This is a genomic window from Nonomuraea spiralis (assembly GCF_014648435.1).
In the GTDB taxonomy this organism is placed as follows: domain Bacteria; phylum Actinomycetota; class Actinomycetes; order Streptosporangiales; family Streptosporangiaceae; genus Nonomuraea; species Nonomuraea spiralis.
The window spans coordinates 170,754-393,812 of record NZ_BMRC01000008.1 but is presented as its reverse complement, the minus strand read 5'-3'; the positions used below and the strand labels follow the sequence as shown (position 1 = coordinate 393,812).

Sequence of the window (223,059 nt, the reverse complement as noted above, 5' to 3'; positions counted from 1 at the left end):
GGTCGGGCTGATCCGTATCGCCACCGCCCAGGGGCGCCACGACGAGGCACGGGCGCTCGCCGACGAGGCCCGAGCCCTGGCCGACTCCTGCGGCGCCACCCGTATCGCCGCCCATGTCGAGGAGGCCCGCGCCACCATCCCCACCTGATCGGGCCCGCCGCACCTCACGCGCACAGGCAGCGGACGACCTCGCGGACCAGCGCGCGGACCGCCGCGCGGCGGTCGTCGCGGCGCCACACGATGGCCAGGCTGCTCGGCGGCAGCCCGGTCACCGGCCGCGTCACCACGTCCTCGCGCCGGTAGAGCTCGGCGTTCCCGGCCGAGACCAGCACGACGGCCCGCCCGGACGCGACCACCTCGAACGCCTCCTCCGCCGTCTCGGCCTCGGCCCCCACCACCGCAGGCCCGGTGCGCTGCCCGGCGGCCAGCCAGAAGTCCCGCATCGGCCCGGCCGTGGGCGGCAGCGCGACGAACGGCTCGGCGGCCAGCTCGTCCATCCCGACCTCCGCCCGCCCGGCCAGCCGGTGCCCGGCCGGCAGCGCCACCCACCGCTCCTCGGTGCTCACCACCGTCCAGTCGTACGCGCCGTCGTCCGGTACGGGCAGCCAGGCGACGGCCACGTCCACCTGCCCGTCGCCCAGCCCGACCGTCGGGTCACCCCAGGCGACCTGGCGGAAGCGCAGGTCCCACCCCGGCAGCGCCTCCGCGATGGACGGCACCAGCCCCCGCCCGATCCGCGTCTGGAACCCCACGGTCAGCGTGCGCTCCTCGCGCGCCGAGGCCACCGCCCGCCGCGCGCCCTCCCACTGCTCGATGATCTGCCGGGCCAGCGGCAGCAGAGCGGCCCCCGCCGGGGTCAGCGCCACGGTCCGCCGGTCACGGTCGAACAGCTTGGCCCGCATGGACAGCTCAAGCTGCCTGATCTGCCTGCTCAGCGAGGGCTGGGAGATGAACAGCCGCTCGGTGGCCGCCCGCGAGGTCCCCGCCGCACGATGGAGCTCTACCGAGAATGGAGTCCGGAATGAGTGAGTTCGCAGGCAAGACCGCGCTGGTCACAGGGGCTTCGCGTGGCATCGGCCGGGCCGTGGCCCGCCGTCTGGCCGCCGGCGGCGCCCGCGTGATCGTCCATTACGCCAGCAACGACGACCTGGCCAAGGAGACGGTCGCCGAGATCGAGAACGCCGGCGGGCAGGCGTACGCGGTCAAGGCCGCGTTCGAGGACGGCGTGGACGCCCTGTTCGACGGCCTGCGGGACGACCGGCTGGACATCGTGGTGAACAACGCGGCCATCCTGGGCGGGGTGCTGAACTCGGTCACGCCCGAGCAGTTCGACCGGGTGTTCGCGGTGAACGTACGGGCGCCGTACTTCATCATCGAGCGCGCGCTGCCGCTGCTGAACGACGGCGGCCGGATCATCAACGTGTCCTCGGCGGTCGTCCGCATCGCGCTGCCCGACGTCGTCTACTCGATGACCAAGGGCGCGCTCGACACGCTCGGCTTCACCCTGGCCCCGATCCTCGGCCCGCGCGGCATCACCGTGAACACCGTCTCCCCGGGCGTCACCGAGACCGACATGAACGCCTGGCTGCGCGAGGACCACGACGGCGCGGCCGAGCGGAGCGTCACCGAGGTCACCGCGCTCGGCCGCATCGGCCGGCCGGACGACATCGCCGGCGCCGTGGCGCTGCTGGCCCGCCCTGAGGCCGGCTGGATCACCGGCCACGTGCTCGACGCCACCGGCGGCTACTTCCTCGGCCCGGCGGGCGGCGTGGTCCCCGTCTGAGAGTCGACCCGGAAACAGGGGAGGGCGGTCAGCGGGTGCGGCCGCTGGGGTCGCGCAGCCACACGTCGAGGGCGGCGCGGGCCTCGGGCCGCTCCTCGGGGAAGCGCAGCGTCCTGACCAGCGTCCACAACACCCCCTGAAGGGCGCGCGCCTCGGTGAACACCGCCAGACCCGGATCGCCGGGGTCGGCGCCGTAGGCGCGCACGGCCGCGCGCCCGTCGAGGCGTACGGTCCGCAGCAGGCAGGCCAGGTCCCAGCCCACGGGCGCGGACATGGTCTCCTCGAAGTCGTTCCACAACCATCCGCCGGGGGTGGCCAGCAGGTTGCCCGGATGGGCGTCGCCGTGCACGGCCTGCCCGCCGTCCGGCAGCCGGGCCGCCAGTCCGGCGCGGGCCTCGGCCAGCCGGGCCAGCACGTCCGGCTCCAACTCGCCCGCGAGCAGTCCGAGCAGGTGCTCGGGCTCGTCGAGAACGGGCCCGAGCCGCGGCAACACGCCCGGGTAACCACGCAACGCCTCGTGCAGGTCGCGCAGCGCCCGCCCGAACACCTCGGGCGTGACAGCCCGCGCCCCGTCGTGCTCGACGTACCGCCAGTAGGACACCGGCGTCCCGCCGCGCTCGTGCACCCGCGCGGGCAGCAGGTCGCTCGGCGGCACGACCGGCACCCCCCGCCCGTGCAGGTACGACACGACCGCCAGCTCCCGCCGCATCGCCTCGGCGGGCCGGAGCCGGGCGAGGGCGGTGACCGTGGGCACCCGCGCCACGACCGGAGCCGGCCGCAGGTGGATCCGGAGGTTGTAGGAGTCGGTCAGCACCACGGGCTCGCGCACCGCGACGCCGTGCTCCTCGGCCACCGCGACGGCGGCGGCGACGGCCTCGTCCGCGGGGATCGCGCGCGGGGGCCCGGCGGGGTCAGGCCGACTCACGGACCACCAGCTCCGTGGGCAGGATCACCGGCTCCCGCGAGCCGCCCTCGAACAGGCCGAGCAGCAGCCGGACCATGGCCGCCGCCTGCTCGGCGATCGGGTGCCTCAGCGTGGTCAGCGGCGGCTCGGTGTACTTGGCCGCCTCGATGTCGTCGAACCCCACCACCGCCACGTCGTCGGGCACCCGCCGCCCCGCCTGGCGCAGCGCCTGGAGCGCGCCGACCGCCATCAGGTCGTTGGCCACGAACACCGCGTCGAGCGCGGGGTCGTCGCCGAGAAGCTGGCGCATCGCGACCGCGCCCGACTCCCGCGTGAAGTCACCCACGGCCACGATCGAACGGCGGTCGGAGTCGCGCAGCACGTTGCGGTAGCCGGTCAGACGGTCCTGGCCGGCGATCATGTCCTGCGGGCCGGCGATCGTGGCGATCCTGCGCCGCCCCGACCCGACCAGGTGACGTACGCCGGCCTCGGCCCCGCCCACGTTGTCGTTGTCGACGTACGGGATGTCGACCGGCACCGCCGGACGCCCGTACGAGACCACGGGGACGCGCAGGCGTGACAGCGCGGTCGGCAGCGGGTCGGCGCCGTGCATCGAGATCAGCATGACGCCGTCGACGTGGCCGCCCGAGATGTACCGCTCCACCCGCGCGTGGCTCTTGGGCGAGGAGGCCAGCATCAGCACGACCTGCTTGTTCACCGCCTCCAGCTCGTAGCTGGCCGACCTGATCGCCGTGGAGAACATCGGGTCCTCGGAGAAGACCCGGGTGCCCGGCTCGCTGACGACCAGGGCGATCGAGTCGGTGCGCTGGGTGACGAGGCTGCGCGCCGCCGAGTTGGGCACGTAGCCCAGCTCGTCGATCGCGCGCTGCACGGCGTCGCGGATGTGCGGCGCGACGGTCGTCTGGTTGTTGACGACCCTGGAGGCGGTCGCGCGCGAGACGCCCGCGCGGGCGGCGACCGCCTCCAGCGTCGGGCGTCTCATGACTGCACCAAGAGGGAGAGCACGGAAAAAATCTACAGGCCGTTCCTGCTGATCACGTCCCGGTACCACAGGGCGCTGTCCTTGGGCACCCGGGTCTGCGTCGCGTAGTCCACGTGCACGATGCCGAACCTGCGCCGGTAGCCCTCCGCCCACTCGAAGTTGTCGAGCAACGACCAGACCAGGTAGCCGCGCAGGTCGGCGCCCGCCTCGACGGCCCGGTGCACCTCGCGCAGATGCCCGTCCAGGTACGCCACCCGCCGCTCGTCGTGCACCCGCCCGTCCTCGACCAGGTCGTCGAAGGCCGCGCCGTTCTCGGTGACCATGAGCCCGACCTGCGGATAGTCCTTCGAAAGCCGCACGAGCAGCCGGGACAGGCCGTCGGGCACGATCGGCCAGCCCATCGCGGTGACCGGCGCGTCCGCCGTCGCGAAGCGCACCCCCTCCGAGCCCGGCCAGGCGGCGTCGGCCGGCAGCCCGGGGCCGGACTCGACCACGCACGGGTTGTAGTAGTTGACCCCGACCAGGTCGATCGGCGCGTTGATCAGCTCCAGGTCGCCGTCCTGGATGTGCTCGGTACCGCCGTTGCGCGCCGCAGCCGCCAGGACCTCCTCCGGGTACCTGCCGTACAGCGCGGGGTCGAGGAACTGCCTGGTCAGCAGGGCATGGATGCGTTCGGCGGCGGCGGCGTCCGCCTCGCCGGCGACCGCCGAGGGGTCGTTGACCTGGGCCGGTGTGAGCACCGGCGCGGAGTTGACCACGAGCATGATGCTGCGCGCCCCGGCCGCCCGCAGCCCGCGCGCCGCCAGGCCGTGGCCGAGCAGCAGGTGGTGGGCCGAGCGCATGGCCGCGCCGGGATCGCGGCGGCCCGGCGCGTGCACGCCGTTGCCGTAGCCGAGGAAGGCCGACACCCAGGGCTCGTTGAGCGTGGCCCAGTCGCCGACCCGGTCACCGAGCCGGTCGTGCACGGCCTGGGCGTAATCGGCGAAGCGGTAGGCCGTGTCGCGGTCCGTCCAGCCGCCGCGGTCTTCGAGGGCTTGGGGGAGGTCCCAGTGATAGAGCGTGGCATACGGCGAAATTTCGGCGGCTAGTAGTTCATCTACGAGCTTGTCGTAGAAGGCCAGGCCGCGGGCGTTGATCGGTCCCGTACCGTCCGGCTGGACGCGCGGCCAGGCCACCGAGAACCGGTAGGCGCCGAGCCGCAGCTCGCGCATCAGCCCGACGTCGTCCTTGTAGCGGTGGTAGTGGTCGCAGGCCACGTCACCGGTGTCGCCGCCGGCCACGTTCCCGGGGGTGTGGGAGAAGGTGTCCCAGATCGACGGGCCGCGCCCGTCCTCCTTGACCGCCCCCTCGATCTGGTACGAGGCCGTGGCGGCTCCCCAGACGAATTCCTCGGGAAACATCATCCCTTAACAGCTCCTTGCATGATTCCACCGATGATTTGCCTGCCGAACAGGACGAAGACCGCCACGAGCGGTAGCACGCCGACCGCCGTGCCCGCCAGGCCCAGTACGTAGTCGTTGACGTACCCGCTGGCCAACGTGGACAGGGCCACCTGGACGGTCGGGTTGTCCGGGTTCAGCACGACCAGCGGCCAGAAGTAGTCGTTCCAGGCCGACATGAACGTCAGCATGCCGAGCACGGCCGCCGCCGGCCGCGCGGCGGGCAGCACGACGTGCCAGAACAGCCCCCACGTCGTGCACCCGTCCACCCGCCCGGCCTCCAGCAGCTCGTCCGGCAGCGCCCGCGTCAGGTACTGGGTCATGAAGAACACGCCGAACGCGTTGACCAGCGCCGGCACGATGAGCGCGTAGTCCGTGCCGGTCCACTCCAGCTTCACCATGAGCAGGTAGAGCGGGATGATGCCGAGCTGGGCCGGGACCATCATGGTCGCCACGGTGACCACCAGCATGGCGTTCCTGCCCCGGAACCTCAGCTTGGCGAAGGCGAACCCGGCCAGCGTCGAGAAGAACATCACCGCGACCGCGATCGAGCCCGCCACGATGACCGAGTTCAGCAGCGCCAGCCCGAAGGGCACGGTGTCGAACACGCGGGAGACGTTGGCGACGAAGTTCCCGCCGGGCAGCAGCGGCGGCGGGACCTCGGCCAGCGCCGAGTTGTGCCGCGAGGCCACCACGACGCTGTAGTAGAGCGGGAAGGCGGAGAAGAAGGCGACCGCGATCAGGGTCAGGTAGCGCAGCCTCACAACGTGCCGCCCTTCACCCGCCGGCTGATCAGGAAGTTGACCCCGGCGGCGACGACCACGACCAGGAACATCAGCCAGGACGCCGCCGAGGCGTACCCGAAGTCGAACTTGGTGAAGCCCTGCTCGTAGACGAACAGCGCCAGCGTCTGGAACTGCCGGTCGGGGCCGCCGCTGGCGACGCCGCCGCCCGCGCCGCTGCTCTGGCCGAACAGCAGGGGCTCGGCGATGATCTGCATCGCGCCGATCGTGGAGACGATGACGACGAAGATGATCGTCGGCCGGATCATCGGGATGGTGATCCGGCGCAGCTGGGTGAGGTTGCTCGCGCCGTCGAGGGTGGCGGCCTCGTACAGGTCGCGCGGTACGGCCTGCATGGCGGCCAGGAAGATGAGCGCGTTGTAGCCGGTCCAGCGCCACATGATCATCACGGAGAGCGCGACGTGCGAGGTCGCGGTGCCGGCAGCCCAGTCGATGTTCCCGATGCCGAACCACGACAGCACCCAGTTGATCAGCCCGAAGTCGCGGCCGAAGAGCTGGCTGAAGATCACCACCACGGCCACCACGCTGGTGACGTTCGGCAGCAGCATCGAGACGCGCAGCAGGGTCTGGAAACGCAGCCGCCGGTTCAGCAGGTGGGCCAGCCAGATGGCCAGCAGGAGCTGCGGCACGGTGGACAGCACGCCGATGGACAGCGTGTTGAACGTGGCGTTCCAGAAGTACCCGTCGGCCAGCAGCGTGCGGAAGTTCTTCGCGCCGACGAACGTGTGCTCCTCCGACAGCAGGGTCCAGTCGTGCAGGCTGACCCAGGCCGTGTAGATGAGCGGGAACAGCCCGAAGGCGCAGAACAGCAGGAAGAAGGGGGCGACGTAGGCGTACGGCGACACCCTCACGTCGAGGGTGTGCCGCACACTACGCCGCCGGCGCCGGGCCGGCACCGACAGCGGGAGCGTACTCATTTGATCTTCTGGACGTCCTGGAGAACCTGTGCCCATGCCTGGTCGGGCGTCTGCTTGCCCTGCTCGACCCGGCCGAGCCCGTCACCGATCACGACCCGTACGTCGGCCTCCTTGGGGCCGAGGTGCTGCGGCTTGAGCGCCTTGGCCGCCTCGGAGTAGATCTTGCCGATCGGGGCGTCGCCGAAGAACGGCTTGGTGAAGTTCTGGATCGAGGGGTCGTCGTACAGCGACGGGATCGACGGGAACGTGCCCTCCTCCTTGAAGACCTTGGCCTGGTTCTCCTTGGAGGTCAGGAAGTCGATCAGCTCGGCCGCCTCCTTCGGGTGCTTGCTCTGCTTGGGCACCATCAGGTGCGAGCCGCCGCTGTTGCCCGAACCGCCCGGTACGGTCGCGATGTCCCACTTGCCGGAGGCGTCCTTGGCCTGCTCCTGGATGAACCCGGTCATCCAGGCCGGGCAGATGATCGTGGCGAACGAGCCCTTGGCGAAGCCGGTGTTCCACGGCGGGGAGAAGGCGGCCAGCTTGGCGGTCAGGCCCTCCTGCGTGAGCTGGTTGGACAGGTCCCACGCCTTCTTCACGTCGGGGTTGGAGGCCACGATGATGGCGTCCTGGGCGTCGTACAGGCCGGTGGGGGCCTGGTTGACCATGGCCCGGAAGATCTCGCCGGGGGAGTCGACGAACTTGGCCCCGGCGACGTCCGCGGCGGTGAACTTCTTGCCGGTCTCGATGTACTGCTCCCAGGTCGGCCAGAGCGCGGCGACCTCGGTCCGGTCGTCCGGCAGCCCGGCCTTCTTGAACAGGTCCTTGCGGTAGCACATGGCCAGGCCGCCGACGTCGGTGCCGAGGCCCAGCACCTGCTGGCCGTCCTTGCTCAGGCCCTGCTGCCACTTCCAGTCGAGGTAGTCGCCCTGGCGCTTGTCGAGCCCGTACTGCTTGAGGTCGACGAACTTGCCGGCCTGCGAGGTGAACGTGCTGATGTAGCCCACCTCGACCGCCTCGACGTCGGCCGCGCCGGCGTTCGTGGCCAGGCGCTTGACCAGGTTGTTGTGGTGGTCGTTGAACTGGGTGACGGCCTCGGCGATCTCGATGTTCGGGTGGGTCTTCTTGTATTCCTCGTAGAGCGGTTTGAAGCCGAAGTCGCCGAAGAGGCCGATGGTCAGCTTGATCTTCTCGCCGGGCTTGGCGCTCGCCTCCGTGGTCGGGCTTCCGCCGCCGCCGCAGGCCGTCGCCAGCGCGAGCAGGGACGCGGTGAGCACGGGCAGGGCGAGCCGCCGGATACGAGGGGTCATGGAAACCCTCCTGGGTAGAACGGGGGGATGTGAGAGAGCGCTCTCTCGTCAGATTCGCGGCCCTCGCATGGCTCTGTCAACGGAGGTTAAGTAACGATCGGCGTTATGCGAGAGAGCGCGTTCAGGACCGGCGGCGGTGCGCTACGGTGGGGTCGGCCGGGCGTGGGCGGGCGTGGCCGGTCAGCGGCTGAGCACGCGGCCGACCATGCGGGCGTACATGCGGCCGGGGCTCGGGGCCTCGGCGAGGAAGCCGGGCAACATCGGCAGCCCGACGGCGAAGGGGGCGAGCCGCTCGTACAGTTCGTTGGCGTCGGCGGGCCGGTTCTCGGGCTGCTTCTCCAGCAGCTCGGCCAGCAGCGCGCCCAGCTTGACGGGAAGGCCGGGAATCGCCGGCGGGCGCTCCTTGACCTGCTGCTCGAAGACCACGTAGTCGGTCGGCCCGGTGAAGAGCTGCCGCCCGGTCAGCATCTCGTGCAGGACGCAGCCGAGCGAGTACAGGTCGCTGCGCGGCTCGGCCACACCGTGCTGGATCTGCTCGGGAGCCATGTACGCCGGAGTGCCCAGGATCTGGCCGATCCTCGTGAACGTGGTGACGTCGGCGTCCCTGAGCAGCGCGAGCCCGAAGTCGAGCACCTTGACGCTGCCGTCGGGACAGAGCATGAGGTTGGTCGGCTTGAGGTCGCGGTGGCAGATCGCCAGGGCGTGGGCCGCCGACAACACCGCGCACGCCTGCGCCGCGATGGCCGCCGCCCAGGGCACCGGCAGCGGGCCGTGCTCGCTGACCACGTCGGCCACGGTGACGCCCTCGATGAACTGCATCACCTGGTAGAGCCGCTGCTCGTGGGTGCCGAAGTCGTAGAGCACGGGCGCTCCCGGGTGCTCCAGCCTGGCCAGGATGCGCGCCTCCCGGATGAACCGGCGCTCCAGCTCGTGATCGGGCCCGCTCGGCAGCCTGAGCAGCTTCACCGCGACCCTGCGGTCGAGGTGGCGGTCGTGGCCCGCGTAGACCGCTCCCATGCCGCCCTGACCGAGAGGGAGGTCGTCGAGCTCATAGCGGTCGCCGATGACCATTCGCCCCTCCCCGCAGCCTTTTCGGGAAAAACTACACCGTCAGGACTGCGGGTGCAGGTGGCCGTCGGCCAGCCCGTCGAGCCCGAGTCTGATCAGGGTACGGCCCAGGGTCGAGGTCTCGCGCAACGAGTCCTCCAGCACGGCCAGGGCCCTGAACGCCTCCCCGTACGCCTTCTGCTCCTTCAGCGACAACCGCGGCACGCGGGTGCGGCGCACGTCGAACCTGCTGGAGCCGGTCGTCACCCGGCCGCCCGCGGCCCGCAGGAAGCCGGCCAGGAAGTCGGGGTCGAGCCTGCGGACGTCGACCCGGTAGAGGGTCAGGTGGGGGCCGAGCACCGCGCCGCCGTCGGCGATCACCCGCACGCTGGAGTAGGAGGCCACCACGTCGCCGGGACGGATCACGATCAGGCCGGGCTGCATGACGGTCAGGCCGGAGGGCGCGCTGCCGCTCAGCACGTCGTCGGCCATGAGCACGGCCACGTCACCGCCGTCGGCGGCCATCTTGGGCGGCGCCTGCGACGTGATGACCAGGCCCTCCTTGATCAGGTCGCCCAGCGTCGTGGACGGCTGGACGAGCGGCTGGTCGAGCACCTGGAGGTCGGGCGGGCGCGCGGCGGCGGCCAGGAAGCGGTCACGGGCCTGCGCGAACGCCCGGCCCACGTCGTCGCGCCGCTGGTGGCGGGCCGGGGTCATGTCGACCTCGTCGGCCAGCAGGTCGATGATGCGTACGGTCTGGTCGGAGCGGTCGTCGAGGTAGGCCAGCCAGGCGGGCTCCACCAGCGTCAGATCGGCCGTCGCGTCGAGGATGAGCACCTCGGACGGAGGCCGCTCGCCCGCCTTCGGACGGCGCAGCAGCCACAGGTCGGAGCCCGGCAGCGCCACCACCGCCCGCAACGCGCCGGCGCGCAGCAGGTTGGCCCTGATCCGGCGGCCGGCCTTGCGGCTCGCGGCGGCCGGGGGCATGAGCACGGCGACCAGCCCGCCGGGCCTGACGTGGGTGAGACAGTGTTGCACCCAGGCCAGCTCGGGCTCGCCGCGCGGCGGCAGGCCGTGCTCCCAGCGCGGGTCGCCGGTCAGCTCCTCGTAGCCCCAGGCCCGCTCGTTGAACGGCGGGTCGCACACCACGGCGTCGGCCTTGACCTCCGGGAAGCCGTCGACCCGCATGGAGTCGCCGGCCACGATCTCGGCCTGGATGCCGCGCAACCGCAGGCGGGCCGCGGTGATGGCGGCCGAGGTCGCGCTGAGCTCCTGCCCGAGCACCCGGGCGGGCCGGCCCCGGCTCGTCCCGTTGCCGGGCTCGCCGGGCGCAGGATCGGCCGGGACGGCTTCGGACCGTTCCGGCGGGTCGGGCAGCGCGCCGGCCGGGGGCAGGAGCAGCGTGCCGACGCCGCAGGCGGGGTCGAGGACCGTGGTGCCGTCGGCGCGTACGATCCGCAGCATCAGCTCGGCCACGTCGTCACGGGTCACCGAGAGCTGGCGGGAGTGCGCCTCCAGGTAACGCTCGCAGAGGAACTCGTACGCCGTCAGCGGGTCGTGCCGCTCGGCGAGCTCCAGCACCAGCCCGGCCAGCTCGGGCTCCAGCTCGCTCTCGCCGCTGGTCAGCAACGTTCCAGCCTGGGCGACCAGCTCACCCAGCCGCAGATCGCCGGCGGCTTTCAGGCGTTGCCACACCCGATCTCCCAGCGAGACCTGGTAGGACTTCCCGTAGCGGCGCAGCCACGACTCGACCTGACGCAGCGAGAACAGCGGCTGATTGGCGGTTCCGCCGATCGGCTGGGGGAAGTCGTCGTGGCGGCGGCGCCAGTTGCTCACCGCGGCACGCCCGACACCCGCGAGCCGGGCGATGTCCCCGGCATTCACGGTCGGGTCGTGGCTCATGAGGCCCACAGTAGTTCACAAGAGTCTTCAGCGCATCTGCTTGTGAAGTCTTTCAACCAATGATTTACTGCTGGGTATGAAGCACAACATCCGCTATGCCGCCGGATCAGATGTGGGCCGCCGCAGGGAGCAGAACGAGGATTCCGGCTACGCGAGTGGCCGGTTGCTCGTCGTTGCCGACGGCATGGGCGGCCACGCGGCCGGCGAGCTGGCTAGCTCGGCGGCGATCGCCGTCATGCGCGAGCTGGATGCCACGCTTCCCGAGACCGGCTCGGACCTGGAGGCGGCCCTGGAGGGCGCCGTGCACGAGGCGGCCCGCAGACTGGTCGAACTGGCCGACATCGACCCCGCCCGCCGGGGGATGGGGACCACGGTGACCGCCATGCTGTGGGACGGCTACCGGTTCGCCCTTGCTCATCTCGGTGACTCCCGCGGATACCTGCTTCGTGATGGCGCGCTCTATCAGATGACCAAGGATCACACACTTGTGCAGTCGATGGTGGACGAAGGCCGGATAACGGAGGACCAGGCCGCGGTGCACCCGCGCCGTTCCATGGTGCTGCGTGTGCTGGGCAGCGAGGGCCGGGCCGAACCGGACATGGCGCTGCGCGAGTCCGAGCCTGATGACCGTTACCTCCTCTGCTCCGACGGGCTCACGACCGTGCTCGGGCCCGAGGTCCTGCACGAGGTGCTGACCACGGTGGCAGACCCGGCCGCCGCCGTCCAGCGGCTCATCGATCTGGCGAACGAGGGCGGCTCGCCCGACAACGTCACCGTGATCGTGGCCGACGTGGTCGCGCCGGGAGCCGGCGAGGTGAGCGTGTACCGCGTGGGCGCGGGCGCCTGAGTTCGAATTCACCGCAGCCTCAGCCGTCACATCGGTCCCAATGCCGAAATTTCGGCTCATATATAGACACTTTCTGAATGATTCGAGCACTTTCGCGATGGCGCTACTACAGTCCATCGTGATTTGTCGGTTTTTCGGGGAGGAGTCACCCTGGACCCGATCGCGGACGCGCTGCTGAAGCAGGTGCGGCAGGAACTCGGTTACAAGGAGAAGAGCGGCCAGACCACCAAATTCGGCCATTGGTACGCGGATCGCGTCCAGGACACTCAATACCGTGACGCGCCCTGGTGTGACATGTTCATCGCCTGGGCAGCCGACAAAGCCGATATCGGTTCGTACGTCGGGCAATTCGCCTGGACGCCTTCCCATGCCGCCTGGTTCATCAAACAGAACGCCTGGGCACAGCGGCCCGAGCCCGGCGCGCTGGTGTTCTTCGACTGGAGTGGCGGAAAGAGCTACAAAGGCATCGATCACGTCGGGATCGTGGAACGGGTCGAGGGCAAGAAGCTCCACACCATCGAGGCGAACGTCGATCGTGTCTGGCTCAAGCGCAAGGTCAGGGACACCGACAAGGTCGTCGGGTACGGCCTTCCCCGGCTGGTCAAGGCCGGCGCCGACCAGGCGGCCGAGATCCGTACGACCGAGCAGCCGTTCGTGCCCGCGCCGCGGACCGACGTGGGCCGGAACTCGCCCCTGGACGTCCTGGGCACGCCGCCCGCGTTGCTGGCCGCGATGGTGCTGGTGACCGTCGTACTCTCCTTACGCCTCACCGGCCGCCGCCGCGGCACCCACCGCCGCTTCACCTGGCCCCGCCCCTGGAACGCACCAACCCCCGACCCGGAACGCTCAGAGCGCGCCGGCGCCTCCGGCCGTTCCGATGGCTCCGAGCGCTTCGAGGCGGTCCGCGTCCGCGTCGGCGCCGCGCCTGCCAAGAGCACGCCGCCCTCTCCGCCGCAGACCCCTCCCCGGCCCCGGAGGGCCGCCGCGCGTCCCGCCGAAGCCCCCCAGCCCGTGACGCCCTCCCGCACCTCGAAGGCCGCCCCCTCGGGGGGTGCCGGTCCCCGTGCCGGGAAGGCGACGTCCTCCGCCGCTCAGGCGGCGTTCGGTGGGACGGGCTCGCCGGACGCGATCGCGGCGCAGCCGGCCGCGGGAGGCCGCGCACGCGTCCCCGCAGGCGCCGGCCGTCCAACCCCCGGCTCCACCCGCCGCAACCCGTACACCCCCAAGCCCTGACCCACCCGCCCCCTGCAAGGGCCGCGCCCCTTCGGGACTGGCGTCCTGTGGGGGCGGTGTGACTTGCGGGTCAGGAGGTCAGGTCCAGGACTACCTTTACGTCGTCCGGGGCGTGGGTGAAGGCGTCTTCTGCCTTGGTCAGGGGGATGCGGCGGGTGATGAGGCGTTCGAGCCAGCTCCGGTCCGCCTGGGCCAGGGCGGTCGCGGCGTCCCTGAAGTGGCGGAGGTTGGCGTTGACCGTGCCGAAGATCGCGTCGTTCTCCAGGACGATGTCCCGGTTGACCTCGCCCACGTCCAGCCGGTGTGTACGCCCGCCCGCCGCCAGCCCCGCCAGGCACAACACCCCGGCCGCGGCCGTGCAGGTCATGGCCTCCATGACGAGCTGACCCACCCCGGTGCCCTCGATGATGATGTCCGGCTTGTCCTTGGTGAACGCCTCCAGGCTGCTGCCCACGTGGTACGTCGCCCCCAGATCGGCCACCAGCGCGGGCTTGACCCCGCCCGCCTCCCGGTCCAGTACGTGCACCTCCAGCCCCCGCTGCCGTCCGAGCAGCGCCGCCAGCAGCCCGATCGGCCCCGCGCCGGTCACCAGCAGCGTGCGCGGCTCGAACCAGGCCCGCGCGCCGATCCGCTCGATGTGCTCCCACGCCTTGGCCACCACGGACGTCGGCTCGACGAGCATCCCCACGCTCTCCAGCGAGGGATCGAGGCGTACGGCGTACCCGGCCTCGACCGCCCACCGCTCGCTGGCGTAGCCGTCGAGCTCCTTGATGCCGCGCTCGGTGTAGAGGCCGTTGCGGCACATGTCGAACTCGCCCCGCGCGCAGGCGCCGCACGGTACGGGATCGGGCCGGCGTACGACGCCCACCACCAGGTCGCCGGGGGAGAAGGCGGACCCGTCGGGCACCTCCAGCACCCGGCCCAGCGACTCATGGCCGATGACCATACGTCTCCTGTCGGGCGGCGCCCAGCCGTACTCGGCCGCGGCCAGTTCCCTGTCGGTCCCGCAGACCCCCAGGGCCAGCCCCTGGACGAGCAGTTGCCCTGGTCCCGGCTCCGGCTCGGGCACCTCTTCCACCTCAAGCGTCCCCGGCCGACCCGGCTCGAACGTCAACGCGCGCATCGGCGTCACCCCCTGGGGCAGTCCTTACCCAGACCGCAAGGCCCTACTAGGACGTCCTACTATCGAAATAGTTGGACGTCCTAGTATCTTCGCAGTAGGTCCCTGCACAAAGGAGTGATCAGGCGTGCACGTCCCGGCGTACCCTGTCCGTTTCGTGACCGCCGCGGCCCTGTTCGACGGCCATGACGCGGCGATCAACATCATGCGGCGCATCCTCCAGACGCAGGGGGCGGAGGTGATCCATCTCGGCCACAACCGGTCGGTCGACGAGGTCGTCACGGCCGCCATCCAGGAGGACGTCCAGGGCGTGGCCATCAGCTCCTACCAGGGCGGCCACGTGGAGTTCTTCACGTACCTGGTCGAGCTGCTGCGCGAGCGCGGCGCCGGCCACGTCAAGGTGTACGGCGGCGGTGGCGGCGTGATCGTCCCCGAGGAGATCGAGCTGCTGCACGAGCGCGGCGTCACGCGCATCTTCTCGCCGGAGGACGGCCAGAAGTACGGCCTGCCCGGCATGATCAACAAGCTGATCGAGGACTGCGACCACGAGCTCGGCGACCCGCCGCCGCTGGAGGCCGTGCTCTCGGGCGACCAGACGGCGCTGGCCCGCGCGATCACGTTCATGGAGTCCGGGCGCGCCTCGGCCGAGCTGGTCGAGGGGCTGAAGGCCGCGGTGGCCGTCCAGGAGCGCCCGGCGCGCGTGCTCGGCATCACCGGTACGGGCGGTTCGGGCAAGTCCTCGCTCACCGACGAGCTGGTCCGCAGGTTCCGGGTGGACAACGACGACAAGCTGCGCATCGCCATCCTCGCCATCGACCCCACCCGCAGGCGCGGCGGCGGGGCGCTGCTCGGCGACCGCATCAGGATGAACAGCCTGGGCCCCCAGACCTACTTCCGCTCGCTGGCCACCCGAGGGGCCGCCAGCGAGGTCCCGGCCTGCCTCGACGACGTGGTCACCGCCTGCCGCGCGGCCGGCTACGACCTGGTGATCGTGGAGACGCCCGGCATCGGCCAGGGCGACGCCGGGATCGTCCCGCACGTGGACGTGCCCATCTACGTCATGACCCCCGAGTTCGGCGCCGCCTCCCAGCTTGAGAAGATCGACATGCTCGACTTCGCCGAGGCCGTCGTCATCAACAAGTACGAGCGCCGCGGCGCCGAGGACGCCCTGCGCGACGTACGCCGCCAGCTCGTGCGCAACCGGGAGGCGTTCGGTCAGTCGCCCGAGGACATGCCGGTCTTCGGCACGATCGCCGCCCGCTACAACGACGCCGGCGTCACCGCCCTCTACCAGCACCTCAAGGGCCTGCTGCTGGAGGACGCCGGGCCGGGGCTGCTGCCCACCGTGACAGAGCGCACCTCCAAGGCGGCCGCGGCGATCGTCCCGCCCGCCAGGGCCCGCTACCTGGCCGACATCGCCGAGTCCGTCCGGACGTACCACGCCGAGACGCTGGCCCAGGCGGAGATCGCGCGCCGCCGTCAGCAGCTCGCCGCCGTACAGGAGCTCCTGGGCGGCGAGGACGCGCGGCTGGCCGGGCTCGCCGAGCAGGCCGAGGAGGAGCTGAGCGGGGAGAGCCGCCGGCTGCTCGACGGCTGGCCCGCGGTCAAGGAGGCGTACAGCAGCGACGAGCTGGTCGTGAAGATCCGTGACCGGGAGATCCACACGCCGCTCTGGCGCGAGACGCTGTCGGGCAACCGCATCCCGCGGGTGGCCCTGCCGCGCTTCAGCGACCACGGCGACCTGCTGAGGTTCCTGCGCTCGGAGAACCTGCCGGGGTCGTTCCCGTTCACCGCGGGGGTGTTCCCGTTCAAGCGGGACGACGAGGACCCGACCAGGATGTTCGCGGGGGAGGGCGACCCGTTCCGTACGAACAGGCGCTTCAAGCTGCTGTCGGAGGGCCAGCCCGCGACCCGGCTGTCCACCGCCTTCGACTCGGTCACCCTGTACGGCCACGACCCCGACCTGCGCCCCGACATCTACGGCAAGGTCGGCACCTCCGGCGTCTCCATCGCCACGCTCGACGACATGAAGGTGCTCTACGACGGGTTCGACCTGGCCGCGCCCAACACGTCGGTGTCCATGACGATCAACGGCCCGGCGCCCACGATCCTGGCCTTCTTCCTCAACGCCGCGATCGACCAGGCCCACGACCGGTTCCGCGCCGAGCAGGGCCGCGAGCCCGACGAGCGGGAGTCCGCCGAGCTGCGCGCCCGTACGCTGGCCACGGTCAGGGGCACGGTCCAGGCCGACATCCTGAAGGAGGACCAGGGGCAGAACACCTGCATCTTCTCCACAGAGTTCTCGTTGCGGATGATGGCCGACATCCAGGAATGGTTCATCCAGAACGCGGTCAGGAACTTCTACTCGGTCTCGATCTCCGGCTACCACATCGCCGAGGCGGGGGCCAACCCGATCAGTCAGCTCGCGTTCACGCTGGCCAACGGGTTCACGTACGTGGAGGCGTACCTGGCCAGGGGGATGAAGATCGACGACTTCGCGCCGAACCTGTCGTTCTTCTTCTCCAACGGCATGGACCCCGAGTACAACGTGCTCGGCCGGGTGGCGCGCCGGATCTGGGCGGTCGCCATGCGCGAGCGCTACGGCGCGGCCGAGCGCGCGCAGAAGCTCAAGTACCACATCCAGACCTCGGGCCGGTCCCTGCACGCCCAGGAGATGTCCTTCAACGACATCCGCACCACTCTCCAGGCCCTGATCGCCATCTACGACAACTGCAACAGCCTGCACACCAACGCCTTCGACGAGGCCGTCACGACCCCGTCGGCCGACTCGGTGCGCCGCGCGATGGCGATCCAGCTCATCATCAACCGCGAGTGGGGCCTGGCCAGGAACGAGAACCCGTTGCAGGGCTCGTTCATCATCGACGAGCTGACCGACCTGGTCGAGGAGGCGGTGCTGGCCGAGTTCGAACGGCTGTCGGACCGCGGCGGCGTGCTGGGCGCCATGGAGACCGGCTACCAGCGCGGCAAGATCCAGGACGAGTCGATGTTGTACGAGATGCGCAAGCACGACGGATCCCTGCCGATCATCGGCGTCAACACCTTCCGCAACCCCGGCGCCGAGCAGTCCGACCCGCACAAGCTGGAGCTGGCCAGGGGCACCGAGGAGGAGAAGCGCTCGCAGCTCGACCGCCTGCGCGCCTTCCACGAGCGCAACCGGGCGCAGGCCCCCGTGGAGCTGTCCCGGTTGCGCGAGGTCGCCATGTCCGACGGCAACGCGTTCGCGGTGCTGATGGAGGCGGCCCGCGTCTGCTCGCTCGGTCAGATCACCGACGCGCTGTTCGAGGCGGGCGGCCAGTACCGGCGCAACGTCTAGCTGTGTGAGGCCAGTACGTCAGCGACGCCGGTGATGGTCGTGGTGCAGGTTCCACACTTCGATCGCCGCGCGTCGCTCGACTCCGGCGCCGACCTCGGCGACGACTTCGGCGAGGTCGCTGCCCTGCCCGGACCCGCACGAGGACCTGCCCGTACTCGGGCGGCGCGATGCGCGGCTGACGTCGGGAACGGGGGTGGTTCGTGCCGGTGTGGCTGCTACCAGGGCACCGGTCCGGCGTCGTCGAAGAAGCCGCCGGTCGGTCCGTCGTCGGGCAGGGTCGCGAGGCGAATCGCGATGGCCGCGCCCTGCTGCGGTGTGCGGACGCCCTGGAAGCCGTTGAGGTCGGTGGCGGTGAAGCCGGGGCAGCCGGAGTTGACCAGGATGTTGGTGTCGCTCAGTTCCTTGACGTATTGGATGGTGAGGGCGTTGAGGAAGGTCTTCGAGGCCAAGTAGGCGGCGGGAACCGGGCCCATGTCGATGCCCGGTGTGGTTTGCCGGGCGAGCGAGCCGACGCTGCTGGACATGTTGACGATCCGCGGTGATGCCGAGTCGCGCAACATCGGCAACATCGCGTTGGTGACCCGGATGACGCCGATCACGTTGGTCTCCACGACAGCTCGCACGGTCGCGGGCTCGACCGTGGTCGGTGTCTGTGGCATACCGCCGGTGATCGCGGCATTGTTGACCAGGACGTCGAGCCCTCCGGCATGGCCGGCGATCAGCTCGGCCGCGGCGGCGACACTTGCGTCGTCGGTGACGTCGAGCGGCACGCCGAACGCGTCGGTCCCGGCCGCGCGCAGCTTCCCGACCGCGGTGTCGCGGCGTTGCCGATCCCTCGCGCCCACACCGATTCGCCAGCCGAGGGCGCCCAGGCCTGCGGCGATCTCGTATCCGATTCCCTTGTTCGCGCCGGTCACCAGCGCGATCGTCCGTTCACTCATGCGGTCGATCATGTTGCGGGGCCGGGTGGGGCGTCCAAGACCGGTCAGGTGGGTGGCGATACCGCACGGGTATCGGTCGTGGTCAGCGCTGAATACGATGAGCCGGTGGAGACGCGGGAGTTGCGATACTTCGTCGCCGTCGCCGAGGAGTTGCACTTCGGGCGGGCGGCACAACGGCTCACGATGGCGCAACCACCACTGTCGCGGGCGATCCAGCAGCTGGAACGGCGGCTCGGAGTCGTTCTGCTGCACCGCACCGCTCGCGCCATCACCTTGACCGAGGCCGGGTCGGTGCTGCTACGGGAGGCCCGGCTCGTGCTCGACGCGGTCGAAGCCGCCGAGCGCCGCACCCGCCGTGCCGCGGCCGACCAGCCCGGTGTGGTCCTGGCCACCAAGGCCGGAGCGTCCAGGGAACTCTTGTCGAAGCTTCTGCATGCCTACGCCGCCGAACCGGGCTCGGTGGTGGTCGAGGTGATGTTGTGCGGGCCGGGCGAGCCGGAAAGTCTGCTGCGCACCGGGCGTGCCGACGTCGCTCTGCTCCACCGGCCCTACGACACGACAGCCGGATTCGACACCGAGGATCTGCACACCGAACAGCAGGTCGTGGTCCTGCCCAAAGGGCATCCCCTCGCCGACCGGGCGCATCTGTCGTTGGACGAGGTCAACGCCCAGACGGACCTGCCCCTGCCGCGCTGGCCCGGACGGGACGGCGGCCATCCGGACGGCCCCGGCCCGCAGGTGCGCGACCATACCCAACTGTTCCAACTGATCGCGCTCGGACTGGCCTGCGCCGTCGTACCCGAGTCGCTCCGGGACCAGCTACGCGACGACCACGACATCGTGCCGGTGCCGGACGCGCCGGCCGTCACGACCGTCATCGCCTGGCCGCCACACAGCAGATCCAAAGCCGTCGCCGACCTCGTCCGCACCGCGACACGCCTGTAGCCGATACCCGCCGCGACACCGCCGTACGCGGCGCCGACCGCTCCGGAGCGGCCGGCCGTCTCCGGCCGATCCGAGCTTCTCCCGGCGCTAGCAGTACACGGCGCCGTTGAAGCGGCGCGGCGCCTTGGGCACCCGGCTGGTCAGCGTCCGGCCGGGGTCCACCGTGCGGCACGAGCCGTCGGGGCCGAAGGCCCAGTCGATGCGCATGCGGATGCGGGAGCCGCAGTCGTTGCGGGCGTGTCCCGTCTGGCGGACCCAGCCGGTGGTCCGCCACACGGCGACGCAGCCGGGGACGTTCCCGAGCGTGGTGGAGGTCGAGGCGCCGGCCGGGGCCGGACCGGCCGCGATCAGCCCGAGCGAGGTGATGCCGGCCAGCGTGATGCCGGCGAGCGACGTACGGATGATGCTGGTCATGTTCCCGTTCCTCTCTTCGTGCGGAGCTGTTGACCAGACCGTAGGGCGGCGCGGGTTGAGCCCTTGTTGAGGATCCGTTGGGCGGGACGGGCCGGCCCGGCGTGGCCCGTCCCGAGCCGCCAACTGCCGGGGGAGATCACGCCGCTAGGATCGCTGGTCGGGGAACATCGCTATCAGGAGGCATTCATGTCCGACGTCAGTTTCAAGGGCAACCCGATCACCGTGGGCGGCGCCTTCCCGAAGCCCGGCGACGCCGCGCCCGCCTTCAAGCTGGTCGGCACCGACCTGGCCGACCGCACGCTGGCCGACTTCGCCGGCAAGACCAAGGTGCTCAACATCTTCCCGAGCGTCGACACCGGCGTCTGCGCGGCCTCCGTGCGCCGCTTCAACGAGGTGGCCGCCGAGCACCCCGACGTGGTCGTGCTCTGCGTCTCGGCCGACCTGCCCTTCGCCCAGAACCGGTTCTGCGGCGCCGAGGGCCTCGACAAGGTGACCATGTTGTCGCTCATGCGCGGCCGTGAGTTCCTCGCCGACTACGGCGTGGCCCAGGAGTCCGGCCCGCTGGCCGGCCTGGCCGCCCGCGCGGTCGTGGTGCTCGACGGCGACGACAACGTGGTCTACTCCGAGCTGGTGCCCGAGATCACCCAGGAGCCCGACTACGAGGGCGCGCTCTCCGCGCTCAAGTAACCGGCGCCCAAGCGACCGGGGCGCCGGGGCTCAACCGGCGCCCAGGCGTTCCGCGAACTCGGCGGCCAGCTCCAGCAGGTGGTCGTCGTCGGCGGCGGTGTGCTGGAGGTCCAGGATGATCTCGTGGACGCCGGCCTCCGCCGCCCGCGACAGATACTCCGCGATCTCGGCCACCGTGCCGCTGCGCGGCGGGGTGCCGTTCCCGGTGACGACCGGGTTGGAGCGCAGGATCATGCGCAGGGCGTCCGGGTCGCGTCCGGCCTGCTCGGCGCTCTGCCTGATCGTCTGCCACATCGACGTGAGCGCCGGGATCGGCAGGGCGGCCGTCAGCCAGCCGTCGCCCCTGCGGCCGATCCTGCCCAGCGCCTCCGGGGCGAACCCGGCCAGCAGCAGCGGCGGGCGGCGTACGGGCTTGGGGTCGATGTGGCTGGGCGCGATCGTCCACAGCTCGTGCTCGAACGTCACCGGGTCGCCGCCCCAGATGGCCTCCAGGGCGTCGAGGGTTGCCTCGTACCGTTCGGCGCGGCCCTTCCAGGGCACGCCGACGGCGGCGTACTCGTCGGAGGACCAGCCGAGGCCGAGTCCGGCGGCCAGCCGGCCGCCGCTCAGATGGTCGAGCGTGGTGAGCGAACGGGCCAGCACCGGCGGCGGGTACCAGCAGGCGTTGAGCGCGCTGGTGCCCAGCCGTACGGACGAGGTCACGGACGCGGCCACCGTCAGCACCGCGAACGGGTCGAGGAACACCCGGTGCGCCTCGGGCACGCTGCCGTCGCCGCCGGGATAGCGGTCCTTCGGCCGCAACGGCGTCAGCAGCCGGTCGCCCGCCCACAGGCTCGCGAACCCCGTCGCCTCGGCCTCGCGGGCCACCCGGGTCACGCTGGACAGCGCGGCGAACCTGCCGTACTGCGGGACGGCGAGGCCGAGGTCCATGAACGCGTCCTAGATCTTCCTGCCCATGCCGCACACGATGAGCGACGACTCGGGGCGGTCCATGAAGTCGATCGTGTCCGCCTGGTCGGGATGCCACTCGGGCAGCCACACCAGACCGGGCTCCACCAGCTCGAACCCCTCGAACAGCTCCCTGATCCTGGCCCGGCTGCGCAGCGCGAGGCGCGCGGTGGCGTTGCGGTAGACCTCGGTGCCCGTGCTGACCGCGTCGGGACGGGCGTCGCTGGTGCCGTGGGACATGACCAGGTAACTACCCGGTGCCATGGCTTCACGCAGGGTTTTGAGGATCTCCTCCGGATTGTCGGACTCCTCGACGAAGTGCATGATCGCCACCAGCAGCACGGCGACCGGCCGGCTGAAGTCGATGGTCCGCAGCACCTCGGGATCACGCAGGATGTCGGCCGGGTTGCGCAGATCGCCCTCGACCACCGTCGTGTCCTCGCCGTGGCCGGTGAGCAGCGCCCTGGCGTGCACCAGCACCACGGGGTCGCGGTCGACGTAGACGACCCGGGCCCCCGGGGCGATCTTGGCGGCCACCTCGTGCACGTTCCCCTGGGTCGGCAGCCCCGTGCCGATGTCGAGGAACTGCCTGATCCCGGACTCGGCGAGGTGGCGTACGGCACGACCGAGGAAGGCGCGGTTGGCGCGCGCCGCGGCTCGTACCTCGGGCGCCACCGCCAGGATCCTCTCGGCCGCCTCGCGGTCGACCGGGAAGTGATCCTTGCCGCCGAGGTAGTAGTCGTAGAGCCGTGCCACGTTCGGCGTGTTCGGATCGAAATCCGGTGCCTCGTGCTCCAACCGTCGAGCCCCCGATCACAGAGTTTTAACGATCTTTACCGGGATTCTACGGATCTATACCGACATAAGCGTGGTGCTACGCATATTTCAGGAAATCGCAACCTAAGGTGGTGCCGTGGTCCACGATGACACAGGGTTCCCTGTGGAGGTACCCCAGACCGTACGGCGGATCGTGTCGCTGGTGCCGTCGCTGACCGAGTCCGTGGCGGCGACCGTCCCCGAGGCGCTGGTGGGGGCGACGGACTGGTGCTCGCACCCGGCCGGCCTGGACGTGGCCCGGGTCAGGGGCACCAAGAACCCCGACCTCGACGCCGTCATCAGCCTGCGGCCCGACGTCGTCCTGGCCAACGTCGAGGAGAACCGCGCACCCGACGTCGAGGCCCTGCGCGCGGCGGGCGTACCGGTCTGGGTGACCAGGATCGAGACGCTGGACCAGGCGTTCACCTCGCTGGAGCGCCTGTTCGCGCACGCCTGCCGTACGGACCGCCCGGCCTGGCTGGAGACCGCCCGGCAGGCGTGGGACGACCCCGCGCCCGGCCCGCGCCGCACCGCGATCATCCCGATCTGGCGCCGCCCCTGGATGGTCGTGGGCCGCGACACCTTCACCGGGGACGTGCTCAGACGCCTCGGCGTGGACAACCTGTACGCCGGACACCCCGAGCGCTACCCCAAGATCCCCCTGCCGGAGCTGGCCGGAAGCCGCCCCGACCTCGTCGTGCTGCCCGACGAGCCCTACGCCTTCAGCGCCGAGGACGGCCCCGAGGCGTTCCCCGGCCTGGCCTGCGCGCTGGTCAGCGGCCGCCTGCTCACCTGGTACGGCCCCTCGCTCACCGAGGCCGCCGCCACCCTGTCCCGCGCCCTGTCCGGCGCCCACGACTGATCATCCGGTGGCGTCCGCCAGCGCGCCGTCCACGGCGTCGGGGGAGAGCACGTGCTCCATGACGATCACCGCCATGCCCACGATCCCGGCCCGGTCGCCGAGCCCGCCGGTGACGATCTCCAGGTTGCGGGTCGTGTACGGCAGGCTGCGCCGGTAGACGATCTCCCTGATCCCGGTCAGGTAGTGCTCCCGCGTCCGCGCCATGTCCCCGGCCAGCACCAGCACGCCGGGGTTGAGCAGGCTGACCGCGGTGGCCAGCACCACGCCCAGCGTCCGGCCCGCCTCCTGGGTGCGCGCGACGGCCGCTGGATCGCCGGCCTGCACCAGGCGTACGACGTCGCGGCTGGACTCCTGCCCGAGGTCGGCCGCGACCGCGTGCCCGCTGGCCAGGGAGGCCACGCAGCCGCGCGAGCCGCAGGTGCACACCCGGTCGTCGGACTCCCGGATGCGGACGTGCCCGATGTTCCCGGCGGCCTCCTCGACACCCCGGTAGATCTGCCCGTCGAGGACGATGCCGGTGCCGATGCCGGTGGACACCTTGACCAGGATCAGCGAGTCCGTCCCCCGCCAGGACGACCACCACTCGCCGAGCGCCATCGCGTTCGCATCGTTCTCCACCAGGATGGGCACGTCGTACGCGGGCGCGAACGCCTCCCTGATCGGATGGTCGTCCCACCCCGGCATCAGGAACGACCTGATCACCCGCCCGTTCGTGTGGTCGACCGAGCCGGGCAGGTCGAGCCCGATGCCGCACACCTCGTCCGCCGGCCGCCCGGCCTTGTCCAGCGGGCGCAGGAACGCCTCGCGCACCCACGTCAGCACGGCCTCGGGCCCGCGGTCGATGCGCATCTCGGCGCGTTCCTCGGTGATCGGCCGGGCGGCGAGGTCGGTCAGGGCCACCCTGGCGTGGGTGGCGCCCAGGTCGGCCACGAGCATCAGGCGTCTGGTGGCGTCCACGTCGAGCACCGAGGGCGGCCGGCCGCCACCCGAGGCGCCGACGCCGGACTCGTGCAGGTAGCCGGCGGCGATCAGCCGGTCGACCCGGTCGGTGACGGTCGACCGGGACAGGCCGGTGAACTCGATCAGGTCCTTGCGGGTACGGCAGGAGCCATCGCGGATGAGCTGGAGGACCTGCCCTGCCGTCAGCATGTCTATCCCTTCTCCGCGCCCGCCGTGAGCCCCTCCGTCAGCAGCCGTTCACTGGCGAAGAACACGATCACGACGGGCAGCGTCAGCACCACCGAACCCGCCATCAGCACCGTCGTGGGGATCTCTATGCTCCCCGCCAGCTGAGAGAGCCCCAGGGAGACCGTCCAGTTCTCCCGCCGCTCGACCAGGAACAGCAGGGCGAACAGGAACTCGTTCCACGCGATCATGAACGCGTAGAGGCCGGTTGCCATGAGCGCGGGCCTGGACAGTGGCAACACCACCCGCCAGATGGTCGACAGCCGTGAGCAGCCGTCGATCGCGGCCGCCTCCTCCACGCTCTGCGGCACGGTCTCGAAGTAGTTGCGCAGCATGTATACCGTGACAGGCACGGTCTGCGCGATATAGACCAGGATCAACCCAGCCAGAGATCCCCTGAGCCCCAGCATGGTGAACAACACGAACAAGGGGATGGCCAGGACGATCGCCGGAAACAGGTACACGGCGAGGAACAGGAAGTGCACCTGCCGCCGGCCGAAGAAGCGCAGCCGCGCGACGGCGTAGGCGCCCGGGATCGAGATCAGCAGGGTGGCGGCCACCGTGGAGACCGCGACGACCGCGCTGTTCCTGATGAAGGTGAGGAACCCCTGCGTGGTCAGCACGTTCGCGTACGTGTCCAGGGTGGGGTGCCGCGGCCACACCGAGCCCGGCTCCAGGATGAGCTCCTGGATGTCCCGTACGGACAGCGTCACCATGTACAGGAACGGCAGCGCGGTGACCGCGATCAGGAAAGCGATCACCACCGGCCTGAGCACCGCGAACAGCCCGCGTTCGAACCTATCCCTGCTCACGATCGCCTCCCGGGAAGAAGCGCAGGTAGACGGCCAGGAGGACGACGAGGACGACGGCCAGGACGATCGCCTGCGCGGCCGAGGCGCCGATGTCGTCGCGCGCGGTCAGGAAGGTGTAGACGCGCACGCTGACCACCTCGGTCCCGGCGCCGCCGCCGGTCAGCAGGTAGACGTCGTCGAACTTGGTGAAGGTGAACACGAACCGCAACACCGCCAGCAGCGCGATGATGCGCCAGAGCTGCGGCAGGATCACGTACCGGAAGCGCTGGGTGGGGGTGGCGCCGTCCACGACCGCGGCCTCCTCCAGGTCGCCGGGCAGCGCCTGCAACCTGGCCATGATGAACAGGAACGCGAACGGGAAGTACCGCCACGCCTCGAACGCGATGACCGTGAGCAGCGCGACCGGCACCTTCAGGCCCAGGAAGTCGCCCTGGGCCTGGGTGAGGAACGCGATCGGCTCCTTCAGCCAGGTGTTCACGATGCCGTACTGGGGGTTCAGCGCGGTCTCCCACAGGAAGGCCACGGCCACGACCGGCGCCACGTACGGGATCAGGATCGAGGCCCTGACCAGGGTGCGCCCGGCGAACCTGCGGCGCAGCGCGAGCGCGGTCACGAGGCCGGTCGCGATCGACAGCGCCGTGCCGGCCACCGTGTAGACCAGGGTGTTGACCAGCGACGTCCAGAAGCCCGGCTCGGAGATCACGTACGTGAAGTTGTCCAGCGTGTAGTGCCCGAAGACGCCGGCCCGGCGGATGTTGATCAGCCGTACGTCCTGGAAGGCCAGCATGATCGCCCAGAGCAGCGGCAACACCACCACGACCAGCGTGATGACCAGCGTGGGGGAGATCAGCGTCAGCCCGGCCCGCCCTTCCCGCTGCCGCAAGGTGCGCGGCGCGCTCACTGCCGGATCCCGCGCTTGATGGTCTCGACGTCCTTCTTGGCCTGGGCGGCGGCGGCCTGCGGGGTGAGCGAGCCGTCGACCACCTGGCTCAGCGCCTTGGGCACGGGCAACTCGCCCATCGTGGCGCCGACCAGCTTGCCCTGGCCCTGGGGGATGCCCCAGCGGGCGAAGGTGTCCGGGCTCTCGCGCAGCGCGTCGAGCACGCCGGCCGGGTAGACGGCGGACAGCGGCTTCCTGGAGTCCACGCCCGCGGGCAGCTTGTCCCACTTGTCGGCGAAGCCCCTGCGGGTGGGGAACTTGCCCTCCGGCGCCATCCCGATCCAGCGCTCGTACCCCTCGTTCATCATGTACGTGACGAACCGGGCGGCCGGCTCGGTGGCGGCGTCGCGCAGGACCGCCCACGAGACGATCTCGCCGTACTGGGCGGGCGCGCCCGCGTCGGGGCCCTTCAGCGCCGTGACCACGCCGGTGTTCCTGGCCAGCCACTCGGGGTCGCTCCGGCACTCGGCGCAGCTCGGCAGCGCGTCCTTACGCAGCCCCGCCAGCTCGTCGAGGATGAACGACGACCAGATCATCATGGCCGCCTTCCCGGAGAAGTACGTGGCCCGGGTGGAGTCGACGTCCTGCTTGCCCTTGACCGAGTAGTTCTTCGCCAGCTTCGCGTAGAAGTCGAAGGCTCTCACGCACTGTGGGCTGTCCAGTACGACATTTCCGGAATTGTCGACTAGCTGGCAGCCGTTCGCCAGCGCCACGTGCTCGAAGCTCTGCGCGGTGAAGGTGTCCTTGGGCGCGACGGCCAGCGTGATGCCCGCCACCCCACCCGCGTTCAGCTTCGCCGCCGCCGCCTCCAGCGCCTCGTACGTGTCCGGCGGCGCCAGCCCGGCCCTGGCGAACAGGTCCTTGCGGTAGAGCAGGAGCTGCGCCCACCCGTCGCTGGGCACGGCCAGCAGCCTGCCGCCCGAGCTGTCCAGTTCGAGCGCGCGCGGCGAGAAGGAGTCCCTGCCGAGCCGGTCCACGATCCTGCCCGGCGTCTCGGTGTCCAGCAGGTCGTCGGCCTCCAGCTCGCGTACGGAGGCGAGCGGCAGCGCCCCGATCACGTCGGGGAGGTCGTCCGCGGCGGCGGCGGCCGTCACGGTCTGGCTGAACTGGTCCTCCCCGACGCCGACCAGCTTCACCTTGATCCCGGTCTTCCTGGTGAACTCGGCGATGATCTGGTTCTGCACGGCCATCCGGTCACCGAGGTTCTCCTCGGTCCAGACGGTGATCTGGTTCGCGCCGGACCGCTGCCCGCCCTCGCCGCACGCCGTGAGGGCGGCCGCGGCCAGCAGCGCGACGGAGAGGACGGCGGTAACCTGCTTCGGCATGGCACGCTCCTCGGTTGGGGATATGCCGCACTTACCCCCAGAAAAGTGACAAGCACCTGCCGCAGGCGGGGCCGGGGCGCGCTCTCCGTAAAACCTTGGTCGGCATTACGCTAAATCTTCGCCAAACGCGATCACGGGCGTCCTCAGCGAAACATCCGTTCTGCTGTGATAACGGTCACCGGGCAGGCAGAAACCTGGATTCCATCAGCGGCAACCGGCAGAAGTCGTAGACTTACGAGTGTTTCAAGCGCAACTATAGTGTGCAAACAAGCACTAAATCTTTGACTTTTGTTTGATCAAAAAGCGTAAGTGTGGGGAATGCGCGTCATCACCTTCCAAGAGCCAGGCCGTGTCAGCGTCAGCCTGGAATCGCCCGCCGAACTCGTCCCGGGCTCCGTCCGGGTCCGGACCCTCTTTTCCGGGGTCTCCGCGGGCACCGAGCTGACCGCCTACCGCGGCACCAATCCATACCTCACCCGTAAGTGGGACACCGAGCGACGGCTCTTCCTCGAAGGCCAGACGCACGCCTACCCCCTGTCCGGCTGGGGCTACCAAGAGGTCGGCGAGGTGGTGGAGGCGGCGCCCGACGTCGCCGAGCCGCCCGTCGGCAGCCTCGTGTGGGGCATCTGGGGCCACCGCGCCGAGGCGGTCGTACCGGCCGAGAAGCTGGCCGGCCACATCCTGCCGCCGGGCGCCGACCCCGTGGCGGGCGTCTTCGCCCGGGTCGGGGCCATCGCGCTCAACGCCGTACACGCCGCCGACGTGCACCTGGGCGACCAGCTCGCGGTCTTCGGCCAGGGCGTCATCGGCCTGCTCGCCACCCGCATGGCGGTGCTCAGCGGCGCCCGGGTGGTCGCCGCCGACGCCATCCCCGACCGGCTCGAACTCGCCAGGAAGTTCGGCGCCGCCGAGACGTTCGACGTGCGGTCGGGCTCGGTCGCCGAGTTCATGCGCAAGCGCGTCGAGGGCGCCGACACCGCGATCGAGCTCAGCGGCAACCACCTCGGCCTTCAGGAGGCGATCAGGACCGTGCGCAAGGGCGGCCGGGTCGTGGCGGCCGGCTTCTACCAGGGTGACGGCATCGGGCTGCGGCTGGGCGAGGAGTTCCACCACAACCAGGTGCAGCTCGTCTCCTCCCAGATCGGCGGCGTCGCCTCCTGGCTGGCCCACCGCTGGGACGTCGAACGCCTCCAGCGCACGTTCATGGAGCTCGTGCACCGGGGCGAGGTCGAGGTCGGCGACCTCGTCACCCACGTCGTGCCGGTCGAGCGGGCCGCCGAGGCCTTCGACCTGATCGACAAGCACCAGTCCGAGGTGCTCCAGCTCGTCTTCACATTCGAGGAGTCATGATGAAGCTCGCCGCCCAGGAGCAGCTTCTGCCCGGCCGGAGCCTCCAGGAGAAGTTCGCGTTCGCGGTGGAGGCCGGATTCGACGCCATCGAGCTGAGGGGCAAGGGCGACTTCCACTTCGCCGGCCGCCTGACCGAGCTCAAGCGGGCGCTGGCCGACGGCGTCGTCATGCCCACGGTGTGCGTGGAGATGCCGCACTTCATCGGCGACTTCGACCCGGCCAAGCGCAAGGACGCCATCCAGCAGCTCAGGTCGCAGCTCACGGTGATCGCCGAGCTGGGCGGCATCGGCGTCATGACGCCCGCCTCCTGGGGCCAGTTCTCGCTCAGGCTGCCGCCGTTCGAGCCGCCGCGTACGGCCGAGCAGGACCGCGAGGTGCTGGCCGAGGCGCTGGGCATCCTCGGCGAGCACGCCCAGCGCAACGGCGTGCTGATCATGCTCGAACCCCTCAACCGGTACGAGAACCACATGGTCAACACGCTCGCCGAGGCGGTCTCGTACTGCGCGATGGACTCGATCAGGATCGTCGGCGACACCTACCACATGAACATCGAGGAGGACGACCCCTGCCGCGCGCTGGTGGAGGCGGCCCCGTACCTCGCCCACATGCAGATCAGCGAGTCCAACAGGAACCAGCCCGGCACCGGCCACCTCGACTGGGGCGCGCAGCTCGCCACGCTCGACGCCGTCGGCTTCGACGGCTACCTCGCCCTCGAATGCCGGCTGCGCGGCGAGCCCGAGATCGTGCTCCCGCAGACGGCGGCCTTCATCAGGAAATTCCTGTGATCCTTCGCGACGCCGTGCGCGTGCTGGTCGCCAACTGGGACGGCAGCCACACGGTTCCCTCCCGTCGCCTGTACCCCCATCAGTGGAGCTGGGACTCCGCCTTCGTCGCGATCGGCAACGCCCGCTGGTCGCCGCGGAGGGCCAGGTCGGAGCTGCTGTCCCTGTTCGGCGCCCAGTGGCCGGACGGCCGGGTGCCGCACATCGTGTTCAACCCGGTCGTGCCCGATGGCGCCTACTTCCCCGGCCCCGCCTTCTGGGGCGCCCGTGCGCCCTCCGGCGCGGCGACCTCCGGCATCGTCCAGCCGCCCGTGCACGCGCTGGCCGCCTGGAAGGTGCACCAGGCCGAGCCCGACCCGGCGTTCCTGGCCAGGATCTATCCCAAGCTCGTCGCCCAGCAGGAGTTCCTGCGCTCCTCCCGGCGGTCGCCCGAGGGGCTGATCTCGATCGTGCACCCTTGGGAGTCGGGCATGGACAACAGTCCGGCCTGGGACCTCCCGCTGCGGGCGGTCGAGCCGGACGCGACCGGCTTCGTACGCAGAGACCTCAACACCGTCAGCGCCGACGAACGCCCCACGGACCGCGACTACGAGCGGTACGTCTCCCTGGCCGCCGCCTACCGTGACAGCGGCTACCGGCGGGCCGGCGCGTTCGAGATCGAGGACCCGCTGTTCAACGCCGCGTACGGGATGGCCGAGACGGCGCTCGCCGAGATCGCCCAGGTGTGCGGCCTGGACCCCGAACCCCACCGGCGCGAGGCCGCCGCCGTCACCGCCGCCATGGTCGGGCACCTCTTCCAGGACGGCCACTTCCGCCCCCGCGACCTGCGCACGGGCCGGCTGATCCGGTCGGGCAGCGCCGCCGGCCTGGTGCCGCTCATGCTTCCCGGGCTGCCGACGGAGATCGCCGAGGCGCTGATCGGCACGGCCCTCGACCGTTTCTCCCTCAAGGACGGCGTGCTGCCCAGCCACGCCCCCGCCACGGCCGAGTTCGACCCGGCGCGCTACTGGCGCGGGCCGAGCTGGATCAACCTGACCTGGCTCGTCTGGCAGGGGCTCAGGGACCGCCGTCCCGACCTGGCCGACCTGCTCGCCGAGGGCATGATCCACGCCGTGGCCCACTCCGGCTTCCGCGAGTACTTCAACCCGTTCACCCTGCGCGGGCACGGTTGCCGGGACTTCAGCTGGTCAGCCGCCCTCATCCTCGACGTCGTGGCTGAGCACGGCCTGGACGGTCTGCCGCCGTCGGGCCGCGAGATCAGCCAGAAGTTCGGGAGCCTCCCCGAACCCCACGACGTCGGTGATCACGTGCTCGCGTAGCAGCCGTCCGCGCTCCCTGAGCAGGCCGATCGTCTCGTGCGAGAGGCGTTCCCTGTCCCAGGCGTGCGCGAGGCCGCGCGGCACCCGGCCGATCTGGGCGCAGCGCAGCGTCAGCCCGTTGTGGTGGAACTCCTCGCCCAGGCGCACCTCGTCGGCGCCCCGGGTGTAGAACGCCAGGTCGATCAGCGTGCCCTGGGGGCGCAGCAGCCGGAGCCCCAGGGCCAGCGCCCTGGGCTGTCCGCGGCACTGGAAGACCAGGTCGGCGCCGCGATCGGCGGGGGCGTGCCGCCAGCGGCGTTTCAGCGTCACCGCCGGGTCACCGTCGCCCTCGGCGGCCAGGACCTGCGCGCCGACGGCCTCGGCCACCGCGAGCCTGGCCGGGGTCTCGTCCAGCACCACGACCTCGGCCGCTCCGCAGGCCAGGGCGAAGGACGCGGTCAGCAGGCCCACCACGCCGGCCCCCACCACTGCCACGCGCCGGCCGCGTACGCCGTCGCCCAGGTGCCGTACGGCCGGGCCGTGCAGGTCGGCGGCGGCATGGAGGAGGCCGTTGGCGCAGATCGGGCCCATGTGGGCGACGTAGATGCCGAGCAGCGGGTCGAGGTCGTCGGGCAGCACGACGAACCGGTCGGCCATCGGGTCGGCCACGTACGCCGTGCGGTGGCCGTACGCCATGGCGAGCAGCGAGCCCTCGGCCACGGCCCGCGTACGGGTCTCGACCACCAGGCCCACCTGCATGTAGCCGATGCCGCGCACCGGGTACTCCACCGACGGCGTGCCCGGCAGGAACAATCCGAGCGCCGGGTCCCAGGTCGAGCCCAGGTAGGGGTTGGCCCCCTTGACGTAGGTCAGCTCGGTGCCCGCCGAGACGCCGCTGTGCGTGGTGGCCACCATGAACCCACCCTCGGGCAGGCCGGGCAGCTTCTCCTCCACCAGCCGCACCTCGCCGGGCGCCTCGATGCTGAGCGTGGTGCTCATGGCCTCACTCATCGAGCATCACCGGCCTCCGTTCCGCCGCCGACCGCGCCAGCGCGAGCGCCAGGCGGTGGGTGCGCAGGGCTTCTCCGTACGGCGCGCGCACGTCGGCGTCCTTCCCCCGGACCGCGTCGATGAACGTTCGGTCCACGAGGGTCTTGGCGTGCCCGCCGTCCTCGACGGCCGCCTCGCCGTCGATGAGCAGCCGGGTCTCGCTGAGCTCCAGCGCGATGCCGTCGGCGCACACCTCCAGCCCCACCCGGTGTTTGTGGCGCAGCAGGCAGGAGGTGGCCAGCAGCCCGGCGGCGCCGTCCGCGAAGCTCATGACCGCCGACGTGGCGCGGTCGATCTCGCCGTCCACGGGGTTCCCGGCCGGTACGGCGTGCACCATCGACACCTCGCCCACCAGCAGCCTGGCCAGGTCCAGGACGTGCACCGCCTGTTCCAGGATCTGGCCGCCCGACATGCCGGCGTTCAGCCACCAGCCGACCGGGGGCACCTTGTCCAGCCAGTGGCCGAGCGCCAGTCGTACGGGACGGCCGTCGAGCAGTTCCCTGGCCCTGTCGACGATGTCGAGGTAGCGCCAGTGGTGGCCGACGGCGGAGGGGAGCTGCCGGCGTTCGATTTCGGCGGCGATCTTTTCCGCGGTTTCGAGATCGAGAGAAAGCGGTTTTTCCACAAAAATCGGCATATTGCATGACAAGGCGTCGTACTCCGGGGTGCCGTGCGCGAATGGCGGCACGCAGATGTAAACGGCGTCGAGACCGCCGGCATCGAGCAGGTCGGCGTGACTGCCGTAAGCGGGGGAGCCGTGCGCGGAGGCCAGCGCCTCGGCCTTGTGAAGATCGGTGTCGGCCACCCCGGCGATCGTCACATCGGGGAAACCGGACAGGACGTCTGCATGGCGAGCGGCGACATTTCCGGCACCGATGATGCCGACGCGGGTATTCGGGGCCACGAACCCACATATGCCACCTATATGGGTGAACAAACAAACAGGTTCAACGGCGCAGCGCTCGGGCAGGGGGCGTGCCCCTATGAGATCGGGGCTGACTGCATGGAAACAGATCCACGAGCCTTGGCCCGGGTACGGGAATGGCACGGCCCGCATTCGAGCACCGCGGCCGAATGGCCGGTGGACGCCTTAATCGCGGCCAAGGGCAACACCACGGTGAGCGTCGTCCTGCCGGCCCGCGACGAGGAGCGCACGGTCGGCGACATCGTCACCGTGATCAGGCGTGAGCTGGTCGAGCGGGCGCCGCTCGTCGACGAGATCGTCGTCGTCGACTCCGACTCCACCGACGCGACGGCGGAACGGGCACGCGCGGCGGGCGCGCGCGTCGTGGCGCAGAACGAGGTGCTGCCCCACCTGCCGCGGATGACGGGCAAGGGGGAGGCGCTGTGGAAGGGGCTGGCGGCCTCCCACGGCGACCTCGTCGTGTACGTCGACGCGGACCTGCTCGACTTCGGCGCGCACTTCGTGTCGGGACTGGTCGGCCCGCTGCTGGTGAACCCCGGCACGCAGTTCGTCAAGGCGACGTACGAGCGGCCCTACACCGGCGAGGACGGCGTGCCCAGGCGGGGCGCGGGCGGACGGGTTACCGAGCTGGTGGCCAGGCCGTTGCTCAACATGTTCTGGCCGGAGCTGGCGGGCTTCGGCCAGCCCCTCGGCGGCGAGTACGCCGCCCGGCGCGACGTGCTCGCCCGGATGGCCGGGCAGATCATGCACACTGCCTGGTCCCGGCTCGAACGCCAGGGCCGCGTGGTGAGCTCGGAGTCCCCGGCCCGCACGCTGCTGCAGTTCGGGCTCGACGGACGGGCCGGCCTGGTGGACGTGGCCGTGGCGGAACGACCGCCGCTCGCCTCCCTGGTGTTGGAGGAGGACGTCGTATGAAGGTGCTGATCAACGCGGGGCCGTGGCTGGCGGTCCCGCCGCCCGGTTACGGCGGCATCGAGAACGTGGTGGCCACGCTGGTGCCCGCGTTGCGCGAACGCGGCGTGAACGTGGTGCTGGCGTCCGTGGCGGCGAGCACGCTGGAGGCCGACGAACTGCTCGCCGTGTACGACGAGGGGCAGTTCACGGAGCTGCAGAAGCCGTACAACCAGGTCATGGGGATCGCGCACGCGCACCAGGCGCGGGTGGCGGCCGAGCTGCGCGCCCGCGACGACATCGACCTCGTGCACGACCACGTGGAGGTCGTGGGCCCCGCGGTGTTGTCGGCGCTGGGCGGGCCGCCGGTCCTGCACACCCTCCACTGGGACCTGCACAAACATCCGGCCTTCTACGGCGCGTTCCCGGGGGCGATCGCGGTCAACGGGGTGTCGGAGTCGCAGCTCGCCCGCGCTCCCGAGGCGCTGCGCGCGGCCTCGCTCGGCGCCGTCTACCTGGCCACTCCGCTCGCCGGCCAGGACGTACGGGCCGAGCAGGGCGAGCACCTGGTGGTCATGGGCCGCGTCTGCGGGCTGAAGGGCCAGCACGTGGCCGCCCGGGTCTGCCAGAAGCTCGGCCTCCCGCTGGTCGTGGCCGGCCCGGTCTGCGGCCGGAACAGCCAGGCCGAGCTGGACGACGTCCTGCAAGACCCCTACCACCCGCTGCACAGCCACCCCGACGTGCGCTACCACCTCGACCAGGTGTCCCGCTACCTCGACGGCGACCTGGTGAAGTGGGTCGGCGCGGTCGGCGGCCAGGCCAGGGACCACCTGTACGCCTCCGCCCGCGCCGCGCTCTTCCCCATCCAGTGGGACGAACCCGGCGGCACGGCCGTCGTCGAGGCCCTGGCGCTCGGGGTGCCGCCGGTGGGCCTGCGCCGCGGCTGCCTCCCCGAGATCGTCGACCACGGCCGTACCGGCTTCCTCGCCGACAGCGAGGAGGAACTGGCCGAATGGGTCACGCGGACGGGCGAGATCGACCCGGACGAGTGCCGCCGCGAGGCCCGGAGCCGCTTCTCGCCCGCCGTGATGGCCGACCGCTACCTGGACCTGTACGACCGGGTCCTGCGCTCAGGCCGCTGACCGCAGCGCGAGCCGGGCGGGCAGGGCGGTGGCGGCCAGCGACAGGACCGCCGCCGCCGCGATCACCCCGGCGAAGGTCCACAGCGGCACGTGCGGCACCGCCGATCCGGTCATGCCCGCGCCGAACGCGGCCAGCGTCACCAGCGCCACCACCGACCCGAGCACCGAGGCGGCCAGCACCGCGCCCAGCGTCTCCAGCCGCAACATGCGCAGCACCTGCCGCCGGGTCGTGCCCGCCAGCCGCAGCGCGGCCAGCTCGCCGGACCGGGCCGAGGTGGCCATGGCCAGCGTGTTGACCACGGCGATGGCCGTGAAGGCGATGATCAGGCCCAGGGCCACGAAGGTGACCTGCGGGTTGGCGGCGCTCACCTCGGCGGCCGTGGCGCGGTCGAGCACGCTCGCCCCCGGCAGTGCCGCGGTCAGCGTGGCCGCCCGCACCCCCGGGGCCCGGACGAGCAGCGTCGCGGACGGGTTGTCCACATGCCCGGTCACCAGCGCGTACGGCAGCGTCACGTCGCCGAAGGCGAGGCCGCGCGAGTAGACGGCGGCGACCGTCAGCGCGGCGGGGGTGCCGTCGCCGAGCGTGAGCTTCAGCGGGTCGCCGGGCCGCAGGCCGAGCCGGTCGGCGGCGGTCCGGCTGATCGCTGCCGTGCCGTCGCCGAAGGCGTCCATGGAGCCGGCGACCACCCCGAGGTCGAGGGTGCCGGAGGGGCGGGCGACGGCTTGGGCGGCGTACTTGTCCAGGCCGACCCGTACCGACGTGCGAAGGACCTCGGTCGCGGAGAGCACGCCGGGCACCGCGCGGGCCGCCGCGCCTGAGGCTCCGGCCACCACGTAGTCGGCGCGGGTGCCCGCGTCGGCCTGCTCCTGCGCGGCGTACCCCATCGTGGTCTGGACGAACAGGATCGTGCACGTCATCGCCACCATGAGGGTCAGCGGCGACATCACCGAGGCCAGCGTCCCCGATCCGGCGCGCAGGTTGCGCGCGGCCAGGAAGCCGCCCACCCGCGAGATCCGCAGCGGGACCGCCAGCAGCGCCGCCACCACCCGCGCCACCACCGGGCCGAGCAGTGTGAACGCGGTCGTCCAGACCAGCGCGGTCAGCAGGGTCACCGGCGTGGCCGCGGCCTCGATGTGCAGACCCGACAGGACCAGCGTCAGGGTCACGCCCCCGGCCAGCGCCACGAGCCCGGCCACCAGCCGCCACCACGGCAGCCGCGCGGGACCGAGAGCGGCCTCGCCCAGCGCCTCCACCGGGCGGATCCGGGTCAGGCGGCGGGCCGACACCCGGGCCGCGACCCAGGCCGCGCCGACCGTGGCCGCCAGCGCGACCAGCGGCGGGAACGGGCTCACCACCAGGTGCAGGTTCGCCGGCACCGCCCCCAGGGTCACGAACTGCCCACGCAGCCAGAACCCCAGCCCGATGCCCACCGCCGCGCCCAGCGTCCCGGCGGCGGCGGCGACCAGCAGCGCCTCGCCGCCCACCAGCCCGCGCACCTGCTTCGGCGTGGCCGCGATGGCCCGCAGCAGGGCCAGCTCCCGCTGCCGCTGCTGGATGGAGAGCGCGAACGTGCCCATCACGACGAGGATCGCGACCAGCAGCGAGGTGCCGGCCAGCGAGCCGCCCATGCTGATCAGCTTGAGCCGGGCCTGCTCGGCGTCGAGGAACTCCAGCCTGCCGCGCTCGTCCCCGGTGTAGAGGACGGCGCCCTCCGGAGCCCGGTCGAGGCCGGGGAAGACGCCGGCGGCGCTCACCCGTCCGGGGTGACCGGCCAGGCTGCGGGCCCGCGCGGTGCTGAAGAACACCGTGTCCTGGCTCGGCAGGGCCTGCGCGGTGACCCCGACGACGCGGTATCCGCGCAGCTCGGCGCCCACATCGAGCCCGGCGCGGGCATCGACGGCCACCTCGTCGTCGGCGCGCGGGGCGCGGCCCTTCGCGATGGTGAACGGGGTGAGCGCGGCCGACTCCCAGCCGTGCCCGGTGAAGCCGCCGAAGGGGAAGGTCACCTCGGTGACCACCTTCAGGCCGTCGCGGCGCAGCCCGGCCACGACGGACTCGGGCAGCCAGGCGCGTTCGCCCAGCGCCTTGGCCTTCGTCTTGGTGTCGCCGTCGCCCTTGACGACGGTCTGGCGGACGAACTGGTCGGCCGCCACGACCGCGGGCGCCCCGGCGTACCGCTCGGGTACGACGTCGCCGCGCAGGCCGGTCTCCAGCAGCATCAGGCACGCGCACACCAGCGCGGCGGCGCACAGCAGGGCGAAGAACGCGCCCGCGAAGGCGGCCACCCGGTGCCGCAGGGTCCTCAGAGCCAGCGAGATCATCATCGCGTCCACGCCCCCAGCCTGGTCATGCGCTCGGCCACCTTCTCGGCGGTCGGCGCGGTCATCGCGTCCACGATCCGGCCGTCGGCCAGGAACAGCACCTGGTCGGCGTACGAGGCGGCCACCGGGTCGTGGGTGACCATCACCACGGTCTGGCCCATGCCGTCCACGACCTCGCGCAGCAGCCTGAGCACGTCGCGGGCGGTCATCGTGTCGAGCGCGCCCGTCGGCTCGTCGCCGAACACCACCTCGGGCCTGGTGACCAGCGCCCTGGCGATGGCGACCCGCTGCTGCTGGCCGCCGGAGAGCTGCGCGGGCCGGTGTCCCGACCTGCCCTCCAGCCCGACCCGGCGCAGGATCTCGGCCAGCCACTCCCGGTCCACGGGGGCCTTGGCCAGGCGCAGGGGGAGCGTCACGTTCTCGATCACGTCGAGCGCCGGGATCAGGTTGAACGCCTGGAACACGAAGCCGACCCGCTCCCGGCGCAGCTCGGTGAGCCTGGTCTCGTCCATGCCGGCCAGCTCCGTGCCGCCCAGCCGCACCGACCCGGACGAGGGCACGTCGAGCCCCGCCGAGCAGTGCAGGAACGTGCTCTTGCCCGACCCCGAGGGGCCCATCACCGCCGTGAAGGAACCGCGCGGGATGCCCACGGACACCTCGCGCAGGGCCGCCACCGCGCCCTGGCCCTTCCCGTACACCTTGCTCACCGCGTCCAAACGCACTACGTCCGTCATGGCTCCAAGCCTGCTGAACTGCGTGTACGCCCACCAGAGACACGATCACCGATCACCCATGACGTCATCATGATTCGGACACTGGTAGACATGTCCCCGTGATTCGCGTACTTCTGGCCGAGGACCAAGCCGTGATCAGGCATGCGCTCGCGGCCCTGCTCGGGCTGGAGGCCGACTTCGAGATCGTGGGCGCGGTCGAGTCCGGCGACGCGGCCGTGGCCGCCGCCGCCGTGCACCGGCCGGACGTGGCCGTCCTCGACATCGACATGCCCGGCACGCTCGACGGCCTGTCCGCCGCGGCGGAGATCCGGGCGAGGGTGCCCTCCTGCCGCACGCTCATGCTCACCGCGTACGGCAAGCCCGGCCACCTCAAGCGGGCCCTGACCGCCCAGGTGGACGGCTTCCTGCTGAAGACGGCCCCGCCGGAGGACCTGGTCTCGGCGATCAGGGAGGTCACGGCGGGCGGCCGGGTGCTCGACCCCTCTCTCGCGCTCACCGCCTGGGACCTGGCCGACAACCCGCTGACGCCGCGCGAGGCCGACGTGCTGCGGCTGGTGGCGGGCGGGGCCGAGGCGCCCGACATCGCCCAGCGGCTGCACCTGACCGCCGGGACCGTGCGCAACTACCTGACGGCCATCGTGGCCAAGCTAAACGCGCGCAACCGCACCGACGCCGTGCGCATCGCCACCGAGGCCGGCTGGATCTAGCGGGGCGCGCGCGTCGAGCTGGAACCAGCCGCCTTCGGCCCCGGTCGTGAGCCGGCCGCCGAGCGTGGCCAGGCGGGTGGTGAGGTTGCCCAGGCCCGACGAGCCGCGCCGGGGAGCCGTCGCGGCCGCGCCGTCGTTGCGCACGCGCAGCCCGACCTCGCCGTCGCCGCCCGAGGTGGAGATCACGCAGGCGCGGGCGGAGCTGTGGCGCAACACGTTCGTCACGGCCTCGCGCAGCACGGCGCTGAGCACGGTCTCGACCTCGGCCGGCAGGCCGGGGTGCGCGAGCCGTACGGTGGCCTCGACCCCGGCCGCCGCCAGCACTTTCCTGGCCGACTCCGCCTCGGCGGCGAAGGACAACTCGCGCTGCTCGCCGGTGACCGAGCGCAGGTCGTGGTGGGCGTGCTCGGCCATGGTCAGGACGTTCTCCAGCTCCCGGGCCGGGTCGGGCAGGCGGCGGGCCAGCTCGCAGGTGAGCAGGATGGCGGCCAGGCTGTGGCCGAGCAGGTCGTGCAGGTCGCGGGCGGCGCGCAGGCGTTCCTCCACGACGGCCGAGCGGGCCAGGCTCTCCCTGGCCGCGTGCAGTTCCTTGGCGAGCTGGGCCAGGCGCAGGAGGCTGTAGACGAGCAGGCCGGTGGTGAGCGTGCTCACCGTGACGTTGACCCGGCCGGGCAGCTCGTACAGGGAGGCGACGGTCCAGACGGCGGCCAGGATCGCGCCCACCAGTGGCCAGGCCGTACGCGGGCGGAAGGCCAGCAGCACCGGACCGGCCAGGAACCCCGACGACCCCAGCCAGATCGGCCCGAACACCGGGATCGGGGCGAACGTGAGCGCCGCCATCACCCCCAGCGCCACCATGTGGCGGCCGGAGACCGACCGGAGCTGGAGGATCACGATCACGGTCAGCCCGGCGATCGCGGGAACCAGCAGCCCGGCCGGGATCTGGAGCAGCGCCTTGACGCTGAACCCGACCAGTACGGCGGCCAGCAGCACCACCGAGACGTCGGGCGGCTCGCGCCGGGCGGGCGCGGGCGGGCGCGTCGTGGGCAGCACGGCCTCCACCGTGTAGCGGCCCTGGCCGGACAGGCCGCGCGTGAGCGTGCCGCCCGCCGCCGCGACCTGCCGCCCGAGCCCGCCGACGCCGCCCGTACCGGTCCCGCCGGGGTCGTCGTCCTCGGCCGTACGGCGGCCGTCGTCGGCCACCAGCAGCCGTACCTGGCCTCCGGCGGGCTCCTCCCGGGTCTCGATCACGCACAGCGTGGCCGTGCCGCGGCGGGCGACATCCGTGACCGCCTCGCGCAGCACCGAGGCGAGCAGCGCGCCCGCCGGGCCCAGCGGCTCGGTGTGAGCGGCGCGCACCTCCACGCCGACGCCCGCCGCCTCCAGCAGGGCGCGGGCGGTCGTCAGCTCGGGGGCCAGGGACATCGCGCGGTAGCCGGCCGCCGCGGCGCGCGCGTCCGCCAGCGACCGCCGCGCGGTCGCGACCACCTCGCCGAGCACCTCCGCCGCGTCCGACGGCGCGGTCAGCGCCCGCCGTGCGCCCGCCCCGATCGCGGCCAGGCCGCGCCCGAGGCCGTCGCTCAGCTCGGCGGCGATGCGCAGCCGTTCCTCGGCCACCGCCGCCGCGGCCAGCGCCGGACGGGTGGCCTCCATCTCGGCCACCCGGTCGACCAGCCGGTTGAGACCGAACACGACCAGCGTCATGAGCAGCGTCGTGATCGCGAGGTCCGTCGTGGAGACCGCGTCACCGGGATTGCGCCAGTGGTGGATCACCACGCCGCTGAACACCACCGCGGGCGCGAGCGCCCACCACCGGGTCACCAGCAGCGACCCGGCGAGGAAGCCCAGGATCGCCACGGAAGCGCCCTGCCCCAGCGTCACCGCGTAGACCAGCCCGGCCTGTACGGCCAGCAGCCACCCCTTCCTGACCCGCAGGGTGAAGGCGCACTGCGCGCCGAGGACCAGCAGCGCCCCCCAGGCGCCGGCCACCACGTAGACGCCGGCCAGGGCGGCCACGAGCACGACGACGATCATCCGGGCGACACGCACCCCAGAAGCTTAGGAGAAGCCCCTCGGCAGCACGGTGACCGGGCAGGACGACGACCTCAGCACCTTCATGGCCAGCTCGCCCAGGAACACCCGGTGGGGCTGGGCGTCCTCGCCGGCGGCGCAGACCAGCAGCTCGCCCGGCAGCCACTCCACGTCCTTCAGCGCGGCCGGCACGTCGTGGCCCTCGGCCACCTCCGACTCGGCCTCCAGGCCGGTGCTCTCCCAGGCCAGCCGTACGGCCAGCGCCAGGTCGTCGCGGAGCTTGCCCTGGTCCTCGGTGCGCAGGTCGAGGGTGATCAGTCGCAGCGGTACGTCGAGCCGCAGCGCCGCCTGCGCCACCCGCTCGACCGCCGCGTCGCACTGCGGCCGGTGGACGTAGGCGAGGGTGAGCCTGGCCGGCTCCTCGGGCGGCACGTAACCGGAGGGCGCCAGCATCACCGCCTCCGGTGACCGGTGCAGCAGGTGGTCGGCGGCGCTGCCGACGGCGATGCGGCCGTACTGGCCGCCGCTCGCCGAGCCGAGCACGATGAGGTCGGCCCTGATCCGGCTGGCCAGCACCGACAACCCGCGGCCGGTGCCCCGGCTCTCGAACGCCATGTACTCGGCCGGGACGATGCCCAGTTCCTCGGCCGCGTGCGCGAGGTTGGCCTGGGCCTCCACGGCCAGACCCGGGCTGCCCGGAGGGTAGATCGAGGCCACCGTGAGCTCGCCTCCGGTGATCCGGGTGATGGCCGCTCCGAGCGCGAGCGCGTCACGTCCCCCCGGGTCGTTGCTGTAGCCGACGATCACGTGCTCTCCGATCACGTTTGCCCTCTTACCCGCTCTGAGCAGGGAATACGCGGCCTTGTCCGATGCGTTTCAACCGAATGGAGGCGTAAAAATAGTGAAGATCACTCTTGATACCCGTTTCAACGGGTCCCTCGGTCCGGTCACGCTTCGTGAAGCGGTTCAGCAGCTCAAAGCGTACGACCTGACCTGCACGGTACGCGCCGACGCCGTCGAGCAGAAGGTCACCGTCTTCTCCGACTGCGTGGAGCGCGGGTTCACCCCGCTGCGCAGCGAGATCATGGCCGCGTACTACATGGCCGAGCGTGACGCCACCACCGAGGCGTTCGACCGCGGTCTCATCACCGAAGGTGAGCTGGAGCAGAAGCGCACTCTCCTCATGCGCCAGTATCTTGCGTAAGACCCTGCTTCGACCTTTCGGTCGAAGCATTTGACGATCAAAGTCCATAAGGTCGTGTCCACTACCCGTTCACGGATTGGACACCTGTGTACCGCGACATCGTCGACTTCGCTCTGACCACGCCCGGGTGGCTGCACACCCTCGCCGAGATCGGCACGGACGCCGGCCTGTTCGTCTTCGCGGCGCTGTTCGTCGTCTGCTGGTGGCGGGCGCGCCAGGCCCCCGCCCGCGACCTCGCGCTCGCCATCGCCGGCCCGGCCGGGGTGGTGGGCGCGTATGTCGTGAGCGAGGGGGTGAAGGTGCTGGTCCGGGAGGACCGGCCGTGCCGCGGCGGGATCGCCACGATCGCGGCCTGCCCGCCCTCGACGGACTGGTCCTTCCCCAGCAACCACACCGTGATCGCCGCGGGCGCGGCCGGCACGCTCATCCTGGCCTGGCGCGCCCTGGCCTGGGTGGTCCTGCCGCTGGCCGCGGTGATGGGCTTCTCGCGGGTGTTCGTCGGCGTGCACTACCCGCACGACGTCGCCGGCGGCTTCCTCCTCGGCCTGGTGCTCGCGCCGCTGTTCGCGCTGCTGCTGGTCGGCGCGGTCACCCCCGCCGTCAGGCTCGCGCGAAGCCGTCTGTCGCCGCGATGAGCCGGTCCACGATGCCGGGCTCGGTCGAGGCGTGCCCGGCGTCGTGCACCACCTGGAAGTCGGCCTCGGGCCACGCCTTGTGCAGGTCCCAGGCGGTGGCCATGGGCGTGCAGGCGTCGTAGCGGCCCTGGATGATCACCGCCGGGATGTGCCGGATCTTGTCGACGTCCCTGATGAGCTGCTCGGGGCCGAACCAGCCGCCGTGGTGGAAGTAGTGGTTCTCGATCCTCGCGAACGACACCGCCATCTTGTCCTCGCCGAACTCCGCCACCAGGTCGGGGTCGGGCAGCAGCGTGATCGTGGCGCCCTCCCACTCGGCCCACGCCTTGGCCGCCGTCAGCCGGGCCGCGTCGTCGTCGCCTTCGAGCCGGGCGCGGAAGGCGGCCATGAGGTCGCCGCGCTCCTCGGCGGGGATCGGCGCCACGTACGACTCCCACAGGTCGGGGAACAGGTAGCTCGCGCCCTCCTGGTAGAACCAGCGCAGCTCGTGCGGGCGCAGCGTGAAGATGCCGCGCAGGACGAGCTCGGTCGTCCGGTCGGGGTGCGTCTGCGCGTACGCCAGCGACAACGCGCTGCCCCACGAGCCGCCGAACACCTGCCACCTGTCGATGCCCAGGTGCTCGCGCAGCCGTTCGATGTCGGCCACCAGGTTCCAGGTGGTGTTGGCGGCCAGCGACGTGCCGGGGTCGCTGGCGTGCGGCAGGCTGCGCCCGCAGTTGCGCTGGTCGAACAGGACAATCCGGTACAGCTCGGGGTTCCACTGCCGGCGGTGCTTCTCGCTGCACCCGGCGCCCGGGCCACCGTGCAGCATGACGGCCGGCTTGCCGTCGGGGTTGCCGCAGACCTCCCAGTAGATCTGGTTGCCGTCGCCCACGTCGAGCAGGCCGGAGTCGTAGGGTTCGATGGGCGGGTACAGAGTTCTCATGTTCCGCGATCCTGCCATGGAGCAGGGGCTCTCCGTTTTGTGCCGGTCCGAGCCTAGAGTGATCGTATGGACCTTGTGACGATCGACGACATCCGCGAGGCGGCCGAGCGGATCAAGGGGATCGCGGTGCGTACCCCGCTCCTGCGGATGGGCGAGTCCTGGCTGAAGCCCGAGAGCCTCCAGCCGGTCGGCTCGTTCAAGATCCGCGGCGCCTACAACGCGCTGGCCGTACTGCGTCCCTCCGGCGTCGTCACGCACTCCTCCGGCAACCACGGGCAGGCGCTGGCCTGCGCGGCCGCCGAGTTCGGCGTGCCCTGCACGGTGGTCGTGCCCGAGGGCACCCCGGCGGTCAAGAAGGCGGCGATCGAGGGGTGGGGCGCCGAGGTGGTCGTCGTGCCGCCCGACCAGCGCGAGGTGATGGCCGAGCGGCTGGCGGCCGAGCGCGGCCTGACGCTCGTGCCGCCGTACGACCACCGTGCGATCATCGCCGGGCAGGGCACGATCGGCCTGGAGATCGTCGAGGACCTGCCGGACGTCGAGGTGGTGCTCGTGCCGGTCAGCGGCGGCGGGCTGGCCTCCGGAGTCGCGGCGGCGGTCAAGGCGCTGCGGCCCGACGTCCGCGTGTACGGCGTCGAGCCCGAACTGGCCGCCGACGCCGCCGAGAGCCTGGCGGCCGGGCGCGTGGTGACCTGGGAGACCTCCCGTACGTTCCGGACCATCGCCGACGGGCTGCGGGTGAACCGGGTGTCCGAGCTGACCTTCGCCCACCTGCGCGAGCACCTCGAAGGCATCGTCACGGTGTCGGAGGACGAGCTGCGCGGGGCCGTACGGCACCTCGCGCGCACGGCCCGGCTGGTGACCGAGCCCAGCGGGGCGGCGGCCACGGCCGCCCTGCTGTCGGGCCGGGTGCCCGCCGGGCGCACGGTCGCCGTGGTGTCCGGGGGCAACGTCGATCCTGAGCTGTTCGCGCGGATCTACGCCTGAGCCCAGGAGTGGCGGGTCAGGAAGCCGCGCTCGCCGGTGGCGTACTCGTGGAAGGCCTGCTGCACCTCGGCCAGGTCGGGCACGACCGCGCGGACCATCGTGCCCTCCTTGTACTCCAGCTCGTAACCGGGCGAGACCTGGATGAAATGGTGGCCGAAGCTCACCAGGGCGACGAACGGGTTCTGCGGGGACAGGGTGGCCAGGACGTCGCGGATCAGGCCGAGGTCGGGGTCGTGGACGACCATCCCGTCGCCGGTGTGGAGCTGCATGCCCTGGTAGACGCCGAGCGGGGCCACGTTGTGCACCAGGTCGCGCTGGGGGTCGTAGCAGACCAGGCCGTGGGCGCGGGCGGCGGTGAACACCTGGGCCGAACTCTCGTCCATCGTGTCCAGGTCCATCGTCACCAGCACGTGCCCGGGGTACAGGGTGACCTCCCCGGGCAGCTCCTTGGCGACGTCGGGCACGTCCCCCTCGACCGGGTCGCCCCGTTTCACCGCCAGATATGTGGCCCGGGCCTGGTCCCGGCTGATCGGCACAGGCTCGTCCCAGACCATCAACTCAACGCTCATCGGTCCATCTTGCCGAACGTCCACCCCGCCGGTGCGTCACTGGGGTCAAGAGTCCGTGATGTACGGTTCAGCGCGGTTTCTCGGACTCCGGCACCAGCTCGGACGTGCACTGCGCACACCGCCTGGCCTCGGCCGGGATCTCCGACAGGCACTCCGGGCACTCCTTGGTCGTCGCGGCCCGGTCCCGGTCGAACAGCCCGATCAGCCGGGTCATGGGGGCCACCACCAGCCAGTACACGACCGCCGCGATGACCAGGAAGGTCACCAGGTGGTTGAGGAAGTCGCCGTACTTGAACTCGCTGCCGTTGACGGTGAAGGAGTACTCGGCGAAGTTCGGTTGCCGGCCCCCGCTCACCGCGCCGATCAGCGGGGTGATGAGATCGGCGACCAGCGCCTGGACGAGCCCGCTGAAGGTGGCCCCGACGATCACGGCGACCGCCAGCTCGACGATGTTGCCCCGGAGTAAGAACTTCTTGAATCCGCCCATGGAGTCGGCATATTGCCGGGGGCCGCGGCCTGAAACCCCGAATGCCCCCGACAGACCTCGATGAGAACGTTGTGGCCGGTCAGACCTGGGGCGCGAGCCGTTCGAGATCGAAGTGGCCGCGCCGCACGCCGTCGAGGAACGCGGTCCACTCGTCGATGGTGAACGACAGGACGGCTCCGCTGGCGTCCTGGCTTCCCCGCACCCAGACCCGGTCGGCGAGCATGGTGACTTCGACGCAGTCGCCATTGTTGCACCGTTGCCATCGTGCCTGGTCAAGGGCAGGTGGGCGTTTCATCCATTACCTCCTGAAGGGCGGCTGTAGAGGTAGTGAGCCGAGGTGATTTTACCTTGACAGCCGAGGATGACCAGGTGACAGGAGCGGGCGCGACGGCCTTCGAAGCGGGCCAAAACAAAAGGCGGGCGTCCGCAGGGACGACCGCCGGAAGAGAAAGCGCGTGCGCTCAACGGGACTGGCGTATTACGCGCAGGAAGTCGTCCCATTCGCCGGTGGTGAATGTCAGGACCGGGCCACCCGGATTCTTGTTGTCCCGTACGCCGACCCGGCCGGGGGACAGAAGCGCGACCTCGACGCATTCTCCGTTGTTGCAGCGGGACGCGGCACGCCACTGCGGAGCTGCTTGGACGCTCGGGCGGTCGGACGTCATTGTCTCCCCCTCGTTCATGAACAATTGTCGGCGGACGCGGCGATCTCATGGAGTTCGGAGGCATCCCAATGCACGAACAGTAGCATCTGGCACTTGCCAAAAGAGCGAGGTCCGGATGGTGTCGAGGGCGTCGTGCCAGGTGGCCGAGAAATCGAGATCGTCCTGTGACGGAGTGCTATGCGAACTTTGCGGCCATTTCGGTAATTCGCCGCCGCGACTCCTGGATGCCCAGGGCTTCGGCCCGCAGATGGTCGATGATCTCACGGAACCGTCTGACCACCTTATCGGCCTCAAGGTAGAAAAGGCCCATTTGGTGTTCCACGAAAATGGTGTCGGCGATGCCGGAGTCATGGTCGAACTCCATGAGCCGGAACGTGCTGTCGAAGCCGACGTGCGCCCCCGCCGTGAAGGGAATGACCTGGATCGTGACGTGCGGCAGCTCGCTCAGCTCGACGAGCCGGTCGAGCTGGTCGAGCATGGTCGGCGGGCTGCCCACGTGCCGGTAGAGCACCGACTCGTCCAGCAGGACCCAGTAGCGCAGGGTGTCGGCCCGGTACAGCCACTCCTGGCGCTTCATCCGGACCTTGACCCGGTCGTCGAGCACGTCGGGCGCGATGCGGGGCAGCCAGCCGCGGATGACGGCACGGGCGTAGTCCTCGGTCTGGAGCAGGCCGGGCACGGTGGTGATCTCGTACTCGGTGATGGCGCTGGCCTCCGCCTCCAGGCCGAGCATCTGCCGCAGCTCGCGGTTGTCGTAGAACTGCCACCACTCCTTCTGCCTGGCGTCCTTGGCGAGCGTCATGAGCTGGGCGGACTCGGCGGCGGAGACCTCGTACAGGCGGCACAGGTCGCGTACGTCACGCAGGCTCACACCGCGCTGCGCGGTCTCGATCCTGCTGATCTTGGCCGGCGAGCACAGGAGTTGCTGCGCGACGTCGGCGATGCTCAGGTTCTTCTCGTTGCGCAGCTCGCGCAACCGCATCGCCAGTTGTCGTTGCCGGAGCGTCGGGTTGGGGATGCTCATCGCCGCACACTCCCTTCCAGCGCAGCGGCCGGTTGCCCGGAGCGTACCCCCGGGTTCTCTTTCGAAGGCATGTGCGTTAGGTAATCGTCACCGGCACGTTCCTATGGCAAGTGCCAAATCGGGGTGGGTTCGTGGTCTTAGAGGGGTAAAACCCCGTCAACGTCATAGGAGAGGGGAGATGCCCAGGGGGGATCTGATCAAAACCACCAGAGAACGAAATGCCGCGTTCATTCCCTGACGTGATGGCTCACCAGAGGCCGTACGTCACATAAAGCTGGGCCGATGTCGTCTCATCGGCCCAGCTCCACGATCAATCGCTCCTGCCAGAGCACAAGGATTGGTTCGCTATGAATGTTAGCAATTTAGCCATGGGGCGGGCGGCTCCGGGCGCGCTGCGCCGGACGTACGGCCGCCTGGCGGAGGCGCTGCTCGGCAAGCTCGACCACTGGGCCTTCGACGCACTGGACGAGCGGGCCAGGTCGCAGGGGTGGCGGGTACGCCGCCCCGCCCCGCTCGTCCGCGTCTACCGCAACCCCGACTTCGACCTGTACGTCCGCTGCACGGCCTGCGGCGGCGACGGGATGACGAGCCGGGGCGACTGCCGGGCCTGCCGGGGATTCGGGAGGGTTCGCCTGTCCTGATCGCGGGGGCGGATCCGGCGCGCAGGGGCCGCGCACCGGATCCGGAAGCCGGACGACGACGTCCGGCCGGGCCGCATACGTGAGCCGCCTTCGACACCGCGCCGTCGGAGGCGGCTCACTCCTGTTTCCGGAGTAATCCGGACGCGGGCGTGGGAAGGAACAGGGTGGCCTTGTCCGGCGGAGCAGGGGAACGGAACATGGGGAGAGACCGCAAGGGAGCCTCGATGATCGAGATCTGGCCTGGAGACCCCTACCCGCTCGGGGCGACCTACGACGGTGCGGGCACGAACTTCTCGCTCTACACCGAGGTCGCCCACGCGGTGGAGCTGTGCCTGTTCGACGAGGACAACGTCGAGTCGCGGGTGCCGCTGTCGGAGGTCGACGGATTCATCTGGCACGGCTACCTGCCCGGCATCGGCCCAGGGCAGCGCTACGGTTACCGGGTGCACGGGCCGTACGAGCCGGCGCGCGGGCTGCGCTGCAACCCGAACAAGCTGCTGCTCGACCCGTACGCGATGGCCATCGAAGGCGGTGTCGACTGGCACGAGGCGGTCTACGGCTACCGGTTCGGCCAGCCGGACACGCGCAACGACGCCGACTCGGCCCCGTACGTGCCGCGGTCCATCGTGATCAACCCGTTCTTCGGCTGGGGGCACGACCGGCCGCCCGCGACGCCGTACCACGACACGGTGATCTACGAGGCCCAGGTGCGGGGGCTGACGATAAGCCATCCCAAGATCCCCAAGCACCTGCGCGGCACGTACGCGGCGCTCGGCCACCCCGAGATCCTCGACCACCTCACCAAGCTGGGCGTGACGGCGCTGGAGCTGATGCCGGTGCACCAGTTCGTCACCGACCACATCCTTGAGCAGCGCGGCCTGTCCAACTACTGGGGCTACAACTCCATCGGCTTCTTCGCCCCGCACAACCGCTACTCCAGCACCGGCCAGCGCGGCGGGCAGGTACTGGAGTTCAAGGCGATGGTGCGCAGCCTGCACGAGGCGGGCATCGAGGTCATCCTCGACGTCGTCTACAACCACACCGCCGAGGGCAACCACCTGGGGCCCACACTCGGGTTCAGGGGCATCGACAACAGCAACTACTACCGCCTGGTCGAGAACGACAAGCGGTACTACGTCGACACCACCGGCACGGGCAACAGCCTGCTCATGCGCTCGCCGCACGTCCTACAGATGATCATGGACTCGCTGCGCTACTGGGTCATCGAGATGCACGTCGACGGGTTCCGCTTCGACCTCGCCTCCACCCTCGCCCGCGAGCTGCACGAGGTCGACCGGCTGAGCGCGTTCTTCGACCTGGTGCAGCAGGACCCCGTGTTGTCACAGGTCAAGCTCATCGCCGAGCCCTGGGACGTAGGCCCCGGCGGCTACCAGGTCGGCAACTTCCCCTCCCGCTGGACCGAGTGGAACGGCCGCTACCGCGACACGATCCGCGACCTGTGGCGCGGGCAGGCCGCCACACTGCCGGAGTTCGGCTCCCGCTTCACCGGGTCGAGCGACCTGTACAAGGACGACAGCCGCCGCCCGGCCGCCTCGATCAACTTCGTGACCTGCCACGACGGCTTCACGCTGCAGGACCTCGTCTCGTACGACAACAAGCACAACGAGGCGAACAAGGAGGGCAACCGCGACGGCACCGACGACAACAGGTCGTGGAACTGCGGCGAGGAGGGCCCGGCGAGTCTGGCCATCGAGTCGCTGCGCGAGCAGCAGAAACGCAACTTCCTCACCACGTTGTTCCTGTCGCAGGGCGTGCCGATGCTCTCGCACGGCGACGAACTGGGCCGCACCCAGAAGGGCAACAACAACGGCTACTGCCAGGACAACGAGCTGACCTGGGTCGACTGGTCCGACATCAGGGAGAACTGGTTGCTGCTGGAGTTCACCCAGGAGCTGGCGGCGCTGCGCAAGAAACATCCGGTCTTCCGGCGCAGGAGGTTCTTCTACGGCAAACCGGTACGCGGCCTGAACGACATCGCCTGGCTCACCCCCTCCGGGGAGGAGATGACCGACGGCGACTGGAACGTCGGCTACGCCAAGTCGCTGGCCGTCTTCCTCAACGGCGACGCCATCACCGAGCCCGACCGGCGCGGCCGGCCGATCCGGGACGACTCCTTCCTGCTGCTGTTCAACGCCCACCACGACACGATCAAGTTCACGATCCCCGAGGACTACGGCGAGATGTGGCACACCGAGATCGACACCGCGATGCCCATCAGGCTCGACGTGCGGATGGTTCGCGCGGGCGAGGCCATCGCGGTCCCCGGACGCAGTGTGCGGGTGTTGCGCCGTGTCTAGACCGGTCTCGACGTACCGGGTGCAGCTCACCCCCGACTTCGGTTTCGCGCAGGTCGCCGAGATCGCCGGCTACCTGCGTGACCTGGGCGTCAGCCACGTCTACCTGTCGCCGATCCTGCAGTCCACGCCGGAGTCGCGGCACGGCTACGACGTCGTCGACCACTCCAGGATCAGGGACGAGTTCGGCGGGGCGACCGGCTTCCGCGAGATGGCCCAGCAACTGGCCGCGCACGACCTCGGCATTGTCGTCGACATCGTGCCCAACCACATGAACACGATGAACGCCCAGTTCTGGTCGGTGCTCAAGGACGGGCCCGGCTCGCCGTACGCGGACTGGTTCGACATCGAGTGGGTGGAGGGGAAGGTCGCGCTGCCGGTGCTCGGAGACGACACCGAGCCGGTGGTCGACGGCGACATCCTGCGCTACCACGAGCACGCCTTCCCCTACCCGGGCCACTACCGGCTGGTCGACTGGCGCGAGGGGCCCGGCTACCGGCGTTTCTTCGACGTGTCGTCGCTGATCGGGCTGCGGGTGGAGGACCCGGCGGTCCTGTTCGCCACCCACGAGGTGATCTTCTGGCTGCTCGACGAGGGCCTGGTCGACGGGCTGCGCGTCGACCATCCCGACGGCCTGGCCGACCCGCGGGGCTACCTCGACCGGCTGCGCGAGAGGTCCGGCGGCCACTGGACGGTCGTGGAGAAGATCCTCATCGGCCCCGAGCGGCTGCAGCCCGACTGGGCCTGCGACGGCACGACGGGCTACGACGTGCTCAACCGGGTCAACGGCCTGTTCGTCGATCCGGCGGGCAAGGAACCGCTGGTCCGGCTGTTCAGCGAGCTGACCGGGCAGCCGGAGGAATACCGTCCGGTCATGGCCGAGGCCAAGCGGGACGTGCTCGGCCTGTTCTTCGGCTCCGAGGTCAACCGCCTGGCCAGGGTCACGGGCCGCGATCCGGCCGTGGTGTCGGAGCTGCTGGCCGCGATGCCGCTCTACCGCGCGTACGTGACGCCGGGGGAGGAGCCGCCGCCGGAGTCGGTCGAGATCGTCGAGCTGGCCGCCGACGAGTGCTCGCCCGCCGTGCTGCCGCTCGTCCGGGAGGTCCTGTACGGGTCGCCGGAGGCGATCGTACGTTTCCAGCAGACGTGCGGGCCCGTCATGGCCAAGGGCGTGGAGGACACCGCGCTGTACCGGTGGTACCCGCTGTCGTGCCTCAACGAGGTGGGCGGCGAGCCCGACCTGTTCGGCGTACCGGTGGAGGAGTTCCACGACTTCTGCGGGGAGATGTCGCCGTACACGATGACGACGTTGTCCACGCACGACACCAAACGGTCCGAGGACGTACGCGCCCGGCTGTCGGTGTTGTCGGAGATGCCCGGGGAGTGGGCGTCCGCCGTGTCCGAATGGTCGCGTGAGGTGGCCTTCGACCCCCACCTCGACTACCTCGCCTGGCAGAACCTCATGGCGGCCTGGCCCATCTCGGCCGAACGGTTCACCGAATACCTGCTCAAAGCGGCCCGCGAGGCCAAGACCGCGATCTCATGGGTGCGTCCGGACGCGGACTACGAGCGGCGGCTGCGGGAGTTCGCGCGGGCGGCCGTGCGGCTGCCGGTCGGGGAGTTCGCCGAGCGCGTCGAGCCGTTCGCGATGTCGAACTCGCTGGGGGCCAAGCTGGTGCAGCTCATGATGCCCGGGGTGCCCGACGTGTACCAGGGCAACGAGACCACCGACTTCTCGCTGGTCGATCCGGACAACCGGCGGCCGGTGACGTACCCGCGCAAGCCCGAGACCTCCTGGGACGCGGCCAAGCTGCTGGTGACCACCCAGGCGTTGCGGCTGCGCAGGCGGCTCGGGGGCGCGGCGCCGTACCTGCCGCTGCGGGCCGAGGGGGAGGCGGCCGAGCATGCGATCGCCTTCGCCCGGGGCGAAGGCCCGCGGGCGGTGGCCGTCGCCACCAGGCTGCCGGTACGCCTCGCGCGCCGGTCCGCGGTCGCCGGCCGCTCGGTGTGGGGCGACACCTCCCTGACGCTGCCCGCCGGCTCCTGGCGCGATCTGCTCACCGGCGAGCCGCACTCGGGGACGGTTCCACTGGCTCGACTGCTCGATCAGTACCCCGTCTCACTCCTGGAGCGACATGATCTTTGAGGTCTGGGCACCGAAGGCCACGGCTGTCGAGGTCGACGTTCCGAACGGACGCCGGCCGATGTCCCCGGGGGAGAGGGGCTGGTGGTGGGCCGAGGTCGCCGAGGCCGGCCACGGCACCCGGTACGCCTTCGTGGTCGACGGCGACGGACCCTACCCCGACCCGCGATCCCGCCGGCAGCCCGAGGGGGTGTTCGGACCGAGCGCGGTCTACGAGCACGCCCGCTTCACCTGGTCCGACCACGAGTGGAAGGGCCGCGACCTGCGCGGCTCGGTGATCTACGAACTGCACGTCGGCACGTTCACCGGCGAGGGCACGTTCGCCGCGGCCGCCGAGCGGCTGGAGCACCTGGTCGAGCTCTGCGTGGACTTCGTGGAGATCATGCCGGTCGCCCCCGTCCCCGGCGGGCGCAACTGGGGCTACGACGGCGTCGACCTGTACGCGGTCAACGAGACGTACGGCGGGCCCGACGGGCTGAAGTCGTTCGTGGACGCCTGCCACCGGGCCGGGATCGGCGTCATCCTGGACGTCGTCTACAACCACCTGGGGCCGTCCGGCAACTTCCTGCGGCCCTTTGGTCCGTACTTTTCCGGCTTTGCTGGTAGTTATTGGGGTGAAGCGGTCAATCTGGATGGACCGGGCTCCGACGAGGTGCGGCGGTACTTCATCGGCAACGCCGTCCAATGGCTGCGCGACTACCACATCGACGGCCTGCGGCTGGACGCCGTCCACGCGCTGCACGACAAACGCGCCCGCCACCTGCTGGCCGAGCTGTCGGAGGAGGTGGACGTACTGGCCTGCTCGCTCGGCCGGCCGCTGACGCTGATCGCCGAGTCCGACCTCAACGACCCGCGTATGGTCCGCCCGCTGGAGGCCGGCGGCCTGGGGATGAGCGCCCAGTGGAACGACGACGTCCACCACGCCCTGCACACCGCCGTCAGCGGCGAGAGCCACGGCTACTACGAGGACTTCGCCGACCCGTCGGCGCTGGTCAAGGTGCTGACCCAGGGGGTCCTGCACGACGGCGGACACTCCGGCTTCCGCGGCCGGACCCATGGGCAGCCCTTCACCGGCGTGCCCGGCCACCGGCTGATCGCCTGCCTGCAGAACCACGACCAGATCGGCAACCGGCCCGGCGGCGACCGGCTGCCCATGTCCGCGCTCAAGCTCGGCGCCGGGCTGCTGCTGACCTCGCCGTTCACGCCGATGTTGTTCATGGGGGAGGAGTGGGGGGCGCGCACGCCGTTCCTGTTCTTCTCCGACCACGTGGAGCCCGCGCTGCGGGAGAGCGAGGGTGTGCGGCGCGAGCGCGAGTTCGACGGCTTCGGCTACACCTGGGACGCGCCCGACCCGTCCGAGGAGGAGGCGTTCCTGCGTTCCAAGCTGGACTGGAGCGAGCTCAAGGAGGAGGAGAACTGGTCACTGCTGTGCTGGTACCGGGACCTGATCGCCCTCCGCAAGGCGCTGCCCGAGCTGTCGGACCCCAGGCTGGATCGGGTGCGGGTGGAGGCGGACCCGGACGGCAAGTGGCTCATCATGTGGCGCGGGACGGTCTGCGTCAGCGTCAACTTCTCCCCGGAGACGCTGACGTTGCCGCCGGCGGGCGCGACCGTCCTGCTGGCCTCGGACGACCCCGTGGCCTCCGGCCCCGACGGCCTGCGCCTGCCGGGCCAGGCCCTCGCCATCTGCCGCACGATTCCTTGAGCGTCCTGCGGGGCTGTGCTGTCCACAGGGGGTGAGCGGGCTGGGGGCGTTGTCCCCAGAACGGGGTTCGGTCGCGCCGGGATGGTTCCGGTTGCGGATCCTGGGTGCCTCACCACGTTTTTCGAAGGCGAGGCACCTCATGAAGATCGTCCTGCCGCTCCCCGCCGAGCTGACCTCCCTGTTCGTCGTAGCCGTGGAGCAACTGCCGTTCGACGTCGACAGGTTCGTGCCGTGGCGTGTTCCCGGGCCGTACAGGAAGGCGGCCCGGGACGCGCTCGACGACCCGCCGGCCCTGGTGGTCTCCCACCGTCCGTCCCCTTGGCGATCCGCCGAGATCACCCTTCAGGGCGACGAGCGCCGGAGGCTGCGCCGGGCCGGGGAACACGTGCTGGTGTCCACCACCGCGCCCCCGCGTCGGCTGCCCGGCGCCGTACAGGTGGCCAGAGCCGTGGCCCGCGCCCTGGCCCGCCAGTGCGACGGGCTGCTGATCGACCCGCTGACCGCCACGGCCGTCCCCGCCTGCCCCCGGGAGCCGGGGGAGCCGCGCGACTTCCGCCTCGGCGACCATTGGCTCACCTGGGACACGCAGGTCCACGGCGACGCCACCTGCCCGCCGTGGGACCCGTCCGGCACGGCGGAGTGCGACTGCCTGCGCGTCACCTCGCGCGGCCTGAGCCGCTTCGCGCTGCCGGAGATCACCCTCGACGGCGTCGCCTGCGCCCACAGCCGGTGCGCGACCGGCCTCCTGCGCTCGGTGGCCCACCGCCTGGTCGCCGACCAGCTCGCCCACCTGAAGGCCCACCCGCTCGCCACCTGCCACGAGATCGACGACCTCCTGCGCATCCAGCCGTCCGGCCCGTTCCGGGGCGGCCCGCCCTTCGGCGTGCGGCTGACCCCCTGCGAGACGGAGCGGGGCGAGCCGGGCAGGACGGGCCGCATCCGCCGCCTGAAGGTCGGCCCCGCGCCGGGCACCGGCCGGCTCACCTGCCTCAGGGTCGGTCCGCCCTCGGGCTTCACCGGCTCACTCAACGACTGGCTCTGCACCGCCCACGACGTGCGACCGGCCCTCGCGGCATGAGCACTTCACGGGGCTGTGGCGGCGACGGTGACCGGGGTGTTCGCCAGGGTGTTCGCAGGGGTGTTCGCCGGGGTCCAGGTGCCCGGCGTCCAGTTCGCCGGGGTGCTTCAGCGGCTGAGGACGCGGACGAAGGTCTGTTCGAGGGTGGCCGTGGGGTCCGGGGTGGGGTGCGGGGTGCGCCAGGCGACGTACCCGTCGGGGCGGACCAGCACGGCGCCGCCCTCGCGCACGCCGTACCGGTCGCGCCAGCGGCCCTCCACGTCCATCAGCTCGTCGTCCACCAGGATGCGGGTGAGCTGGAGGCCCAGCCGCTCCTTGACCACGCGGCCGGCGTCCATCCAGACCTGGCCCCCGCTCTTGTCGGCCAGCAGGACGAACCCCGAGCCGAACAGGTCGATGGTCGAGATGCGCTGCCCCTCCCAGTCGAGCGCCACATGCGGGGCGCGGCTGCCGGGGCGGCCGTTCGGGATGCGCGGGTCCTCCAGAAGGGAGCCGTCGTCGCCGGGCTCCTCCAGGACCGCGGTCGAGTGGTACCGGTAGCCGAGCATCGCCTGGAGGAAGTCGTCCAGGGGCTCGGGATGGTCGGTGCGTTCGTCCACGGGCATCCGTACCGCGAGGTTGGCGAGCTGGGCGTCGGCGGTCAGGTTGCCGATCGGGCGGCGTTCGGCGTCGTAGGTGTCCAGGAAACCGGGGCCGGCCTGGCCGCTGATCACCAGCCAGAGGCGCCAGGCGATGTCGCAGCCGTCCTGGAGGGCGGTGCTGCCGCCCTGGCCGCCGGTGGGCGGCATGGTGTGGGCCGCGTCGCCGGCGAAGAACACACGGCCGGCGCGGTAGGTGTCGGCCACCACGTGAGCCAGGCTGAACGTCGCCGTGTCCAGCACCTGCACGTCCAGGTCGGGGACACCGGTCCCGACGCGGACGAGCTCGACGCAGCGTTCCTCGGTGAGGTCGCCGCCGTCCTTCGACAGGTCCTGGTTGACGCCGAGCACGTGCGCGCCCACGCCGGTGCCGGTGACGATGACGCCGGTGAACGTGCCGTTCTGGAGATACCAGACGATGACCTCGCGCTCGTTCACCAGGCCGGTCAGGTCGGCGTCGAACATGATCGACCGCATCTGGACGAGGTCGCCCTTGCCGGAGGTGGGGACGGCCAGCCGTTCCCGCAGCGGGCTCCGGTGGCCGTCGGCCGCCACTACGTAGTCGGCCCGTACGACGGTCTCGACGCCGTCGGCGGCGCGGATCACGGCGGTGACGCCGTCGTCGTCCTGGTCGAGGGAGATCAGCTCGGTGGAGAAACGCAGGTCGGCTCCGAGCTCTTCGGCGTAGGCGCGGAGCACCCGTTCGACCTCCGACTGGGGGGCGCCCACCCGGGGCACGGGGGTGAGGTCGGCGAGGGCCTCGAACTCGCCCTGGTCCTCGAAGATCATGTTCGGGTCGGGGTCGGCCAGCGACTTGGCGATCGCGATCCGCATGGAGTCGCCGATGCCCGTCCAGATGTCGGCGAACGTCTGCTCGATCCCTGGAAGCGGGCGCAGCAGCTCGACCGCTCGCGGTCCCATGCCGAACGCCTTGGGCTGGATGGACGTGCTCGGGTGCCGTTCGACCAGCATGACGGGGACTTCACGCCACGCCAGCAGCGCCGCCGCGCTAAGACCGGCGTACCCGCCGCCGACCACCAGGACCGGCACTCGCTCTTGTCTCATTGCCTCCACCTCCGGGGGACAAGTAGTATCGCGTTCGACGTCCGAGCGACACGATATGTCGCGTCTGGATGGCGGTCAAGACATATCGCGATTTACCAAAGTCATCGGACCTTTCAGCTATCCACGTACTGCGAGCGCTTTCGCAGGTGGCACTCGCGAGCCTCTGGAAATCGGGCTGGGGGCGTCTATCGGGCGACGCTTCACGCGGTTGAGGCCGCGAACCGGCCTCGCCCCGGGAGCCGTGGACGCAACCCGTGGCTGGACGCAGGCGACTGTGTGACGGGCCTCGTGCTGAGGTTGAAGGTGGTTGCAAGGCGTCTTCGTGCTGGGGCTTTCAGGGCGTCGGCGGGCATCCGCCGCACCCGTGCCGCAGACCTACGTGCCGGGGAGAAGACCACCCGAGAGCGTGTGTGGCCTGGCCTTCCCAACACCCCGCCACCCGCGAACCTCAGCCTCACAACACCCACCAGCGCCCTCCCAGCCCTCCAGCCCGAGGTGCCCCTCTGGGGGCCGCCGTACGGGCCTCACCGCTGCACACCCGGTCTGGAGGTTCGCAGGCCGAGGGGTGATCCCGGCCCGTGCGGGCGGGGTGTACGGGGGAAGCGTCGTTCGACGGGTGTTGAAGCGGCCTGGGGGCCTGCTGGGAGGTGGTCGCCAGGTGCGAACTTGTGCCTCACCGCATCCCGGCCCCGCTCGCTGGCGATCCGGGGGCGTTGTGCGGGCTCGCCGCCGGAATGGTGGCGGGAGTTAGGAGAGGTGGCGTTCGAGGGATTCCAGTTTTGTGGTCATGCCGTCGGTCACGCCGGCGCGGAGGTCGGCCTTGAGGACCAGGCTGACCCTGGGGGCGACTTCGGCCACCGCGTCCACCGCGCGCCTGACCACGTCCATCACCTCGTCCCACTCACCCTCGATCGTGGTGAACATCGCGTCCGTACGGTTGGGCAGGCCGCTGTCGCGCACCACCTTGACGGCGCGGGCGACCGGTTCGGCGACTCCCTCGCCGACTCCCAGCGGGGTGATGGAGAATGCCACGATCATGCGACAGATCCCTCGTGTGACGGAATGCGGCTGGATGGGATCGATCGTAGCCGGGGCGAAGAGCCACGACGCGGGTGGGGCGCCGTGGCTGATCGCCGTACGTCACACGTGGTCGTGGTCGTGCTCTTCCTCGTCCTCGTCCTCGCTCGGCCCTTCGGACGGCTCCACCCCGAGAACGGCCTCGCGGGGCTCGATCTCGGTGATGTGGTCCACGAGCTGCAGCACGTGGTCGGGCTCGATCAGCCACTGCAGCGCCGAGGCGCCCGTCTCGTCGGAGTTGACCAGGTCGGCCTGCTCCGAACGCTCCTCGTCGCTGAGGTCGGCGTCGGGATGCCTGATCTCGGCCAGCGCCGCCGCCTGCAGCGCGTTCACGTCGAGCACCTCGACGGTCAGTTCGACCGTAAGGCGCAGGAACTTCGGTTCATCACTCATGGCGACGATGCTAGGGCAGCTTCCACTCGACAGGTGCGGCGCCTTGCTGGGTGAGCAGCTCATTGGCGCGGCTGAACGGCCGCGAGCCGAAGAAGCCGCTGCGCGCCGACAGCGGGGACGGATGCGCCGACTCGATGCGCGGCACGCTGCCGAGCATCGGCGCGAGATTGCGGGCGTCACGGCCCCACAGGATGGCGACCATCGGCTTGTCGCGGGCCACGAGCGCGCGGATCGCCTGCTCGGTGACCTGCTCCCAGCCCTTGCCCCGGTGGGAGGCGGGCTTGCCCGGCAGGACCGTCAGGACCCTGTTGAGCAGCAGCACACCCTGCTCGGCCCACGGGGTCAGGTCGCCGTTGGCCGGGCGGGGGAGGCCGAGGTCGGCCTCCATCTCCTTGTAGATGTTGAGCAGGCTCCCGGGCAGCGGCCGCACCTCGGGCGCCACCGAGAACGACAACCCGACGGGGTGGCCGGGCGTGGGGTAGGGGTCCTGCCCCACGATCAGCACCTTGACGTCGTCGAAGGGCTGGTTGAACGCGCGCAGGACGTTCGGACCCGCAGGCAGGTACTGCCTGCCCTCGGCGATTTCCTTGCGGAGGAACTCACCCATCAGGGAGATCTGCTCGGATACGGGCTCAAGAGCCTGAGCCCATCCGGCTTCGACGACTTCATGCAAAGGACGACCGGCCATGGCCGTGAAGCTTATCTAGGTCTGGTACGGCTTGCCGCCCAAACGGGTGGGCAAGCCGTACCGGAATGATCACAAGGCCGGTTTGCCAGGCTGGAACAACCAGGCGTCGAAGAGGGGGCCGAGCCGCTTGCCGGACACGCGTTCGGCCAGGGCGACGAAGGCGGCGGTGTCGGCGTTGCCGTACCGGTGCTCGCTCGCCCACGTGCGCAGGATCGTGAAGAACGCCTCGTCGCCGACGGTCCGGCGCAGGACGTGCAGGGTCGCGGCGCCGCGGTCGTAGACCGGGTCGTGGAAGAGCCCGGCGGCGTCGCCGGGATCGGCGGTGGGCATCTGCCAGAACTCGTCGTCGGCGGGCTTGGCGTAGACGCTGTCGAAGGAGGTCTGCACGGTACGGCTGCCGATCTTCTCCAGCCAGAGCCATTCGGCGTACGTCGCGAAGCCCTCGTTCAGCCAGATGTCGCGCCACAGCGTGGGTGTCACCGAGTCGCCGAACCACTGGTGGGCCAGCTCGTGGGCGAGTAGCGAGTCGCTCGGCGCCACCGGGTAGATGGGCCGGGTCTGGGTCTCCAGGGCGTAGCCGACGTTCGGCGCGTGGTCCACGATCCCGCCGGTGGAGGAGAAGGGGTACGGGCCGAAGAGGGAGCTGAAGTAGTCGAGGACCGGGGCGTGGCGTTCGGCGAAGTCCGTCGCCTTGTCGGCCAGTTTGGGGTCCACGGCGGTGATCACTCGGTAGCCGCCGACCCTGGTGTCGGTGAGCCGGAACTTCCCGATCGTCACCGTGGCCAGGTAGCTCGCCATGGGCTCGCGGGCGTCCCACACGTACGTGGTCCGGCCGCCGGCCGAGGTCCGCGACACCAGGTCCCCGTTGGCCACCGCGACCCTGGTGCTGGGGACGGTCACCGCGAACCGGTACGTCGCCTTGTCCGTCATGTGATGGTTGCCGGGGTACCAGGTCATCGCGCCCTGGGGCTCGTTGGCGTTGAAGACGCCGTCGCCGGTCCGGATCCAGCCGTCCCTTGAGCCGTCGGGGTCGAGGACGTACGTGGGGCGGCCGTCGTACCGGACGACGACGGAGAAGGTTCGTCCGGAGGCCAGCGTGGCGGCGGGGGTGACGATCAGCTCCGAGCCGCTGCGCGCGAAGGCGGCGGCCCGGCCGTCCACGGTCACCGAGCGCACCGAGAGCGTGGCGACGAGGTCGAGGTCGAAGCGGCTCAGCGCCTGGGTGGCGCGGGCGGTGACGGCGGCGACGCCGGTCAGGACGTTCGAGGAGGGGTCGTAGTCGAGGGCGAGGTCGTAGTGGCCGGCGTCGTAGCCGCCGTTCCCCTGGTCGGGGAAGTACGGGTCGCCCGCCCCGGGAGCGCCGGGGCTGCCGCCGAGCGCGACGGCGGGGGGGAGGGGTAAGGAGATGAAGGCCGCTGCTGCCAGGGCGAGGAGACGCTTCATGAACAATCATCGGAGGTTCGGTCGAACCTGTTACGGGCGCCCGCCTGCCCCCCTCGGGAGGCGGGCGCCCGCCGGGAATGGCCTACTTGACGGAACCGGCCATCATGCCCTGGACGAAGTACCGCTGGAACGCGAAGAACAGCGCCAGCGGGATGATCAGCGACAGGAACGCGCCGGAGGAGAGGATGTCAACGTTCGACCCGAACTGCCGCATCTGCGACTGCAGGGCCTTGGTCATCGGCTGGTTGTCGGTGTTGGCGAACACGAGCGCGATGAGCATGTCGTTCCACACCCACAGGAACTGGAAGATGCCGAGCGAGGCGATCGCCGGCTTGCCCAGCGGGAACACGACCTGCGCGAAGATCTTCCACTCCGGTGCGCCGTCCATCCGGGCCGCCTCCAGCAGCGAGGCCGGGATGCCGACGAAGAAGTTGCGCAGCAGGAAGATCGCGAACGGCAGGCCGAACGCCGTGTGGAAGAGGACCACGCCGGGGATCGTGCCGAAGATCCCGATGCCGCCGTAGAAGGCCGCGACGGGGATCAGCGCGATCTGGATGGGCACGATCAGCAGGCCCACCACGACCAGGAACGCCGTGTCCCGCCCGCGGAACTCCATCCACGCGAACGCGTACGCCGCCATGGCCGCGATGCCGATCACGAGGACCGTGGTCGGCACGGTGATGGCCACCGTGTTCCAGAACGACGAGGTGAAGCCGCTGGCCAGCAGGTTCTTGTAGTTGGCCAGGGTCAGCTCGGCGGGCTTGGTGAAGATCGTCCACCAGCCCTCGGCGTTGTTCACCTTCACGGTGCGCATGGAGACGACCAGCAGGCCCAGCGTCGGCACCAGCCAGAACAGGCCGAGCAGGATCATGATCACCTGGACGGCCCCGCCGCCCAGGCGGTCCACGATCCGGCCCGCCAGGCCCCTGCGCGGCGCGCCCGACTCCCGCCTGTGGGCTGCGGTCACGGTCGCGGTCGTCATGAGTCTTCCCTCCTGAACCGGCGGATGTTCATGATCATGAAGGGAAGGACCAGGATGAGCAGGAACACCGCGAGTGCGCTGCCGAGCCCCTGGTTGTTCCCGCCGCCGAACGACACGCGCCACATCTCCAGCGCGACCACGTTCGACTGCGGCTGAACCGAGGCCGGCGCGATGATGTAGACCAGGTCGAACACCTTCAGCGTATTGATGATCATCGTCACGAAGACGACGAGCAGCACCGGCGACAGCAGCGGCACGGTGATCCGCCGGAACACCTGCCACTCGGTCGCGCCGTCGATGCGGGCGGCCTCCAGCGCGTCGCGCGGGATGGCCGCGAGTCCGGCCGCGATCAGCACCATCGCGAACCCGGCCCACACCCAGACGAACGCGCCGATGATCGCCGGCGTGATGAGCGCCGGGCCGAGCCAGGTCAGGCCGCCGTAGCTGGCCTGGAAGTTCGACTGCGGGAGCCGTACGACGTAGGAGCCGGCCGGCAGGCCCGTGAAGGTGAAGGAGCCGTCGGCGGCGGTTGTGGCGGTGCCCGCGACCTGGCCGTCCTTGACCGCCTCGACCGTCATGCCGGGCAGGCCCTTCTCGGTCGGGTCCACGGCGCCGCTCTGGCCGCCGCCGCCCTGCGTGAAGTCGAACCACACCGTCCCGGACACCGCGGAGCCGCCCGAGGGGGCGCGGGCCGGCTGCGCGTTGGACGGCATGATCTGCGGCTTGACGCCCACGATCGGGATCAGCACCGGCGTGCCCGCCTGGACGGGCTGCTTGGTGACGACCGCGCCGTTCTGCTCGTTCACCGGCGACTGGTCGCCGGTGCGGGGACGGGCCTCGGGATAACCCTGCGAGGAGGAGAACGTGTCGTGCACGGTGGTGAGCACGGCGTTCGCCAGCCCCTTGTCGGGGTCCTCCTCGTAGACGAGGCGGAAGATGACGCCGGCGGCCATCAGCGAGACGGCCATCGGCATGAACACGATCAGTTTGAACGCGGTCGACCACCTGATGCGCTCGGTCAGCACCGCGAAGATCAGGCCGAGCGTGGTGACCACGATCGGCGCCACGACCACCCAGATGAGGTTGTTGCGGATCGTGACGAGCATGCCGCCGTCACTGAAGATCGTGGCGTAGTTGCCCAGCCCCACGAACCCGCTGCCCGACGAGTCGAACAGGCTGCGGAAGATGGAGTAGACGATGGGGTAGACCACCCAGACGCCGAGCAGCAGAGCCGCCGGCAGGAGGAAGGCGATGGCGACCGCCGGCGATGGGCCGAGGCGTCGTCTCGTACGGGGGGTTTCAGCCGGTCCTGCGGAGGGCCCGCCCGCGATCTTCGCGGGCGGGACCGCCGGGCCGTCCAACCGTTCGGTCACGGCCTTACCTCTTTACTTCCAGGCCTTCTTGGCCTCGGCCTCGAGCGCGGCCTGCGCGCCCTTGACGTCGCTGGGGTTGCGCAGGAAGTCCTGCAGCACCTTCCACTCGCCCTTGCCGTCCGTGCCGCCGAAGGCGCTCGGCGCCAGGTCGGACATGTCGTAGCGGACGGCGTCACCGGCGGAGACGATCGTCTGGCCGAGCTGCTTGGTCAGCTCGTCGGGGTAGTTGTCGGGGGAGACGTTCTTGTTGGGCGACAGGTAGCCGGGGAGCTTGGCCCAGATCTCGCCGCCCTCCTTGGAGGCCAGGAACTGCACCAGGGCCATCGCGCCGGGGGAGTCCTTCATGACCACGGCCACGTCGCCGCCGAGCACGACCGGAGCGGTGTCGCCGGCCTTCGGGAACGGGAAGTACTTGGCGCCCTCGCCGACCTTGGCGCCGTCCTGGGTGGCCTGGGTGGCCACGAAGTCGGCCTCGATGACCATGGCGGCCTTCTTGTTGCCGTAGACCTTGGTCACGCAGGTCGGGAAGTCGGTCTGCAGCGCGCCGGAGGAGCCGTCGAGCACGAACTCCTTCTTGCCGGCGATCTGCGCGATCTTCTCCAGGGCGGTGGCGACGCTGGCGTCGGTCCAGGGGATCTCGTGCTTGGAGAGCTTGTCGTAGTTCTCCGGGCCGGCGGTGGACAGGTAGACGTTCTCGAACAGGTCGGTGAGCGTCCAGCCGGAGGCGCCGCAGAGGGAGAAGGGCGGGGTGCCGGAGTCGGCGATGGTCTGACCGGCCTTGATCAGCTCGTCCCAGGTGGTCGGCACCTGAACGCCGGCCTCCTCGAAGGCGTCGGAGCGGTACCAGACCAGCGACTTGTGCGCCGCCTTGATCAGCACGCCGTACACCTTGCCGTCGGCGGAGCCCAGCTCCTTCCAGTACGGGGTGTAGTTGGTGTCGATCTCCTGCGTGACCTCGGGGGTCAGCGGCTTGAGCGCGTCCTGCTTGGCGTACTGCTGAACCAGACCCGGCTGCGGGAGGATCGCGACGTCCGGCGGGTTCTTGCCCTGGATGCGCGGGCCGAGGTAGGCGCCGGTGTCCTCACCGGTGGAGGCGTACGTGACCGTGGCGCCCGTCTTGTCGGTGAAGGCCTTGAGCACCTGCTCGAAGTTCTTCTGCTCCGCGCCGGTCCACTTGGCGGCGACCTCGATCTTGACGCCTTCGAGCGTCTTGGCGCCGCCGGCGGGGCTGGCCGGTGCCGACTCCGAGGCGGAGGGGGTCGTCGTCGTCGGGGCGTTGCCGCAGGCGGCGACGGCTACCGCGAGCCCTGCCAGGATCACTGCTGCTCTGGCTTTACGCATGGCTTGCCTCACTGGGTTCTGATGATCTCTTCGAGTTCTGACTTCATGGAGGCCGCGACGTCGTCAGCGGACTCCTTCGCAGGATTGGCCAGGGCTTTGGTGACCGAGCTGGCGATCACCAGGCTCACCTGGTTGTAGTTGGCGCTCACCGGCCGTGGCTTCGCGGCGAGGATGCTCTCCTTGAGCACGGGGAGGTACGGGAAGCGCTTGATCAGGCCCGGGTCGTCGTACAGCTCGGTCCACACGGGCGGGAAGGAGCCCTCGGTGAGGACGCGACGTTCGTTCTCCAGGCTGGTGAAGTAGCGGATGAACTGCTGTGCGGTGTGCTGGTACTTGGAGTAGGCGCTGACGGCCAGGTTGATGCCGCCGAGCGTGCTGGATCCGGGGCCGTTCAGTCCGGGCAGCCGGGTCACGGCGAACCGGTCGCCCAGCTTGGCCCTGGCCGGGCCGTAGGCGTGCGGCCAGTTGCGGGCGAACGCCAGCCTCCCCTCCTGGAAGGCCAGGCGGGTCTCCTCCTCCTTGAAACGCAGGGAGTCGTCGGTGATCCAGCCCTCCCGCAGGCCCTGCATCAGGAAGTCGAGCGCGATTCTCCCCTTGGCCGGATCGAGGGTCACCTCCGTGCCGTCGTGGTTGAGAATCTGCCCGCCCGCCGACTGCACCGCCTCGGAGAAGTTCACCGTCAGGCCCTCGTAGGCGAGGAGCTGGGTGGCGTACCCGCCGAGGTCACGCTTTTTCGTCACTTCTCGTGCTTTATCGCGAAGCTCCGCCCAAGTCTGGGGCGGTTTCTTGATCAAGTCGGTCCGGTAGTAAAGCAGTCCCGCGTTGCTGGTGTACGGGACGGCCCAAAGCTTGCCCTTGTAGACGGCCGTGTCCACGACGGGCGGCAGGAACCTGTCGAGCGGGAAGAGCCCGCGCTCCAGGGGGATGATCCAGCCGTTCTCCGCGAACTCGGCGGTCCACACCACGTCGAGCCCCAGCACGTCGTACCGGTTGCTCTGGGCTTGGAGGTTGGCCACCATCTGCGCACGTTGCTCGTCGGCGGCCTCGGGCAGCTCCAGCAGCGTCACCTTCTCGGCCGGGTGGGCCTGGTTCCAGCGGTCCAGCAGGGGTTGCAGGTACGCCGTGGTGTCGCGTCCGGTGGCGAAGGTGATCGGGCCTGTGCCGCCCGTTCCCGTCTCGCCGCCGCCCTCGTCACCCGCCACCGTGCATCCGGCCGCCAGCAGGACGACCAGGACGAACGAAAGCGGGCGCAGCACTCTGTTTCCTCCACATTCAGCGGGGCTACATACGTGTTAGGTAGATGCATTCATGTTATGCACACCTGTAATCTGATGGTCAACGGAAACCTACGTAACGCTCACGTAACACAAAGCGGGGAGGTGAGGCGTGCGGCTTCACCTGCTGGCGCTCCTGGCCAAGGAACCGGCCCACGGCTACGAGCTCAAACAGGCCCTCGAGCAGACATTCGGCAGCGCCTACCCCTCCCCGAACATCGGCCAGATATACGTGACCCTCGGCCGGCTGGAGAAGGACGGGCTGGTCAGGGCCGTCGACGTCGAACAGTCCAACCGGCCGAACAAAAAGGTCTACTATCTGACCGCGAAGGGCCGCGACCTGCTCTCCATCTGGGTCGACGAGCCCACCGAGGGGCCCAGGGTGCGCGACGAGTTCTTCATGAAGCTCGTGCTCGCGCCGCTCACCGGCATCGCCGACCGGATGGCGCTGATCAACCGCCAGCGCCGCCACTACCTGTCGCTCATGGGCGACCTCAACGACCTGCTTTCCCGTACGGCGCCCACCGACAGGGTCGCCCTGCTGCTGATCGAAGGCGCCATGCTGCACCTGCAGGCCGATCTTGACTGGTTGGAGCGATGCCAGGAGGATCTGGCATGAGCTCGGTCCTAAAAGCGGTCAATCTGGTCAAAATCTACCAGGATGGCGCGGTGCCGGTCCCGGCCGTGCGCGGGGTGGACCTCCAGGTCGAGCCGGGTGAGTTCGTTGCGATCATGGGGCCGTCCGGCTCGGGCAAGTCCACGCTCGTGCACATGCTCGGCGGGCTCGACGCGCGTACCAGCGGCGAGATCTGGCTCGACGGGCAGCGGGTCGACACCCTGTCCGAGAGCGCCTGGGCGCTGCTGCGGCGCAAGAAGGTCGGCTTCGTCTTCCAGTTCTTCAACCTGGTCGCCAACATGACCGTCGGCGACAACGTCGAGCTGCCCGCGTTGCTGGCCGGGGCCTCGCCCAAAGTGGCCCGCGAGCGGCGGGAGAGCCTGCTCGGCGCGCTCAACCTGGCCGACCGCGCCGGAGCCTCGCCCGCCCAGCTTTCTGGCGGCGAGCAGCAGCGCGTCGCGCTGGCCAGGGCGCTGGCCAACAAGCCAAGCCTGCTGCTGGCCGACGAACCGACCGGCAACCTCGACAGCCGCAACACGCGCGACGTGCTGCGCCTGCTCGGCGACGTGCACAAAGAGGGGCAGACGATCGTCATGGTCACCCACGACGCCCGGGTGGCCAGCCTGGCCGACCGGCTGGTGTCGCTGTCCGACGGCGAGATCGTCGACGACGGCCGCATCGCCCGCCGCCGTAACCGCACCGCCGGCGAGGTGATCGACCTCCGATGAGCACCACCCGGGCCGGGAGCCGGTGGATCAGGGCCGACCTGCGGGCGAGGAAGGGCCAGGCGGTGCTCACCGTGCTGGTCGTGGCCGGGATCGTGGCCGCCCTGATCACCGCCGCGACCCTCCTGGAGGACGGCACCAACCCCTGGCGCAGCCTGTCGGCCCAGACCGACGGCGCCCACGTCTGGGTCTACACTGACGACGCCCCGGACGTCGCCCTCGACCGCATAGACGGCGTCACGGGCGTCGCCGGGCCCTACCGCTCGGCCCCCGTCACCGTGGCCCAGGAGGGCAAGAAGGAGCCCGCGTCGCTGCGCGCGATGCCCGCCGCGCCGTCGCCGGTGGCCCACCCCGTACTGGCCGAGGGGAGGTGGCTCGACGCCGGACAGCCCGACGGCGTGGTCGTCGAGCACTCCTTCGCCAGGTCGCTGGGCCTGGCGATCGGCTCGCCTTTCACGGTCATCGCGCTCAGCGGCGAGCGCCACGCCCTCTACGTACGCGGTGTCGTCGACTCGGCCGACCAGGGCTTCTACCCCGAGTGGACGCCGGGCCTGGCCTGGGTGCTGCCCGCCACGCTCGACCGCATCGAGCCCATGCTGGGCCGCAGCGAATGGGTGACCGGTCTGCGCCTGACCGACCCCGACGCCAGCCAGGTCGTCGCCCAGCGCGTCGTCGTGATGCTGGAGGACAGACTCCAGCGCGTCTACACCTGGCGCGAGGTCAGGGCCGCGATGGAGCTGGACAACCGGCTGCTCGGCACGCTGCTCGCGCTGTTCGGCGTCGTGGGCATGGTCGCGGCGGCGCTGGCACTGGCCAACGCGGCCGGCGGCCGGGTGCTCGGCCAGCTGCGCGACCTGGCCACGCTCAAGTCCATGGGCTTCACCGGCGGCCAGGTCGCCCTGCTGCTCCTGGTCGAGCACGGCGCGCTCGGACTGCTCGGCGTGGGTCTCGGCGCGCTGGCGGGCTGGGGGGCGACGGTGGTCGTGCTGGGCACGTACTCGGCCGCGCCGGTGCCGGTGCTGGCCATCGTGGCGGGCACGACGCTCGTGGTGCTCGGCGCGGTGGGCGTGCCCGCCTGGCGGGGCGCGCGCACACCGCCGATCCCCGCCGTACCGGCCTCGCCGCCGCGCGGCCACCTGTCCAGGCTGGCCCGCCTCGGCCTCCTCGTACGCCTCCCGCCCGCCCTGATCCTCGGCACCCGCGACGCCTTCACCAGGCGCGTGCCGGCGTTCCTGACGGCGTTCGGACTGGCCGTGCCGATGATGATGATCACGATCGGCCTCGGCGTCTGGTCCACCCTCGACAACTTCCTCAGCCACCCCGAGCAGGTCGGCCAGCACGCCAGCCTGTACGTACGCCCCGGCAAGCAGATGGAGTCGGCCGACGCCAAACGCATCGCCGAACGCGACCGCGACGTGCGCTCGGTCTACCCGGGCACCGACGTGAACGCCCTGGCCCCGGGCGAGGCCCGGTCGGTCCGGGTACGGGCCGTCGGCAGCTCGGCCGACCCCTACCCCTTCCCCGTCGTGGAGGGCCGGGGCTACACCGAGCCTGGCGAGGCGGTGGCCGGACAGGGCCTGCTCGACCTCCTGGGCGTCCGGATCGGCGACCGGGTACGCCTGACCGTGGGCGGCTCGCCGCTGATCGTCCGGATCGTCGGCCGTACGGTCGAGCCCGACCTGGACGGCGAGGTGCTCTCGGTGGGCCTAGACAGCCTGGCCGCCAAGGACTCCGTGCCGCCCCAGTACTACGCGCTGGCCCTGCGGCCGGGCGCGGACAAGGCGGAGGTGCGCGCGAGGCTGCTGGCGGACTCGGCGGAGGGGCTCGACGTGCAGGCCGCGGTCAACCCGGCCGACCGGCTGTCGATCATCAGAGTGGTGATCGTGGCGCTGATCGGCGTGCTGGCCCTGATCGGGCTGGCCAACCTGCTCACCGCGAGCGCGATCGGGTTGCGTGACCACGCCTTCGACCTGGCCGTGCTCAAGGCCATGGGGCTGACGCCACGCCAGGTCATGGCCACGCTGGTGACCGGTACGGGCCTGCTGGTCGTGCTCGGCGTCGGCGCCGGCACGGCGGTGGGGGCGTCGGTGGTGGTGGGGCTGATCGATCTCCAGGGTCACACGAGCGGCGTGGGCGCCGGCATCGGCCGCGCGCCCGCGCCGCTGACCCTGATCGTGGCCGTGGTCGCGGCCGTGGGCACGGCCCTCGCGGTGGCGATCATTCCCGCCCGCCGCGCGGCCCGTGCCCAGGTGCCCGTCACTTCGCGCTGATCTCCTCGGGCTTCAGCGCGAACCAGTAGAACCCGTGGCCCGGCAGGGTCAGCAGGTAGGGCAGCTCACCGATCCTCGGGAAGCGCACCCCGCCGCGGGCCTCGACCGGCACCATGCCCTCGAACCGGCGCAGGTCCAGCTCGACGGGCTGCGGGAACTTCGACAGGTTGTTGACGCACAACATCACGTCGTCGCGGTCCTCGCGCACGTACGTGAGCACGCACGGGTTGGAGGACCACATCTCGGTGTAGGCGCCGGTCCCGAACACCGCGTGGTTCTTGCGGATCTCCAGCATGCGCCGGGTGAAGTGCAGCAGTGAGCCCTCGTGGCGCTGCTGTGCCTCCACGTTGACCGCCTGGAAGCCGTAGATCGGGTCCATGACGGCGGGCAGGTAGAGGCGGCCCGGGTCGGCCGAGGAGAACCCGGCGTTGCGGTCGGGGCTCCACTGCATCGGCGTACGGACCGAGTCGCGGTCCTCCAGCCAGATGTTGTCGCCCATGCCGATCTCGTCGCCGTAGTACATGACCGGCGAGCCGGGCAGCGACAGCAGCAGGGCCGTGAACAGCTCGATCAGGTCCCTGTTGTTGTCCAGCAGGGGCGCGAGGCGCCGCCTGATGCCGAGGTAGGCCCGCATGCGCGGGTCCTTGGCGTACTCGTTGTGCATGTAGTCGCGCTCTTCCTCGGTCACCGTCTCGAGCGTGAGCTCGTCGTGGTTGCGCAGGAAGATGCCCCACTGTGCCGTGTCGGGCAGCTTGGGGGTGCGGGACATGATCTCGGAGATCGGCTCGCGGGTCTCCTTCTTCACCGCCATGTAGATGCGCGGCATCAGCGGGAAGTGGAAGGCCATGTGGCACTCGTCGCCGCCGGTGGTGGGGTCGCCGAAGTACTCGACGACGTCCTCGGGCCACCCGTTGGCCTCGGCCAGCAGCACGCGGTCGGGGTAGAGCCGGTCGACCTCCGAGCGGATCTTCTTCAGGTACGCGTGCGTCTCCGGCAGCCCGGAGCACGCGGTGCCCTCACGCTCGAACAGGTACGGGACCGCGTCCAGGCGGAAGCCGTCGATGCCCAGGTCCAGCCAGAACCGCAGCACCTCCAGCATGGCCTCCTGCACCGCCGGGTTGTCATAGTTCAGGTCCGGCTGGTGGTGGAAGAAACGGTGCCAGTAGTACTGCTTGCGCACCGGGTCGTACGTCCAGTTGGACTCCTCGGCGCCGATGAAGATGATGGGCGCGTCCGGATAGCCCGTGGGCTCGTCCGACCAGACGTAGAAGTCCCCGTAGGGCCCCTCCGGGTCATGCCTGGAGGCCTGGAACCACGGGTGCCTGTCGCTGGTGTGGTTCATGACGAGGTCGGTGATGATCCGCAGACCCCGCTCGTGCGCGGCCTCGATCAACTGGACGAAGTCCCCCAGGTCACCAAAATCCGGGAGGATCTTCATATAGTCCGAAATGTCATAACCGCCGTCGCGCAGCGGCGACTCGTACAGCGGCAACAGCCAGAGGCAGTCCACGCCGAGCCATTCAAGGTACCCGAGCTTCTCGATGAGACCGCGCAGGTCCCCCGTACCGTCGCCGTTGGAGTCCTTGAACCCCCGGACGAGAACCTCGTAGAACACCGCCCGCTTGTACCATCGCGGATCTTCGGAGACGAACGCCTCAGAGATCGACTCCGGTGATGGGGATGCGTTGATCATGATGTCGCTCACAGGAAGAGATGTGGGCAGGACGAAGTCACCGGTTACCCCGGCGTTCTTAGCTGGTGACCGCGCCGCGTGGAGTCGTCATCCCTGCGAACTCCATGCCCTCGAACGAGACCGGATTTGTGATCTGGTGCCCGTTTGTTGCGGCGCTTACGGGCCGAACACTACCAGCCCGTTGGCTTTCCGGAACCCGCTTCTGCTGTGCGACGTGTAATACCCGCGAGATCAGTATGTAATCGCCCTGTTACCCAGAGTTCGCTAAAAAGGCGGCGTGACGTCCGGGAGGTCGTTCTCGAAGTCGTTCAGCCAGAGTCCGAAAAGCACCAGCCCGCGCACCCAGAACCGGTCGTTCCAGCCGCTGAACCGGGTCAGGGCGTCGGGACCGCCGGCGATCATCTCGTGCAGCTCGTCGGAGAACATTCCGGGCACGCGCCGGGCCACCACGTCGAGCATCCCGTGGGAGTAGGCCCGCGCCGGGGCCGCCGTGGAACGCAGGGGCACCCGCTGGAGCGGCTGCTTGACCACGTTCGTGGAGGGCAGCGCGGCCACCCTCGGGTTGGCCGCGTGCAGCACCTCGCGGTAGAAGCGGCCCTTGTCCTTGCGCCCGACGCCGACGCTGAGCGCGGCGTCGAAGAAGGCGGGGTGGATGAACGGCGCCGCGAACGACGCCTCCGGGCCCACCAGGTTGACCGCGGAACGCGCGATGCCGCGCACGGTCCTGGTGTGCAACACCGACAGCGGCAGCTCGGCCCGGTGCCCGTGGAGCATCGAGGTGGCCGCCGCGAACTGCTCGCGCACGGTCTCCTCCATCCACTGCGCGGCGGCCTTGGACAGGAACGGCTGCGTGGGCGCCCCGAGCGACAGCGAGCCCAGCAGCGCCGCCGAGCGTTCGGCCTGCGTCCTGGCCTCCAGGGCGGCGCCGCTGACCATGAAGTTCTTCAGCAGCGGACCGCCGGCCAGGCCGTCCACCAGGATCCGGCCCGAGCCGTGCACCTCCTTGGCGAAGGGCGCGTACCAGGCGTGGTGCGGGGTCAGGTACTCCAGCCTGCGGGCCACTTCGGCGGCGTCGCCGGGGTAGGCGGCGGCGTCCTGGGTGATCACCCGGTGCGGGATGCCCAGCTCGCGGGTGATCGACCTGGCGAAGGCGATGTCGGTGTCGGTGCCGTCGTCGGGGCTGGTGGTCCACGACTCGACGTCGGCGCCGCGGGCCATGGCCACGCTCGCCAGCAGGCGCGAGTCGTAGCCGCCGCTGACCGGTACGAGCAGTTTGCGCCCGTCGTAGTCCTCGTAGACGTGGTGCAGCAGCTCGACGATCTCCTCGGCGCTGGTCCAGGCCTCGTACGGCTCGGTGCGCAACCAGCGCGGCAACCGGCGCTCGGTGGACAACCGGCCGTGCTCGAACACCAGCGCGCTCGACCCCGGCAGGCGCCTGACCTCCCGGTACGGGGTCGCCTCGCCCATCGGGAACGTCACCTGGATGATCGAGGCCCACGCCGCCCAGTCGATCTCGATGGGCACCAGGCTGAGCAGCGGCTGGATCAGCGAGGAGAAGTAGACCGCGTCGCCCTGGCGTACGTAGTAGACGTCGACCAGGCCGAGCGCGCCCGCGTGCAGCGTCACCCGCGCGCCGTCGCCGACGAGGCCGGGCGTCTCGTACGTCTCCGCGACCGTGATCCAGTCCTCGGCCGCAGCGGGCTTGCGCTCACCCCATGAGAACGCGAACGCGCCGCCCGCCCGGTGGTAGGGCGGCAGCGGCGCGGAGCTGAACAGCGCGGCCTCGTCCGTCTGGAGCGCGGGCCGCACCTTGGGGCCCGCGGCGGTGAGTTTGCCCAGTATGGAGGTGTCGATCCGACCGAGAGCGCCGCATACATAGGGTCGCACGTTGAACTGCACCGGATCTCATCCCTTCGAGACGCTTCCTGCAAAAGAGTATCCTTTGCCGGGCTAAGAGAGCGGAGGTCCCGGTTGTCTACCGAGCTGGAAAGCACGCGTCGGGCGTTGCGGGAGGCTGTCGCGCAGGCCGAGCGCGCGGCCGAACTGGCCAGGCTGCTGGACGCCGCGCAGTCCAGGCTGGCGGCGGCCGAGGAGAACGCCGAGGAGGTCAGGAAGCTGGCCGAACGGCTGAGCGAGACCGAGGAGCGGCTGGAGGTCGAGCGGGCCGCGGCCGACAAACTGCGCAGGGAGCTGGCCGAGCAGCGCTTCCAGGCCGAGGTGGCCAACTGGAAGTTGTCCTCGATCAAGGTCGCCCGCTGGAACCGGCTGGGCGACGCGATCAAGAGCGGCAGGAACAACCCGATGCGCCTGGCCAAGGGGCTCAGGGGCGCGGCCAAGCCGGTCAAGCGGCCGATCGCGCCCAAGCGCAGGCCGGTGGCCGCCCAGGGCGGCAAGGAAGCGCGTCCAGGGGCCTCCTTCCAGGCCACCAGCACGACCAGGACGCTGGGCGGGGCCTCGTTCAAGCTCAAGCCGTACCGGGTGCCCACCGGGCCCAACACCCGGCCGCACCTGACCGCGGCCGTGATCGCCGATCCGCACGTCGAGGCGCTGCTGCGCTACGAGTGGCGCCAGACGACCGGCTTCACGCCGCGCGACTTCGCCAGGGTGTTGCCGCTGGAGGTGCCCCACCTGCTCGTGGTGGAGTCCGTCACGCAGGGCCCGTGGCTGGAGGAGCTGACCGGCGAGCCGGGCGAGGGGCTCAAGGCGCTGCTGGCCTGGTGCGCCGAACGCGGCATCCGCACCGTCTTCTGGCACACGCAGGGCGACGTCGCCGACTACGCCGCCGCCGCTGCGCTGTTCGAGCACCGCTTCACCAACGACACCACCGTCGCCTGGCCGCGCCTGCACTTCGGCGTGCAGCCGCGGGTGCACAACCCGCTGCCGCTGGCCGGCGGGCGCATCGACCGCGTGCTCACGCTCGACCAGCTCCTGCCGCCGCACCTGGCCTATCCCGACGCTCTCACCTCCTATCGCTGGCCCGCGGCGGCCGACTGCCCGCCGGGCACACCCCAGTGGCGGCTGGCCGAGATCGCGGCCTGCGGCACGCCGATCGGCACCGAGCCCGACTCACGGCGGGCGCACGTGGCGCTGCGGCGGGCGTACGACATGGGGACGATGACCGAGCGCGTGGACGAGCTGCTGGAGGCCGTCGGGCTGCCCTGCGTACGCGCCACGCTGAACACCTCCGTGTTGCTGCCCGTCCTCGACCCGGCGCTGATGGAGCACGCGCTGGCCCAGGTGGCCAGGCAGTCGGACGTCGCCCAGGTCGTCGTCATCGGCCCGCCCGAGGCCGAGCTGCGCGCCCGTGACGTGCTGATCGACGCCGAGGTCCTGTACCGGCGGCCGCACCCGGCGATGTCCGAGGGCGCGATGCTGGCCAAGGGCCTCGACCTGTGCGAGGCCGACCTCGTCGCGGTCATGGACCCGCGCGACGTGTACGGCTCCAACTACCTGTCGGACCTGCGCCGGGCGTTCCTGTTCAGCACGGCCGACATCGTGGGCAAGGCCGCCTTCTACGCCCACCTGCGCAAACCCCAGGCCACCCTGCTCAAGCAGCCGGACGCCGAGTACGCCTACCTCCCCGAGATCGCCGGAGCCACCCTGCTGGCCCGCAGGAACACCCTGCGCGAGGTGGGCTTCGCCGACCTCACCGAGGGCTGGGACGAGGTCATGATGCGGCAGTGCCGCACCGACGGCGTCAAGGTGTTCTCCGCCGACCGGTTCGGTTACGTACGGGTGCGCGACGAGGACCGCTGGCTGCTCGGCGCGGCCCACCTGGTCGAGTACGGCTCGGCGGAGCCGCACGCGCTGATCTGACGCCTACGCTGAGGTCATGATCGACCTGCTGGCCGAGGTGCTGGGGGAGCCGCCGGCGCCCGACGGCACGTGGGAGCGGGAGGCCGTCTACGTGTCGGCCGCCGCGCTGCGCCGCCGGATCCCCCCGCACGACCTGGCCGCGCGGGTACGTGCCGTGCCCGGCGTGGCCGGGGCCGAGGTGCGGGGGAACGGCTTCCTGCGGATCGTCGTGGCAGAGCCGGGGCGGCTCGTCGAGTCGGTGATCCCGCCGGACCTGCCCGAGCCGGCCTGGCCCGACTTCCCCCGTACCTGGGACAACCCCGGCTTCGTGGTCCGGTACGGCCACGCGCGCGCCTGCGCGGTGCGGCGGTGGGCCGGGGCGCTCGGGGTGCCGCTCACCGGGTTCCGGCCCGAACTCCTCGACGGCCCCTACGACCGGCGGGTGTTGCGGGTGCTGGCCGAACTGCCCGGACGGGCCGTGAGCCGCGACCCCGGTTGGGAGAGTTACCTGGTCCGGCTGGCGCTGGCCTACCACGACGCCCACGAGCACGCGCCCGCCGTCCCGGTGGGGGACGAGCCCGTCCGGCCGGTGCACACGGCGCGGTTGAGGCTGGCGGAGGCCGTACGGGTGGTACTGGTGGGACCGGAAAGACTGTGATGTATCGGAAAATATCCGGCCAAACCGCGAAAAATCGTAAAAATATCGCTTGTGGACCTTGATCGCGTCTCGATACGTGGGCATCGGTCCTGGGAGGGGCGGCGATTCCGATAGCCTCGTTCGGGTGAGTCGATTCGTCCATCCAGCCGGGGACCGGCACGCCGAGATGCTGCCCCACGAGCGCCCGCCGATGGCGCCCGCCGACCTCAACCGGATCAATCCCGCGATCTGGCCCCGAACGTCGACCCGGACCGATGGCACGCTCACTGTCGGCGGCGTCGACGTGCGCGATCTGGCCCGCGAGCACGGCACCCCGCTCTACGTGCTCGACGAGTCCGACGTGCGCTCCCGGATGCGCGACTACGCCACGGCCTTCCAGGGCTCCGAGGTCCACTACGCGGGCAAGGCGTTCCTGTGCAAGGAGATCGTGCGCTGGCTGGCTGAGGAAGGGCTCGGGCTCGACGTCGCCAGCGGCGGCGAGCTGGCGGTGGCGCTCAGCGTCGGCTTCCCGCCCGAGCGCATCACCCTCCACGGCAACAACAAGTCCAAGGCCGAGCTGACCCGGGCCCTCGAGTGCGGCGTCGGGCACATCGTGGTCGACTCCTACGAGGAGATCGCCCGCCTCGGCTACCTCGCCGAGCAGCTCGGCAAGCGGCCCAAGGTGATGATCCGGGTGACCACCGGGGTCGAGGCCCACACCCACGAGTTCATCGCCACGGCCCACGACGACCAGAAGTTCGGCCTGTCGCTCAACACCGGGGCCGCCGCCGAGGCCGTGCGCCGCATCCTCGCCCTGCCGCAGCTCGACCTGGTCGGGCTCCACTCCCACATCGGGTCGCAGATCGTCGACACGGCCGGGTTCGAGGTCGCCGCGCGGCGCCTGGCCACGCTGCTCGTGCAGATCAAGGACGAGCACGGCGTGGTCCTGCCCGAGCTCGACCTCGGCGGCGGCTACGGCATCGCCTACGTCGAGGGCGACGAGGCCCCCGACATCAAGGAGCTGGCCGACGGCCTGCGCGAGATCGTCGCCAAGGTCTGCGTCGACGCCGGCCTGCCGGTGCCGCGCCTGACCGTCGAGCCGGGGCGCACGATCGTCGGCACGGGCGGCATCACCCTCTACGAGGTGGGCACGGTCAAGGACGTCGAGGGGCTGCGCTCGTACGTCAGCGTCGACGGCGGCATGAGCGACAACGTGCGCACCGCCCTCTACGGCGCCGAGTACACCGCCGCCCTCGTCAGCCGCGCCAGCGACGCCGAGCCCATGCTCAGCCGCCTGGTCGGCAAGCACTGCGAGAGCGGCGACATCATCGTGCGCGACTTCTACCTGCCCGCCGACCTGGCGCCGGGTGACCTGGTCGCCGTGGCCGCGACGGGCGCCTACTGCCGTTCGCTGGCCAGCAACTACAACTACCTGCCCAGGCCCGCCGTGGTCGCCGTCGCCGACGGCCGGGCCAGGGTGATCGTGCGGGGCGAGACCGAGGACGACCTGTTGAGGGGGCAGCTGTGAAACCGCTGAAAGTGGCTCTGCTGGGCTGCGGCGTCGTCGGTTCCCAGGTCATCAGGCTCCTGCACGAGCAGGCCGACGACCTGGCCGCGCGCATCGGCGCGCCGCTCGAGCTGGCCGGCGTGGCCGTGCGCAGGCTCGGGCGCAAGCGCGACATCGACGTCGACCCGGCGCTGCTCACCACCGACGCCGAGTCCCTGGTCACCCGCGACGACATCGACATCGTCGTCGAGGTGATCGGCGGCATCGAGCCGGCCCGCACGCTCATCGTCGCGGCCCTCGAACGCGGCAAGTCGGTCGTCACGGCCAACAAGGCCCTCCTGGCCGAGGACGGCTCGTCCCTGCACGAGGCGGCCCGCCGGGGCCACGGCGACCTCTACTTCGAGGCCAGCGTCGCGGGCGCGATCCCGCTGCTGCGCCCGCTGCGCGAGTCGCTGGCCGGCGACCACGTCAAGCGCGTGCTCGGCATCGTCAACGGCACCACCAACTACATCCTCGACAAGATGGACACCACGGGCGCGTCCTTCACCGACGCCCTGGAGGAGGCCCAGACGCTCGGCTACGCCGAGGCCGACCCGACGGCCGACGTCGAGGGCTTCGACGCCGCCGCCAAGGCCGCCATCCTGGCCGGTCTGGCCTTCCACAGCCGGGTCACCGCCGACAAGGTCCACCGCGAGGGCATCACCGACATCACCGCGACCGACGTCGCCTCCGCCAAGGCCATGGGCTACGTCATCAAGCTGCTGGCCATCTGCCAGCGCTCCGACGACGGCCACTCCTTCGGCGTACGGGTGCACCCGGCGATGATCCCGCGCACGCATCCGCTCGCGGGGGTGCGCGAGGCGTACAACGCGGTGTTCGTGGAGGCGGAGTCGGCCGGGCAGCTCATGTTCTACGGCAAGGGCGCCGGCGGCGCGCCCACGGCCTCGGCCGTGCTCGGCGACCTCGTGGCGGTGGGCCGCAACCGCCTGGCCGGCACCCACGGCCCCGAGGAGTCGACCTACGCCGACCTGGCCGTCCACCCGATGGGCGACACGGTCACGCGCTGCCACGTGGCGCTCGACGTGGCCGACAAGCCGGGCGTGCTGGCCCGGGTGGCCGACCTGTTCGCCAAGCACGACGTGTCGATCCAGACCGTCCGCCAGGAGGGCCACGGCGACGACGCCCAGCTCGTCATCGTCACCCACCGCGCCACCGACGCCGCCCTCACGGCGACCATGGAAGGGCTGCGCGAGCTCGACATCGTCCGCGCGGTCGCCAGCGTGATGCGCGTGGAGGGCGACGACTGACGCCTGCCCCGCCCGGTCAGTCGCCGGCGGGGAAGGCCAGGTCGCGGACGCGGCGGACGGCGCGTTTCAGGACCGTGCGGCGCTGCTCGCGGGCCAGCCGTACGGCCTCGCGCCGCCAGCTCTCGGCCTTCTCCCGCCAGCGGGCCGCGTCCCTGCCGTTCTTGGCGGACTCCCGGCGGAGCTGGGCGATCTCGGCGCGCAGCGCGGCCACCCGCTTGCGGTGCAGGAGCAGGTCCTTCTCGTGCCGGGCGGCGAGCACGGCCGACTCCGGCGCCGGGCGCCTGCGGGGCGGGTAGACGCTGGGGCGGCGGCGCAGGCCCCACGACGCGCCGTCCGCCCATTCCAGGCCGAACAGGGCGTCGATCAGGTCGTCCTGGTCGTCGTCGGGGGTGGCGACCAGGGTGGCTCTGGCCAGGGCGGCCGTACGGTCCAGGCGGGCGGCGACCACTCCCCGCGGGGTCTCGTCCAGGGCCAGGCAGAGGGCGCCGAGGTCGTGCTCCTCCAAGTGGGCGGTCAGGCGTTCGAGGGTGTCGGGCGCGAGGGTCCAGCCGGGCGGGACGGTCAGGCGGAAGGGGGCCGCCGTGGCGGCGGGCGGCTCGGTGGCCAGCCGGACGCGGGGGTCGTGCTCGAAGGTGGCCTTGATGAGGCGCAGGTCCAGGTCGGGGTCGTTCAGGGGCGAGCGGCGGCCGGTGGACAACGCGGGCCACGGGCCCGTGAGAGTGAGGCGCACGTCGGGGATCGAGGAGGCGAGCAGGGCGTCCGCGGTGGCGCGGGTGTCCTCGTACGCGCCCGCCGGCACCACCGCCTCCACGTACGGCACCAGCCACTGCCGTCCGGCGTCCGTACGCAGGTAACGCCGGTGCGGGACGCGGTCGGCCACGTAGGGATCGTTGTACCGCTTCAGCGCGGCCACGTCGCGCATCGCGGTAGGCAGGCCGACGTGCCACGCCCGCGACTCCGGATCCGGGACGAACACCGCGCCCGCCTGCGTCAGCCGGTACCCCAGCTCGGTGTCCTCGGCCAGGACCAGCGAGGTGTCCAGGCCGCCGATCGAGCGCAGCAGCGCCGCCGGGTACGACGCCGTCGCCCCCACGTGCACGCGCGCGGCCGTCGCCCCGGACGCCGTACGCAGGCCGTCGTGGTCGTTGATGATCTTCTCGGCCCAGTCGTGGCGGTGCGGCGACAGGGGGAACAGGTCGTCCTCGGCGCCCTCGGCCAGGGCGTCGGCGACCCGGCCCGGCGCGGGCAGCTCGGTGGCCGAGGTGAAGTCGATCCAGCCCAGGCCCACCACGTACGGGGCCAGGTGGTGCCAGCGGAGCTGGGCCTCGACGTGCCGCCGGTGCGGGACCATGTCGGCGTCCAGGACGAGGATCACCTCGCCGGTGGCGGCGTCCACGCCCGCCTGCACGGCCCAGGCGCGGCCCCAGCCGCCCGGCGGGCTGGAGATCAGCTTGGTCGTGCCGGGGACGAGCTCGGGCAGGCGGATGGGGGTGGCGCTGCCGTCGTCCACCACGATCACGTCGAGCAGGTGCTCGGGGTAACTCTGCGCGGACAGGGCGGCGAGCGTCAGGTCCAGGGTCTCCTGGCGGTCGTGCGCGGGGATGACGACGGTGACGGTGAGCGCCGGCTCCCAGGCCCCCAGCTCTGGAGGGTTCAGGACGCCGAAGTCGTTTCCGCGGATGCGGGGGACGGTCATGGGCGGCTGCTCCCCTCCAGCTCCATCAGCGCGCTGGGACGGAAGCCGCGCCACTGGCGGCGGTTGCGCCGCAGGAACGTGCCGATCGGCTCCTGCCACGTGTGGGCCGAGGCCGGGCCGCGACGCAGGATGTACCCCAGGCCGTGGGTGCGGTAGATCTGGCCGCCCGCCGCCTGCAACGCCTCCTGGAACTGGGTGTCCACCGAACGCCGCAGCGGACGGAACCCGCCCACGGCCTGGAACGCCGACCGCTCCACCAGGATCGTGCCGCCCGCCACGAAACTGGTGATCTGCTCGGTGACCTGGCTGCGGTGCACGGTGACGTCGATCGCGGCCAGGTAGACGAACTCGGGCACCGTGCCGACCACCTGCGCCCCCGAGTAGGAGTGCGCGAGCAGCAGGTCGGCCAGGAAGTCGGGGCCGTACCAGTCGTCGTCGTCCATCTTCAGCAGGAACGAGCCCGAGGCCCTGGCGGCGGCCTCGTTCAGCACCTCGCCGAAGACGGCCCCGGGGTCGGCCTCGTACACGGTCAGCGGGCCGTCGAAGGCGGCCAGCGCGGCGGCGACGTCGGGATGCTCCCGGGGGACGCCGTGCAGCGCGAGCACCACTTCGAGCTGGGCGTCGCGCTGGCGGGCGATCTGCCGCAGGGCGAAGGCGACCATGTCCGCGCGCCGGGTGGCCAGCAGGACCGAGGTCAGCGGGGGAGCGGGCGCGGGCGCGCCGAGCTGCTCCCACCGGGCCGCCACACCGTGGGTACGCAGGGCGGCCCGGCGCAACCGGATACTGTGCTCCTCGCGCCGCAGGTCGTCGGACAGGTCGGGCGCGGCGGGCAGGAGCGTGACCAGCTCGTCCCCGAGAGCCCCCGCCCAGCGCGGCACGGCCCCGGTCACCAGCGGCACCCCGGCGGCGGCCAGCCCGGCCAGCACCCGTACGGCCGCCAGCGGCCCGCTGTGCGGATGTTGCCAGCTCACCTCGACGCCGCGGACCTGCCGCAGCCGTGCCACGTCGGCGTCGGTGACCCCGCCGGACTCGGCGAACGCCGTCACGACCTTGCCGTCCAGCAACACCGACCAGCGTCCGTCGTGCTCGGCCAGCGAGGCCATGCCCCGGGACGGCGTGGTCACGAAGCCCTGGGGGTTCACCAGGCGTTCGTCCACGGGCGGGACCATCGACGGCTCGCCGAGCACGTCGGGGTCGGCCAGCGGCGAGCCCGCCCTGCCGGGACGGCCGATGCTCTCCCAGCTCGCGGCCACGATCGTGGGCCGCTCGATGGGCGTCTGATCCCCGGCCCACCCGACCTCGCCCCGGTCGCCCGGCACGCCCGCCGTCTCGCCTCCCGGGACGTCGCCCAGCGTGCGCAGGACGACGTCGCTGCCCGGGGCGCCGACACGTTCCGGGACCGGCCCGCTCACCTCGGCGGGCGTCGCGTTCGGGTCGCCGGGACGCCAGTCGGCCGACCCGATGCCCGCGATGCCGGCCGCCGGCGCCGCGATCACGTCCAGCCGGTGCCCGGCGAACGCGCGCGCGGTCGCGGTCACCGTACGGCCGGCCGGCGTGGCGGCGGAGAAACGCGCGTCCACCACCCACACCCGGTTCCCGGGCTGGTACACCCGCAGGTCCGTCAGCGACCGCCAGCGGTGGGCCGGCGTGGGGGTCGGCACCGGGGCCGGATGCGAGGCGGGCGTGTCGAGCACGCACACCGCCACCCGCCCGGCCAGCGGGAGCAGCTTGTGCAGGGTCGCCACTCTGCGCAGGTCGGCGGGCGTCCCGGCCAGCACGAGGACGTGCCCGGCCGTCTCCGGCTCGGCGGGCGGTTCCAGCAGGTCGCGGTCCAGGTCCACGGCGTTGTCGGGCAGGCCGCCGGCTCCCTCGATCCCGGCCAGGAACACGCGGGCGCCGGGCAGGTCCGCCAGCAGCCCGTCGATCGTCCGGCGCACGGCGGGCGCCCGGTCGGCGATCACCCCGCGCTCCGCAGGTGCCTGATCAGCGAGCTCAGCGGGCCGCGGGCGGGGTCCTCCTCGTCCCGAGGGCCGGACAGACGCTCGACCTCGGCGGCGAGCCGGTCGGCCGTGGCCCGCAGCTCCTTGATCTCCGCCTGCCGACGGGCCGCCAGCGCGCGCCACTTGGCCGGGTCGCCGGTCAGCGGGCCGGCCTCCTCGACGGTGCTGAGGCCGTACTCGCCGCCCTCGACCCACAGCGCGCCGAACAGCTCGTCCACCAGGTCGTCGGTCGCGCCCTCGAAGCGCGCGGCCCGGGCGAAGGCGGCCGTGCGCTCCAGCCGGGCGGCCACCACCCCGTCCGCGTCCTCCGCGAGCGCGAGGCAGACCAGGCCGAGCAGGTCTTCGTCGGCCAGCCGGACGAGCCCGGCGAGGGTGTCGGCGCCGAGCACCCATCCGGCGGGCAGCCGCAGCAGGAACGGGGTCGGGGTGACGGAGACCGGTTCGCTCTCCGCGAACACGACGCGGGGCTCGTGGGCGTACAGGTTGTGCAGCAGCCGCAGGTCGAGCAGCGGGTCGTCCAGGCTGGACCGGCGTCCGCCGGTCAGCTTCCCCCACGCGCCGACGAGTGTGACGGCGGCGTCGGGCAGCGTGCCGGCCAGCGCCGCGTCCACGCTCGCCCGGGTCTCCTCGTACGTCGTGGCGCCCACCACGACCTGGACGTACGGCACCCGCCAGTGGCGGCGCGGATGGCCGCGCAACCAGCGCAGATCCGGGATGAGGTCGCCCAGGTAGGACCAGTTGTGCCGGTGGACCTCCTTCTCGCGCAGCATCACCGTGGACGGCCCGACGTGCCACGCCCTGGCCTGCGGATCGGGCACGAACACCGCTCCCGCCTGGGCCAGCCGGTAGCCCAGCTCGGTGTCCTCGGCCATGTTGAGCGTGGCGTCCACGCCGCCCGCCGCCCGCAGCAACTCGGCGCGTACGGACGAGGAGGCCCCCGTGTGCAGCAGGTACGCGCCGGTCCCGGCGTCCTTGAGCATCCGGGTCGAGTCCAGGGTCTTCCTCGTGTACTCCGATCGGGTGCCCTCCTCGCCGGGGGCCGACACGAACCGGGTGTCGCCGATCACCACCGCGTGGTCGATCAGGTGGTGCCAGCGCATGTGCGCCTCAAGATGGTCCGGCGCGAGGATCATGTCGGAGTCCAGCCAGTGGATCACCTCGCCGGTGGCGGCCAGTTGCCCGGTCTGCCGGGCCGCGCCGCGTCCCCAGCCGTCGCGCACCCGTACGACGCGGGCGTCGGCCAGTTCGACCGGCGGCGTGCTGCCGTCGTCGGCGACCACGATCTCGACGAGCCCGGCCGGATACGTCTGCGCGGCCAGCGCGGAGACCGTACGCTCCAGCGCCTCCTGGCAGTCGTAGGCCGGGATGACGACCGACACGCTCAGCTCGGGTTTCCAGTCCCCGATCGCGGGCGGGGACAGCACCCCGTAGTCGTTGTGCCGGACGCGCGTCATGCCAGGCCCTTGGCCAGCGCGCGGACCTCCTCGCGCAGCTCTTCGACCTCTCGCGCCCTGGTCATGGCGTGCACCCGGTCCTCGCCGAGCGAGGCGAGGATCGCGCCGATGTCGTCGGCCCGGCGCGCGGCGGACTCCTCGACGGCCTGCACCAGCAGTTCCAGCCGGGAGTCGAGGTTCTTGATGGCGGCGGTGGCGCGGGCGAGCTCGGCCTCGTGCTTCTTCATCCGCAGGTCGATCCGGTGCGCCTTGCCGTCCACGCGGCGCACGGTGAGCAGCAGGAGGGCGAGGGCGGCCAGCGTGACCGCGAACCCCGCGACGGCAGCCGCCGCACCGAACGTGAGCAGGCCGGCCAGGACGAGGAGCACGAGTACGCCGGCAGCCGCAACTCCGAGAAGTGCGGCGGTCGCTGCCAGTCGGCGGGGCGAGAGCATCCGCGCAAACCTTTCGTAGTCACGACTTGTCTGGCATAGGGGCCGGGTCGGATTATTGACACCTTAATAAACCCCGAGCACTACCGTGCCATAAGTTCCTGTAGGAAAACTGGGAACCCTCCGCCCCACGACCTGCGCCGCCCGTCATGCGAAAGCTGCCCGTCTGTCTACTGATGAGTAAAACGGGCGTAAGGTAGGCGCCGATCACGTCTCGTCCGGCCGAGGAGCACGTCCCATGTCCGTCACCCCCTGCGGCTTCACGCGTACGCCGGGCAAGGGGTTCGCCCGGCTCCACTGGGCGGACGGATGGCGGGTCGACGGCGGGCCGCCCGAGGCGTCCGAGCCGCATTCCCTGCGCGGGCTGGAGATCGACTGGCCCGGCGCGCCGGTGCCGCTCGACGGCCTGACCGGCCTGGCCGGGGCCGGGATCCCGCTGACCGCCCAGGACGCCCCCGCGTGGGTGCCGGGCGACCTGGCCGCGCTGCTCACCGACCGCGACTGGCTCGCCCAGCCCGCCGACGGCACCGCGCGCAGCCTGGCCGACCTGCGGCGGGAGGAGCACAGCGTACGTCTGCGCCGGCTGGTCCACCGGCCGGCCCGCGTGTCGGTCAGCATCGTCATGTCGACCAAGCGGCCCGGTCTGGTCGGCGCGGCGCTGGCCCAGATGGAACGGCAGCGCGGCGTCGAGGCGGAGGTGCTGATCGGGCTGCACGGGGTGGCGTTCGAGCAGGTACGCGCGGCCGTCGAGGCGTGCTCGCTGCCCGTCAGGTGGGTCGAGGCGGCGCGGTCGGTGCCGTTCGGCGAGGTGCTGAACCGGGCCGCCGCCATGGCCTCGGGCGACTACCTGGCCAAGTGGGACGACGACGACTGGTACGGTCCCGACCACCTGTCCGACCTCGTCATGGCCCGCTCGTACGCGGGGGCCGACGTGGTGGGCACGACGGCCGAGTTCTTCTACCTGGAGCCGTTGCGCGCCACGATCCGGCGTACGACGTTCGCCAGTGGGGCGGCGTACCCTAGCGAGGTTTGGGCAGATCACGTGGCTGGAGGCACCATTTTGCTCCAAAGCGCGAAATTTCGGGAAATTGGTGGATTTCCTGCGCTACCGCGTGCGGTTGATCTCGAGTTCCTCAAAGCGGCACAAAAGATCGGGGCGCGTACGTATCGCACCCACGGCCTCGGCTACGTCCTGCGCCGAGGGCTCACCGACGAGCACACCTGGCAGTTGCCCCTGGCGCATTTCGTCAGGGTCGCCACGAACCAATGGCGCGGCTTCCGGCCGAGCCTGCTGATGGAAAGCGCATGAACCCGAGCCAGAACCCGCCGGTGCGCGGCAACGACTACCGCGTGCTCCGGCTCCAGGAGGACCTCACCCCGTCCCTCACGGTCAGCGTGGTGATCCCGGCCTACGGCGGCCAGGACAAGCTGGACCTGGTGCTGGCCGGGCTGGCCCGCCAGACCTACCCGGCCGCGCTCACCGAGGTCGTCGTCGTCGACAACGGCAGCGCCCCGCCCCTGCGGTTGCCCGCCGTACGCCCCGAGCGCACCCGCCTGATCGTCTGTCCCCAGCCCGGCCGCGCGAACGCCCGCAACGCCGGTCTGGCCGAGGCGACCGGCGAGGTGATCCACTGGCTCGACTCCGACGTCGTCCTCACCCCGGGCGCCGTCGAGGCCCACATGCGCTGGCACCACGCGGCGCCGTACCTGGTCGTGACCGGCTACATCAGGTTCACCGGCGCGAAGGTGCCCGCCGAGCTGCCCGCCGACCTCGAAGAGCACTTCGAGCCCGCCGAGCCGCACACCTGGATCGTCGACCTCGTCGAACGCACCGACGGCCTCACCGCCAACCCCCAGCGCCCCTTCAGCCTGCACGTCGGCGGCGCGACGTCCGTGGGCGCCCGCCTGATCGAGGCCGCCGGACCCATGGACGACGAGCTGATCCTCGGCCAGGACACCGAGATGGGCTACCGGCTGGGCCAGGCCGGCGCCGTGTTCGTGCCCGAGCCGCGCGCCCTCGCCTACCATCTCGGCCCGACCATGCGCATGCGCGACAAGCTGTCCATCGACCGGGTGAGCCACGCGTTCGTGGCCGACCGCATCCCGGCCTACCGGTGGTTGCGTTCCCATCCGTCGCGGCAGTGGAAGGTCCCGTACGTCACCGCCGTCGTGGACGGCACGGCGGGCTACGACAGCGTGCGCGCGACGGTGGACGCGCTGCTCGCGGGCACCGTCGCGGACCTGTCGGTGCTCCTGCTCGGCCCCTGGGACACCCTGGACCGCGAGCGCCGCGCCCCGCTCGACGACCCCGGCCTCGACCTCGCGCTGGTCCACGGCCACTACCTGCACGACCCCAAGGTGCGCCTGGCCACGGCCGAGGAGATCGATCCGGCCACGCCGTTCGTGTTGCGCCTGCCGCCCGGCTGGATCCCCGGCGAGGACACCCTCGCCGTCCTGCTCGACCTGGCCCGCGACGAGGGGCTCGGCCTGGTGGCCGTGCTGCTGGGGGAGTCCTCGCAGGGCGTCGTCGCGGCCCGGCTGGAACGTGCCTCCGCCTTCGCCAGGGCCCGCATGACGGTCGCCGACCTCGGTGACCACGGTGACTCCGCCGACCTCGACGACGTGGTGGACGCCGTGTCGGGCGTGTCCTGGGTCGAGGGCGAGACGTACGGGTTCACCACGGAGGCCGCGCCCCCGATCGGCCGGCGCGGGGCGTACCGGGCGCGGATGGAGGCACAGGCCGAGCTGGCCAGGCTGGCCAGGGAGGCCGACCGCCTGCGCGCGCAGGTGACCAAGTGGAAGGACGAGGCCACGCGGTGGCGCAAGACGGCCGTCGAGCTGCGGCGGGACGTGAGCACCCTGCGCCGCCAGCTCGCCGCCGCGAACCGCGCGCAGCAGAGCCTGCGCACGCTGCTGTCCGCCACGATGAAACGCGCCCTCGGCAGACGCCTGCGCGGCTGACCGCCCACGCGCCGCCCACACCCCGCCCCGCGAGCTTTCCGGAGCGGGACGGGGGTCAGTTCGGCCGCAGGGCCGACTTCAGGCGTCTGAGCAGGGTGTTCTCCGGCGGCTCCACCGTCACGGTCACCGGCGCGGGGATCGTGACCGGCTCCGGCTGCGGAGGCGCGGGCCAGTAGCGGTCCGGCGGCTCGTGCCGTACGCCATGGGTGCCCTCGACGACGTCGTCGAGATCCGCGCCCGGACCGGCCAGCAGCAGCGCCCGACCCAGCGCCGAGGTGCGTTCGAGCCGGGCCGTGCGCCCGTCGGGCAGGTCCACGACGAGCACCCCCGCCAGGTCCTTCTGCACTGACTCGACCATGCGCTCCAGCGTCGCCCGGTGCAGCGGCACGTCCACCGGCCCCCGGTAGCGGAACGGCGTGGGCGACGGCGTCGGCGCGGCCTCGTCGATGAGCCGGATGCGTTCGTCATGGGCGAACAGGTCGCGCATCAGCCGCAGCTCGAAGCACGGGTCGGACAACACGGCCCGCCGCCCGTCGTTGAGCCGCGACCAGGGCCCGACCAGCGTCACGACGACGTCCTGGAGCTTGCCGTCCAGGGCCGCCGCCACCGCCCGCCGCACCACCGACTCGGAGGTGTCCGTGACGTCCAGCACGATCTCCACGTACGGCACCAGCCACCGCCGCCCCCGGTCCTTGCGCAGGTCACGGCGGAGCGGGATCCGGTGCGCCAGGTACGGCTCCACCGCCCGAACGGCCCGCTCCCTGTCGCGGTGCTGCGCCGGCAACCCGAGATGCACCGCCTGCGCGGCCGGGTCGGGCACGAACACCACGCCGTGCATGGCCAGCCGGTAGGAGAACTCGGTGTCCTCGCCGCGCACCACGGTCGGGTCGAGCCCGCCCACGGCGTCGAAGACCTCGCGGCGCAGGGCGAAGGTCGGCCCGGTGCACACGTGGTACGGATTACGGCTCCTGCGCAGCCCGTCGGTCTTCTCGATCGTCGCCTCGGTCGAGCTGGACACGGCCCCGGCCAGGTCGAACACCTCGTCCAGGCGCGCTGCGCGGAAGACCTGCCGGGCGGTGACCGGCGGCGCGTCCACGAACTTCTTCATCCCGATCGTGACCAGGTAGTCGGTCTCGTGGTGCCAGCGGGCCAGGGCCTCGATGTGCTCGCGGCAGGCGACCATGTCGGCGTCGAGCCGCTGGATGATCTCCCCGTCGGCGGACTTGGCGCCGGTGTTGACCGCGTTCGAGATGCCCCAGCCGTCACGCACCGGGACGAGCCTCGTGTTGACCGGCCGGATCTCCGGCAGCCGGACGGGCGGCGCGCTGCCGTCGTCCACCACCAGGACCTCCATGAGATGGTCCGGGTACGTCTGTGCGGCCAGCGCGGCCAGCGTCAGCTCCAGCTTGTCCTGCCCACCGTGCGCGGGTATCACCACGCTCACGGACAGATTCGGTGACCAGGCCCCGAGCTCCGGCGGCACTACTGGTGAATAGTCGTTCTGCCTCAAAGCAGGACGCGCGTTCATGGTGACCCCCTGCCGAGACCTTATCGGGAGATGCTGAGAATTTCCTGAATAGTGCCCCTGTCCAATGACCTGTCCAGCCATTGGACGCGGATCCGCGCCAGGTCCGCGCACCCCGTACACTCGGTGCCCAACAGCGCAGGTAGGGAGTCATCATGGGCAGGTCGTGGCGTGGCCTCATCGAGGAGTACCGAGAGCGTCTTCCGGTCACCACGAAGACGCCCGTCGTCACGCTGCTCGAAGGCGGCACCCCGCTCGTCCCGGCCCGCCGGGTCTCGGAGCTGACGGGGTGCGAGGTCTACCTGAAGGTCGAGGGGGCGAACCCGACCGGCAGCTTCAAGGACCGCGGCATGACCATGGCCATCAGCAAGGCGGTCGAGGAAGGCGCCAAGGCGGTCATCTGCGCCTCCACGGGCAACACCTCGGCCTCCGCGGCGGCCTACGCCGTACGCGCGGGGCTGACCTGCGCCGTGCTGGTGCCGAAGGGCAAGATCGCGATGGGCAAGCTGGCGCAGGCGCTCGTCCACGGGGCCACGCTGCTGCAGGTCGAGGGGTCGTTCGACGACTGCCTGGAGATGACCCGCAAGCTGTCGGCCGACTACCCGATCGCCCTGGTCAACTCGGTCAACCCGTTCCGGCTGCAGGGGCAGAAGACGGCGGCGTTCGAGATCGTCGACGCGCTCGGCGACGCCCCCGACATCCACTGCATCCCGGTCGGCAACGCCGGCAACATCTCGGCCTACTGGATGGGCTACCAGGAGTACGCCGAGGACGGGATCTCGACGAAGCGGCCGCGCATGTTCGGCTTCCAGGCCAGCGGCTCGGCGCCGATCGTCGAGGGCGCGCCGGTGGCCCACCCCCACACGATCGCCACGGCGATCCGCATCGGCAACCCCGCGTCCTGGGGCCTGGCCACCGCCGCGCGCGACGAGTCCGGCGGCGTCATCCAGGCGGTGACCGACCGGCAGATCGCGGCGGCGTACAAGCTGCTGGCCCAGGAGGAGGGCGTGTTCGTGGAGCTGGCCTCGGCGGCGAGCGTCGCGGGGCTGCTCCAGGCGCACTCCCAGGGCCTTGTCGAGCCCGGGCAGCGCATCGTCTGCACGGTCACCGGCAACGGCCTGAAGGACCCCGACTGGGCCATCTCGGGCGCGCCCGCCCCGGTGGTCATCCCGATCGACGTGCACGCCGCCGCCGCGGCGCTCAACCTCGCCTGAGGCATGCACGTGGAGTGAGCGAATGACAAGGGAATCGTGAACCAATGACGACGGTGCGAATCCGCGTGCCGGCCACGTCCGCCAACCTGGGGCCCGGCTTCGACGCGCTCGGCCTCGCGCTCACCCTCTACGACGACGTGGAGGCCACGCTCACCGCCGAGCCCGGTGTGCGTGTGAGCGTGGAGGGCGAAGGCGCGGGCGAGGTCGACCTCGGCGAGGGACACCTCGTCATCAGAGCCATGCGCGAGGCGTACGCCCGCATGGGAGCGCCGCAGCCCGAGGGCATCCGCCTGCGCTGCGTCAACCGCATCCCGCACGCGCGCGGCCTCGGCTCGTCCTCGGCGGCCGTCTGCGCCGGCATCCTGGCCGCCCGCGCGCTGAGCGACGCCGACCTGTCCGACGACGACGTCTTCGCCCTGGCCACCGAGATGGAGGGCCACCCCGACAACGTCGCTCCGTGCCTGGCCGGGGGCCTGACGGTGGCCTGGACCGACCACGTGGGCGTACCGCGTATGGTGAAGCTGGCCCCCGACGAGAGGGTCCGTCCGGTCGCCGTCGTACCTTCTACGCGGTTGTCCACGGAGACCGCTCGGGGGCTGTTGCCGAAGGACGTGCCCCACAAGGACGCCTCCTTCAACGCCGGCAGGGCCGCGTTGCTGATCGCCGCGCTGACCTCGCGGCCGGAACCCGATCTGTTGCTCGCCGCCACCGAAGACCGTCTCCACCAGCCCTACCGCGCGCCTGCCATGCCGGAGAGCGCGCATCTGGTAGAACGTCTGCGTGCAGTCGGCGTGCCCGCGGTCGTTTCGGGGGCGGGTCCCACGGTTCTTGCGTTTTCGTCACCGGATACGCAGGATTTGATCGCGCCAGAAGTGGGTAATGACTGGCACATCCAGCAAATGGACGTCGACCCGGTTGGTGCGAACGTTCAGTTCCCCGAGACACGCTGATGCCTCTTTAGACCTTCAGGGAATAGCCGTGTGCGCTGGTGATGTTAGGCTGATAGCCGCACCAGATGCCCCCTTGGTGGGTGCGTGCTTGTCAGCCATACATCGCTGCATCATGTTTCACGTCGCGAGGCGTGAGCAGCGCGGCTGTCTCCCCGGAATCCGTTGCCTCCGGTTGGCCCACACCCGGTTGGCTCAACGTGAGGCGGCGACGACGGGGACCTGCGCGTTCGACACACATCGACATCTGGTTGGCGACAGCAATCTGGGGGGTGTCAGCCACGCGCCACGGTCCTGTGGCGGCCTGGACGAACCCCTCCCCAAGAGTGGCGGCCGTCCGCGACAGCCGAAGATCGCAACGTGCACCCCGACCCGGTCTGTCCCGCCGGGTCGCAAGCACCTCCGGGACGCCCGGCAGAACAAAACCGGCGCCCGACCCCTGGGAAGGACCTATTAGTTGAGCGACACCACCGAACTCCTCTCCGACGCATCAGGCGCTCAGCCCGCGTCCGGCGACACCCCCACCCGCGCCGCGGCCAAGCCTCGTGCGCGTCGCTCCGGCACCGGCCTGTCCGCCAAGGTGCTGCCCGAGCTGCAGAAGATGGCCGCGGAACTGGGCATCAGCGGGACCGGGCGCATGCGGAAGAGCCAGCTCATCGCGGCCATCCAGGAGAAGCAGGGTGGCGCCTCCGGAGACGGCGCTCCGGCGGCACCCGCGGTTGAGGCGGCGCCCGTCGTGACGGAGGCAGCGCCTCCCGCGGCCGAGCGACCCACCCGTACACGCAGGGAACGTTCCCGCACCAAGCCGGCCGAGGAGGCCGCACCGCAGGCCGCAGAGCCGGTGGCCGCGGCCCCCGAGCCCGTGGCCGCGCCGGCCGAGCCGGTCGTCGAGCAGCAGGCCCAGGTCGTGGACGCCGGTCAGGCCGACACGCGGGGCGAGCGCGAGAGCCGTCGTGAGCGGCGCAGCCGCGGCGAGCGCCGTGAGCGTGGCGAGCGCAGTGACCGCGGCGAGCGCGCCGACCGCGCCGACCGCACCGACCGCGGTGAGGGCGGCCGTGCCGAGAGCAGCCGCGGCGACCAGCGCGCCACGGACGCCGGCGGCCGCGGCGACCAGCGCGGCGACCGCGGCGACCGCGGTGAGCAGCGTGGTGATCGTGCCGACCAGCGTGGTGACCGTGCCGACCAGCGCGGTGACCGTGGTGACCAGCGCGCTGACCAGCGCGGTGACCAGCGTGGCGGCATGGATGACGACGACCGCGGCGGGCGTGGCCGCAGGGGCCGCTTCAGGGAGCGCAACCGCGGCCGCGGCCGTGACCGCTTCGACAGCACCGAGCCCGTCATCGGCGACGACGACGTGCTCATCCCGATCGCCGGCATCCTCGACATCCTCGACAACTACGCGTTCGTCAGGACGAGCGGCTACCTGCCGGGCAGCAACGACGTCTACGTCTCGCTGGCCCAGATCCGCCGCAACGGCCTGCGCAAGGGCGACGTCATCACCGGCGCCGTGCGCCAGCCGCGCGACGGCGAGCGCCGCGAGAAGTTCAACGCCCTGGTCCGCCTCGACACCGTCAACGGCATGGACCCGGAGCAGGCCCGCAACCGGCCCGACTTCAACAAGCTGACGCCGCTCTACCCGCAGGAGCGCCTGCGCCTTGAGACCGAGCCGAACATCCTCACCACGCGGATCATCGACCTCGTCTCGCCGATCGGCAAGGGCCAGCGCGGTCTGATCGTCTCGCCGCCGAAGGCCGGTAAGACGATGGTGCTGCAGGCGATCGCCAACGCGATCACCCGCAACAACCCCGAGTGCCACCTGATGGTCGTGCTCGTGGACGAGCGTCCCGAAGAGGTCACCGACATGCAGCGGTCGGTCAAGGGCGAGGTCATCCACTCGACCTTCGACCGTCCGGCCGAGGACCACACCACGGTCGCCGAGCTGGCCATCGAGCGCGCCAAGCGCCTGGTGGAGCTGGGCCACGACGTGGTCGTCCTGCTCGACTCGATCACGCGACTGGGCCGCGCCTACAACCTGGCGGCCCCGGCCTCCGGTCGCATCCTGTCGGGTGGTGTCGACTCCACGGCGCTCTACCCGCCCAAGCGCTTCTTCGGCGCCGCCCGCAACATCGAGAACGGCGGCTCGCTGACGATCCTCGCCACGGCCCTGGTCGAGACCGGGTCCAAGATGGACGAGGTCATCTTCGAGGAGTTCAAGGGCACCGGCAACATGGAGCTCAAGCTCAACCGCTCCCTGGCCGACAAGCGCATCTTCCCCGCGGTCGACGTGGACGCGTCCGGCACGCGTAAGGAAGAGATCCTCATGGCCAAGGATGAGCTCCAGATCGTCTGGAAGCTGCGCCGGGTGCTGCACGCGCTGGACATGCAGCAGGCTCTTGAGCTTCTCCTGGAGAAGATGAAGGAGACCAAGTCCAACGCCGAGTTCCTTCTGCAGGTCCAGAAGACCACGGTGAGCAACGACCGCGACTAGCGGCCGCGCGTTCTCGAAAGGGCGGCGGGGAGTTCATCTCCTCGCCGCCCTTTCGTGTGCCGGACGGGCCATGGTCCGGGGGTGGGGTTAACCCCCGGTCGGGTCTGGCGCTCGCTCCATTCACCTCGCCGTCGCCGCCCGGCAGGCTGGGGGCATGCGATCGGTGCGGATGAAGGACAGGGTGGCGTTCGGGCCGAAGGGGCCGTTAGGGGTGCTGGTGGACCCCATGACCTGGCGGGCGGCTCCTTACCTGCTGGTCAGCGGGGGGTTCGGACTGGTCTGGTTCGTCGTGGTGACTCTGGCGACGGCGCTGGCGGTGCCGCTGGTGGTCGTCTGGGTGGGCCTGCCGCTGACGATGGCGGCCGTGCTGATGTGGCGCGGCGGCGCGATGGTGGAGCGGCGGTTGTTGCGGGCGGCGTTCGGGGTGCGGATCGCCGATCCGTACCGGGGCCGGCCCGAGGGCGGGTTGCTGGCGCATCTCACCTGGCTGCTGGGCGACAAGGCCACCTGGCAGGACCTCGGCTACCTGCTCATGCTGCTGCCGCTGGGCCTGGTCGAGTCCGCCCTGTCGGTCGTCCTGTGGACGGCGACGGCGATGTTGCTCTTCGTGCCCCTTGCGCGCGTCCTGTACGTCCTGGGCGGCGTCGACAGCGGACTCGTCGTCGACAACTGGCCGGGCGCGTTGCTGGCGGGCGCGTTCGGGGTGCTGCTGCTCGTCCTGACGGCCTATCTCGTACGGGGGATGGCCTGGCTGCACGGCACGCTCGGCACGGTGCTGCTCGGCGGCAGCGAGGAGGAGCGGTTGCGGGCCAGCAGGGCCAGGGGCATCGACGCGGCCGAGTCCGAACGCCGCAGGATCGAACGTGACCTGCACGACGGCGCCCAGCAGCGGCTGCTGTCGGTGGCGGTGGACCTGGGACGCGCGCAGGCCAAGTTCGACACCGACCCGGAGGAGGCCAGGACGCTGATCGCCCAGGCCCACGCGGGCACCAAGGCGGCCATCGCCGAGCTGCGCAACCTGGCCAGGGGCATCCACCCGGCCATCCTCACCGACCGGGGGCTCGACGCGGCGCTGTCGGGGCTGGCCGCGCGGGCGCCGGTGCACGTGGACGTCTCCGTCGAACTGGCCGAACGGCCGCCCGCCGCCGTGGAGAGCATCGCGTACTTCACCGTCGCCGAGGCGCTGACCAACCTCGCCAAGCACTCGGGCGCGAGCGAGGCGTCGGTGACGGTGTTCAGGGACGACCGCGGTGTGGTCGTGGACGTCTGGGACAACGGCATCGGCGGCGCGGCCGTCACGCCGGACGGCGGGTTGTCGGGTCTGGCCGACCGGGCGGCCACCATCGACGGCGTGCTCGTGCTGCACAGCCCCGTCGGAGGGCCGACGATCGTGCGTGCGGAGCTGCCCTGCGAATGGTAGTCATGTGCTCATGCGCGTGGTCATCGCCGAGGATTCCGTACTGTTGCGCGAGGGGCTGGCGCGGCTGCTGGCCGACGGCGGGTTCGAGACGGTCGCGGCGGTCTCCGACGGGCCCGCGCTGGTGTCCGCGGTCCTCGAACACGAGCCCGACCTGGCGATCGTCGACGTGCGCATGCCGCCCAGCCACACCGACGAGGGGCTGCGGGCGGCGCTGAAGGTCCGCGCGGCCAGGCCCGACTTCCCGATCCTGGTCCTGTCCCAGTACGTCGAGGAGCGCTACGCGGGCGAGCTGATCGGCAGGGCCGTCGGCTACCTGCTGAAGGAGCGGGTGGCCGACGTGGCCGAGTTCATGGAGGCGGTGCGGGAGGTCGCGGCGGGCGGCACGGTCATCGACCCGGAGGTCGTCGTGCAACTGCTCAGCCGCCGGCGCAGGGGCGCCCCGCTCGACCTGCTCTCCCCCCGGGAGCGCGAGGTCCTGGCCCTGATGGCGGAGGGCCGTTCGAACACCGCCATCGCCTCCAGGCTGGTCGTCACCGAAGGGGCGGTGGAGAAACACGTGTCCGGCATCTTCGCCAAGCTGGCCCTCGGGCCCGCGCCCGAGGACCATCGGCGAGTGCTCGCCGTTCTGACGTACCTGGGTCGCTGATACGGCCTGCACCCGGGGTTGGGGATGCGGGCCGTACCCGCTACCTCACGTCCACGAACTCCTGCGGCGACAGGGAGCTGCGCGTCTTGCTCGTGCCGGGCACCTTGACCTGGAAGTAGCCGTCCTTCTTGCCCTTGAACGTCTTGCTGTACTTACCGGTCGAGGTGGCCTTGGCGTACCCCATGAACTTGTACGTCTTGGTGCCCTTGGTCTTGAAGTACACCTCGACGATCTTGTTCTTGTACGCCTTGGTGCCGCGGTAGACCTTGCCGTACACCTTGAACGCGCGGCCCTTGTTCACCTTGTTGGGGGCCGAGATCGTCACCCGGGTCTTCGTCTTCTTGGACGCGCCGCCCGCGGGGGCGACGACCGAGAACGACGCCTCGCCCTTGAGCGTCTGGCCGCCGCGGGTGGCGTACACCTCAAGGGTCCAGGCGCCCTCGGTGGTGTCGTCGCTGAAGTACGTGACGCCCCGGTAGTAGCCGTCGGACTCCTTGGACAGGTCGCCGAGGTCGTAGTACTCGCTGGTGGCGTCGCTGACGAGCTTGGCCGAGACCGTGCCCGCGTCCTTCACCGACGCCTCGACCGTGACCCTGGTGTCCTTGCCCTTGACGAGCTGGACGGGGTCCGGCGTGACGTTCGCGCCCGAGATGCCCTGCTTGCCGGACACCTTGACGGTGAAGGTGCTGGCGCCGCCGCCGCTGCCGCCCGTACGGGCGACGTTGACGGTGAGCTTCCAGTCGCCCGCCGGGTCGTCCTTGCCGATCGTCCACTTGCCGGTGACCGACTTGTCGGCGGCCGGGGAGGGCGTGGTGGTCGGCGTGGTGGTGGGGGTCGAGGTCGAGGTGCTCGGCGTGAAGTCGAACGTCACCGTGCGCGCCGACTTGCCGGGAGGCTCGATGGACCCGGTCACGCTGGTGGCGGTGTCCGGGTTCCTGAGCTTGAGCGTGACGGTGGCGTCGATGTCCTTGTCCAGCGGGACGTACGCGCTCGCCGACGCGTCCCCCGTGAAGTCGTCGGCCGCCGCGTACGCGGCGGCCGACGCGCCGGTGGCGGACAGCCCCGCGCCCCCGAGGAGAACGGCGGCCCCCGTGGCGGTCGCCAGGAGCAACCGCACCCTTCTCTTCATCAGTTGGATGATCCTTTGGCTAAGTCCCATTTGAGGGAAAAGTGATAGTTTGTGCAAAGGAGCCTAGTGTGGCGCACGTGGTCGCGTCATGAAGATCGCGGGAATGCCCGATGGCCTGGGTTGGTTACACGATCTGGCACACTGGTAGCTGACCATTTTGCGGTTCCGGTTCACGCCATGCGTGAAGGCGACCCGGCGGCCGCAGCCCGAAAGGACAGCGATGAAGCGCGACATCCACCCCGATTACCACGTGACGCAGGTCTCCTGCTCTTGCGGTAACACGTTCACCACCCGCAGCACCGCGAAGAACGGCGTCATCCACGCCGACGTGTGCTCGGCCTGCCACCCGTTCTACACGGGCAAGCAGAAGATCCTCGACACGGGCGGCCGGGTGGCTCGCTTCGAGAAGCGTTTCGGCAAGAAGGCCACGGGCAAGTAGCTTCACCGACGCCGACCCGGCCGCATTCGCGTGCGCCGGGTCGGCGTTGTTGGTGAAACGGCAGTCAAACCACTGAAGGACCCACGGTGAACCTCGACGAGTTGCTCAAGGAGTATTCCGAGCTGGAGCTGCAGCTTGCCGATCCCGCCGTGCACGCCGACCAGAACAAGGCCCGCACCCTCGGCAGGCGCTACAGCCAGCTCACGCCGATCGTCAGCACCTACCGCGAGCTGGACTCGTCCCGCGAGGACCTGACCGCCGCGAAGGAGCTGGCCGGCGAGGACGAGGGGTTCGCGGCCGAGGCGGCCGAGATCGAAGAGCGCATCCCGCAGCTTGAGGAGAAGCTCAAGCACCTTCTCATCCCGCGCGATCCCAACGATGACAAGGACATCATCATGGAGATCAAGGCGGGCGAGGGCGGCGAGGAGTCCGCGCTGTTCGCCGGCGACCTGCTGCGGATGTACCTGCGCTACGCCGAGCGTCTCGGCTGGAAGACCGAGATCATCGACACCCAGCCCTCCGACCTCGGCGGCTACAAGGACGTCACGGTCGGCATCAAGGCCAAGGGCGACGAGGGCGTGTGGTCCAGGCTCAAGTACGAGGGCGGCGTCCACCGCGTGCAGCGGGTGCCCGTCACCGAGTCCCAGGGCCGCATCCACACGAGCGCGGCCGGCGTGCTGGTCTACCCGGAGGCGGAGGAGGTCGACGTCCAGATCGACCCCAACGACCTGCGCATCGACGTCTACCGCTCCAGCGGCCCCGGCGGCCAGAGCGTCAACACGACCGACTCGGCCGTACGCATCACCCACCTGCCCACGGGCGTGGTCGTCTCCTGCCAGAACGAGAAGAGCCAGCTCCAGAACAAGGAGTCGGCGATGCGCATCCTGCGTGCGCGCCTGCTGGCCGTGGCCCAGGAGCAGGCCGACGCCGCGGCGCAGGCCGAGCGCAAGTCGCAGGTGCGGACGGTCGACCGCTCCGAGCGCATCCGCACGTACAACTTCCCTGAGAACCGGATTTCCGACCACCGCGTAGGCTTCAAGGCGTATAACCTCGACCAGGTTCTCGACGGTGAGCTCAACGCCGTCACCCAGGCACTCATCGACGCCGAGATGGCGGAGAAGCTCGCACAACACTCATGACATTTCTGCTGGACGAGATCGCTCTCGCCACCGCTCGGCTGGCCGAGGCAGGTGTGCCTTCGCCGCGCACGGACGCGGAGGAGATCGCGGCGTTCGTCCACGGCGTGCGCAGGAGCGAGCTCCACACGGTCAAGGACTCCGACTTCGACGCGCTGTTCTGGGAGGGCATCGCCCGGCGGGAGGCGCGTGAGCCGCTGCAGCACATCACCGGCCACGCCTACTTCCGCTACCTGGAGCTCGCGGTCGGCCCCGGCGTGTTCGTGCCGCGGCCGGAGACCGAGGTCATGGCCGGGTGGGCGATCGAGACCCTGCGCGCCATGGACGTCACCGCGCCGCTCGTCGTCGACCTCGGCACGGGCTCGGGGGCCATCGCGCTGTCGATCGCCCAGGAGGTCGCGCTGGCCGAGGTGCACGCCGTCGAGGTCGACCCGGCGGCCTACAGCTGGGCCAAGCGCAACATCTCCGAGCTGGGCCAAGGGCGTACGCATCTGCACCCGGAAGACCTCGCCGGAGCGCTTCCCGAGCTCAACGGCAAGGTCGACCTGGTCATCTCCAACCCGCCGTACATCCCGCCCGGCGCCATCCCGCGCGACCCCGAGGTCCGCGACTACGACCCCTCCAGAGCCCTGTACGGCTCCGGCGACGACGGGCTCGGCGAGGTGCGCGCGGTCGAGCGCACCGCCCGCCGCCTGTTGCGTCCCGGCGGCTGGGTGGCCGTCGAACACGCCGACGAGCAGGGCCGGGCGGTCTACCTGACCTTCCCCGAGGACAACGGCTGGCGCGACGTACGCCTGCGCCAGGACCTCACCCGAAGGGACCGCTTCGTCACGGCCAGGCTCGGCCAGGACTAGGATGCACGCCGTGGGAAGACGCTTTGACTGCTCCGACCTCGACCAGCGGGCCGAGGGCCTGATCGAGGCGGCCACCGCCGTGCGCCGCGGCGAGCTGGTCGTGCTGCCGACCGACACCGTCTACGGCATCGGCGCCGACGCGTTCATGCCGCCGGCCGTCACCGCGCTGCTCGACGCCAAGGGGCGTGGCCGCGAGATGCCGCCCCCCGTGCTCGTGGGCACCGTCAGAGCCGCCACAGCGCTCGTGGACGACCTCGGGCCCTACGGGCAGGATCTCATCGACGCCTTCTGGCCCGGGCCGCTCACGCTGGTCTGCAGGGCCAACAGGGCCCTTTCCTGGGACCTGGGCGACACCAAGGGCACGGTCGCCGTCCGGATGCCGCTCCACCCGGTCGCGCTCGACCTGCTCAAGGAGACCGGCCCGATGGCCGTCTCCAGCGCCAACCGCTCCGGCGCCCCCGCGGCGACGACGGCCGAGGAGGCCCAGGAGCAGCTCGGCGACTCGGTCGCGGTCTACCTCGACGGCGGCAAGACCACCGACAACACGCCCTCGACCATCCTCGACCTCACCACGGCGGTGCCCCGGATGTTGCGCCGCGGCGCGATCCCGGTGGAGAAGCTGCGCGGCATCATCGGTTACGTCGCCACAGACGACTGACGTATACCGTCTCTTTATCCCGGCTGCGGTGACGCGGTCGCCGCGATTACGGTGAGTCCCGGAACGGCGACACGTCCCGGGAGTGGCCCATGGGCAAGTTCGACGGCATGGATCCCCAGTTGGTCCGTGACCTGCTGACCGAGGTCAAGCACGCGTCCTCGGAGTTGCGTACGGTCGAGGACCAGGTCAGGGCTACGTTGAGCCGTGCCGGGCTGGCCGCGAGGAGCACACATCGTCCGGTCCAGGTGGCCGACTCCGCCGACCAGATGGTCAAGGACGTCAACACGCGGCTGGCCACACTGGAGAAGCGGGCCGACGGCAAGCTGGGCGACACGTCGAAGACGGGCGGCGGCGGCACGACCGACGAGCCGAAGGACCTCCCCGGCACCCGCAACGACAAGTACGACAACCCGCGCGCCGACGCGACCCCCAAAAACCCCGATCCCACCCCGGCGCACCCCTCCACCCCCAAAGAGCCCGACACCACCCCCGCCCACCCCTACACCCGCGAGCACACCGACCCGAAGCCCGCCGATCCGAAGCCGTCCGATCCCCCCGCCCCGAAGGACCACGACGCCAAGACGGGCGGCGACCACAAGACGGGCGACCACAAGACGGGCGACAACGCGAGGACCGGCGACGACGGTGCCAGGTCGGACGGCGACGGGAAGGCGTGCGACGACGCCGACAAGAACACCGGGACCAGCGGAAACGACTCCAAGACCAACCCCGGAACCGACTCCGGCCCCGACTCCAGTACCGGCGACGGCTCGACCGCCGACGACCCCAAGGCCCCCGACCAGGACAGCAGACGCGACCGGGGAGCGGAGGCGGACACCGGCACGACCAACGTCCCCGCGAAGGACCAGCCGGACGACGCACACAAACCCCAGATCGTGGTGGTCGACGGTGTGAAGGTCCTCCAGGTCCCCATAGACCCGCCCACGGCCGACCAACTGGAGTCCCTGCTCAGGAACACCGACCACGTCCAGCCCGCCGACATGCCCACCGTCCGCGCCGACGGCGCCCCGAACCCCGACACCTGGGCGAACGACGGCAGCGACGCCGCCTCCGTCAACGCCGGCAGACCCGATCCGGACGCCCTGAACAGGCCGGTCGTGGACCGCGCGCGGGACATCCCACCGATGGACATGCCGGACGTACAGGCTCCCAAGGGCGATTACGGCCTCGGCGAAGGGGCTCCCAAGTACATCCAGCCGGACGGCCCGACCGGCTCCGTCGCCCCCGGCACCCCGTCCGGCGACGACGGTACGCCGCCTCCGGTCGCGGGCACGTCCGACGGCACGCCGCCCCCGGTCCCGGGCACGTCCGACGGCACGGCGTCCACGACGGGCGGTCGCGATGCGCCGCTCTCGGTGCCGCCGACGGCCCCGGCCGGGGGCGGCGACGGCCCGTCGGCACCGTCAGCGGCTACGGCGGGGGGCGGTGACGGGTTGTCGGTGCCGACAGGAGAGGGCGGCACCGGCACCTCGACCACCGCTCCCGGCAACGGCACCCCCGCCGGCCACCACCACAACCCACCTGCCGCCACCGGCCACCCGTACGGCACCCCATCGGACGCGGGCAACCCCCAAGGCACCCACCCGGACGGCACAGCCTCCTCCCACCCCCGCACTGACGCCACCCCTGGCAACAGCACCCAGCCCATCGGCGGCACCGGCCACTCGAACACCGGCACGGGCGGCACGTACGGTGACACCGGAAGCGCGGGAGGAACCGGAGAAACCGGGGGAACCGGGGGCACCGACAACGGCACCGGCCGGTCCAACGGCGACGCCACCGGCTCGGGCGGCCCCATGGACATCCGTCGGCCGGACGATGGCACAACGGACACCGGCCGTGCGGACGGCACCGGTCGTGGGGATGGCACCGGTCGCGCGGATGGCGGTGGCCGGGCTGACGGCGGGACAACGGACACTGGCCGCGCCGACGGTGGTGCCTGCGCAGACGGCAGCGCCGCAGACGACAGTCGCGCCGACGCCGGCGCCTCCAACGGCAGCCGCGACACCGGCGCCGGCAACGCCGATGGCGGGCGTGCTGACGGTGGTGTCGCGAACGGTGGTCGTGACGTCGGCGGTGGCTATGGGCACGGCGCCGGTGGCAACGCAGATGGTGGGCGTGCCGATGGAGGGGCCGGTGGTGGTGCCGCCGACGGGGGCCGTGCTGGCGGCGGGGCCTCTGATGGCGGCCGTGCTGGCAATGGTGCTCCCGATGCTGGTCGGGCCGGAGGTGGCGGCGCGGATGGGAGCGGGGTCGGGCGTGGTGACGGCTCCGGTGGGGTGCGGATTCCGCCCACACCGTCCGGGGGAGGGGACGCCGTCTCACCTGGGGGAGGCGCCGCTGTCGGAGGGGACGCTGCGGGAAGGGACGCTTCGGGAGGGGGCTCTGCGGGGGCGGGAGGCGGCGCGTACGGCGGGGGTTCCACGGGAGCGGGAAGCGGCGATGGCTCGGTCGGGGGGCTCGACACACCCAAGGCCGGTGCTGGCGTCAGCGGTGGCGATGTCGCCGGTGGGGTCTGGGCCAGGGAGGGCGGTGATGTTGTGGTTGTGGATATGCCCGGCGTTCGGTCGGAGGCGGTTGGGGTGTTGGTGGACAATGCGCGTGATGTCCAGCCGCTCGACATGCCCTCTGTCGAGGTTCCGCCCGGTGCGTACGGCAGGGGTGAATGGGCGGCCAAGGACATCAGGCCGGACGGCCCATCTGCTGAGATCGATCCAGGGATGCCGGGAAGGAGCGCGTGATGTACGTCGACCCGCCCGCCCCCAAGCCCAGAGGCAGGGACGAGATGCCTCCCGTGACGGCCGCGGGCCCGCTGGACAACCAGCCGCTGGCGTACGAGTTCAATCCCGATTACGAACGCCTCATCACCGCCTGGAACACCGTCATGCCCATGCTGGAGAAGCTCAGCACGGCCCTCGACAAGTCGTACGCGCTGGCCAAGAGCCCCCAGACCTGGGACGCCCCGGTCGGCGAGCGCTATGTGCAGGACCTGCGGGAATGGCGGTCCAGGCTGGCGCTCTACCGGCACTCCGTGCTCACCGCGATCAGCGACGAGGCGGACGACACCCCGAGATGGATCCCCAGCCAGACCGGCGCGCCACACGCCTTCCCCTGACCCGCTGCCCCCCTGACCCCACGGCCACTGACTCGCTGCGCGACCCGGCGCTGCGGCGCCAACTCAAAGTCGCCAGCTCAAGGCCGCTGTCCCAAGGCCGTTGACCGGAGGCTGCCGATCCAAGGTCGTCGATCCAAGGTCGTCGGCTCAAACCTTCGGGTGCGGTGCGACCGCGTTCCCGAGGCTGACCGACTTTTCGGTCTTTAGTGGCATTGCCGGAGAGGTGGGTACATGGTTGCTCGCCGACACAGCACGCCCGATCGGGCCGATGACGTGGCGTTCCGTCGGCGGTGCCACACGCGGACGTCGCGACGCTCGCCATCCTCAGGAGCCGCCTGGCCACCGGGGGTCACGCTCGGCCGCGACGGTCATCCCGTACGATCCGGAGCCGACGCACCTCACCTCCGGGACGGAGGTGAGCGCGCCGCGCACGACCACGTGGGACGCGGTCCCGTGGGGGATGGGAGAGGTGGGAAGTCCGGTGTGGCTCGTGGTGCGTGGTCCGGGCGCGGAGGCCGAGGTCAGGGAAAGAACGTTGGCGCTTCTCGCCATCCATCAGCCATATCTCAGCGAATATTAAGCTGGTCTGTGTCGGTTTCCGGTCACAGCTGGCCGGAGCATCCGGGAAACTAGGGTCGTGCGCGAATACCTCTTCATGGCGCTCATCTCGGCAGCGGTGACGTACCTGCTGGTTCCGCTGGTGCGCCGCTTCGCCATCCGCATCGGCGCCATGCCCGAGGTCCGCGCGCGCGACGTGCACACCACGCCGACGCCCAGGCTGGGCGGCCTGGCCATGTACGGCGGCCTGGTGGTCGGCCTGCTGGTCGCCAGCCAGCTGAAACACACCGGCGCGGCGCTGTCGGAGTCGGAGGGCAAGGCGGTCACCGCGCTGATCGTCGCGGGCGGCCTGATCACGCTCACCGGCTTCCTCGACGACTGGTGGGGCATGGACGCCTTCATCAAGCTCGGCGGGCAGATCGCGGCGGCGGGCGTGCTGGTCTACTTCGACCTGCGGCTGCTCTACATCCCGCTGCCGAAGGACTGGGGTGGCTCCACCAGCCTCGACTACACGCTGAGCACGATCATCACCATCCTGATCGTGGTGGTCACCATCAACGCCGTGAACTTCGTCGACGGGCTCGACGGGCTCGCCGCCGGCATCGTGTGCATCGCCGCCATGGCCACGTGGGCGTACTCGATCCTGCTGGCGCAGAGCATGAGCGTGGGGAACATCACCACGACGGCGGCCATCGCGGCCGTCCTCATCGGCACCTGCCTGGGCTTCCTGCCGCACAACTTCCATCCCGCGAAGATCTTCATGGGCGACACCGGGGCGATGCTGATCGGGCTGGTGCTCGCCTCGTCGATCGTCACCGTGACGCCGCTCGACCCGGCCGCCATCGAGGACATGAACAAGGTCCCGGTGTTGCTGCCGCTGATGTTGCCGGCGGCGGTGCTGGTCCTGCCGCTGATCGACCTGATCACCGCCGTGGTGCGGCGCACGTCCCATGGCATGTCGCCGTTCGCGCCCGACCGCGGCCACCTGCACCACCGGTTGCTCGACATCGGCCACTCGCACCGCCGTTCAGTGTTGATCATGTACGCGTGGGCGTTCCTGTTCGCGTTCGGCATGGTGGCGATGTCGCGCGAGGGCGTGCCGGTGTTGCTGTTCGTGGTGGTCATCGTGCTGGCGCTGGCGGTGCTCGTCCTGATGGCGGCGCCGCGCTGGAGGGGCAGGGGCGGCGCGCACTCGTCCCCGCGCAGCAAGCAGCCCGACGACGACGGCCCGCCCACCGGCCCGATGCCGCCGATCACCCCGGAGACCGAGGTCAGGCGCCGGATGCCGCCGCAGGAGGGCCCGTCTTCGCAGGAACGCGCGAGCGCCGAGGGCAAACCGGTCATTCCTGCATTTCCGAGCCGTCCGTGATCGGGAACTAGAAACGGCAGGTAAAAGCGGTCTTCCGTGAGCTTGTGATATCTTTCACGAGCAGGGACCTCCGGACGCACATGTTCTGGGGGTAGCAAACGCTCGCTTGATAACATGCTGATGGAGCACCGATGCAGGCCAACGACGTGCGCGTACTCAAGAGCGCCGCTGTTCCGACCTTCGCGGTCGGGGTGGTCGCGGTCATCGTGGCGTTCCTCCTGGCGGGAGGCAAGGGAGCGCTGGGCGCGACCCTCGGCACCTTGCTCGTCGGGGTTTTCTTCAGCATCAGCGTGGTAGCGGTCTCCTATGCCGCCCGCGTCTCCCCGCAGATGATGGCGATCGCGGCCATGGTCAGCTACCTCGTCAAGGTCATCGCCATCATGGCGGTGCTGGCTGCCTTCCGTGAGACCACCGCCTGGAACACCCAGGCCTTCGCGTGGTCAGTGGTCGTGTGCACGCTCGTCTGGACCGGGTTCGAGGTCCGCGGGTTCCTGAAGACCAAGATGCTCTACGTCGACCCCGAAGCCTCGGTCCCCGGAAAGGGTGACTCATGAGGCAGGTAAAGGGATGGGGTCCGATATGACTAGTCCTCTACTCGCCTGCTATCGTCGGGGCCGCGATGAGCGCACAGGAACGCCGACCGGAACACGACGGTCGCGACTTCTCCGATGCCATGTGGTCAGTCCCCAGCTATCTGCTCGCCGGGATGGCGGTCTATGGCGGTCTCGGGTGGTTGCTGGACCGGTGGCTCGACATGTCCGCGTTCTTCCCCATAGGCGTGGTCCTTGGGGTCGTGCTCGGCGGCTATGCGGTCTACCGGAAGTTCGGTCGCTGACCCGACGCAGCGATCGCCTCGCTGAGGAAACCCTTGTGATCCACTACGACGTTGAAGGGAACGCCGCGTGATTGCGCTGACGGTCCTCGCCCCCGAAGACAACTTCAAGGCGCCATCGCCTGATGAGCTGTTCAATTCGTTCACGCCCATCATTCCTGGGGTGGACTGGTTCACCAAGCCGGTTCTGCTGGCGATCCTGAGCGCGCTCGCGGTGATCGCCGTTTGCTGGGTGGCCTTCGCCAAACCGAAGCTCGTGCCGAGAGGCACCCAGAACGTCGTCGAGTACGGCTACATGTTCGTCCGTGACCAGATCGCCCGGCCGTTCCTCGGCAAGGACGCCGATCGGTGGATGGGCCTGCTCGTCACACTCTTCTTCCTGGTTCTGTTCTGGAACATCCTGGGCGTGATCCCGCTCGCGCAGTTCCCGGTCGCCTCGCACATCGCGTTCCCGGCCGTGCTCGCGCTCTCGATCTACGCGATCAAGGTCTACCTGGGCGTCAAGCACCAGGGCGGCATCGGTTACTTCAAGAACATGATGTTCCCGCCGGGACTGCCCAAGCCGATCTACTTCCTCCTGGCGCCGATCGAGTTCCTGTCGAACATGATCATCGCGCCGTTCACGCACGCGGTCCGACTGTTTGCGAACATGTTCGCCGGTCACATGCTGCTCGCGTTCTTCAGCATGGTCGGCTTCTGGTTCCTGTTCGAGAAGCTGACTCCGATGGGTGCCGGCGTCGGCGTCCTCGGTGTGGTCATGACGATCATCCTGACCGGGTTCGAGATGTTCATCCAGTTCCTGCAGGCCTTCCTGTTCGCGATGCTGGCGGCGATGTACATCGGCGGCGCGCTGCACCCGGATCACTGAGAACCACATACCGGAATATCCATGACCGGTGGGACTCCCTTCACCGGCCGTCCAGTAAAGGAAATAGAAATGAGCGTTCTCGCTGAGGTCTCCGGCAACGTCACCGCCATCGGTTACGGTCTCGCCGCCATCGGCCCCGGCATCGGCGTCGGCATCATCTTCGGTCAGGGCGTGCAGGCCATTGCGCGTCAGCCCGAGGCTTACGGCCTGATTCGCCAGAACATGCTCCTCGGCTTCGTCCTCACCGAGGCCCTCGCCCTGATCGGTCTGGTCGCGCCGTTCATCTTCGCGAACCTCTAAACCAGAAGAATCCCTGACGAAAGGCTGCACCCATGATTAAGGCAGCTACGCTCCTCGCGCAGGAGGAGGGTGCTAACCCGCTCCTTCCGCACACGTTCGAGCTCGTCGTCGGTATCTTCTCGTTCCTCGTCGTCCTCCTCGTCGTCGGCAAGATTCTCGTACCGCGCATCCAGAAGACTCTGGGCGAGCGGACCGACGCGATCGAGGGTGGCATCAAGAGGGCTGAGGAGGCTCAGGCCGAGGCGCAGAACCTCCAGAGGCAGTACGCGCAGCAGCTCGAGGAGGCCCGGCGCGAGGCCGGCAGGCTCCGCGAGGAGGCTCGTGAGCAGGCCGCGCAGATCAAGGCGGAGCTCCGCGAGGAGGCGCAGGCCGAGGCCCGTCGTCTCGTCGAGGCCGCGCACGCCCAGATCGAGGCCGACCGTGCCGCCGCGTTCGCGCAGCTCCGCACGGAGGTGGGCCGTCTGTCCACCGAGCTGGCCGGCCGCATCGTCGGCGAGTCCCTTGAGGACGAGGTCCGCCAGAGCCGCATCGTGGACCGGTTCCTCGATGAGCTCGAGAGCAGCAACGCGCAGGCGGTGCGCTAATGAGAGGTCTGAGCAGGACCTCGTTGGCAGAGGTCGAGGAGCGCTTCAACGCGGTCGCGGGCAGCGCCGACCTCGGCGCGCTCTCCGACGAGTTGTTCGCCGTCGCGGATCTGCTCGACCGCGAGCACGGCCTGCGCCGCGCGCTGTCCGACCCGGCCAGGCATGCCGAGCAGAAGGCGGGAACCATCCGCGCCCTGCTCGGCGGCAAGGTCTCCGAGGCGGCCCTCGCCACGACCGAGGCCGCGGTCTCGGTCCGGTGGTCGCGTGCCGGAGACCTGGCCGACTCGCTCGAACGGCTCGGCGTCGTCGCCGCTGCCGCTGAGGCGGAGAGCCAGTCCCGGCTCGACGACGTGGAGGACGAGCTCTTCCGCTTCGGCCGCATCGTCGCCGCCAACCCCGACCTCCGCCGCGCGCTCGCGGACGCGGCCGCGCCCGGCGAGGGCAAGCGGCAGCTCCTGAGCGATCTGCTCGGCGGCAAGGTCGCCCCCACCAGCCTGCGCCTGATCACGCAGCTGGCGGTGCACCCGCGAGGGCGTAGCCTGGAAATGGGCTTGGAGGAGTTCGGCCAGCTCGTGGCCCAGCAGCGCCAGCGCCTGGTGGCGGTCGTGCGCAGCGCGGTCGAGCTGTCGGACGCGCAGAAGCAGCGACTGGCCGACTGGCTGCGCACCTCCTACGGTCGCGACGTGCACCTGAACGTCGAGGTGGACAAGCGAGTGCTCGGTGGGTTCTCGGTCCGCATCGGCGACGAGATCATCGACACCACGATCGTGGGACGAATTGAAGAAGTCCGCCGCCGGTTGGCCGGCTGAGGCGCAGTGAGCGCCGAATGAATAGGGAGACAGAGTAGAGATGGCGGAGCTTACGATCCGGCCGGACGAGATCCGGGACGCGCTTGAGCGCTTCGTCCAGGCGTACGAACCGGAAGGCGCCGCGCGCGAGGAGATCGGGACCGTCGTCGACGCCGGCGACGGCATTGCCCATGTCTCCGGCCTTCCCTCGGCGATGGCGAACGAGCTGCTCGAGTTCGAGGACGGCACGCGCGGCCTGGCCCTGAACCTCGACCCCCGAGAGATCGGTGTCGTGGTCCTGGGTGACTTCAGCAAGATCGAGGAGGGCCAGACGGTCCGCAGGACGGGCCAGGTCCTGTCCGTGCCCGTCGGCGACAACTTCCTCGGCCGCGTGGTCGACCCGCTCGGCAACCCCCTCGACGGCAAGGGCGCGATCGAGGCCGAGGGCCTGCGCGCCCTCGAACTGCAGGCCCCCTCGGTCGTCCAGCGGCAGCCGGTGAAGCAGCCGCTGCAGACCGGCATCAAGGCGATCGACGCCATGACGCCGATCGGCCGCGGCCAGCGCCAGCTGATCATCGGTGACCGTGGCACGGGCAAGACCGCCGTCGCCGTGGACACGATCATCAACCAGCGCGACAACTGGCTCTCGGGCGACCCCGAGAAGCAGGTGCGCTGCGTCTACGTCGCGGTCGGCCAGAAGGGCTCGACGATCGCCCAGGTGCGTTCCCGCCTCGAAGAGGCCGGCGCCCTGGAGTACACCACGATCGTCGCCGCCCCGGCCTCCGACCCGGCCGGTTACAAGTACATCTCCCCTTACACCGGTTCGGCCATCGGCCAGCACTGGATGTACCAGGGCAAGCACGTCCTCATCATCTTCGACGACCTCACCAAGCAGGCCGACGCCTACCGCGCCGTCTCGCTGCTGCTTCGCCGCCCGCCGGGCCGTGAGGCGTTCCCCGGTGACGTCTTCTACCTCCACTCCCGTCTGCTGGAGCGCTGCGCCAAGCTCTCCGCCGACATGGGCGGCGGCTCGATGACCGGTCTTCCGATCATCGAGACGAAGGGCAACGACGTGTCGGCGTTCATCCCGACCAACGTCATCTCCATCACCGACGGCCAGTGCTTCCTGGAGACCGACTACTTCAACGCCGGTATCCGTCCTGCCATCAACGTCGGTATCTCGGTCTCCCGAGTCGGTGGCTCGGCGCAGATCAAGGCGATGCGCAAGGTCGCCGGTACGCTCCGTCTGTCGCTGTCGCAGTACCGCGACCTGGAGGCCTTCGCGGCCTTCGCCTCCGACCTGGACGCGGCCTCCCGCGCCCAGCTGGAGCGCGGCCAGCGCCTGACCGAGCTGCTCATCCAGCCGCAGTACTCGCCGTTCCCCGTGGAGCGTCAGGTCGTGTCGGTCTGGGCGGGCACGACGGGTGAGCTCGACGAGGTTCCGGTCGAGGACATCCGCCGCTTCGAGGCGGAGTTCCTCGACTACCTGCAGAGCAGCAACAAGGGCATCTTCGACAGCATCCGCGAGACCAACGAGCTGTCCGACGACGCGGTGACCAGCCTCAAGGACGCCGTCACGGAGTTCAAGAAGGGCTTCACCACCTCCTCGGGTGAGCTCCTGGTCAAGGACGAGCCGGTGGCGCCGCTCGAGGCCGACGAGGTCGGCCAGGAGAAGATCAAGAAGGTCGTCCGTCCGGCGACGGAGAAGTAGCTCATGGGTGCCCAGCTAAGGCTGCTGCGGCGGCGGATCAGGTCGGTCAAGTCGACCGCCAAGATCACGCGCGCCCAGGAGCTCATCGCCTCCTCGCGGATCGTGAAGGCGCAGATGCGGATGCAGGCGGCGCTGCCGTACGAGCGTGAGATCACTCGCGCCGTCACCGGCGTCGTCAGCAACGCGGCCAGCGTCGATCATCCGTTGACCGTGGCGAAGGAGAACCCCGCCAAGGCGGGCGTCCTCATCGTCACCAGTGACAGCGGGTTCTGTGGCGGCTTCAACGCCAACGTCCTGCGCGAGGCCGAGGCCCTGCGCGGGCTGCTGGAGAGCCGTGGCCTGACGGTGGTGCCGTTCGTCACCGGCCGGAAGGGTGTCACCTGGCACAGCTTCCGCAACCGTACGATGGGCGGCCAGTGGGTTGGCTTCTCCAGGAAGCCGGCCTACGCCGACGCCAAGGAGATCGCGCAGACGCTGATCGACTCCTTCAAGGAAGAGGCGGGGATCGACGAGATCCACATCGTCTCGACCGAGTTCGTCTCCATGCTGACCCAGAACGTCGTGGTCAAGCGTGTGCTGCCGCTGGAGGTCGAGGAGACCGAGGCGACGGCGACCGAGACGATCCCGCCGTACTTCGAGTTCGAGCCCACCGCGGGCGACGTGCTCGAGTCGCTGCTGCCGCGCTACGTGGAGTCCCGCATCTTCACCGCGCTGCTGCAGTCGGCGGCTTCGGAGGAGGCCGCGCGCCGCCGCGCGATGAAGTCCGCCACGGACAACGCCAACGAGCTGATCCGCGTGTTCACCATGCAGATGAACCAGGCTCGCCAGGCCGAGATCACCCAGGAAATCAGCGAGATCGTCGGTGGCGCCAACGCGCTGGCTGACGCCGCAGCGGGGAAAGAGTGAAATGACTGCAGAGGCTGTTGAGACTGTTGAGCCCACGTCGGCCGGTGCCGGTCGTGTGGCCAGCGTCAAGGGGCCCGTCGTCGACGTGGAGTTCCCCGTCGAGGCGATGCCCGACATCTACAACGCGCTCAACGTCGAGGTGACCCTCGGCGGCGAGACCAAGACCCTGACCATGGAGGTCGCCCAGCACCTGGGTGACAACCTGGTCCGCGCCATCTCCATGCAGCCCACCGACGGCCTGGTCCGCGGTACGGCCGTCACCGACTCGGGCCACCCGATCTCGGTGCCCGTCGGCGACATCGTCAAGGGCCACGTGTGGAACACGCTCGGCGAGTCGCTCGACGTGCCGACCGCTTCGCTCCAGATCACCGAGAAGTGGGGCATCCACCGGCCGTCCCCGCCCTTCGACCAGCTGGAGTCCCGTACCGAGATGCTCGTCACGGGCATCAAGGTCATCGACCTGCTCACCCCGTACGTGCAGGGTGGGAAGATCGGTCTGTTCGGTGGCGCCGGTGTGGGCAAGACGGTTCTCATCCAGGAGATGATCCGCCGTGTCGCCCGCAACTTCGGTGGCACCTCGGTGTTCGCCGGCGTCGGCGAGCGCACCCGTGAGGGCAACGACCTCTGGCTGGAGATGGAGGAGGCGGACGTCCTCAAGGACACCGCGCTCGTCTTCGGCCAGATGGACGAGCCGCCGGGCACCCGTCTGCGGGTGGCCCTGTCCGCGCTGACGATGGCGGAGTACTTCCGCGACGTGCAGAAGCAGGACGTGCTGCTGTTCATCGACAACATCTTCCGCTTCACGCAGGCGGGCTCGGAGGTCTCCACCCTCCTCGGCCGCATGCCGTCCGCGGTGGGTTACCAGCCGACGCTGGCCGACGAGATGGGTGTGCTCCAGGAGCGCATCACCTCGACGCGCGGTCACTCGATCACCTCCATGCAGGCGATCTACGTGCCCGCCGACGACATCACCGACCCGGCCCCGCACAACGCGTTCGCGCACCTCGACGCGCAGACCGTTCTGTCCCGGCCGATCTCGGAGAAGGGCATCTACCCCGCGGTGGACCCGCTCGACTCCACCTCCCGGATCCTCGACCCGCAGGTCGTGGGCGAGGAGCACTACCGGGTGGCCCAGGAGACCAAGCGGATCCTGCAGAAGTACCGCGAGCTCCAGGACATCATCGCGATCCTCGGTATCGACGAGCTGTCCGAAGAGGACAAGGTCACCGTGCAGCGGGCCCGCCGTATCGAGCGGTTCCTGTCGCACCCGATGTACGCCGCCGAGGCGTTCACCGGCCAGCCGGGCGAGAACGTCCCGCTGGACGAGACCATCGCCTCCTTCAAGGGCCTGTGCGCCGGCGAGTACGACCACCTGCCCGAGCAGGCGTTCTTCATGGTCGGCGGCATCGACCAGGCCGTGGCCAAGGCCAAGGAACTCGAGCGTCGCTGATCGCCCTACGGTAGTGGCACGGGCACGAGTACCCGTGCCGCTACCTGATCGGAAAGGAACCTACAGAAGTGGCGAAGCTACGCGTAGGGGTTGTCTCACCCGAGCGTGAGATCTGGTCGGGCGAGGCCGACATGGTGATTGCCAAGACCGTGGACGGCGAGATCGGTATTATGCCGCAACACGCACCCGTGCTCGGCGTCCTCGTCGAGGGCGGCGTGCTGCGCGTCAAGCGGGAAGGTGAGCCCGAGCTCGTCGCGGCCGTTCACGGGGGGTTCATCTCCGTGGCCGACGATGAGGTGTCGGTGCTCGCCGAGGTCGCCGAGCTCGGTTCCGAGGTCGACGTCGCGGCCGCCCGAGACGCTCTCGACCGGGCTCAGGCCTCGATCGAGGCCAACCAGGAGGACGCCGACGCGGCGATCGAGGCCAAGCGGGCCAGGGCGCGGCTGCGCGCGGCGGGCGAAGAGGTTTAATACATACAACGGGATTCAGGGGGCGGCCATGGTGGCGACGGTTTCGGTTTTGTTGTTGCTGCTGGTCGCCCTCGTGGTCCTGCGAGGGGTGACGCTCTCCCGCTCGCGCGGCAGCGTGCCCTGTCGCCTCAAAGTAGGCAGCGGAGGCTGGCAGAGCGGGGTTGCCCGTTACGCCGACGGAGAGCTCCATTGGATTCCGCTCATGGGTGTCCGACTGAGGCCGCGCCACGCGATCGCGAGGCGCGGCCTCGTCGTTTCCGCCCGGCGTGAGATCGACGGCGGTCTCTACGCCATCGACTGCGGCGGCAGCACGCGCGGGCTGTCGCTGGCGATGAGCGCCGACGCGCTGACCGGGTTCCTCGCCTGGCTGGAGTCGGCGCCGCCCAGCGCGTACCTCGACGTCGCCTAGCGGGTGGCGCCGGGCTTCCAGAGGATCTCGTTGCCGCCGTGGGCGACCCGGCAGGCGATGAAGAGCAGGTCGGACAGCCTGTTGAGGTATTTGGCGGTCAGCGGGTTGACGTCGTCGTAGGTCTGGAGCGCCGCCCACGTGGTGCGCTCGGCCCTGCGTACGGTGACCCGGGCCAGGTGCAGCGCGGCCGTGGCGGGGTCGCCGCCGGGCAGGATGAAGCTGCGCAGCGGCTTGAGCTCGGCGTTGAGCCGGTCACACTGCTCCTCCAGCCGGTCGATGTAGGACTGCTCCACCCGCAGCGGCGGGAACTCCGGATCGTCCACCACGGGTGTGGCCAGGTCGGCCCCCACGTCGAACAGCTCGTTCTGGATGCGCACGAGGACCGCGACGAGGTCGGCGGGCAGGGTGCCATGGGACAGGGCCAGGCCCAGGCAGGCGTTGGCCTCCTCGACGTCGGCGTACGCGGCCAGCCGGGTGTCGGTCTTGGCGGCGCGGCTCATGTCGCTCAGGTTCGTGGTGCCGTCGTCGCCCGTACGGGTGTAGATGCGGGAGAGGACGACGGGCTTGTCCTTGTCGGCACGCGTCATGGATCCCAGCGTAATGACAAATGTCATCCGAACGGGACGCGCTTTCCATGTCACCTCCATGATTTCCACGACTACCAGGGCGAACTGCACTAAAGCCACCATTGACCCATGATGAGAGAGAGGGCCTGATGCTGGAGATCAGCGAGCTGCGCAAGCGCTTCGCGGGCGGTCCCGACGCCCCCGGCGGCAAGGTCGCCCTGGACGGGATCAGCTTCACGGTACGTCCGGGCGAGATGTACGGCTTCGTCGGCGCGAACGGCGCGGGCAAGACGACGACGATGCGCATCGTCATGGGCGTGCTCCAGGCCGACTCCGGGTCGGTGCGCTGGCGGGACCGGCCGCTCGGCGCCGACGACCGCACGCGCTTCGGCTACATGCCCGAGGAACGCGGGCTGTACCAGAAGATGCGGGTCGCCGAGCAGATCGAGTACTTCGGCCGGCTGCACGGGCTCGGCCCGGCGGCGGCGAAGAAGGCCGCCGACGACCTCATCGAGCGGCTGGGGCTGACCGAGCGCAGGGGCGACGCGGTGCAGGCGCTGTCGCTGGGCAACCAGCAGCGTGTGCAGCTCGCCGTGGCGCTGGTGCACGACCCCGAGGCGCTGGTCCTGGACGAGCCGTTCTCGGGGCTCGACCCCCTGGCCGTGGACGCGCTGGCGGGGGCGTTGCAGGAGCGGTGCAGGAGCGGCGTACCGGTGATCTTCTCCAGCCACCAGCTCGACCTGGTGGAGCGGCTGTGCGACTCGGTGGGCATCGTCTCCGGCGGCCGGATGGTCGCCACGGGCACGGTGGCCGAGCTGCGCGCCGCCGAGGGCGACACGTTGCGCGTGGTCGTCCGCGACCCCGCGCCCGGCTGGGCCGACGGCCTGCCCGGCACGGTCACCGTCGCCGGTGACCTGCACACCCTGCGGACGGCCGAGGGCGACGACCAGGAGATCCTGCGCCGCGCCATGAAGGCCGGCCGCGTCGAGCACTTCGGCGCTGAGCAGCCGACCCTCACCGAGATCTTCAAGGAGGCCGTGGCGTGAACGGACTGATGCTGATCGCCCGCCGCGAGATCGTGACGCAGGTGCGCACGAAGACGTTCCTGGTGGGCCTGCTGGTCACCGCCCTGCTGGTGGCGGCGGTGTCCTTCGCGCCGAAGATCATGGGCGGGAACGACTCGTACACCTTGGGCACGGTCAACTCCCAGCAGCTCCCGCTGAAGGCCGCCGCGCCGGACGTTGACTTCGAGTGGCGCACGTTCGGCGACGAGGCCGCCGCCAAGAAGGCCGTACTGGCCGGTGACGTGGACGCGGTGCTGGTCAACGGCGACAAGGTGATCACCGACGGCGAGATCGACTCCAAGCTCGGCGTGCTGATGCAGAGCACGAACCGGGAGATGCGCCTCGGCGCGGCCGGGGTGTCGATCCCGCCGCTGCAGATGGTCTCCGTGGGCGCCGACACCCGCTACGAGGCGGCCAGGACCGGGATCGCCGTGGTGCTGGTGCTCGTCCTCTTCATGCTGCTCATGGGCCAGGTCATGATGGTGGCCATGGGCGTGGTGGAGGAGAAGGGCAGCAGGATCGTGGAGATCCTGCTCGCGGCGGTGCGTCCCTGGCAGCTGCTCGGCGGGAAGATCATCGGTCTGGGCGTGCTCGGGCTGATCAACCTGCTCACGATCCTCGCCGTCGGCCTGGTCGCCACGTCGGTCTCGGGGTTCGCCTCCGACTTCCCGCCCGGCATCCCGGGGCTGGTGGCCGCCGTGCTGGTCTGGTTCGTGCTGGGGTACGCGTTCTTCGCCACGCTCGCGGCCGCCTTCGCCTCGCTGGTCTCCCGCCAGGAGGAGGTGAGCAGTGTGATGTCGCCGCTGACCATGCTGATCATGGCCACCTACTTCGTGGCCTTCTACGCCACCAACGATCCCACGGGCACGCTGGCCACGGTGATGTCGTACATCCCGCCGTTCTCGTCGATGATCATGCCGGTGCGCATGGCGGCGGGGGACGTGCCGATGTGGCAGGTGGCGGCGTCCATGGCGGCGATGGCGGTGGCCGTGCTGGCGGTGCTCTCGTTCGGCGCCAAGGTCTACGAGCGGGCGGTGCTGCGGACGGGCGCCAGGCTGAAGCTCGGCGACGTGCTGCGCGCGGGCTAGATGGACGCGATCACGCGGGCGCGCCGCCTGGCCCGGCGGATGCTCAACTCGACGCTCGTGGTCATGTGGATCTTCCTGGTCATGTCGACGGTCTTCGGCCTCGGCGCCGGGACGGCCACGTGGCCGCGCGCCGCGCTCGCGACGGTCGCCGCGCTCGGTTTCACCTGGATCTACGTCCGGGTCGTCGCCTCGGTCATGGAGCGCCGGTATCCCACGAGAGAGGTCGTGTGGTCCGGCGCTCTGGCGTTCCTGTCGGCGCTGCTCGGCGGGGCCGATCCCATGGGCTGGGGGTTCATGCCCATGGTGTGGGTGTCCGTGGCGGTGATCGGGTTGCCGGGCCGCAGGGCGCTGGCGCTGGGCGCGGCGACGTGCGCGGCCTGCGTCGGGCTCGGCGCGCTGTCCGTGCTGGGCGGTACGGGCCTGCTCGCGCAGAGCGGCGACTCCTTCCTCGCCACGCTGCTCATCATCGCCGTCCTCGACGTCATCTGGGCCACGGCGCTGCCCTGCACCAACCGGATGTGGGCGTGGATCTGGTCGCTGGCCGTGCAGGCCCACGACGGCCGCGAGGCGCACACCCGGCTGGCCCTGGCCGAGGAACGCCTGCGCTTCGCCAGGGACCTGCACGACCTGGTCGGGCACCAGCTCTCCGCCATCGCCGTCAAGACCGAGCTCGCCGTACGCCTGGCCGACGCCGACGGCAAGGCGGCCAGGGCCGAGATGTCCGAGGTGAACACGCTGACCCGCAAGGCCCTGCGCGAGCTGCGCCAGGCCGTACGCGGCTACCGCGAGCTTGACTTGACCGCTGAGCTGAATAGCGTGAAGGGTGTGCTCGAAGCGGCCGGCGTCCGCTGCGAGGTGCGGCTGCCCCACCGGGAGCTGCCCCCGGGGGTCGCGCCGGTGTTCGCCTACGCGGTGCGCGAGGCGGTCACGAACGTGCTGAAGCACAGCGCCGCGACCTTCTGCGACATCACGCTGCGCTTCACCGACCAGCAGGCGGAACTGGCGGTACGCAACGACGGCGTGGCCCGCAGGCAGGCCGACGACCTGGGCAGCGGGCTGACCGGCATGGGGGAGCGCATGGCCGCCGTGGGCGGGAGCATGACGGCCCGGCCGACCGGTGACGGACACTTCCTGTTGACGGCGGTCGTGTCACTCCCGATAGGTGGGTAGGTGAGGAGGGCCGGGGTTACGATCCCGGCGACTACGCTTCGTGCGTGATTGAGGAGGTGGCATGCGCGTCCGGCGCAATCCACGAGGCCAGACGGTACGGATCGGCGCCCGGCTCGACGCCGGCACGTCGGCCGGCGTGCGCGAGCGGCTGCACAAGGCGCTCGACGCCGGCGAGGGCGACCTCATCCTCGACCTCTCCAGGCTGGAGATGATCGACGCCACCGGTCTCGGGGTGCTGGTCGGGGCGCATCGGCGCGCGATCAGCGTGCAACGCCGCCTCGTTCTACGGGGGGTGCCCCCGCGGATCATGCGGATCCTGGCGGTGACCCGGCTGAATCGGGTCCTGCACGTCGAGGTTCCCGCGGCCGCGGTGGCCTGAGGACACATATCGGGGCCGGGCGCCGATCAGCCGTCGCCCGCGCCCATTCCGCGAGCCGAATATAGAGAGAATGTAGATTTCGGCTGGGCCGCTATCACGGACACGGGCACTCGTAAAAGGAACTGCGAAGTGATTATTCTGTGACCCGTCACGCAAGGTGATCGGCGGGTCACGACGCACTGAGGCCGCGGATGAAGATGTGCACGGCCACCTCGACGAGTTCGTCGATGCCCGGCTGCTCGTCGGCCAGTATCCATTCGATCAGCAGCTCTTGTAGTGCGCCAATTGCGCCAAGTGCCACCAGTCGCCGATTCAGCGAGCGGGCCTGCGGGAAATCCGCGGAGGCCTCCTCCACGAGCCGCGCGAAGGAGTCGACGGCGCGCTGACGAGAGGCTGTCAGGACATCGCCCGACCTGCGCACCTCCAGATGCATGATGCGGGCCCGCCGCCAGTCGGCGGTGGCGAACTCGATATAGGCGCGAATCCCCGCCTTGACTCTTCCGTCAAGCGTGCTCGGCGCCTCCTGTAACGCTTTGGCCACAACCGCGAGGCTTTCCTCCACGCACCGCTCGTGCAGCGCCTGGAGCAACTCCTCCCGGCCGCCGAAACATTCGTAGAAGGCGCGGTTGGAGATCCGCGCCTCCGAGCACAATCTTTCGATGGTCGTCGCCGCGAAACCTGGTTTCGCGTATAGCGTGTAGGCGGCCGTCATCAGCCGCTCGCGTCTGTCCGCCAGCCTTTGCTCAGCCGACATTCCCCGGTAAGACCGGTTCACATTCCACCCGTCCAACATGATCGTGGCCCCCAGAGCACACAATTATGGACGGATGATCGGATTTGGGAAAGAGTGCGATGATTATCTTTTACGTCGTCCGTGCAAGAACGTGACAAGCCTGATCAGCCGCTCAAGCTCTCCGGGCCCTCTCCTGAACGAGGTCAGGTTCATGCCGGGCAGGGCGAAGCGCTGGCGGGAGACCGCTTTCGGCCTGGTGAACTCGCGTAGGCCGTCGGCTCCGTGGATGCGGCCGAACCCCGAATCGCCGACCCCGCCGAACGGCAGCGCGGGCACCCCGGCGAAGGAGATGACCGAGTTCACGGCGGTCATCCCGGTACGCATCGCGCGCGCGAGCCGCGTCGCCCGGCGGGCGTCCCGCGAGAAGATCGTGCCCGCCAGCCCGTACGCCGAGGCGTTGGCCAGCTCCAGAGCCTCCTGGACGTCACGGGTGCGCCGGACCGTGATCGTGGGCCCGAACGTCTCCTCCCGTACGGCCGGCGAATCCTCCGGCACGTCCTCCACGATCACCGGATCCACGAACGGCGCCCGTACGGAGTCGCGGCCGCCTGTCACCACTTTTCCGGACTTGGTGGCGTCGTCGATGTGCCGCCTGATGATGTCGATCTGGGCGGGCATGGTGATCGGGCCGTAGTCCTCCCCGGCCTTGACCTCGGCGGCACGGCCCGACAACTCCCGCAGGAACGGCTCGTACACCGAGTCCACCACGTAGACCCGCTCGACGCCCGCGCAGGTCTGGCCGGCGTTGGACATCGCGCCCCACAGGCAGGCGTCGGCCGCGGCGGCCAGGTCGGCGTCGGCGTCCACGATGAACGCGTCCTTGCCGCCGCACTCGGCCACGAGGGGCGTGAGGTTCTCCGCGCACGCCGCCATGACCCGCTTGGCGGTGGCGGTCGAGCCGGTGAAGGCCACCTTCCCCAGCCTGGGATCGGCGGCCAGCGCCGCGCCCGTCTCGCCGAGCCCGGTCACCGTCTGCAACACCGGCTGCTCGGGCACCGACTCGGCGAACAGCTCCGCCAGCCGTACGCCCACCCCGGGGGTGAGCTCGCTCGGCTTGAACACGACCGCGTTGCCCGCCGCCAGCGCGTACGCGATGGAGCCCATGGGGGTGAAGACCGGGTAGTTCCACGGGCCGATCACGCCGACCACGCCGAGCGGCAGGTATTCGAGTGTGGCGGCCAGGTTGAGGCCCATCATGCCGGTGGCGACGCGGCGGGGGCCCAGCACCTTGGCGGCGTTGCGGGCCGCCCAGTCGAGGTGCGTGACGGCCAGCACGATCTCCAGGGTGGCGTCGCCGACCGGCTTGCCCGTCTCCTCGTGCACGAGCGCGGCCAGCTCCCGCAGGCGCCCGGTGAGCACCGCCTTGAAGTCGAGCAGGCGGCGCCTGCGTTCGCCGGGAGGCAGGGCGGCCCACCAGGTGGTGGCGGCCTCGGCCCTGCCCACGGCCTCGTGCACGGCCCGCGCGTCGTGCTTGGGATGACTGCCGACGACCTCGCCGGTAGCCGGGTTCAGTGAGTCGAACGTCAGCGTGGTCATGGCGTCACGATAAACCGGTAAGCCGTTGCTTACTAGTTTTGGGGTGGGCGCAACATCCCCCAGATCGGCGGCCCGTCCGGCAGCGTGAAGCGGTCGGTGACGACGAAGCCGAACCTCTCGTAGAAGGGCACGTTCGACTCCTTGCTGCTCTCCAGGTAGACGGGCAGGCCGCCGCACCTTTCCAGGCCCGCGCGCATCAGCGCGCCGCCCGCGCCGCTGCCCCGCGACTCGGGTACGGTGCCGATCTGGGCCAGGTACCAGTAGGGGCCGGCGGGCTTGTGCCGGGCGAACGCCCCGCCACGGCGCCGCCCCCGTGGAGCGCCGTCTCGGTGATCGCGTGTGTGTGGCGGGCCAGCGTGGCGAACATGCCCGCGGCGCCGTGACCGCCGGGCAGCAGCCAGCCGATCACCGGATCGTCGTGGAACGCCCTGGCCAGCGCCTCGCCCATGGCGTCGAAGTCGTCCGACTCCCTGATCTCCACGCTCATCCCTCCGCGAACCACGAGCCGTGGAAGCCCGCCGGCACCCGCCGGGGCAGCCGTACCGACGCCACGTCGGACAGGTCGGCCGCGTCCAGCACCACCAGCTCGGACGACTCCCCGGAGGTGACGACCGACAGCAGCCACCCCTCGTCCTCGCCGGCGGCCCCCTCAGCCGGTACGAACACGGCCTCGCCGGTGTTGCCGCCGGTCTTCCTGACCTGGGCGGAGCCGTCGCGCTGGTCGTACTTGACGATGGCGTCGGACCCCACCGTGTAGAGGTAGCGGCTGTGCCGCCCGAGCAGGTCCTCGTTGAACGTGGGGAACTCCACGCCGCGGTCGTCCAGCGCCTCCTCCTTGGTCGTGCCGGAGACCGGGTCGAGGATCCAGCGGTGCAGGGCGGCGGCGCCGGCCGCGCCCGCGTGCCTGGCCGGGTCGACGCTGCCGCCGATGCCGCGCCAGAGGGAGAACCAGGCGTCGGGGGAGTAGCGGGCCGCGTTGAGCACGACGCGCCCGTGGTCGTCCTCCCAGGCGTTGCCGACGTGGAACACGTAGCAGGGATCGACGTCGAACCAGCGCGTCGGGCCGCCCGCCCTCGGGCTGAGGCCGATCCTGGCGCCGTAGCCGTCCTCCCAGGCGTACGGCATGCCCTCGCGGTTCAGGTCGAACACCATGGGCAGGTCGAGCCAGATCAGATGGTTCTCGGTGACGGCGAAGTCGTGCATCATCGTCGGGCCAGGCACCTCGATCTCCCTGCTCTCCACCAGCTCGCCGGCGGGCGAGAGCCGGTGGTAGGTGAGGAACGGCGGGAAGAAGCCGTAGCCGAAGAAGTGCAGCTCGTCGGTCAGCGGGTCCTGCTTGGGGTGGGCGGTCATCGCGGTGGTCAGCCGCCCGCCGAAGTCGTACGGGCCCACGGTGGCCAGTTCGGGCGTCACTTCGTGCGGCAGGCCGTTCTCCACGAGCGCCAGGATTCGCCCGGCGTGCCGGATGACGTGCGTGTTGGCGCTCACCGCGGTGAGATCGAGCCCGGTGTCGGAGACGAAGGGCGCGTTCTCCGTGAACTTCCTGGTACGCACCCACCGGTTGCGATACCACTCGGCGCGTCCATCGCGCAGCCGGACGCCGTGCAGCATGCCGTGGCCGCCGAACCAGTGACCGGGATCCTCGCCCGGCCGGGGATTGGGCCCGTTCCGGAAGTATCGCCCGGTCAGCTCGGCGGGAAGCGCACCCGTGATCTCCAGGTCGTGCGCCTCGATCTCGTCGGGAACGGGCGCCAGGTCGCCGCTGAGGTACGAAGGATCACTCATGAACGCTCCAATCTCGATATGTCAAAACTAGAACGTACATGAAAGACCTGTCAACAGTGGAATGTCGGGCCGAAGGAAAGCCCGGCCCTCGCGAGGCCGGGCCGGTCGGCTAGAAGAGGGTCGGGTTCTCCGGCTCGATGCCGCGCAGGGCGTCGTAGTCGAGCGTCACGCAGTCGATGCCGCGGTCGGTGGCCAGCACCCGCGCCTGCGGCTTGATCTCCTGAGCCGCGAACACGCCCCGCACCGGCGCGAGCAGCGGGTCGCGGTTGAGCAGCTCCAGGTAGCGGGTGAGCTGCTCGACGCCGTCGATCTCGCCGCGCCGCTTGATCTCGATCGCCACCGTCGCGCCCAGGGCGTCACGGCAGAGGATGTCGACCGGGCCGATGGCCGTCATGTACTCCCGGCGGATCAGCGAGTAGCCCTCGCCCAGCGTCGTGATGTGCTCGGCCAGCAACTCCTGGAGGTGGGCCTCCACGCCGTCCTTGATCAGGCCGGGGTCGACGCCCAGCTCGTGGCTGGAATCGTGGATGATCTCCTCCATCGTCAGGACCAGCTTCTCGCCGGTCTTGCCGTGGGTGACCGTCCAGGTCTCGCCGTTCTCCTTGAGCTTGCACGGCGGATTCATCCAGTTGAGCGGCTTGAAGGCGCGGTCGTCGGCGTGGATGCTCACGCTTCCGTCCGCCTTGATGAGAACGAGCCTCGGCGCCATCGGCAGATGCGCCGTGAGCCGTCCGATGTAATCCACGCTGCATCGCGCGATGACCAGCCGCATGACGTTCCACCTTAGCGGCTCTGGAAAACTGGTCGCATGGCGTTTGAAACGGTGGGAGTTGTCGGGCTCGGCACGATGGGTGCCGGGATCGCCGAGGTCTTCGCCCGAGCCGGGCTGCGGGTGATCGGCGTGGAGGCCGACGCCGAGGCCCTGGCCAGGGGGCGCGGGCACGTCGAGCGCTCCACGGCCAGGGCGGCCGACCGGGGCAAGCTGACGGCCGGGCAGCGCGCGGAGATCCTCGGACGCATCACGCTGACCACCTCGCGGGAGGACCTGCGCGAGGTCGATCTGGTGATCGAGGCCATCCCCGAGGTGCTCGACCACAAGGTGTCGCTGTTCCAGGACCTCGACCGCATCTGCAAGCCCGAGACCGTCCTCGCCACCAACACCTCCTCGCTGCCGGTCACCGCCGTCGCCGCCGCCACGGGCCGTCCCGGGCGGGTGATCGGCATGCACTTCTTCAACCCGGCGCCGGTGATGCGGCTGGTCGAGGTCGTGAGCACGGTGGTGACCGCGCCCGGGGTGACCGCCGAGATCTCCGAGCTGGCCGGCCGGCTGGGCAAGACGGCCGTCTCGGTGGGCGACCGGGCCGGGTTCGTGGTCAACCGGCTGCTCCTGCCCTACCTCAACCACGCCGCCGTCCTGCTGGAGCTGGGCATCGCCACGCGCGACGGCATCGACGACGCCATGCGGCTGGGCGTGGGGCTGCCGATGGGGCCGTTCGCGCTGCTCGACCTGATCGGGCTCGACACCGCGTACGAGGTGATGGAGGTGCTGTTCGACGAGACGCGCGACCGGCGCCACGCGCCCTCGCCGCTGCTGCGCGAGCTGGTCACCGCCGGGCTGCTCGGGCGCAAGAGCGGCCACGGTTTCTACGGGCCGCAGGAGCCGCCCAAGGAGCCGGAGAAGTCCACGGTCATCACGTTCGCGATCGACGGGCCCGACGTCCACGGGCTCGGTGAGCGGCTGCGAGCGGCCGGCTTCCGGCCGTCCGACGATCCCGACACCGTGCTGCACTGCACCGACCGTCCGGTGATCGAGCACGCCGTACGCCTGTCCGACCCCGCCCGGCTGGTCGGCCTGCACGTCGTCGGCGACAAGGTCGCCGAGCTGGCCGGCACCGCGCTCACCTCGCCCAGGGCCGCCAAGGCGGCCCGCGACCTGATGAGGGTCGCCGGGCTGACCCCCGTGTCCTGCAAGGACCGGGCCGGGTTCGTGACCGACGCCCTGCTCTTCCCCTACCTCAACGACGCCGTGCGCATGTACGACTCCGGCTACGCCTCCATGGCCGACATCGACGCCGCCATGCGGCTGGGCTGCGGCTACCCGGCCGGTCCGTTCGAGATGCTGGGCTACCTCGGGCTCGCCAAGGTCCGCGACGGACTGCGGGCCCTCTACGCCGAGTACCGCGAGCCCGCCTTCGCCCCCGCCCCCCTGCTCGACCAGCTCGTCACGGCCGGTGTGAGCGAGTTCCCCCGCTCATGAGCCCGCGCCGCGCCCGCAGGAGGGACGACTCCCGCCCACTCGGCTTCCCCACCGGCACCGACAAGGTGGAGGAGTGGCCGGACGGCGACTGGAAGGTCCGCATGCTCACGGGCGCGTCCTCGACCAAGACGTACCGGTGCCCCGGCTGCGACCAGGAGATCCTGGGCGGCAGGCCGCATCTGGTCGCCTGGCCCGACTGGCCGGGCGGCGACGAGGAACGCCGCCACTGGCACCCGACCTGCTGGCGCAAGAGACTCGACCGCGGCCCCGGCCGCAGCCGCTACTAGGAGGACCCCCGTGGAGATTCGCGCGGCCACCGTGCTGCCCGCCAGGCGTGAACCGATCGAGCTGCACACCGGCGACGGCCTCAGACTGGTCGGCGAGCTGGCCCAGCCCCTCGACCGGCCGCCCGTGGCGACCCTGGTGACGTTGCACCCGCTGCCCACCCACGGCGGTTTCATGGACAGCCACGTCTACAAGAAGGCCGCCAACCGGCTGCCCGCGCTCGCCGACCTCGCCGTGCTGCGCTTCAACACGCGCGGCACCGGCTCCGAGCGCGGCACCTCCGAGGGCACGTTCGACGGCGGCGAGGGCGAGCGGTTCGACGTGACGGCCGCGCTGGAGTACGCCGAGTACCACGACCTGCCGCGCGTGTGGGTGGTCGGCTGGTCCTTCGGCACCGAGCTGGCCCTGAAGTGGGCCCACGACCCCCTGGTCGAGGGCGCGATCCTGCTCTCGCCCCCGCTCCACAGGGCGACCGACGACGACCTCGACGCCTGGGCCGGGTTCGGACGGCCGCTGGTGGTGCTGGTGCCCGAGTTCGACGACTACCTGCGTCCCGAGGAGGCCCGCCGGCGCTTCGCCAGGGTGCCGCAGGCCGAGGTCATCGGCGTGGACGGCGCCAAACACCTGTGGGTGGGCGAGCCCTACGTGCGGATCGTGCTGAACGAGATCGTCCGGCGGGTCAACCCGGAGGCGTACCCGCTGCCGTCGGACATCTGACGGTCACCTCCAGCCCGCCCTCCGGCCGCGCGACGACCTCCAGCGTGCCCTGATGGGCCTGGACGACGGCGGCGACGATCGACAGGCCGAGCCCCAGCCCGTCGCCGACCGCCTTCCGGCCGCTGTCCAGCCGCTGGAAGGGCCGCAACAACGTCCCGACCCGGTCGGGCGGGATCACCGGGCCGCTGTTCGCGACGGTGAGCGTCGCCCGGCCGTCCCGCACGCCCGTGGCCACCGTGATCCACCCGTCCGATACGTTGTGCCGCGCCGCGTTGTCCAGCAGGTTCGCGACCAGGCGTTCGAGCAGGGCGCGGTCACCGGAGGCGGGCGCGGGCCGCAGCGCCGCCTCGATCCGTACCGCGGAATCCGGCCGCTGGTCGAGCGCCTGCCCGGCCACCTCGGCCAGGTCGAGCGGCCGGCGGTGCTCCAGGCCCTGCTGGCTCCTGGCCAGGGTGAGCAGCGCCTCGATGAGCCGTTCCTGGTGTCTGCCCGCCGCCAGCAGGCGGTCCAGGACGTGGCGCAGCGCGGCGGTGTCGGCGTCCGGGTCGGCCAGCGCGACCTCGGCCATCGCCCGTTGCAGGGTCAGCGGGGTACGCAGCTCGTGGGAGGCGTTGGCCACGAACCGCCGCTGCGCGGTGAAGGCGGCCTCCAGCCGGTCCAGCAGGTCGTCGAAGGTGTCGGCCAGCTCCTTGAGCTCGTCCTGCGGCCCGGACGCGGCCAGCCGCCGGTCGAGCCGGTCGGCGGTGATGCGCCGGACGGTCGCGGTCATGTCGTGCAGCGGCCGCAGCACCCGCCCGGCCGTCAACCGGCCCAGCAGGACCGAGGCGAACGCCATGACCACGAGGGCGATCATCGAGTTGACCAGCAGCCTGCGCAGCCCGGCCGCCTGCTGCTCGGCCAGGTACGCCACGTCCACCCGCGGCACGGTCACCTCCGGCCCGCCGGGTGCGACGGGGCCGACCGGCGCCACCGGGACGGGCGAGAACGCGACCAGCAGATAGATCAGCGCGACCAGCAACATGCCGGCGGCCAGGAACAGGCCGCTGTAGAGCAACGTCAGCCGCAGCCGTACGGTCCGCCGCACGCCGGGACACCTCCGCTCATATCCGGTATCCGGCCTGTGGGACGGTCTCGATCAGCGGCGGGTCGCCGAGCTTGCGGCGCAACCGGCTGACCGTCACCTTCACGGTCTGGGTGAACGGGTCGGCGAACTCGTCCCAACCGCGTTCGAGCAGCTGCTCGGCCGAGACCACCGCGCCCCTCGCCGACAGCAGCAGCTCCAGCACCGCGAACTCCTTCGGGCTGAGCATCAGCCGGTGCCCGTCCCGGGTGGCGACCCGCGTGGACGGGTCCAGCCGCAGCCCGCCGTGCACCAGTACCGGCGGCAGCGCCGGTCGCGTCCGCCTGGCCAGCGCCCTGATCCTGGCCACCAGCTCGGCGAACGCGAACGGCTTCGGCAGGTAGTCGTCGGCCCCGATGCCGAGCCCGCTCACCCGGTCGTCGATGGTCCCGGCGGCGGTGAGCATCAGCACCCGCGCCGGACGGTCCCCGGCGGCCAGCCGCCCGCACACCTCGTCGCCGTGCAGGCCGGGCAGGTCGCGGTCGAGCACGACCACGTCGTAGTCGTTGACGGAGGCGCGTTCGAGCCCGGTGTGCCCGTCCAGGGCCACGTCGACGGCCATGCCCTCGCGGCGCAGGCCCGCGGCCACGGTGTGGGCGAGCTCCTCGTGGTCTTCGACGATCAGCACCCTCATGGTGTGCCCAGCATGCCCACGGCGGGGTTACAGCGGGGTAACCGCGGGCGTTCCCGGGTGGTAACCAGGGGCCGGGTTCTCTGTGAGGGTCGGACGAAACGGAGGGAACATCATGAACGGTTCGACCATCAGGCGACTCGCGCTGGCCGCCCTGGTCTTCGCCACCGCCGCCGGGGCGGGCGGTGCGGCTGCCTCGAACGCGACGGCCGCGCCGGACGACGGCGGCAAGGCGTTCACGGACTGCATGCGCGCGCACGACCTGCCGGACTTCCCCGAGGTCACCGTCTCGGAGAGCGGGCTGATCAACCTCAGCATCGACGGCGAGCGCGTCGACGTGCTGTCGCAGAAGTACGGGGCGGCGGTCAAGGCCTGCGAGCCGCTGCTGCCCGCCGGGACGACGTTCCCCGCCGGGCCCCCGGCCCCGGCTGCCCCGAGCGCCCCGGCGCGGCCGGCCTAGCGCCCGGTCGGGATCAGGCATGGCGCAGGTCGAACGCGCTTTGTAGAATCTTGTTCGGTTCACGAGCGAGGAGGCACTGTGGGCGCGTTCGACCTCAACGGCAGAACGGCTCTGGTCACCGGGGCGTCGAAGGGCATCGGACGGGCCATCGCGCTCGCCTACGCCGCTGCGGGCGCCGACGTCGCCCTGGTCTCCAGGTCGGCCGGGACCCTGGCCGAGGTGGGCAAGGAGGTCGAGGCGCTGGGCCGGCGGGCCGTGGTGATCCCCGCCGACCTCACCGACCGCGAGGCCGCCGCCGCGGCCGTCGCCGCCTCGATCGACGGGCTCGGGCACCTCGACGTCGTCGTCAACAACGCCGGCGGCTCGAACTTCCTGGTCGAGTTCAAGGACCTGCGCCTGTCCGGGTGGGACAAGCTGATGCGGCTCAACCTCGACTCGGCCATGGCCGTCTGCCACGCCGTCGCGCCCCACCTGCTGGCCCGGGGCTCCGGGTCGGTGATCAACGTGGCCTCGGTGGCGGCGCGCGGCGCCCCGCTGCTGGCCCCGTACGCCGCGGCCAAGGCCGGGCTGGTGGCCCTGACGAAGACGCTCGCGGCCGAATGGGCCTCCGGAGGCGTACGGGTCAACGCCCTGTGCCCCGGCTGGACGGCCACCGACCTCAACCGCAACCTGTGGGAGGACGAGGCGGCCGGGGCCGCCACGGTCGCCGGTGTGCCCATGCGGCGGTGGGGCACGCCCGAGGAGATGGCCCAGCCGGCGGTGTTCCTGGCGGGGGAGGCGTCGGCGTACATGACCGGCCAGGTGCTGTTCGTCGACGGCGGGGCCACCGCGATCGGCTGAGCGCCGTCAGGCGGGGCCGACGATCGCTTGCACGGGCGATGTCCGGAAGTGGGCAGGCTTATCGCGGTATACCGGCATCGTCAATAAGTGAATGTGTCGGTGAACCGGGCTACCGTGTGGTCCGTGCAGCTCTACATGAGATCGGCCGGGACCGGGCTCCCGGTTGTGCTGCTTCACGCGTTCCCGTTGTCGTCGGCGATGTGGCTGGCCCAGCGCGAGGCACTGGCGACGGTCTGCCGGGTGGTGACCCCCGACCTGCGCGGGTTCGGCGGGTCCCGCCTGGGTGACGACGAGCCCTCCCTCGACCTGATGGCCGACGACGTCGCCAGGCTGCTCGACGAGGAAGGCATCGACCGGGCGGTGGTCGGCGGGCTGTCGATGGGCGGCTACGTGACCATGGCGTTCTGCCGCAGGCATCCCGACCGGGTGCTGGGCGTGATCCTGGCCGACACCAAGGCCAGCCCCGACCCGCCGCCGGCCAGGGACAACAGGGAGCGCATCGCGCAGGCCGTCCTCGACGGAGGGAGCGACGTGCTGGTCAGCGAGGTGCTGCCGACGCTCATCGGGCCCACGACCAAGGAACGCAGAGCCATGGTGTTCGGCCGCGTCAAGGGCCTGGTGCAGTCGGCTCCTCCGGGAGCCGTGGCCTGGGCCCAGCGCGCCATGGCCGCCCGCCCCGACTCCTTCGGCACGCTGAGCGAGCTGAAGGTGCCCCTGCTGATCGTCGTCGGCGAGGAGGACGAGTTGTCGCCGCCCGCGGACGCCGAGGCCATGGCGCGGGCCGCGCCCGAGGGCAGGCTGGAGATCATCCCCAAGGCCGGTCACCTGAGCGCGGTCGAGCAGCCGGAGGCGTTCAACGCGGCGGTGGCCGAGTTCCTCAGGACCGAGCTTGGCGGGGCAACACGATCTCCCGGATGATCAGCGCGATGGCGGCGGCCACCGGGATCGCCAGCAGCGCTCCGACGATGCCGAGCAGGGCGCCGCCGAACAGCGCGGCGATCACCGTGACGGCGGGCGTCACGTCCACCGAGCGCTTCATCACCCTGGGATAGATGAAGTAGTTCTCGATCTGCTGGTAGACCACGAAGAAGATCGCGCAGGCGATGCCGGCGGGCAGCGACTGCAGCAGCGCGACCCCCGTGACGAGCACCGCGCCGATCGTGGCGCCGACCAGCGGGATCAGGTCGGTCAGTGCCACGACGAGGGCGAGCGCCAGCGCGTACTGCACCCCCGCGATCGACAGGAAGATCCAGGTCAGTACACCCGCGATGACCGAGATGAGGACGTTGCCCGCGACGTAGCCGCCGATGCCGGTGAGGATCTGCTCGGTGATGGCCGACGTACGGGTGCGGCGCGAGGCCGGGACCAGCCTGAGCAGGTAGTCCTTGATCGTGTGCAGCGAGCCGAGGAAGTACAACATGAGCACCAGCAGCGTCACCGTGGTGAACACGCCGTTGAGCACCACCAGCCCCGCGCCCATGATGCCGCTGGCCAGCGCGGGCCCGAGCGTGCTGGTCACGAACGAGCGCAACTGCGCCAGCACGTGGTACTCGGCCTCGATCTGGCGGACCGTCGGATGGTTGCTCAGATCGGTGATGTAGCCGGGCACCGCCGCGATGAACTCCGACAACTGCTGGCTCACCGGCGGCACCACGGCCAGGCCGAACAACGTGAACGCCACGACGACCCCGGTGAACACGATCGAGATCGCCAGCCGCCTGGCCAGGCCGCGTCGTTGTAACGCCTCGACCGCCGGGTTGAGGCCCACGGCCAGGAACATCGCCACGACGATGAGGATGATCGTGCTGAGGGACTTCTCGATCATCTGCGCGAGCGCGATGGCGGTCAGCACACCCAGCCCGCCCACCAGCCCGAACAGGAACGGGCCGCGGGCGAGCGGTTTGCCGGGCAGCCCGTACGGCGTCGGCTCCTCGGCGGACGCGGCCGCCTTGGGCTCCTCGGCGGTCCTGGGCTCGGCTTCTGCGGACACGGAGGGCTCCTAGGGGGACGGAGGTGTCGGTGAAACAGAAAGAGAGCCTAGCGACCCCAAGGTCACCAGGCTCTCTCTCCAGCCGTGCTCCAACCCCCGTGTGCGGTGTCCGTCTAGCCCGCCGTCACTCCTGCCACCACTCCGCGTCGTCCTCGCTCTTGGCCTCGACCTTGGGAGCGGGCGTCGTGGGCGGCGCGGCCGGCTCGGCGGCCGGGGCGGCGATGGCCTGCTTGGCCGGGGCCGCGGCGACCGCGGGCTCCGGCTCCAGGCCCGGCAGGGCGGCGCCGCCGAGCAGCTGGCGCAGCTGGGCCAGGTGGCTGGTGATGCTGTCACGCTGCCTGGTCAGCTCGTCGACCTGGCGCTGCATCGTCGTACGGGTGCGCTCGGCGTCGTTCTTCGCCTCGGTGACGATCGTCTCGGCGCTGGACTTGGCCTCCGCCATGACCGTCTCGGAGCTCTTGCGGGCGTTCGCGACGAGCTGCTTGGCGTGCAGGTCGGCCTCGCGGCGGGTCTGCTCGGCCTGCTGGGTGGCCTTCGTGGCCCGCGACTCGGCCGTGGCCGCCCGCTGCTCGGCCTCGGCGACCATCTTCTGCGTGTTGGCCTGGGCGGTGGCGTGGCGCTCGGCCTCCTGGCGCTCGGCCTCCTCGCGGCGGGAGGCGAGCTGGATCTCGAACTCCGCCTCGTCCTGGGCCCGCTTGGCCTCCGACTCCTCCAGCACCCGCTGAGCCTGCGCGCGCATCTCGTCGGCCTGCCGCTTGGCGGTGGTCAGCACCTCGTCGCGCTCACGCTTGGTCGAGGCGCGCAGCTGCGCCACCTCGCGCTCGGTGGTGGTGCGGAGCTTGGCGATCTCGCGCTCGGCGTCGGCCCGCTTCTCCGCCACCTCGTGGTCGGCGGTGGCCCGCAGCTTGGCGGCCTCGCGCTCGGTGGTGTTGGTCAGCTCGTCGGCCTCGCGGCGGGCGGTGGACCGGATCTCCTCGGCGTCCCGCTCGGCGGTGGAGCGCATGTCGTCGCTCTCCCGCGTGGCCTGGGCCCGCTTCTCGGCGGCCTCGGCCTCGGCGGCGGCCCGCAGGTCGGCGGCCTCGACCTTGGCGGCCGCCTTGATCTCGTTGGCCTCGGTCCTGGCGGCCTGCACGAGCTCGGTGGCCTGCTCCTCGGCCAGGCGCAGCAACTGTTCGATGCGGGCGCCCAGACCCGAGTACGTGGGACGCTCCTGCTCCTGCAACTGGCGCTGGGAGTCGGACAGATCGCGCTGCAGGTTGGTGACCTGCTCCCTCGACTGGCGTAGTTCCAGGTCGAGCTGCTTGAGGTGGTCGTGTACCTGATGCCGGTCGTAGCCCCGGAGCACGACGTCGAACTCGCGTGCCGGGGCGTCCTCGAAGAAGTTGTTGAGCTGGGCGTCGATGTCGGACTGCATGGAGGCTCGATCCTGGGTTGTCGAGACGGCTACACGGGCCGGACGGGGGGTTCGGGGCATCCGAGCCAGGAGCCTGTGCCTCGCGGCAGGCTCCCTGTCCGGTGGGAAGCCAGCGTACTCCGCTGGTGCCACCTTCGGGCCCCGTCCAGCTTTCTGCGTGACTAGTTACTTATGAACGATATTTCCGTTTGCTAGCGCGGGGCTGCTTGGACCAACTCGGTGAGCATTCCTCCCACATCTTTGGGATGCAGGAACGCGATCTGCGACCCCATGGAACCGTGGCGTGGACGTTCGTCGAGAACCCGCACGCCCCTCTCGTTGATCTTAGTCATGGCCTCGGTGACGTCGGAAACCCCAAATGCCACATGGTGGACACCTTCGCCCCGCTTAGCGAGGAATTTTCCCACAGGTGAGTCCTCGGAGAGCGGTTCCAGAAGCTGAATGTAGGAGCCCCCGCCTTCGCCGTCCGCGATGTGCAACATCGCCTCCTTGACGCCCTGCGCCTCGTTGACCTCCCGCGCCACGACGGTCAGCTCGAATGTCTCGGAGAAGAACGCGATCTTCTCCTCCAGGTCGCGGCAGGCGATCCCGATGTGATCGATGCGCATGAACATTGTGTGGCCTACCTCCATAGCGGGCGAGCTCCTACTCGTGGGTATGGTGTCAAAGAACCCCTCGTGAGCACAGGAGGCCGCCGCCAATGTCCAGTTCCGTCATCGTCGCCGGAGCTCGTACCCCCATCGGCAAACTGCTCGGCGCCCTGTCCGGGCTGCCCGCCGTCGAGCTGGGGGGCATCGCCATCAAGGCCGCCCTGGAACGTGCCGGAGTGGCCCCGGAGGCCGTCGAGTACGTGATCATGGGCCAGGTCCTCCAGGCCGGCGCGGGGCAGATCCCCTCCCGCCAGGCCGCGGTCAAGGCCGGCATCCCGATGACCGTGCCCTCGCTGACCGTCAACAAGGTCTGCCTGTCGGGCCTCGACGCCATCGCCCTGGCCGACCAGCTCATCCGCGCGGGTGAGTTCGACATCGTGGTCGCGGGCGGCATGGAGTCGATGACCAACGCCCCCCACCTGCTGCCCGGCCTGCGCAAGGGCGTCAAGTACGGCAACTCCGGCGTGGTCGACTCCATGGCCCACGACGGCCTGTTCTGCGCGTTCGACCAGTGCGCGATGGGGGAGTCGACCGAGCGGCACAACACCAGGCTCGGCATCGGCCGCGAGGAGCAGGACGCCCTGTCGGCCCGTTCCCACCAGCTCGCCGCCGCCGCGACCAAGAACGGCGTCTTCGAGGAGGAGATCGTCCCGGTCGAGATCCCGCAGCGCCGCGGCGAGCCGGTGATCGTCCGGGAGGACGAGGGCATCCGCGCGGACACCACGGCCGAGGCCCTGGCCAAGCTGCGCCCGGCCTTCGCCGCCGACGGGACCATCACGGCCGGCTCGGCCTCCCAGATCTCCGACGGCGCGTGCGCCGTGGTCGTCATGTCCAAGGCCAAGGCCGAGGAGCTCGGGCTGCCGTGGCTGGCCGAGATCGGGCGGCACGGCAACGTGGCCGGGCCCGACGCATCCCTTCAGTCGCAGCCGGCCAACGCCATCAAGCACGCCCTGTCCAAGCAGGGGCTGACCGCCGACGACCTCGACCTGGTCGAGATCAACGAGGCCTTCGCGAGCGTCGTGCTGCAGTCGGCCAAGGAGCTCGGGGTGCCGCTGGACAAGGTGAACGTCAACGGCGGCGGCATCGCCCTGGGGCACCCGATCGGGGTGTCGGGGGCGCGCATCGTGCTGACGCTGGCGTACGAGCTGAAGCGGCGCGGCGGCGGACTGGGCGCGGCCGGCCTGTGCGGCGGCGGCGGCCAAGGGGACGCGCTCATCATCCGCGTCCCCTGACCCGTTCCGCCGGTCGGCTACCTCGTCACCGGGTGCTCGGCGTGCCGATCACCCGGTCTGACGAGTTCGCAGACGCCGTTGGAGCATGAGCGGCGCATTCGTCCCATCGAGATGATCTCCACCAGCGCCATCACCCAGCACGCCGGGCAGCCGCGGAGCGCGAGTGCGCCGACGATGACGAGCACCAGGCTGACCGGGCCGACCAGCGGGATGAGGGCCACCGCGGCGATCAGCGAGCCGAAGCCCACCGTGCCGCGGACCAGGTGGCGGGCCAGCGACACGCCCGCGTACGAGTCAGTCATGGAGAGCTCCTCCGGTCAGCAGGCCGTGCACGGCCGCACGGGCGCGGTGCAGGCGGGACTTCATCGCCGGGACGCTCAGCCCGAGGGCCGCGGCGACCGTACGGCCGCTGAGACCCTGGACGTCCCGCATGATGAGCACCTTGCGCTGGTCGGCGGGCAGCGCCGCGATGGCGGCGGCCACCCGCGCGGTCTCCAGGCGCTCGAACACCTCCTCCTCGGCCGACAACGCGGCGGCCGAGGAGTGCACGGCCGGGTGGGGACGCAGCATCAGGCGGGCCCGCCTGATGCATTCGTTGCGGATGATCCGGAACATCCACGAGGCGAGCGCCCCGGACGCGCGCAGGGTGCCGATCTTGCGATACAGCACGATCAGGGCTTCCTGGGCGGCGTCCTCGGCGTCCTCCGGAGTGGCGCACAGCGTGTGGGCGAAGCGCCGTACGTGCGGATGGGCGCCCGACACCAGCGCGGCGATCGAGTCGGCGTCACCGGCGCGGGCCGCGTCGATCAGCCGCTCGTCGGACCACGCGCGCCCGGTCACGTCGCCCGACAGCGGCCGGGCGACGCCGGGCCAGTGCAGGTCAGTCACGTCCCCGCCTCCTCCTGCGCAGCACGACCATGCATGTGCAGATCAGTACGGCGGCCACCCCGGCCGCGATCGCTACCACCACGATGTTCTCCCATTGTCTCGTCGGTACGACGGTCATGAGAGGCGGCGGCCCCCGGAAAGGATTCAGGAGGTCCTGGTGAAGTCGGCGATCCAGTTGGTCTCCCAGGTCGTCCCGCCGTCGGGGGAGAAACGTTGTTCCCAGCGGCACGACCCTTCGGTGATGTCCGACCAGATGTACGCGACCTTGATGGGCCGGCCGTCGTACACGTCGTCGCAGGTGAACTCGCCGCGCCCGGTGGCGTCGAAGCGGCCGACGACGGGCGGCAGGGACATGCCGGTGGCGCTGCCGGCCCAGTAGAGCGCCCATTCGTCGGCGGCCTTGTCGTACAGGCGTAACGTCACGCCGGCGGCGCCCTCGCTGGGGAAGGTGACCTCGTCGATGTTGCCGGCGCCGTCCAGGACGCTCCAGCACCTGGTGTGGCCGGTGAACTCGTACCATTCGTCGCTGCCGGCGAGCACCTTGCGCAGCCGGCGCTGTCGTGAGGTCCAGGTGCCGACGAAGAAGTCGAAGTTGTTGTCCATGGCCGGACCGTATGCGGCCATCCCTGACATCTTCCGTCAGTGTCCCGGCGGGTGAACGCGCGACACCCCGGTCCCACCAGGAACGGGACCGGGGTGTCGCTCACGCTGCGCTCGTGCCGGCCAGGAATCCGGCGACGGGCGCGCCCCCTAAGGGGGCATCTCAGCCCGGCCGCGAGGGAGGCTGCGGCCGGGCTGCTTGTGGGGCGTCATGAAGCCAGGAACTTGGCGAAGACCGAGCGGTGGCGACGCTCGGAACGCTGTCCCTTCAGTGCCTCCCGTACGCGCCGCTGCTCGGCGGCGGCCTGACGGAGTTCGGCGGCGTGGTGCTGCATGACGGAGTATTCGAGTTCGGCGTTCATCCGAGTTCTCCTGCTGTTCGTGTTCCTTGTTCCCTGCACTTTTAAGACTCCTCCTAAGGCCCCTCCCGGCACATCGGGCGGATGTCCTATCTGGCGGGGTTCTGGCAGGTAGGGAGGTACTTAGGAGGGCACCCCCATGCCCTAAGGACGCCCGGGGATACCTAGGCGGGAACACGAACGGCCCCTTCCACCAGGGGCGGCGGGGGTCAGGGCTCGTCGGTGAACTTCACGCTCACCTTGGTGAACCCCAGCGACTTGAGCATGCCCGTCAGCATGGACCTGGTGTTGGCGTCGGCCCGCGCGCGCAGGTCGCTCGCGACCGCCGCCTCGGTGATCTTCTTCTCCGCCAGCAGGTAGAGCTCGCGCTGGTCGCCCGGCGAGCCCGACAGGAAGTCCTGGACGCGGTCGAGCAGGCCGCGCTGCTGGGCGAACACGTACGAGCGGCGGTTGTCCAGGTTGGGCTTCTCCAACTGGGCGCGCGGGAGGCGGACGGTGGCCTCGGTGCGGTCCGCGTTGACGGTCACCGCGCCGGCCGCCATGGCCGAGAAGTCCACGTACGCGTCGACGCCGCCGGCGCCCACGAACAGCGTCCGGGTGCCCTTGACGGCGTCGGGCAGGAAGTTGGCGTCCTTCTCCAGATCGACGACGACCTGGAAGTTGCCCGTCGCGGCCTCGAACCGGCTGAGGTCCTTGATGGACTGCAACAGCACCGGCCCACTGCGGTCGACGGTCTGCTCACCGAGCGGGTTGAGCCAGGTCCAGGCCAGCCGGCCGCCCACCACGAGCAGAACCGCCAGGACCAGGAACCCCGCCGCGTATCGCCACCTGCGGCGCCGCCGGGGAGCCACGTCCGGCGGCGTCGTCTGGGAAGTCGTCATGGGTGCATGACTACCCGCTCGTCGATCATCATTGCCAGCCATAGGGTGACAACTTCGTCCTCGGCTTTGCCCGCAGCTTCGTTCCCGGCTTCGTCCTCAGCCGGACGCGCCGGAGGTGCCCGCCGTGCCGGGATCGGGGTAGACCGGGTAGACGTGGCTGCTCTCCGGGGTGGGCCGGGCGGGGGACGTCATCGCCGGCATGCCGGCCGGGCCGCCGCCGAAGTGGGTGCTGGACAGGCGGCAGGCCTGGAAGTCGCTGTAGAACATGCGCAGCCACTCCCTGCGCTGGTGCTCGTCGAGCCCGGAGAACCAGGACGCGGCGTACTGGTGCTCGGGCAGCGGCCCGCCGGGCAGGGGCTCGCCGCGCAGCCAGGCCATCACGATCTCCCGGTAGCCGTCGGCCGGCGTGCCGGGGCAGCGGGCGGCCAGCGCGTCGATGTACTCGTACGCCGCCTCCTCGGCGAACCCGGCCGACAGGTCGGGCACGTGGATCGGCGCGAGGCCGTTGGAGGGCTTCAGCGGCTCGTCGAGCGGCCGCTGCTCCACCCGCGTGAACGCCGCCGGGGTGCCGGCCAGCCGCGAGGCGATCTGCGTGAACACCGCGCCCAGCTCGGTCTGCCCGGCCCGCATCCCGGGGTGCAGGCACACGGTGATCGGCCACTCCTGGCAGGCGTAGGCGATGTCCTCGGCCGCGGCCGGCTTGGGGTGGGCCAGCATCCGCGACACGCCCATGCCCGCCGCCAGCACGGCCAGCAGCGCGCACGCCAGCACCAGGGCCTGCCTGGTCACCAGCGCCGCCCAGCCGAGCAGCAGCGCGCAGGTGATGCCGAGCAGCCAGATCGTCTGGTCGAAGAACGGCGCCCCGCCCAGCCCCTGGAACAGGTCGTACGGCTCGCCCGTGCCCGGCGCCAGCCTGTCGGCCAGCCCCCGGTCGTCGGCCAGCCACGAGAAGGCGCCGTAGCAGGCCAGCCCGGCGATCGGCGGCGTGAGCGCCTTGGGCACGACCCAGCCGGCCACCCACCCGATCACGGCGTAGAGCGCCAGGCCGGCCATGCCCATGCCCAGCCCGGACAGGCTCAGCCGCCCCGCCTGGTCGGTGAGCACGGTCTTGACCGCCAGCACCAGCACCGTCGCGCCGAACGAGCCCAGCACCACCACCACGATCGCCAGCGGCGCCTTGAGCGCCCGCCACGTCGTGAGCGGACGCCCGCGCAGGGCCCGCCGCTTGCGCAGCGCCACCCACGCGGCGAACGCGGCCGCCACGGGCCCGGTCATCCGCAGCGAGCCGATGACCGCGGCCAGGATGTTCTCCCACGCGTCGACGCCAGGTATCAGGACGTTCCACGCCGCGACCAGGCCGAGAGCGAGCAGGACCGCCACTGTCACGGCCGCGCTGTGCTTCAGCTCCTCGCGTGAAACGCCCGCGTGCTCACGCACGCCTTATCCCGTTGCAGTTCACCAAGCACCCCCCGTGCCCCTGGCGAGGCGGAAGAATGCAAGCCCAGACCCGTCCCCACGGCAGATGGACTTGGCTTCCGCGTCACCTTACGTAAGAGAACCATAACGGAGCGTGATGATTGACGGTCGGATTCTTGGTCAAGCGGTGAAGCCTGTCGCTCCAGGTGGCCCGGAGAAACCGGGACGAGAGGCGCGCTACCGTAGCGCTGTGTCCCATCCGAAGCCGCTCAATCTGCCGTTCGATCCCATCGACCGCGCCGCGGAGAGCTGGCGTGCCCGTTTCGGGCCTTCCTCCGCGATGGCCGCGGTGACCTCCATCATGAGAGCCCAGCAGATCCTGCTGTCGCAGCTCGACTCGCTCCTGAAGCCCCATGATCTCACCTTCGCCCGCTACGAGGCGCTGGTTCTGCTGACCTTCAGCCACACCGGCTCGCTGCCGCTGTGGAAGATCGGCGAGCGGCTCATGGTCCACCCCACCAGCGTCACGAACACCGTGGACAGGCTGGAGAAGTCCGGGTTCGTCTGCCGCCTGCCCAACCCGCGTGACGGCCGCGGCGTGCTCGCCGAGATCACCGACAAGGGCAGGGAGGTCGTACGCCGGGCCACGGCCGACCTGATGGCCGCCGAGTTCGGCCTGACGATGTACGCCGAGGACGAACTCCAGCAGATCTTCGGCCAGCTCCGCACGCTGAGGGTGGCGGCGGGTGACTTCGCCGGCCCGTCCATGCGGCAAGATGAGGAGCATGGCGGACTTCTCTAGGCCCGGGTCACTCTACGGAGCTGTGGACCTGGGCGCGCGCAAACAGGCACTGGATGCCCAGGCCCGGCGGGAGGCCGCCGGTCCTCAGGGGGCCCCGTCGGCCTCGGTCGTCGACGTGACCGAGGAGACCTTCACGACGGACGTCATCGACCGTTCGATGACCGTGCCGGTCGTGCTCGACCTGTGGTCGCCGAGGGCGCCCGGCAGCGCCCAGCTCAGCCCCGTGCTGGAGAAGGTGGTCGGCGACATGGGCGGCAGAGCCGTCCTGGCCAAGGTCAACGTCGACACCAGCCCCCAGATCGCGCAGGCGCTGCGGGTGCAGGCCGTGCCGACCGTGCTGGCCATCTTCCAGGGGCAGGCCGTCACCGGCTTCCAGCAGGTGCTGCCCGAGCAGGAGGTGCGCCGCTGGCTCGACGAGCTCATGGGCGCGGTCGAGCAGTTCTACCAGGCCAACCCCGACGCCCGGCCGGCCGCGGCCGAGGAGGGGGAGGAGGCGCCCGCCGGGCCGCCCGCCGACCCTGACCTGGTGGCCGCCGAGCAGGCCATCGACGCCGGTGACCTCGACGCGGCCGAGGCGGCCTACCAGCGCCTGCTGGCCCGCATCCCGGGCGACGAGGACGCCAAGATGGGCCTGGCCGGCGTCGGCCTGATCAAGCGCACCTCCGAGGTCGACCCGGCCGACGTGCAGCGGCGCGCGCAGGACCCGTCCGACGTCGACGCGCAGCTTCTCGCCGCCGACCTGGAGATGCTCTCCGGCGCGGTGGACGAGGCGTTCGAGCGGGTCGTGGCCGTGGTCAAGCGCACCTCGGGCGACGACCGTGACAAGGCCAGAAAGCACTTGCTCGGACTTTTCGACGCGTTGCCGTCAGACGACCCATCTTTGGCAAAAGCGCGTAGAGCATTGGCGAGCGCCCTGTTCTAACCTGGAGGTATGCGGGTCGTCACGATCTCCGCGGCCTACGGCACGGCCGGCAGCCACATCGGCCCGGCCGTCGCCGAGCGCCTTGGCGTGCCCTTCGTCGACCGTGCCATCCCCAGCGCCGTCGCCCAGGAGCTCGGCTGCACGCTGGAGGAGGCGCTGGCCCACGACGACCGTGCCGAACACGGCCTCGGCAGGCTGCTGTCCGGCGCCATCCGGCTGCCTACGGTCACGTTCGGCGGCGTCGACATGTACGTCCCCGGCGCGATGCCGCTGCCGCCCGAGGAGTTCGTCCGGCGTACCGAACGGATGATGAAGGAGATGGCCCTCGCCCAGGGAGGGGTTTTCCTGGGCCGGGCAGGGGCTCTGGTGCTGGCCGACCAGCCCGGCGCGCTGCACGTCCGGCTGGACGGGCCGCTCAAGCGCCGGATCCGGCAGACGGCCACGCTCGGCGAGATGAGCGAGCGGGAGGCGCGGGCCGTCATCGAGGACAACGACCGGGCCAGGACGGCCTACGTACGCCACTTCTACCGCGCGGATCCGGGCGATCCGTGCCACTATCATCTCGTGCTCGACAGCACCACCATCCCGGTCCCGGCCTGTGTCGACCTGATCGTCATGGCCGCGGCGGCACTGGATTGACCTGAAGCCCCCTATCCTGGGATGACTTCTTGGTCAGTCCCGAAGGAGCGATTGACGTGGCCACCGTTCCGAGTGTGTCGTACTCCATCACCGTGCGTCTTGAGGTGCCTGCGGGCGGCAAGGCCGTCAGCCAGCTCACCCACGCCGTAGAGTCGGCCGGGGGCGTGGTGACCGCCCTCGACGTCACCAATGCGGGCCACGAGAAGCTCCGCATCGACGTCACCTGCGCCGCCCGCGACACCGACCACGCCCAGGCCATCGTCGACCAGCTCGAGGCCGTCGAGGGCGTCGTCATCCACAAGGTGTCCGACCGCACGTTCCTCATGCACCTCGGCGGCAAGATCGAGATGAAGTCGAAGGTGCCGCTGCGCAACCGCGACGAGCTGTCCATGGCCTACACCCCGGGTGTGGCGCGCGTGTCGATGGCCATCGCCAGGAACAAGGAGGACGCCCGCCGCCTGACGATCAAGCGGAACACGGTGGCCGTGGTCACCGACGGGTCCGCCGTCCTCGGGCTGGGCAACATCGGGCCGGAGGCCGCGCTGCCGGTCATGGAGGGCAAGGCGGCGCTGTTCAAGCGGTTCGCGGGCATCGACGCCTGGCCGATCTGCCTCGACACCCAGGACGTCGACGAGATCGTCCGCACGGTGCAGGTGATCGCGCCCGGGTTCGGCGGCATCAACCTGGAGGACATCGGCGCGCCGCGCTGCTTCGAGGTCGAGCGCCGGCTGCGCGAGCTGCTGGACATCCCGGTCTTCCACGACGACCAGCACGGCACGGCGATCTGCGTGCTGGCGGCGCTGACCAACGCGCTGCGCGTGGTGAACAAGTCCATCGAGAACGTCAAGATCACGATGGCCGGCGCGGGCGCGGCCGGGAACGCGGTGCTGCGGCTGCTGCTGGCCGCGGGCGCGCGCAACGTGGTCGTCTGCGACTACCTGGGCGCCGTCCACAAGGGCCGCGACGACCTCGACGAGTCGCTGCGCTGGATCGCCGACCACACCAACGCCGAGGGCTACGCCGGCGACCTGCGGGGCGCGGTCAAGGACGCCGACGTGTTCGTCGGGGTGTCCGCGCCGGGCATCCTGACCGGCGACGACATCGCCACGATGGCCAAGGACGCGGTGGTGTTCGCGCTGGCCAACCCCGAGCCCGAGGTGTCGCCCGACGACGCCCGCGAGCACGCCGCCGTGGTGGCGACCGGGCGCTCCGACTACCCCAACCAGATCAACAACGTGCTGGCCTTCCCCGGGGTGTTCCGGGGGCTGCTCGACGCGCAGGCCGGCGGGGTGACGCAGGAGATGTTGCTGGCCGCCGCGGGCGCGCTGGCCGCGGTGGTCACGCCGGAGGAACTGGGGCCCAACTACATCGTCCCGAGCGTCTTCCACCCCGACGTGGCGACGGCGGTGGCGGCCGCGGTCCGCGAGTCCGCCGGCGGCCGTGCCCGAGGTTTCACCGAGGCGTGATCACAAGAGGGCCGAGCCGCTGGTCCGGCCCTCTTCCGCCGCAGATCCTGCGACCATCCGGACGGCCCGCAGGGCGCCGCCTGCGGAGGCTCTTACGCGTGGGTGACGGCGGGGATCAGGCGGTAGCTCTCCTGGAAGACGAGGTTGTGGGCGTCGGCGGCGGCGATGGCGCGCAGGGTGGTGAGCTGGCCCGCCGCGTCGGAGTGGTCGAAGACGTTCAGCGGCCAGTCGCCCACCGTGTTGCCGCGCAGGTGCGGGTGGTGGAAGTCGGCGCCGTAATGGGCCACGATCGCGATCGGCAGGATGTCCTTGTCGCGCTGCTCCGGCCACGTGAGCGACCACATGGCGTTGAGCCCGCCCTCCTGAGACCTGGTGAGCCCGCTGGCCACCACCTGCCCCGTGCCGAGGAGCAGGTCGGCGTTGAACTCGTCCAGCGTCGCCCGTGCCACCGGGTCCAGCAGTTCGACCGCCGTGGCGAACAGGCGTTCCTTGTCCTCCCGCGCGGTGACGCCGCCGTGGACGCCGTCGCGCAGGTCGGTGAAATGCCTGATCAGAGCCTCGTTCATGGCAGTGCGCATGCCTACCCTCTTCCCCCGGTACGCGGCCGACACCCCGTACGGCGGTGATCCGCCGCGCCGTAGAAGCAGGTCAGGCGGCCGCGAACGGCGCCGGACGCCGGTCGCGCATGCTCAGCTCGTAGATCTTCTCGTAGCCCATGGCCATGCCGAGCGCGTCGAAGTCGCGCTTGACGTGCATGCGGCAGTCGGCCGGATGCAGGCCGCCCACGGCCTCGACAGCCTCGGGCAGGTCGGCGGGGTCGGCGCAGACGTAGCCGGTGACGCCGTCCGCGACGATCTCGGGCACGGCGCCGCCGCGCAGCGCGACCACGGGGGTGCCGCTCGCCATGGCCTCGATCATGACCATCCCGAAGGACTCCTCCCGCAGGCTGGGGAAGAGCAGGCAGTGGGCGTTCGCCAGCAGCTCGCGCTTGCGTACGCCGCCCGCCTCGCCGACGAAGACGGCGTCGTCGCCGAGCCGGGGCCTGACGTGGGCGTCGAAGTAGGCGTGATCGGCGGGTCCGGTCAGCCTGCCGGCGAGCAGGATGCGCCGTCCGGCGGCGCGCGCGGCGTCGATGGCCAGGTGGGCGCCCTTGCCGGGGCTGAACCTGCCGAGGAAGAGCACGTACTCCTGCTTGCGCTCGCGGAAGGGGAAACTCTTCAGGTCCACGCCGTTGTGCACGGTACCCAGCCAGTTGAGCTCCGGGGCCCGCATCCGCTGGAAGGTGGAGGTGGACACCAGGCCGACGGCGTCGCCGAGCGGGCGGTGGCACCGGGCCGGTTCGCCGGTGGCCGGGCCGTGCACGGTCGCCACCGTCGGGAAGCGCGGGTCCAGGACGACGCCCGCCGACGAGTGGTCGTGCACGACGTCCGCGTCCTCCGGCACCGGCCGGTCGGCGCCGATCAAGGTGACCCGGTGGCCCAGCCTGAGCAGGGAACGCGCGAGGTCGGTCATCATGACCCTGACGCCCCCGTAGGAGCGTTCCAGCTTCGGCGGGGTCACCATCGCGATGTGCAGCCGGGAATCGGCGGACAAGTCGTCACCTCCATAGGGGCCGCCGCCTCCGGATGGCCCGGAGGCGGCGGAATGCGACCGTGCGGATTCCCGATCTCAGCCGTTCTGAACCCGTGGAATCCAGGAGGGCGCGGTCAGCCCAGGAGCCGCTCGATCCGGGTGCGGACGTCGGGCGTGTCGAGGCCGCGCACTGTGAGCGTCGTACGGCGGCGGACGACGTCGTCCACGGTGGCCGCCCACTCGTGGTCGCGGGCGTAGACGGCCTGGGCCCAGATGTCGGGACCGTCCGGGTGGATGCGCTCGCCGAGCGCGGGATCGTCGCGGATGAGCCGGGCCACGTCGAAGGCGATCGTGCCGTAGTGGGTGGCCAGGTTGCGGGCGACCAGCGGGTCCATGCGGGCGCCCGGCTCGCGTTCGGTCCACAGGCGCATGGCGACGGCGTCCGGGCTGGCCAGGCCGGGCAGCGGTACGGCGGGCAGGATGGCGGCCAGGTCGTCGCCGAGCGGCCTGCCGGGCAGGCGGGCCAGAGTCTCCAGGACGTGCTTGCCGATGTGCCGGTAGGTCGTCCACTTGCCGCCCGCGACCGACAACATGCCGCCCGAGCCCCTGGTCACCACGGTCTCCCGCTTGGCGGAGGCCACCCCGCCGGGGCCGCCGGGGAGCACGCGCAGCCCGGCGAAGGCGTAGGTGATGTCCTCGCGGCGCAACTGGGAGTCGCGTACGGCGTGGCCGGCCTCGTCCAGGATCTGGGTGATGTCGGCGTCGGTGGCGCGTACGGCGGCCGGGTCGCCCTCGTACGCCTCGTCGGTGGTGCCGAGCAGCAGGTGGTCCTCCCACGGGATGGCGAAGGACACGCGGTACTTGTCGATGGGCGTGGTGAGCGCGGCCTTCCACGGTTCGTGGCGGCGCATGACCAGGTGGGCGCCCTTGGACAGGCGGATGCTCGGCGCGGCGTTCGGGTCCTCCATCCGCCGCAGGTGGTCCACCCAGGGGCCGGTGGCGTTGAGCACCAGCCGGGCGTCCACGCCGAACTCGGTGCCGTCGAGGCGGTCGCGCAGTTCGGCGCCCGTCACGTTGGCGCCCGTCTTGCGCAGCCCGACGACCTCGGCGTGGTTGAGCACGACCGCGCCCGCGTCCACGGCGGCCCGGACGGTCATGACGGCGACGCGGCTGTCGTTCATCTGGTGGTCGCCGTAGACGGCGGCGGCGCGCAGGCCCTCGCTGCGCAGCGCGGGGACGCGGGCCATGGCCTGGTGGGGCGTGATGACCTTGCCCATGCCGTCGCCGAACACCGACAGCGCCGAGTACAGGAAGACGCCGGCGCCGAGCTTGGCCGCGCCGTGCGGGCCGCCCTTGTAGATCGGCACCAGGAAGGTGAGCGGTTTGACCAGGTGGGGCGCGATGTCGGCGGCCAGGGCACGGCGTTCGCGATGGTTCTCGGCGACCAGCTTGACGTTGCCGGTCTGCAGGTAGCGCAGGCCGCCGTGGACCAGCTTGGACGACGCGCTGGAGGTGGCCCCGGCGAAGTCGCCCGCCTCGACCATCGCCACCCGCAGCCCGGCCTGCGCGGCCATCCAGGTGACGGATGTGCCGAGGATGCCGCCGCCGATCACCAGCAGGTCGTAGGTGGCGCGGGAGAGTTCGTCTCGGATCTCGGACCGGTCGGCGCCGATGGCGATGTTCATGAACGTGCTCCAGTCCTACTGTTCGACCCAGTCAAGGGTGCGGGCCACGGCCTTCTTCCAATTGCGGTACTCCCGCGCGCGGACCTGATCGTCGATCTCCGGCCGCCACTCCGACGCCTTGTGCCAGTTGGCGCGCAGGCTGTCGAGGTCGGGCCAGTAACCGGTGGCCAGGCCGGCGGCGTACGCGGCGCCGAGCGCGGTGGTCTCGGCGACCATCGGCCTGATCACCGGGACGGCCAGTACGTCGGCCAGCGTCTGCATGAGCAGGTTGTCGGCCGTCATGCCGCCGTCGGCGCGCAGCGTGGTCAGGTCGAGCCCCGAGTCGGCGTTCATCGCGTCGACGACCTCGCGGGTCTGCCAGGCGGTGGCCTCCAGGACGGCCCGCGCGATGTGGCCCTTGGTGACGAATCCGGTCAGACCGGCGATCACACCGCGGGCGTCGGAACGCCAGTGGGGCGCGAACAGCCCCGAGAACGCCGGGACGAAGTAGCAGCCGCCGTTGTCGTCGACGCTCTTGGCCAGCGTCTCGATCTCGGCGGCGCTGGAGATCAGGCCCAGGTTGTCGCGCAGCCACTGCACCAGCGAGCCGGTCACGGCGATCGCGCCTTCGAGCGCGTACGTGGCCGGACCGTCGCCGATCTGGTAGCCGACGGTGGTGAGCAGGCCGTGCCGGGAGACGACGGGCTCCTGGCCGGTGTTCATCAGCAGGAAGCTGCCCGAGCCGTAGGTGCTCTTGGTCTCGCCGGGTTCGAAGCAGGTCTGGCCGAACAGCGCCGCCTGCTGGTCGCCGAGCGCGGAGGCCACCGGCACACCGGCCGCGGTGTGGCCGTAGACCTCGGCCGACGGGCGGATCTCCGGCAACATCGCGCGCGGCACGCCGAGGGCGGCGAGCAGGTCGTCGTCCCAGCTCAGCGTGTGGATGTTCATCAGCATCGTGCGGCTGGCGTTGGTCACGTCGGTCAGGTGGCGGCCGGTCAGGTTCCACAGCAGCCAGCTGTCCATGGTGCCGAACAGCACCTCGCCGCGCTCGGCCCGCTCCCGCAGCTCGTACGCGTCGAGCAGCCAGCGGATCTTCGGCCCGGAGAAGTACGTGGTCAGCGGCAGCCCCGCCCGCTCCTTGAACAGCCCCTCGTGCTCGGCCAGCGTACGGGTGAGCGCGTCGGTTCGGGTGTCCTGCCACACGATCGCGGGGCAGACGGGACGCCCGGTCTCCCGGTCCCACAGGACGGTGGTCTCGCGCTGGTTGGTGATGCCCAGCGCGGCGATGTCGAGCCCCTCGGTGGCCTCGGCCATGACGGTCTGGACGGCCTGCCAGATCTCCGCGGCGTCGTGCTCGACCCAGCCCGGCTTGGGGAAGATCTGGCGGTGCTCCCGCTGGGCGACGGTGACGATGTTGCCGGCCTGGTCGAAGACGATGCACCGGCTGGACGTGGTGCCCTGGTCAATGGCTGCGATGTAGTGCGGTCGAGGCACGAGGTTCCTCGCTTGAGAGTCGGGGTTCGACATTGTCGAACGATGTGAGCGATGGTACGTGTTCGCCCCGGTGTTGTTCAACCGGTTCACCTGGCCAGATCCCGGCTGATCGCGCGGGCGGCGTCGCGGACGTAGGAGACGTACTCCATGGTCAGGGCCCCGCCGGCGGTCAGTCGTTCGACCGCGCCGCGGATGCCGATGGCCCCGACGACGATGCCGCGCGGGTCCTTGATCGGGGCCGCGATGGCGACCTCGCCCTCGGTCAGCTCCTCCATCTCGGCCGCCCACCCCCGCGTGCGGACCTGCTCCAGGTCCTCCTCCAGCTTGGCGGCGTCGACCAGCGTCCGGTCGGTGTAGGCGGTCAGCGGCGGCGCGAGCGACTCGCCGTAGGGGTCGTAGGCGAGCAGCACCTTGCCGAGCGCGCTGGCGTGCGTCGGCAGGTAGGTGCCCACCTGGAGGGTCTGCATGCTGTCGTCCGGGCGGAACACGTGATGGATGACCAGCACGTGGCCCTCGTGCAGGGTGCCGATCCAGGCGCTCTCCCTGCTCCGCCCGGCCAGGGCGTCGGCCCAGTTGATCGAGCGGGTGCGCAGCTCGTTGACGTCGAGGTAGCTGCTGCCCAGGTGGAGCAGTGTGGCCCCGAGCCGGTACTTGCCGGTCGCCGCGTCCTGCTCGACGAAGCCGACGCGGACCAGCGTGCGCAGGATGCCGTGGAGGGTGCCCTTGGGCAGGCCCAGCGCCCTGGCCAGCTCGGCCACGCCGAGCTGGCGGGGACCGGAGGCGAGCAGCCGCAGGATCGCGGCGGCCCGCTCGACCGATTGAATCGTCTCTCCCACGGCGGCAACCATAGCGCAGATCAGTTCGACATTGCCGAACGCTTCCGAGGAATCAGCGCTCCGGCGAATGTGAGGGCCGCGTTGACGAGCACCGCCACGATCACGCCCTGGAGCACGGTCCCCATGGCCGCGGTGGCCACGGCGCTCATGACCGGGATGCCCATGGTGATGCCGACCTGCTGCGTCATCGTGGCCAGGCCGGTCGCCAGACCCTGCTCGGAGTCCGGCAGCCCGGACGTCGCCGTCACCATGAACCCGACGATCGCCACCATGTTCCCGATCCCGCCCGCGAAGGTGGCGGCCAGCAGCAGCCAGATCCATCCCGGGCCGGTGCCGAGGAGGGCCAGCGAGGCCGTGGCGACGGCCTGGAGGCCGAACCCGGCGGCGAGGGCCCGTCCCGTGCCGAGCCGGCCGATGACCCGGGGTGCGAGCACGCCGCCGAGCACGGTCCCGAGCCCCAGCACGCCGAACGCCAGCCCGGTGGCCAGGGCCGAGTAGCCGAGCACCTTCTGCAGGTAGAGGGTCATCAGGAAGACGAGGGACGTCTCCGTGGCGAAGGCGATCAGCCCGGCCAGGTTGCCCCAGGTGACGTTGGGCCTGGCCAGGATCGTGACCGGCACCAGGGGAGCGGCGGCGCGGCGCTCGACGTACCAGAAGGCGATCAGCAGCGCGGCGCCGGCCGCGAGCGCGCCGAGGCCGAGGGCGTCGGCGAAGCCGTGCTCGCCGGCCCTGGTCAGGCCGAAGACCAGCGCGAGCAGACCGGCGGTGACGGCCGCCGCGCCGGGCAGGTCCATCCTGGGCCGCTCGGCCGGGCGGCTCTCCTTCAGTACGGCGGGCGCGGCGAGGAGCACGGCCAGCGCGACGGGCACGTTGACGAAGAACGCCCACCGCCAGCTCAGCAACTCGGTCAGCAGTCCGCCCAGCACCGCGCCCGAGGTGAACCCGGCCGACATCAGCGCGCCGTTCAGCCCGAGCGCCTTGGCCCGCAGCGGCCCCTCGGGGAACGACGTGGTCAGCAGCGCGAGCCCGGCGGGCGTGACGATGGCCGTGGCCAGGCCCTGGGCGACCCTGGCGACCAGCAGCAGGCCCGGGGAGGTCGCGAGTCCGCCGGCCAGCGAGGACACCCCGAGCAGGGCCATGCCGATCAGGAACAGCCTGCGCCGCCCGAACAGGTCGGCGATCCTGCCGAACAACAACGTGAACCCGGCCGCGGCCAGCGCGAACGCGGTCGCCACCCACTGCAGCTCGGCCAGTGCGAAACCGAGGCCCGAACCGATGACCGGCAGTGCCACGTTCAGAATGGAGAAGTCCACGGCGAGCATGAACTGGGACCCCAGCAAGAGCACCAGCACCAGCCGCTGCGCGGACGTCATCCGATCGGATCGGGGCCGGTCGGCGAGTACGGTCATGTCATCTCCCTAATGGGACAGTCGTTCCGTTAAGATGCGCCATGACGATAACACGAAAGGAGTGTTAATGGAACAAGAGTCCCGTTTGGCGGGGACTGTGCGGCCGGGGGGCCGCACCGCGCGCGTGCGCGCGGCCGTGCTGGAGGCCACTCGGGACGAGCTGGTCGAGCACGGCTTCCATGGGCTGACCATGGATCAGGTGGCGGCCAGGGCCGGCGTGGGCAAGACCACGGTCTACCGGCGCTGGGGGAGCAGGGCCGGGCTGGTCACGGACCTCATGATCGAGCTGGCCGAGCAGTCGTCACCGCACGCCGACACGGGATCCATCGAGGACGACCTGCTGGCCAACGCCATGGCCGTCGTGGGCGCGGTCACCGACCACCGGCTCGGGGCGACGTTCCAGGCGGTGATCGCGGCGGGCACCTCGGACGCGCAGGCCGTCCAGGCGTTACGGGCCTTCTATCTGCGGCGGATCGAGGAATGGGCCAAGGTGGTCGATCTCGCCGTGAAGCGGGGTGAGCTGCCCGAGGGCACCGACGGGATGGAGGTGATCCGGGCGATCTCGGCCCCGCTCTACTACCGTCTCCTGGTCACCAAGGAGCCAGTGGACCAGGGGGTCGCCAGGAGTGCGGCGCTGCGCACGCTGGCGGCGGCGCGGGCGGGCGCGTTCGTCCCGCTGCCCGCCTAGCGCGTCACGAGGGGCGGGATCACAGGGGGCCGTCGGGGACCGAACGGGGCCAGATTGAGCCGTACCACCACATGATCCCGCCCATCACCATGAGACCTCCCGCCGTGGCGAGCTTGCCCAGCAGGTCGGAGGGCGGCCCGGTGTACGGCAGCCGCCCGTGCCCCCGTCCCCACGCGCAGTCGTTGCGTACCCGTGTGGAGTCGATGAGCGTGTCGGGACGGGCCTCGCTGACCGAGTACGCCTCGATCTCGCGGGCGGAGCCGCGGTTCACCTTGACCGTCCTGATCACCTTCTTGCGGGCCGGGATCGAGCCGGTCGCCACGCTGGCCGAGTCGACCCGCAGGTCGAACCGGGCGAGCTGGCGCGTCTGGTTGCGCAACGTCACCCGTACGGACCCCGAGTGGCACGCGAGCCGGTCGGTCGTCATCGTGAACGGGTCGCCCTGGTCGGGAGTCGGCAGCGGCCACGCCTCCGCGGACGTCGGGAGCAGCAGGACCGCGCCCACGGGAAGGGCGGCCAGGACGAGGCGTGTACCGATGCGCATGTGCTCCTCCCGAGCCCCCGCAAGCGTGATCTTTGCTACAGATCGTGCCCATAAGAGCACAGAAAGTAACATGACTGAGCCGGGGGAGCGGAATGCCCGTCGCACCCTTCATGATGGAGGTATGGCGGAAGCGATCTACGTCGGCGGTTTGTTGGTGGCGACGCCGCTTCTCGACGACCCCAACTTCCGGCGTAGCGTCGTGCTCATCCTGGAACACGACCTCGACGGGGGCACGCTCGGGGTGGTCCTCAACCGGCCGAGCGACATCTCGGTCACGCAGGTGCTGCCGGTGTGGGACCCGCTGGTGACCGGGCCGCCGGTGTTGTTCGAGGGCGGGCCCGTACAGACCGACAGCGCCCTCGCGCTGGCGGCGGTCCCGAGCGGGGAGGAGCCGCTCGGGTGGCGCAGGCTCCACGCGGGCACCCCGGCCGTCTCCCGGCTGGGCACGGTCGACCTCGACGCGCCCCCCGAGATCCTCCAGGGCGAGATCGCGCAGATGCGGATCTTCGCCGGATACGCCGGTTGGACCTCCGGCCAGCTGGAGAGCGAGATCGCCGAGGGCGCCTGGTACGTCGTCGACTCCGAGGACGGCGACACCTTCCACGGCGACCCCGGCTCGCTCTGGCGGCACGTGCTGCGGCGTCAGCCGGGCGAGCTCGCCTTCGTGGCGACCTGCCCCGACGACCCCACGATGAACTAGCTCGCCGGGCGGGTGTCCCAGCCGGGCCGCAGCGACGCCTCGGCCAGCGCGACCGCGTCGGAGATGCGCTGCTTGATCTCCGGCATCGTGGTCTCCCTGCGGGGGCACTCGAAGCCGATGCGCATGGTGGACATCGCGAACGCCACGATCAGGTACGTCAGCTGATCGTCCTCGGGGGCGACACCCCTGCGGGCGGCGACGGCCTCGGCCAGGCGGAGTTCGGTCACGCTGCCCCGGGCCACGGACTGGCCCACCAGGTGCGGATACTTATCGAAGAGTTTCCGCAGCTTCAGGAACCTCTCGGTGTCCTCCGGCGTTGACCCGTGCATGTCGTCCACCATGGCCCGCAGGCCGTGCATGAGCGACGTGAACGGGGGTTCGTCCGCCGGACGGCCGGCGAAGGTCTCCAGGAGGATCTCCTCGCCGTGGTCGTGGAACCACAGGACGAGATGGTCCTTGCCGGTGAAGTAGCGGAAGAACGTACGGGGAGACACTTCGACCACCCCCGCGATCTGCTCGATCGTGGTGGACTCGTATCCTTGTTCGAGGAAAAGATCAAGCGCCGCGTCCAGGAGTGCGACGCGCGTCTTCTCCTTCTTGCGTTCCCGTAGACCCACAGCGGACACTCCCTCGCCACCTATCTGTCACAGTGTGCCAGAAGTCATACGGTGACTATCTAAAACCGTTTGTCATAAGTCATTGCCTGACATAGATTACCTGAGGCTTACGAGATCTATGCCGCTTTGTGGGGCGGTACGTGTAACTGAGGGGGACTTATGGCTAACGCGAAGGCGGTCGCCGAACCGTCGTCGCCCAGCCTCGGTAAGACGGGGACTGGTGGCGGAAACCCATGGCTGGTGCTGTTGGCGGTCAGCCTCGGCGTCATCATGGTGATGCTGGACGGCACGGTGGTGGGCATCGCCAACCCGGTCATCCAGGTGGAGTTGAAGGCGTCGCTGTCCGACCTGCAGTGGGTGACCAGCGGTTATCTGCTCGCGCTGGCCGTGTTCCTGATCACCGCGGGCAAGCTCGGTGACCTGTTCGGCCACAAGCGCGTCTTCTTGATCGGTGTGACCGGCTTCGCCCTGTCCTCGGTGGGCATCGGCCTCAGCCAGGAACTGGCCGACGTCATCCCCGGCGTCTCGCCGGTCGGCGCGCTGATCGGCCTGCGGGTGCTGCAGGGCCTGTTCGGCGCGCTGCTCCAGCCGGCCGCCCTCGCCCTGCTGCGTGGCGCTTTCCCCGGTGAGAAGCTGAACCAGGCGATGGGCGCATGGGGTGCGATCATCGGCCTGTCCAGCGCCGCCGGCCCGATCGTGGGCGGCGTGCTGGTGGAGAAGGTGAGCTGGGAGACGGTCTTCTTCATCAACGCCCCGGTGGGCATCGTGGCGCTGATCATGGGCATCTTCCTGATCAAGGAGAACCGCGTCGTCCAGACGTTCGGCAGGATCGACTGGCTCGGCGTGCTGCTGCTGTCCGGCGCGATGTTCTCGCTGGTCTGGACGATCATCAAGGCCCCCGAGTGGGGCTGGGGCGACGCGACGACGCTGACCTTCATCGGCGCGTTCGTGGTGCTCATCGCCCTGTTCATCGTCTGGCAGAGCAAGGCCAAGCAGCCGCTGGTCCCGCTGTCCCTGTTCAAGAACGTCTCGATCTCGATCGGCACCCTGCTGATGATGATGGTCGCGTTCGCGATGTTCGGCGCGATGTTCTTCCTGGGCTTCTTCTTCCAGGGTGTGCACGGCCTGTCCCCGCTTGAGGCGGGTCTGCGGATGTTGCCGATGAGCGCGGGCATGATCGTGGCCTCGCCGCTGGCCGGCATGGCGATCGGCAAGCTCGGCCCGAAGATCACGATGGCCGCGGGTCTGCTGATCACCGCGTGCTCGATGTTCCTCATGTCGCGTCTCAGCATCGACGCCTCGTTCATCGAGAGCGGCCTGCCGTTCGTGTTGCTGGCCTTCGGCCTCTCGCCGGTGTTCGTGGGCGCCACCGAGATCATCGTCGGCAACGCGCCGGTCGAGCTGAGCGGTGTCGCCGGTGGCGTGCAGCAGTCGGCCATGCAGGTCGGCGGCGCGCTCGGCACCGCGATCCTGGGCGCCGTGATGGCCGGCGAGATCGCCGACAAGCTGCCCGGCTACCTCGGCCCGGCGGCGCAGGGCGTCCCGCCGGAGCAGCTCACGCTGCTGGAGAAGGCCGCCGCGTTCGGTATGGCGCCTCCCGGGTTGCCGGAGGTGGTCACGAACGCCGTGCACAACTCGTTCATGGACGGCATGCACCTCGCCTTCCTGGTCAGCACCGGGGTCGCGGTGCTGACGGCCCTGCTGACGATGTTCGTCAAGGCGGGCCGCAAGTCCGAGGGCGCGCCGGTCCACGTCGGCTGACCGCGCTCCGCAGGAACGGCTCCCGCCAGTGTGGCGGGGGCCGTTCCGCTATTTGGGGGTCACGGTGAGGATGACGCGGCCGGAGGTCTTGGTCGTGACCGTCAGGATGCGCCGGGCGGCGTTCCAGACGGCCGTGCCGCCGTCCACCTGGGCGCCGTTCGGGAAGCCGCGCTCGGGCACGTAGATCTCGGTGGGTCCGGTCTCGTTGGCGTCGAAGGCCACCTGGAGGCGGTTCTCGCCGTACGTCACGCTGACCGGGACGCCGCCGATCGCCCTCGGGTACGCCCTGACGTACACGCCCGGCAGCGGAGTGGCCTTCCCCTTCGCGTCGTACGGTCCCCAGGCGTCGGCGTCCCGCGACCAGTACGCCATCCCCGTCCCCACCTGGTCGCTCAACCCCTGGACCTTCTTGACCAGGTCGGACGCGCCGGGCCTGGTCATGTCCAGCCCGAACTCGCCCAGCAGGACCGGCGCCCGCATCCGCTCGGCCGTCCGCGCGATGTTCTCCCGCCACCAGCCGAGCGTACGGTCGGTCCACTCCTTGGAGCCCGCGGCGTAGTCGTCGCCGAGGTCCAGGGGCAGCGGATAGAGGTGCGGGGCGAAAGCGATGCGCGGCGGGCCGCCGCGCGGGTCGTCGAAGCGCGGCAGCGCCGACGGCAGACCCCAGTTCACGCCCACGGCCTGCGGCTCCAGGAAGATCCAGCCGTCGGGGTCGACCTCCCTGATCCGGGCGATGGTCTTGCGGTAGAGGGTGGCGAGGGGGCCGGTCTCGAACGTCGCGCCCTGCACCGAGCCGCCCCACGGCTCGTTCATCAGGTCGTACCCGAGAACGCCCGGCACGTCCTTGAAGCGGGCCGCGACCGCCGCCCACGCCTTGGCGTAGCGGTCCATCAGGTCGGGGTAGTCGCCCGTGGTGTTCCAGAAGTGGTCGAAGGCCCGGATGACGCCGGGCTCCAGGTAGTACATCTCCCAGGTGAACTGCTCGGTGGCCACCGGCAGGCCGTCGGTGTGGGTGGCCCAGGCCGGCGCGCCGTTGCCGGCGACGCCGGTGGGGGTGATGGCGTTGCCCCACAGGTCCTGGTGCATGTCGAGCATGACCTGGTAGCCGCGGTCGGAGTACCAGCGCACCCGCTCAGCCACCTTGTCCAGATATTTCATGTCATAGGTGCCGGGGGAGGGCTCGACGGCTCGCCACAGGATGAGGAAACGCACGAAGTTCGTGCCCATGTCCCGGTACTCGCGGTCGATGTCGTCCGGGGTCAGCTCCGGCAGCGCGTCCGGGGCGCCCTTGGCGCTGCCGGCCGTGTTGAAGCCGTGCAGGATCAGCGCCCGGCCCTGGTCGTCGGTGACGTAGCGGGGGGCGGACGGGGGAGCGCCCCTGGTCCCGGCGGCGACGGCGCCTCCGGCCAGCAGGACGAGCACGGCTGCCGTCGCGAGCAACCTGGCACGCTTCATCTGATCTCCGCGGGTGCCGGGAAATGGGGTCTTCCATCAGAATCATGGACGCGGCTAGCCTGCCGAACATGAGCCTTGTTCGCAATAGCCTGCCGGCGATCGTCGCCTTCGTGATCGTCCTGGCGTTCGGCCTGTTCGGCGCGGCCCTGGTCACCAGGGTCGGCTACCTGGCCGTGCCGTCCGCGATCGGAGGGCCGTACGCGCTGCCGGGGCTGCGTGTCGTACCCCTCGGCGAGACGACGTGGCTCCTCACGCTGGCCGACACCGTGCTGGCGCTCGCGCTGGTCGGCGCGGTGGCGTCCGCGCGCGGCGGATTCTGGCGCACCTGGGGCGCCTTCCTGGTCGCCGCGATCGTGGTGAACCTGCTGCGCGCGGCCCTGCTCGCCATGGTGGCGCAGGCCGGCCTCGGCGCCTACCTCGGCTATCTCGGGGGCGGTCTGCTCACGGGGCTGATCTGGGGAATCGTGCTCGGCTGGATTCCGGGCCTCGCCGCGCTGCCACGCCGGCGCGGAACGCGGGACCGGTCGCCGGCGGGCATAAAATCGATGGGGTGAGCACGAAGATCCTCCCCGAGCAGGAGACCACTCCGCGCACCTCGCACGGCGACGGCGACCACGAGCGCTTCGCCCACTACGCGGACAAGCACAAGATCACCGAGAGCATGGTGACGGGCACGCCCATCCGTGCCCTGTGCGGCAAGATCTGGGTCCCCAGCCGGGACCCGAAGAAATACCCGGTCTGCCCGGAGTGCAAGGAGATCTACGAGGGTCTCCCGTCGGGCGGCGGTGGCGGCGACGACAAGCAGTGAGTGTTGCTGAAGGCCAATCCCTCCGGGTGGGGTTACGGTCGGTAATCTGACCAGCCCACACCGTCACTGGGGGATCGCATGGCCCGGCGCGCGTCCGCCGTCTCGTTGGCATGCCTGCTGGCGGCCGGGCTCGTCCCGCCGCTCCGGCTCGATGCCGCGCGGATATCCGGTTGCCTTCCGGCCGCCGCGCGCCTGGCCCGGGCCGTGCCGGGCGCGACGGGCCCGCGTTCGCCGCGCCCGGAAGACGTCGCCAAGGTCATGGGCGAGCTCAAGACCAGGCTGCGCGGTGTCGCCGTGCCCGTCCGGATCACCGTGCCGACCAGGGTGATCCTCCTCACCGACGGCCGGCGCAAGGTCTCCGACCAGGCCGTCAGGGCCCAGCTCGACGTGCTCAACACCGCCTACTCCGGCGGTTACGGCGGCGTCGACACCGGCGTGCGCTTCAAGCTGGAGTCGGTCTCGGTCAAGGAGAACGCCTCCTGGTTCACCGACCCCGTCGGCGCCGAGAAGGCCATGAAGACCCGCCTGCACCAGGGCGGCGCCCAGACGCTCAACCTCTACATCGCCCAGCTCAGCGAGCTCATGCTCGGCTTCGCCGCCTACCCCTACTGGTACGCGGGCGCCCCCGCCCTCGACGGCGTCGTGATCGACTGGCGTACGCTGCCGGGCGGCGCGATGACCAACTACAACAAGGGCTTCACCGGCGTCCACGAGATCGGCCACTGGCTCGGCCTGTTCCACACGTTCGAGAACGGCTGCGACGCCCCCGGCGACGGCATCGCCGACACGGCGCCCGAGGGCGGCGCGACCGAGGGTTGCCCCGAGAGCAAGGACACCTGCCCCGGCGCCGCCTCCGACCCGATGCACAACTACATGGACTACACCCACGACCGGTGCATGTCGGAGTTCTCCCAGGGCCAGGCCGACCGCATGCACGAGATGTGGGCCGCGTACCGCCGCGCGACAGATGTCTAGTTTCCGCACATTTACGATGTGTAGGTGACAGCACCGAAGGCAATCGACACTCCCGACACCACACCCCGGATCCTGGGGCCCGAATTCCGTACGGCCACGTTGGGCATCGTCCTCGTGGTCACCCTGATCGCCTTCGAGGGGATGTCGGTCGGCGTCGTCATGCCGGAGGTCTCGAAGGACCTCGACGCGCTCAACCTCTACGGCATCAGCTTCTCCGCCTTCCTCATCGCCAGCCTGTTCGCCAACGTGGTGGCCGGGCTCTGGTCCGACCGGCGCGGTTACCCGCTGCCGTTCCTGGCCGGGGTGGTGCTGTTCGTCGCCGGGATGGCGCTGGCCGGCACGGCCGACGCCAAGGAGCTGTTCCTGGTGGCGCGGGCCGTCCAGGGGCTCGGGGCCGGTGCCTCGATCGTGGCGCTGTACGTGATGATCGCGCGGGTCTACCCGGCGGCCGTACGGCCCAAGGTCTTCGCGGCCCTGTCGGCCGCCTGGGTCGTGCCCTCGATGGTCGGGCCCGCGGTGGCGGGGTTCGTCGCCGAGCAGTGGGGCTGGCGCTACGTCTTCTACGGCATCATCCCGCTGGTGATCCCCGCGCTGGTCATGCTCGTCCCGGCCCTCCGGATGGCCTCCTCCGAGCCGGACGCGGAGCCCTCGCGCGGGCCGCGTTCGCAGCCGCTGGCGATGACGCTGGCCGCCACCGCCGCGGCCGGCGGCGCGGGCGCGCTGCTGTGGGGCGTGGACGAGCTGCACAAGCAGCCCGTGACCGGCGTCGCCGCCACCCTCGCCGGGCTGGGCTTCCTCGTCTACGGCCTGCACCGGCTGCTGCCGGCGGGCGCGCTGCGGTTCGGGCGCGGGCTGCCGACGACCGTGCTGCTGCGCGGCTTCTTCTCCGCGGCCTTCTTCGGCGTGAACTCCTTCATCCCGCTGGTGCTCCAGTCGGTCAAGTTCTTCGACGCCAGGACCGCGGGGATCGCGCTGACCACGGGCGCGCTCGGCTGGTCCACGGGGTCGTTCCTGCAGAGCAGGCGGACCGCCGAGCCGCACCGGCGGATCAGGCTCGGGGCGGCGTGCGTCACGGTCGGCATCGTGATCGCGCTGTTCGCGGCGCTGCCCTCGGTGAACGGGTGGATCGCGGTGCCGGCGTGGATCGTGGCCGGGTTCGGCATGGGCCTCGGCATGACCACGGTCAGCGTCACCGCGCTCAAGCAGTCGCCGGTCAGCGAGCAGGGCGCCAACTCGGCGGCGCTGTCGGTCACCGACATGCTGGGCTCCGCGCTGACCGTCGGCCTGGGCGGCGCGGTGATCAACTTCATCGGGCACGAACCCTCCCAGATCGCCAGCGGGTTCGTGGTGATCTCGGTCATGATGGCGCTCATCGGTCTCGCCACCACGTTCCTGGCCGCCCGTACGCGCTGATCGTGCGATTCTGCCCCTCCCGCCACAGCGATCACGGATCGCCAGATCTTCGTCCCGAGGAGTGATAGGACAGCGGACGAGGAGGTGTCATGGAGGACGATCACCGGGTCTGGCCCCCCGCTTCCGGGCCCAGGCACCGCCGCCCCCCTCCCCGCGACGCGGGGGACGACTCCGACGAGGACGAGGAGGCCCCCTGGCCGCCGCGCCGGGGGCGCGACCCGTACGGGCGGGAGACGGCCTGGAACCCGCGGATCCGCAGGACCGTCCCGATCGACCCACCGGCCCCCTCCGAGGCGCTGCCGCCCTCCGCCCGGCTCTACGGCACCCCCGCCGATCCCGGGCCCCCGGAACAGGCGCCGAGCCGCGTACGGCGCTGGCCCGGCGTCCTGGTCGCCCTGGTGGCGGCGGCGGGGCTGGTCGCGGGGACGCGGGCGCTGGCGCCCCGGCTCACCGCGCCGCCGCCCGAGCCCGGACGGCTGAGCGACGCCGCGGCGGGTGTGTCGCTGCTGCTGCCGCCCGGCTGGAGCCCCGGGACGGTCCCGCCGGTCACCGGGTTCACGTCGGCCGCCAGGGACGGGAACGGCGCGCTGGTCATGGCCATGAGGGTCCCCGGCCCCGTGACGAACGCGAAGAAGACCACGGGCGAGGCCGCCGAGCTGTACTCCAGGCTGCTGCTCAAGGGCGACAAGGTCACGGTCGTCGAGGACCGCGACATCCCCCAGGGGCACACCAGGGCGCTGCGGGCCGAGTACCAGGACGTCGTCAACCGGCCCGCCTTCCTGCGCGTGATGCTTCTCACTCGCGCGGGGCGCGCGGTGCTGCTCGTGGGCCTGCTCCAGCCCGAGGCGACCGGCGGAAGACAGGCGCTCGACGCGGTGATGACGAGCTTCAGATAAGCCACATAGCACGTAGGGAAGACCTTGGCCAGAATCCTCGGTGCACGGCACGTCTTGTCGGTGAGCCCGATTACTCTTGGGTCACTGTGAGAGAGCGAAGCACACGAACCCCAGAGGTGATGCGGTGAGCACCTTCGCCGCGTCCCACCTTTCGCCTTCCTATCCAGACCGCGCCGCGTGGGGCACCGCGCCCAAGCTGCGCGCCTGGCAGCAGCAGGCGTTCGACCTGTACTTCAGGCGCGAGCCGCGTGACTTCCTCACCGTGGCCACCCCCGGCGCGGGCAAGACGACCTACGCCCTGCGCATCGCCAGCGAGCTGCTGGCCAACGGGGTGATCCGGGCCGTCACCATCGTCACGCCCACCGAGCACCTCAAGCGCCAGTGGGCCGACGCCGCCGCCCGGGTCGGCATCGGCATCGACCCGGAGTTCAAGAACAGCCAGGGCACCACCTCGCGCGACTACACCGGGGTGGCGGTGACGTACGCGCAGGTCGCGATGCATCCCGCCCTCCACCGGGCGCGCACCGAGGCCCGCAAGACGCTGGTCATCTTCGACGAGATCCACCACGCGGGCGACGCCAAGTCGTGGGGCGACGGCGTGCGCGAGGCGTTCGAGCCGGCCACCCGCAGGCTCCAGCTCACCGGCACGCCGTTCAGGTCCGACGACAACCCGATCCCGTTCGTCGACTACGAGGAGGACGCCGAGGGCGCCAAGCGCAGCGTCTCCGACTACTCCTACGGCTACGGGCCCGCGCTCGACGACGGCGTCGTCCGTCCCGTGATCTTCCTCGCCTACTCCGGCGAGATGAAGTGGCGTACCCGCGCGGGCGACGAGATCGCCGCCACGCTCGGCACCCCGCTCACCAAGGACCAGCTCTCCCAGGCGTGGCGGGCCGCGCTCGACCCCAAGGGCGACTGGATCCGCCAGGTCATGCAGGCCGCCGACCGCCGGCTGACCGAGATCCGCCGGGGTGTGCCCGACGCGGGCGGCCTGGTCATCGCCACCGACCACGAGACCGCCCGCGCCTACGCCCGCCACCTGCGCAACATCACCGGCGAGGGCGCGACGGTGGTCCTGTCCGACGACCCGGGGGCGTCCAAGAAGATCAAGAACTTCGGGAGCTCCCCGGACCGGTGGCTGGTCGCCGTCCGCATGGTCTCCGAGGGCGTCGACATCCCGCGCCTGTGCGTGGGCGTCTACGCCACCTCGATCTCGACCCCGCTCTTCTTCGCCCAGGCCGTGGGCCGGTTCGTCCGCGCCCGCAAGCGCGGCGAGACGGCCTCGGTCTTCCTCCCGTCGGTGCCCACCCTCATGGGGCTGGCCAACGAGATGGAGGTCGAGCGCGACCACGTGCTCAACCGGAAGCCTCCGGAGGACGGCCTCGACGACAGCCTGCTGGAGCAGGCCAACCGCCAGAAGGACAACCCCGACGTCCTGGGCGACGAGCTGCCGTTCGAGACGATGGAGACCTCGGCCACGTTCGACCGGGTGCTCTTCGACGGCGGCGAGTTCGGCACCGGCGCGGAGATCGGTTCGGCCGAGGAGGAGGACTTCCTCGGGCTGCCCGGCCTCCTGGAGCCCGACCAGGTGGCCACCCTGCTGCGCAAGCGCCAGTCCGACCAGCAGGCCAAGCGCCGGCAGAGCCCTGCCGAGCAGCCCAAGGAGACCCTGGCGCCCCACGAGCAGATCGCCGAGCTGCGGCGCGAGCTCAACGGCCTGGTGGGCGCCTGGAACCACCGCACCGGTCAACCCCACGGGGTCATCCACGCCGAGCTGCGGCGCACGTGCGGCGGGCCTCCGATCGCGCAGGCCACGTCCGAGCAGATCCAGGAACGCATCGACGCCATCCGCCGCTGGGCCACCCAGCGACGCTAGCCGCGCCCCCCTCGCCGGCCCGCCTCGGGCCGGCGAAGGGACCCGCAGGGGGACCCTGCGCATTTGGACACAGAGCAGTGACCTTCCGTTAGAACCTCAGCCAGAACGGCAAGAACCCTCTTGGCTGTCTCGGGATCAGCAGAAGGATCTAGCCCATGTCGTCTGAGGCCCCTGGAACGTCGACCCTCACCGTCTCGTCCGGCCTCTCCCGAAACGCCATCATCATCCGGCTCGAAGGGGAGCTCGACGTCTACGCGCTTCCGGTGCTCCGGGAGCACATGCACCACATCTGGGAGCTGCCCGCCAAGCCGTTCCTGATCCTGGATCTCGGCGAGGTCGCCTTCTGCGACTCGATGGGCCTGAACGAGCTCGTCGAGGTCATGCAGCGGTGCGAGTCGAGGGGCACCAGGCTGCTGCTCGGCGGGGTGCACGGGGTGATGGCGCGGGTGTTGTCGATCACCGGGCTGCGGCACGCGTTCGAGGTGTTCGCCAGGTTCGACGACGCCCTGCGGCTGGCGGTGGCCACACTCTAGAGGCTCGCGGGGGCCGGGATCCTCTTGCCCGAGCGCCCGTCGACCGGGATGTAGCGCCTGCCGGCCGGCAGCGGGACCGTCAGCGCGGCCCGTCCGCCCTTCACACGTACGGGAAGGGTGCGCACGCCCTCGTGGTCGCCGCTCAGCGGGCCCTCGTGCACCCACACCAGCAGCCTGCGGCCCTCGGTACGCGAGATCACCTTGGCCGTCGCGCACTCGCGCGGCGCGGCCGACCACGACAACACCAGCTGCCGGCCGACCGTGGCCCACTGGGGGATCGGCGTACGCTCGTCGCAGGCGGGCAGCGCGGGCGCCGGCGGCATGTCGTGGGCCACGACCACGGGACCGTGATCGGGACGTATGGCCTGGCCCATCGCGATCGTCGCGCCCTCCAGCAGCACCAGCGTCACGACGGCCCCCACCCGCGCCCCCGGACGACCCTTGACGAGCACCCAGAGGGCGAGAGGGGCGAGGAGCAGCCAGGCGACGCCCAGGGAGATGGCAAGCATGAGTAACCTCGCACGAGAATGAAGAGATATGACTCTACGTACTACTTCGGCTGCGGAGAGGTTAGGTCATCCTTGAATATCACATGACCACAGGGTTGCGCACTGTGTACCGTGCGTGATCATTGTGGGCATGGCGAAGCCGCCCGGCGCCCGTCGTGCCGGGGCCGGGTCAGCCTTCCTTGGGAGCGCCCTTCAGTGTGACGCCGGCGGCCTCCATCTGGGCCATGGCCGACTCGGTGGTCGTCCGGTCGACGCCCGCGGTCAGGTCGAGCAGCACGCGCACGGCCAGCCCGTTGGCCACCGCGTCGAGCGCGGTCGCGCGTACGCAGTGGTCGGTGGCGATGCCCACCACGTCGACCTCGTTCACCCCGCGCTCGGCCAGCCATTCGGCCAGCGGGGCGCCGTCGCCCGAGGCGCCCTGGAAACCGCTGTACGCGGCCGCGTGAGCGCCCTTGCTGAAGACCTCCTCCACCTCCGACACGTCGAAGGAGGGGTGGAAGTCGGCGCCGGGGGTGCCGGCCACGCAGTGGGCGGGCCAGGTCGTGGCGAAGTCGGGGTCGGCCGAGAAGTGGTCGCCGGGGTCGACGTGGTAGTCACGGGTGGCCACGACGTGGTCGTAGCCGTGGTCGCTCAGGTGGCGGGTGATCGCCGCCGCGACCTCGGAGCCGCCCGCGACGGGCAGGCTTCCACCTTCGCAGAAGTCGTTCTGCACATCGATGATGATCAGCGCGGTGCCCATAAGAGCACGATACGTCAGGCGAACTCCGTGGGGATCGCCGCGTACCCCCTTCCGAGGTGCAGCGCCTCCTGGGGGAGCAGTGCGATGACCTCGGCGTGGCGGTCGCGGGCGGCGGACAGGGGCTCCCGGCCGATCACCTCGCCGTCGCGCACCAGCTCGTGCAGCAGGGGGATGCCGCCCTCGGGGACGATGCCGCCGGTGGTGATCAGCTCGGTCTCCACGTGCCCATGGGGGTCGAGCAGCCGGTACGCCTCCTTGCGCCCCCCGCGCGACGGCTTGCCGACCGAGCGTTTGGCCACGGCCTCCAGCCGGCCCGTCGCCGTCTCCCGCGCCACCAGCTTGTAGACCAGGGCCGCCGTGGGGACGCCGGAGCCGGTCACGAGGGAGGTACCGACGCCGTAGCCGTCCACGGGGGCGGCGGCGAGCGCGGCGATGGCGTACTCGTCGAGGTCGGAGGTGACCACGATGCGGGTGTCGAAGGCGCCGAGCGAGTCGAGCAGCTCGCGGACCTCCTGCGCGGCGGCGGCCAGGTCGCCGGAGTCGATGCGGACGGCGCCCAGCTTGTTGCCGGCCAGCCCGACCGCCGTGCGCACCGCCTGCTCCACGTCGTACGTGTCCACCAGCAGCGTCGTCCCCGCGCCGAGGGTGGCGATCTGGGCCTCGAACGCGTCCCGCTCGGAGTCGTGCAGCAGCGTGAACGCGTGCGCGGCGGTGCCCGCCGTGGGGACCCCGTACAGGCGGCCGGCCATGAGGTTGGAGGTGGAGGCGAACCCGGCGATGTAGGCGGCGCGGGCGGCGGCCGGCGCGGCGTACTCGTGCGTGCGCCGCGAGCCCATCTCGATGAGCGGACGTTTCCCCGCGGCGTTGGACATGCGGGAGGCGGCCGAGGCGATGGCGCAGTCGTGGTTGAGGATCGACAGCGTCAGCGTCTCCAGCAGCACGGCCTCGGCGAAGGTGCCCTCCACGATCATGATCGGGGAGGCGGGGAAGTAGAGGTCACCCTCGCGGTAGCCGTAGACGTTCCCGGAAAACCGGTAATCGGCGAGAAACGCCAGAGTCGATTCGTCGACCACCTCTTGCTCGCGGAGAAAGGTGAGTTCTTCGTCACCGAAACGGAAGCGTTCGAGCTCGTCCAGGACGCGGCCGGTACCGGCCACGACGCCGTAGCGGCGGCCGCCGGGCAGGTGCCGGGCGAACACCTCGAAGACCGCGCGCCGGTGCGCGGCACCGCTGCGCAGCGCCGCCTGGAGCATCGTCAGCTCATAGTGATCTGTGAGCAACGCAGTGCTCATGGTCATTCTCACGACTCGAAGACTACGACCCAGATAGGGCAGACTCGGGGATGTGGGTAGCACCGCTCCAATCACCGTCGAGCGTCCGTCATCGGACGTCCGGCCCGATTTGCCATGGGTGACCATCGTCTGGAACGACCCGGTCAACCTCATGTCCTACGTGACTTACGTCTTCCAAACCGTCTTCGGCTACAGCAAGGAGAAGGCCGAGAAACTCATGATGGACGTGCACCACAAGGGCAAGGCGGTCGTGTCCAGTGGCACGCGCGAAGAGATGGAACGCGATGTGCAGATTCTCCACTCCTACGGCCTGTGGGCGACGGTCCAGCCGGATTCGGTCAAGTGAGGCGGCGGCGGTGAGTTCGGGATTCTCGGCCGGGCACAAGGGCTCGGTCATCGCGCGGTTCGAGGCCGCGGAGGTCTCGTTGTTGCGCTCGCTGGTCTCGATGTTGCTCGGCCTGGTGACGCCGGGGGAGACGAGCGACGACCCGCTGGAGCGGGCGCTCGGCATCGGGGCGGCCCAGGCTCCGACCGATCCGGTGCTGGCCCGGCTGTTCCCCTCGGCGTACGAGGACGAGCAGGAAGCCTCGGAGTTCCGCCGCTACACCGAGGCCACGCTGCGCGACGGCAAGCGTGCCGACGCCCAGACCGTCCTGGACACCGCGCGCTCGGGCCGTGCCGAGCTGACGCCCGAGCAGGCCCAGTCGTGGCTGCGCTCGCTCAACGACGTACGCCTGACGCTCGGCACCAAGCTCGACGTGACCGAGGAGATCCACGACGAGATCGCGACGATGTCCGAGGACGACCCCCGCTACCCGGCCTACGTCACCTACGACTGGCTGACCTACCTCCAAGACAGCCTGGTCCGGGCCCTCTGGTAGCTTCCGGGGCATGCTCACGATCTCTCAAGAACTGGTGGACAAGATCGTCGCCCACGCGCGGGCCGACCACCCGGACGAGGCGTGCGGCGTGATCGCGGGGAGGAACGGAGTTCCCGAACGGTTCATCCCCATGGAGAACGCCGAGCGTTCGCCGACCTTCTACCGCTTCGACTCGATGGAGCAGTTCCGCGTCTGGCGGGAGATGGACGACCGCGACGAGGAGCCGGTCGTGATCTACCACTCCCACACCGCCACCGAGGCGTACCCGTCGCGCACCGACGTGTCCTACGCCTCCGAGCCGCAGGCCCACTACGTCCTGGTCTCGACCAAGGACGCGGACGACGTCGAGTTCCGCTCGTACCGGATCCTCGACGGGGTGATCGAGGAGGAAGAGGTAAGATTCCTCCCATGATGGTCCGGCCGGTGCAGAGCTACCTCTTCGCGCACACCCCGGCCGTCGTCGTCTACGACTGTCGCTGATCTGGAATCCGCACCCATCCCCCGGTGTTGCCGCCGAGGGGACGACGACCAGAACAGAGGAGACTGACCGCGATGGCCATCGAGGTTCGCATTCCCACCATCCTGCGCAACTACACCGACGGCGCCAAGGCCGTCGACGCCGAGGGCGCCACCCTCGACGAGCTGATCAGCAACCTGGAGTCCCGCCACCCCGGCATCAAGGACCGCCTGATCGACCAGGGCAGCCTGCGCCGCTTCGTCAACGTCTACCTCAACGACGAGGACGTGCGCTTCCTCGGCGGCCTCGGCACGCCGGTGTCCGACGGCGACACGGTGACCGTGCTGCCCGCCGTCGCCGGCGGGTGACATGCGGTTCGACTCGCTGATCGACTCGGTCGGGCGCACGCCGCTCGTCGGGCTGCCCCGGCTGTCGCCCTCGCCCGAGGTGCGCGTCTGGGCCAAGCTCGAGGACCGCAACCCGACCGGGTCGATCAAGGACAGGCCGGCGTTGTGGATGATCGAGCAGGCCGAGAAGGACGGCCTGCTCACTCCCGGCTGCACGATCCTGGAGCCCACCAGCGGCAACACCGGCATCTCCCTCGCGATGTCGGCCAAGCTGAAGGGCTACAAGCTGATCTGCGTGATGCCGGAGAACACCTCCGAGGAACGCCGCCAGCTCCTGCGCATGTGGGGCGCGGAGATCATCTCCTCGCCCGCCGCGGGCGGCTCCAACGAGGCCGTGCGCGTGGCCAAGGGCCTGGCGGCCGACAACCCGTCCTGGGTGATGCTGTACCAGTACGGAAACCCGGCCAACTGGCGTTCCCACTACGAGACCACCGGCCCGGAGATCCTGGCGGACCTGCCCACGGTCACCCACTTCGTGGCCGGGCTCGGCACCACCGGCACGCTCATGGGCGTCGGCCGGTTCCTGCGCGAGCACGTGCCCGGCGTGCGGATCGTCGCCGCCGAGCCGCGCTACGGCGAGCTGGTCTACGGCCTGCGCAACGTCGACGAGGGCTTCATCCCCGAGCTCTACGACGAGTCCGTGCTGACCACCCGCTTCTCCGTCGGCTCGGCCGACGCGCTGCGGCGTACCCGCGAGCTGCTGGCGGCGGAGGGAATCTTCGCCGGGGTCTCGACCGGCGCCGCGCTGCACGCCGCGCTGGGCGTGGCCAGGAAGGCGGTCAAGGACGGCGAGCGGGCCGACGTCGTCTTCGTGGTGGCCGACGGCGGCTGGAAGTACCTGTCCACGGGCGCGTACGAGGGCACTCTGGAGGAGGCCGAGGAGCGCCTTGAAGGGCAGCTCTGGGCTTAGGAGCCGAAAACGCGGAAGGGGCGGCCAGTCCGGCCGCCCCTTCCGCGTTCCGGTCAGTTGAACAGGACCCGCAGCGAGAAGTTCGCCTCGGTGTCGCTCTGCTTGCCGCTCAGGCCGACGGCCCGCAGGACCTGCGCGTTGGCCTTGTCGTCGCCCTCCAGGCCCTGAAGGTAGAGCTTCTCGACCTTGTCGAGGTCCACGAAGAGCGCGAAGGTCGCCTCGTCGGCGTCCGGGATGGCGGTCTGGAACGTCTCGGAGTCGCCCAGCGTGCCCTCCTCGGCCAGCTTCTTGGCGTACTCCTCGCTGGTCGCCGCCGTGAAGACGCCGTCACCGGGGACCTTGGCGATCTGCGGCGCGGGCTGGCCGCTGGCGGCCATCGCCTTCTCGATCTTGTCGACGACCGCCTGGGCCTTGGCCGGGTCGGTGGCGACGCGCACGCCGGCCTTGATCTGGTCGGCGTCCAGGCCCTGGCTGTCCAGGGCGACCATGAAGTTCTTGCCGAGCACGGTGGCCAGGTCGCCGGGCAGGTCGAGGCCGAACTTGCTCTTGGCCTGCTCGAAGAGCTGCTGGACCTCGGCCCCGCCGCCGGCCGTGGCCGACTTCTGGATCTCGGACCACTGCTTGGTGATCATCTGGTCCAGGCCGGAGATCGACAGGGCGCCGGCGGTGGTGGCGGGCAGCGTGCCGAGCCCGGCGGCCTGGAGGTCGCCGGTCGTCAGGCCCTTGGCGCCCCTGACCTGGCCGGCCAGCTCGACGTAGGCGCTGTCGAAGCGCAGCGCGCCGGCGAACCGGGCGTCCTTGATGGGCTCGATGCCGGCCGCCTGCTCGGCAGGGATGGGAGCGAGCTTCGCGACCCCGCCCATGTCCGCCCAGAACGACAGCACGCCCTCCTCTCCGACGGCGCTCATGTCGTCGGTGAACTCGCTGTTCTCGGCGAGGGTGGCCTCGCCCTTGGCGAACTTGTCGGCCAGCGCCTGGGTCGAGGACAGCAGCGCGTAGTCCTCACGGAAGGCGATGCCGTACTTGTCGCCGTCCATGAGCTTGGCGATGCCCGCCTTGGCCTGTGCCTGGTCCTTGACCTGGACGGCGACCGCGATGTCGGGCTCGGCCTTGCCGGAGGGCACGGCGGCGAAGCCGACCCGGCTGCCCAGCCAGGGGTCGATGTCCTTGGCGAAGTCGACCTTCTTCTCGCCGCTCTCGTTGACCAGGTTGAACAGGGCCTGGCGCGGGTCCTCGCCGGTGAAGGAGCCCTTGGTGACCGTGAACTTCCTGGCGAGCTGGAACAGCGCCAGCTTCTGGTTGGCGGCCGGGTCGAGGTCGAGGCGGGCGTAGGCGATCGCGTTCGCGGGCAGCACCTCGTTCGGCTGCGTGCCGCCGCCGCCGATCGCGCCCACGGCCCACACCGCGCCGCCGCCGAGCAACACCACGGCGAGCGCGGCGGCGCCGGCGATCAGCCAGCCCTTGCGGCTGCCCTTCTTCGCCGGTTGCGGCGGGCCGAAGCCCTCGGGGCCCTGCTGCTGCCAGCCCTGCTGGGCGTACTGGTCCTGCTGCTGCCAACCCTGCTGTTGCTGCTGCTGAGCGTACTGGTCCTGTTGCGGCCAGCTCTGCTGCTGCCAATTCTGCTGGGGCTGCCCGCCGTGCGGGGCGCCGTAGGCGGGCTGCTGTCCGTACGCGGCCTGGGGGTTGTAAGCCGGCTGCTGCCCGTACGAAGCCTCCTGGCCCGGCTGCGGGACCTGCTGGCCGTAGGGCTGCTGGTACGACTGCTGCGGCGGGTACGGCTGCTGCGGCTCCTGCGGCTGCTCCCAGCCTCCTCGGTACGCCGTGGTGCGCTCAGGATCCTGGCCAGGTGGGGGATTATTCGCAGACATCACTCAACTCACAATGTGGACTTTTGACCACAGAGAAGGTAGCTGATGTTGCTAGATGGCCGCTTGCAATGTGCTGAAGACGAAATTAGACCCTGTTTAGCTCTTTTTTCAGCACATCGAGGTGAACTTCGCCAGTTGTCCACTCTGACACGCAGGCCCACGGCACGAACGTGCAACCGGCGTACACCGTCCGCGCCAGCGTCCTGGACAGCCAGGGGGAGCGGCCCTGGCGGTCGCGCGTGAGCCCGAGCAGGACCGGCGCGCGCCGTCCCGAGACGACCAGCCCGTAGACCGTGTGGCTCTGCTGGAGCTCGCCCTTGTGCTTCTGGACGCGGATGTCGACGACGTGACCGACCCACACCCCGTTGAAGTCCCACACCGACTGGCCGATGAGTTCGGCGACGCTTGCCATGATCGAACTGTTCCATCCGGAGGACGTTTCCGCAGGTAGGCGCGCTGATACCGGAACGGCGTGGTGCGAACGGCGCAGCCCCGCGTAAAGTGGGGGGACTACTAGAATATAGTTCCGTAAGGTGAGGCAGGGCGGGATGACCAAGTTCGACGAGGCCACACAGGCGATCCGGATCGACGAGACCACCTACGACGTGTGCCTCGACCCCGGATACTGCATCGGCGCCCCGCTCAACGGCGGCTACCTGATGGCCGTGGTCCTGCGCGCCGCGGTGGACGCCTCGCCGTTCGAGCACCCGGTGAGCACCACCTCGCAGTTCCTCAGGTCGCCGGTCCCCGGGCCCGCCCAGGTCAGGGTGGAGCAGCTCAAGGCGGGCCGGACGGCCGCGTTCGCCAGGGCCACGCTGGTCCAGGACGGCGTGCCGCAGATCGAGAGCCTGATCACCACCGCCACTCTGGCCGGCGCCGACCCCGTCTACACCGACGCGCCCTCGGTCGTGATGCCGCCGGTCGAGGAGTGCGTCAAGCTCCCCGACCCCAAGCCCGAGAACAACATGACCCTCAACGCCCAGCTCGACCTGCGCTTCGACCCGCCCACCATCGCGTGGCTGACCGGCGGGCCGACGGGCCGGCCGGAGTCCCGGGCGTACTTCCGGATGGCCGAGCCGCAGGACGCCGACCCGTACGTGCTGGCGCTGGCCGTGGACGTGCTGCCGCCGGTGGTGTTCTCCGCCGGCGCCCGTGGATGGGCGCCCACCGTAGACCTCACCTGGCACCTGCGCGCCCTGCCCGCCCCCGGCTGGCTCACCCTGATCGGCGGCGGCCGCCTCATCTCGGACGGCTGGTTCGACGAAGAGGTCGAGGTGTGGGACTCCGCGGGCCGCCTGGTCGCCCAGTCACGCCAGCTCGCCAGGGTCGGCAGGGGCTGATCGGCAGGGTCGATCGGCAGGGCTGGTGTGAGCAACACAACAGTCCCGCCTTCACCAGGTGTGAGCATTCTTACGCAGTGTTGATCGCGCAGGTCGCCTACCCTCTAGAACGTGCCGGACGCGAGTATTGGGATCTTCGACAGCGGGGTCGGCGGCCTGACGGTCGCCCGCGCGATCATCGACCAGCTGCCGAACGAGGCGATCACGTACGTGGCCGACACGGCGCGCCAGCCGTACGGGCCGAAGTCCATCGCCGAGCTGCGCGCCTACGCCCTTGAGGTGATGGACCACCTCGTCGGCCAGGACGTCAAGATGCTCGTCATCGCCTGCAACAGCGCCAGCGCCGCCGTGCTGCGCGACGCGCGCGAACGCTACGACGTACCGGTCGTCGAGGTCATCCAGCCCGCCACCAGGCGGGCCGTGCGCGCCACCCGCACCGGCCGGGTCGGCGTGATCGCCACTCGGGCCACGATCGAGTCGCTGGCCTACCACGACGCCTTCACCGCGGCCCCCGACGTGCAGCTCACCGGCGTGGCCGCCCCCCGCCTGGTGGAGTACGTCGAGCGCGGCGAGACGATGAGCAAGGAGCTCATCGACGTGCTGCGCGAGTACCTGGAGCCCATCAGGGACGCCGGCTGCGACACACTCATCCTCGGCTGCACCCACTACCCGCTGCTCACCGGCGCGATCTCCTACGTCGTCGGCGACGGGGTCACGCTGGTCTCCAGCGCCGACGAGACGGCCAAGGACGTCTACCGGATCCTGCACGACCACGGACTGGCGGCGGGAGGCGAGGCCACCCCCCGGCACCGCTTCCGCGCCACCGGCGACACCGAGCTCTTCGCCCGCCTCGGCAGGCGATTCCTGGGCCCGGAGATCGATGTGGTCGAAGTCGCACCAGTGGGGGGTACTACCTTTAGCGGGAGGCCCACATGAAGGTGACCATCGTCGGATGCTCGGGCAGCTACCCCGGCCCCGACAGCCCCGCGTCCTGCTACCTCGTCGAGGCCGAGGGGTTCAGGATGCTGCTCGACCTCGGCAACGGGTCGCTCGGCGCGCTCCAGCGCCACATCGGCCTCTACGACGTGGACGCCATCTGCCTGTCCCACCTGCACGCCGACCATTGCCTCGACATCTGCGGCTACCACGTCGCCCGGACGTACGGGCCCGACGCGCCCTATCCGCTCGTGCCCGTCTTCGCGCCCGAGGGGGCCGCCGCCCGGCTCGCGGCCGCGTACGGGATGCCGGAGGAGCCCGGGCTGGAGACCGCCTTCGCCTTCACGCCGCTGTCGCCGGGGTCGTTCGAGGTGGGGCCGTTCACCGTCACGGCCGGCCTGGTCAACCATCCGGTCGAGGCGTACGGGTTCCGGGTGGCCAGCGACGACGTGTGCATGGCGTACTCGGGGGACACCGGGGAGTCGGCCGAGTTGGTCAAGCTGGCGGCGGGGGCCGACCTGCTGCTGTGCGAGGCGTCGTTCGTCGAGGGCCCCGACCTGCCGCCCGACCTGCACCTGACCGGTCGCCAGGCGGCCGAGCACGCGGCCAAGGCGAGCGCGGGACGGCTGGTGCTCACCCACCTCGTCCCGTGGAACGACAACGCCAGGGTCCTGGAGGACGCCTCCAGAGGCGGCTACGACGGGCCGGTCGAGCTGGCGCGCAGCGGCGCGGTCTACGACTTGGCCTGAGCCTCGTCGAAGTCGCGTAACCACGGCAGCGGCGAGAACAACAACGGCACGAACGACACGAGCCGCCCGATCATGAACACCCATAAGGCCGTCCGCACGCCGATCTCCTGGGCGACGACCCCGCCGAGCAGCGCGCCCAGCGGGATCGAGCCCCACATGAACGATCTGAACGAGGCGTTGACCCGGCCCAGCAGATGCTCGGGGACCGTCGTCTGCCGGTAGGTGATCAGGCCGACGGTGCTCAGCGCCGAGCTCCACGACAACGCGATCGAGGTGATCGCGAAGAACGCCACCCGCCAGTCGGCCTGCGTCATCGGCAGCAGCAGGGCGAAGGGCGCCGGCACGGTGAGGGAGAGCCACGTCATCCTGGCCGTGCCGATCCTCCTCGACAGCACGCCGCCGAGCAGGCCCGCGGCCACGCCGCCGAACCCGCCGGACATCAGCAGCACGCCGATGAGTCCGGGCGGCAGCCCGACGTCCTCGGCCAGGAACAACACCGACAGGCCGAGCACGGCGCCGACCGTGACGTTCGCCGCGATCGACGCCGCGGCGAACATGCGCATCAGTCGGTCGCGCCACACGTACCGCAGCCCCGCGCCGATGCCGCGCAGCAGCGGCTCGCGCACGCCCGCGGCGGGCGGCTTGTCGGGCGTTCTGATCGAGCTGAGGAACACCGCCGACGCCAGCGCGCCCAGCGCGGTCGCGAGCATCGTGCGCGGCGCGCCGAGGAGCTGCACCAGCGCGCCCCCGATGCCGGGACCGGCCAGGAAGCCGCCGGAGCGCACCACCTCCAGCTTGGAGTTGCCGTCGCCGAGTTGCGGCGTGCTCACCAGGTTGGGCAGGTACGTCTGGTCGGCCACGTCGTTGAACACCTGCGCCACACCGGCCAGGAAGGCGACCGTGAACATCATCCCGATCGACAGCACACCCAGGTGCGCCGCCAGCGGAATGCTCGCCAGCAGCACGAACCTGGCCAGGTCGGAGACCACCATCACCCGGCGCCGTCGCATGCGGTCGACCCACACCCCCGCGGGCAGGCCGAGCAACAGGAACGCGGCGGTCTGCAGCGCGGACAGCAGAGCCACCTGGGCAGGGCCCGCATGCAGGGCGACGACCGCCACCAGCGGGAGGGCCACGCGCGAGATATTCGCTCCCAGTTCGTTCCCCACGTGCGAAGTCAGGAACCGGAGGAAGTCAGGGTTTCGCAACACCCCCGTTGTCATTGCGTAAGGATCCATGTGTCGGACACATTTGGTCAAGAGTGTCGTGGCGCGGAGATAGGGTGAACTGCATGTCCCGACAGGATGGCCGCAACCCCGACCAGCTACGCCCCATCACCATCACCCGGCGATGGCTGGCGCACGCCGAAGGTTCGGTGCTGGTCGAGTTCGGCGGCACGAGGGTGTTGTGCGCGGCGTCGGTGCAGGACAGCGTGCCGCGCTGGCGCAGGGGCAGCGGGCAGGGCTGGGTTACGGCCGAATACGCGATGCTTCCGCGCGCGACCAATACCCGTAACGATCGTGAATCGGTCCGCGGCAAAATCGGCGGGCGCACCCATGAGATCTCCCGGCTGATCGGAAGATCATTGCGCGCGTGCGTCGATTACAAGGCGCTGGGCGAAAACTCCATTCTGATCGACTGCGACGTCCTTCAGGCCGACGGCGGCACCAGGACCGCCGCGATCACCGGCGCGTACGTCGCGCTCGCCGACGCGGTCGCGTGGATGAAGGCCCGCAAGATGTGCCCCGGAGACCCGCTGATCGGCTCGGTCGCGGCCGTGTCCGTCGGGGTCGTCGGCTCGGTGCCCATGCTCGACCTGTGCTACACCGAAGACGTCGCCGCCGAGACCGACATGAACGTCGTGATGACCGGCGAGGGCTCCTTCGTCGAGGTGCAGGGCACCGCCGAGGGCGTGCCCTTCGACCGGGCGGCCCTCGACCAGCTCCTCGACCTGGCCGCCGCCGGGTGCGAGGAGCTCAAGCTGATCCAGCAGGAGGCGCTGGGCGCATGAGGATCGTGCTGGCCACCCGCAACCCGGGCAAGATCGCGGAGCTGCGGCGCATCCTCGCCGGGTTCGAGATCGTCGGGCTGGAGGAGTTCCCCGAGATCGGCGAGGTCGCCGAGACCGGCGTCACCTTCGAGGAGAACGCGCTGCTCAAGGCCCATGCCGTCGCCAAGGGCTCGGGGCTGCCCGCCGTGGCCGACGACTCCGGGCTCTGCGTCGACGTGCTCAACGGCATGCCCGGCGTCTTCTCGGCCCGCTGGTCGGGGCGCCACGGCGACGACCAGGCCAACCTCGATCTGCTGCTCGCGCAGGTGTCCGACGTGCCGGCCGAGAAGTTGGCGGCGCACTTCGCCTGCGCCGCCGCGCTCGCGCTGCCCACGGGCGAGCACCGGGTGGTGGAGGGCACGCTGCCCGGCCACCTCGTCACCACGCCGCGGGGCACCAACGGCTTCGGCTACGACCCGATCCTGGTGCCGCTCGGCCAGCACCGCACCACCGCCGAGTTGTCCCCCGACGAGAAGGACGCCATCAGCCACCGGGGCCGCGCCTTCCGCGCGCTGGCGCCGATCGTGCGCGACATGCTGGGCTCGTAACCACCGCGTAAGAACCTCGTCGCGGTCGGCGACGTAACGTCGTACCGTGCAGAAGAACGATTCGGTGCCCGCCTGGGCGGGTGCCCTGGCCGGGCTGACGGCGGGCGCGCTGGCGCTCGGGATCGCGCAGCTCGTCGCCGGGTTCGCGGGGCCCGCGACCTTTCCCGTGGTGGCGGTGGGCGACGCCGCGGTCGACCTGACGCCGGCGCCGGTCAAGGACTTCGCGATCAACACCTTCGGGGAGAACGACAAGACCGTTCTCATCGGGGGTGTCCTGGTGGTGCTCGCCGGGATCGCGGCCGTGATCGGGGTGCTGGCCAGGCGGCGGCTCGCGTACGGGTTCGCGGGGCTGGCCGTGTTCGGGGTGGTGGGGGTCGTCGCGGTGCTCACCCGTCCGGGTGCTCGGGCGGCGGACGTGTTGCCGACGGTGGTGGGGGTCGTCTGCGGGGCGGCGGCGCTGGCCTGGCTGATCCGGCGCGCCGGCGGCCCGAGTCCGGCACCTGACCACGACACGGTCCCGGCGTTCAGGCAGGGGGGCGAGGGGGTCGCGGGGCGACCGCCTGTGATGCGGGCCGGGGGCGCGGGGCGTGGGTTCGACCGGCGGGGGCTGATCACGGGGGTGGCCGGCGGTGTGGTGGTGGCCGGGGCGGCCGCCGCGCTGGGACGGGAGCTCGGCGGGCGGCGAGCGCTCGACGAGGCACGGATGCACCTGGCGCTGCCCAAGCCCGCGACGCCCGCCAAACCCCTCCCGCCCGGAACGGACTTCCGCATCCCCGGCCTTTCCCCCTTCATCACGAAAAATCGGGACTTCTATAGGGTTGATACGGCGCTCGTCGTCCCCCAGGTGGATCCGCGAACCTGGACGTTGCGCATCCACGGCATGGTGGACCGGCCCGTCGAGCTCACCTACGAGGAACTGCTCCGCCTGCCACTCACCGAGGCCGACATCACCCTGACCTGCGTCTCCAACGAGGTGGGCGGCCCGTACGTCGGCAACGCCCGCTGGCTGGGCGTACGCATGCCCGACCTGCTGCGCCGGGCCGGGCTGCGGCCGGACGCCGACATGCTCCTGTCCACCTCGTCCGACGGCTTCACCTGCGGCACCCCCGTGGACGTGGTGATGGACGGCCGTGACGCGCTCTTCGCGATCGCGATGAACGGCGAGGCGCTCCCCGTCGAGCACGGCTTCCCCGTCCGCCAGGTCGTGCCCGGCCTGTACGGGTACGTGTCGGCCACCAAATGGGTGGTGGACGTCAAGGTGACCAGGTTCGACCAGGACGAGGCGTACTGGACGCCACGCGGGTGGGCCGCCAAGGGGCCGATCAAGACCGAGTCGCGCATCGACGTACCGAAGGCGGGGGACTCCCTGGCCGCGGGGCGCGTCACGATCGCCGGGGTGGCGTGGGCGCAGCACACCGGGGTGGACGCCGTCGAGGTGCGGATCAACGGCGGCGAGTGGCGGCAGGCGCGGCTGGCCGCGGTGCCCGGCCCGGACACCTGGCGGCAATGGGCGCTCGACTGGGACGCCACGCCGGGGGCGCACACGATCGAGGCGCGGGCGACCGACGCGGCCGGGCGTACCCAGACCGAGCGGCAGGCGCCGCCCGCGCCCGACGGCGCCAGCGGCTGGCCCACGATCACGGTGCAGGTGGCCTGATTCGCTGGCGTTTGCGCAGGTAAGGCCGGTGGCCCTGACCGACAATCTTCCTGACTTCCCCCTCCGTGGCCTGACAGCGGCCCTACGATCGGTCGTCGAGTAGGACAGGAGGCAGGACGTGTTCCGCGAGCGTGAGTCGAGCGTCCGGTGGGTCCTTCCGGAGGGGCAGTACAACCCGGTGGTGGGGGAGGGGGTCCGGTGGCTGGACTACGAACGCGCCGCCGAGGACGCCCCCGGCGACGTTCCCGCCACGACGGAGGCCCCTTCCTCCCGTGAGGGCTCGGCCCCTTTAACGCCCTGCGCCGCTCCCTCGGGTCACGGGCCCCCGGAGGCCCCGACGTCCCGTCCTCCCGCGCAGGGCCCGCCCGCCTCCCATGGCGACACCCCGAACGCCCTGGCCGCCGCCCTGGACGTCCTGACGGGGCTCGCCACTTCTTCGGGGGCCGTACTGACGGGTCCCCATGCGGGCGACCGGGAGAGCGGCGGGTCGGCGACGCCGGGCGGGGCTCATCCGACGTCCGCCCCCGCCGAGGAGGACGGTCCGGACGGCGCCACCGCGTCCGCCGTCATGTCCGCCACCGAGCCGAGCACACCCCCGGCTCCCGCGGCGAACCCCGAATCGTGGATCTGGCACTCCGGCGGCCCGAACGGGCACGACACAGCCACGAGCACCCCGCCGGAGCCCGGCACCACCCCCGTCAGAACCCCTCCCACGCAGGGATTCGGGGCGGCGGTGCGGGGGATGCGCCGGCTGGAGCTGGGGGAGGTGCGAGGGGGCGGACCCGTCCCGGGGAACGGGCGGCATCCGCTCGATGTCCGGGTCGACCGGGGCAGGAACGGCTCCGACGGAGACTGGTTCGAACGCGAGCGCAGGCCGCCGAGGCTGACCGAGTGCCGTCCGTACGGGCTGCCGGGCGGGCTGGCGCAACCGGACCCGCAGGTCGAGCAGGACCTGGCCCAGGCGCTGGAGCCCGGCACGAGGTTCCCCGACCCGCGCGGCACCTGGGTCAGGCTGATCAACGGCGGCGGCCCGGCGGACGACCCCTTCCGGGCCTCCAACGCCGCCGACTGCGCCCTGGCCGTGTTGTCCACCTGGCACGGCGAGCCCGCCACCGCCGCCCCCCGCCTCCCCGAGTACGACCGCATCGGCCGTCCGCTGCTCACCGGCGAGCAGGGCGGCGCGGCCAGGATCGAACGGTGGACCGGCCAGCGTTTCCAGTACGCGGGCCAGGGCCGGCACGCCTACCCCATGGTGGCCCGGCGGCTGCTGGAGGCCGGGCACGGCGCGAGCGCCGTCATCGTGGTGCGCTGGCCGGGCGGCGGCTCGCACGTCTGGAACGCGGTCAACTCCGGCAGCGAGGTCATCTGGATCGACGCCCAGCGCGGGCACATGTCGGTCGAGCCGCCGTACGCGACGGTGACCGGGGTGTTCTGCATGATCCTCGACCGGCAGGGGCGGCCGCGGTGAACATGGACCAGGCCAGGGCGCTGGCGGAGGAGTACTTCAACGGGACCCGCCCGCCGGACGACCCGCTCTCGGTGGGTCTGTACGGCTTCCATGACGGATATGTCGCCTGGATCCGGGAGCTCGACCCCGACGATCCCACCACGTTGCCGGACACGGTCGGAGGGGCCTGCCTCGTGATCGACAAGGCGTCCGGCGAGGTCGTCGTCCGTCCTCTGCTCGACCCGGAGACCGTCGCCGAACTCTGGCCGGGCCGCACCCCTCGCTGACCCCGGCCCCGCGCCGACCCCGCGCCGGGCGCCGCCCCCGTAGGGCGCCCGGCCTGCGGACATGAACATGGCCGCGCGGCCTCGGCGTCCCCCGTGACACCGTCCCACGAGGCCGCGCAGCCTCTTGCTCGTACCCTCTATCCCGATTTTTCGCTTTTATTCGGTTTTATCGGGATCAGCCCGTCGCCAGCGAGCCCACGATGGACGCCCTGGCCGCCCGCCGCGCCGGCACCACGGCCGCCAGCACGCCCGCCAGCCCGGACAACACCACGAACAGCACGATCTGCCCGACCGGCGCGGAGAAGACCGCCCCGGGCAGCATGGCCCGTACCGCCGCCCAGCCGAACACGGCGCCGAGCGCCACCCCGACCAGCGCCCCGATCAGCCCGAGCACCAGCGCCTCGACCGAGAGCATGCGCCGGAGCTGCGGCCGGGTCAGCCCGAGCGCCCGCAACAGCGCCGACTCCCTGGTGCGTTCGTGGACGGACAACGACAGGGTGTTGGCGATGCCGAGCAGCGAGATCAGGATCGCCAGCCCGAGCAGTCCCGTGACGATCATGAGCAGCATGTCCAGGGTCTCGTCGAACTGCCCGCGTACCTCGGTCGAGCTCGACATCTGGACGGTGGGATAGGCCGCGATCGCGGCGTTGACCACCCGGCGCGCCTGCTCGGCCGCCACCCCGTCGCGGATGTTGATCATCACGCGGGAGTCCGGCACCCGGTCGTAGTAGGTGTCGAACGGCCGCTCGGCGACGGTGAGGGCGGGCAGCGCGGAGTTCGTCCCGACGAGGACGGCGACCACCTTCAGCGGTACGGCCCCGGCCCGCTGGGTCCGGACCGTGACCGTGTCGCCGACCTTGACACCCAGGGCGGAGGCCGCGTAGTCGAGCAGCGCGACCTGCCCGTCGGCCAGGCCCGCCATCGAGCCGGAGGCCACCTCGGAGGTGAGGGGCCCGTGGTAGGTGCCGATGTCGAACCTGCGCTCGCCCACCTTGCCCGGCGTCTCGCGGATCTGCAGCACCGAGGCCAGCTCGGGCCGCCCGCGCAGCTTCTCGGCCACCGACCGGGGGACGCCGGTCTCCCGTACCTGTCCGGCCAGCATGTAGTCGACCGGGAACTGCTCGTCCAGCTTGTTCCACACGGTCAGCCGGGTGGAGGCGCTGAGCACCGAGATCAGCGTCATCAGCGTGACGCCGATGGTGAGCGCGACCGTGGTGGTCGCGGCGCGGCGGGGGTTGCGGGCCGAGTTGTCCAGCGCCAGGCGTCCCGGCACGCCGAACAGCTTGGCCGGGATCCAGCCCACCAGCGCGCTCAGCGGCTTGACCAGCACCGGCCCGAGGATCAGCACGGCCAGGAAGACCAGCGCGCCCCCGGCCATCACGACGAACAGCGTGCTCGGCTCGCCCGGCGGCAGCTTCGCCACGCCGAACGCGGTCGTACCGGCTCCGGCCAGCAGGAACAGTCCGGCGAACAGCCAACGCAGCAGGCCGGTGCGGAAGTCCTGCTCCTCCGGCTGGGCGCGCAGCGCCGCGACCGGCGGCACGCGGGTGGCCGCGCGCGCGGGCAGCAGGGCCGCGAACAGGGTGACGGCCAGGCCGACGGCCAGGCCGATCCCGATGGTGCTCGGCGTGAGCGCGACCGCCGCGTCCGTCGGCATGGGGGCGTCGAACGCGGCCAGCAGCGTCAGCGCGAGCACCGCCAGCCCGTACCCGGCGAGCAGGCCGAGCGCGGAGGCGAGCAGGCCGACCGCGAAGGACTCCAGCACGATCGAGCCGAACACCTGCCCGCGCGTCGCGCCGATGCAGCGCAGCAACGCCATCTCCCGCGTGCGCTGCGCGACGAGGATGGTGAAGGTGTTGTAGATGACCAGCGCGGCCACCATCATCGCCACGGCCCCGAACAGCAGCAGGCCGATCGTCAGCGTACGCATCGACAGCCCCGCCGAGGCCGCCAGGTCGTCGGCCAGCTCGGCGCCGGTCTTGACCTCGTACGCGCCGCCGACCGCCGCCGCGACGGCCTGCTTCAGCCCGGGGGCCGAGCCGGCGACGTCGATCTCGCGGTAGCCCTTCGCGCCGGTCATGCGCTGCGCGGTGGCCGAGGTGAAGCCGACCGCGCCGGTGAAGGACAACTCCTGGTCCACACCGGGGTCGAGCAGGCCGACCAGCCTGAACTCGTGCCGGGCCTGCTTGCGGTCGAGCACGGTGATCGTGTCGCCGAGCCGCAGGCCCTGCGACTTCGCGGTGTTCTTGTCCAGCACGGCCGCCTGGTCGTCGGTGCCGGGCCCGGCGCCCGAGACGATCGAGGTACGGTCCAGCGGGCCGGGGACGATGGAGACGGCCGTGGTCGGGCTGCCGCCGACCGCCCTGCCGTCCTTGCCGAGCAGCGGTGCGGGGTCGCGGATCAGGCCCTGCGCCTCGGTCACGCCAGCGAGGGCGCGGACCCGTTCGAGCACCTTCTCCGGCAGCACGCCGTCGCGCTCCTTGGGCAGGACGGCCACGTCCACCTTGTCCGCGTCGGCGGTGACGCGCTGGGAGAAGCCCGCCTGGATGGTGTCGTTCAGCACGAACGTGCCCGCGATGAAGCCCACCCCCAGCGTGATCGCCAGCGAGGTGAGCAGCAGCCTGAGCGTGTGCGCCCGCAGCCCGGCCAGCGCCGTCTTCAGCACCTCAGCCCTCCAGCTTCATGAGCGTGTCCAGGACGGCCTGCGGCGTCGGCGCGCTGACCTCGGTGACCAGCTCGCCGTCACGCAGGAACACCACCCGGTCGGCGTACGCCGCCGCGACCGGGTCGTGCGTGACCATGACGATGGTCTGGTTCAGCTCGCGGACCGAGGTGCGCAGGAAGGACAGGATCTCCGAGCCGCTGCGCGAGTCCAGGTTGCCCGTGGGCTCGTCGGCGAAGATCACCTGCGGCTTGCTGATCAGCGCCCTGGCCACGGCCACGCGCTGCTGCTGGCCGCCCGACAACTGCGTCGGCCGGTGCCCGAGCCGGTCGCGCAGCCCCACGGTGTCGATGACCCGGGCGAACAGCTCCTCGTCCGCCTGCCGGGCGGCGATGTCCAGGGGCAGCCTGATGTTCTGCTCGGCGGTCAGCGTGGGCAGCAGGTTGAACGCCTGGAAGATGAAGCCGATCCGCTCCCGGCGCAGCAGCGTGAGCTGCCGGTCGGCCAGCCCGGTCAGCTCCACGTCGCCGATGTGCACGGTGCCCGAGGTGGCGGTGTCGAGACCGGCCAGGCAGTGCATGAGCGTCGACTTGCCGGAGCCGGAAGGGCCCATGATCGCGGTGAAGGCGCCGGTCGCGAACGCCACGTCCACGCCGCGAAGGGCGTGGACCTCGGCGTCGCCCTGGCCGTACACCTTGGTCAGGGCCTTGGCCACCACCGCGGGCGGGGCCGCGCGCCGGGAATCGGTGAGGGTCACTTTCACTCCTTGTCGCAATATTTCGTCGCGACCAACGCTAGGAGTGGAAAGTTCAGGACTTGTGGGCCCTGAGGAGGGACTTCGTGTAGGACCTCAGACGACCCCCGTCAACCTTTCGGCCGATGCGAGGGCACGACCATCCCCGCCTCGTACGCGTACACGACCACCTGGGCCCGGTCGCGCAGCCCCAGCTTGGCCAGCACCCGGCCCAGATGCGTCTTCACGGTGGCCTCGGCGACCTCAAGACGGTTCGCGATCTCCATGTTGGACAGGCCGCGGGCCACCATGAGCAGCACCTCACGTTCGCGCGGGGTCAGCTCGGTCGCCGCGGGCAGCTCCTCCACGGGCAACTGGGCGGCGAACCGGTCCAGCATCCTGCGCAGCGTACGCGGCGAGACCACGGCGTCGCCCGCGTGCACCAGCCTGATCGCCTCGACCAGGTCGGCGGGCGGCACGTCCTTCAGCAGGAACCCGGCCGCGCCCGCCTTGATCGCGGCCAGGGCGTACTCGTCGAGGTCGAACGTGGTCAGGATCAGCACCTTCGGCCCGTGGATGCGCCTGGTCGCCTCGACGCCGTCCATGCGCGGCATGCGCACGTCCATGAGCACGACGTCCACCTCGACGCGCTCCAGCAGCTCCAGGGCCGCGACGCCGTCGCCGGCCTCGGCCACCACGTCGATGTCGGGCTGGGCGCCGAGCACCATCTTGAACCCGGCCCGCAGCAGCTCCTGGTCGTCGACCAGCATCACCCTGATCATCACGCCGCCCTGATCATCGGGAGCCGGGCCAGCACCTCGAAGCCGCCGCCCGAGCGGGGGCCGGCCGACACCGCGCCGCCGTACATGCCGACGCGTTCGCGCATGCCGATCAGGCCGTGCCCGTCGGGGCTGGGCGGCGCGGCGGCGCCCCTGCCGTCGTCGGTCACGCGGACCACCAGCTCGGGGCCGCCGTAGTCGATCTCGACGAGCGCCCGGACGTCGGGGCCGCCGTGTTTGAGCGCGTTCGTCAGGGCCTCCTGGACGATGCGGTAGACCGCGAGCTGCTGCCCTTCGGGCAGCTCGCCGGGCATCCCGCCGATCCGCAGGCTCGTGGGCACGCCGGCGCCGCGTACCAGCTCTTCGAGCTGGCCCAGGCCGGGTTGCGGGGTGTAGTCGGTGTCGTCGTCCTCGCTCTCGCGCAGCACGCCGACCATCCTGCGCATCTCGGCGAGCGCGGCCCGTCCGGTCTTGGAGATGTTCCGTACGGCCAGCCGGGCCTGTTCGGGGTCGCTGTCGAGGGCGAAGCCCGCGCCGTCGGCCTGGACGACCATCACGCTGACATTGTGGGCCACCACGTCGTGCAGCTCCCTGGCGATCCTGGTGCGTTCGGCGGCCGCGGCCATCCTGGCCTGCTGGTCCCGTTCGCGTTCGGCCCGCTCGGCGCGTTCCTCCAGACCTTCCAGGTAGCGCCTGCGGGTGTTGGCGTACAGGCCGGCGAGCCAGATGGTGACGACGAAGATCGAGCCGCTGAAGAACATGCCGAAGGTGGCGACGGACCAGTTCACCAGCGCCAGGAAGATCCCCAGCTCGGCCACCAGTCCCGCCGCCAGCGCCCACCGGAACGCGCACTCGGAGGCGACCGTCCACAGCGCGACCATGACCGCGAGGTTGGCCGGCATCGGATCGACGTGCGCCAGCCACTGGCCGAAGGAGACCAGCGAGACCACCGCGTACGCCGCCAGCGGCCTGCTCCGCCACAGCAGCGGCAGCAGCAGGAGCACGGAGAGCGCGACGTAGCCAGCCACGCCCAGGTACCTGCTGCCCTCGGGGGGATTCAGCGAGGCGTAGGGAATCGCCAGGAGCAAGCTGAAGAGGGCGAGTGGGGCGACCCGCAGGACGCTCACCAGCCCGCCATGGCGCCTCGACCACGCCCGTACCCTGCCGAACACATCCTCACGATATGTAAGCCACGCCGGGGGTTTGTCCGCCTAGAGGGGGAAGTGCGCGTACGACCCAGGTCTTACATGGGTCTTACGGCGGACACGGCATTGTGGTTCATGGGAGCGCCCCTCGCGGGCGAGTAAAGGGAGATCGTGATGGCGGATCATGATCGCGACGCCGGGTCGCGCGGTGAAGAGGAAGCACCGCGCGACCCGACCCCCGGACCGCGCGACACCGAGCAGCTCCCCTAGGGAAACCTCGGCGACGGCCCCCACCAGATACGCCGCCCGGGCTCTTCGAGAACCTTCGCGACCGCTCCGATAGGGCTGGTCGTCGGCGAGCCGGCGGCACGCGCTCTCACTGTGCTTCGCCCCGCGCGGCTGATCATGAGCCGGCGCGGGAGCGTGTGCGGGCGGGGGGACTCGAACCCCCACAGTGTCTCCACCAACAGGACCTAAACCTGCCGCGTATGCCATTTCGCCACGCCCGCGGTCCCGCCGAGGCGGGCTGGGGACAGTTTAGCGCTCCGGCCGAGGCCGGGCAGCAGCCTTTCCGGGAGACCGCGGGCCGGGGCTCAGGCCAGGCCGAGCTTCTTCTTGAGCGAGGCCACGTGTCCGGTGGCCTTCACGTTGTAGAGCGCCTGCTCGATCTTCCCGTCGGCGTCGATCACGAACGTCGAGCGGATCACGCCGATCATCTCCTTCCCGTAGAGCTTCTTCGGGCCGTAGGCGCCGTACGCCTGGTGGACGGTCAGCTCGGGGTCGGACAGCAGCGGGAAGGTCAGGGCGTCGCGGGCGACGAACTTGGCCAGCTTCTCGGGCTTGTCCTTGGACACGCCGAGGACGACGAAACCCTCGTCCGTCAACTGGCTGAGGTTGTCGCGGAAGTCGCAGGCCTGTTTGGTGCAGCCCGGCGTCATCGCGGCGGGGTAGAAATAGAGGATCACCCTCTTGCCGCGGAGGCCGTCGAGGGTGACGGTGCCGCCGTCGGCGGTGGGTAGCGTGAACTCGGGCGCGGCGTCGCCGGGCGCGAGCTTGGTGTCTGTCATGAGGCCCTCCTGAGTTCTCCCGGCAAACCTACCGGCCTGGCCGCCGTGCCGTACGGCATGACGACCTGACAGACTGATCACGACCAGAACGGACGGAGCTCGCGACGGACCGCGTAGCGGGCGCGACCACGCGTACGGTCGAAAGGAGAGCCATGGCTGACACCGATCCAGACGAGTTGGAGCGGCGGATCGCGCGCACGCGCGCGGAGTTGGCGCAGACGGTCGACGCCATCGCCGACCGGGTGAGCCCCAAACGGGTCGCCGAGCGTACGGTCGCCGATGTCAAGAGCAGGGCGGGCCACTTTGTGGCGTCCGTGGGGGACGCCCTCGGGGTGACCGCCCGCCCGGTCGACTACGGCGACAAGCCCGAAGGGGTGTGGGAGGACGAGCAGCCCAACCTGGCGCCGGTGCTCATCGGCGTCGGCGCGGTGCTGGTCGTCGGCGCCGCGATCGTCCTGTTCCGGCGCCGGCGTCGCCGGCGCTGAGCACGTGCTGGGGGCGGGGTCAGAGGAACGTCCTGCCCTCGCCCCGGTACGTGGGCACCGACTCGGCCACGGCGTCGCCGTCCACGAGGTGGAGGGTGTCGAAGCGCTCGCACATCTCGCCCGCCTTGGCGTGCCTGAACCACACCCGGTCCCCGACCCGTAGATCCTGGGCCGCCTGGCCGAGCAGCGGGGTCTGCACCTCGCCGGCGCCCTCGTCCTGCGCGTACCGCAGGCCGGCGGGCAGGTAGGGCTGCGGCAGGCGGCTCGGTCCGGGCGGGCCCGAGGCGAGGTAGCCGCCGCCCAGCACCGTCACCGTGTCCGGCCCGGGACGGCGGACGACCGGCAGCGCGAACAGGGCCGCCGGGCGCCCGCTGAAGCGCCGGTAGAAGTCGAACAGCCGCGGGTGGAAGAAGCCCGAGCCGGCGGCGACCTCCGTGATCGCCTTCTCCCTGACGGTCGTCTCGATCGAGCCGGTGCCGCCGCCGTTGACGAACTCCAGGTCGGCGACCTGGCGTACGGCGTTCACTATGCGCCCGCGGCGGACGATCAGCTCCCTGGCCGACCGGGCCTGCATGATCCGGACGACCCGGGCGAAGGCCGCGTTGCCGGGCGGGTCATCGCCGACCCCCGCGATCTGCGCCTCGTACGCCATCAGGCCCACCAAGCGGAGGCCGGGGCGCTTGCCGACGGCCGTGGCCAGGTCGGCGGCCTGCTCGGGCTCGCGTACGGGGGAGCGGAGCGCGCCGGCCCGGAACTTCCCGCCGAGGGTGACGTAACCGGCGTCCAGGTCGAGGGAGAGCCGCAGCTCGGCTCGCGGGTGCACGCCCGACACGGCCTTCTCGATGAAGTCGAGCTGCTCGCGGGAATCGACGGTGATCGCGATCCGCTCGGCGGCCCGCGGGTCGGCGGCCAGCTCGGCCAGCGCGTGCCGGTCGGCCGTCGGGTAGGCCACCAGGATGTCGCTGAAGCCCTCGGCGGCCAGCCACAGGGCCTCGGGGAGGGTGAAGGCCAGGATGCCGCGGAAGCCGTCCATGGCGAGGATGCGTTCGAGGACCGCGCGGCTGCGTACGGACTTGCTCGCCACCCGGATGGGCTTGCCCGCGGCTCGGCGTACCAGGTCGGCCGCGTTGGCCCGCATGGCCGCCAGGTCGAGGATCGCGAAGGGCGGTTCAAGCGCCACGGTGGCGCGGTCGTAGCGCTGGCGGTCTTCCATACCAGCAGGGTAACGGCATATGGGGCGAATGAATATGAGGGAGGTTCACATTCCTTGGTGCGCCCGTAATGATCGGGCAAATCGGCGGCGAGGGCGCGGTCGCGGGCCCTGAGGACCCATGTACGTCTGTCGTTGTGATGACCACGCTTCAGCAGATGGTGCCCGCAGCCATCACCGCTCAGCACACCGGTCTGCGCAGGGCGAGGAGGGCGCTCAGACCGGCCCGTACGCTCCCCGGCGCCCTCGTCGCCCTCGCCCTGGCCGCCGGGCTCGGCGCGACGACCGCCGAGGTGGTGACGTCGCTGCTCGGCAAGCCGCTCGGCTGGGTCCCGCTGAACGAGGCGATCGAGCTGGCCGGCGCGCGGACATGGCCGCAGGTCACCTCCGCCGCCCTGTTCACCGCCGGGGCCGGGATGCTGATGCTGCTGCTCGCGATCGTGCCGGGACGTTCCCGTACGGTCCCGGTCGAGACCTCCGACCCCCTGATCGTCATCGGCATCACCCGCGCCGGGCTGCGCCGGACCCTGCGGTCGGCCGCCCAGCAGGTGAGCGGGGTGGACCGGGCCCGCGTACGGCTGCGCCGGCGCACCATCGAGGTCACCGTCGTGACCGGGCCGGAGAGCTCGGGCACCATGCTCAGGCAGGTCGGCACGGCGGTCGGCGACCGGCTGGCCGGAGTCGGCACGCTCGGCACCGGCGAGGTCGTCGTCCGGCTGCGCAGGAAGGGCGTGTGATGCGGCAGTACGCGGGCAATCGCGTCGGCCTGGCCCTGGTCGGTCTCACCCTGCTCGGCGCGGGCGGTTACGCCTGGCTGCGCGGTCAGGGCCGGCTCTTCGACCTGCCGCGCAACGCCAAGGTTCTGCCCGCCGAGCTCGCCCGTACGCTGGCCGAGGATCCCTGGACGCTGTGGCTGCTGGCCTTCGCGCTGCTGATCCTGTCCATGCTGGCCCTGCGCTGGTTGCTGCTCAGCGTCGGCTGGGGCCGCCGGGGCGTGGCCAACGGCACCGGTACGGCCATGTTGTGCGTCGGCCTCAAGGGCGTGGACGGGCTCGGCAGGGCCAGCGTACGGGTCGCCGACAACGGCCTGCGTGTCCACCTGACCTGCCCGTCCGACGCCGACGTCGGCGCGGTGGTGAGCAAGCTGGACCAGGACATCGTGGGCCGCGTCCGCCGCGAGGTACGCGACGACGAGACGCCCGCGGTCGTCCGCGTCCACGTACGCCGCCAACGGGCCGAACGCCGCTGACCCGTCACCTCCAGCTCAGCCGTCACCCCCAGTTCGGCCGTCACCCCCAGTTCGGCCGTCACCCCCAGCTCAGCCGTCATCCGAAGGGAGAAGGCGCAGTCCGCGCCTTCGTCGTCGAATCCGATCGGGAGGTCGTCATTCACCGCATCATCGGCGCGTTCGCCGCCGCCGCCCTCACCATCGCCCTCGCCACGCCCGCCGCCCAGGCGGCGCCGGACGGCGGCATCCCGTTGTTCCCGTGCCGGACGGGGGACGACGGGCAGACCCACTGCGTCGGGGATCACCTGGCCGGCCTGCTGCTGCAGGCGCTGAATCCCGAGTTCGGCCTGATCTGCGTGAACAGTCACACCACCACGATCGTCTGCCGGCACTGAGACCCGGCCGCGAGGACCCCTCCCGTGAAGGAGGGGTCCTCGCGGTTCAGCACTCGATCACGTTGACGGCCAGGCCGCCCCGCGAGGTCTCCTTGTACTTGTCCAGCATGTCGCGGCCGGTGTCGCGCATGGTCTTGATGGCCTTGTCCAGGGCCACGTAGTGGCGGCCGTCGCCGCGCAGGGCGATCCTGGCGGCCGTGATGGCCTTGTTGGAGGCCACGGCGTTCCGCTCGATGCACGGGATCTGCACCAGGCCGCCGATCGGGTCGCAGGTCAGCCCGAGGTTGTGCTCGATGCCGATCTCGGCGGCGTTCTCCACCTGCTCGGGGGTGCCGCCCATGACCTCGGTGAGGCCGGCCGAGGCCATCGAGCAGGCCGAGCCAACCTCGCCCTGGCAGCCGACCTCGGCGCCGGAGATGGAGGCGTTCTCCTTGAACAGCACGCCGATCGCGGCGGCGGTGAGGAGGAAGCGCACCACGCCCTCGTCGTCGGCGTGCGGGACGAACTTGGTGTAGTACGTCAGCACGGCCGGGATGATGCCGGCGGCGCCGTTGGTGGGGGCGGTGACGATACGGCCGCCCGCGGCGTTCTCCTCGTTGACGGCCAGGGCGAACAGCGCCACCCAGTCCATCGCCTGGAGCGGGTCCTTCTCGGCCGACTCTGCCTGGAGGCGCCGGTGGAGCTGGTTGGCCCGGCGCTTGACCTTCAGGCCGCCGGGCAGCACGCCCTCCTTGGTGATGCCGCGCCGTACGCAGTCGGACATCACGCGCCAGAGGTTGAGGATGCCGGAGCGGATCTCCTCCTCGGTACGGCCGAACGCCTTCTCGTTCTCCAGCATGAGGGCGGAGATCGACAGGCCGGTGTTCGAGCAGTGCTTGAGCAGCTCCTCGCCCGAGGCGAACGGGTAGGGCAGGACGGTGTCGTCGGGCTTGATGCGGTCGGCGCCGGTGGCCTTCTCGTCCACGACGAAGCCGCCGCCGACCGAGAAGTAGACCTTCTCGCGCAGGGTGTCGCCCTGCTCGTCGTAGGCGGTGAAGCGCATGCCGTTGGGGTGCTCAGGCAGGGAGATCTTGCGTTCGAAGACGAGGTCCTGGCCGACGACGAACGGGATCTCGTGGCTGCCGAACAGCTTGACCGTGCCCGAGGCGCGCATCTCGGCCAGGCGGGCGTCGATGGAGTCGACGTCGACCAGCTCGGGCTTCTCACCGGACAGGCCGAGCAGGACCGCCTTGTCGCTGCCGTGGCCCTTGCCGGTCAGGCCGAGCGAGCCGTACAGGATGACTTCGACCCGGGCCGCACGGGGGAGCAGGCCGTCGTCGTGCAGACCGCGGGCGAACTTGTGCGCGGCGGCCATCGGGCCGCCGGTGTGGGAGCTGGACGGTCCGATGCCGATCTTGAAGAGGTCGAAGACGCTGATCGCCATTGATGGGCGCCCTTCAGTTCAGGATGTGCCGGGGCCCGACACGGGCCCCGGCGGTTGGGTCAGGACTCGCCTGAGGTGAGCGCGGCGTACTCCTCGGCGGACAGCAGGTCCTCCGGGTCGCCCTCCATGCGGACGCGGAACATCCAGCCGTCGCCGTACGGCTCGCTGTTGGCCAGCGACGGATCGTCCACGATGGCCTGGTTCACCTCGACGATCTCGCCGCCGACCGGCGAGTAGATCTCGCTCACCGACTTGGTGGACTCGACCTCGCCGACCGAGTCGCCCGCCTCGACGGTCGCACCGACCTCGGGGAGCTGTACGAAGACGACGTCACCAAGGGCTTCGGCGGCGAAGGCCGTGATGCCGACGGTCACGGTGATGCCGTCGTCCACACCCGACACCCACTCGTGTTCCTTGGTGTAGTTCAGGTCGTCAGGGATGTTGCTCACTTGTTCCTCCTGTAGAAGGGCAGCTCGACCAGGTCCATAGGTTCTTGGCTGCCCCGGATGTCCACGGCCAGACCTTCGTCTGCTCCGGCGTCGACGTAGGCCATCGCGATGGGCTTGCCCAGGGTCTGGGAGGGCGCACCGCTGGTGACCTCGCCGACGACGGCGCCGTCTCGGGTGACCGGGTAGCCGTGGCGCGGCACCCGGCGGCCCTTGGCGACCAGGCCGACCAGGCGGCGGCGGGGCGGGTCGTCCTTGACCGCCTCCAGCGCCGCCCTGCCGACGAAGTCACCGGGCTTGTCGAATTTCACCACTCTGCCCAGCCCCGCGTCGAACGGGGTCAGGTCCGAGCTCAGCTCGTTGCCGTAGAGCGGCATGCCGGCCTCCAGCCTGAGGGTGTCGCGGCTGGACAGGCCCGCGGCCTTGATCCCGTGCGGCTCGCCCGCCGCCTCCAGGGCGTGCCAGAGCGGCACGGCGTCCTGGTTGGCGACGAACAGCTCGAAGCCGTCCTCGCCGGTGTAACCGGTGCGGGCGATGAGCGCCTGGCGGCCGTCGACCACGCCGGGCAGGCCCGCGTAGTACTTGAGGCCGGCGAGGTCGGCGTCGGTGAGCGTGGAAAGGATCTCCTGGGCCCGCGGGCCCTGGATCGCGATCAGGGCGTACTGCTGGGAGCGGTCGTCGACCACCGTGTCATACGACTTAGTACGATTTTTCAGCTCATCCGCGACTTTTTCGGCGTTCGAGGCGTTGGCGACCACCATGAACTCCTCGTCGGCCAGCCGGTAGACGATGAGGTCGTCGAGCACGCCACCGCGCTCGTCCACGATCATCGTGTACCTGGCGCGGCCGGGCGCGAGCGCCGACAGGTGGCCGACCAGCGCGTAGTCCAGCGCCTCGGCGGCCTGCGGCCCGGTCAGGAAGATCTCGCCCATGTGCGAGAGGTCGAACAGCCCGGCCGCCTCGCGGACGGCTTTGTGCTCCGCCGACTCGCTGCCGTACCGGAGCGGCATGAGCCACCCGGCGAAGTCGGTCAGCGTGGCGCCTAGGGCCTCGTGGACGTCTCGTAGCGGCGTAGGTCGGGACATTTGTCGCACCTCAGGACAGGATCGGATGCCAGCATCCTCCCCCTCTGTCATGGATGCCTGAGAGCTTCGCCCGAGTTTTGCCGGACTTTCACCTTCGGCGAGGCCGCTCGGGCCTGCTTTCCAGAGGTCACCTCCCCGTAAGAACGCCTTACAGGGCTGCCGCGCGGTCCTTTGCCTTGAGAGGTTCGCGGGGAGGGCTTGCTCCTTCAGGGACCCTGACCGGCTGTCAGGGTGCTCTCCCGCACGGTTTCGCCGGTGATGTCCGTCAGCCTAGTGCCGACATGGGGGTGTTGTCGCGCTTCGATCCCGTACACCGCACGCAGCGAAAAGCGGCCGCGGCCCCGGAGAGGCGGGGCCGCGGCCGCGTTGGTGGCCGCGCGCGAGCCGGTCATGGCAGGTCAGCTCGCACGCGGCAGCCGGTACGCGGGCCGGTCGGGACCGGCGCGCGGTGAGATCAGGCCCGGCCCCAGAGGGCGGGCACGTTGGGCGGTTCCCAGCCGGGCAGGCTGGTGTGCGCCTGGAGGCAGCGGTAGCTGGACCCCTGGTAGGTGACGACGTCACCGGCCGCGTAGGCCTTGTAGGCGGTCCAGGTGGTGCCCTGGCCGTCCCCTCCGACGGTCAGGGTGAAGGAGGCGGAGTGGTCCGCCGTCGCCCCGTCGCCGTTGAGCCCTATGGTGTACGTCCCCGCCGCGGCGCCGCTGGTGGTGGCGACCGTGACGGTGGACGATTGCCCCGCCTGGATCGTGGACGGGTTGAAGGAGACGGTGACCCCGCTCGGCACGTTTCCGGCGGAGAGCGCGATGCTCTGCGCCTGGCCGGACGTGACCTGGGTACTGACCGCCGCGGTAGCCGACTGGCCGGCCTGGACCGACGCCGAGGACGGGGTCACCGAGATCGAGTAGTCGTTCTCCGCGGGCGTGCCGCCCACGGCGAGCTTCCATATGGCGTACGCGATGGCGTCGCTGTTCCGGTCCAGCGCCGTGGTGTTGATGGCGCTCGGGTAGCTGTCGCACGCGCTGTGATAACAACGGTCGAAGGCGGCCCCGGCCGTGCCGCCCCACTTGGCGGCCTGTGCCGAGCTCTTGACCGCCCCGGCCCCCGTGGCCAGGCCGCCGACCCGTACGCCCGCGCTCTTGAACGAGGCGTGGTCGCTGCGGCCGTCGCCCTCCCTGTCACCCTCGGTCTGAAGGCCGATGGTGGCGAAGTAGTCGCTGAAGGTCCGCTGAAGGGTCGCGTCGTCGTCGTAGACGAAGTAGCCGGCGTTGGTCGAGGCGATCATGTCGAAGTTCAGGTACACCTCGACGCCGCTGGCGCCGCCGTTCTGCACGTAGTACCTGGACCCGACCATGCCCGCTTCTTCGGCGCCCCACCAGCCGAACCGCACGTGCTTGGTGAGGGTGGGCTTGCGGGCGGCGAGGGTGAGGGCGTTCTCCAGGAGCGCGGCCGAGCCGGAGCCGTTGTCGTTGATGCCGGGGCCGGCCGCGACGCTGTCGAGGTGGGCGCCGAGCATCACGGTCTGGTTCGCCGGGCCGCCCGGCCAGTCGGCGATCAGGTTGCTGCCGCCGCTGAAGCTCTGCACCCGGGTGGTGAACCCGGCGGCGTCGAGCTTGCCCTTGATGTAGTTGAGCGAGGCGTTGAAGCCCGGCCTGCCCGAGGCGCGGTTGCCGCCGTTGCTCGTGGCGATGGACTGCAACTGGCTCAGATGCGCCGTCACGTTCGAGACGGGGATGTCGGGCGCGGGATCGGCGGCTGCGCCGGCCGGTCCGGCCGGCGTGGTGAGGGTCAGGGCCAACGCGGCGGTGGCCGCGGCGCCCAGCCTGAGCATGGCGTTCACGTTCTGTGGCTCCTCAAGGGGGCTCCAAGGGGGTTGGGCGGCCACCCCGGCGTGGCCGCCCAGGTCGTGCTGGTCAGACCGGCTGCCAGAGGGCGGGCACGTTGGGCGGCTCCCAGCCCGGCAGGCTCGTGTGAGACTGCAGGCATCGGTAGCTGGTGCCCTGGTACGTGACGGTCTGCCCGGCCGTGTAGGCCGTGTAGGTCTGCCACGTGGTGCCCTGGCCGCCGCCCACCGTCAGGCTGAACGAGGTCGAGTGGTCGGCGCTCGCGCCGTCGGCGTTCAGGCTGATCGTGTACGTGCTCGGCGTCACGCCGCTCGTGGTCGCGAACGTCACCGTGGACGACTGCCCGGCGGTGATCGTGGACGGGCTGAAGCTGACCGTCACGCCCGAGGGCACGTTGCTCGCCGACAGGGCGATGCTCTGCGCCTGGCCGGCGGTGACCTGCGTGTTGACCGTGGCGCTGGCCGACTGACCGGCCTGGACCGAGGCCGACGACGGGGTCACGGCGAACGCGTAGTCGTTCGGCGAGCTCTGCCCGATCTGCAGGTTGTAGGTGGCCTGCCGGTCGACGTCGGCGCCGTCGGCCGTGATCGCGATCGGGTTGCCGCCCTGCGGGCTGCTCGCCGAGGTGTTGATCGTCAGCGTGGAGCTCTGCCCCGCGGTGATCGTGGCCGGGCTGAACGAGGCGGTCACGCCGGCCGGCAGGGTGCCGGTCCGCAAGGTGATCGACTGCGCCGAACCGCTGGTCACGGTGGTGCTGACCGTGGTCGTGGTGCTCTGGCCCGGAGTGACGCTGCCGGAGGCGGGGTTCAGGGTGACCGAGAAGTCGTTGCTGCCCTGGGTGCAGGTCGGCTCGCCGGACTGGGCCCGTACGCTGACGCCGTCCCAGGCGTTCTTGACCACGTTGAACTCGGTGCAGCTGCCCGGGTACAGGGTCTTGGCCGCCTGGAGGCTCGCGACCCTGGCCTTGGCGTGCGTCCACGGCTGCGTCTTCGAGTTCAGCGTGGACATGAAGACCTCACCGGCCTTGCGGATGCCGATGCCGGTGATCGCGGCGCCGTTGTCGCAGCGGGTGCTCGCGGGCTTGCCCGAGGGGTTGGTGCCCTCGGCCACGAGGTAGAACCAGTGGTTCTGCGGGCCGGCCGCCGCGTGCACCTCGGTGTTCGGGATGGCGGTGCTGTAGCAGTTGGGGTGGCTCAGGGCCCCCGGGTTGTACATGTTGCGGATCGGCCCGGACCCGGAGAGGTTGACCTCTTCGCCGACCAGGTAGTCCGGCGGGTCGTTGGGGTTGTTGGCGTACGCCTCGGTGAGCGCGCCGAAGATGTCGCCGGTGGACTCGTTCATGCCGCCGGCCTCGTTGCCGCTGCCCGAGCCGCCGCTGGTGAACTGGAAGATGCCGTGGCCGAACTCGTGGCCGACGACGTCCATCGACGTGAGCTGCTGGGAGTTGGCGGAGTTGTGGCCGAAGGAGCCGTACTGGCCGTTCCAGTAGGCGTTGACGTCGGCCAGGCCGACGCGGGCCGGGTAACCGCCGCCCTGGCCGTTGATGCCGCTGCGGCCGAGCCAGGCGCTCAGCATGTCCCATTCCCGCTGCGCGGCGTAGAGCGCGTCGACGCAGGCGGTCTCCAGGTTCGTGCCCGAGCCGTTGCCCCAGGTGTCGGTGGTCTTCGTGTACGGCGAGCCGTTCTGGCCGCCGCACGCGACGCCGCTTCTGCGGGGGTCGCGCATCGTGTACGAGGGGCTGGTGTCGATGGTGACGGTGCCGACGTAGTAGCTGTTGCCGGTGCCGTCGCGCACCTCGTCCCAGGAGTCGATGACCTTGCCGGTGAGGGCGTCCACGTAGACGTGGAGCTTGGTCTCGTGACCGGTCGCGGTGGCGCCGGTGACCAGGACCTCCCAGGCCAGCCGCGGCGTGGTCGTGGCGGCGTGGACGGACAGCACCGGCGTGGCGACGGTCTCGACCCGGGCCACCTTGGCCCTGGCCGTCACTCCCGCGGCGGCCGCGGTCACCTTCGCCTTGGTGCTGATCCCGATCTTGGTGCGCTGTCCGGTGGCGACGTTGTCGACCACCGCGCCGGAGGCGTCCGTGGCGACGACCACGTCACCGCCGTATACGGGCAGGCCCGCGTACGTACGGGCGTAGGTCAGGTACTGCAGGCCGCGGACGCCTCCGACAGTCGACGTCAGCGTGAACGTGTCCTGCTCGGAGGCCAGCAGTGCCGCCGAGTCGGCCAGGATCGCGCTGTGTGCGGTCGCGATCGCGTTCCTGCGGTCGTCGGGGCTGGGAGGATCGGCCACCTGCGACGCTTGGGCTGTGGCGCTCGTGGCGCCCACCAGCGAGCTGGTGGTCAGGGCTAGCGCGAGCATTGCGGCAGCCCCCAACCTGAGTTTGGGGTTCACTCTCTGGCTCCTCAGGGGGGTGTGGAGTGGAAGAGCCCCGGCCGGCTGGGGATGAACACAGGGTGACACCGGGATGGCGGGAGCCGGTACCCAACAAAGTTCCTATAACGCCGTGGTATGGCCCCCTGAACTGGCCTTTCATGCGATTTTTGGGCGCAGAAAAGGTAAAGAAGCTTTCCAGTAACGGTCTCAGCAGGCCGCCGTGAGCGCCTCGAAGAGCGCCACTCCGTCGCCCGCCTCCGGGTGCCACTGGACCGCCGCCGCGAACCCCCCGCCGTCCAGTTCCACCGCCTCGATCGTGCCGTCGGCGGCCGTGGCGGTCACCGCGAGCCCGGGAGCGAGCCGGTCGATCGCCTGGTGGTGATAGTGCGGGACGGTCACCGCGTCCGTGCCGAGCGCCTTGGCCAGGCGGCTGCCGGGGACGGGCGTGACCGGCAGGTGGCCGAACGCGCCGGGCTCGGGGGCGTGGCCCGTGTGTCCCACCACGTCGGGCAGGTGCTGGTGCAGGCTGCCGCCGAGCAGGACGTTGAGCACCTGGAGGCCGCGGCACACACCCAGGAACGGCAGCCCCGCCTCCAGGGCCGCCGCGAGGAGGGCGAACTCGGCCGCGTCCCGGAACTCCCGGACGTAACCGGTGCGCTCGTGTGGCGCCTGGGCGTACCTGGCCGGGTCGACGTCGCCGCCGCCGGCCAGGACGAGACCGTCGAGGCGCCCCACGACCAGGGCGGGGTCGCCGGCCGGCGGCAGCAACACGGGCTGCCCGCCGGCCTGGACGATCTTCTCGACGTACATGTACGGCAGGAGCGCGACGGGCAGGTCCCACACGGTGAACCGGGCGGGCTCCACGTACGTCGTGATCCCGATGACCGGACGGGTCACAGCGGCGTCACGTACGCGCCGGAGATGCCGCCGTCCACCAGGAACTCCGCCCCCGTGATGAACGAGGCGTCGTCGCTGGCCAGGAACGCCACCGCGGCGGCGATCTCCGACGCCTCGGCGAAGCGGCCCACCGGGATGTGCACCAGACGCCGCTGGGCCCGCTCGGGGTCCTTGGCGAACAACTCCTGCAGCAGCGGCGTGTTCACCGGCCCCGGGCACAGCGCGTTGACCCGGATGCCCTCGCGGGCGAACTGCACGCCCAGCTCGCGCGACATCGCCAGCACCCCGCCCTTGGAGGCCGTGTACGAGATCTGCGACGTGGCCGACCCCATCACCGCCACGAACGAGGCGGTGTTGACGATCGAGCCCTTGCCCTGCCGCCGCATGTACGGGATGGCGTGCTTGCAGCACAGGTAGACGCTGGTCAGGTTCACTTCCTGGACGCGGCGCCAGGCGTCGATGCCGGTCTCCAGGATCGAGTCGTCGTCGGGCGGGGAGATGCCGGCGTTGTTGAAGGCGATGTCCACGCTGCCGTAGGTCTCGTGGGCCGTGGCGAACATCCGGACGACGTCGTCCTCGACGGTCACGTCGGCCTTGACGAAGAGGCCGCCGACCTCGGTCGCGGCCTTGCCGCCCGCCTCCTCGTCGATGTCCACGCAGACGACCTTCGCGCCCTCCTGCGCGAACCGGCGGGCCGTGGCCAGCCCGATGCCGCTGCCCGCGCCGGTGATGACGGCCACACGGTCCTGCAAACGCTGCACTGTGTTCACTCCCTGTCCGATCGGTCGTTCACCTTCCTCATTCGCTTCGCGAAGTGCTTCGTTCCTCAGCCCTTCACTCCGCTCACTGCGTCAGGTTCACTCCCATGAGATGAAGACGTTCTTGGTCTCGGTGAAGGCCGTCAGGGCGTCGGGGCCGAGCTCGCGGCCGAGTCCGGACTGCTTGAAGCCGCCGAACGGGGTCCAGTAGCGCACCGAGGAGTGCGAGTTCACCGACAGGGCGCCCGACTCCACCGCGCGGGCCACGCGCAGCGCCCGCCCGACGTCGCGGGTCCAGATGGACCCGCTCAGCCCGTACGGGGTGTCGTTGGCGATGCGTACGGCCTCCGCCTCGTCGGTGAACGGGACCACCGACACGACGGGACCGAAGATCTCCTCGGTGAAGGCGCGGTCGGTGACCTGCGAGGTGAGCACGGTCGGCGGGAACCAGTAGCCCTTGCCTTGGGGGCAGTCGCCCTGGAGGAAGGGCGTGCCCTCGACGAAGCCCCGGACCCGTTCCAGGTGCTCGGCGCTGATCAGCGGGCCCATCTCGGTGGACTCGTCGAGCGGGTCGCCGACCTTGACGCCGCGCACCGCCGCCGACAGGCGTTCCAGGAACTCGTCGTACGCCTCGGCCTGGACTAGGATGCGCGAGCGCGCGCAGCAGTCCTGACCGGAGTTATCGAAGACCGCATAAGGAGCGGTTTTTGCCGCTTTTTCGAGATCCGAGTCGGCGAAGACGATATTTGCGGACTTGCCGCCGAGCTCCAGCGTCACCCGCTTGACCTGCGCCGCCGCCTTCGCGGCGATCTCCTTGCCCACCTCGGTCGAGCCGGTGAACACGATCTTCGCCACGCCGGGATGCTCCACCAGCCGGGCCCCGGCGACCTCTCCCTCGCCGGGCAGCACCTGGAGCACCCCCTCGGGCAGGCCCGCCGCGAGGGCCAGCTCGGCCAGCCTCAACGCCGTGAGCGGGGTCCACTCCGCCGGCTTGACGATCACCGTGTTGCCCGCCGCCAGCGCGGGGGCCACGCCCCACGACATGATCAGCATCGGGAAGTTCCACGGCACGATGACGCCCACCACGCCCAGCGGCTCCTGGAAGGTGATGTCCACGCCGCCGGGCACCGGGATCTGCTTGCCGTGGTTGCGCTCGGGGGCGGCGGCGTAGAAGTGCAGCACGTCGCGGACGGCCCCGGCGGCCCAGCGCGCGTTGCCGATCGGGTGCCCGGCGTTGTCCAGCTCCAGTCGGGCCAGCTCCTCGCCGTGGGCGTCCACCAGGTCGGCGAACCGGCGCAGCAGCCGCGCCCGGTCGCCCGGCGCCACCTCCCGCCAGCTCCGGTACGCCTTCGCGGCCCGCTCCACCGCCCGGTCGACCTCCGCCGCGTCGGCCATCTCGACCTCGGCGACGACCTCTTCCGTGGCCGGATTAACGATCTTCATTCCTACCGTCACATTCGCTCGAAACCACGGAACAGCTCCCAGTCCGTCACCGCCGCGTCGAAGGCGGCCAGTTCCACGCGCGCGTTGTTCGCGTAGTGCTCGACCACGTCGTCGCCGAACGTCTCCCTGGCCAGCTTCGACCCCTCGAACAGCACGAGCGCGTCCCGCAGCGTGTGGGGCACGGTCTCGGCGCCGGAGTCGTAGGCGTTGCCCTCGAAGGCGTCCTCCAGCGGCAGCTCCTGGTCGATGCCGTGCAGCCCGGCCGCGATCAGTGCCGACACCGCCAGGTACGGATTGACGTCGCCGCCCGGCACCCGGTTCTCCACCCGCAGCGACAGCCCATGGCCCACCAGCCGCAGCGAGCAGGTGCGGTTGTCGACGCCCCACTTGACCGCCGTCGGGGCGAAGCTGCCGGGCACGTAGCGCTTGTAGGAGTTGACGTTGGGCGCGTACAGCAGGGTGAGTTCACGCAGGCCGGCGAGCTGACCGGCGATGAAGCGGGCGCCCAGCGGCGAGAGCCCGTACGGGCCCTCGCCCGCCATCACCGGCTCGCCGCCGGGGCCGCGCAGCGAGATGTGGATGTGGCAGGAGTTGCCCTCACGCTGGTTCGGCTTGGCCATGAAGGTGATCGACCGGCCCTCCTGGGCGGCGATCTCCTTGGCGCCGTTCTTGTAGATCGAGTGGTTGTCGCAGGTGCGCAGGGCCTCGTCGTAGCGGAAGGCGATCTCGTGCTGGCCGAGGTTGCACTCGCCCTTGGCGGACTCGACGTACATGCCGGCGCCCTCCATGTCGCGCCTGATGCGGCGCAGCAGCGGCTCGACGCGGGCCGTGCCGAGGAGGGAGTAGTCGACGTTGTAGAGGTTGGCGGGGGACAGGTCGCGGTAGGCGCGCCGCCACGCCTCCTCGTAGCTGTCGTCGTAGACCACGAACTCCAGCTCGGTGCCCACGTGGGCGGTCAGGCCGCGCTCGGCCAGGCGGGCCAGCTGCCGGCGCAGGATCTGGCGCGGGGAGGCGGTGACCTCGCCGCCCTCCTCCCAGGCCAGGTCGGCCATGACCAGCGCGGTGCCGTCCTGCCAGGGGACCCGGCGCAGGGTGGACAGGTCGGGTTTCATCGCGAAGTCGCCGTAGCCTCGATCCCAGGAGGACATGTCGTAGCCGGAGACGGTGTTCATGTCCACGTCGACCGCGAGCAGGTAGTTGCACCCCTCGGAGCCGTGATGCAGCACCTCGTCCAGAAAGTACCGCGCGGAGAGACGTTTGCCCTGCAACCTGCCCTGCATGTCGGCGATGGCGAGCAGCACGGTGTCGATGCGCCCGGCCGCGACCTCGTCCCGCAGTTCCTCGACGGACAGGAGTCCGGAGCCCGCTCGTTCGCTCACCCTAGGTCGCTCCGATCTGCTCTGAAGCGCTTTCCCGTTGATTGGGCTAGTCTCAGACCATTGATGTGCATGCCGGGATCGCTTGTCAAGACCTGAGGACACCTTGGACGATTCGGCGCGTTTGATGACAGTGCTGCGCCCGGTCAGGGCGGGAAACGCCTTCGAGGAGACCGTGGAACGGCTGCTCCAGGCGATCAAGCTGGGCGTGGTCGCGTACGGCGACAAGCTGCCGCCCGAGCGCGAGCTCGCCGTGCGGCTGGGCATCAGCAGGGTCACCCTGCGCGAGGCCATCCGCGCCCTCCAGGACGCGGGCTACCTCGACGTGCGGCGCGGCCGGTACGGCGGCGCGTTCGTCACCTACGTCCCGCCCCGCCCCGACGCGGGCGACCTGCGGCAGGCGGTGGCCGACATGGGCATGGCCGAGTTGTCGGACGCGCTCACCTTCCGCCTGGCGGTCGAGTGCGGGGCGGCGCAGGTGCTGGCCACCTCCGAGCTCACGCCCGACAAACGGGAGGTGCTGCTGCGCCGGCTGACCGAGCTGAACGAGGCGCCGCTGGAGGACTACCGGCGCCTCGACACGGCCTTCCACCTGTCGATCGCCGAGCTGACCGGCTCGACGCTGCTGGCCACGACGTGCGCCGACGCCCGTTCGCGGGTGAGCGACCTGCTGAACGCGATCCCGATGCTCCAGGTCAACATCGAACACGCCGCCGCCCAGCACCGGGCCATCGTGGACGCCATCCTGGCGGGCGACCCGGACGCGGCCCGCCGGGCGATGGCCGAGCACCTGGAGGGCACGGCCGCGCTCCTGCGCGCCTTCCTGTCCTGACCGGCGCGCGGCCGGTCAGAGGGCGGCGCCGCCCGGCTCCGGGACCGTACGAGCGTGGCGGGTCCCGTCGGCCCAGGTGAACGTGACGGTGTCGCCCGCCACCTCCACCGTGGGCATATCGCCGGCCGGGGCCGCGTCGGCGTGGACGAGGGTGGCCGTGCTGATCGCCCAGCCGTCCTCGGCGACGCCCTCCAGCACGGGTACGAGCGCCGGGGCCCCGAAGGCGCTGCCCTCAGGATCGTCGGCGACGCGGGCCCGCGTGTAGCCGCGTACCGCGACCAGTTCGGAGAGCAGTCCGTCGCCGTCCCGCACACGCGCGCCGGGACCGGCGACCGGGGGCTCGGCCGGGGGCTCGGCCGGGGGCTCGGCCGGGACGAGCGCCCACCCGGTCTGGAGGACCGGGGAGCCCGGCGCGACGCGATGGACGCGGACCTCGACGGCCCCCCTGATCACGCTCAGGCTCTCCACGCCGTCGCTCGCCGACGCGGCCCACGCCAGGTCGCCCGCCGCCCCCGCGCCCCGGGGCGTGAACGCGCCGCGCTCGGTGACCGTGCCGTCCGGGCGGACCAGGCCGAAGTGGTTGTCGGGCACCCGCGTGGTCGGTCCGGTACGGGTGGAGTAGGCGTAGCGGTCGTAAAGCGGGTCGCCCGGGTGGTGCCGGCTGCCGTGGTTGAGAAGGAGGGCGACGTCACCGGTGTTCTGGACGACCAGGCCGGGGCCGGGCAGCGCGGCGAGCCCGGTGGGACCCGGCTCCTCGGTCGCGGTCCACACCGGATGATCGGCCGGCAGCAGCAGGCCGAGGAACGCCTTCGAGGCCCAGTACGGCGAGGCCGAGCCGGAGTAGGACTGGAGCGAGGGCTCGTGGGGGCCGTGCCAGCCGAGCGTGAGCAGCCCTTCGGCGGAGAGCGCGCCCTCGTCGAGGAAGCGGCGCAGGACGCCGGAGGCGATGCGGCGGGTCCGGCCGGGGGCGAGCGGGGTGGCCTCCAGCAGGGCTCCGGCGAAGAGCGAGGTCGCCGAGGCGAAGCGGTAGGTGAGCGAGCGGCCCTGGTGGAGCATGCCGCCCTGCTGGTCGAAGGTGAGCGCGTAGCTCTCCAGGAAGCGGCGCAGGCGGTCACCGGGGGAGCCCTTGCCGGACAGGTGGGCCAGCAGGGCCGGGTAGAGGTGCATGGCCCAGCCGTTGTAGTGGTCGAAGGAGCGGTTGTCGCCGTCGGTGTACCAGCCGTCGCCGGCGTACCAGGGCTCGATGCGGGCCAGGCCGCGTTCCACCGCCGCGTCGGCCTCCTCGGTGTGCAGGCCGGCGGCCGACAGGAAGCCGCCCACCATGGCGGGGAACAACCACCAGTTGTTGTCCACCGGCTCGTGGCGCAGGGCCTCGGCGAGGTAGGCGGCGACCCGGTCGCGGGTGCCCGGGGCCAGGCGGTCCCACAGGTGCTCGCGGGTCAGCCAGAGGGACAGCGCGATCGAGGCCGCCTCGACCATGGGCTGAGTACGGTCCTCGATCGGCTGCCAGACGCCGGGCCCGGCCTCCAGACCGCGCGCGTACGGCTCCAGCAGCTCCGCCGGGCCGCCGCCGGCCACCCGGAAGGCGGCCAGCAGGAACGTGCGGGCGTACCCCTCCAGGCCGTCGCAGCGCGACCAGCTCTCACGTCCGGGCAGGGTGATCACGGCCCCGTCCGCCGAGCGGTACGGTTCCACCGCGGCCAGCAGCCCGTCGGCCACCGCCTCCCAGTGGGCGCGGGTCCAGCCGGTGTACGGGCTGAGCGTTCGATCCTCCGGCGGAAGCGGGAACATGCGGCACTCCAAAGGGACGTCCGGTCTCGGGCGGGACCTTAGCATCTTGATCGAACGAAAGCATCCGTTCAAAAACGAAAGCAGTTCCCGGTAGGATCGTCAGGGTCGAGCCACAAGGAGTCGCCGTGTTCGCGGAACAACGTCATGAACTGATCCTGCGCGAGGTGCGCGAGCGCGGTTCCGTCCGCCTGGCCGAGCTGGTCGACCGGCTCAACGTGTCGATGGTCACCCTGCGCAGGGACGTCGAGCACCTGGCCGGGCAGGGCCTGGTCAACCGGGTGCACGGCGGCATCACCCGGCCGGAGTCCGTGCCCGCCCCCGCCAGGGAGCGCTCGCTGACGCTCGGCATGCTGGTGCCCTCGGCCACGTACTACTACCCGGTGGTCATCAAGGGCGCCCGCGAGCAGGCCGAACGCCTGGGCGCCCGGCTCGTCCTCGGCGTCTCGCGCTACGACGACGACGAGGACCGCACCCAGGTCAGGCAGCTCGTGGACGGCGGCATCGAGGGCCTGCTGCTGACCCCGAGCAGGCAGCCGGACGCCTCGCACGAGGAGTGGCTGGCCGGGCTGGGCGTGCCGGCCGTGCTGGTCGAGCGGCGGGCCGAGCTGGGCGGCCCCGCCTCGCTGCTGGACGCGGCGGCCTCGCATCACGCCCATGGAGCGTTCCTTGGCACGCGACACCTGGCCGAGCTGGGGCACCGGCGGCTGGCCATGGTCACGCGGGACAGCCCGACGGCCCCGCGGGTGCGGCACGGGTTCCTCGCCGCCGTTCGCGACCTGGGGCTGGCCGAGCCCGTCCATCTCGACGTCGCCCAGGAGGGGCCCTCGCGCGAGCAGGTGGCCGACGTGGTCGCGGCGGTCAGGGGCGGGGTCACCGCGATGCTCGTGCACAACGACGAGGACGCGTTGCTGCTGGTCCAGGCCCTGCGGACGGCCGGGGTGCGTATTCCCGAAGAGGTGTCGCTGGTCGCCTACGATGACGAGGTGGCGGCGCTCAGCGACCCCCCGCTCACGGCCGTCGCGCCCCCCAAGGCCGCGGTCGGCCGCTGCGCCGTCGACCTGCTGGTGAGCCGGATCCAGGAGGGTCCGCGGCGCCCTGCCCAGCACGTGGCGCTGCTGCCCGAGCTGAGGGTCCGGGAGTCCACAGTCGCGCCACGCGCCTGAAGTTACGCATCCATTTCGTTACTGATCGATTTGTGGCCTCTCTCTAGACAACCGATCGAAGATGAGCGAATGATGCCTTATCGATCGAAAGCGATGAGGAGCCATCGATGGGACGCAAGAGCGCCGGCATTGCCGGACTGCTGGCCGGTATGAGCCTGCTCGCCGCCGCGTGCGGCAGCACGGAGCCGGCGCAGCCCGCGGGCGAGGCCGGCAAGCCCGCCCAGGTGACGTTCTGGGGCTGGGCGAAGGGCACCCAGCAGGTCGTGGACGCCTTCAACAAGTCACACAAGGACGTGCAGATCAAGTTCGAGGAGATCCCCTCGGGCAACGCGGGCGGGTACGCCAAGTTCTCCAACGCCGTCAAGGCCGGCAACGCCCCCGACGTCATGTCCGTGGAGTACCCGCAGCTCCCCGACTTCGTGAACCAGGGTGCCCTCCAGGACATCTCGGCCGACGTGGCCGACGTCAAGCCCAAGTACCCGGCCGAGGTCTTCAGCCTGGTCGAGCTGGGCGGCAAGGCGTGGGCGCTGCCCATGGACGCCGCGCCGCAGGTGTTCTTCTACCGCAAGGACCTGTTCGAGAAGAACAAGATCGAGGTCCCGAAGACCTGGGACGACTTCCGCGCCGCCGCCGAGAAGGTCAAGAAGGCCGACGGCAAGTCCCGCATCGCGACCTTCTTCCCCGACGACCCGAGCGTGCTGGCCGCGCTGTCGTGGCAGGCGGGCGGCAAGTGGTTCGGCACCGAGGGCGACGCCTGGAAGGTGACGATCAACGACGAGCCCAGCAAGAAGGTCGCCGAGTACTGGCAGGGCCTGGTCAAGGACGACCTGGTCAAGGTCCAGCCGTCCTTCAGCCAGGAGTGGAACGCCGCCTTCGAGAACGACACCCTCTGGGGCTACGTCGGCGCCAACTGGGGCGCGGGCGTCATGAAGGGCAACCACGCCGGCCAGTCCGGCAAGTGGGCCATCGCGCCGATCCCGAACTGGGGCACCCCGGCCAGCGGCATGCTCGGCGGCACCACGTTCGGCGTGAGCAAGGGGTCGAAGAACAGCAAGGCGGCCGTCGAGGTCGTCAAGTGGCTGACCGGCTCGGAGGAGGCGTGGACCGCCCGCCTGTCCTCGGGCACCTCCAGCGGCTTCCCGGCCATCGCCGACCTCGTGCCGGTCGCGGCCAAGAGCTTCGACGCCTCCTTCTACGGCGGCCAGGACATCTACGCGCTGTTCTCGGAGTCGTACAAGACGGTCCAGCCCGGCTGGACGTGGGGGCCGAGCATGGTGCAGACCCTCACCACCTTCAAGGACGCGCTCGGCAAGGTCGGAACCGGAGAGACCACCGTCCCCGGCGTGCTGGACACCGCGCAGACGGCCACCGTCGGCGAGATCAAGAGCCGCGGGCTCAACGTCGCCCAGCAGTAGCACGACGCGCGCGGCGGAGCGCAGGCTCCGCCGCGACCCACCGAAAGGCAGCTTGTGACTCCTCCAGTAGGAAGCGGTCGCGGCGGCGAGGGGTGGCGGCGGCGGGGGGCGATCCTGCTGTTCGTCGGGCCGTTCTTCGCGCTGTTCGCGGCCGTGATCGTGGCGCCGCTGGCCTACGCGGTCTACCTCAGCCTGTTCAGCGAGAAGTCCTCCGGGCTGGGCTTCGGCGGCACGGAGACCGTGTTCGTCGGGCTCGGCAACTACCTGGACACGCTCAAGGACTCCGCGTTCACCGACGGGTTCCTGGTCATCCTGGGCTACTGCGCGCTGTACATCCCGCTGATGATCGGCGGCGCGCTCGCGCTGGCGCTGCTGCTGGACTCCGGGCTGGCCAGGCTGGGCAGGTTCTTCCAGCTCGCGCTGTTCATGCCGCACATCGTGCCGGGTGTGATCGCCGGACTGATCTGGCTCTACCTGTACCTGCCCGGCATCAGCCCCATCGTGGACCTGCTCGGCGACGTCGACTTCCTCGGCGGCGACCACGTGCTCGGCTCGGTGGTCAACATCGCGCTGTGGGAGTGGGTGGGCTACAACATGATCATCTACTTCGCGGCCCTCCAGGCCATCCCCGCCGAGGTGATCGAGGCGGCCAGGATGGACGGCGCCGGCCCGCTGCGCGTCGCCCTCCGCGTCAAGGTGCCGCTGATCCGCGGCGCCGTGGTCACCACCGTGCTGTTCACGATCATCGGCTCGCTGCAGCTCTTCACCGAGCCGATGGTGCTCGACAACGTCAGCGACGGCGTGGTCAGCACGTGGACGCCCAACATGTACGCCTACAACGAGGCGTTCGGCAACAACGACTACGGCCAGGCCGGCGCGGCCTCCATCCTGCTCGCGCTGCTCGCGGCCGTCCTGTCCTTCGTCGTCACGAAGTGGGGGAACCGCCGGTGAAGTGGATGTCCCGCGCCACGGTCAACGTGCTGCTGATCGTCTCCACGCTCTACACGCTGCTGCCGCTGACCTGGCTGCTGTTCGCCTCCACCAAGTCGCTGTCCGACCTGTACTCGACGCCTGGCTTCTCCTTCGCCGGCTTCAACCTGTTCGAGAACATCAGGGCGGTCGCGCAGGAGGGCGACGGCGTCTTCTTCCGCTGGTACCTCAACAGCGTCCTGTACGCCGGTCTCGGCGCGGCGGTCAGCTCGTTCGTCACCGTGATGTGCGGTTACGCCTTCGACAAGTACTCCTGGTTCGCCAAGGAGAAGATGTTCGGGCTGGTGCTGCTCGGCGTGCTGGTGCCGACCACCGCCACGGCCGTGCCGCTGTACCTGCTGGCCTCCAAGGTCGGCGTGGTCAACACGTTCTGGTCCGTCTTCGTGCCGGTGCTGGTCCACCCGTTCGGCGTCTACCTGGCGCGGGTGCTCTCGGCCGGGTACGTGCCCGGCGAGGTGCTGGAGGCGGCCAGGTCCGACGGGGCCGGTGAACTGCGCACGTTCGCGTCCGTCGCGCTGCCCATGTTGCTGCCCGCGTACGTGACGATCTTCCTGTTCCAGTTCACCGCCATCTGGAACAACTTCTTCCTGCCCCTGGTCATGCTGAGCGACCAGCGGCTCTACCCGCTCAGCCTCGGCCTGTACGGCTGGGAGAAGCAGGGCAACGCCTTCCCCGAGTTCCACAGCCTGGTGATCACCGGGTCGCTGCTGTCCGTGGTGCCCCTGCTGCTGGTGTTCGTGTCCCTGCAGCGCTTCTGGAAGGCCGGGATGACGGCGGGCAGCGTCAAGTGAACGAACTCTCGGGGGAGAACATGAACAAGCCGGTGACGGTCGTCGCCATGGCCGCGGAGGTCGCCGGGCGCATGCTCACCGGCGACGTACGGGCCCGCCTGGCCCGGGTGGCCGACGTACGGGCCGAGGTCGCCGGGTTCGGCGGCGCCGACCTGTCGCAGGCCGAGGTGCTGTTCACCTCGTGGGGCTGCCCGCCGGTGACCGCCGAGGTGCTGGCCCGCGCGCCCCGGCTGCGGGCGATCGTGCACGCGGCGGGCTCGGTCAAGCACCACGTCACCGACGCCTGCTGGGAGCGCGGCATCGTGGTCTCCTCGGCCGCCGCGGCCAACGCCGAGCCGGTGGCCGAGTTCACGCTCGCGGCGATCCTGTTCGCGAACAAGCGGGTGATCGACATCGCCCGCGCCTACCGCGCGCGGCGGGCCAACGACGACTGGGACGCCCGTTTCCCCGGGTTCGGCAACTACCGGCGGGTGGTCGGCGTCGTCGGGGCCTCCAGGATCGGGCGGCGGGTGATCGAGCTGCTGCGGCCGTTCGACGTCGAGGTGCTGGTCAGCGATCCGTACCTGGGGGAGGACCTGGGGGTGCGCCGGGTCGGGCTGGACGAGCTGGTCGCCCGGTGCGACGTGGTCAGCCTGCACGCGCCCGACCTGCCCGAGACCCGCCACATGATCGACGCGCGCCGCCTGGCCGCCATGCGCGACGGTGCCACGCTGATCAACACGGCCAGGGCGGCCCTGGTCGACCAGGCCGCGCTCACCGCCGAGCTGGTCTCAGGGCGGTTGTACGCGGTGCTCGACCACACCGAGCCCGAGTTCCTGCCCGCCGCCTCCCCGCTCTACGACCTGCCGAACGTGCTGGTCACCCCGCACATCGCCGGCTCGCTGGGCGGCGAGCTGGCCAGGATGGCAGACCTCGCGCTGGACGAACTGGAGCGGCACGCCCGGGGGCTGCCGTTCGAGCACGGCGTCGAGCCGGCCACGCTCTCCCGTTCCGCCTGAACCCTCTGCTTTCCCGTTCTGCCTGAACCCCTTGCTTTCCCGTTCCGCCTGAAACACCCCCGGAGAGGAAACATGCGTCTTCAGTTAGTCGCGGCCCTGGTCGTGGCGGCCGGTCTGGTCGCCACCCCCGCAGAGGCGGCCGCCGCCAGGAACTTCTTCGTCGACTGCCAGGCGCCGGACGGCGGCTCGGGGCGTACCGCCGCCGGGCCGCTGAACAGCCTGGCCGCCGTCAACGCCATCACCTTCCGCGAGAAGGACACGATCAAGTTCCGGGCGGGGACCGTCTGCGCCGGCCGGCTCGAACCGGTCGGCTCCGGCACCGCCGCGCACCCCGTCCTGTTCACCTCCTACGGCGAGGGCCCCAAGCCGATCATCCAGGGCGACGGCGGCGAGTGGGCCGTGCACCTGGTGGACAACAGCTACCTGACCCTGGAGAAGCTGCACATCACCAATCCGGCGGCCACCACGGCCAAGCGGACCGGCGTGCAGTACAACTCCACGACCCCCGAGCCGAAGGCCGGGCTGGTCCTGCGGGACCTGGAGATCTCCGACGTCGCGGGCTGGGGCAACAAGACCGGGACGAACGGCTCGTGGTTCTCCTACTCGGCGGGCATCAGCATCCAGGCGCTGCCCGAGGGCAAGGTCGGCTACCTGGACGGGATCACGATCACCGGCAACTACGTGCACGACACCGGCGGCGGCGGTATCAAGATCAGCCGCAAGGGCACCGACTACCACCGGAACGTCCTCATCGCGCGCAACACGATCCGCGCGGTCGGCGGCGACGGCATCGTCGTGCACGCCTCGGACCGGCCGCTGGTGGAGCACAACCTGTTCGACGAAGGCGGCGCCGGGAAATACCCGTACATCGACGGAAATTTCGCGGGAATGTGGCCGATCAACTCTGTTGATCCGGTATTTCAGTACAACGAGGTGACCCGGCAGCGGCCCACCATCTTCGACTCCACCGCCTGGGACTGCGACGGCGGCATCAAGGGCACGTGCGTCTACCAGTACAACTACTCGCACGACAACGCCGGCGGCTTCTACCTGGGCTGCCAGAGCTGCACCGAGTTCCCCAACTACAAGGCCACAGCCATCCTGCGGTTCAACATCGCCCAGGACGACTGCCGCATCGCGGGCAACGCCTCCGGTGACAACAAGAGCCCGCTGTGGTTGTACAACAACACGTTCTTCTGCCCGTCGCAGAAGCTCGACGTCGCCGTGCCCACCGAGAACTCCAAGGTCGTCAACAACATCTTCTACGCGCCGTCCGGCACGCTGCCCTCGGCCCCGGGCATCGGCTACGACTCCAACGTCTACCACGGCGGCGTGAGCGTCCCCGCGGGCGACGCCCGCGCCGTCACCGCCGACCCGGGCCTGGCCGCCCCCGGCACCGCCGACGGCGCCGCCGACGTGGACGGCTACAAGCTGCTCGCCGGCTCGCCCGCGCTCGCGTCCGGCGCGGTCGTGGACGGCCTCGGCGACCGCGACTACTTCGGCAACCAGGCCACCGGGACCGTCTCGCGCGGGGCCTACAACGGGCCGGCCGCCGGGCCGGTCGTGCACGGGTCGGTCGAAGAGGCGTACAACAACGTCGCGGTCAGCTCCGACCTCAACCCCAACACCGGCGGCTTCTCCACCAGCGGGCGCAGCTACTCCGGCCAGGGGCTGGAGAAGGCGGGCCTGACCCCCGGCCGCACCGTGAACGTGCTCGGCGCCGACTTCGTCTGGCACCCGCGCCCGTACGGCACGACGGACAATGTCAAGGCCGCCGGGCAGACGGTCGCACTGGCCGGGCGGGGCGACCGGCTCGTCCTGCTCGGGGCGGGCGGCCTGAAGGCGCGCGAGGGCGTGTTCAAGGTCACCTACACCGACGGGACGGTCGAGGAGAAGACCGTTCGGTTCGGTGACCAGTGGGACGCGACCGCGCCCGCCGGAGGCGTGCTCGTGGCCCGTGCCGACTACCACAACATGACGCAGACCAGCTACAAGAACCCGGCCACCGGGCAGACGCGCGAGTCGGGCGTGTCGGTCTTCGGCTACGCGGTGCCGCTCGACGCGGCGAGGACGGTCGCCACGGTGACCTTCCCGGCCGGCAGTCCGCTGGCCGGCGCCGGGTTCCACGTCTTCGACATGAAGATCGCGAGCTGACGCCATGACGAGCACCCCGGCCCCCGGCCGTGCCCGCAAGGCCCCGGCGTCCCGTACCCGCCGGGTGCCGGTGGCTCTCGCCGTGGTCGCGCTCGTCGCGCCGGCCGTGGTCGCCGGGGTGCTCGTCGCCGTCGGACGCGAAGGAGAGGCCGTCCCCGGGCGGTCCGCGTCCGCCGGGGTGGGGGAGGTGCTCGGGATTCGTCCCGGTGACACGGTCGTCACGTTCGAGGGGGAGCCGGTGGGCGGGGCCGAGGTGCTCAGGGCGGCCGAGACCGTCCGCGCCGAGGTGATCTCCGAGTTCGCCGGGCAGGGGCTCGGCCCCGGCTTCTGGGAGCGTGCCCGTGACGGCGTCACCCCCGCGCGGCGGCTCAGGGAGCGGGCGGTGCGGGCCGCCGTACTGGACAAGGCCCGGCGGATCTGGGCCCGCGAGGCGGGCCTGCTCACCGACGTCGGCGAGCAGGGGTTCCAGCGCGAGCTGGCCGCCGAGAACGCGCGCCGCGCCGAGGCCGCCCGGTCCGGCCGCCCGATCCCCGGCGTCCCGTCCTACGACCAGTACACCTACGCCCGGGTACGGGCCGCCGAACTGGACGCGGCCCTCGAAAAACTGCACGCGAGCAGCCTGGACCTGTCGGAACGCCGCCTGCGCGACCAGTACGCCCGCACCGCCGGCCCCGGCGCGCCCCCCTTCGACCAGGTACGCGAGAACGTCCGGCGGCAACTCGTCCGCCAGGGCTACGAGCAGGCCCTCCAGGCCCGAGCCGCGCCCTGAGCCCGGCACAGGGGACATACGACGCTCTTCCGGCTCGTACCATCGACTTCTAAGGTCATGGGGAACTGGTTCCAGAGCAACATCGTCACCACGGGACGGCTGCCGCTGTTCTGCTACTTCGTCACGCTCATCGTGGCGTTCATCGCCACCCGCATCAACGTCCGGCTGATCAGGGCCAGGATCGGCTGGTTCCGCGACGTCAACGTGGGCGAGATGCACATCCACCACGTCGTGTTCGGCGTCGTGCTGATGCTCATCGGGGGCGTGACGGGGCTCATCGTCAACGGCGCCTCGCAGGCCGGGCACGTCGTCGCCGCCTGCGTGTTCGGCATCGGTTCCGCGCTCGTGCTGGACGAGTTCGCGCTGATCCTGCACCTGCACGACGTCTACTGGGAGGAGGAGGGCCGCACCTCGGTGGACGCGGTCTTCATCGCGGTCGCCGTGACCGGCCTGCTGCTCATCGGCCTGCGCCCGCTGACCTGGGACTACGGCACGCCCGTCAACCCGGCCGCGCTGATCGTGGCCAACCTCGCGCTGGCGGTGGTCACGCTGCTCAAGGGCAAGATCTGGACCGGGATGGCGGGCCTGTTCCTGCCGCTGCTGCTCCTGGTGGGCGCCGTACGGCTGGCCCGGCCGGGCTCGCCGTGGGCCCGCTGGTTCCTCCACGGGGAGCGTTCGCCGCGCAAGCTCGCCACGGCCGTACGCCGGGAGGAACGCTGGCGGCGGCCGGTTATCAGGGTCAAGATCGCGTTCCAGGAGTTCCTGTCCGGGCGGCACGACCTGCCCTCCACCCGGCGCGGCCGGCGGCATACTTGACCCATGGCCGCGCCCGTAGTCCGGATCCCGCGCTGATGCGGCCACCGTTCCACGAGGGCCCGGCGGACCTGATCGGGCCGATGGTGCGCGACCTGCACGAACGCGGGCTTCCGGCCGACGTCGCCGACGTCGCCGCGGCGGCGCAGGGACACTCCTTCCGCGAGCTCGAACGCCTGGCCGCCGCCCACCTCGACGGTTTCTCCCCCGCCGAGCTGCTCATGCGGCTGGAGTTCGTCGAGCTCATGACCGACGAACGCTTCGAGGCCCTCGGCCTGGACGAACCGCGCATCGCGGAGATCCGCGCCTTCGCCGGGGCGTGGGCCGAGGACATCAAGCTGCGCAGGGCCGACGACGGCGACGCCGACTACGACGTCCCCGACCTGCCCGAGGTCGACTGATCCGCCATGGGCGCGAGCGCCGGCCGCTTGCACACCCGTCCGTCGCCGGACGAGCGCCCCCGGACGCGTCGGGCGATCCACGGCCCCGCGAACGAGCCCACCCAGCGCAGCTCCGCCGCCGCCGCGCGCAGCGGGCCGGGCGCGGGCAGGACGGGCAGCGGCAGCGCCCAGCCGTCGTCGCTGCCGGGCAGCTCCAGCGCGTACGCCACCGCGGCGGCGAACCTGGCGTGCCCCGCCGGGCTGGCGTGCAGCCGGTCGGCGCTCCACAGCCGGGCGTCGGTCACCGCGGTGTCGGGGAAGGTGTCCACCAGCGTCACGCCGTGCCGGGCGGCGGCCTCGCGGACGCGGGCGTTGAGGTCGAGCACCCGCGGCAGCAGCGGCCTGGCCAGCGGCGCGATCCTGCCGATGTCGGGGAACGTCACCGTCACCACGCGCGTGCCCACCCCGGTCAGGGCCACGAACATGTGCTCCAGGTCGGCCGCGACGCGGGCGGCGTCGAAACCCGGGCGGATGACGTCGTTCATGCCCGCCATGACCGTGGCCAGGTCGGGACGGAGCTCCAGCGCGACGGGAAGTTGCTCGGCGCGGATCTGGGCGGCCACCTTGCCGCGGACGGCGAGGTTGGCGTAGAGCAGGCCGGGATTGCCGGCGGCCAGGTGCTCGGCCAGCCGGTCGGCCCAGCCGCGGTGGCCGAGCACGTCGTCGCCGTCGCCGAGGCCCTCGGTCTGGCTGTCGCCGAGCGCGACGTAACGGGCGTAGGTCACGACATCTCCTCACGGGTACGGGCGGCGCGCTCGCCCAGCGTCCGGGCGGTGCTCAGGCACCAGTCGCGCATCTCGCGCTCCAGCCGGCAGCCGGCCAGGCACGACAGGTACGGGCCGACGCGCTCGCCCGCGCGCAGGAACGACTCCTCGTCGAGGTCGCCGCGCAGGCGCAGCAGGATCTTGTCGAAATGGGCGAGCTTGGCGGCGGCCTCCTCGGCGCGGTCGAGGAGCTGGGCGATCAGCGGGGCCGGGTCGAGCCGGTCGGCGGCGTGCACCTTGACGGCCAGGTCGTCGCGGATGAGCAGCGGCTTGGCGGGGGCCGCGGCGAAGGCGGCCAGCTCGTCCAGGCCGGCCCGGGTGACCTGGAAGACCCGTTTGGTGGGGCGGCCGCGCTGGACCACCTCCCGGCCGCTGACCAGGCCGTCGGACTCAAGCCTGGTCAGCTCGGCGTAGAGCTGCTGGGGGGCGGCGTACCAGAAGTTGGAGACGCCGACGTCGAAGATCTTGGTGAGCTGGTAGCCGCTGTACTCGCCGTCGAGCAGCGCCGCCAGCACCGCGTGCCGCAATGCCATCAGGGACGCTCATGACGATGACTAGTCATGGGCATGACTATAGAGGGTGGCGCAGGGCGCCGGGCTACAGGGCGGCGAACGATCGTACGGCGAGGCCCGCGCCGAGCAGGACGACCATCACGGCGCTGCCCCGGGGGGCCAGCCCCGACAGGCGGGCGGCCAGCCGGCGGCCCGCCGAGGCCCGGCGTTCCATGCGGTCGACCAGCTTCACCAGCAGGAGGCCGGTGAGGGTGAGGGTGGCGGCCATGCCGACGCCGTACGCGGTCACCAGCGCCACGCCGAACCAGGTGCGTCCCAGCGCGATGGCCCCCAGCAACACGATCAACGCCGACGGACTCGGCACGAGCCCTCCGGCCACCCCCAACCCCACCAAGCCACCCGCCCCCCACGTCCGCCCCGACGCGTGCCCATGTCCGTGCCCATGTCCGTGGCCGTGTCCATGGCCTTGGGAGGGCGACCGTGGGCGGGCCGTGAGCAGGCGGAGGCCGATGGCGGCGATGAGGAGGCCGCTGGCCAGGCCGAGCCAGGACAACACCGACTCCCCGGCCAGCGCCGTGAACGCCGTCAGCAGCAACCCCACCACCAGTACGCCCACCGTGTGGGTGGCCGTCACCGTCGCGCCCACCACCAGGGCGTCGCGCGGCCGGCCCCGGCGCCCGGCCAGGTACGCCGCCATGATCGTCTTCCCGTGTCCCGGGATGAGCGCGTGCCCGGCCCCGAGCACCATGGCCAGCCCCACGGCCAGCAGCCCGAGCGGCACGGTCAGCGTGTCGCGTCCGATCAGCCCGGTGAAGGTGCGGTCCAGCCCCGCCAGCCACTCCCCGAACGGCCCGAACGCCGGCCCGCCCCCGGCGCCCGCGGACGGCCCGGCAGGCGTCAGCCCGGCGGCGCCGGACATCTGCCGCGCGGTCATCGTGGCCGTACGCTGGTCGAGCGGGTCCGCCAGCAGATCCGCCGGGTACACCCGCAACTCCCGGCTCACGCTCACGGCCGGCGCCGACGAGCCGGACAACCGCACCCCGTCCCCGACCGCCGTGATCTCCCGCCAGCCGATCCGGTCCTGCTCGAACCCGTCGGCGAACTCCACCGGCCCGGACACCCGTACCGTCGCGGCCAGTTCGCACGTCAGCCGGCTGGTACGCAGCCCGCCCTGCCCCGGCGCGTAGGCGAACGCCGAGCCGGTCACCCGCCACGGCACCGCCGCGCCGGCGACCCGCAGCCGCTGGGCGGCGGCCAGCGCGGCGCAGCGCCGCCCCGCGTACGAGGTGTCCACCTGGGCCTGGACCTGCAACGTCGGCAGCTCGGCCAGGTCCACGACGGCATGGTTGCGCACGGCGTCCGGCGCGAGCCGCAGCCCGTTGTAGTGGTTGACGGTGAAGTTGCCGAGCGGATGGGCGGTCGTCGCGGCGCGCGCGGCGGCCACCAGGAGCACGCTCGCGCCCAGCGCCAGCACCAGTCCCGCCGTGACGGAGAGCAGCCCGAGCCTGATCAGTCTCATGAGAACCTCGCCAATGCCGACAGTTCCGGGTCGAAACGGGCGTCCACCCGCGCCGGTTCGCCGAGCGCCCGCTCGATCACCGCGCGGTGGTAGCGCAGCAGCGGGTTCCGCCAGCCGGTCGCGGTGGCCTTCCGCGTGTACGTCAGCGCCTCGCGCGGCTCACCCGCCCGGTAGAGCGCCCAGGCGAGGGCGTCGGCGGCGACGAGGTTGGGGTTGCGCGCGTACTCGGCCCTGGCGTGGCGTACGGCGGCGGCCGGGTCGCCGTGGTCGGCCTCGAACTCGGCCCACGTCAGGTCGTCGCGCACGCCCGCGGCCTGGAACAGCTTGCGTTGGGCGCGCAGCAGCGTCCAGTCCGCGGGCAGGCCCGCCTTGAGCCGGGTCTCGCCCTGCTCGATGAGGTACTGGGGGAGCGGCAGGCGTTCGACGACCCGCTCGTACAGGTCGAGGGCCTCGGGCAGGCGGCCGGCCAGCGCGGCGGTCCTGGCCCGGCCGGCGAGGGCGGGGGTGTAGGCGGGGTAGGCGCGCAGGGCCTCGGCGTACCAGCCGGCGGCCTTCGTCAGGTCGCCGGAGTGGAGGGCGAGCTCGCCCAGGTAGTAGCGGGCGTAGGCGACGTCGGCCGGCGCCCAGGCGTCGTCGTGGGCGTACTCCAGGAACCTGCGCGCCCCGGCCTGGTCGCCGCGCAGCTCGGCGGCGTAGGACGCGCGGGCGAACGCGCCGACCCCGGGGTGCAGGCCCAGCATCCGGTCCACCGCCCGGCGCGCGGCGGGCAGGTCGCCGAGCTGGGTCCGCGCGTCGGCCAGCACGCCGTACGCGGCCGAGCCGTAGGGGTTGGCGGCGATGGCGCGTTCGGCGAGGGACGCCGCCCGCGCGAAGTCGTGGCGACCGGCCGCCAGGGCGGCCTGGCCGGTCAGCACCGCGTCGTCGTCCGGCCGCAGCCGGGCGGCGGTGCCGATCGCGCCTTCCGCCTTGGTGTAGTACGACGGGTCGCCGGTGACCCTGGCCTGGTCGACGTACTGGGCGGCGAGCCGGGCCCAGCCACGGTAGTCGCCGGGCAACCGCCGCAACCGCTCCTGGAGCGACTCGGCGGCGGGCCTGGCGGGCCCGGACGCGGGCGCCGCCGTGAACGACAGGATCGTGAAGATCGTCGCACCGGCCAGGACGAGACCGGCGACGAGGACGAGGGATCGCATGCGAAGGACTCCAGAGGTCGGTGCGGGGCCGGCCGGCCGTCACGGGACGTACGGCCGGCCGGCGGCGGCGGGCGACGGGAGACGGCGGCCCGCCGCCGGGGACTGACCGGCCGGGAGGAGAGGACCGGCCGGTCAGCGGGTCATCGCTGGTTCACGGCGACGTTGCTCGGCAGCGGGATGTACGGGAAGGTCCGCCCGAACGGCTTGTCGTTCGTGTCCACCTTGTCCGTGAGCCCCGGGACGAGCTTGCCGGTCACCGCGGCGCCGGCCACGGCCTGCAGTTCGATGTCCACCACGTCGTCGGCCAGCCGGCGGCCGTTGGGGAACCCCTGCGGGTCCTTGCCCAGTACGCCGAGCCGGTTCGGGTCCTTCGTGGGCGGGATCGCCATGTTGAGCCGCAACATCTCGCTGGGCCGCAGCGGCCCGGCGTCCTTGTTGAGCACCTGCGAGTTCAGGTCGGCCTTGATCGGGCCGTTCGCCTTGGCGATGCCCTTTAGGAAGATCTCGACCAGGTCGTCGCGCGGGGTCTTGGGCGCCTTGATGCCGTAGAACTTCTCCAGCAGCCGGGCGACCTCGGGGTCGGTGACCCGGTCGACGAGCGCCTGCACGCCGGCGTCCTTCGACGGGTCGAGCGCGTTGTAGGCGTCCTTGAGCCCGGCGGAGGCGACGAGCTCGTTGACCAGCGGGTTGCACAGGCGCGAGACCTGCACGAACGTGTCGCCGTTGAACTTGTCGGTGGTCGAGCAGACGCCGATCACCGGGTTGCGCGCGGGGTCGCCCTTGAGCGCGACCTCCGACTGCGGGACCTGGACGGCCACGGTGTTGACGTTGTAGCCCTTGAGGGTGTCCCGGCCGACCTCGGACAGGTCGCCGCCGTACAGCAGGTCGAAGACGTCCAGGTCGAGGAAGAACGCCTCGTCCGACTGCCCGGCGAACGTCTTGCCGCCGCCGGGCAGGTTCTGGACGGACTGGGCGCGCAGGGTGCCGTAGTCCGGCATGGACGCGGCCCCGACGTTGCTGGGCGCGACGATGCCGTCGTCCACGAGGGTCTTGGTGCCGTCGGGCGTGATGCGCTTGAGCGTGTAGCGCTGGCGGAAGAGCAGGTTCTTGTCGTTCAGCGAGGTGACCGGGCCGTCGTTGTAGAGGAACGTGCCGGTGCCGCGCCGGTCCTCGTTGGTGAACGTCCACTGGTAGGTGATGTCGGTCTTGGCGTCGCCGTCGTTGTCGATCTTGATGTTGTAGCGGGACCTGGTGGCGAACGGGTAGAAGTTCGGGCCGCCCTTGGGGTCCTCGAACGGGATCCAGTTGGCCAGCAGGGTCACCGTGCCGGCCTTGTCGGGGCTGACGAAGGCGTACACGTCGGTGTTGTCGTGTTGCGGGTCGTTCGCGATCATCGGCGCCTCGCGGTGTGAGGAGGCCGTGCCGGAGTCGGTGCGGAGCACGGCGAACGACGAGGCGGAGAGCACCACGGCGAGGCTGAGTCCGACGAGGGCGCGCCGGTTGATCCGGAGCTCCATGTTCGGTCCTTTCGGAAAGGGCTGATCGGGACGAGGTTCCGGCCGGGTTCCTCGACGCCCTATTCGTCCGGCGGTCGGCCGCGGATGTCGCCTTCTTCTCCTCCTCCGGGAGGAGGCGCCGGGGAGGCACCAGGGAGGAGGCGTCAACGAAAGTTGACATACTTTGGTCGTCAATCTAAGTTGACCCTGTCCTGGTGGTGCGGAATGCGCTGTCCCATTCGTTGGGAAATTTCGAGAAATGTCGTGAGGGGAGTTGGGGTGCTCAAAGAGCTGCTGGCCTACATCCGGCCGCACCGGAAGGTCCTGGTGGCGGGCGGTCTGCTCGGCCTGATCGGCTCGGTGGCGGGGCTCGCGATGCCGCTGCTGGCCAAGTACGTCGTGGACGCCTTCGGCGAGGATCAATCCCTGGCCGCGCCCCTGTTAGGTCTGACCGTGGCGGTGCTCGTCGGCGCCGTGGTCTCGGCCGGGGGCACGTACCTGATGGAGCGCACCGGTGAGGGCGTCGTCCTCGGGGCCCGGCGCAGGCTCGTCGACCGGATGCTCCGGCTCAGGGTGGCCGACGTCGACCGGCTCAAGCCCGGCGACCTGCTGTCGCGGGTGACCGGCGACACGACGCTGCTGCGCGCGGTGCTGACCAACGGCATCGTCGAGTCGGTCGGCGCGGTGTTCATGCTGATCGGCGCGATCGTCATGATGGCCACCATGGACGGCGTGCTGCTCCTGGTCACGCTGCTCGTCGTGGTGGTGATCGGCGGCCTGGTCGCGCTCATCATGCCGAAGATCCAGCGGGCGCAGACGCAGGCGCAGGAGGCCGTCGGCGAGATGGGGGCCGTACTGGACCGGGCGCTCCAGGCGTACCGGACGGTCAAGGCCAGCGGCGCGGAGGAGCGGGAGATCGCGGTCGTCGGCGAGGCGGCCGAGCGGGCCCGCGACCGCGGGATGCAGGTGGCCGGATGGACGTCGCTGGCCGGCGTGGCGACCTGGATGGCCGTGCAGATCGCCTTCCTGTGCGTGCTGGCCGTGGGCGGGTCGCGGGTCGCGTCGGGCGTGCTGGAGATCTCGTCGCTGATCGCGTTCCTGCTCTACCTATTCTACCTGGTGCCGCCGATCGGGCAGCTCGTCCAGGGCGCGGTCCAGCTCCAGAACGGCCTGGCCGCGATGCGGCGCATCAAGGAGATCGAGGACCTGCCCGCCGAGCCCGTCAGCGTCGCCGCCCCGGCCGGCAGCACGCCCGTCGGCGTCCGGTTCGAGGACGTCGTCTTCCGGTACGGCGACGACCGCCCCACCGTACACGACGGCGTCACCTTCGAGGTGCCCGCGGGCGGCCTCACCGCCCTGGTCGGGCCGTCGGGCGCGGGCAAGTCCACGGTGTTCGCCCTGCTCGAACGCTTCTACGAGCACCAGGACGGCCTGATCACGATCGGCGGCCGGGACATCCGCGACTGGCCGCTCGCCGACCTGCGCTCCGCGCTCGGCTACGTCGAGCAGGACGCCCCCGTCCTGGCCGGCACGCTGCGCGAGAACCTGCTCTTCGCCGCCCAGGACGCCACCGAGGACGAGCTGCGCCGCGCCGTCACCCGTACCCGGCTGGACGACCTCGTCGCCCGGCTGCCCGAAGGGCTCGACACGGCGGTCGGGCACCGCGGCGTGCTGCTGTCCGGCGGCGAACGGCAGCGCGTCGCCATCGCCAGGGCGCTGCTGCGCAGGCCCAGGCTGCTGCTGCTCGACGAGGCCACCTCCCAGCTCGACGCGGTCAACGAGCTGCGGCTGCGCGAGGTCATCGCCGAGGTCGCGACCGAGACGACGGTGCTGGTCATCGCGCACCGCCTGTCCACCGTGACGAACGCCGACCGCATCGTGGTCATGGAGGCGGGCGGCGTACGGGCCGTCGGCACCCACGCCGAGCTGGTGGCGGACGACGACCTCTACCGCGAACTCGCCGCCACCCAGTTCCTCGTGAGCTGACAGCAGCCTGCGGTGGACCGCTGGACGCGGTCCACCGTAGACGCGAACTCCGCTGTCTGCGGTGGACCGCTGGACGCGGTCCACCGTAGTCTTCGGGTGACAAAGGTGAATGTGTTCATTCAGGAGGGTCACCATGAGCCGCAGCGTGCGCGCACCGCGAGGCACCACGATCACCGCGAAGGGGTGGCCGCAGGAGGCCGCGCTCCGCATGCTCCAGAACAACCTGGACCCGGAGGTCGCCGAGCACCCCGAGCAACTGGTCGTCTACGGCGGCTCCGGAAGGGCGGCCCGCGACTGGCCCTCCTTCGACGCCATGGTCAGGACCCTGACCACCCTGGAGGGCGACGAGACCCTCCTGGTCCAGTCGGGCCGCCCGGTGGGCGTGTTCCGCACCCACGAGTGGGCACCCCGGGTGCTCATCGCCAACTCCAACCTGGTGCCCGACTGGGCCAACTGGGAGGAGTTCCGGCGCCTGGAGGCGGCCGGCCTCACCATGTACGGCCAGATGACCGCCGGTTCCTGGATCTACATCGGCACCCAGGGCATCCTCCAGGGCACGTACGAGACGTTCGCCGCGGTGGCCGCGAAGCGGTTCGGCGGCTCGCTGGCCGGCACGATCACCCTCACGGCCGGCCTCGGCGGCATGGGCGGCGCCCAGCCGCTGGCCGTCACCATGAACGGCGGCGTCGCCATCTGCATCGACTGCGACCCGCGCTCGGTCACCCGCCGCATCGAGCACCGCTACCTCGACGTGCGGGCGGACTCGCTGGAGGAGGCGCTGCGGCTGGCCTACGAGGCCCGCGACGCGCGCCGCCCGCTGTCGATCGGCGTCGTGGCCAACGCCGCCGAGGCCCTGCCCGAGCTGCTGGCATCGGGCGCCGAGATCGACATCGTCACCGACCAGACCTCCGCGCACGACCCGCTCATGTACCTGCCGCTCGGCGTCGCCTTCGAGGACATGTCCGCCGAACGCGACAAGGACCCGGCCGGGTTCACCGAGCGGGCCCGTACGTCGATGGCCAGGCACGTCGAGGCCATGGTCGGCTTCAAGGACGCCGGCGCCGAGGTGTTCGACTACGGCAACTCCATCCGCGGGGAGGCCCAGCTCGCCGGCTACTCGCGGGCCTTCGACTTCCCCGGCTTCGTGCCGGCCTACATCAGGCCGCTGTTCTGCGAGGGCAAGGGCCCGTTCCGGTGGGCCGCGCTGAGCGGCGACCCGGCCGACATCGCCGCCACCGACCGCGCGATCCTGGAGCTGTTCCCCGACAACGAGCCGCTGGCCAGGTGGATCGCGCAGGCCGGCGAGAAGGTGCACTTCCAGGGCCTGCCCGCGCGCATCTGCTGGCTCGGCTACGGCGAGCGCAACGTCGCGGGCGAGCGGTTCAACGACATGGTGGCCTCCGGCGAGCTCCAGGCCCCGATCGTGATCGGCCGCGACCACCTGGACAGCGGGTCGGTGGCCTCGCCGTACCGGGAGACCGAGGCGATGGCCGACGGCTCGGACGCGATCGCCGACTGGCCGCTGCTCAACGCCATGCTCAACACCGCCTCCGGCGCGGCCTGGGTGTCGATCCACCACGGCGGCGGCGTCGGCATCGGGCGTTCCATCCACGCCGGGCAGGTCACGGTCGCCGACGGCACCGCGCTGGCCGGGGAGAAGCTCAACCGCGTCCTCACCAACGACCCGGGCACGGGCGTGATGCGCCACGTGGACGCGGGCTACGACGAGGCCGCCCAGGTGGCCGAGGCCCGGGGCGTGCGCATCCCGATGCGTGAGTCCTGACCCCCGCTGTAGCGTCCCCCACGCGGTGTGGGGGATGAGAATCCTGGTCGGGGAGCGTTGGAGGTGGCGTGGCTGACGGATATCACGGTGGGCTCGGCGTGTTGCTGGACGGCCGGAGGTTGTCGCCGGTGCAGCGCAGGATCGCCCACTACCTGAGCGAGCACCTCGACGAGGCGATCTTCCTGTCCAGTGTCGAGCTGGCCGAGCGGTCGGGGGTCAGCCAGCCGTCGGTGACCAGGTTCGCCATGGTGCTCGGCTTCGCCGGCTATCCGGAGTTGCGCCAGGCGCTGCGCCCGCTGGTGCTCGGCGGCAGCGCGCTGGCGCCCCAGGAGAGCCTGCTGCGGAACGCGATCGACAGCGAGATCCGCAACCTCTCCCTGGTCCGCGAGCGGCTGACCGCCCTCCCGCTCAAGGAGCTGGGCGAGCAGCTCGCCGCCACCGAGCCGCTGCCCGTGCTGGGCCTGCGGGTCTCCTGCGGCCTGGCCACCACCTTCGCCTACTACGCAAGGCGCATCCACCCCGACGTACGCCTGCTCACCCACGGCGGCTCCGAGCTGGTCGAAGGGCTGCACGCGGCACGGCGGGCGGGCGCCGAGTGGATGGTGGCCGTGGTGCTCCCGCGCTATCCCGCCGAGGCCGTCCAGGCCCTCGAGTACGCCGAGAAGCTCGGCCTCCGGGTCGCCGCCATCACCGACAAGCCGGACTTCCCGGCCGAGGTCGTGCTCGACGGCCCGGTCGGGGACCGCCTGGTGTTCGACTCCCACGCGGCCCCCCTGGCGCTGGCCATGGCCCTGGTCGAGGCCATGGCCGACGCCGCGCCGCTGCGTACCCAGGCCAGGCTGGAGGAGTACGAGCGGATGACCGACGAGGCCGGCACGTTCCTACCCGGCGATCCTGCGTAGCGAGCGCATCGACCAGATCGTCGTGAGCACCGCGAGCACGATGAACAGCGCGAACGCGATCGGGATCGACGAGTCGCCCAGCCGCCCGTCGAACAGCGCCCGTCCGGCCTCGACCGCGTGGTAGAGCGGGTTGACCGGCGCGATCGCCTTCATCCAGTCGGGCGCGAACGCGATCGGCACGAACAGCCCGGCCAGCAACATGATCGGCAACATGAACAGGTTGAGCGTCTGCGACATGCCGTTCTCGTCGCGTACGGTTAGCGCCAGCCCCTGGGACAGCCCCGAGGCGAACAGTCCGGTCGCCGCCATGAGCGCCAGCACCAGCACCAGCTCGACGCCGCCGATCCGCACGCCCATGGCCACGGCCACGACCAGCACCAGGACCGCCTGGCACACGAGTACGACCATGTCCTTGGCGACCCGCCCGAGCACGATGGCCGGCCGCCAGGCGGGGCTGACGGCGTACCGTTCGAGTGAGCCGTTGCGCAGCTCGGCGATCAGGCCGAACCCGGAGAACAGCGAGCCGAAGACGGCGATCATCATCATCGACGCGGGCGTGAACATGCGCAGGGCGTCGACCGTGCTCCGGCCCGGCGTGAGGTCCTTCAGCAGCGGCGCGAACATCAGCAGGTAGAGCACCGGCTGCAGGATGCCGAACAGCGGCCAGATCGGGTTGCTGAAGGACTTCTTCAGCTCGTAGCCGGTGAACAGGGCGATGTGGCGGATCATGCGGCGGCTCCCGCGTCGCGGAGGGATCGGCCGGTCTTGGCCAGGAAGACGTCGTCGAGGGTGGAGCGGTCGAGCGCGATCGAGCGCAGGCCGATGCCCTGCTCCTCAAGGATGTGCAGCAGCGCGGGCAGGGTGTGCTCGCCGTCGTCGACGTAGACGCGCAGGGCGTCCTCGTCCACGCGGACCTCGCGGGCCAGGGGCCTGAGGGCCTCGGCGGCCCGCTCGGGCTCCTCCAGCCGGAGCGTGACCACGTCGCCGGAGACCTCGCGCTTGAGCTCGCCGGGCGTGCCCTCGGCGACGATCCGCCCGTGGTCGACGATCACCAGCCGGTCGCAGAGCGCGTCGGCCTCGTCGAGGTAGTGGGTGCTGAGCAGCACGCTGGTGCCGGACTCGCGGAGCTGCCTGATGCGCTCCCAGAGGTTCGCGCGGTTCTGCGGGTCGAGGCCCGTGGTGGGCTCGTCGAGGAACAGCAGCCGCGGCGCGTGCACCAGCCCGAGCGCGACGGCCACCCGCCGCTTCTGGCCGCCGGAGAGCGTACGGCCGGGCCGGTCGGCCAGTTCGGCCAGGTCGAAGCGGTCGAGGACGTCGGCCGTCGCCCGCTTCGGGTCGGCCACGTTGTGGATCCTGGCGGCCATCATGATCTGGGCGCGGGCGCTCGTGGTGTCCTCCACGCCGCCCTCCTGGCTGACGTAGCCGAGCTTGCGGCGTACGGCCTCGGGCTCCTTCAGCAGGTCGTGCCCGGCGACGACGGCGGTGCCGGAGTCGGGGACGATCAGCGTGGCCAGCATGCGGATCGTCGTGGTCTTGCCCGCGCCGTTGGGCCCGAGCACCCCGAAGATCTCGCCCTTCTCCACGGTCAGGTCGACGCCGCGCACGGCCTCGACGGTCTGGGAGCCCTTGCGGCCCCTGGTGGTGAACGTCTTGCGTAAATCACGTGCCTCAATGATCATCTTTCTCCTCAGGAAGTCCTCAGGGAAGTTCGTCCTTCTCGACCCGGCCGATCGCTCCTTCCACCCAGTCGAGCTGGGCCTGGAGGACGGCCTGGGTCAGGCGGAGGTTCTCGTCGAGGTGCCGGGGCTCGCCGTAGCGCTGTTTGGTGCCGTAGGCGTGGTCGATGGTGTCGATGTTCAGTCGCAGTTGCCGGATCCTGCCATGCAACGCGTCGAGAATCTCCTGCTTTTCCAACCGGTTCATGAACGTCAGCGCCACCTGGAACGGGTCGACGACGGGCTTGACCTCGGACCAGGCGTACATCAGCAGATGGTGGAACTCGTAGCGGCCGGCCTCGGTGAGCTCGTAGACGACCTTGCCGCCCTTGCCGGCCTCCACCACCGTGAGCAGGCCCTCGTCGGCCATCTTGCCCAGGCCGTGGTAGATCGAGCCGAAGGCCACGTTGGCCCAGGTGTCGGCGCCCATCATCTCCAGCCGCCGGCGTACGCCGTAGCCGTTCATGGGGCCGTCGAGCAGGGAACCGAGAATCAGAATGCGTGTTGACGCCGACATGTGCTCAAGTTTGTACTCAAATTTGAATACGCGTCAAGGTCATAAACTCGGCCGCATGACTGAACGACCGACCGCGCTGGTCACCGGCGCATCCCGTGGCGTGGGCGAGGCCGTGGCGCGGGCGCTGGCCCCCACGCACCACGTCATCCTCGGCGGCAGGGACGAGTCCGCGCTCGCCGAGCTGGCCGCCGAACTGCCCGACGCCCGCCCCTGGGCCGTCGAGCTGACCCGGGTCACCGAGGCCGACGTCGCCGGCGTCGATCGGCTCGACGTGCTCGTGCACAGCGCCGGGGTCGCGCTGCTCGGCCGGATCGCCGACCTGCCCGTGGCCGACTGGCGCACGACGATGGAGCTCAACGTCGTGGCGGTCGCCGAGCTGACCCGGCTGCTGCTGCCCGCGCTGCGCCACGCCCAGGGGCATGTCGTCTGCGTCAACTCCGGCGCCGGCCAGCGGGCCAACCCGGAGTGGGGCGCGTACGCGGCCAGCAAGTTCGCCCTGCGCGCCTTCGCCGACGCGCTGCGCCAGGAGGAGCCCGAGCTGCGCGTCACCACCGTCTACCCGGGCCGGGTGGCCACCGACATGCAGCGCGGCGTACGCGCCCAGGAGGGCGGGGCGTACGAGCCGGACAAGTACCTCACGCCGGAGACCGTGGCGCGGGCCGTGCTGGCCACGATCAACGCGGGCCCCGACGCCCACCTCACCGAACTCACCCTCCGGCCGAGCGCGGGCCCGGTCACCTGACATCTGAATGGTTCCATTCACTACAGTGGACCCATGCTTGAACCACTCGCGCACATAGGACGAGATCCCCGCTCCGGCGGATACCTGCGGGACGCCTGGTCGGACGCCGACATGGAGCTACGCGGGTGGTTCGCGGGCGAGGCCGCGCGCCGCGGGCTCGACCTGCGGGAAGACCGCAACGGCAACCTCTGGGCCTGGTGGGGCGACCCCTCGCGGCGCCCCGGCGTGGTCACCGGCAGCCACCTCGACTCGGTGCGCCAGGGCGGCGCCTACGACGGCCCGCTCGGCGTGGTGTCCGCGTTCGCCGCGCTCGACCTGCTGCGCGAGCGGCAGGTCAGCCCGGGACGGCCGCTCGGCATCGCCTGCTTCACCGACGAGGAGGGGGCCAGGTTCGGCATGCCGTGCATGGGCTCCCGGCTGCTCACCGGCGCGCTGACGCCGGAGCGCGCGCTCGCGCTCACCGACGACGAGGGCGACACGCTGGCCGACGTCATGGCGCGGGCCGGCCGCAAGCCGGAGGCCGTGGGGCACGACCCCGAGACCCTCGCCACCGTCGGCACGTTCGTCGAGCTCCACGTCGAGCAGGGCCGCGGGCTCGTCCACGAGGACCGCCCGGTGGGCGTGGCCAGCGCCATCTGGCCCCATGGCCGGTGGCGGTTCGACTTCCACGGCAGGGCCGACCATGCCGGCACCACCCGGCTGGCCGACCGCGACGACCCGATGTTGCCCTTCGCCCGCCTGGTGCTGGCCGCCCGCGAGGCGGCCGGGCGCCACGGCGTGGTGGCCACGGTCGGCAAGACCCGCGTCTCGCCCGGCAACGCCAACGCGATCCCCGGCCTGGTCTCGGCCTGGCT

At 70.9% G+C, this 223,059-nt stretch carries 214 protein-coding genes, 1 tRNA gene, 1 pseudogene and 2 riboswitches (2 of these 218 running past the window's edge); of the genes and pseudogenes, 111 read left to right on the top strand and 105 right to left on the bottom strand.

Features of this window, described 5'->3' with window-relative positions:
- On the top strand, positions 1–148 hold the end of the coding sequence (locus IEZ27_RS22405) for a tetratricopeptide repeat protein (protein ID WP_189648994.1). The gene continues 488 nt to the left of window position 1, outside the view; the window shows 148 of its 636 coding nt (coding positions 489–636); its start codon lies off the left edge, out of view; the stop codon is at positions 146–148.
- Positions 149–164: 16 nt separating this feature from the next.
- Here the strand turns inward: IEZ27_RS22405 and IEZ27_RS22400 are convergent, their stop codons facing one another.
- Positions 165–1,037, bottom strand: coding sequence for a LysR family transcriptional regulator (locus tag IEZ27_RS22400; RefSeq protein WP_268246076.1), 873 nt, complete (start codon positions 1,035–1,037; stop codon positions 165–167).
- Here IEZ27_RS22400 and IEZ27_RS22395 point away from each other — a divergent pair.
- Positions 1,022–1,783 carry an SDR family oxidoreductase gene (locus IEZ27_RS22395; RefSeq protein ID WP_189648993.1) on the top strand — a complete coding sequence of 254 codons (762 nt, stop codon included), beginning with the start codon at positions 1,022–1,024 and terminating at the stop codon, positions 1,781–1,783. The two genes, IEZ27_RS22400 and IEZ27_RS22395, sit on opposite strands and share 16 nt — an antisense overlap.
- Before the next feature lie 28 nt (positions 1,784–1,811).
- Here IEZ27_RS22395 and IEZ27_RS22390 read toward each other — a convergent pair whose 3' ends face one another.
- The 8 genes from IEZ27_RS22390 to IEZ27_RS22355 form a co-directional block, all read right to left on the bottom strand.
- Positions 1,812–2,708 carry an aminoglycoside phosphotransferase family protein gene (locus tag IEZ27_RS22390; protein ID WP_189648992.1) on the bottom strand — a complete coding sequence of 299 codons (897 nt, stop codon included), beginning with the start codon at positions 2,706–2,708 and terminating at the stop codon, positions 1,812–1,814.
- A complete protein-coding gene (locus tag IEZ27_RS22385; protein WP_125631821.1) occupies positions 2,695–3,690 on the bottom strand; it encodes a LacI family DNA-binding transcriptional regulator in 996 nt (331 codons plus the stop codon). Before IEZ27_RS22385 ends, IEZ27_RS22390 begins: the two co-directional genes overlap by 14 nt.
- Positions 3,691–3,722: 32 nt before the next feature.
- Positions 3,723–5,093: a GH1 family beta-glucosidase gene (locus IEZ27_RS22380; protein ID WP_189648991.1), complete on the bottom strand. Its 1,371-nt coding sequence runs from the start codon at positions 5,091–5,093 to the stop codon at positions 3,723–3,725.
- Positions 5,090–5,893, bottom strand: a complete 804-nt coding sequence (locus tag IEZ27_RS22375) for a carbohydrate ABC transporter permease (RefSeq protein WP_125631817.1) — start codon at positions 5,891–5,893, stop codon at positions 5,090–5,092. The genes IEZ27_RS22380 and IEZ27_RS22375 overlap by 4 nt, the downstream gene beginning before the upstream one ends.
- Positions 5,890–6,849: a carbohydrate ABC transporter permease gene (locus tag IEZ27_RS22370; protein ID WP_189648990.1), complete on the bottom strand. Its 960-nt coding sequence runs from the start codon at positions 6,847–6,849 to the stop codon at positions 5,890–5,892. The genes IEZ27_RS22375 and IEZ27_RS22370 overlap by 4 nt, the downstream gene beginning before the upstream one ends.
- Positions 6,846–8,138, bottom strand: coding sequence for an ABC transporter substrate-binding protein (locus IEZ27_RS22365; RefSeq protein WP_189648989.1), 1,293 nt, complete (start codon positions 8,136–8,138; stop codon positions 6,846–6,848). The genes IEZ27_RS22370 and IEZ27_RS22365 overlap by 4 nt, the downstream gene beginning before the upstream one ends.
- A gap of 180 nt (positions 8,139–8,318) precedes the next feature.
- Positions 8,319–9,209 (bottom strand): serine/threonine-protein kinase, encoded by an 891-nt coding sequence (locus IEZ27_RS22360; RefSeq protein ID WP_189648988.1) that lies wholly within the window; start codon positions 9,207–9,209, stop codon positions 8,319–8,321.
- 39 nt (positions 9,210–9,248) lie between these two features.
- Positions 9,249–11,087, bottom strand: a complete 1,839-nt coding sequence (locus tag IEZ27_RS22355) for an HsdM family class I SAM-dependent methyltransferase (protein ID WP_189648987.1) — start codon at positions 11,085–11,087, stop codon at positions 9,249–9,251.
- 76 nt (positions 11,088–11,163) lie between these two features.
- On the opposite strand from IEZ27_RS22355, the gene IEZ27_RS22350 reads away from it, so the two are divergent.
- Together IEZ27_RS22350 and IEZ27_RS22345 are read left to right on the top strand one after the other, a co-directional pair.
- Positions 11,164–11,934 carry a PP2C family protein-serine/threonine phosphatase gene (locus IEZ27_RS22350; RefSeq protein WP_125631807.1) on the top strand — a complete coding sequence of 257 codons (771 nt, stop codon included), beginning with the start codon at positions 11,164–11,166 and terminating at the stop codon, positions 11,932–11,934.
- Between the two features lie 123 nt (positions 11,935–12,057).
- Positions 12,058–13,167: a CHAP domain-containing protein gene (locus IEZ27_RS22345; RefSeq protein WP_189648986.1), complete on the top strand. Its 1,110-nt coding sequence runs from the start codon at positions 12,058–12,060 to the stop codon at positions 13,165–13,167.
- 70 nt (positions 13,168–13,237) lie between these two features.
- Here the strand turns inward: IEZ27_RS22345 and IEZ27_RS22340 are convergent, their stop codons facing one another.
- Complete coding sequence (locus tag IEZ27_RS22340; RefSeq protein ID WP_189648985.1) at positions 13,238–14,290, bottom strand: glucose 1-dehydrogenase; 1,053 nt, start codon at positions 14,288–14,290, stop codon at positions 13,238–13,240.
- Positions 14,291–14,414: 124 nt separating this feature from the next.
- Between IEZ27_RS22340 and icmF the strand changes: the two genes are divergently transcribed.
- Positions 14,415–17,621, top strand: a complete 3,207-nt coding sequence (gene icmF / locus IEZ27_RS22335; RefSeq protein WP_189648984.1) for a fused isobutyryl-CoA mutase/GTPase IcmF — start codon at positions 14,415–14,417, stop codon at positions 17,619–17,621.
- Between the two features lie 215 nt (positions 17,622–17,836).
- Here the strand turns inward: icmF and IEZ27_RS22330 are convergent, their stop codons facing one another.
- A complete protein-coding gene (locus IEZ27_RS22330) occupies positions 17,837–18,574 on the bottom strand; it encodes an SDR family oxidoreductase (protein ID WP_229824221.1) in 738 nt (245 codons plus the stop codon).
- 93 nt (positions 18,575–18,667) lie between these two features.
- Here IEZ27_RS22330 and IEZ27_RS22325 point away from each other — a divergent pair, with 93 nt between their 5' ends.
- Entirely contained in the window at positions 18,668–19,507 is an 840-nt protein-coding gene (locus tag IEZ27_RS22325) for a LysR family transcriptional regulator (RefSeq protein ID WP_189648983.1), read from the top strand.
- Between the two features lie 87 nt (positions 19,508–19,594).
- Here the strand turns inward: IEZ27_RS22325 and IEZ27_RS22320 are convergent, their stop codons facing one another.
- Complete coding sequence (locus IEZ27_RS22320; RefSeq protein ID WP_189648982.1) at positions 19,595–19,921, bottom strand: hypothetical protein; 327 nt, start codon at positions 19,919–19,921, stop codon at positions 19,595–19,597.
- 186 nt (positions 19,922–20,107) lie between these two features.
- Between IEZ27_RS22320 and tpx the strand changes: the two genes are divergently transcribed.
- The gene (tpx, locus tag IEZ27_RS22315; RefSeq protein WP_125631793.1) at positions 20,108–20,608 is read left to right on the top strand and encodes a thiol peroxidase; all 501 of its coding nucleotides are present in this window, start codon (positions 20,108–20,110) and stop codon (positions 20,606–20,608) included.
- 30 nt (positions 20,609–20,638) lie between these two features.
- Here the strand turns inward: tpx and IEZ27_RS22310 are convergent, their stop codons facing one another.
- Together IEZ27_RS22310 and IEZ27_RS22305 are read right to left on the bottom strand one after the other, a co-directional pair.
- Positions 20,639–21,538: a TIGR03619 family F420-dependent LLM class oxidoreductase gene (locus tag IEZ27_RS22310; protein ID WP_189648981.1), complete on the bottom strand. Its 900-nt coding sequence runs from the start codon at positions 21,536–21,538 to the stop codon at positions 20,639–20,641.
- A 9-nt stretch (positions 21,539–21,547) separates the two neighbouring features.
- Positions 21,548–22,354 carry an SAM-dependent methyltransferase gene (locus tag IEZ27_RS22305; RefSeq protein ID WP_189648980.1) on the bottom strand — a complete coding sequence of 269 codons (807 nt, stop codon included), beginning with the start codon at positions 22,352–22,354 and terminating at the stop codon, positions 21,548–21,550.
- A gap of 142 nt (positions 22,355–22,496) precedes the next feature.
- On the opposite strand from IEZ27_RS22305, the gene IEZ27_RS22300 reads away from it, so the two are divergent.
- Complete coding sequence (locus tag IEZ27_RS22300) at positions 22,497–23,234, top strand: helical backbone metal receptor (protein WP_229824219.1); 738 nt, start codon at positions 22,497–22,499, stop codon at positions 23,232–23,234.
- Here the strand turns inward: IEZ27_RS22300 and IEZ27_RS22295 are convergent, their stop codons facing one another.
- From IEZ27_RS22295 to IEZ27_RS22280, 4 genes are read right to left on the bottom strand one after another with little or no spacing between them, the layout of a single operon-like run.
- Positions 23,235–24,383 carry an ROK family transcriptional regulator gene (locus IEZ27_RS22295; RefSeq protein ID WP_189648978.1) on the bottom strand — a complete coding sequence of 383 codons (1,149 nt, stop codon included), beginning with the start codon at positions 24,381–24,383 and terminating at the stop codon, positions 23,235–23,237. It abuts the gene before it with no gap.
- A gap of 2 nt (positions 24,384–24,385) precedes the next feature.
- Entirely contained in the window at positions 24,386–25,231 is an 846-nt protein-coding gene (locus IEZ27_RS22290; RefSeq protein WP_189648977.1) for a carbohydrate ABC transporter permease, read from the bottom strand.
- A complete protein-coding gene (locus IEZ27_RS22285; RefSeq protein ID WP_189648976.1) occupies positions 25,218–26,132 on the bottom strand; it encodes a carbohydrate ABC transporter permease in 915 nt (304 codons plus the stop codon). The genes IEZ27_RS22290 and IEZ27_RS22285 overlap by 14 nt, the downstream gene beginning before the upstream one ends.
- On the bottom strand, positions 26,129–27,496 hold the full coding sequence (locus tag IEZ27_RS22280; RefSeq protein ID WP_189648975.1) for an ABC transporter substrate-binding protein: 1,368 nt from the start codon (positions 27,494–27,496) through the stop codon (positions 26,129–26,131). The genes IEZ27_RS22285 and IEZ27_RS22280 overlap by 4 nt, the downstream gene beginning before the upstream one ends.
- A gap of 318 nt (positions 27,497–27,814) precedes the next feature.
- Between IEZ27_RS22280 and IEZ27_RS22275 the strand changes: the two genes are divergently transcribed.
- From IEZ27_RS22275 to IEZ27_RS55590, 3 genes and pseudogenes are all read left to right on the top strand, one after another.
- On the top strand, positions 27,815–28,846 hold the full coding sequence (locus IEZ27_RS22275; RefSeq protein ID WP_189648974.1) for a zinc-binding dehydrogenase: 1,032 nt from the start codon (positions 27,815–27,817) through the stop codon (positions 28,844–28,846).
- Positions 28,843–29,631, top strand: coding sequence for a sugar phosphate isomerase/epimerase family protein (locus IEZ27_RS22270; protein ID WP_189648973.1), 789 nt, complete (start codon positions 28,843–28,845; stop codon positions 29,629–29,631). Before IEZ27_RS22275 ends, IEZ27_RS22270 begins: the two co-directional genes overlap by 4 nt.
- Positions 29,562–30,806 (top strand): annotated as a pseudogene (locus tag IEZ27_RS55590) (MGH1-like glycoside hydrolase domain-containing protein); the annotation flags it as partial. The gene IEZ27_RS22270 and the pseudogene IEZ27_RS55590, both read left to right, overlap by 70 nt.
- Positions 30,807–30,815: 9 nt before the next feature.
- On the opposite strand, the gene IEZ27_RS22260 reads toward IEZ27_RS55590, so the two are convergent.
- Together IEZ27_RS22260 and IEZ27_RS22255 are read right to left on the bottom strand one after the other, a co-directional pair.
- Positions 30,816–31,925 (bottom strand): zinc-binding dehydrogenase, encoded by a 1,110-nt coding sequence (locus IEZ27_RS22260; RefSeq protein ID WP_229824218.1) that lies wholly within the window; start codon positions 31,923–31,925, stop codon positions 30,816–30,818.
- Between the two features lie 4 nt (positions 31,926–31,929).
- Complete coding sequence (locus IEZ27_RS22255) at positions 31,930–33,024, bottom strand: Gfo/Idh/MocA family protein (RefSeq protein ID WP_229824217.1); 1,095 nt, start codon at positions 33,022–33,024, stop codon at positions 31,930–31,932.
- Between IEZ27_RS22255 and IEZ27_RS22250 the strand changes: the two genes are divergently transcribed.
- Together IEZ27_RS22250 and IEZ27_RS22245 are read left to right on the top strand one after the other, a co-directional pair.
- A complete protein-coding gene (locus IEZ27_RS22250) occupies positions 32,980–33,816 on the top strand; it encodes a glucosyl-3-phosphoglycerate synthase (RefSeq protein ID WP_189648970.1) in 837 nt (278 codons plus the stop codon). The genes IEZ27_RS22255 and IEZ27_RS22250 overlap by 45 nt on opposite strands.
- Positions 33,813–34,934 carry a glycosyltransferase gene (locus tag IEZ27_RS22245; protein WP_189648969.1) on the top strand — a complete coding sequence of 374 codons (1,122 nt, stop codon included), beginning with the start codon at positions 33,813–33,815 and terminating at the stop codon, positions 34,932–34,934. Before IEZ27_RS22250 ends, IEZ27_RS22245 begins: the two co-directional genes overlap by 4 nt.
- On the opposite strand, the gene IEZ27_RS22240 is transcribed toward IEZ27_RS22245, so the two are convergent.
- On the bottom strand, positions 34,923–37,259 hold the full coding sequence (locus tag IEZ27_RS22240; RefSeq protein WP_229824244.1) for an FtsX-like permease family protein: 2,337 nt from the start codon (positions 37,257–37,259) through the stop codon (positions 34,923–34,925). The two genes, IEZ27_RS22245 and IEZ27_RS22240, sit on opposite strands and share 12 nt — an antisense overlap.
- Positions 37,256–37,990: an ABC transporter ATP-binding protein gene (locus IEZ27_RS22235; protein WP_185844493.1), complete on the bottom strand. Its 735-nt coding sequence runs from the start codon at positions 37,988–37,990 to the stop codon at positions 37,256–37,258. The genes IEZ27_RS22240 and IEZ27_RS22235 overlap by 4 nt, the downstream gene beginning before the upstream one ends.
- Positions 37,991–38,088: 98 nt before the next feature.
- Here IEZ27_RS22235 and IEZ27_RS22230 point away from each other — a divergent pair, with 98 nt between their 5' ends.
- Positions 38,089–38,697 (top strand): response regulator transcription factor, encoded by a 609-nt coding sequence (locus tag IEZ27_RS22230; protein ID WP_125631771.1) that lies wholly within the window; start codon positions 38,089–38,091, stop codon positions 38,695–38,697.
- Here IEZ27_RS22230 and IEZ27_RS22225 read toward each other — a convergent pair.
- Complete coding sequence (locus IEZ27_RS22225; protein ID WP_229824216.1) at positions 38,638–40,746, bottom strand: sensor histidine kinase; 2,109 nt, start codon at positions 40,744–40,746, stop codon at positions 38,638–38,640. The two genes, IEZ27_RS22230 and IEZ27_RS22225, sit on opposite strands and share 60 nt — an antisense overlap.
- A 9-nt stretch (positions 40,747–40,755) precedes the next feature.
- Complete coding sequence (locus tag IEZ27_RS22220) at positions 40,756–41,550, bottom strand: universal stress protein (RefSeq protein ID WP_229824215.1); 795 nt, start codon at positions 41,548–41,550, stop codon at positions 40,756–40,758.
- 79 nt (positions 41,551–41,629) lie between these two features.
- Between IEZ27_RS22220 and IEZ27_RS22215 the strand changes: the two genes are divergently transcribed.
- Positions 41,630–41,932 (top strand): hypothetical protein, encoded by a 303-nt coding sequence (locus IEZ27_RS22215; protein WP_125631769.1) that lies wholly within the window; start codon positions 41,630–41,632, stop codon positions 41,930–41,932.
- An 86-nt stretch (positions 41,933–42,018) separates the two neighbouring features.
- Positions 42,019–42,567 (top strand): phosphatase PAP2 family protein, encoded by a 549-nt coding sequence (locus tag IEZ27_RS22210; RefSeq protein ID WP_189648968.1) that lies wholly within the window; start codon positions 42,019–42,021, stop codon positions 42,565–42,567.
- Here IEZ27_RS22210 and pip read toward each other — a convergent pair.
- Positions 42,533–43,492 (bottom strand): prolyl aminopeptidase, encoded by a 960-nt coding sequence (pip, locus tag IEZ27_RS22205; protein ID WP_125631765.1) that lies wholly within the window; start codon positions 43,490–43,492, stop codon positions 42,533–42,535. The genes IEZ27_RS22210 and pip overlap by 35 nt on opposite strands.
- A 66-nt stretch (positions 43,493–43,558) precedes the next feature.
- Here pip and IEZ27_RS22200 point away from each other — a divergent pair, with 66 nt between their 5' ends.
- Positions 43,559–44,476: a threonine ammonia-lyase gene (locus IEZ27_RS22200; RefSeq protein WP_189648967.1), complete on the top strand. Its 918-nt coding sequence runs from the start codon at positions 43,559–43,561 to the stop codon at positions 44,474–44,476.
- Here the strand turns inward: IEZ27_RS22200 and IEZ27_RS22195 are convergent.
- The 5 genes from IEZ27_RS22195 to IEZ27_RS22175 all read right to left on the bottom strand — a co-directional run bounded on the left by IEZ27_RS22195 (position 44,467) and on the right by IEZ27_RS22175 (position 47,221).
- Positions 44,467–45,045: a hypothetical protein gene (locus IEZ27_RS22195; RefSeq protein WP_229824214.1), complete on the bottom strand. Its 579-nt coding sequence runs from the start codon at positions 45,043–45,045 to the stop codon at positions 44,467–44,469. The genes IEZ27_RS22200 and IEZ27_RS22195 overlap by 10 nt on opposite strands.
- A gap of 67 nt (positions 45,046–45,112) precedes the next feature.
- Complete coding sequence (mscL, locus tag IEZ27_RS22190) at positions 45,113–45,532, bottom strand: large conductance mechanosensitive channel protein MscL (RefSeq protein WP_189648966.1); 420 nt, start codon at positions 45,530–45,532, stop codon at positions 45,113–45,115.
- Positions 45,533–45,611: 79 nt separating this feature from the next.
- Positions 45,612–45,827: a DUF397 domain-containing protein gene (locus IEZ27_RS22185; protein WP_125631759.1), complete on the bottom strand. Its 216-nt coding sequence runs from the start codon at positions 45,825–45,827 to the stop codon at positions 45,612–45,614.
- A 166-nt stretch (positions 45,828–45,993) separates the two neighbouring features.
- Entirely contained in the window at positions 45,994–46,197 is a 204-nt protein-coding gene (locus tag IEZ27_RS22180) for a DUF397 domain-containing protein (RefSeq protein WP_189648965.1), read from the bottom strand.
- 175 nt (positions 46,198–46,372) lie between these two features.
- Positions 46,373–47,221 (bottom strand): helix-turn-helix domain-containing protein, encoded by an 849-nt coding sequence (locus IEZ27_RS22175; RefSeq protein WP_189648964.1) that lies wholly within the window; start codon positions 47,219–47,221, stop codon positions 46,373–46,375.
- A gap of 368 nt (positions 47,222–47,589) precedes the next feature.
- On the opposite strand from IEZ27_RS22175, the gene IEZ27_RS22170 reads away from it, so the two are divergent.
- The 5 genes from IEZ27_RS22170 to IEZ27_RS22150 all read left to right on the top strand — a co-directional run bounded on the left by IEZ27_RS22170 (position 47,590) and on the right by IEZ27_RS22150 (position 55,103).
- A complete protein-coding gene (locus IEZ27_RS22170) occupies positions 47,590–47,862 on the top strand; it encodes a hypothetical protein (RefSeq protein WP_189648963.1) in 273 nt (90 codons plus the stop codon).
- A 224-nt stretch (positions 47,863–48,086) separates the two neighbouring features.
- A complete protein-coding gene (gene glgX, locus IEZ27_RS22165; protein ID WP_189648962.1) occupies positions 48,087–50,180 on the top strand; it encodes a glycogen debranching protein GlgX in 2,094 nt (697 codons plus the stop codon).
- Positions 50,173–52,323, top strand: coding sequence for a malto-oligosyltrehalose synthase (treY, locus tag IEZ27_RS22160; RefSeq protein ID WP_189648961.1), 2,151 nt, complete (start codon positions 50,173–50,175; stop codon positions 52,321–52,323). Before glgX ends, treY begins: the two co-directional genes overlap by 8 nt.
- Positions 52,313–54,025: a malto-oligosyltrehalose trehalohydrolase gene (treZ, locus tag IEZ27_RS22155; RefSeq protein WP_189648960.1), complete on the top strand. Its 1,713-nt coding sequence runs from the start codon at positions 52,313–52,315 to the stop codon at positions 54,023–54,025. Before treY ends, treZ begins: the two co-directional genes overlap by 11 nt.
- A gap of 139 nt (positions 54,026–54,164) precedes the next feature.
- Complete coding sequence (locus IEZ27_RS22150; protein WP_189648959.1) at positions 54,165–55,103, top strand: hypothetical protein; 939 nt, start codon at positions 54,165–54,167, stop codon at positions 55,101–55,103.
- Positions 55,104–55,210: 107 nt separating this feature from the next.
- Here IEZ27_RS22150 and IEZ27_RS22145 read toward each other — a convergent pair whose 3' ends face one another.
- From IEZ27_RS22145 to IEZ27_RS22105, 9 genes are all read right to left on the bottom strand, one after another.
- Positions 55,211–56,806 carry an FAD-dependent monooxygenase gene (locus IEZ27_RS22145; RefSeq protein ID WP_189648958.1) on the bottom strand — a complete coding sequence of 532 codons (1,596 nt, stop codon included), beginning with the start codon at positions 56,804–56,806 and terminating at the stop codon, positions 55,211–55,213.
- A 747-nt stretch (positions 56,807–57,553) separates the two neighbouring features.
- Positions 57,554–57,844 (bottom strand): MTH1187 family thiamine-binding protein, encoded by a 291-nt coding sequence (locus IEZ27_RS22140; protein WP_125631734.1) that lies wholly within the window; start codon positions 57,842–57,844, stop codon positions 57,554–57,556.
- Positions 57,845–57,946: 102 nt separating this feature from the next.
- Positions 57,947–58,276: a hypothetical protein gene (locus IEZ27_RS22135; protein ID WP_125631732.1), complete on the bottom strand. Its 330-nt coding sequence runs from the start codon at positions 58,274–58,276 to the stop codon at positions 57,947–57,949.
- Between the two features lie 10 nt (positions 58,277–58,286).
- On the bottom strand, positions 58,287–58,964 hold the full coding sequence (locus IEZ27_RS22130) for a uracil-DNA glycosylase (RefSeq protein WP_125631730.1): 678 nt from the start codon (positions 58,962–58,964) through the stop codon (positions 58,287–58,289).
- Positions 58,965–59,033: 69 nt separating this feature from the next.
- On the bottom strand, positions 59,034–60,407 hold the full coding sequence (locus IEZ27_RS22125; RefSeq protein WP_189648957.1) for a M1 family metallopeptidase: 1,374 nt from the start codon (positions 60,405–60,407) through the stop codon (positions 59,034–59,036).
- Positions 60,408–60,489: 82 nt separating this feature from the next.
- Positions 60,490–61,389, bottom strand: a complete 900-nt coding sequence (locus IEZ27_RS22120; RefSeq protein ID WP_125631726.1) for a carbohydrate ABC transporter permease — start codon at positions 61,387–61,389, stop codon at positions 60,490–60,492.
- Complete coding sequence (locus IEZ27_RS22115; RefSeq protein ID WP_189648956.1) at positions 61,386–62,762, bottom strand: ABC transporter permease; 1,377 nt, start codon at positions 62,760–62,762, stop codon at positions 61,386–61,388. Before IEZ27_RS22115 ends, IEZ27_RS22120 begins: the two co-directional genes overlap by 4 nt.
- Positions 62,763–62,774: 12 nt before the next feature.
- Entirely contained in the window at positions 62,775–64,103 is a 1,329-nt protein-coding gene (locus IEZ27_RS22110; protein ID WP_189648955.1) for an ABC transporter substrate-binding protein, read from the bottom strand.
- Between the two features lie 8 nt (positions 64,104–64,111).
- On the bottom strand, positions 64,112–65,359 hold the full coding sequence (locus IEZ27_RS22105; RefSeq protein ID WP_229824213.1) for an ABC transporter substrate-binding protein: 1,248 nt from the start codon (positions 65,357–65,359) through the stop codon (positions 64,112–64,114).
- A 130-nt stretch (positions 65,360–65,489) separates the two neighbouring features.
- Between IEZ27_RS22105 and IEZ27_RS22100 the strand changes: the two genes are divergently transcribed.
- Genes IEZ27_RS22100 through IEZ27_RS22090 form a run of 3 tightly spaced genes read left to right on the top strand, consistent with a single transcriptional unit; the run spans position 65,490 to position 68,988 of the window.
- Positions 65,490–65,996, top strand: a complete 507-nt coding sequence (locus tag IEZ27_RS22100; protein ID WP_189648954.1) for a PadR family transcriptional regulator — start codon at positions 65,490–65,492, stop codon at positions 65,994–65,996.
- The gene (locus tag IEZ27_RS22095; RefSeq protein ID WP_189648953.1) at positions 65,993–66,721 is read left to right on the top strand and encodes an ABC transporter ATP-binding protein; all 729 of its coding nucleotides are present in this window, start codon (positions 65,993–65,995) and stop codon (positions 66,719–66,721) included. Before IEZ27_RS22100 ends, IEZ27_RS22095 begins: the two co-directional genes overlap by 4 nt.
- On the top strand, positions 66,718–68,988 hold the full coding sequence (locus IEZ27_RS22090) for an ABC transporter permease (protein WP_189648952.1): 2,271 nt from the start codon (positions 66,718–66,720) through the stop codon (positions 68,986–68,988). Before IEZ27_RS22095 ends, IEZ27_RS22090 begins: the two co-directional genes overlap by 4 nt.
- On the opposite strand, the gene treS is transcribed toward IEZ27_RS22090, so the two are convergent.
- Both treS and IEZ27_RS22080 read right to left on the bottom strand, forming a co-directional pair.
- Positions 68,975–70,681: a maltose alpha-D-glucosyltransferase gene (treS, locus tag IEZ27_RS22085; RefSeq protein WP_125631716.1), complete on the bottom strand. Its 1,707-nt coding sequence runs from the start codon at positions 70,679–70,681 to the stop codon at positions 68,975–68,977. The two genes, IEZ27_RS22090 and treS, sit on opposite strands and share 14 nt — an antisense overlap.
- 264 nt (positions 70,682–70,945) lie before the next feature.
- Entirely contained in the window at positions 70,946–72,568 is a 1,623-nt protein-coding gene (locus tag IEZ27_RS22080; RefSeq protein WP_229824212.1) for an asparagine synthetase B family protein, read from the bottom strand.
- A gap of 117 nt (positions 72,569–72,685) precedes the next feature.
- Between IEZ27_RS22080 and IEZ27_RS22075 the strand changes: the two genes are divergently transcribed.
- The 4 genes from IEZ27_RS22075 (at position 72,686) to IEZ27_RS22060 (ending at position 77,927) form a co-directional block, all read left to right on the top strand.
- Complete coding sequence (locus tag IEZ27_RS22075; protein WP_229824211.1) at positions 72,686–74,497, top strand: hypothetical protein; 1,812 nt, start codon at positions 72,686–72,688, stop codon at positions 74,495–74,497.
- A gap of 16 nt (positions 74,498–74,513) precedes the next feature.
- Positions 74,514–75,134, top strand: a complete 621-nt coding sequence (locus IEZ27_RS22070) for an anticodon-binding protein (RefSeq protein ID WP_189648949.1) — start codon at positions 74,514–74,516, stop codon at positions 75,132–75,134.
- A 124-nt stretch (positions 75,135–75,258) separates the two neighbouring features.
- A complete protein-coding gene (gene lysA / locus IEZ27_RS22065) occupies positions 75,259–76,641 on the top strand; it encodes a diaminopimelate decarboxylase (protein WP_189648948.1) in 1,383 nt (460 codons plus the stop codon).
- The gene (locus IEZ27_RS22060; RefSeq protein WP_229824210.1) at positions 76,638–77,927 is read left to right on the top strand and encodes a homoserine dehydrogenase; all 1,290 of its coding nucleotides are present in this window, start codon (positions 76,638–76,640) and stop codon (positions 77,925–77,927) included. The genes lysA and IEZ27_RS22060 overlap by 4 nt, the downstream gene beginning before the upstream one ends.
- 16 nt (positions 77,928–77,943) lie before the next feature.
- Here IEZ27_RS22060 and IEZ27_RS22055 read toward each other — a convergent pair whose 3' ends face one another.
- From IEZ27_RS22055 to IEZ27_RS22040, 4 genes are read right to left on the bottom strand one after another with little or no spacing between them, the layout of a single operon-like run.
- On the bottom strand, positions 77,944–79,623 hold the full coding sequence (locus tag IEZ27_RS22055; RefSeq protein ID WP_189648947.1) for a glycosyltransferase: 1,680 nt from the start codon (positions 79,621–79,623) through the stop codon (positions 77,944–77,946).
- Positions 79,620–81,584 carry a glycosyltransferase gene (locus tag IEZ27_RS22050; RefSeq protein ID WP_189648946.1) on the bottom strand — a complete coding sequence of 655 codons (1,965 nt, stop codon included), beginning with the start codon at positions 81,582–81,584 and terminating at the stop codon, positions 79,620–79,622. Before IEZ27_RS22050 ends, IEZ27_RS22055 begins: the two co-directional genes overlap by 4 nt.
- Positions 81,581–83,077, bottom strand: coding sequence for a glycosyltransferase (locus IEZ27_RS22045; RefSeq protein WP_189648945.1), 1,497 nt, complete (start codon positions 83,075–83,077; stop codon positions 81,581–81,583). The genes IEZ27_RS22050 and IEZ27_RS22045 overlap by 4 nt, the downstream gene beginning before the upstream one ends.
- On the bottom strand, positions 83,074–83,511 hold the full coding sequence (locus tag IEZ27_RS22040; RefSeq protein ID WP_189648944.1) for a hypothetical protein: 438 nt from the start codon (positions 83,509–83,511) through the stop codon (positions 83,074–83,076). The genes IEZ27_RS22045 and IEZ27_RS22040 overlap by 4 nt, the downstream gene beginning before the upstream one ends.
- 235 nt (positions 83,512–83,746) lie before the next feature.
- Here IEZ27_RS22040 and IEZ27_RS22035 point away from each other — a divergent pair, with 235 nt between their 5' ends.
- Together IEZ27_RS22035 and IEZ27_RS22030 are read left to right on the top strand one after the other, a co-directional pair.
- The gene (locus tag IEZ27_RS22035; protein WP_189648943.1) at positions 83,747–84,817 is read left to right on the top strand and encodes a glycosyltransferase family 2 protein; all 1,071 of its coding nucleotides are present in this window, start codon (positions 83,747–83,749) and stop codon (positions 84,815–84,817) included.
- Positions 84,814–86,469, top strand: a complete 1,656-nt coding sequence (locus IEZ27_RS22030; protein WP_189648942.1) for a glycosyltransferase family 2 protein — start codon at positions 84,814–84,816, stop codon at positions 86,467–86,469. Before IEZ27_RS22035 ends, IEZ27_RS22030 begins: the two co-directional genes overlap by 4 nt.
- 55 nt (positions 86,470–86,524) lie before the next feature.
- Here IEZ27_RS22030 and IEZ27_RS22025 read toward each other — a convergent pair whose 3' ends face one another.
- Entirely contained in the window at positions 86,525–87,913 is a 1,389-nt protein-coding gene (locus tag IEZ27_RS22025) for a glycosyltransferase (RefSeq protein WP_229824209.1), read from the bottom strand.
- A 236-nt stretch (positions 87,914–88,149) separates the two neighbouring features.
- Between IEZ27_RS22025 and thrC the strand changes: the two genes are divergently transcribed.
- The 5 genes from thrC to IEZ27_RS22000 all read left to right on the top strand — a co-directional run bounded on the left by thrC (position 88,150) and on the right by IEZ27_RS22000 (position 94,709).
- Positions 88,150–89,208 carry a threonine synthase gene (gene thrC / locus IEZ27_RS22020; RefSeq protein WP_125631691.1) on the top strand — a complete coding sequence of 353 codons (1,059 nt, stop codon included), beginning with the start codon at positions 88,150–88,152 and terminating at the stop codon, positions 89,206–89,208.
- Positions 89,209–89,252: 44 nt separating this feature from the next.
- Entirely contained in the window at positions 89,253–90,158 is a 906-nt protein-coding gene (gene thrB, locus IEZ27_RS22015) for a homoserine kinase (RefSeq protein ID WP_189648940.1), read from the top strand.
- A 454-nt stretch (positions 90,159–90,612) separates the two neighbouring features.
- Positions 90,613–92,643, top strand: a complete 2,031-nt coding sequence (gene rho / locus IEZ27_RS22010; RefSeq protein ID WP_189648939.1) for a transcription termination factor Rho — start codon at positions 90,613–90,615, stop codon at positions 92,641–92,643.
- A 154-nt stretch (positions 92,644–92,797) separates the two neighbouring features.
- A complete protein-coding gene (locus IEZ27_RS22005; protein ID WP_229824208.1) occupies positions 92,798–94,063 on the top strand; it encodes a sensor histidine kinase in 1,266 nt (421 codons plus the stop codon).
- Between the two features lie 10 nt (positions 94,064–94,073).
- Complete coding sequence (locus IEZ27_RS22000) at positions 94,074–94,709, top strand: response regulator (RefSeq protein WP_125631685.1); 636 nt, start codon at positions 94,074–94,076, stop codon at positions 94,707–94,709.
- 40 nt (positions 94,710–94,749) lie between these two features.
- Here the strand turns inward: IEZ27_RS22000 and IEZ27_RS21995 are convergent, their stop codons facing one another.
- Positions 94,750–95,838, bottom strand: a complete 1,089-nt coding sequence (locus IEZ27_RS21995; RefSeq protein WP_189648938.1) for a hypothetical protein — start codon at positions 95,836–95,838, stop codon at positions 94,750–94,752.
- A gap of 220 nt (positions 95,839–96,058) precedes the next feature.
- Here IEZ27_RS21995 and rpmE point away from each other — a divergent pair, with 220 nt between their 5' ends.
- The 18 genes from rpmE to IEZ27_RS21905 all read left to right on the top strand — a co-directional run bounded on the left by rpmE (position 96,059) and on the right by IEZ27_RS21905 (position 112,306).
- Entirely contained in the window at positions 96,059–96,277 is a 219-nt protein-coding gene (rpmE, locus tag IEZ27_RS21990; protein ID WP_043616312.1) for a 50S ribosomal protein L31, read from the top strand.
- Positions 96,278–96,363: 86 nt separating this feature from the next.
- Entirely contained in the window at positions 96,364–97,416 is a 1,053-nt protein-coding gene (prfA, locus tag IEZ27_RS21985; RefSeq protein ID WP_189648937.1) for a peptide chain release factor 1, read from the top strand.
- Positions 97,413–98,267: a peptide chain release factor N(5)-glutamine methyltransferase gene (gene prmC / locus IEZ27_RS21980; protein WP_189648936.1), complete on the top strand. Its 855-nt coding sequence runs from the start codon at positions 97,413–97,415 to the stop codon at positions 98,265–98,267. The genes prfA and prmC overlap by 4 nt, the downstream gene beginning before the upstream one ends.
- 10 nt (positions 98,268–98,277) lie before the next feature.
- Positions 98,278–98,925 carry an L-threonylcarbamoyladenylate synthase gene (locus IEZ27_RS21975; protein WP_189648935.1) on the top strand — a complete coding sequence of 216 codons (648 nt, stop codon included), beginning with the start codon at positions 98,278–98,280 and terminating at the stop codon, positions 98,923–98,925.
- Positions 98,926–99,014: 89 nt separating this feature from the next.
- Positions 99,015–101,687 (top strand): hypothetical protein, encoded by a 2,673-nt coding sequence (locus IEZ27_RS21970; RefSeq protein WP_189648934.1) that lies wholly within the window; start codon positions 99,015–99,017, stop codon positions 101,685–101,687.
- Positions 101,687–102,061, top strand: coding sequence for a hypothetical protein (locus tag IEZ27_RS21965; protein ID WP_189648933.1), 375 nt, complete (start codon positions 101,687–101,689; stop codon positions 102,059–102,061). The genes IEZ27_RS21970 and IEZ27_RS21965 overlap by 1 nt, the downstream gene beginning before the upstream one ends.
- 637 nt (positions 102,062–102,698) lie before the next feature.
- Positions 102,699–103,988 carry a glycosyltransferase family 4 protein gene (locus IEZ27_RS21960; RefSeq protein ID WP_125631671.1) on the top strand — a complete coding sequence of 430 codons (1,290 nt, stop codon included), beginning with the start codon at positions 102,699–102,701 and terminating at the stop codon, positions 103,986–103,988.
- A gap of 131 nt (positions 103,989–104,119) precedes the next feature.
- Positions 104,120–104,542 (top strand): hypothetical protein, encoded by a 423-nt coding sequence (locus tag IEZ27_RS21955; protein ID WP_189648932.1) that lies wholly within the window; start codon positions 104,120–104,122, stop codon positions 104,540–104,542.
- 65 nt (positions 104,543–104,607) lie between these two features.
- Entirely contained in the window at positions 104,608–104,823 is a 216-nt protein-coding gene (locus IEZ27_RS21950; protein WP_229824207.1) for an AtpZ/AtpI family protein, read from the top strand.
- Between the two features lie 67 nt (positions 104,824–104,890).
- Entirely contained in the window at positions 104,891–105,688 is a 798-nt protein-coding gene (gene atpB, locus IEZ27_RS21945; protein ID WP_125631667.1) for a F0F1 ATP synthase subunit A, read from the top strand.
- A gap of 69 nt (positions 105,689–105,757) precedes the next feature.
- Positions 105,758–105,988 (top strand): ATP synthase F0 subunit C, encoded by a 231-nt coding sequence (gene atpE, locus IEZ27_RS21940; protein WP_101784104.1) that lies wholly within the window; start codon positions 105,758–105,760, stop codon positions 105,986–105,988.
- A gap of 32 nt (positions 105,989–106,020) precedes the next feature.
- Positions 106,021–106,572 (top strand): F0F1 ATP synthase subunit B, encoded by a 552-nt coding sequence (locus tag IEZ27_RS21935; protein WP_185844491.1) that lies wholly within the window; start codon positions 106,021–106,023, stop codon positions 106,570–106,572.
- Complete coding sequence (locus tag IEZ27_RS21930; protein WP_189648931.1) at positions 106,572–107,381, top strand: F0F1 ATP synthase subunit delta; 810 nt, start codon at positions 106,572–106,574, stop codon at positions 107,379–107,381. Before IEZ27_RS21935 ends, IEZ27_RS21930 begins: the two co-directional genes overlap by 1 nt.
- Before the next feature lie 40 nt (positions 107,382–107,421).
- Positions 107,422–109,071 carry a F0F1 ATP synthase subunit alpha gene (atpA, locus tag IEZ27_RS21925; protein WP_189648930.1) on the top strand — a complete coding sequence of 550 codons (1,650 nt, stop codon included), beginning with the start codon at positions 107,422–107,424 and terminating at the stop codon, positions 109,069–109,071.
- A 3-nt stretch (positions 109,072–109,074) separates the two neighbouring features.
- Positions 109,075–109,977, top strand: a complete 903-nt coding sequence (locus IEZ27_RS21920) for a F0F1 ATP synthase subunit gamma (RefSeq protein ID WP_189648929.1) — start codon at positions 109,075–109,077, stop codon at positions 109,975–109,977.
- A 1-nt stretch (position 109,978) separates the two neighbouring features.
- Positions 109,979–111,427 carry a F0F1 ATP synthase subunit beta gene (atpD, locus tag IEZ27_RS21915; RefSeq protein ID WP_189648928.1) on the top strand — a complete coding sequence of 483 codons (1,449 nt, stop codon included), beginning with the start codon at positions 109,979–109,981 and terminating at the stop codon, positions 111,425–111,427.
- A gap of 68 nt (positions 111,428–111,495) precedes the next feature.
- Entirely contained in the window at positions 111,496–111,897 is a 402-nt protein-coding gene (locus IEZ27_RS21910; RefSeq protein WP_080042501.1) for a F0F1 ATP synthase subunit epsilon, read from the top strand.
- A gap of 28 nt (positions 111,898–111,925) precedes the next feature.
- The gene (locus IEZ27_RS21905; RefSeq protein ID WP_125631657.1) at positions 111,926–112,306 is read left to right on the top strand and encodes a DUF2550 domain-containing protein; all 381 of its coding nucleotides are present in this window, start codon (positions 111,926–111,928) and stop codon (positions 112,304–112,306) included.
- On the opposite strand, the gene IEZ27_RS21900 is transcribed toward IEZ27_RS21905, so the two are convergent.
- Positions 112,303–112,893: a cob(I)yrinic acid a,c-diamide adenosyltransferase gene (locus tag IEZ27_RS21900; RefSeq protein ID WP_125631655.1), complete on the bottom strand. Its 591-nt coding sequence runs from the start codon at positions 112,891–112,893 to the stop codon at positions 112,303–112,305. The two genes, IEZ27_RS21905 and IEZ27_RS21900, sit on opposite strands and share 4 nt — an antisense overlap.
- Positions 112,894–113,021: 128 nt before the next feature.
- On the opposite strand from IEZ27_RS21900, the gene IEZ27_RS21895 reads away from it, so the two are divergent.
- From IEZ27_RS21895 to IEZ27_RS21880, 4 genes are all read left to right on the top strand, one after another.
- Positions 113,022–113,918 carry an ABC transporter ATP-binding protein gene (locus IEZ27_RS21895; protein ID WP_189648927.1) on the top strand — a complete coding sequence of 299 codons (897 nt, stop codon included), beginning with the start codon at positions 113,022–113,024 and terminating at the stop codon, positions 113,916–113,918.
- Positions 113,915–115,024, top strand: coding sequence for an ABC transporter permease (locus tag IEZ27_RS21890; RefSeq protein ID WP_189648926.1), 1,110 nt, complete (start codon positions 113,915–113,917; stop codon positions 115,022–115,024). The genes IEZ27_RS21895 and IEZ27_RS21890 overlap by 4 nt, the downstream gene beginning before the upstream one ends.
- Positions 115,025–116,194: a sensor histidine kinase gene (locus tag IEZ27_RS21885; RefSeq protein ID WP_189648925.1), complete on the top strand. Its 1,170-nt coding sequence runs from the start codon at positions 115,025–115,027 to the stop codon at positions 116,192–116,194.
- A 61-nt stretch (positions 116,195–116,255) separates the two neighbouring features.
- Entirely contained in the window at positions 116,256–116,573 is a 318-nt protein-coding gene (locus tag IEZ27_RS21880; protein ID WP_125631647.1) for an STAS domain-containing protein, read from the top strand.
- A gap of 169 nt (positions 116,574–116,742) precedes the next feature.
- Here the strand turns inward: IEZ27_RS21880 and IEZ27_RS21875 are convergent, their stop codons facing one another.
- The 6 genes from IEZ27_RS21875 to nucS form a co-directional block, all read right to left on the bottom strand.
- A complete protein-coding gene (locus IEZ27_RS21875) occupies positions 116,743–117,285 on the bottom strand; it encodes a TetR/AcrR family transcriptional regulator (RefSeq protein ID WP_229824206.1) in 543 nt (180 codons plus the stop codon).
- 144 nt (positions 117,286–117,429) lie between these two features.
- Positions 117,430–118,902, bottom strand: a complete 1,473-nt coding sequence (locus tag IEZ27_RS21870) for an aldehyde dehydrogenase family protein (protein WP_189648924.1) — start codon at positions 118,900–118,902, stop codon at positions 117,430–117,432.
- 32 nt (positions 118,903–118,934) lie between these two features.
- The gene (locus tag IEZ27_RS54065) at positions 118,935–119,147 is read right to left on the bottom strand and encodes a GNAT family N-acetyltransferase (RefSeq protein WP_229824243.1); all 213 of its coding nucleotides are present in this window, start codon (positions 119,145–119,147) and stop codon (positions 118,935–118,937) included.
- A complete protein-coding gene (locus IEZ27_RS54060; RefSeq protein ID WP_229824205.1) occupies positions 119,099–119,389 on the bottom strand; it encodes a hypothetical protein in 291 nt (96 codons plus the stop codon). The genes IEZ27_RS54065 and IEZ27_RS54060 overlap by 49 nt, the downstream gene beginning before the upstream one ends.
- Positions 119,386–120,687, bottom strand: a complete 1,302-nt coding sequence (locus IEZ27_RS21860) for a carotenoid oxygenase family protein (RefSeq protein WP_189648923.1) — start codon at positions 120,685–120,687, stop codon at positions 119,386–119,388. The genes IEZ27_RS54060 and IEZ27_RS21860 overlap by 4 nt, the downstream gene beginning before the upstream one ends.
- Before the next feature lie 109 nt (positions 120,688–120,796).
- Positions 120,797–121,459: an endonuclease NucS gene (nucS, locus tag IEZ27_RS21855; RefSeq protein WP_125631639.1), complete on the bottom strand. Its 663-nt coding sequence runs from the start codon at positions 121,457–121,459 to the stop codon at positions 120,797–120,799.
- A gap of 36 nt (positions 121,460–121,495) precedes the next feature.
- Here nucS and IEZ27_RS21850 point away from each other — a divergent pair, with 36 nt between their 5' ends.
- From IEZ27_RS21850 to IEZ27_RS21840, 3 genes are read left to right on the top strand one after another with little or no spacing between them, the layout of a single operon-like run.
- Entirely contained in the window at positions 121,496–122,944 is a 1,449-nt protein-coding gene (locus IEZ27_RS21850) for a 3-hydroxyacyl-CoA dehydrogenase family protein (protein WP_189648922.1), read from the top strand.
- Complete coding sequence (locus tag IEZ27_RS21845; protein ID WP_125631635.1) at positions 122,941–123,231, top strand: ATP/GTP-binding protein; 291 nt, start codon at positions 122,941–122,943, stop codon at positions 123,229–123,231. Before IEZ27_RS21850 ends, IEZ27_RS21845 begins: the two co-directional genes overlap by 4 nt.
- Positions 123,232–123,241: 10 nt before the next feature.
- Positions 123,242–123,946 (top strand): alpha/beta hydrolase, encoded by a 705-nt coding sequence (locus IEZ27_RS21840; RefSeq protein ID WP_189648921.1) that lies wholly within the window; start codon positions 123,242–123,244, stop codon positions 123,944–123,946.
- On the opposite strand, the gene IEZ27_RS21835 is transcribed toward IEZ27_RS21840, so the two are convergent.
- Positions 123,909–125,030: a sensor histidine kinase gene (locus IEZ27_RS21835; RefSeq protein WP_229824204.1), complete on the bottom strand. Its 1,122-nt coding sequence runs from the start codon at positions 125,028–125,030 to the stop codon at positions 123,909–123,911. The genes IEZ27_RS21840 and IEZ27_RS21835 overlap by 38 nt on opposite strands.
- A gap of 16 nt (positions 125,031–125,046) precedes the next feature.
- A complete protein-coding gene (locus IEZ27_RS21830) occupies positions 125,047–125,700 on the bottom strand; it encodes a response regulator transcription factor (RefSeq protein ID WP_189648920.1) in 654 nt (217 codons plus the stop codon).
- A gap of 112 nt (positions 125,701–125,812) precedes the next feature.
- Between IEZ27_RS21830 and IEZ27_RS21825 the strand changes: the two genes are divergently transcribed.
- From IEZ27_RS21825 to IEZ27_RS21815, 3 genes are all read left to right on the top strand, one after another.
- The gene (locus IEZ27_RS21825) at positions 125,813–126,157 is read left to right on the top strand and encodes a hypothetical protein (RefSeq protein ID WP_189648919.1); all 345 of its coding nucleotides are present in this window, start codon (positions 125,813–125,815) and stop codon (positions 126,155–126,157) included.
- Positions 126,158–126,235: 78 nt separating this feature from the next.
- Positions 126,236–126,997, top strand: coding sequence for an SDR family NAD(P)-dependent oxidoreductase (locus IEZ27_RS21820; protein WP_189648918.1), 762 nt, complete (start codon positions 126,236–126,238; stop codon positions 126,995–126,997).
- 123 nt (positions 126,998–127,120) lie between these two features.
- Positions 127,121–127,915 (top strand): alpha/beta fold hydrolase, encoded by a 795-nt coding sequence (locus IEZ27_RS21815; protein ID WP_229824203.1) that lies wholly within the window; start codon positions 127,121–127,123, stop codon positions 127,913–127,915.
- Here the strand turns inward: IEZ27_RS21815 and IEZ27_RS21810 are convergent.
- The 3 genes from IEZ27_RS21810 to mce form a co-directional block, all read right to left on the bottom strand.
- Positions 127,875–128,987: an AI-2E family transporter gene (locus IEZ27_RS21810; protein ID WP_189648917.1), complete on the bottom strand. Its 1,113-nt coding sequence runs from the start codon at positions 128,985–128,987 to the stop codon at positions 127,875–127,877. The genes IEZ27_RS21815 and IEZ27_RS21810 overlap by 41 nt on opposite strands.
- Positions 128,988–129,111: 124 nt before the next feature.
- Entirely contained in the window at positions 129,112–130,401 is a 1,290-nt protein-coding gene (locus tag IEZ27_RS21805; RefSeq protein ID WP_189648916.1) for a DivIVA domain-containing protein, read from the bottom strand.
- 191 nt (positions 130,402–130,592) lie between these two features.
- Positions 130,593–131,015 (bottom strand): methylmalonyl-CoA epimerase, encoded by a 423-nt coding sequence (mce, locus tag IEZ27_RS21800; protein WP_125631621.1) that lies wholly within the window; start codon positions 131,013–131,015, stop codon positions 130,593–130,595.
- Between the two features lie 86 nt (positions 131,016–131,101).
- On the opposite strand from mce, the gene IEZ27_RS21795 reads away from it, so the two are divergent.
- Positions 131,102–132,283, top strand: coding sequence for an acetyl-CoA C-acetyltransferase (locus tag IEZ27_RS21795; RefSeq protein WP_125631619.1), 1,182 nt, complete (start codon positions 131,102–131,104; stop codon positions 132,281–132,283).
- 17 nt (positions 132,284–132,300) lie between these two features.
- Here IEZ27_RS21795 and IEZ27_RS21790 read toward each other — a convergent pair whose 3' ends face one another.
- From IEZ27_RS21790 to IEZ27_RS21765, 6 genes are all read right to left on the bottom strand, one after another.
- Positions 132,301–132,585, bottom strand: a complete 285-nt coding sequence (locus IEZ27_RS21790; protein WP_189648915.1) for a hypothetical protein — start codon at positions 132,583–132,585, stop codon at positions 132,301–132,303.
- Positions 132,578–133,171, bottom strand: a complete 594-nt coding sequence (locus IEZ27_RS21785; protein WP_229824202.1) for an RNA polymerase sigma factor — start codon at positions 133,169–133,171, stop codon at positions 132,578–132,580. Before IEZ27_RS21785 ends, IEZ27_RS21790 begins: the two co-directional genes overlap by 8 nt.
- A gap of 144 nt (positions 133,172–133,315) precedes the next feature.
- Positions 133,316–133,774, bottom strand: a complete 459-nt coding sequence (locus IEZ27_RS21780) for a hypothetical protein (protein ID WP_189649081.1) — start codon at positions 133,772–133,774, stop codon at positions 133,316–133,318.
- 206 nt (positions 133,775–133,980) lie between these two features.
- Positions 133,981–134,133 (bottom strand): hypothetical protein, encoded by a 153-nt coding sequence (locus IEZ27_RS21775; protein WP_189648914.1) that lies wholly within the window; start codon positions 134,131–134,133, stop codon positions 133,981–133,983.
- Positions 134,134–134,339: 206 nt separating this feature from the next.
- Positions 134,340–135,011: a DUF4230 domain-containing protein gene (locus tag IEZ27_RS21770; RefSeq protein WP_189648913.1), complete on the bottom strand. Its 672-nt coding sequence runs from the start codon at positions 135,009–135,011 to the stop codon at positions 134,340–134,342.
- A 96-nt stretch (positions 135,012–135,107) separates the two neighbouring features.
- Entirely contained in the window at positions 135,108–136,448 is a 1,341-nt protein-coding gene (locus tag IEZ27_RS21765; protein ID WP_189648912.1) for a hypothetical protein, read from the bottom strand.
- A 229-nt stretch (positions 136,449–136,677) separates the two neighbouring features.
- Here IEZ27_RS21765 and IEZ27_RS21760 point away from each other — a divergent pair, with 229 nt between their 5' ends.
- The 4 genes from IEZ27_RS21760 to IEZ27_RS21745 are packed head-to-tail and all read left to right on the top strand — an operon-like array spanning position 136,678 to position 140,256.
- Positions 136,678–137,229 (top strand): MarR family winged helix-turn-helix transcriptional regulator, encoded by a 552-nt coding sequence (locus IEZ27_RS21760; protein WP_229824201.1) that lies wholly within the window; start codon positions 136,678–136,680, stop codon positions 137,227–137,229.
- On the top strand, positions 137,213–138,151 hold the full coding sequence (locus tag IEZ27_RS21755) for a tetratricopeptide repeat protein (protein ID WP_189648911.1): 939 nt from the start codon (positions 137,213–137,215) through the stop codon (positions 138,149–138,151). The genes IEZ27_RS21760 and IEZ27_RS21755 overlap by 17 nt, the downstream gene beginning before the upstream one ends.
- A gap of 9 nt (positions 138,152–138,160) precedes the next feature.
- Positions 138,161–138,790 carry a cytidylate kinase-like family protein gene (locus tag IEZ27_RS21750; RefSeq protein ID WP_125631607.1) on the top strand — a complete coding sequence of 210 codons (630 nt, stop codon included), beginning with the start codon at positions 138,161–138,163 and terminating at the stop codon, positions 138,788–138,790.
- Positions 138,791–138,846: 56 nt separating this feature from the next.
- On the top strand, positions 138,847–140,256 hold the full coding sequence (locus IEZ27_RS21745) for an NAD-dependent malic enzyme (RefSeq protein ID WP_189648910.1): 1,410 nt from the start codon (positions 138,847–138,849) through the stop codon (positions 140,254–140,256).
- A gap of 92 nt (positions 140,257–140,348) precedes the next feature.
- Here IEZ27_RS21745 and IEZ27_RS21740 read toward each other — a convergent pair whose 3' ends face one another.
- The 6 genes from IEZ27_RS21740 to IEZ27_RS21715 all read right to left on the bottom strand — a co-directional run bounded on the left by IEZ27_RS21740 (position 140,349) and on the right by IEZ27_RS21715 (position 147,231).
- The gene (locus IEZ27_RS21740; RefSeq protein WP_229824200.1) at positions 140,349–140,834 is read right to left on the bottom strand and encodes a hypothetical protein; all 486 of its coding nucleotides are present in this window, start codon (positions 140,832–140,834) and stop codon (positions 140,349–140,351) included.
- Positions 140,835–140,904: 70 nt separating this feature from the next.
- Positions 140,905–141,849, bottom strand: coding sequence for a glycosyltransferase (locus IEZ27_RS21735; RefSeq protein ID WP_229824199.1), 945 nt, complete (start codon positions 141,847–141,849; stop codon positions 140,905–140,907).
- Positions 141,850–141,962: 113 nt separating this feature from the next.
- Positions 141,963–143,513 carry a glycerol-3-phosphate dehydrogenase/oxidase gene (locus tag IEZ27_RS21730; RefSeq protein WP_189648909.1) on the bottom strand — a complete coding sequence of 517 codons (1,551 nt, stop codon included), beginning with the start codon at positions 143,511–143,513 and terminating at the stop codon, positions 141,963–141,965.
- A 15-nt stretch (positions 143,514–143,528) separates the two neighbouring features.
- A complete protein-coding gene (gene glpK / locus IEZ27_RS21725) occupies positions 143,529–144,986 on the bottom strand; it encodes a glycerol kinase GlpK (protein ID WP_229824198.1) in 1,458 nt (485 codons plus the stop codon).
- An 86-nt stretch (positions 144,987–145,072) separates the two neighbouring features.
- Positions 145,073–145,834: an IclR family transcriptional regulator gene (locus IEZ27_RS21720; protein WP_379478608.1), complete on the bottom strand. Its 762-nt coding sequence runs from the start codon at positions 145,832–145,834 to the stop codon at positions 145,073–145,075.
- Positions 145,835–145,842: 8 nt separating this feature from the next.
- Positions 145,843–147,231 (bottom strand): MFS transporter, encoded by a 1,389-nt coding sequence (locus IEZ27_RS21715; RefSeq protein ID WP_229824197.1) that lies wholly within the window; start codon positions 147,229–147,231, stop codon positions 145,843–145,845.
- Positions 147,232–147,298: 67 nt separating this feature from the next.
- Between IEZ27_RS21715 and IEZ27_RS21710 the strand changes: the two genes are divergently transcribed.
- Positions 147,299–147,919, top strand: a complete 621-nt coding sequence (locus IEZ27_RS21710) for a TetR/AcrR family transcriptional regulator (protein WP_189648907.1) — start codon at positions 147,299–147,301, stop codon at positions 147,917–147,919.
- A gap of 19 nt (positions 147,920–147,938) precedes the next feature.
- On the opposite strand, the gene IEZ27_RS21705 is transcribed toward IEZ27_RS21710, so the two are convergent.
- Positions 147,939–148,463: a hypothetical protein gene (locus IEZ27_RS21705; protein WP_189648906.1), complete on the bottom strand. Its 525-nt coding sequence runs from the start codon at positions 148,461–148,463 to the stop codon at positions 147,939–147,941.
- Between the two features lie 121 nt (positions 148,464–148,584).
- On the opposite strand from IEZ27_RS21705, the gene IEZ27_RS21700 reads away from it, so the two are divergent.
- Positions 148,585–149,163: a YqgE/AlgH family protein gene (locus IEZ27_RS21700; RefSeq protein ID WP_189648905.1), complete on the top strand. Its 579-nt coding sequence runs from the start codon at positions 148,585–148,587 to the stop codon at positions 149,161–149,163.
- Here the strand turns inward: IEZ27_RS21700 and IEZ27_RS54055 are convergent.
- On the bottom strand, positions 149,160–149,780 hold the full coding sequence (locus IEZ27_RS54055; protein ID WP_229824196.1) for a TetR/AcrR family transcriptional regulator: 621 nt from the start codon (positions 149,778–149,780) through the stop codon (positions 149,160–149,162). The two genes, IEZ27_RS21700 and IEZ27_RS54055, sit on opposite strands and share 4 nt — an antisense overlap.
- A gap of 159 nt (positions 149,781–149,939) precedes the next feature.
- Here IEZ27_RS54055 and IEZ27_RS21690 point away from each other — a divergent pair, with 159 nt between their 5' ends.
- Positions 149,940–151,541: an MFS transporter gene (locus IEZ27_RS21690; protein WP_189648904.1), complete on the top strand. Its 1,602-nt coding sequence runs from the start codon at positions 149,940–149,942 to the stop codon at positions 151,539–151,541.
- A 48-nt stretch (positions 151,542–151,589) separates the two neighbouring features.
- Here the strand turns inward: IEZ27_RS21690 and IEZ27_RS21685 are convergent, their stop codons facing one another.
- On the bottom strand, positions 151,590–152,996 hold the full coding sequence (locus IEZ27_RS21685) for a cellulase family glycosylhydrolase (RefSeq protein WP_189648903.1): 1,407 nt from the start codon (positions 152,994–152,996) through the stop codon (positions 151,590–151,592).
- A gap of 68 nt (positions 152,997–153,064) precedes the next feature.
- On the opposite strand from IEZ27_RS21685, the gene IEZ27_RS21680 reads away from it, so the two are divergent.
- The 7 genes from IEZ27_RS21680 (at position 153,065) to IEZ27_RS21650 (ending at position 159,497) form a co-directional block, all read left to right on the top strand.
- On the top strand, positions 153,065–153,550 hold the full coding sequence (locus tag IEZ27_RS21680; protein WP_125631585.1) for a hypothetical protein: 486 nt from the start codon (positions 153,065–153,067) through the stop codon (positions 153,548–153,550).
- Positions 153,547–153,804 carry a DUF3039 domain-containing protein gene (locus tag IEZ27_RS21675; RefSeq protein WP_125631583.1) on the top strand — a complete coding sequence of 86 codons (258 nt, stop codon included), beginning with the start codon at positions 153,547–153,549 and terminating at the stop codon, positions 153,802–153,804. Before IEZ27_RS21680 ends, IEZ27_RS21675 begins: the two co-directional genes overlap by 4 nt.
- A gap of 78 nt (positions 153,805–153,882) precedes the next feature.
- Positions 153,883–154,779 carry a zinc metalloprotease gene (locus tag IEZ27_RS21670; RefSeq protein ID WP_229824195.1) on the top strand — a complete coding sequence of 299 codons (897 nt, stop codon included), beginning with the start codon at positions 153,883–153,885 and terminating at the stop codon, positions 154,777–154,779.
- Between the two features lie 24 nt (positions 154,780–154,803).
- Positions 154,804–156,192, top strand: a complete 1,389-nt coding sequence (locus tag IEZ27_RS21665) for an MFS transporter (protein WP_189648902.1) — start codon at positions 154,804–154,806, stop codon at positions 156,190–156,192.
- A gap of 89 nt (positions 156,193–156,281) precedes the next feature.
- Entirely contained in the window at positions 156,282–157,088 is an 807-nt protein-coding gene (locus IEZ27_RS21660) for a hypothetical protein (protein WP_189648901.1), read from the top strand.
- A 124-nt stretch (positions 157,089–157,212) separates the two neighbouring features.
- Entirely contained in the window at positions 157,213–158,964 is a 1,752-nt protein-coding gene (locus IEZ27_RS21655; RefSeq protein ID WP_189648900.1) for a DEAD/DEAH box helicase, read from the top strand.
- Positions 158,965–159,119: 155 nt separating this feature from the next.
- The gene (locus IEZ27_RS21650) at positions 159,120–159,497 is read left to right on the top strand and encodes an STAS domain-containing protein (protein WP_189648899.1); all 378 of its coding nucleotides are present in this window, start codon (positions 159,120–159,122) and stop codon (positions 159,495–159,497) included.
- On the opposite strand, the gene IEZ27_RS21645 is transcribed toward IEZ27_RS21650, so the two are convergent.
- From IEZ27_RS21645 to IEZ27_RS21635, 3 genes are all read right to left on the bottom strand, one after another.
- Positions 159,494–160,006 carry a hypothetical protein gene (locus IEZ27_RS21645; RefSeq protein ID WP_189648898.1) on the bottom strand — a complete coding sequence of 171 codons (513 nt, stop codon included), beginning with the start codon at positions 160,004–160,006 and terminating at the stop codon, positions 159,494–159,496. The two genes, IEZ27_RS21650 and IEZ27_RS21645, sit on opposite strands and share 4 nt — an antisense overlap.
- A 169-nt stretch (positions 160,007–160,175) precedes the next feature.
- Positions 160,176–160,745, bottom strand: a complete 570-nt coding sequence (locus IEZ27_RS21640) for a nicotinamidase (protein ID WP_125631571.1) — start codon at positions 160,743–160,745, stop codon at positions 160,176–160,178.
- Positions 160,746–160,759: 14 nt separating this feature from the next.
- Positions 160,760–162,043: a nicotinate phosphoribosyltransferase gene (locus IEZ27_RS21635; RefSeq protein ID WP_189648897.1), complete on the bottom strand. Its 1,284-nt coding sequence runs from the start codon at positions 162,041–162,043 to the stop codon at positions 160,760–160,762.
- A gap of 46 nt (positions 162,044–162,089) precedes the next feature.
- Here IEZ27_RS21635 and clpS point away from each other — a divergent pair, with 46 nt between their 5' ends.
- From clpS to IEZ27_RS21610, 5 genes are all read left to right on the top strand, one after another.
- Positions 162,090–162,383: an ATP-dependent Clp protease adapter ClpS gene (gene clpS, locus IEZ27_RS21630; protein WP_125631567.1), complete on the top strand. Its 294-nt coding sequence runs from the start codon at positions 162,090–162,092 to the stop codon at positions 162,381–162,383.
- A gap of 10 nt (positions 162,384–162,393) precedes the next feature.
- Positions 162,394–162,918: a DUF2017 domain-containing protein gene (locus tag IEZ27_RS21625; protein ID WP_125631565.1), complete on the top strand. Its 525-nt coding sequence runs from the start codon at positions 162,394–162,396 to the stop codon at positions 162,916–162,918.
- 10 nt (positions 162,919–162,928) lie between these two features.
- Positions 162,929–163,330, top strand: coding sequence for a Mov34/MPN/PAD-1 family protein (locus tag IEZ27_RS21620; protein WP_125631563.1), 402 nt, complete (start codon positions 162,929–162,931; stop codon positions 163,328–163,330).
- 140 nt (positions 163,331–163,470) lie between these two features.
- Positions 163,471–163,743 carry a MoaD/ThiS family protein gene (locus tag IEZ27_RS21615; protein WP_125631561.1) on the top strand — a complete coding sequence of 91 codons (273 nt, stop codon included), beginning with the start codon at positions 163,471–163,473 and terminating at the stop codon, positions 163,741–163,743.
- A 1-nt stretch (position 163,744) separates the two neighbouring features.
- Positions 163,745–164,692, top strand: coding sequence for a PLP-dependent cysteine synthase family protein (locus tag IEZ27_RS21610; RefSeq protein ID WP_125631559.1), 948 nt, complete (start codon positions 163,745–163,747; stop codon positions 164,690–164,692).
- A gap of 53 nt (positions 164,693–164,745) precedes the next feature.
- Here IEZ27_RS21610 and IEZ27_RS21605 read toward each other — a convergent pair whose 3' ends face one another.
- The gene (locus tag IEZ27_RS21605) at positions 164,746–166,560 is read right to left on the bottom strand and encodes a DUF3352 domain-containing protein (protein ID WP_189649076.1); all 1,815 of its coding nucleotides are present in this window, start codon (positions 166,558–166,560) and stop codon (positions 164,746–164,748) included.
- 85 nt (positions 166,561–166,645) lie between these two features.
- Entirely contained in the window at positions 166,646–166,972 is a 327-nt protein-coding gene (locus tag IEZ27_RS21600; protein WP_189648896.1) for a hypothetical protein, read from the bottom strand.
- Between the two features lie 136 nt (positions 166,973–167,108).
- Between IEZ27_RS21600 and IEZ27_RS21595 the strand changes: the two genes are divergently transcribed.
- The 3 genes from IEZ27_RS21595 to IEZ27_RS21585 all read left to right on the top strand — a co-directional run bounded on the left by IEZ27_RS21595 (position 167,109) and on the right by IEZ27_RS21585 (position 169,585).
- Entirely contained in the window at positions 167,109–167,900 is a 792-nt protein-coding gene (locus IEZ27_RS21595) for a thioesterase family protein (RefSeq protein WP_189648895.1), read from the top strand.
- Between the two features lie 111 nt (positions 167,901–168,011).
- Positions 168,012–168,836: a glutamate racemase gene (gene murI / locus IEZ27_RS21590; protein WP_125631551.1), complete on the top strand. Its 825-nt coding sequence runs from the start codon at positions 168,012–168,014 to the stop codon at positions 168,834–168,836.
- A complete protein-coding gene (locus tag IEZ27_RS21585) occupies positions 168,833–169,585 on the top strand; it encodes an MBL fold metallo-hydrolase (protein ID WP_125631549.1) in 753 nt (250 codons plus the stop codon). The genes murI and IEZ27_RS21585 overlap by 4 nt, the downstream gene beginning before the upstream one ends.
- On the opposite strand, the gene IEZ27_RS21580 is transcribed toward IEZ27_RS21585, so the two are convergent.
- Entirely contained in the window at positions 169,570–170,808 is a 1,239-nt protein-coding gene (locus tag IEZ27_RS21580) for an MFS transporter (RefSeq protein ID WP_268246074.1), read from the bottom strand. The genes IEZ27_RS21585 and IEZ27_RS21580 overlap by 16 nt on opposite strands.
- A 68-nt stretch (positions 170,809–170,876) precedes the next feature.
- Between IEZ27_RS21580 and rph the strand changes: the two genes are divergently transcribed.
- The 5 genes from rph to IEZ27_RS21555 all read left to right on the top strand — a co-directional run bounded on the left by rph (position 170,877) and on the right by IEZ27_RS21555 (position 175,574).
- Positions 170,877–171,596, top strand: a complete 720-nt coding sequence (gene rph, locus IEZ27_RS21575) for a ribonuclease PH (RefSeq protein WP_125631546.1) — start codon at positions 170,877–170,879, stop codon at positions 171,594–171,596.
- On the top strand, positions 171,593–172,183 hold the full coding sequence (gene rdgB, locus IEZ27_RS21570; RefSeq protein WP_189648893.1) for an RdgB/HAM1 family non-canonical purine NTP pyrophosphatase: 591 nt from the start codon (positions 171,593–171,595) through the stop codon (positions 172,181–172,183). The genes rph and rdgB overlap by 4 nt, the downstream gene beginning before the upstream one ends.
- A 46-nt stretch (positions 172,184–172,229) precedes the next feature.
- Positions 172,230–173,840, top strand: a complete 1,611-nt coding sequence (locus IEZ27_RS21565; RefSeq protein WP_229824193.1) for a molybdopterin-dependent oxidoreductase — start codon at positions 172,230–172,232, stop codon at positions 173,838–173,840.
- Between the two features lie 118 nt (positions 173,841–173,958).
- Positions 173,959–175,308: a toxin glutamine deamidase domain-containing protein gene (locus IEZ27_RS54050; protein ID WP_229824192.1), complete on the top strand. Its 1,350-nt coding sequence runs from the start codon at positions 173,959–173,961 to the stop codon at positions 175,306–175,308.
- A gap of 2 nt (positions 175,309–175,310) precedes the next feature.
- Entirely contained in the window at positions 175,311–175,574 is a 264-nt protein-coding gene (locus IEZ27_RS21555) for a hypothetical protein (protein ID WP_229824242.1), read from the top strand.
- 175 nt (positions 175,575–175,749) lie between these two features.
- On the opposite strand, the gene IEZ27_RS21550 is transcribed toward IEZ27_RS21555, so the two are convergent.
- The 6 genes from IEZ27_RS21550 to bcp form a co-directional block, all read right to left on the bottom strand.
- Positions 175,750–178,239, bottom strand: coding sequence for an ABC transporter permease (locus IEZ27_RS21550; protein WP_189648892.1), 2,490 nt, complete (start codon positions 178,237–178,239; stop codon positions 175,750–175,752).
- Between the two features lies 1 nt (position 178,240).
- On the bottom strand, positions 178,241–178,993 hold the full coding sequence (locus IEZ27_RS21545; protein WP_229824191.1) for an ABC transporter ATP-binding protein: 753 nt from the start codon (positions 178,991–178,993) through the stop codon (positions 178,241–178,243).
- Between the two features lie 107 nt (positions 178,994–179,100).
- The gene (locus IEZ27_RS21540) at positions 179,101–179,751 is read right to left on the bottom strand and encodes a response regulator transcription factor (RefSeq protein ID WP_189648890.1); all 651 of its coding nucleotides are present in this window, start codon (positions 179,749–179,751) and stop codon (positions 179,101–179,103) included.
- Complete coding sequence (locus tag IEZ27_RS21535) at positions 179,751–180,920, bottom strand: sensor histidine kinase (protein WP_189648889.1); 1,170 nt, start codon at positions 180,918–180,920, stop codon at positions 179,751–179,753. Before IEZ27_RS21535 ends, IEZ27_RS21540 begins: the two co-directional genes overlap by 1 nt.
- A gap of 399 nt (positions 180,921–181,319) precedes the next feature.
- Positions 181,320–181,402, bottom strand: a tRNA-Leu gene (locus IEZ27_RS21530).
- Between the two features lie 84 nt (positions 181,403–181,486).
- Entirely contained in the window at positions 181,487–181,960 is a 474-nt protein-coding gene (gene bcp / locus IEZ27_RS21525) for a thioredoxin-dependent thiol peroxidase (protein WP_189648888.1), read from the bottom strand.
- Positions 181,961–182,112: 152 nt separating this feature from the next.
- Between bcp and IEZ27_RS21520 the strand changes: the two genes are divergently transcribed.
- Positions 182,113–182,445, top strand: coding sequence for a DUF3618 domain-containing protein (locus IEZ27_RS21520; protein ID WP_189648887.1), 333 nt, complete (start codon positions 182,113–182,115; stop codon positions 182,443–182,445).
- 19 nt (positions 182,446–182,464) lie between these two features.
- On the opposite strand, the gene IEZ27_RS21515 is transcribed toward IEZ27_RS21520, so the two are convergent.
- Complete coding sequence (locus IEZ27_RS21515) at positions 182,465–183,658, bottom strand: amino acid deaminase/aldolase (protein ID WP_189648886.1); 1,194 nt, start codon at positions 183,656–183,658, stop codon at positions 182,465–182,467.
- A gap of 155 nt (positions 183,659–183,813) precedes the next feature.
- Between IEZ27_RS21515 and IEZ27_RS21510 the strand changes: the two genes are divergently transcribed.
- The 3 genes from IEZ27_RS21510 to IEZ27_RS21500 all read left to right on the top strand — a co-directional run bounded on the left by IEZ27_RS21510 (position 183,814) and on the right by IEZ27_RS21500 (position 185,278).
- Positions 183,814–184,392, top strand: coding sequence for a DUF6286 domain-containing protein (locus tag IEZ27_RS21510; RefSeq protein WP_189648885.1), 579 nt, complete (start codon positions 183,814–183,816; stop codon positions 184,390–184,392).
- Positions 184,389–184,904 carry a hypothetical protein gene (locus IEZ27_RS21505; protein ID WP_229824190.1) on the top strand — a complete coding sequence of 172 codons (516 nt, stop codon included), beginning with the start codon at positions 184,389–184,391 and terminating at the stop codon, positions 184,902–184,904. The genes IEZ27_RS21510 and IEZ27_RS21505 overlap by 4 nt, the downstream gene beginning before the upstream one ends.
- Positions 184,905–185,134: 230 nt before the next feature.
- A complete protein-coding gene (locus IEZ27_RS21500) occupies positions 185,135–185,278 on the top strand; it encodes a hypothetical protein (protein ID WP_189648883.1) in 144 nt (47 codons plus the stop codon).
- Positions 185,279–185,324: 46 nt separating this feature from the next.
- Here IEZ27_RS21500 and IEZ27_RS21495 read toward each other — a convergent pair whose 3' ends face one another.
- The 9 genes from IEZ27_RS21495 to IEZ27_RS21455 all read right to left on the bottom strand — a co-directional run bounded on the left by IEZ27_RS21495 (position 185,325) and on the right by IEZ27_RS21455 (position 196,926).
- Positions 185,325–186,701 (bottom strand): L-serine ammonia-lyase, encoded by a 1,377-nt coding sequence (locus IEZ27_RS21495; RefSeq protein ID WP_125631522.1) that lies wholly within the window; start codon positions 186,699–186,701, stop codon positions 185,325–185,327.
- A gap of 59 nt (positions 186,702–186,760) precedes the next feature.
- Positions 186,761–187,150 (bottom strand): glycine cleavage system protein GcvH, encoded by a 390-nt coding sequence (gcvH, locus tag IEZ27_RS21490; protein WP_125631520.1) that lies wholly within the window; start codon positions 187,148–187,150, stop codon positions 186,761–186,763.
- A complete protein-coding gene (gcvT, locus tag IEZ27_RS21485) occupies positions 187,147–188,232 on the bottom strand; it encodes a glycine cleavage system aminomethyltransferase GcvT (RefSeq protein WP_189648882.1) in 1,086 nt (361 codons plus the stop codon). Before gcvT ends, gcvH begins: the two co-directional genes overlap by 4 nt.
- A 34-nt stretch (positions 188,233–188,266) precedes the next feature.
- Positions 188,267–188,366: riboswitch (glycine riboswitch) on the bottom strand.
- A 20-nt stretch (positions 188,367–188,386) separates the two neighbouring features.
- Positions 188,387–188,484, bottom strand: a riboswitch (glycine riboswitch).
- A 202-nt stretch (positions 188,485–188,686) separates the two neighbouring features.
- Positions 188,687–190,057: a M28 family peptidase gene (locus tag IEZ27_RS21480; RefSeq protein WP_189649073.1), complete on the bottom strand. Its 1,371-nt coding sequence runs from the start codon at positions 190,055–190,057 to the stop codon at positions 188,687–188,689.
- 82 nt (positions 190,058–190,139) lie between these two features.
- Positions 190,140–192,434: a M4 family metallopeptidase gene (locus IEZ27_RS21475; protein WP_229824189.1), complete on the bottom strand. Its 2,295-nt coding sequence runs from the start codon at positions 192,432–192,434 to the stop codon at positions 190,140–190,142.
- Between the two features lie 222 nt (positions 192,435–192,656).
- On the bottom strand, positions 192,657–193,346 hold the full coding sequence (locus IEZ27_RS21470; protein WP_189648880.1) for a gamma-glutamyl-gamma-aminobutyrate hydrolase family protein: 690 nt from the start codon (positions 193,344–193,346) through the stop codon (positions 192,657–192,659).
- Entirely contained in the window at positions 193,343–194,107 is a 765-nt protein-coding gene (locus tag IEZ27_RS21465; protein ID WP_189648879.1) for a 3-oxoacyl-ACP reductase, read from the bottom strand. The genes IEZ27_RS21470 and IEZ27_RS21465 overlap by 4 nt, the downstream gene beginning before the upstream one ends.
- 96 nt (positions 194,108–194,203) lie before the next feature.
- Complete coding sequence (locus IEZ27_RS21460) at positions 194,204–195,547, bottom strand: aldehyde dehydrogenase family protein (protein WP_189648878.1); 1,344 nt, start codon at positions 195,545–195,547, stop codon at positions 194,204–194,206.
- 8 nt (positions 195,548–195,555) lie between these two features.
- Positions 195,556–196,926, bottom strand: coding sequence for a glutamine synthetase family protein (locus IEZ27_RS21455; RefSeq protein WP_194521961.1), 1,371 nt, complete (start codon positions 196,924–196,926; stop codon positions 195,556–195,558).
- Between the two features lie 124 nt (positions 196,927–197,050).
- Here IEZ27_RS21455 and IEZ27_RS21450 point away from each other — a divergent pair, with 124 nt between their 5' ends.
- Complete coding sequence (locus tag IEZ27_RS21450) at positions 197,051–197,755, top strand: FadR/GntR family transcriptional regulator (protein ID WP_125631505.1); 705 nt, start codon at positions 197,051–197,053, stop codon at positions 197,753–197,755.
- Between the two features lie 15 nt (positions 197,756–197,770).
- Here the strand turns inward: IEZ27_RS21450 and IEZ27_RS21445 are convergent, their stop codons facing one another.
- Positions 197,771–199,546 (bottom strand): DUF2264 domain-containing protein, encoded by a 1,776-nt coding sequence (locus IEZ27_RS21445; RefSeq protein ID WP_189648877.1) that lies wholly within the window; start codon positions 199,544–199,546, stop codon positions 197,771–197,773.
- Positions 199,547–199,671: 125 nt separating this feature from the next.
- Between IEZ27_RS21445 and IEZ27_RS21440 the strand changes: the two genes are divergently transcribed.
- The 9 genes from IEZ27_RS21440 (at position 199,672) to IEZ27_RS21400 (ending at position 209,040) form a co-directional block, all read left to right on the top strand.
- The gene (locus tag IEZ27_RS21440) at positions 199,672–200,709 is read left to right on the top strand and encodes a substrate-binding domain-containing protein (protein ID WP_229824188.1); all 1,038 of its coding nucleotides are present in this window, start codon (positions 199,672–199,674) and stop codon (positions 200,707–200,709) included.
- 107 nt (positions 200,710–200,816) lie between these two features.
- Complete coding sequence (locus IEZ27_RS21435) at positions 200,817–202,124, top strand: ABC transporter substrate-binding protein (protein ID WP_189648876.1); 1,308 nt, start codon at positions 200,817–200,819, stop codon at positions 202,122–202,124.
- A gap of 54 nt (positions 202,125–202,178) precedes the next feature.
- A complete protein-coding gene (locus tag IEZ27_RS21430; protein ID WP_189648875.1) occupies positions 202,179–203,075 on the top strand; it encodes a carbohydrate ABC transporter permease in 897 nt (298 codons plus the stop codon).
- Positions 203,076–203,080: 5 nt separating this feature from the next.
- The gene (locus tag IEZ27_RS21425; protein ID WP_125632616.1) at positions 203,081–203,905 is read left to right on the top strand and encodes a carbohydrate ABC transporter permease; all 825 of its coding nucleotides are present in this window, start codon (positions 203,081–203,083) and stop codon (positions 203,903–203,905) included.
- The gene (locus tag IEZ27_RS21420) at positions 203,902–204,903 is read left to right on the top strand and encodes a hydroxyacid dehydrogenase (protein WP_229824187.1); all 1,002 of its coding nucleotides are present in this window, start codon (positions 203,902–203,904) and stop codon (positions 204,901–204,903) included. Before IEZ27_RS21425 ends, IEZ27_RS21420 begins: the two co-directional genes overlap by 4 nt.
- A gap of 72 nt (positions 204,904–204,975) precedes the next feature.
- Positions 204,976–207,057 carry a right-handed parallel beta-helix repeat-containing protein gene (locus tag IEZ27_RS21415; RefSeq protein WP_189648874.1) on the top strand — a complete coding sequence of 694 codons (2,082 nt, stop codon included), beginning with the start codon at positions 204,976–204,978 and terminating at the stop codon, positions 207,055–207,057.
- Between the two features lie 4 nt (positions 207,058–207,061).
- Positions 207,062–207,826, top strand: a complete 765-nt coding sequence (locus IEZ27_RS21410) for a hypothetical protein (protein ID WP_189648873.1) — start codon at positions 207,062–207,064, stop codon at positions 207,824–207,826.
- A gap of 57 nt (positions 207,827–207,883) precedes the next feature.
- Positions 207,884–208,642 (top strand): hypothetical protein, encoded by a 759-nt coding sequence (locus tag IEZ27_RS21405; protein ID WP_189648872.1) that lies wholly within the window; start codon positions 207,884–207,886, stop codon positions 208,640–208,642.
- A 35-nt stretch (positions 208,643–208,677) separates the two neighbouring features.
- The gene (locus IEZ27_RS21400; protein WP_189648871.1) at positions 208,678–209,040 is read left to right on the top strand and encodes a hypothetical protein; all 363 of its coding nucleotides are present in this window, start codon (positions 208,678–208,680) and stop codon (positions 209,038–209,040) included.
- On the opposite strand, the gene IEZ27_RS21395 is transcribed toward IEZ27_RS21400, so the two are convergent.
- The 5 genes from IEZ27_RS21395 to IEZ27_RS21375 form a co-directional block, all read right to left on the bottom strand.
- Positions 209,007–209,804, bottom strand: coding sequence for an SGNH/GDSL hydrolase family protein (locus IEZ27_RS21395; RefSeq protein ID WP_189648870.1), 798 nt, complete (start codon positions 209,802–209,804; stop codon positions 209,007–209,009). The genes IEZ27_RS21400 and IEZ27_RS21395 overlap by 34 nt on opposite strands.
- Positions 209,801–210,376, bottom strand: a complete 576-nt coding sequence (locus tag IEZ27_RS21390; RefSeq protein WP_189648869.1) for a PadR family transcriptional regulator — start codon at positions 210,374–210,376, stop codon at positions 209,801–209,803. Before IEZ27_RS21390 ends, IEZ27_RS21395 begins: the two co-directional genes overlap by 4 nt.
- 64 nt (positions 210,377–210,440) lie before the next feature.
- The gene (locus IEZ27_RS21385) at positions 210,441–211,874 is read right to left on the bottom strand and encodes a High-affinity nickel-transporter (protein WP_189648868.1); all 1,434 of its coding nucleotides are present in this window, start codon (positions 211,872–211,874) and stop codon (positions 210,441–210,443) included.
- Complete coding sequence (locus tag IEZ27_RS21380) at positions 211,871–213,064, bottom strand: tetratricopeptide repeat protein (protein ID WP_189648867.1); 1,194 nt, start codon at positions 213,062–213,064, stop codon at positions 211,871–211,873. The genes IEZ27_RS21385 and IEZ27_RS21380 overlap by 4 nt, the downstream gene beginning before the upstream one ends.
- Before the next feature lie 140 nt (positions 213,065–213,204).
- Positions 213,205–214,581, bottom strand: a complete 1,377-nt coding sequence (locus IEZ27_RS21375; RefSeq protein ID WP_189648866.1) for a DUF4331 domain-containing protein — start codon at positions 214,579–214,581, stop codon at positions 213,205–213,207.
- Between the two features lie 258 nt (positions 214,582–214,839).
- Here IEZ27_RS21375 and IEZ27_RS21370 point away from each other — a divergent pair, with 258 nt between their 5' ends.
- The 3 genes from IEZ27_RS21370 (at position 214,840) to IEZ27_RS21360 (ending at position 219,231) form a co-directional block, all read left to right on the top strand.
- Complete coding sequence (locus IEZ27_RS21370; RefSeq protein WP_229824186.1) at positions 214,840–216,546, top strand: ABC transporter ATP-binding protein; 1,707 nt, start codon at positions 214,840–214,842, stop codon at positions 216,544–216,546.
- 133 nt (positions 216,547–216,679) lie between these two features.
- A complete protein-coding gene (gene hutU / locus IEZ27_RS21365; protein ID WP_229824185.1) occupies positions 216,680–218,329 on the top strand; it encodes a urocanate hydratase in 1,650 nt (549 codons plus the stop codon).
- A 68-nt stretch (positions 218,330–218,397) separates the two neighbouring features.
- Positions 218,398–219,231 (top strand): MurR/RpiR family transcriptional regulator, encoded by an 834-nt coding sequence (locus tag IEZ27_RS21360; RefSeq protein WP_189648863.1) that lies wholly within the window; start codon positions 218,398–218,400, stop codon positions 219,229–219,231.
- Here the strand turns inward: IEZ27_RS21360 and IEZ27_RS21355 are convergent.
- Genes IEZ27_RS21355 through IEZ27_RS21345 form a run of 3 tightly spaced genes read right to left on the bottom strand, consistent with a single transcriptional unit; the run spans position 219,211 to position 221,463 of the window.
- Entirely contained in the window at positions 219,211–219,960 is a 750-nt protein-coding gene (locus tag IEZ27_RS21355) for an ABC transporter permease (RefSeq protein WP_189648862.1), read from the bottom strand. The genes IEZ27_RS21360 and IEZ27_RS21355 overlap by 21 nt on opposite strands.
- Positions 219,957–220,910, bottom strand: coding sequence for an ATP-binding cassette domain-containing protein (locus IEZ27_RS21350; RefSeq protein WP_229824184.1), 954 nt, complete (start codon positions 220,908–220,910; stop codon positions 219,957–219,959). The genes IEZ27_RS21355 and IEZ27_RS21350 overlap by 4 nt, the downstream gene beginning before the upstream one ends.
- 19 nt (positions 220,911–220,929) lie before the next feature.
- Entirely contained in the window at positions 220,930–221,463 is a 534-nt protein-coding gene (locus IEZ27_RS21345; RefSeq protein ID WP_189648861.1) for a PadR family transcriptional regulator, read from the bottom strand.
- Positions 221,464–221,518: 55 nt separating this feature from the next.
- Here IEZ27_RS21345 and IEZ27_RS21340 point away from each other — a divergent pair, with 55 nt between their 5' ends.
- Both IEZ27_RS21340 and IEZ27_RS21335 read left to right on the top strand, forming a co-directional pair.
- Entirely contained in the window at positions 221,519–222,205 is a 687-nt protein-coding gene (locus IEZ27_RS21340) for an SDR family oxidoreductase (protein WP_189648860.1), read from the top strand.
- Between the two features lie 33 nt (positions 222,206–222,238).
- Positions 222,239–223,059: the 5' portion of an allantoate amidohydrolase gene (locus IEZ27_RS21335; RefSeq protein WP_189648859.1), read on the top strand. Its footprint extends 349 nt past the window's final position; only the first 821 of its 1,170 coding nucleotides appear in the window; it begins with the start codon at positions 222,239–222,241; the stop codon falls past the right edge of the window.

Bases quoted from the DNA above. Each gene is read 5' to 3' on its own strand.
- IEZ27_RS22395 (WP_189648993.1), top strand. From the start codon at position 1,022: ATGAGTGAGTTCGCAGGCAAGACCGCGCTGGTCACAGGGGCTTCGCGT.
- IEZ27_RS22385 (WP_125631821.1), bottom strand. From the start codon at position 3,690: ATGAGACGCCCGACGCTGGAGGCGGTCGCCGCCCGCGCGGGCGTCTCG.
- IEZ27_RS22380 (WP_189648991.1), bottom strand. From the start codon at position 5,093: ATGATGTTTCCCGAGGAATTCGTCTGGGGAGCCGCCACGGCCTCGTAC.
- IEZ27_RS22370 (WP_189648990.1), bottom strand. From the start codon at position 6,849: ATGAGTACGCTCCCGCTGTCGGTGCCGGCCCGGCGCCGGCGGCGTAGT.
- IEZ27_RS22365 (WP_189648989.1), bottom strand. From the start codon at position 8,138: ATGACCCCTCGTATCCGGCGGCTCGCCCTGCCCGTGCTCACCGCGTCC.
- IEZ27_RS22360 (WP_189648988.1), bottom strand. From the start codon at position 9,209: ATGGTCATCGGCGACCGCTATGAGCTCGACGACCTCCCTCTCGGTCAG.
- IEZ27_RS22355 (WP_189648987.1), bottom strand. From the start codon at position 11,087: ATGAGCCACGACCCGACCGTGAATGCCGGGGACATCGCCCGGCTCGCG.
- IEZ27_RS22350 (WP_125631807.1), top strand. From the start codon at position 11,164: ATGAAGCACAACATCCGCTATGCCGCCGGATCAGATGTGGGCCGCCGC.
- IEZ27_RS22340 (WP_189648985.1), bottom strand. From the start codon at position 14,290: ATGCGCGCGTTGACGTTCGAGCCGGGTCGGCCGGGGACGCTTGAGGTG.
- IEZ27_RS22330 (WP_229824221.1), bottom strand. From the start codon at position 18,574: ATGATCGACCGCATGAGTGAACGGACGATCGCGCTGGTGACCGGCGCG.
- IEZ27_RS22320 (WP_189648982.1), bottom strand. From the start codon at position 19,921: ATGACCAGCATCATCCGTACGTCGCTCGCCGGCATCACGCTGGCCGGC.
- tpx (WP_125631793.1), top strand. From the start codon at position 20,108: ATGTCCGACGTCAGTTTCAAGGGCAACCCGATCACCGTGGGCGGCGCC.
- IEZ27_RS22310 (WP_189648981.1), bottom strand. From the start codon at position 21,538: ATGGACCTCGGCCTCGCCGTCCCGCAGTACGGCAGGTTCGCCGCGCTG.
- IEZ27_RS22295 (WP_189648978.1), bottom strand. From the start codon at position 24,383: ATGCTGACGGCAGGGCAGGTCCTCCAGCTCATCCGCGATGGCTCCTGC.
- IEZ27_RS22280 (WP_189648975.1), bottom strand. From the start codon at position 27,496: ATGCCGAAGCAGGTTACCGCCGTCCTCTCCGTCGCGCTGCTGGCCGCG.
- IEZ27_RS22275 (WP_189648974.1), top strand. From the start codon at position 27,815: ATGCGCGTCATCACCTTCCAAGAGCCAGGCCGTGTCAGCGTCAGCCTG.
- IEZ27_RS22270 (WP_189648973.1), top strand. From the start codon at position 28,843: ATGATGAAGCTCGCCGCCCAGGAGCAGCTTCTGCCCGGCCGGAGCCTC.
- IEZ27_RS22260 (WP_229824218.1), bottom strand. From the start codon at position 31,925: ATGAGCACCACGCTCAGCATCGAGGCGCCCGGCGAGGTGCGGCTGGTG.
- IEZ27_RS22250 (WP_189648970.1), top strand. From the start codon at position 32,980: ATGGAAACAGATCCACGAGCCTTGGCCCGGGTACGGGAATGGCACGGC.
- IEZ27_RS22245 (WP_189648969.1), top strand. From the start codon at position 33,813: ATGAAGGTGCTGATCAACGCGGGGCCGTGGCTGGCGGTCCCGCCGCCC.
- IEZ27_RS22240 (WP_229824244.1), bottom strand. From the start codon at position 37,259: ATGATGATCTCGCTGGCTCTGAGGACCCTGCGGCACCGGGTGGCCGCC.
- IEZ27_RS22235 (WP_185844493.1), bottom strand. From the start codon at position 37,990: ATGACGGACGTAGTGCGTTTGGACGCGGTGAGCAAGGTGTACGGGAAG.
- pip (WP_125631765.1), bottom strand. From the start codon at position 43,492: ATGAGAACTCTGTACCCGCCCATCGAACCCTACGACTCCGGCCTGCTC.
- IEZ27_RS22200 (WP_189648967.1), top strand. From the start codon at position 43,559: ATGGACCTTGTGACGATCGACGACATCCGCGAGGCGGCCGAGCGGATC.
- IEZ27_RS22195 (WP_229824214.1), bottom strand. From the start codon at position 45,045: ATGAGCGTTGAGTTGATGGTCTGGGACGAGCCTGTGCCGATCAGCCGG.
- mscL (WP_189648966.1), bottom strand. From the start codon at position 45,532: ATGGGCGGATTCAAGAAGTTCTTACTCCGGGGCAACATCGTCGAGCTG.
- IEZ27_RS22185 (WP_125631759.1), bottom strand. From the start codon at position 45,827: ATGAAACGCCCACCTGCCCTTGACCAGGCACGATGGCAACGGTGCAAC.
- IEZ27_RS22180 (WP_189648965.1), bottom strand. From the start codon at position 46,197: ATGACGTCCGACCGCCCGAGCGTCCAAGCAGCTCCGCAGTGGCGTGCC.
- IEZ27_RS22175 (WP_189648964.1), bottom strand. From the start codon at position 47,221: ATGAGCATCCCCAACCCGACGCTCCGGCAACGACAACTGGCGATGCGG.
- IEZ27_RS22170 (WP_189648963.1), top strand. From the start codon at position 47,590: ATGGGGCGGGCGGCTCCGGGCGCGCTGCGCCGGACGTACGGCCGCCTG.
- glgX (WP_189648962.1), top strand. From the start codon at position 48,087: ATGATCGAGATCTGGCCTGGAGACCCCTACCCGCTCGGGGCGACCTAC.
- treZ (WP_189648960.1), top strand. From the start codon at position 52,313: ATGATCTTTGAGGTCTGGGCACCGAAGGCCACGGCTGTCGAGGTCGAC.
- IEZ27_RS22150 (WP_189648959.1), top strand. From the start codon at position 54,165: ATGAAGATCGTCCTGCCGCTCCCCGCCGAGCTGACCTCCCTGTTCGTC.
- IEZ27_RS22145 (WP_189648958.1), bottom strand. From the start codon at position 56,806: ATGAGACAAGAGCGAGTGCCGGTCCTGGTGGTCGGCGGCGGGTACGCC.
- IEZ27_RS22140 (WP_125631734.1), bottom strand. From the start codon at position 57,844: ATGATCGTGGCATTCTCCATCACCCCGCTGGGAGTCGGCGAGGGAGTC.
- IEZ27_RS22135 (WP_125631732.1), bottom strand. From the start codon at position 58,276: ATGAGTGATGAACCGAAGTTCCTGCGCCTTACGGTCGAACTGACCGTC.
- IEZ27_RS22130 (WP_125631730.1), bottom strand. From the start codon at position 58,964: ATGGCCGGTCGTCCTTTGCATGAAGTCGTCGAAGCCGGATGGGCTCAG.
- IEZ27_RS22125 (WP_189648957.1), bottom strand. From the start codon at position 60,407: ATGAAGCGTCTCCTCGCCCTGGCAGCAGCGGCCTTCATCTCCTTACCC.
- IEZ27_RS22120 (WP_125631726.1), bottom strand. From the start codon at position 61,389: ATGACGACCGCGACCGTGACCGCAGCCCACAGGCGGGAGTCGGGCGCG.
- IEZ27_RS22110 (WP_189648955.1), bottom strand. From the start codon at position 64,103: ATGCGTAAAGCCAGAGCAGCAGTGATCCTGGCAGGGCTCGCGGTAGCC.
- IEZ27_RS22095 (WP_189648953.1), top strand. From the start codon at position 65,993: ATGAGCTCGGTCCTAAAAGCGGTCAATCTGGTCAAAATCTACCAGGAT.
- IEZ27_RS22090 (WP_189648952.1), top strand. From the start codon at position 66,718: ATGAGCACCACCCGGGCCGGGAGCCGGTGGATCAGGGCCGACCTGCGG.
- treS (WP_125631716.1), bottom strand. From the start codon at position 70,681: ATGATCAACGCATCCCCATCACCGGAGTCGATCTCTGAGGCGTTCGTC.
- IEZ27_RS22070 (WP_189648949.1), top strand. From the start codon at position 74,514: ATGATCGACCTGCTGGCCGAGGTGCTGGGGGAGCCGCCGGCGCCCGAC.
- IEZ27_RS22055 (WP_189648947.1), bottom strand. From the start codon at position 79,623: ATGACCGTCCCCCGCATCCGCGGAAACGACTTCGGCGTCCTGAACCCT.
- IEZ27_RS22045 (WP_189648945.1), bottom strand. From the start codon at position 83,077: ATGACGCGCGTCCGGCACAACGACTACGGGGTGCTGTCCCCGCCCGCG.
- IEZ27_RS22040 (WP_189648944.1), bottom strand. From the start codon at position 83,511: ATGCTCTCGCCCCGCCGACTGGCAGCGACCGCCGCACTTCTCGGAGTT.
- IEZ27_RS22035 (WP_189648943.1), top strand. From the start codon at position 83,747: ATGTCCGTCACCCCCTGCGGCTTCACGCGTACGCCGGGCAAGGGGTTC.
- IEZ27_RS22030 (WP_189648942.1), top strand. From the start codon at position 84,814: ATGAACCCGAGCCAGAACCCGCCGGTGCGCGGCAACGACTACCGCGTG.
- thrC (WP_125631691.1), top strand. From the start codon at position 88,150: ATGGGCAGGTCGTGGCGTGGCCTCATCGAGGAGTACCGAGAGCGTCTT.
- thrB (WP_189648940.1), top strand. From the start codon at position 89,253: ATGACGACGGTGCGAATCCGCGTGCCGGCCACGTCCGCCAACCTGGGG.
- IEZ27_RS22005 (WP_229824208.1), top strand. From the start codon at position 92,798: ATGCGATCGGTGCGGATGAAGGACAGGGTGGCGTTCGGGCCGAAGGGG.
- IEZ27_RS22000 (WP_125631685.1), top strand. From the start codon at position 94,074: ATGCGCGTGGTCATCGCCGAGGATTCCGTACTGTTGCGCGAGGGGCTG.
- IEZ27_RS21995 (WP_189648938.1), bottom strand. From the start codon at position 95,838: ATGAAGAGAAGGGTGCGGTTGCTCCTGGCGACCGCCACGGGGGCCGCC.
- rpmE (WP_043616312.1), top strand. From the start codon at position 96,059: ATGAAGCGCGACATCCACCCCGATTACCACGTGACGCAGGTCTCCTGC.
- prmC (WP_189648936.1), top strand. From the start codon at position 97,413: ATGACATTTCTGCTGGACGAGATCGCTCTCGCCACCGCTCGGCTGGCC.
- IEZ27_RS21970 (WP_189648934.1), top strand. From the start codon at position 99,015: ATGGGCAAGTTCGACGGCATGGATCCCCAGTTGGTCCGTGACCTGCTG.
- IEZ27_RS21965 (WP_189648933.1), top strand. From the start codon at position 101,687: ATGTACGTCGACCCGCCCGCCCCCAAGCCCAGAGGCAGGGACGAGATG.
- IEZ27_RS21955 (WP_189648932.1), top strand. From the start codon at position 104,120: ATGCAGGCCAACGACGTGCGCGTACTCAAGAGCGCCGCTGTTCCGACC.
- IEZ27_RS21950 (WP_229824207.1), top strand. From the start codon at position 104,608: ATGAGCGCACAGGAACGCCGACCGGAACACGACGGTCGCGACTTCTCC.
- atpE (WP_101784104.1), top strand. From the start codon at position 105,758: ATGAGCGTTCTCGCTGAGGTCTCCGGCAACGTCACCGCCATCGGTTAC.
- IEZ27_RS21935 (WP_185844491.1), top strand. From the start codon at position 106,021: ATGATTAAGGCAGCTACGCTCCTCGCGCAGGAGGAGGGTGCTAACCCG.
- IEZ27_RS21930 (WP_189648931.1), top strand. From the start codon at position 106,572: ATGAGAGGTCTGAGCAGGACCTCGTTGGCAGAGGTCGAGGAGCGCTTC.
- atpA (WP_189648930.1), top strand. From the start codon at position 107,422: ATGGCGGAGCTTACGATCCGGCCGGACGAGATCCGGGACGCGCTTGAG.
- IEZ27_RS21920 (WP_189648929.1), top strand. From the start codon at position 109,075: ATGGGTGCCCAGCTAAGGCTGCTGCGGCGGCGGATCAGGTCGGTCAAG.
- atpD (WP_189648928.1), top strand. From the start codon at position 109,979: ATGACTGCAGAGGCTGTTGAGACTGTTGAGCCCACGTCGGCCGGTGCC.
- IEZ27_RS21905 (WP_125631657.1), top strand. From the start codon at position 111,926: ATGGTGGCGACGGTTTCGGTTTTGTTGTTGCTGCTGGTCGCCCTCGTG.
- IEZ27_RS21900 (WP_125631655.1), bottom strand. From the start codon at position 112,893: ATGACGCGTGCCGACAAGGACAAGCCCGTCGTCCTCTCCCGCATCTAC.
- IEZ27_RS21895 (WP_189648927.1), top strand. From the start codon at position 113,022: ATGCTGGAGATCAGCGAGCTGCGCAAGCGCTTCGCGGGCGGTCCCGAC.
- IEZ27_RS21885 (WP_189648925.1), top strand. From the start codon at position 115,025: ATGGACGCGATCACGCGGGCGCGCCGCCTGGCCCGGCGGATGCTCAAC.
- IEZ27_RS21880 (WP_125631647.1), top strand. From the start codon at position 116,256: ATGCGCGTCCGGCGCAATCCACGAGGCCAGACGGTACGGATCGGCGCC.
- IEZ27_RS21875 (WP_229824206.1), bottom strand. From the start codon at position 117,285: ATGACGGCCGCCTACACGCTATACGCGAAACCAGGTTTCGCGGCGACG.
- IEZ27_RS21870 (WP_189648924.1), bottom strand. From the start codon at position 118,902: ATGACCACGCTGACGTTCGACTCACTGAACCCGGCTACCGGCGAGGTC.
- IEZ27_RS54060 (WP_229824205.1), bottom strand. From the start codon at position 119,389: ATGAGCGTGGAGATCAGGGAGTCGGACGACTTCGACGCCATGGGCGAG.
- IEZ27_RS21860 (WP_189648923.1), bottom strand. From the start codon at position 120,687: ATGAGTGATCCTTCGTACCTCAGCGGCGACCTGGCGCCCGTTCCCGAC.
- nucS (WP_125631639.1), bottom strand. From the start codon at position 121,459: ATGCGGCTGGTCATCGCGCGATGCAGCGTGGATTACATCGGACGGCTC.
- IEZ27_RS21850 (WP_189648922.1), top strand. From the start codon at position 121,496: ATGGCGTTTGAAACGGTGGGAGTTGTCGGGCTCGGCACGATGGGTGCC.
- IEZ27_RS21845 (WP_125631635.1), top strand. From the start codon at position 122,941: ATGAGCCCGCGCCGCGCCCGCAGGAGGGACGACTCCCGCCCACTCGGC.
- IEZ27_RS21830 (WP_189648920.1), bottom strand. From the start codon at position 125,700: ATGAGGGTGCTGATCGTCGAAGACCACGAGGAGCTCGCCCACACCGTG.
- IEZ27_RS21825 (WP_189648919.1), top strand. From the start codon at position 125,813: ATGAACGGTTCGACCATCAGGCGACTCGCGCTGGCCGCCCTGGTCTTC.
- IEZ27_RS21805 (WP_189648916.1), bottom strand. From the start codon at position 130,401: ATGCAGTCCGACATCGACGCCCAGCTCAACAACTTCTTCGAGGACGCC.
- mce (WP_125631621.1), bottom strand. From the start codon at position 131,015: ATGTTCATGCGCATCGATCACATCGGGATCGCCTGCCGCGACCTGGAG.
- IEZ27_RS21795 (WP_125631619.1), top strand. From the start codon at position 131,102: ATGTCCAGTTCCGTCATCGTCGCCGGAGCTCGTACCCCCATCGGCAAA.
- IEZ27_RS21790 (WP_189648915.1), bottom strand. From the start codon at position 132,585: ATGACTGACTCGTACGCGGGCGTGTCGCTGGCCCGCCACCTGGTCCGC.
- IEZ27_RS21780 (WP_189649081.1), bottom strand. From the start codon at position 133,774: ATGGACAACAACTTCGACTTCTTCGTCGGCACCTGGACCTCACGACAG.
- IEZ27_RS21775 (WP_189648914.1), bottom strand. From the start codon at position 134,133: ATGAACGCCGAACTCGAATACTCCGTCATGCAGCACCACGCCGCCGAA.
- IEZ27_RS21770 (WP_189648913.1), bottom strand. From the start codon at position 135,011: ATGACGACTTCCCAGACGACGCCGCCGGACGTGGCTCCCCGGCGGCGC.
- IEZ27_RS21755 (WP_189648911.1), top strand. From the start codon at position 137,213: ATGGCGGACTTCTCTAGGCCCGGGTCACTCTACGGAGCTGTGGACCTG.
- IEZ27_RS21750 (WP_125631607.1), top strand. From the start codon at position 138,161: ATGCGGGTCGTCACGATCTCCGCGGCCTACGGCACGGCCGGCAGCCAC.
- IEZ27_RS21740 (WP_229824200.1), bottom strand. From the start codon at position 140,834: ATGCGCACTGCCATGAACGAGGCTCTGATCAGGCATTTCACCGACCTG.
- IEZ27_RS21730 (WP_189648909.1), bottom strand. From the start codon at position 143,513: ATGAACATCGCCATCGGCGCCGACCGGTCCGAGATCCGAGACGAACTC.
- IEZ27_RS21720 (WP_379478608.1), bottom strand. From the start codon at position 145,834: ATGGTTGCCGCCGTGGGAGAGACGATTCAATCGGTCGAGCGGGCCGCC.
- IEZ27_RS21715 (WP_229824197.1), bottom strand. From the start codon at position 147,231: ATGACCGTACTCGCCGACCGGCCCCGATCCGATCGGATGACGTCCGCG.
- IEZ27_RS21710 (WP_189648907.1), top strand. From the start codon at position 147,299: ATGGAACAAGAGTCCCGTTTGGCGGGGACTGTGCGGCCGGGGGGCCGC.
- IEZ27_RS21705 (WP_189648906.1), bottom strand. From the start codon at position 148,463: ATGCGCATCGGTACACGCCTCGTCCTGGCCGCCCTTCCCGTGGGCGCG.
- IEZ27_RS21700 (WP_189648905.1), top strand. From the start codon at position 148,585: ATGGCGGAAGCGATCTACGTCGGCGGTTTGTTGGTGGCGACGCCGCTT.
- IEZ27_RS21690 (WP_189648904.1), top strand. From the start codon at position 149,940: ATGGCTAACGCGAAGGCGGTCGCCGAACCGTCGTCGCCCAGCCTCGGT.
- IEZ27_RS21685 (WP_189648903.1), bottom strand. From the start codon at position 152,996: ATGAAGCGTGCCAGGTTGCTCGCGACGGCAGCCGTGCTCGTCCTGCTG.
- IEZ27_RS21680 (WP_125631585.1), top strand. From the start codon at position 153,065: ATGAGCCTTGTTCGCAATAGCCTGCCGGCGATCGTCGCCTTCGTGATC.
- IEZ27_RS21670 (WP_229824195.1), top strand. From the start codon at position 153,883: ATGGCCCGGCGCGCGTCCGCCGTCTCGTTGGCATGCCTGCTGGCGGCC.
- IEZ27_RS21660 (WP_189648901.1), top strand. From the start codon at position 156,282: ATGGAGGACGATCACCGGGTCTGGCCCCCCGCTTCCGGGCCCAGGCAC.
- IEZ27_RS21650 (WP_189648899.1), top strand. From the start codon at position 159,120: ATGTCGTCTGAGGCCCCTGGAACGTCGACCCTCACCGTCTCGTCCGGC.
- IEZ27_RS21645 (WP_189648898.1), bottom strand. From the start codon at position 160,006: ATGCTTGCCATCTCCCTGGGCGTCGCCTGGCTGCTCCTCGCCCCTCTC.
- IEZ27_RS21640 (WP_125631571.1), bottom strand. From the start codon at position 160,745: ATGGGCACCGCGCTGATCATCATCGATGTGCAGAACGACTTCTGCGAA.
- IEZ27_RS21635 (WP_189648897.1), bottom strand. From the start codon at position 162,043: ATGACCATGAGCACTGCGTTGCTCACAGATCACTATGAGCTGACGATG.
- IEZ27_RS21620 (WP_125631563.1), top strand. From the start codon at position 162,929: ATGCTCACGATCTCTCAAGAACTGGTGGACAAGATCGTCGCCCACGCG.
- IEZ27_RS21615 (WP_125631561.1), top strand. From the start codon at position 163,471: ATGGCCATCGAGGTTCGCATTCCCACCATCCTGCGCAACTACACCGAC.
- IEZ27_RS21610 (WP_125631559.1), top strand. From the start codon at position 163,745: ATGCGGTTCGACTCGCTGATCGACTCGGTCGGGCGCACGCCGCTCGTC.
- IEZ27_RS21605 (WP_189649076.1), bottom strand. From the start codon at position 166,560: ATGTCTGCGAATAATCCCCCACCTGGCCAGGATCCTGAGCGCACCACG.
- IEZ27_RS21600 (WP_189648896.1), bottom strand. From the start codon at position 166,972: ATGGCAAGCGTCGCCGAACTCATCGGCCAGTCGGTGTGGGACTTCAAC.
- IEZ27_RS21595 (WP_189648895.1), top strand. From the start codon at position 167,109: ATGACCAAGTTCGACGAGGCCACACAGGCGATCCGGATCGACGAGACC.
- IEZ27_RS21585 (WP_125631549.1), top strand. From the start codon at position 168,833: ATGAAGGTGACCATCGTCGGATGCTCGGGCAGCTACCCCGGCCCCGAC.
- IEZ27_RS21580 (WP_268246074.1), bottom strand. From the start codon at position 170,808: ATGACAACGGGGGTGTTGCGAAACCCTGACTTCCTCCGGTTCCTGACT.
- rph (WP_125631546.1), top strand. From the start codon at position 170,877: ATGTCCCGACAGGATGGCCGCAACCCCGACCAGCTACGCCCCATCACC.
- rdgB (WP_189648893.1), top strand. From the start codon at position 171,593: ATGAGGATCGTGCTGGCCACCCGCAACCCGGGCAAGATCGCGGAGCTG.
- IEZ27_RS21555 (WP_229824242.1), top strand. From the start codon at position 175,311: ATGGACCAGGCCAGGGCGCTGGCGGAGGAGTACTTCAACGGGACCCGC.
- IEZ27_RS21540 (WP_189648890.1), bottom strand. From the start codon at position 179,751: ATGATCAGGGTGATGCTGGTCGACGACCAGGAGCTGCTGCGGGCCGGG.
- bcp (WP_189648888.1), bottom strand. From the start codon at position 181,960: ATGACAGACACCAAGCTCGCGCCCGGCGACGCCGCGCCCGAGTTCACG.
- IEZ27_RS21520 (WP_189648887.1), top strand. From the start codon at position 182,113: ATGGCTGACACCGATCCAGACGAGTTGGAGCGGCGGATCGCGCGCACG.
- IEZ27_RS21515 (WP_189648886.1), bottom strand. From the start codon at position 183,658: ATGGAAGACCGCCAGCGCTACGACCGCGCCACCGTGGCGCTTGAACCG.
- IEZ27_RS21510 (WP_189648885.1), top strand. From the start codon at position 183,814: ATGGTGCCCGCAGCCATCACCGCTCAGCACACCGGTCTGCGCAGGGCG.
- IEZ27_RS21495 (WP_125631522.1), bottom strand. From the start codon at position 186,701: ATGGCGATCAGCGTCTTCGACCTCTTCAAGATCGGCATCGGACCGTCC.
- gcvT (WP_189648882.1), bottom strand. From the start codon at position 188,232: ATGTCCCGACCTACGCCGCTACGAGACGTCCACGAGGCCCTAGGCGCC.
- IEZ27_RS21480 (WP_189649073.1), bottom strand. From the start codon at position 190,057: ATGCTCAGGCTGGGCGCCGCGGCCACCGCCGCGTTGGCCCTGACCCTC.
- IEZ27_RS21475 (WP_229824189.1), bottom strand. From the start codon at position 192,434: ATGCTCGCGCTAGCCCTGACCACCAGCTCGCTGGTGGGCGCCACGAGC.
- IEZ27_RS21460 (WP_189648878.1), bottom strand. From the start codon at position 195,547: ATGAAGATCGTTAATCCGGCCACGGAAGAGGTCGTCGCCGAGGTCGAG.
- IEZ27_RS21450 (WP_125631505.1), top strand. From the start codon at position 197,051: ATGACAGTGCTGCGCCCGGTCAGGGCGGGAAACGCCTTCGAGGAGACC.
- IEZ27_RS21445 (WP_189648877.1), bottom strand. From the start codon at position 199,546: ATGTTCCCGCTTCCGCCGGAGGATCGAACGCTCAGCCCGTACACCGGC.
- IEZ27_RS21435 (WP_189648876.1), top strand. From the start codon at position 200,817: ATGGGACGCAAGAGCGCCGGCATTGCCGGACTGCTGGCCGGTATGAGC.
- IEZ27_RS21425 (WP_125632616.1), top strand. From the start codon at position 203,081: ATGTCCCGCGCCACGGTCAACGTGCTGCTGATCGTCTCCACGCTCTAC.
- IEZ27_RS21415 (WP_189648874.1), top strand. From the start codon at position 204,976: ATGCGTCTTCAGTTAGTCGCGGCCCTGGTCGTGGCGGCCGGTCTGGTC.
- IEZ27_RS21410 (WP_189648873.1), top strand. From the start codon at position 207,062: ATGACGAGCACCCCGGCCCCCGGCCGTGCCCGCAAGGCCCCGGCGTCC.
- IEZ27_RS21405 (WP_189648872.1), top strand. From the start codon at position 207,884: ATGGGGAACTGGTTCCAGAGCAACATCGTCACCACGGGACGGCTGCCG.
- IEZ27_RS21400 (WP_189648871.1), top strand. From the start codon at position 208,678: ATGCGGCCACCGTTCCACGAGGGCCCGGCGGACCTGATCGGGCCGATG.
- IEZ27_RS21390 (WP_189648869.1), bottom strand. From the start codon at position 210,376: ATGGCATTGCGGCACGCGGTGCTGGCGGCGCTGCTCGACGGCGAGTAC.
- IEZ27_RS21385 (WP_189648868.1), bottom strand. From the start codon at position 211,874: ATGAGACTGATCAGGCTCGGGCTGCTCTCCGTCACGGCGGGACTGGTG.
- IEZ27_RS21380 (WP_189648867.1), bottom strand. From the start codon at position 213,064: ATGCGATCCCTCGTCCTCGTCGCCGGTCTCGTCCTGGCCGGTGCGACG.
- IEZ27_RS21375 (WP_189648866.1), bottom strand. From the start codon at position 214,581: ATGGAGCTCCGGATCAACCGGCGCGCCCTCGTCGGACTCAGCCTCGCC.
- hutU (WP_229824185.1), top strand. From the start codon at position 216,680: ATGAGCCGCAGCGTGCGCGCACCGCGAGGCACCACGATCACCGCGAAG.
- IEZ27_RS21355 (WP_189648862.1), bottom strand. From the start codon at position 219,960: ATGATCCGCCACATCGCCCTGTTCACCGGCTACGAGCTGAAGAAGTCC.
- IEZ27_RS21350 (WP_229824184.1), bottom strand. From the start codon at position 220,910: ATGATCATTGAGGCACGTGATTTACGCAAGACGTTCACCACCAGGGGC.
- IEZ27_RS21345 (WP_189648861.1), bottom strand. From the start codon at position 221,463: ATGTCGGCGTCAACACGCATTCTGATTCTCGGTTCCCTGCTCGACGGC.
- IEZ27_RS21340 (WP_189648860.1), top strand. From the start codon at position 221,519: ATGACTGAACGACCGACCGCGCTGGTCACCGGCGCATCCCGTGGCGTG.